Below are 228,944 nucleotides of genomic sequence, written 5' to 3'. Positions count from 1 at the left end.
ACATGGTGGAGCTCGGCGAGTACGAGGTCGCCGGACACCGGGACGTCGGCCGGCTCGCCGCCGAGCTGGGCGTGGACCGGCTCATCGTGGTCGCCGACATCGCCCGTCCGGTGCTCGACGGCGCCGCCGAGGTGGAGCAGTGGAAGGGCGAGGCGGTGTTCGCGGCCGACCAGGAGGCGGCCGTCGAGGCGCTGCGGGCAGACCTGCGTCCCGGGGACGTGGTGCTGGTGAAGGGTTCGAGGTATCGGTGCTGGAAGGTCGCGGACGCACTGCGGCCTGAGGGGGTTCGCCCGTGAGGGCAGTCATCGTCGCGGCCGCGGTCGCGTTTCTCATCTCGCTCTTCGGCACCCCGATTGCGATCAAGGTGTTCTCCGCGCTCAAGGCGGGTCAGCCGATCCGGTCCCTGGGACCGGCGTCGCACCAGGGCAAGAAGGGCACGCCCACGATGGGCGGGGTGGCGTTCATCGTGGCCACGGTGTTCGCGTACGTCGCCGGCCACCTGGCGCTGACCACCCTGCCGGAGCGGCAGATCGCCCAGGAGAAGCCCACCATGACCGCCCTGGTCCTGCTGGGGTTGTTCGTGTTCTGTGGCGCGGTCGGCTTCCTCGACGACTTCCTCAAGGTCCGCAAGCGCAACTCGAACGGCCTGAGCGCCAAGGGCAAGCTGCTCGGCCAGCTCATCGTCGGTGGCGGCTTCGGTATCGCCGCGCTGTACGTGCCGAGCACCAACGGCCAGACCGTGGCCAGCGAGAGCATCTCGTTCATCCGGGACATCAGCTTCCTGGACGTCGGCAAGGTCGGCTCGGTGCTGGTCTTCGTGTTCGTCATCATGTCCATGTCGAACGGCGTGAACCTCACCGACGGACTGGACGGCCTGGCCACCGGCGCGTCGATCGCGGTGCTGGGAGCGTACGCGCTGATCGGTTTCTGGCAGTACCGGCACTGGTGCGCGGACATCGACTACTCCGGGGGCGGTGCCTACTGCTACGAGGTACGCGACCCGTTGGAGATCGCCATGATCGCCGCGGCGGCGGCCGCCGCCTGTGTCGGTTTCCTGTGGTGGAACACGAACCCGGCCCGGATCTTCATGGGTGACACCGGCGCGCTCGGCCTGGGCGGCCTGATCGGCGGCCTGGCCATAGCGACCCGGACCACGCTGCTCTCGGTCATCATCGGCGGCCTGTTCGTGATCATCACGCTCTCCGTGGTCATCCAGATCATCTCCTTCAAGACCACCGGCAAGCGGGTGTTCCGGATGTCACCGCTGCAGCACCACTTCGAGCTGGCCGGGTGGAGCGAGGTCAACATCGTGGTCCGGTTCTGGATCGTGGCGGGGCTCTGCGTGGCGATCGGCCTGGGGCTGTTCTACAGCGACTTCCTGGCGACGATGGGGTGATCTGATCTCACCCACCGACACGCGGCGCGCGTCCGCGGTGATCGATGTCGTTACCCCGATGATGAGGTGATGGAGGAACAGAAGGCCCGCCCGTCGCTCAGCCGGCAACTGCTGCCCGCCGTGCACGGGATGCTGGCACGGCCGCTGTCCTCCTACTACCTGCTGCTCGCCAGCTCCGGCCTGCTGCTGCTGATCGGCCTCACCATGGTCTTCTCGGCGACCAGCGTGAAGGCGTACGCGCAGCACGGCAACGCCTTCAGCGCGATCCGGGACCAGGCGGTCTTCGCGCTGCTCGGGCTGTTCGGCTTCTGGGTGTGCCAGCGGCTGCCGGCCCGCACGCTGCGCACGCTCGGCACGTACGTGCTGGGCGCCGCGATCGTGCTGCTCGCCGTGCTGGACCTGCTGATGGCGCTGAAGTCGGTCAAGATCCTGAGCGAGCCGAAGCTCGGGCCGGTCGAGGCCAACCTGCTCTGGCTCTACCTCGGCCCGGTCGGCATCCAGCCGTCCGAGCTGGCCAAGCTCGGCCTGGTCCTGTGGGGCGCGGACATCGTCGCCCGCAAGGGCGCCTACCTGGGGCTCTGGCGCGAGCTGGCGATCCCGCTGTTCCCGGTGCTGGGGCTGCTGTTCGTCCTGGTCGGCTACAACGACCTGGGCACCATGCTGGTGCTGCTGGCGCTGGTCGTCGGCCTGCTCTGGGCGGCCGGCGTCCGGCTGCGGATCTTCGCGGCCCTGGGCGTTCTCGGCCTGGCCGGGATCGGCCTGCTGATCGCGGCCGCGTCCCGCGGTGCCGGCTCCGGCTCGACCGACACGGACAACTACCGCCTGGCCCGGCTCACCACGTTCTTCCGCCCGCCGGAGGACTGTGACCTGGGCGCCTGCTACCAGCTGCTGCAGGGGCGGTCGGCGATCTACGAGGGCGGCTGGTTCGGCGTCGGGCTGGGCAAGAGCGCGCTGAAGTGGGACTGGCTGCCGGAGGCGGACAACGACTTCATTTTCGCGGTGGTCGCCGAGGAGCTGGGGGTGGTCGGCTGCGCCGTGGTGCTGGCGCTGTTCTCGGTGCTCGCGTACACCGGCTTCCGGATCGCCCGCCGGGTCGAGGACCCGTTCCGCCGGCTCGCCGCCACCGCCATCACCACCTGGCTGGTCGCCCAGGCTGTGATCAACATCGGCGGCGTGGTGGGCCTGCTGCCGATCACCGGCCTGCCCCTGCCGTTCATCTCCGCAGGCGGCAGCGCGCTGGTCGTGACGCTCGCCGCGATCGGCATGCTGGCGTCGTTCGCCCGTGCCGAACCGGACGCCGCCCGGGCCCTGAACGCCCGTCCGCCCGCTCGATGGGTACGGCTAGTCTGGGCCCCGCTGCCGCCGCTCCCCCCGCCGCGGCGGCCCGCCGCGAAGCGTCCGCAGGCGACGGCGGGGGGTGGGAGGAGACGGTGATGGCTCTGCTGCGGTCGGTCGTGTTGGCCGGAGGGGGCACCGGTGGTCACATCTATCCGCTGCTTGCCTTCGCCGATGCGTTGCGCCGGCACTTCCCGGAGGTGCGCATCACCACGCTGGGCAGTCCGAAGGGCATGGAGAACGAGCTGATCCCGCCGGCCGGCTACGACCTGCGGTTGATCCCGGCGTTCCAGCTGCCCCGGGCGGTCAACCTGAACCTGCTGCGCACCCCGGACCGGATGTGGAAGTCGGCGCACGCGGCGGGCAAGGTGATCGACGAGGTCCAGGCCGATGTCGTGGTGGGCTTCGGCGGGTACGTGTCGGTGCCGGCCTACCTGGCGGCCTGGCGGCGCGAGCTGCCCCTGGTGATCCACGAGGTCAACGTGCCGCCCGGGGTGGCGAACCGGATGGGCATGAAGTTCACCAAGAACGTCGCGGTCGGTTTCCCGCACCAGCCCCAGCAGGCCGAGTCGTTGCGTTCGGCCCGGGTGGTCGGCGTACCGCTGCGCACCGCGATCGCCCGGCTGGACCGGCCGGCCCTGCGGCCGAGCGCGCTGGCCCACTTCGGACTGCGTCCCGACCTGCCGGTGCTGCTGGTCTCCGGCGGCTCGCAGGGTGCGCGCGCGATCAACCTGGCAGTCGCCGGGGCGGCCAAGGCGCTGACCCACGCGGGCATCCAGGTGCTGCACGTGCAGGGCGGGCGCAACGATCCGTTCGAGGTGCCGCACGACCTGCCGGTGCCGTACGTGGTGGTGCCGTACCTGTCCGACATGCAGCTCGGATACGCCGCGGCCGACCTGATGCTCTGCCGCGGCGGGGCGATCACGGTCGCCGAGACCACGGCGATCGGGGTGCCGGCGATCTACGTGCCGTACCCGCACAGCAATCAGGAACAGAAGCGCAACGCGCTGCCGGTGGTCGAGGCCGGTGGGGGCCTGCTGGTGGACAATGCCGAGGTCACACCGGAATGGATCGAGCGTACGGTGATCCCGCTGGCGCGTGACCCGCAGCGGCTCGCCGCGATGGGCCGGGCGGCCGGGGCCTACGGACGCCGGGACGGCGACGAGGCCCTGCTGGACTTCGTGTGCGAGGCGGTGGCCCGATGACGGCGCCGTCCATCAGTAGGGGAGTGGACCTGTGAACACGGCGGAGCTGACGCCGGCCGGCGAGTTGACCGCCGAGGACCTGGGCAGCGTGCACCTGATCGGCATCGGCGGCGTGGGCATGGGCGGGCTGGCCCGGTTGCTGCTCACCCGCGGCGTACCGGTGTCCGGCAGCGAGTTGCGCGAGTGGCCGGCCCTGGCCGCGTTGCGCGCGCTGGGCGGCACGGTGCACATGTCGCACACCGCGTCCAACCTGGACGGCGTGGACACCGTGGTCTACTCGACCGCGATCCCGGCCGACCACCTGGAGCTGGTCGAGGCGCGCCGGCGCGGGCTGCGGGTGCTGCACCGGTCCGAGGCGCTCGCCGCGGCCATGACCAACCGGCAGACCATCGCGGTGGCCGGCACCCACGGCAAGACCACCACCACCTCGATCATGACGGTGATCCTGCAGCACGCCGGGCAGGACCCGTCGTTCGTGATCGGCGGCGAGATCTCCGAGGCCGGGTCGAACGGCCACCACGGCACCGGGCCGTACTTCGTGGCCGAGGCGGACGAGAGCGACCGGTCGTTCCTGATCTACCGGCCGCACGTCGCGATCGTCACCAACATCGAGGGTGACCACCTCAACAACTGGGGCGACCTGGCCGGGCTCAAGGCCGGTTTCCAGCAGTTCGCCGAGCTCACCGACGCGGACGGCTTCGTGGTGACCTGCGCCGACGACCCCGGCGTCCAGGATCTGATCGTGGCGCTGCGGGCACAGGGGCGGACCGTCTACACGTACGGCGAGAGCGAATGGGCGGACCTGCGGCTCGACGACGTGGTGTCGTCGGTCAGCGGGGTGCGGTACACCGCCGCGCTGCACGGCGAGGCGCTCGGTGAGATCAAGCTGGCGCTGCCCGGCCGGCACATGGGACTGAACAGCGCGGCGGCCGTGCTCACCGCGCTGAAGCTGGGCATTCCGCTGGTGTCGATCACCGAGGCGCTGAGTGCGTTCCCGGGGGTGCGGCGGCGGTTCGAGCGCAAGGGCATCGCCGCGGGCGTCCGGGTCTACGACGAGTACGCGTACCACCCGACCTCGGTGAAGGCCGCGCTGCGCACGCTGCGCGAGGTGGCCGGCGACGGCCGCCTGCTGGTGGTGTTCCAGCCCTACCGGGTCTACCGCACCCGGGACCTGCAGGCCGAGTTGGCCGAGGGGCTGTCGCTCGCGGACGAGGTGATCGTCATGGAGGTCTTCGGCCCGGGCGAGGTGCGCGAGCCGGGTGAGGGCGGCGTCGCGCTGACCGCGGCGGTCGCGCTGACGGACGACCGCAAGGTGTTCGTGCCGTCCTGGGAGGACGTGCCGACCGAGGTGGTCCGCCGCAGCCGCCCCGGCGACGTGGTGGTCACCATGGGCGCGCCGCCGATCTCGCTGATGGGCGACGAACTGCTGGCCGCCCTCACCGAGGCCGATCGGGACCGCTGAGCGATGACCGCGGGGGGCGGGCGGAACTGGCGGCTGGTCCGCGCGGACACCGACGCGGTGCCCTCGTCGGTGCGCCGGTTCATGGCCCGCGCCCGGCAGCGGCGCCTGCGGGCGGCGCTGCCCTGGGCGGTCGGGGCGGGGGTCGTGCTGGTGGTGGGCGGACTGATCTGGATGGTGTACGGCACGTCCGTGCTGGGCGTGCGCCAGGTCCGGGTGGTGGGCACCGAGGTGCTGTCCGCGGTGCAGGTCGAGCAGGCCGCGGCGGTGCGGATGGCCGAGCCGCTGGCCCGGGTGGACACCGACGCGGTGCGGTCCCGGGTGCAGGGCCTGGCCGCGGTGGACCACGCGGTGGTGTCCCGGGACTGGCCCGGCACGCTCGTGGTCGAGGTGGTGGAGCGGACGCCGGTGGCCGCCGTGGCGGCGGCGGGGAACGCCTCGTACACGTTGATCGACACCGAGGGTGTGGCGTTCCGGACCGTGCCCCGCAAGCCGGCCGGCCTGCCGCTGGCGAAACTGGCCGCTCCGGGCCCGTCGGACGTGAACACCCGGGCCGCGCTCACCGTGCTGGCCGCGCTCACCGACGACCTGCGCGAGCAACTGGTGGCGATCTCGGTGGAGGCGCCGGCGCGGATTCACCTGCTGCTGCGCAAGGACCGTACGGTGATCTGGGGTGACGACTCCGCCAGCGAGGTCAAGGCCAAGGTCTCCACCGCGCTGCTCAACCGCGACGGCCGGACCATCGACGTCAGCGCCCCGTCCGTGGTCACCATCCGCTAATCGGACAAAATTGCCCAAACGGAGCATTGCGTACGAGGTTACGGCTCAGTCGGATAGTCGCCATGCACGCGCACGCCGACACGCCGCGTCGGTCCTTGGATGTCGGTAAAGGTCCGCTTACCTTGCGACCAGAGGTTCAGTAGTTGACATAACACTAAGCCTCTAGTAGAGGGTGAGGGTTTCCTCGCCCTCCCTTGTACGGCTGCGGTTGTCGAAGTGTGGTTCTGGCCGGAACCGCAGGGGCCCTCGACAGCCGCCAACCCTGGAAGGGAAGGCTGAGCCCGATGACACCTCCACACAACTACCTTGCCGTGATCAAGGTCGTCGGCATCGGTGGCGGCGGCGTGAACGCCGTGAACCGCATGATCGAGGTTGGGCTCAAGGGCGTCGAGTTCATCGCGATCAACACCGATGCGCAGGCGCTGCTGATGAGTGACGCCGACGTCAAACTGGACGTCGGCCGGGAACTGACCCGCGGACTCGGTGCCGGCGCGCAGCCGGACGTCGGCAAGAACGCCGCCGAGGACCACCGCGACGAGATCGAAGAAGTGCTCAAGGGCGCCGACATGGTGTTCGTGACCTGCGGCGAGGGCGGCGGTACGGGCACCGGTGGCGCGCCCGTGGTGGCGAACATCGCCCGCAAGCTCGGCGCGCTCACCATCGGCGTGGTCACCCGGCCGTTCTCCTTCGAGGGCAAGCGCCGTCAGGTGCAGGCCGAGTCCGGCATCGACGAGCTGCGGAACCAGTGCGACACGCTGATCGTCATCCCGAACGACCGGCTCCTCGCGCTCGGTGACCGCGGCATCAGCATGATGGACGCGTTCCGCCAGGCCGACCAGGTGCTGCTCTCCGGTGTGCAGGGGATCACCGACCTGATCACCACGCCGGGTCTGATCAACCTGGACTTCGCGGACGTCAAGAGCGTGATGAGCGGCGCCGGCAGCGCGCTCATGGGCATCGGCAGCGCGCGCGGCGACAACCGCGCCGTCGAGGCCGCCGAGAAGGCGATCTCCAGCCCGCTGCTGGAGCAGAGCATGGACGGCGCCCGCGGCGTGCTGCTCTCCATCGCGGGCGGGTCCGACCTGGGCCTGTTCGAGATCAACGACGCCGCCCAGTTGGTCACGGACGCGGCCCACCCGGACGCCAACATCATCTTCGGCGCGGTCATCGACGACGCGCTCGGCGACGAGGTGCGGGTCACCGTGATCGCGGCCGGTTTCGACGGGGGCGCGCCCTCGTACAAGCCGTCCGAGCCGGCCCGCAAGGTGGTGCAGCAGCCGACCGCGCCGCCGCCGGTCACCACGCCGCCGCCGGCGAACAACACCACCCCGCCGGTACCGGCCACCACCCCGCCGCCGCGCCGGGTGCTCTTCGACGACGTGGACGTGCCGGACTTCCTGAAGAACGGTTCCTGAGGCCCGCGGTTGGCGGACACCGGCCGGCGTGCGCAGCTCGCCGCCTCGCTCGACGAGGTGCGGGAGCGGATCGCCCGTGCCTGCACCGCGGCCGGCCGGGACCCGTCGGAGGTCACGCTGGTCGCGGTGACGAAGACGTACCCCGCGGACGACGTGCGCCTGCTCGCCGGCCTCGGGGTGACCGACGTCGGCGAGAACAAGGACCAGGAGGCGTCCGGCAAGGCGGCCGAGCTGTCCGACCTGCCGCTCCGCTGGCACTTCGTCGGCCAGCTGCAACGCAACAAGGCCCGGTCCGTGGTGACGTACGCCGAGGTGGTCGAGTCGGTGGACTCCCGGCGCCTGGCCCGGGCCCTGGACGGCGCGGCCGGGCGGCACCGGGACCGGCCGCTCGACGTCCTGGTGCAGGTCAGCCTGGACGGCGACCTGGCCCGCGGCGGCGCGGTGCCGGGCGGCATCGAGGCGGAACGGGACCTGTGGCAGGTCGCCGACGCGGTCGCCGGGTCGGCGCACCTGCGGCTCGGCGGCGTGATGACGGTGGCGCCGCCCAGCTGGCACCCGGATCTGGCGTTCGAGAAGCTGGCCGAGGTGCGGGCGCGGCTCCTGTCCGGACACCCGGACGCCACCGTCGTCTCGGCCGGCATGAGCGGGGACCTGGAATCCGCGATCGTGCACGGAGCGACACACGTGCGGATCGGCACTTCTTTACTCGGGATGCGAAACAAGCTGCGGTAGCCTTGCGGCGGGCAGCAAACTACACAGGTGTTGTTTACGCACGCCAGGCAGTTCCGGCAGCCGGCGCGCCCGACAGCGCGAGCGTGCCTCCCGGGGTGCGTGCAAGGGGGGAAGCGGCTCGCCGAGGGGGCGCGCGCCGCACAGCGGATGTGAGGTGGGGGCATGGACGGGCGGTTTAGCGCCGAGCGGGACGAGGTGGCGGCATGAGTGCTCTGCGCAAGGCGGGGGTCTGGCTCGGCCTCGTCGAGGAGGACGACGAGCGCGGGTACGACGACCGCGGCTACCGCGAGAGTGGCTACCGTGAGCGCGACCGTGACCGGGACCGGGACCGCGACTCCGGGTACCGCTACGCCGACGAGTTCGCCGACGAGGACGACGACGTCGAGGAGGCGCCGGCACTGCCCCGGGCCCGTGCCTCCGAGCGGGTGCGGCTCAGCGAGCGCGCCGCCGCCCGGGCCGACCTCGACCGGGACCACCACGAGCGCACCGACCGCACCGAGCGCGCCAGCGTGCGCTCGATCACCCGGTCGACCACCGGCGGCGACAGCGGCGGCGGGCTGAGCTACCAGACGCGGGACAACCTCGCGCTCGCTCCGCAGGCCCCGGCGCCGCGGCCGGTCGAGGAGGACCAGCGGTACCAGATCACCACGCTGCACCCGACCACGTACCGTGAGGCCCGCACGATCGGGGAGCACTTCCGGGACGGCGTACCCGTGATCATCAATCTCACCGAGATGGACGAGGGCGACGCCCGCCGACTGGTTGACTTCGCTGCCGGACTGGCCTTTGGCCTTCGCGGTACGATCGAGCGCGTGACCAACCGGGTTTTCCTGCTCTCACCGGCAAATGTCCAGGTCACCGCGGAGGACAAGGCCAAGATCGCTGAGGGCGGCTTCTTCACTCAAAGTTGACCCGAACGAGGGATCCGCCGACCGTGCTGTCGATCGTCTTTCAAGTTCTCTACCTGTTGGTCTACGTCTTCTTTCTGACTCTGCTGACGCGCTTCGTCCTGGGTGCGGTGCTGCAGTACGGGCGCCGGTGGCAGCCTGGACGAGGCGCGTCCGCGGCATTGGAGTCCGTGTGGAGCGTCACTGATCCCCCCCTCAAGGCGTTGAGGCGTGTGATCCCACCGCTGCGAATTGGTAACGTGAGCTTGGACCTGGCGTCCCTGGTCCTGCTGGTTATCCTGTTCGTGCTTTTGAACTTCGTGTTAGCGCGCCTCATCATGACTTTCAGCGTGTGATGGGTAGCGCCCCACGCGGCCGCAACTGACCCGAGGAGTTTCGATGCCGCTGACCCCGGCCGACGTGCACAACGTCGCCTTCAAGAAGCCCCCGATCGGCAAGCGGGGGTATGACGAGGAGGAGGTCGACGCCTTCCTGGACGAGGTCGAGCGCGAACTCGCCCGTCTGATCGAGGAGAACAACGAGCTGCGTGCCCAGGTGGAGCGCGGCGGCCGGGGTGGCGCACCAGCCGGCCCGGGTGCCGACCCGCGGCTGGCGGCGGAGCTCAACGACATGAAGGCCCAGCTTGACCGCGTCCAGCGGGACAAGTCGGCGGCCGAGCAGGCGGCCCGCCAGATGCAGGCCGAGCTCGAGCAGGTCCGTGCCCAGGGCCCGGTCGGCGCCAGCGCCGGCACGGCCGGTGGCGACGGCGAGCAGCAGGCGCTGCGGGTCCTGATGATGGCCCAGCGGACCGCGGACGACCACGTGTCCGACGCGCGCCGCGAGGCCGACAAGCTGCTGTCCGACGCGCGCAGCAAGGCCGAGGAGGTCACCCGCGAGGCCCGTGCCAAGGCGGACGCCCTCGAGCGGGACGCGCGCCAGCGGCACCAGGAGGCCATGGGCGGCCTGGACGCCAAGCGGTCGGCGCTGCAGAAGCACATCGAGGAGCTGAAGCAGTTCGAGCGCGAGTACCGCACCCGGCTCAAGGCGTACCTGGAGAGCCAGCTGCGTGACCTCGACGGCCGTGGCCAGGGGCTGGAGGCCGAGATGCAGCGCGCCGACGCCAACCGCGCGGTCGGCGGCTCCGGCGGTCTCGCCGCGGCGGGCCTCGCCGGCTCGTACGGCGGCAGCCGCGCCAACTCCATCGAAACCGGCCGCTGACCACTCTGGTTGCGGTGGGGAACACCCGACGAGGATGAGCCATGATCGTTGCTAGCCTGCTGCTCATCCTCGTCGCGGTGACGCTGCTGGTATTAGGGCTCGCCGGCGGTTCGAGCACACTCCTGATCAGTTCGATCGTGACCAGTCTGCTGGCCGCGGTCGCCCTGGTGGTCGGCGCGCGGCACGCCGCTGCCCAGCGGCGTACCGGCGGACCGGACGGACTGCCGGTCGACCCCGCCGCAGATCTCACGACTGCCGATCTCGCCGCCGCCGGCCGCACTCCCGCCGGCCGGACCCCGGCTGATCTCACCGCCGCTGATCTCACCGCTGCGGATCTGCTGGCTGCGGATCGCGGGGCTGCGGATCTGACGGACGCGGATCGTGGAACTGCGGATCTGACGGACGCGGATCGTGGAACTGCGGATCTGACGGACGCGGATCGTCGGGCTGCCGATCGGATGGCCGCGGATCGTCTGGCCATGGACGACACGGCCGCCGATCTCCTGGCGGAGCCGGTCGGCGCAGGGACGCGCGGCGACCGGTACCCCGCGGCGGGCGCCGCCGGTCGCCCCTATCCCGATCGTCCGGACGAGCAGTCTCCGCACGCGGAGGCACACGCTTCCGATGGCGCCACTTCCGACAGTTCCGGTGTTGCCGCCGAGTTCGCGGACCTCTCCGACCATCACCGGGCGGACCGTCCCGACTTCGGCCGGCCCGCGGGCCACGACCTTGAAGGTGCGCACGCCGGCCCGGGTGGTTTCGACCGCTACGCCGAGGACGCACCGGCCGGGTCGGATCGGGACGTGCCGGATCTACCGGGAACGTCCGCCTCGGCGGGGACGGCCCGCGATCGGGTGGGCGCCGACCGGCTCGTCGCGGACGAGCGGGACGACCCCTACCTCGGATCCACGGAGATGCGGACCGGCGGCGCAGCGAACCCGGCGTCCGCCGATGTCGAGCACGCCGGACCCGCCGACGTCGCGGGACCGCACGGCCCACGGGCCACATCCGATTTCTCCGGGTCTGGAGCCCTCACAGACGATTTGGTGGGTTCCGATCATGGCAGTGCGGACGCCCGTCGCGATCGGGTCTCGGGTCCCGGCCGCGCGGCGTCCGATTTCTCCTCGTCTGATGATCTCCGCGCCGATTCTGCGGCTTTCCCCGATCACCGGGGTACCGACGAGGCGCCGGACGGGCACTCCGCCGACGACCGCCCGGCCGATCCGGACTACGACCGTGCCGCCACCGTGATCGGCGCGGCCCGTAGCACCGAGCCGCCGACCGCTCCCTGGGACAACGACCCGCTCCAGGACGGAGAGACCACCGGGCCGTTGTACCCCGAACACGGTCAGGCCGGACCGCGGTCCGATCGCGGCGTCGACGAGGCGGACCATCTGAGCCCGCCCTCGGATCCGCTGGGTTCGGGGTCCCCCTCCGATCCGCTGGGCTCCGGGTCTCCCTCGGATCCGCTGGGGTCTGCGGAGGATCCGCTGGGTGCGCCGGCGAGGCGGGGCGCTCCGGAGCCGGATTACCTCGGCGACCTCCTCGGCCACGGCGCCGCGGGCGCGGGTGGTGCCACCGCCTCCGGTCCCGGCTACCACACGCCCGAATTCGACGAACCGGACGACGAGGACCCCGCCGACGAACCGCTGCCCCAAGCGGTCCGCCCGGGCGACGCGGTCCGGGTCGCCCAGTTGGACGCCGAGGTCGTGGTCGTGGACGGCCGGCCGCGCTACCACCTGGCCGACTGCGGTCACCTGGCCGGACGACTGAGTGAACCGCTTCCGGTGCGTGAGGCGGTCGAACTCGGTTTCAGTCCGTGCGGGCAGTGCCGTCCGGTGGACCGTCTGGTGGCCCGGGCCACGCGCCCGTGACCCCTCCGCAGGGGTGCGGGTGAGGGACTACTCACAGTTGTGGGGCGACCCCGGCGCGCGTCCGGAACGATGATCGGCACAATGAGGCATGGCCAAGCGGCACCCCACTCCGCCCGATCCCGGCCACAGCGTCTCGGTGCCGGTCCGGGTGCGGCCGGGCGCGGGGCGTACCCGTGTGGGTGGGTGTTATGACGGTCCGCACGGCCCGGCGCTGATCGTCGCGGTCGGTGCGCCGGCGGTGGACGGCAAGGCCACCGAGGCGGTCCGCCGGGCGCTGGCGGCTGCGCTCGGTGTGCGTCCGGGGAGCGTCGCGCTGCGGCTCGGTGCGACCAGCCGGGACAAGGTCTTCACGGTCGACGCCGACGGCACCGCGGTTCGGCGGAGGCTGCTGGCTCTCCGCGAGGATGTCACCGAACAGCGGCGTCCGCCCGCCCCCCGCGACGACGCCGGCGACCGGCAGCGTGGGGTCGCCCGGCCGGACCGCGCCGGGGATAGGCGCCGGCCGGACGCCGGGCGCGACGGCACGGGATGACCGGGAACCTGGATTACGCGCTGCTGATCGGGGCGGCGGTGCTGCTCGTCGCGGTGGCCGCGGTCCGGTTGTCGACGCGGCTCGGACTGCCGAGTCTTCTGGTGTACCTGCTGATCGGCGTGGTCATCGGGGAGTCGGGGCTGGGCATCCGGTTCGACGACGCGGACCTCACCCGTACCCTCGGATTCTGCGCCCTTCTCATGATCATTGCCGAGGGTGGGCTGACCGCGCGCTGGTCCACGTTGCGCCCGGTGCTGGGGTTGGCGTCGACGTTGGCGACCGTCGGGGTGGCGGTGAGCATCGCGATCGTGGGCGTGGTCGTACACCTGGTTCTGGGTCTGGACTGGCGCCTCGCGCTGCTGTACGGCGCCGTGCTGTCGTCCACCGACGCGGCGGCCGTGTTCGCGACGCTGCGGCGGCTGCGCCTGCCGCCGCGGCTGGTCGCCACGCTGGAGGCCGAGTCCGGCATGAACGACGCACCGGTGGTTCTGCTGGTCGTGTTGCTGGCGGCGGCCGGGCCCTTCGCCCACCCCTGGTGGTACGAGCTGCTGATCGTCGGGTACGAGCTGGCGGTGGGCGCCGCCATCGGGCTCAGCGTCGGCGTGATCGGGCGCTGGTTGTTGCGGCATGCCGCGCTGCCCTCGGCGGGTCTGTATCCGATCGCGGCGGTGGGGCTGACCGTGCTCGCGTACGCGGCCGGTGCGGTGGCGCACGCGTCCGGGTTCCTGGCGGTGTACGTGGCCGGCGTGGTGCTCGGCAATGCCCGCCTGCCGCACCGGCGGGCGATTCTGGGGTTCGCGGACGGGCTGGCCTGGCTCGCGCAGATCGGCCTGTTCGTGCTGCTCGGCCTGCTTGCGTCGCCGTCCCGGCTGTCCGACGCGCTGGTTCCGGCGCTGGTGGTGGGCTGTGCGCTGATCCTGCTGGCCCGGCCGTTGTCGGTGCTGGTGTCCGCGGTGCTCGCCCGCAGCGTGCGCCGGCTGGGCTGGCGGGGGCAGACGTTCCTGTCCTGGGCGGGGCTGCGCGGTGCGGTGCCGATCGTGCTGGCCACGATTCCGTTGTCGGCCGGCACGCCGGGGGCGGAGGGGCTGTTCGACGCGGTCTTCGTGCTGGTCATCATCTTCACCCTGGTGCAGGCGGGGACGCTGGCGCCGGTGGCGCGGTGGCTGCGGATCACGGCGCCGCACGAGGCGGCCGAGGTGCGGGTGGAGATCGCGCCGCTGGAGCACATGGGTGCCGACCTGCTGCAGATCGACGTGGCGCCGGGGTCGCGGCTGGCCGGGGTGCACATCGACGAGCTGCGGCTGCCGGTGGGCGCGGCGGTGACCCTGGTGGTGCGGGCGGGCAGCGGGTTCGTGCCGGATCCGTACACCCGGTTGCGGACCGGGGACGCCCTGCTGATCGTGGCGACCGCGGCGGCGCGGGACGTGGCGGAGCGGCGGCTGCGAGCGGTCAGCCGGCGGGGGCGTCTGGCGCGCTGGTTCGGTGAGGAGGGCCGGGCGGACTGACCTGCGGATATCGTCGGGAATCCGACCGGCGGTTCGCGTGCTTCGTCCGGGTTGCCCGGCCTCGGCGCGGTGCGCCGTGTTGTCGGTGCCGTTCACGTTCCGTATCCTTGCGAACCTCTGGTGTGCGCGACGCTCGTCGTCGCGCCATTTGTGCACATGGGGACTTGTGCACCGGAGGCACGGCGGCGGTTCGCCCACGGATCGCCGCGCGGCCGGGCGCGACGTGTCCGGCTCCGACAACCGGGACGGGTGGCCGCGGCTCGACGAGCCGGCGACCGGATTCCGCAGACGCCGATCGCCGCGCGGGGGCGCGCGGCCGAGGGAGCGACGATGGCCAAGGCAACCGACACGAAGTCAGCTTCGACCGCCAAGGCCGCCACGAAGCGGTCCCGCAGCGCGGCGGAGACGCAGAAGATCGAGACGGCCCTGACCGAGCGCCGGGACGAACTGCAGGCGGAGTACGACCAGACGCTCGCCGAGATCACCGAGCTGCAGCGGGAACGGCTGACCGACTCGGCCGGCGACGACCAGGCGGACACCGGCACCAAGACGCTGGAACGTGAGCAGGAGATCACTCTGGCGAACAATCTGCTGGAGCGGATCAATCAGGTGGAACGCGCCATCGACCGCCTCGGCGAGGGCAACTACGGTTACTGCGAGAAGTGCGGGAACGCCATCCCGGTCGAGCGGCTGGCGGCCTTCCCGTCCGCGACCCTGTGCGTGTCCTGTAAGCAGCTGGAGGAACGACGCTGAACGCCGACGAGGCCACGGTGACCGAGCCGGGTGGCCGCACCGCGCTGCCCGGTGGCTTCAGCCGGGCGGCCGTGACGGTGCTGGCCGCGACCGCCGTCCTGGCGGTGGTGGTCGACCAGGTCACCAAGGAGCTGTCCACCCAGCACCTGACGGAGGGCGAGCCGGTCCGCATCCTGGGCGGGCTGGTCTACCTGTCCCTGCTGCGCAACAGCGGCGCCGCCTTCAGCCTGGGTAGCGACTACACCTGGGTGTTCCCGCTGATCACGCTGGTCGTCATCGGGTGGATCGGCTGGATGGCCCGCAAGCTGCGCTCGGTGCCCTGGGGCATCGCGCTCGGCCTGGTGCTGGGCGGTGCGCTGGGCAACCTCGGCGACCGGCTGTTCCGGGCGCCGGGACCGTTCCGCGGGCACGTGGTCGACATGATCAGTGTGTTCGGGCCGTACGGCGAGAAGTTCGCCGTGTTCAACGTCGCGGACAGCTGCCTGAGCGTCGGCGTGGTGGTCGCGGTCCTGCTGGAGCTGACCGGGCGGCAGCGCGACGGCGGCCGGCTCGGCCGGGACCAGTCGGTGCCCGAGGCCACCCCGACGGACAAGGCCGGCGACGCGTGACCGCTCCCTACGTACGCCCGACCGGCGACCGCCGCTCCCTGCCGGTCCCGGACGGCCTCGACGGCATGCGTCTCGACCAGGCGGTGTCCCGGCTGTTCGGGCTCTCCCGGACCGCGGCCGCCGCGCTGGTGGAGGCCGGTGACGCCCTCGTCGACGGCGTGCCCCGGCCCAAGTCGGACAAGGTCGCCGCGGGCGCCTGGCTGGAGGTCACGCTGCCCGCGCCGGTCAGCGCCCCGGCGGTGGTGGCCGAACCGGTGCACGGGCTCGGCATCGTGCACAGCGACGACGACATCGTGGTGGTGGACAAGCCGGTGGGCGTGGCGGCGCACCCCAGCCCGGGGTGGACCGGCCCGACCGTCATCGGCGGGCTGGCCGCGATGGGCCAGAACGTGGCGACCAGCGGCGCGGCCGAACGGCAGGGCGTCGTGCACCGGCTGGACGTCGGCACCACCGGCCTCATGGTGGTGGCCAAGAGCGAGATCGCGTACACCGTGCTGAAGCGGGCGTTCAAGGAACGCGAGGTGGACAAGCGGTACCACGCCGTGGTGCAGGGCCACCTCGACCCGCTGCGCGGCACGATCGACGCGCCGATCGACCGGCATCCGACCGCCGACTACCGGTACGCGGTGATGTCCGGCGGCAAGCCCAGCGTCACGCACTACGACACGCTGGAGGCGTTCCGCGCCGCCAGCCTGGTCGACGTGAAGCTGGAGACCGGGCGCACGCACCAGATCCGGGTGCACTTCTCGGCGCTGCGGCACCCCTGCGTGGGCGATCTCACCTACGGCGCCGATCCCACCCTGTCCGCCCGGCTGAAGCTGCACCGGCAGTGGCTGCACGCGCGTGAACTGGCCTTCGTCCACCCCCGTACGCACGACGAGGTCCGCTTCGTCAGCGAGTACCCGGACGACCTGGCCGCCGCGCTGGACCTGCTCCGCGACGGCAACTGAGGCCGGCGGCGGGAAACAGGCACCATGCGGTCCGCGTTGCGCGTGCTGACCGGGCTCTCGATCGCCGGGTTGCTGATCCTGCTGACCGGACTGACCTGGGCCAACGATCGCGAACCGGTACCCGGCCGGGACGGCACCGACATCGTCCGGGTGGGCGTGGTGGACGGGCAGCCGCTGTCCGGCTACCTGCACCACAGCCGGATCGAACTCGACGGGCTTCTGCGCGCGTCCGGCGTGTCCACCGGCGTGCCGACCTGGGCGCTGGTCAGCCTGGCCGGTTACCTGCCGCCGGACCGGCTGCCCGCGGTGCTGGGTGGCGCGGCGGTCGCCGAGGTGTACGCCCGGGCCCCGCTGCCGGGCGCCGCCACCGGCGTGGTGCGGATTCCGGTGTACCGGTGGCCGGACGACGTGACGGCCGGGATGCTCGCCGCGGCCGCCCGGCGGGACCAGGAACAGGCCGACTACCGCCGGCTCGGCGACCGGGTGAGCGACGACAACCGGAATGTGCTGCGGCTGCGCGCGGCGTACCGGACCGCCGCCGAGGTGGCGGCCGCGGAGGCGCACGCGTACCGCGGGCCGTGTGCCTGTGTGTTCGCGGCCGTGGTGCACGCCGACCCGGGCGCGTTACGGGAGATCGCCGGCCGCACCGAGGTGCGGGTGGTGGACCCGGCGCCGGAGGTGCGCCGGGTGGACCGGGTCGAGTTCCGGCCGCCGCTGCCGGAGGAGCAGGTCGCGGCGCCGCACGGTACACGCTCCGCAAGCGCGCCGGCACCATCGGGAACATCGACGGTTGCCCCGGTCCGACCGGTGCCGCTACCCTCGGCGTCCGGGGTTGCTGTGACATCCGACTCATCGGGCGATTCCGCCTCGGAGCCCGGCCCCGTCGCGACGGCATCGGAGGATCCCACTGCCGTACCCAGCGCACCCGCCGCGAGCAGCCCGCGTCCCGATCTGCTGTCCGCGCCACAGGGAGCATCCCGAGGCGCGTCCGGGCGTTAGTTCCCAGGACGGCGAGCGCCGGAACGTACCGGTGCACGTGCAGGAAATCTGGGAGTGGCCTGAAGAGGGTTCACCTCCGTAGCCTGTCTAGGGCATGGCGCCCGAGGCGTGGACCGTGGTGCAACACCGAGCCGAAGCAGGAGGACGAGCCGTGGACGGGACCGAGACCGGCTGGGGCCGGCCTGCGGAACCAGCCCCGCGCTGGCGGGCGCTGCTCGACCGTGCCCGGCACGCCTCCCGGACCGCCGAGGAGGCCGAGGAGGACGCGCTCGCCGAGGCGGACCGGGCGCCCGAGTCGCGTCGCCCGAACGCGCCGCAGCCGCCGCCGATGCGCCCGGTCAATCCGCTGGAGCGCCGGTCCTGGGCCGCCGAGCCGCCGCCGCGTACCGCGCCGGAGCCGCGTCCCGAGCCGCGCCCGTTCAACCCGTTGGACCGGCGGCCGGTGAACCCGCTGGACCGCCGCGCCACCCGCAACGGCGGCGAGCCGCGTCCGGCCCCGCCGGCCGACCCGCGACCGGTCAACCCGCTGGAGGCCCGCCGCCAGTCGCGCATCGCGGAGGGCTTCCAGGGCCGCCCGGAGCCGTACCCCGGTCGCGCCGAGCCGGAGCAGCCGCACAGCTTCTTCAGTCCGTCCACCCGCCAACCTCAGCCGCCGCCGGCGCCTAACCGCATGCCGCCCGGCGACACCTATCGAGCCGCCGCCTCGGTCGGGTCGGCGCCGGTGCTGCCGCCCGCGCCCGCCGCACCGACCTCGCCGGCCGCGGCCCGGATCGAGTGGCGCCAGGCCCGGCCGGAGCAGGAACTCGACCGCGCGGTCGCGGTGATGCGGCGGAAACTGGGCAAGCCGCGGGTCCTGGCGTTCGCCAACCCGAAGGGCGGCGTGCACAAGACCACCGCGACCGTGCTCGCCGCGGCGACCATCGGCAGCGTGCGCGGGCGGGGCGTGGTGGCGTGGGACGACAACGAGCTGCGCGGCACGCTCGGCCTGCGGGCCGGCAGCGCCCGGCACGCCCGCACCATCCGGCACCTGGTCGCCGACCTGATGCAGATCGAGAACCTGCACGGCGACGGCCTGCTCCACGCGCTGGACGACTACCTGCGGCACGCGTCCGACGGGTCCTACGACGTGCTGGCCGGCGAGGAGAATCCGCGCTTCGCGCAACGGCTGGACCAGAGCACGGTACGCCGGGTGATGGATCTGCTCCGCCGCACCCACGACGTGATCTGCGTGGACACCGGCAACAACGTGGAGAGCGTCAACTGGCAGACCGTGATGAAGGCGGCGGACCAGTTGGTGATCACCACGGTGCCCCGCGAGGACGCCGCGTTCACCGCGGACTGGATGCTGGACCTGCTGAACGAGACCGGCATGGACGATCTGGTGGCCAACGCGGTGACGTTGATCTCCTGTCCGTCGCCCGGCAAGCTGCCGCTGCTGGACGATCTGACCAAGCATTTCGCCACCCGTACCCGGGCGGTCGCGGTGGTGCCCTACGACCCGGCGCTCGAGGTCGGGTCGTCGATCGAGTACGCCGAACTCCAGCCGGAGACCCGCTCGGCGTGGCTGCGCGCCGCGTCGATGATGATCGAGCCTTTCGCCGAATGACCCGGGTGTCACCCGTGTTTCTTGTCGGTGGCTCGGACTAGGCTTTCCGACGCCGTCAACGCGAGGGGGGTCCGGGTGGCTGACTCGTTCGTGCACCTACATGTGCACACCGAGTATTCGATGCTCGACGGTGCCGCCCGGCTCAAGGATCTGTTCGCCGAGGCCAACCGTCTCGGCATGCCGGCCGTGGCGATCACCGACCACGGCAACATGCACGGGGCCTACGACTTCTACAAGCAGGCCACCGCGGCCGGGGTGACGCCGGTGATCGGCGTCGAGGCCTACGTGGCGCCGGAGTCCCGGTTCCACAAGTCCCGGGTGAAGTGGGGTCGCCCCGAGCAGAAGAGCGACGACATCTCGGGCAACGGCGCCTACACCCACATGACCATGTGGGCCCGCAACGCCACCGGCCTGAAGAACCTGTTCCGGCTCAACTCACTCGCGTCCATCCAGGGCCAGCTCGGTAAGTACCCGCGGATGGACCTGGAGCTGATCGCCGAGCACGCCGACGGCATCATGGGCACCACCGGCTGCCCGTCCGGTGCGGTGCAGACCCGGTTGCGCCTGGACCAGTTCGACGAGGCCCTCAAGTCGGCCGCGGCCTACCAGGACGCGCTCGGCAAGGACAACTACTTCCTCGAGATCATGGACCACGGCCTGTCCATCGAGCGCCGGGTCCGCGACGGGCTGCTCGAGATCGGCCGCAAGCTGGGCATCCCGCCGCTGGTCACCAACGACTCGCACTACACCCACGAGGCCCAGGCCGAGGCGCACGACGTGCTGCTGTGCGTGCAGACCGGCAGCAACGTGGCCGACCCCAACCGGTTCCGCTTCGACGGCGCCGGCTACTTCGTCAAGTCGGCCGACCAGATGCGCGCGGTGGACTCCTCGGACGCCTGGCTGGAGGGCTGCCGCAACACGCTGCTGGTGGCGGAGAAGGTCGACACCGCCGGGATGTTCGAGTTCCGCAACCTGATGCCCCGGTTCCCGGTGCCGGAGGGCGAGACCGAGGAGACCTGGTTCCGCAAGGAGACGTTCCGCGGCCTCGCCCGCCGCTACCCGGGCGGAGTGCCGGAGACCCACGTCAAGCAGGCGGAGTACGAGCTCGGCGTGATCCTGCAGATGGGTTTCCCGTCGTACTTCCTGGTGGTCGCGGACTTCATCCAGTGGGCGAAGAGCCAGGGCATCGCGGTCGGCCCCGGGCGTGGTTCGGCGGCCGGTTCCCTGGTGGCGTACGCACTGGGCATCACCGACCTGGACCCGCTGCCGCACGGCCTGATCTTCGAGCGGTTCCTCAACCCGGAGCGCGTCTCGATGCCGGATGTCGACATCGACTTCGACGAGCGCCGGCGCGGCGAGGTCATCAAGTACGTCACCGAGCGGTGGGGCGACGACAAGGTCGCGCAGATCGCCACGTTCGGCACGATCAAGGCGAAGGCCGCGATCAAGGACGCGTCCCGGGTGCTGGGCTTCCCGTTCGCGGTCGGTGACCGGATCACCAAGGCGCTCCCGCCGGATGTCATGGGCAAGGGCATCCCGCTGTCCGGCATCTTCGACAAGGACCACAAGCGCTACAGCGAGGCCGGCGAGATCCGCACGCTGTACGAGCAGGACCCGGACGTCAAGAAGGTGATCGACACCGCGCGCGGGATCGAGGGCCTGATCCGGCAGACCGGCGTGCACGCGGCCGGCGTCATCATGAGCGCCGAGCCGATCATCGAGCACATCCCGCTGATGCGCCGGCCGTCGGACGGCGTGATCATCACGCAGTTCGACTACCCGACCTGCGAGACGCTCGGCCTGCTGAAGATGGACTTCCTGGGCCTGCGCAACCTGACGATCATCGATGACGCGGTCAAGAACATCGAGCTGAACCACGGCAAGAAGGTCGACCTGCTGGCGCTGCCGCTGGACGACAAGGCGACCTACGAGCTGCTCTCCCGCGGCGACACGCTGGGCGTGTTCCAGCTCGACGGCGGCCCGATGCGTTCGCTGCTGCGGCTGATGAAGCCGGACAACTTCGAGGACATCTCCGCGGTCCTGGCGCTGTACCGGCCGGGTCCGATGGGCGCCAACTCGCACACCAACTACGCGCTGCGCAAGAACAAGCAGCAGGAGATCGTGCCCATCCACCCCGAGCTGGAGAAGCCGCTCGAGGAGATCCTCGGCCCGACCTACGGCCTGATCGTCTACCAGGAGCAGGTGCAGCGCGCCGCGCAGATCCTCGCCGGATACTCCCTGGGCAAGGCCGACCTGTTGCGCCGCGCGATGGGTAAGAAGAAGAAAGAGGTCCTGGACAAGGAGTTCGTGCCGTTCCGCGACGGCATGCGGGCCAACGGCTACTCCGACGAGGCGGTGAAGGCGATCTGGGACATCCTGGTCCCGTTCGCCGACTACGCGTTCAACAAGGCGCACACCGCCGGGTACGGCCTGGTGTCCTACTGGACCGGCTACCTGAAGGCGAACTACCCGGCCGAGTACATGGGCGGACTGCTGACCAGCGTCGGCGACGACAAGGACAAGATGGCGATGTACCTGGCCGAGTGCCGGCGCATGGGCATCCAGGTCCTGCCGCCCGACGTCAACCAGTCCGCCGGCCCGTTCACCCCGGTCGGCACGGACATCCGCTTCGGTCTCGCCGCGGTCCGCAACGTCGGGCACAACGTGGTCGACGCGATCGTCCGGTGCCGCAAGGACAAGGGCGACTACGTCGACTTCTACGACTTTTTGTCCAAGGTCGACGCGGTGGCCTGCAACAAGAAGACCATCGAATCGCTGATCAAGGCGGGCGCGTTCGACTCGATGGGGCACACCCGCAAGGGGCTGCTCGCGGTGCACGCCGAGGCGATCGACGCGTACGCCGACGTCAAGCGCAACGAGGCGGCCGGGCAGTTCGACCTGTTCGGCGCGTTCGGCGACACCGAGGGCGGCAGCTCCGCCACGGTCGCCATGCCGCCGATCGGTGACAGCGAGTGGGACAAGCGCGACAAGCTCGCCTTCGAGCGCGAGATGCTCGGCCTGTACGTCTCCGACCACCCGCTGGCCGGGCTGGAACAGGTGCTGCACAACGCGGCGGACACCACCATCGCCTCGCTGAACGAGGACGGCTCGGTCCCGGACGGGCAGATCGTGACGCTGGCCGGCATCCTCACCGGGGTGCAGCGGCGGATCACCAAGCAGGGCCGGCCGTGGGCGTCCGCGACGCTGGAGGACCTGGCCGGTGGTGTGGAGACGCTGTTCTTCCCGAACACGTACGAGGTGATCGGGCAGTACATCGCCGAGGACGCCATCGTGATCGTCAAGGGCCGGGTCGACCGGCGCGACGACACCCCGCGGATCATGGCGATGGACATGTCGATGCCGGACGTCTCACAGAACCCGGACAGCAAGCCGGTCACGCTCACCATGCCGATCACCCGCTGCACGCCGCCGCTGGTGAGCGAGCTGAAGGAGATCCTGGTCAGCCACCCCGGCGACGCGGAGGTGCACGTCCACCTGCAGAACGGCAGCCGGACCACGGTGATGCGGCTGGGCGGATTCAAGGTGGCTCCGACCCCGGCCCTGCGTGCAGACCTGAAGATGATCCTCGGCCCGTCCGCCGTCGGCTGAGCGAACCTGGCAGGATCGTAGGGTGAACCCGAGTTCCGAACCGGCCGTGGAGCACGAGCCGGGCGCGCCCTACGCCTGGGCCGAGCCGCCGCCTCAGCCGCCGCGCCGCCCGTGGAGCCGCACGCTCGCCGTCGCGGGACTCACCGCGGTGGCGCTGGCGGTCGCCGGCGGCCCGTTCGGCCTGCTGTGGCACGCGGTCGCGCCCACCGTGCCGGTGCTCAACGCCGGTGAGGGCCGGATCGTGATCCAGAGTGCGGCCCCCGAGCAGTACGTCGCCGCCGACGGCTGGTTCGCGCTGCTCGGCTTCCCGTTCGGCGTGCTGGCCGCGATCGCCGCCTGGATGGTGCTGCGGCGGCACCGGGGTCCGTTTCTCGTCCTGGGCGTCACCGTGGGGCTGCTCGCCGCCGCGCTGGCCGCCTGGCAGGCCGGGCGGCTGATCGGCCGGGGCGCGTGGCAGTCCTGGCAGGAGAGTTCGGCGGCGGGCGCGACCTACCAGGCCCCGGCCGACCTGCACGCCTACGGGACGCTGCTGGTGCCGGCGTTCGCCGCGGTGATCGTGCTCACGCTGCTCGCGGGCTGGTCGAACGACCCGAACCTGGACCTGCCCGGCCTGCAGCCCGGATACGGCCACGACCTCGACGACCGCCCGGACCCGGATTCCGACGGCCCGGACTTTACCGGCCGGGACTTCACCGGCCGGGATTCCGCCGGCCCGGACTTTACCGGCCCGGACTTTACCGGCCGGGACTTCACCGGCCGGGATTCCGCCGGCCCGGACTTCACCGACCGGGACCTCACCGGCCGGGATTCCGCTCGCAGGGACTTCACCGGCCGGGATTCCGCTGGCAGGGACTTCACCGGCCGGGATTTCGCCGGCCGGGACCTCGCCGGCCCGGAAACCGACGGTCCAGACGTGGTCCGGACGGACGCGGCCGCGCCGGGGGCGCCTGGCACGCCGGGGGCCGGGCCGCCGGTCAGTTCGGGCTGGCCGGACGGGCCAGATCCGACAACGGCACCGGCACCGCCCGCACCCGGGCCAGGAGCCCCGCCTCGCGCTTGAGCAGCTTGAACTCGGCGCGCAACCGGCTCGCGGTGTCCGGCGCGGCGAGCAGCATCTGGCGTTCGTCCGTGGTGAGCTGCGCGGTCGCCGCGATCAGATGGGACAGCACCGTCGGATCGTCCGGCACCTGATCGAGCACCTCGGAGTCCGGCCGCAGCAGTTCCAGGTAGGCGCGGAACGCGGCCAGCGTGCGCGGGGCCAGCAGATGCGCGTTCGCGTCGGCGTCCGGTTCGTCCGGCATCCACTCCACCTTGGCGGTCAGGTACGGCGTGGCGCCCTGCTCGACGCTCAGCACGGTGAACCGGCGCCGCCCGACCGTGACGATGTCGAACCGCCCGTCCGGCAGCTCGGTGACCTGGCGCAGCTCCGCGGTACAGCCCACCTCGTACACGCTGTCCGCGGTGACCGGGGCGTCCGCCACCGGCTGGTCACCCTCGGGTGACGACTGCACCTCCAGCCCTCGGCGCAGCGTCACCACGCCGAACTCGTGCGGGCCGTCGTGCGGGCTGGCGACCAGTTCGCGTACCAATGTGCGGTATCGGTCCTCGAAAATGTGCAGGGGCAGCACCAGGCCCGGGAAAAGCACCGTGCCCAGCGGAAAGACCGGGATGTTCTCGCCCACAGGGCGAGCGTATCGGCATGGTCGCGGTGCGCGCGCCCCCCACCTGGCAGGGACCGGCCAGGGAATGCCCGCGCGGCCCGGCCGGGGTGTGCCCGCCCGGCCCGGCCCGGGTGTGTCCGCGCGGCCGGGTGTGTCCGCGCGGCCGGGTGTGTCCGCGCGGCCGGGTGTGTCCGCGCGGCCGGGTGTGTCCGCGCGGCCGGGTGTGTCCGCGCGGCCGGGTGTGTCCGCGCGGCCGGCCCGGGAGTGCATGCGCGGCCCCGCCCAGGAGCAGCGGCTGGCCGTGGAGTCCCAGGCCGTGGAATCCGGCCGGGAGCCGGCGTCCGGGGCGGCCTAGACTTGGGCACGTGCTGAATCGGACCGACCTGCGCGGCTCCCGCCGTGACCCGCGCGGACTCATGCCCCGTGCCCAACTCGACGTCTCCGTTGCGGTGGAGCAGATCCGCCCGGTCGTCGAGGCGGTCCACGAGCATGGATTCAGCGCGATCCAGGACGCCACCCGCCGGTTCGACGGTGTCGAGCTGTCCCGGCTGCGGGTGTCCGCCGACGCGATCGCCGCGGCGGCCGACGCGCTCGACCCGGACGTCCGGGCGGCGCTGCTCGAGGTCATCGCCCGGGCCCGCAAGGTGCACGCCGACCAGCGGCGCACCGACGTCACCACCCAGGTGGTGCCGGGTGGCACGGTCACCGAGCGCTGGGTGCCGGTCGGCCGCGTCGGGCTGTACGTGCCGGGTGGCCTCGCGGTCTACCCGTCCACCGTGGTGATGAACGTGGTGCCCGCGCAGGCGGCCGGCGTCGAGTCGCTGGTGGTCGCCAGCCCGCCGCAGGCGGACAACGACGGCCTGCCGGACGCCCGGGTGCTGGCCGCGTGCGCGCTGCTGGGCGTCGACGAGGTGTACGCGGTGGGCGGCGCCCAGGCGGTCGCCATGCTGGGCTACGGGTCGGACGGCGCGGACGCCGCGGACCGCTGCGAGCCGGTCGACGTGATCACCGGTCCGGGCAACATCTGGGTCACCGCGGCCAAGCGGCTGCTGCGCGGCGTCGTCGGCATCGACGCGGAGGCCGGGCCGACCGAGATCGCCGTGCTGGCCGACGACACGGCCGATCCCCGGCACGTCGCCGCCGACCTGATCAGCCAGGCCGAGCACGACCCGCTGGCCGCGTCGGTGCTGGTCACGCCGTCGGAGACGCTGGTCGCGGCGGTCGAGGAGGAGCTGGCCCGGCAGGTGCCGGCCACCAAGCACGAGGCACGGGTACGCGAGGCGCTCACCGGCGTGCAGTCCGGTGTGGTGCTCGTCGACGACCTGGAGCAGGGGCTGCGCGTGGTGGACGCGTACGCCGCCGAGCACCTGGAGATCCAGACCCGGGGCGCGCGTGAGCTGGCCCTGCGGGTGCGCAACGCGGGCGCGATCTTCGTGGGGCCGTGGGCGCCGGTGTCGCTGGGCGACTACGCGGCCGGGTCCAACCACGTGTTGCCCACCGGGGGGTGCGCGCGGCACTCGTCCGGCCTGTCGGTGCAGTCGTTCCTGCGCGGCATCCACGTCGTCGAGTACGACGAGGCCGCGCTGCGCGACGCCGCCCCGCACGTGGTGGCGCTGGCCAACGCGGAGGACCTGCCGGCGCACGGTCAGGCCGTGACGGCGAGGTTCACCCCGTGACCGCGGTTCCCACCCCGGCGGACGCCGGTCCGGCCGGCGGCGGGATCACGATCGACGATCTGCCGATCCGCGACGACCTGCGCGGGACGTCGCCCTACGGCGCGCCGCAGCTCGAGGTGGCGGTCCGGCTGAACACCAACGAGCACGCGTTCGCCGTGCCGGACGAGGTGGTCGACGCGATCGCCAAGGCGGTGCAGGCGGAGCTGCGCGACCTCAACCGGTACCCGGACCGGGACGCCGCCGCGTTGCGGGCCGACCTCGCGGACTATCTGGGGCACGGGCTGACCGCCGCGAACCTGTGGGCGGCGAACGGCTCCAACGAGGTGCAGCAGCAGTTGCTGCAGGCGTTCGGCGGGCCGGGCCGGACCGCGCTGGGCTTCGGGCCGTCGTACTCGATGCACCCGATCCTGGCCGCCGGCACCGGCACACGCTGGATCGGCGCGCTGCGCGACCCGGACTTCGGGCTCACCCCGGCGGACGCCGTGGCGCAGGTCGAGCAGCACCGGCCCGACCTGGTCTTCCTCTGCTCGCCGAACAACCCGACCGGCACCGCGCTGGACCCGGCCGTGATCGACGCGGTGCTCGCCGTGGCACCCGGCATGGTGCTCGTCGACGAGGCCTACTTCGAGTACGCCCGGCCGGGCACCCGCAGCGCCCTGGGCCTGCTGCCCGGTCACCCGCGGCTGGTGGTGACCCGGACCATGAGCAAGGCGTTCGGGTTCGCCGGCGGCCGGCTGGGTTACCTGGCCGCGGACCCGGCCGTGGTGGACGCGGTGCAGCTGGTGCGGTTGCCGTACCACCTGTCCGCGCTCACCCAGGCCGCGGCCCGGGCCGCGCTGGCGCACCGGGACGCGCTGCTGGCCACGGTCGACGCGATCAAGGAGCAGCGCGACCGGATCGTCGCCGAGCTGCGCGCCCGCGGCTTCCGGGTGGCCGACAGCGACGCCAACTTCGTGCTCTTCGAGGTGGGTGGCGACCAGCGCACGGTCTGGCGGCGCCTGCTGGACAATGGGGTGCTGGTGCGTGACGTGGGCCTCTCCGGATGGCTACGGGTCACCGCCGGCACGCCCGCCGAAACCGACGCCTTCCTGGGGGCCCTCTCATGAGCCGGACCGCGCGCATCGAGCGCGTCACCAACGAGACCAAGGTGCTGGTCGAGATCGACCTCGACGGCACCGGCAAGGGCGACCTGAGCACCGGCGTCGGCTTCTACGACCACATGCTCAACCAGCTCGCCAAGCACGGCGGCTTCGACCTCACCGTGCGCACCGAGGGCGACCTGGAGATCGACGCCCACCACACGATGGAGGACACCGCGATCGCGCTCGGTGAGGCCTTCGCGCGGGCGCTCGGCGACAAGGCGGGGATCCGGCGGTACGGCTCGGCCACCATCCCGATGGACGAGGTGCTGTGCCGGGCCGCCGTGGACCTGTCCGGCCGGCCGTACGTGGTGCACGACGAGCCGGAGCTGGCGCCGTACATCGGGCCGGTCTATCCGACCAGCATGACCCGCCACATCTTCGAGTCCTTCGGGCACACCGCCAAGGTGACGCTGCACGTCAGCGTGCTGCGAGCGGCCCGGGACGGGGGTCGCCCGGACGCCCACCACGTGGTCGAGGCGCAGTTCAAGGCGTTCTCCCGGGCGCTGCGCGAGGCCGTGGAGATCGACCCGCGCAACGCCGGCGCGCTGCCGTCCACCAAGGGCGTGCTGTGATCTCGCTCGTCATGTTCGGCCTCTCCGGCCTGCTGGTCGGCGGCGTCGTCCTACTGGTACGCCAGGACAGAGACCAGTTCCGGATCCTGGTGACCGCGTTGGCGGCGGTGCTCTGCGCGGCCTGCGGCCTTTCCTACCTGGGGGAGTCGTGACCTCGGTGGTGGTGCTCGACTACGGGTCGGGCAACCTGCGGTCCGCGGAGCGGGCGGTGGCCCGCACCGGGGCGGACGTCACGGTGACCGACGACCTGGACGCCGCCGCGGCGGCGGACGGGCTGGTGGTGCCGGGCGTCGGGGCGTACGCGGCGTGCATGGCCGGGATCGAGAAGCTCGGCGCGGGCCCGGTGGTCGCGGAACGGGTCGCGGCCGGGCGTCCGGTGCTCGGCATCTGCGTCGGCATGCAGATCCTGTTCGAGTCCGGGGTCGAGCACGGCGTCGAGACCCCGGGGCTGGGGCTGCTGCCCGGCGCGGTCACCCGGATCACCGCCCGGCGCATCCCGCACATGGGCTGGAACACGGTCGACGTGCCGGCCGGGAGCCGGTTGCTGTCCGGGCTGGCGGAGCAGTCCCGGTTCTACTTCGTCCACTCGTACGCGGCCTCCGACCTCGCCGCCCTGCACGCGGCCGGCGCCCGGGTGACCACCGCGACCCACGACCTGCCGTTCGTGGCCGCGGTCGAGCTGGGTTCGCTGTCGGCCGCCCAGTTCCACCCGGAGAAGTCCGGCGATACCGGCTACGCGTTGTTGCGCAACTGGGTCGCCGGGCTGTAGCGGATGAGCAAGGAACGGGCGCGGCGCCGCGCGGAACGTCTGGCCGTCCTGGAGAAGGAGAAGGCGAAGCGGGCCCGCTCGGTGGCGCGCCGGAACCGGCGGCGCGCGCTGGTCCGGTCGCTGACGCCGCGCCGCCGCGGTGTCGGCCGGCTGCACCGGCGCGGTCGCGGCGAGCGCATCGGCATCGTCGTCGTCCCGGTGCTCCTGGTCGCCGCGGTCTGGGTGCTGGTGCCGGACCTGGCTCTCCGGCTGGTGCTGAGCGCCATGCTCGTCCTGGTGGTGCCCGCCCTCGTCGTGGTGGTCCTCGGCCGCCGCTAGACCCCGTCCCACATTTGGAGATCATGTGACGCTCACCCTGCTGCCCGCCGTCGACGTCGCGGACGGCCAGGCGGTCCGCCTGGTCCAGGGCGCCGCCGGTTCGGAGACCAGCTACGGCGACCCGCTGGACGCCGCGCTGGCCTGGCAGAACGACGGTGCCGAGTGGGTCCATCTGGTCGACCTGGACGCCGCGTTCGGCCGCGGCTCGAACGCCGACCTGATCGCCGGCGTGGTGGGCCGGCTCGACGTGCACGTGGAGCTGTCCGGCGGCATCCGGGACGACGAGTCGCTGACCCGGGCGCTGGCGACCGGGGCGGCGCGGGTGAACATCGGCACCGCGGCGCTGGAGGACCCGCAATGGTGCGACCGGGTGGTGGCCGAGTACGGCGAGCGCGTCGCGATCGGGCTGGACGTGCGCGGCCGTACCCTCTCGGCCCGGGGCTGGACCCGGGACGGCGGCGACCTGTACGAGGTGCTGGAGCGGCTGGACAAGGCCGGCGCGGCGCGGTATGTGGTCACCGACATCACCAAGGACGGCATGATGCGCGGGCCGAACCTGGACCTGCTCCGCGAGGTGTGCGCCCGTACCGACCGGCCGGTGATCGCCAGTGGTGGCGTCTCCACGCTCGACGACCTGCGCGCCCTGGCCACGCTGGAGTCGGCCGGGGTGGAGGGCGTGATCGCCGGCAAGTCGCTGTACGCGGGGGCGTTCACCGTGCGCGAGGCCCTGGACGTTCTGGCCGCGGCGTGATCCACCGGTTCTCGTCGGGCGGTCCGTGGGAGGCGGCGTACGGGTACTCGCGCGTGGTGCGCGCCGGTGACCTGCTGCTGACCGCGGGCTGCACGTCCACCGTGGACGGCGTGGTGACCGGGGTGGGCGACCCCGCGGCGCAGGCCCGGACCGCGTTCCGGATCGCGCTCGACGCGCTGGACGCGGCCGGTGCCGACCCCGCCGACGTGGTCCGGACCCGGATGTACGTGACCGACCCCGGGTACGCCGACGCGGTGGGACGCGCGCACGGCGAGCTGTTCGGCGCGGTCCGGCCGGTGGCGACGCTCGTCGTGGTGGCCGGTCTGCTGCACCCCGACCACCTGGTCGAGGTGGAGGTGGAGGCGTACCGGCCGGAGACACCGCGCCCGCTCGCTAGGGTGGGCGCATGACGGTGGCGGTGCGGGTGATCCCTTGTCTGGACGTCGACGCGGGGCGCGTGGTCAAGGGTGTGAACTTCGTCGATCTGCGGGACGCGGGCGACCCGGTCGAGCTGGCCGCCGCCTACGACGCGGCGGGCGCCGACGAGCTGACGTTCCTGGACGTGACCGCGTCCTCGGACGACCGCGGCACGATGCTCGACGTGGTCCGGCGTACCGCGGAATCGGTCTTCATCCCGCTCACCGTGGGCGGCGGGGTGCGCTCGGTCGACAACGTGGATGTGCTGTTGCGGGCCGGTGCCGACAAGGTCGGCGTGAACACCGCGGCGATCCACCGGCCGGAACTGATCACGGAGATCGCCGAACGGTTCGGCAACCAGGTGCTGGTGCTGTCGCTGGACGTGCGCCGGGCCGAGGATCAGCCGAGCGGGTGGGAGGTCACCACGCACGGCGGCCGCAAGAGCGCCGGGCTGGACGCGATCGGGTGGGCGCGCCGGGTGGGCGAGCTGGGCGCGGGGGAGATCCTGCTCAATTCGATGGACGCCGACGGTACGAAGGCCGGCTTCGACCTGGAGCTGATCCGCGCGGTCCGGGCGGTGGTGGACATTCCGGTGATCGCCAGCGGTGGCGCCGGCCGGGTCGAGCACTTCCCGCCGGCGGTGGCCGCGGGCGCGGACGCGGTGCTGGCCGCCAGTGTGTTCCACTTCGGAGACCTGACCATCGGCGAGGTCAAGCAGAGCCTGCGCGGGGCCGGCCACCCGGTCCGCTGACGGCCGTTCCTCAGCGGCCGTCCGCGAGCCGCAGCGAGTATTCGCGCACCGCGGCCGCGTACGTGTGCTCGTCCAGCTGCCAGTCGGTGTAGCCCGGCGTGCTGGCCCGGTTCAGCTGGGTCTGCAGGGTCACCACGGCCGACGACAGGCCGCTGAACGGCCGGGTACGCCACAGCTGCTCGCCGGCCGGCGCCACCTCGACCATGTCGTCCTCGACGGTGATCAGCCCGGCTCCGGCCAGGCGGCGCACCGCCTCCCGCAGGTCCTCCCGGCTCGGCACGCTGTGGTGCAGGAAGTCCGCGGCGGCCAGCAGGTCGGCGAGCGTGGCTCCGGTCACCGGCAGGGCGGCGTGCAGGGCCCGGTCACGCTCGAGGCGCTCGGCGATGACCGCGGACACGAAGATCCAAGCGTCGTTCCAGTGCCACCCGCCAGCCCCCATGCCGCAATGATGCCGTGCGCCCTGCCCCACCGGGAAGCAAATGTGTCCGGATGATCACCGACCCGTGACCCGGCCGTCCGGGCGCTCTCCTCCGGTGTACACCGTGGCGTGGTTCCGGGCCCGGAGCCCGCCCCACAGCATCAGCAGGCAGATGCCGATCAGCACCGGTTCGAGCGTGAACGCGGCGGCCAGCCCGTACCGGTCCGCCAGGCTGCCGAGCAGGCGCCCGACCAGGATGCCGAGGAGGTTGCCGCTCAGGGCGGTGCCGGCGGGCCGCCGCGGACAGGCCGGTGTCGAGCAGCATCTGCGTCCGAAGTACACCAGGCCGAACTCGATCGCCGATCCGACCTCGGTGAGCACCGCGAACAGCCGGCAGGCTGGACCGCGGGCGCGCCCGCGGGCTGCTCGCCGGGAACGGGGTGGGCGAGGTGCGGTTCCCGGTGACCCGCCACCGGTGGGAGGGCTTCCGGGACGTCTGGACGCGGGCCGGCCCGGCACGAGTGGCAGGTGGTGGTGCGGGCGACCACCCGCGCGGCCGGACCCCGGACCGCGCCGCGTTCCGGGCCTACCGCGCCGCGTTCCGGGCCTACCGCGCCGCGTTCCGGGCCTACCGCGCCGCGTTCCGGGCCTACCGCGCCGTGACCCGGGCCTACCGAGCGGCGACCGGCACCGGTTCGTCGGCGGGCGCGGCGTCGACCGTGAACATCGCGAGGAACGGCTGCGTCAGCGGCCCGATGGCCAGCGCGTAGGCGATCGTGCCGAGGCCGACCGTGCCGCCGAGCAGGAAACCGGCGCCGAGCACGGTCAGCTCGATGCCGGTCCGCACCAGGCGGATGGACAACCGCGGGAACCGGTTCACCAGGCCGGTCATCAGCCCGTCCCGCGGGCCCGGCCCCAGATTGCTGCCGATGTACATGCCGGTGGCCACGCCGTTCAGCACGATGCCGGCGACCAGGTAGGTGATCCGCATGGCGAGCGACCCGCCGGCCGGCAGCACCGCCAGCGCGCCGTCCACCACCAGGCCGATCACCACGATGTTGGCCACCGTGCCGGCGCCGGGCCGCTGCCGCAGCGGAATCCACAGCAGCAGGATCGGGATGCCGACCAGGATCACCACCAGGCCGAAGCTCAGCCCGGTGGTCTCCGTGAGGCCCTGGTGGAACACGTCCCACGGGTTGAGGCCGAGAGCGGACTCGACCATGAACGCCATGCTGATGCCGTACAGGGTCAGGCCCACGAAGAGCTGACCGTACCGGCGGGTGGTGGTCTTGCTTGGCGTCCTCATAAGTGCCACTCTGAATGCCAATCCGAGGCGCCGAAAGTGCCAATTCGCGGGAGGTGGCCGTGACGACGTCGGTACGGGGAAGCCAATTGGCACGACTCCTGGGCCAGTGGCACTCGCTGCCCGGGCGGCACCGCAGCCCGGACTACGCCGCGCTCGCCGGGGCGATCCGCGGACTGCTCGCCGACAGCCGGCTCGCCCTGGGCGTGCGCCTGCCGGCCGAACGGGAACTCGCCGAGGCGCTCGCGATCAGCCGCACCACGGTCACCGCGGCGTACCGCGCGCTGCGCGAGAGCGGCCACCTGACCAGCCGGCGCGGCGCCGGCAGCTGGACCACCCTGCCGAACGGCCACCGGGTGGCCACCTCCGGCCTGTGGACCGCGAACGACGACCTCGACATGATCGACATGGGAGTGGCCGCCTCCGCGGCGCCGGTCGAACTGGTCCCGGCCGCCCGCGCCGCCGCCGACGACCTGCCGCGCTACCTGGGCAGCGCCGGCTACCACCCGACCGGGCTGTCCGACCTGCGGGAGGTGGTCGCGGCCGGCTTCACCCGCCGGGGCGTACCCACCTCGGTCGACCAGATCCTCATCACCAGCGGCACCCAGCAGGCACTCGACCTGGTGCTCCGGCTCTCCGTACCGGCCGGGGCGCACGTGCTGGTGGAGTCACCGACGTACCCGAACGCGCTGGCCGCCCTCGCCGCCCGCCGCGCCCGGATCACCACCCACGGCCTGGACGCCGCCACCGGCTGGGACGCCGAACTGCTGCTCGCCGCGCTCCGCCAGACCCGGCCCCGGCTGGCGTACGTGATCCCGGAGTTCCAGAACCCCACCGGGCACCTGATGCCGGCGGAGCTGCGCGAACGCCTCGTCGCCGCGGCGCACTCGACCGGCACCGAGCTGGTCGTCGACGAGTCCTTCGTGGACCTGCCGCTGGACGGCACGCCGATGCCACCCCCGGTCGCGGTCTTCGACCGGCACTCCCGGGTGGTCACCATCGGCGGGATGAGCAAGGCCTACTGGGGCGGGCTGCGGATCGGCTGGGTACGCGCCTCGGCCCCGCTGGTCCAACGGCTCGCCGCGCTCCGGGTCGGCGTGGACATGGCCAGCCCGGTGCTGGAACAACTGGTCGCCGTGCACCTGCTCGCCGACGCCGAGTCGATCGTCGCGGCCCGCCGGGCCCAGCTGTCGCTGCGCCGGGACTCGCTGGTCGGGGCACTCACCGAACTGCTGCCGGAGTGGCGCGCACACGTGCCGGGCGGCGGCGTGATGCTCTGGGCCGAGCTGGACGGGCCGATCTCGAGCGCGCTGTCCCGGGCCGCCGAGGACGTCGGCGTGCGGCTCGCGCCCGGGCCCCGGTTCGGCATGGACGGGACCCTGGAGCGCTTCATGCGGCTGCCGTTCACGCTGGCCGCCGACGACCTGACCGAGGCCGTCCGCCGGATCGCCGCGGTCCGGCACGACCTGGACCGGGCCAGCCGGCCGGCCTGGCGTACCCCGGCGGTCATCGCCTGAACGGCGCCGGCCTCCGCGCGGGGAGGCCGGCGCCGCCGGTCATCGCTGGACCAGGCTGCCCGTGTACATCTGGTCGATCTGCTCGGCGAAGTTGGTCTCCACGCTGCGTCGCTTGATCTTCATGGACGGGGTGATCTCACCCGCCTCGATGCTCAGGTCCCGCGGCAGGATGGTGAACTTCTTGACCGTCTCCCACCGGTTGAGCTTGCCGTTCAGCTCCTCGATGTAGCCGGCGACCAGCTTCTGCGTCTCCGCTCCGGCGCAGATCTCCTGGTACGACTTGCCGGCCAGCGGCCCGCCCGCGGCCCACGCCTTGATCGCGTCCTCGTCCAGCGAGATCAGCATGGTGACGAAGTTGCGGGCCTGACCCACCACCACGGCCTGCGAGGTGTACGGGCAGACCGCCTTGAACAGGCTCTCGATGTGCGACGGCGCGATGTACTTGCCGCCGGACGTCTTCACCAGGTCCTTCTTGCGGTCGGTGATCGTCAGGTACCCGTCGGCGTCGAGCTCGCCGATGTCACCGGTGCGGAAGAAGCCGTCCTCGGTGAACGCCTCCTCGGTCTCCTTCGGCAGGTTGTGGTACCCGCGCATGACCGGCTTGCCGCGCAGCAGCACCTCGCCGTCGGTGTCGATCCGGCACTCCAGATCGGCGAACGCCTGGCCGACCGTACCGATCTTGAGCCGGTCCCGGCGGTTGCAGAAGGCGCCGGCGCTGGTCTCGGTGAGGCCGTACGCCTCCATGATCGGCAGATTCGCCGCCGCGAAGAACTCCGCGATGTCCCGGCTCAGCGGCGCGGCACCGGACACCAGCAGTTGCAGCCGGCCGCCGAGCCGGGCCTGCAGCTTGCTGAACACCAGCTTCTCGGCGACCGCGTACTTGGCCTTCAGCACCCCGCCGACCGGCTTGCCGGCCTGCTCCAGCGCCACCTTCTGCCGGCCGGTGGCGAGCGCCCAGTTGAAGATCTTGGCCTTGGCGCCGCCGGCGTCGAGCGCGGTGGTGACCGTCCTGTTGTAGACCTTCTCGAAGATGCGCGGCGCGCCGCACATGACCGTGGGCCGGACCACCGCCAGCATGTCGACCAGCTTGTCGACCCGGCCGTCGACGTAGGTGGGCAGGCCCAGGTGCATGACGCTGCAGAGCAGGGTCTTGCCGAACGAGTGCGACAACGGCAGCCAGAGATACTGCACGTCGCCCTCCTTGACCGCCGGGACGATGTCCTGCTGCGCGACACCCTCCCAGGTCCAGCCGGCGTGCAGCAGCTCGACACCCTTGGGCCGGCCGGTGGTGCCGGACGTGTAGATCAGCGTGGCGACGTGGTCCGGATCGATCCCGGCGACGATCCGGTCGATCAGGTCCGGTTCGCGGGTCAGGGCGGCCCGGCCCCGCTCCTCCAGGTCGGCCAGCGTCAGCTGCGGCGGCTGGGCGGCCGCGTCGGCCATCCCCTCGATCAGCACCACGTGGCTGACCGAGGTGCGGGCGCCGGACAGCTTCAGCGCCTGCTGGGGGTCCTCCGCCACCACGATCTTGGAACCGGAGTCGGCGACGATGAACGCGGCGTCCTCCGGCTCGGTGGTCGGATAGACGGTGGTGGTGGCGGCGCCGGTGCAGTTCACGGCGAGGTCGACGAGCACCCACTCGATCCGGGTGCCGGACAGGATGGCCACCCGGTCCTCCAGGCCCACACCCAGTTCGTGCAGCCCCGCGGCGATGGCCTTGGCCCGCTCGCCGACCTGCGACCAGGTCATCCAGTCCACGCCGGTGTCGTCGGAGTTGGGGGCGCCGAAGGCCCGGCGGTCGGGCGTGGCGGCCACTCGGTGCAGGAACATGTCGGGGATCGACCGGTAGGGAACCTCGAAAGCCATCGGCGCCGCCTTAAAGCCTGTATGGGGGACGTTACGTAGTGGTAACCGCAGGGTATTGCCGTAGCGACGCGAGGGCCATAGACCGGTCGCGCGGAACGTGATCCGCACAACATCGTATCCACCCAGGCCGGATGTTCCCGGCATGCACGGAGCCCCGTGGTGTCCCACGGGGCTCCGGTGCCGGTCCGGGATCGATCAGTCGTCGTCCCGGTCGTCCCCGTCGTCGTCCCCGTCCTTGTCGTCGGTGTCGTCGTCGGTGTCGGTCTCGTGCTTCAGCACCGCGCCGGACTCCCGGTCCACGTCCACCTCGTGCTCCACGGCCCCGGCCTGGACCTCGATGTCGTACACCGGTCGGCCGTGCTCGGTCTCCTCCTCGACCTCGGTCACCTGGCCGCCGCCCGCGGTCCGTACCGCGGTCGCCTTCGCCGCGTCCAGGCTGACCGCCGAGGCGGCGGTCGAGGTGGCGGTCGCCGGGGCGCTGCCCGGCCCGGTGGCCGGCGCGCTGGTGGAGGCGGACGGGGACGGGTCGCCGGTGGGCGCGGTCGTGGCGGCGGCCGGCGCCGCCACGGCCCGCTCGTCGTCGTCGGCTCCCGCGGCGAGTGCGGTGCCGCCGAGAGCGAGGGCCGCCACGGCGCCGACGGCCAGGGCGGAAGCGGTACGCAACTTGATCATCAGATCCTCCGGTGCGGTTCGTATCGGACCACTGCAGCCTCGCCCGGCGCTCGCTATGGGCGCGCTGTGCGACCCCTAAGACGAGGTAAAGACGGTCGCGCTCGGCGGGGTTCGGGGTGCTCGCGGGCCCGCGGGGCTGATCACGGGCCCGTGTCGTCAGGGCGGAGGCGCGAGCTGCAGTCGCACCCGCGCCCCGCCCCCGGGTACGGCGTCGACGTGCAGCGCGCCGCCGCCGGTCTCGGCCGCCCGGCGGGCGATGTCCAGGCCCAGGCCGGTCGAGCCGCGCCCGGACTCGCCCCGGCGCAGCGGATCGGGCGACGGGAACCCCGGCCCCGCGTCCGCCACGGTCAGCGTCGCGCCGCCGCCGGGGCGTGCGGCCAGTGCGACCGACAGGGCGGTGCCGTCGGGGGTGTGCGCGAACACGTTCTCCAGCAGCGCGTCCAGTGCCGCGGCGAGGTCGTCGGCCGGGACCGCCACCGGAAGCGGAGCGGACGGCAGCTCCCGGCGTACCTCCCGGTCGGTGTCCTCGGCCAGCACCGACCAGAACGCCACCCGGTCCGCGACCACCGTGGTCGCGTCGCAGCCGGTGGCGGGGCGCTCGGCGCCGCGCCGGCGCGCCTGCTGGATCACCGCGGTGACCGCCCGTTCGATCTGATCCGCGGCGGACGCCACCCGCGCCGCCTCGTCCGGGTCGCGCAGCGACTCCGCCTCCAGGCGCAGCGCGGTGAGCGGCGTGCGCAGCCGGTGCGAGAGGTCGGCGACCTGTTCCCGTTCCTCGCGCAGCAGGTCCTGGATGCGCCCGGCCAGGTGGTTCAGGGCGCCGGCCACCTCGCGTACCTCGGGCGGTCCGGCCGGGTCGGCCCGCGCGGACAGCTCGGCGCGGGCCAGGCGGTGGGAGACCGCGGACAGGTCCGCGATGGGGGCGACGAGGGTACGGGCGAGACGATCCGCCACCAGCATGCCGAGCAGGATCAGCGCCGCGCCCAGCCCGGCCAGCACCAGCCAGGCCTGGGTCACGCCGCGGGTCAGCTGGGCGCGGGGGACGAAGGCCCGGACCACGGTGGTACGCCCGCCGCCGACCACCGGCACCACGATCTCCCGGCCGTCGTCGGTGTCCACGGTGAGCGACTTGCCGCGGGACCGGGCCAGCCGTACCGCGCCGGTGGTGTCGGCGGCGGTGCCGAGTACCCGGCCGTCCGGGAGGAACACGCTGACCGGCAGCGCCCGCCCGGTCACCGCCAGTTCCAGGTCGGCGGGCGTGCTGGTGCCGACCAGCGGCACGATGGTCTGAACCAGATCGGTGGCGCGGCTCGTCGCCCGGTCCTCGGCCACCTGCCGGACCAGCACCGCCAGCGGTACCAGGAACGCGATCAGCACCAGCGCCGTGGTGGCCACGACCAGCAGCGTCAGCCGGCGCCTCATGCCGGTCCGCTCAGCCGGATCCCCACCCCGCGCACGGTGTGCAGGTATCTCGGCTGCTGCGCGGTCTCGCCGAGTTTGCGGCGCAGCCAGGACAGGTGCACGTCGACGGTCTTGTCGGCGCCGCCGTACGGGACCTGCCACACCTCGCTGAGCAGTTCCCGCTTGGTGACCACCTGCCCGGCGCGGGTGGCCAGATGGTGCAGCAGGTCGAACTCGCGCGGGGTGAGGTCGAGGCCGGCACCGTCCAGGGTGGCGGTCCGCGCGCCCGGATCGATGTGCAGGCCGCCGACCACCAGCGCCGCCGGTTCGGTGCGCTCGGCGCCGCGGCGCAGCACGGCCCGGATCCGCGCGTCCAGCTGTGCCGCGGTGAACGGTTTGACCAGGTAGTCGTCGGCGCCCGCGTCCAGCACCTGGACGATCCCGGTCTCGTCGTCGCGGGCGGTGGCCACGATCACCGGTACCGCGCTGACCGCGCGGAGCATCCGGAGCAGTTCGCGTCCGTCCAGGTCGGGCAGGCCCAGGTCGAGGACCACCAGGTCGGGGCGTTCGGCGAGCGCGGTCTGCAGCCCGTCCATCGCGGTGTGCGAGGCGGCCACGGCGTGACCGCGTTCGCGCAGGGCCTTCAACAGATGGGTACGGATGGCGACGTCGTCCTCGATCAGCAGAAGGTGGGCCACGCTGCACGGTAACCCGCCCGGGCCGCGCCGCCGGTCCGCTTAACCCTCCCTTAGCGTCGCCGCGGGCCCGGCTTAGCGTGCGGCGGGGCATAGTCGGGGCATGGCACGTCGACTGATCGTCACCGCCGGCTGGTGCGCCGCGGCGGTGCTGGCCGTCCTCGTCGGGCTGCTCGCCGTCAACATCATCGGCGACGGCCTCACCTCGCCGTCCACCCGGGCGATGAGCGAGGACGAGGTGGACCGGGAACTGGCCGTGCAGCCGGGTGCGCCGTCGGTGTCCACCGGCGTGGGCGACAGTCCGCGGCCGGACGGCGGTGTGGTGCGGACGTACACCACGCCGGCCGGGACCGTGGTGGGGCGCTGCACCGGCAACCTCCCGGAGGTGGTCTCGATGTCGCCGGCGCAGGGGTACTCGGTGCACGACCGGGACACCGGACCGCAGTCGGACGACGCGGACGGCGAGTTCCGCCGCGGCGACGGCGGCCGTGGCGACCGGGTGGAGTTCGAGATCGTCTGCACCGGCGGCGTGCCGGAACTGGTCGCCGACAGCTGATTGTCGTACCCGGGCCCGACAATGTCCGGGTGGATCTGGTGATCGATCTGGCCGGGACCGGTGAGAAGACGGTCCGGGTGTACCGCGCGCTGCGTGCGGCCATCGTGGACGGCCGGCTGCCGCCCGGGCACCGGCTGCCCGCCACCCGGGCGCTCGCGGTCGACCTGCGGGTGGCCCGCAACAGCGTCGCCGCGGCGTATGAACGGCTCGTCGCGGAGGGCTATCTGGAGGCGCGGGTCGGCGCCGGCACGTTCGTGGCGCCGGTGCGGTCCCGGCCGGTGCCCCGGCCGGCGCCCGCCGATCCGCTGCGGCCCCGGGCCGGCTGGACGTTCACCCCGCTGCCGGTGAGCGCGGACGCGGAGCCCCCGCCGTACGATTTCCGCACCGGCATCCCGGACGCCCAGCTGTTCCCGTTCGACACCTGGCGCCGGCTGCTGGTCGCCGAGGTCCGGCTGCGGGCCAACAGCCCCGGGACGTATGCGGAGCCCTCCGGTCATCCCGCCCTGCGCGCCGCGATCGCCCGCTATCTCGGTGTCTCCCGCTCGATCCGGGCCGGCGCCGGCGACGTGGTGGTCACCAACGGCACCCAGCACGCGCTGGATCTGATCGCCCGGGTGCTGCTGCGCCCCGGCGACGTGGTGGCCGTGGAAGAACCGGGCTATCCGCCGGCCCGGCGGCTGTTCGCCTCGGCCGGTGCCCGGGTGGTCGGGGTCCCGGTCGACGTGGAGGGCCTGCGGGTGGACGCGCTGCCCGGCACCGCCCGGCTGGTCTACACCACGCCGTCGCACCAGTTCCCGCTCGGCCGCCCGATGAGCCTGGCCCGGCGGCACGCGCTGCTGGACTGGGCCGGCCGCCGCCCGGCCGCGATCGTGGAGGACGACTACGACAGCGAGTTCCGCTATTCGGCCCGCCCGCTGGAACCGTTGTACGGCCTGGACACCGCCGGCCGGGTGCTCTACGCCGGGACGTTCTCCAAGTCCATGCTGCCGACCGTGCGGACCGGGTTCGTGCTGTCGCCGCCGGCACTGCGCCCGGCACTGGTCGCGGCGCGCCAGCTCGGTGACGGGTACGGCCAGGTCGTGGTGCAGGCCGCGCTGGCCCGGTTCATCGACGACGGCCGGCTGGCCCGGCACGTGCGCCGGGCCGGCCGGGCGTACGCCGGCCGGCACGCCAGGATCGTCGCCCGCCTCGCCGCCGAGGACGCGCTCGAGGTGCTACCGTCCGCCGCCGGCCTGCACCTCACGGCGCTGCTGCGGGACGGCGACCCGGCCCGCGCGGCCCGGGTGTGCGCGGCGTCCGCGGCGTCCGGTGTGGCCGTCGACGACCTGAGCATCTATCAGGACTCGGCCAGGCAGGCGGGCTTCGTGTTCGGGTTCGGTGCGGTCGACCCGGACCGGATCGACGCCGGGCTGACCATCTTCGCCGACCTGCTCCGGGCCGACCGCTCACGCACATGCTGATACACCACCGCCGCGGCCGCGACGCCCAGGCTGAACAGCGCGGGTGCGCCGTTCAGCCAGAGCAGGCCCAGGACCGCGGCGAAGGCCACGCCGGCCCCGCGGCGGGACCATCCCGGCGGCAGCAGGCGCAGCGCCGCCGCGGTGCCGAGCACGTACACCAGCGTGAAGCACCCGGTCACCAGCAACATCGCCAGGTGCAGGTCGAGCGGCAGCAGCGCGGAGCCGAGACCACCGGCGGCGACCACGGCCAGCGACCGGCGCGGGGTGCCGACGATCCGGCGCGGCAGGGCGCCGTCGCGGGCCAGCGCCACGCCCAGCTGGGTGGCCCCGGCGAGGTACGCGTTGACCGCCCCGACGGTCAGCAGCACGGCGATCACCGCGGTGAGTTCCCGTACCGGCCCGCCCACGCCGACCGCGAGCAGGTCGGCCAGCGGTGCCGCGCTGCCGCCCAGCGCCGGCCCGAGCACCAGGACGCTGGTGACCGCCACGGCCAGGTAGAGCACGCCGACCACGAGCACCGCCACCACGGCCGCCCGGGGCACGTCGCGGCGCGGGTTGCGGTATTCGCCGGACAGCGAGGACACCGCCTCCCACCCGGCGAAGCCCCACACCAGCACGGCCGCCGCGGTGCCGATCGCGGCCCAGCCGTGCGGCGCGAACGGGCCCAGGTTGGCGAGCCGGGCGTGCGGCAGGGCGGCCAGCACGGTGATCAGCAGCAGCCCGGTGAGCGTGCCGGTGAGCAGCAGCTGCACCCGGCCGCTGATCCGCAGGCCGAACCAGTTCATGGTGAACACCACGGTCATCACCAGGGCGAACGTCACCAGCATGGTGGTGCGCCCGCCGCCCAGCACGTCCGCGACGTACCCGCCGGCGAACGCCACCGCGGCCGGCGCGCCCAGCGGCACCGCGAAGAAGAAGCACCAGCCCACCGCGGCCGCCGCGCGGGAGCCGAAGGCCAGCCGGACGTAGGTGGAGACGCCGCCGCCGTCCGGGTACCGGGCGCCCAGCGCGGCGAACGTCCAGGCCAGCGGCGCGGACAGCACGATCAGCACCAGCCAGGCCAGCAGCGAGGCGGGTCCGGCGACGTCCGCGGCCAGTGCCGGCATCGAGATGACGCCGGTGCCCAGCACGGCGCCGACGGAGAGGGCGGTTCCCTGGCCCACGGTCAATCTGCTCATGGGACGACCGTAGGCGTCGATTGGCCCAGCGTTCGGGCCAATCCGACCCGACTCTATTGGGCCAATTCAGATGCCGAGGCGGGCCGTGCGGAGGCGCTCGACGGCGTCCGGCTCGCCGTCGATCGTCACCCGCGCGGCGCGTTGCCGGCCGGAGACGAACATCGTCAGTTCGCCGGGGTCACCGGTGAGCGTGGCGCGCGGGTCGTCCCCACCGATCGCCAGCTCGCCGACGCCGGGCGCCCGGACCAGCAGGGGCAGGTGCAGCCGGCGCAGGCCGATCCGCGCGGTGAACCGCACCCCCCGCCAGAGCAGGCGCTGCTGGCCGGCGTCCAGCTCCCGCGGTTCCCAGCCGGGCGTGCCGCGCCGGATGTCCTCGCGGTGGATGAACATCTCGCCGCTGTTGACCAGCTCGTCGGTGAGCGGATTGCCCAGCGGGCTCCACCACGGCGGCCGGCGGATCTCCGCGACCAGCTGCTCGAACGGCTCGGCGGTCCGCGCCCGGCGCAGCTGCTCACCGCGCCCGCGCAGCGGCGGGATCACCATGCCCACCATCGCGTCCGGCCGGCGCTCGCGCACCACCAGGTGGGCGGCGAGGTCGCGGGTGGTCCAACCCTCGCACAACGTGGGTGCGTCCGGCCCGGTGGCGAGCAGCAGGTCGGCGAGCTCGCGGCGGTCCCGCCGGGCGAAGTCCGTCATGGGTGGATGGTAGGGGACGAGCCGGCTCGATGTGTCGGCGGACACAATCACAACAGTGTGAACGAACCCGACCGGTTCGGCAGGATGGACGGTAAGGCCGGGCGAGCCGGCGGACACTTACGGCAGGACGGGATACTTGACCACCAGGGCCAGCCGGGACGTGCTCGGGCGGGGCCTGCGCGTGCTCGGCACCGCGATCCGCACCGAACCCCGGCTCTTCGTCATCGGCACCGTGGGCAGCAGCCTGTTCGGATTGCTGATCATCGCGAACGCGTACGTCGTCGGCGCGGTCATCGGCCACGTCGTGGTGCCCGCGTTCGCCGAGCGGCGGGCCGGCGCCGGCGAACTCGCGCTGATCGTCGCGGTCTTCCTCGGCATCAGCGTGCTGCGGGTGGCGAGCATCTTCGGCCGCCGGCTCGGCGCCGGCTACATGCAGTACCACCTGCAGGCCCGGTACCGCCGCGCGGTCACCCGCCGCTACCTCGCGCTGCCGCCGTCCTGGCACCAGCGGCACGCCACCGGCACGCTGCTGTCGAACGCCAACTCCGACGTCGAGGCCGCGTTCGTACCGATCGCCCCGTTGCCGTTCGCGGTCGGCACCATCGTGATGATCGTGGCCGCGGTGATCTCGCTGTTCCTCACCGACTGGGTGCTCGCGCTGGTCGGCGTGACGCTGTTCCCGCTGCTGTTCGGGCTCAACGTGATCTACTCGCGGCGGATGTCGCCGCGGCAGATCCGGGCCCAGCAACTGCGCGCCAAGGTCAGCGCGGTGGCGCACGAGAGCTTCGACGGCGCGCTGGTGGTCAAGACCATGGGCCGGGAGGCCGACGAGGCGCGGCGCTTCGGCGTGTACGTCGGCGAGCTGCGCGACGCGCTGATCGCGGTCGGCCGGCTGCGCGGCCTGTTCGACCCGCTGATGGACTCGCTGCCCAGCCTCGGCACGCTGGCCGTGCTGCTGCTCGGTGCGTGGCGGCTGCAGACCGGTGCGCTCGGCGTGACCGAGCTGGTCAGCGTGGCGTTCCTGTTCACCGTGCTGGCGTTCCCGGTGCGCGCGATCGGCTGGGTGGTCGCCGAGCTGCCGCGCAGCGTGGCCGGCTGGGAACGGGTGCAGGCGGTGCTCGGGGCGACCGGCGACCTCGCCTACGGCGCGGCCGAGCCGCACGGGACCGGTCCGGCCGCAGTGGAGTTCGACCGGGTCACCTTCGCGTACGACGGCGGCCCGCCGGTGCTGCACGACGTGTCGTTCACCGTGCCGGCCGGGCGGACCGTGGCCCTGGTCGGTGCCACCGGAGCGGGCAAGTCGACGATCGCCTCGCTCGCCGTGCGGCTGGTGGACCCGGCGTCCGGCACGGTCCGGCTGGACGGCACCGACGTGCGGGACCTCAGTTCGTCCGGGCTGGCCGGGGCGGCCGCACTCGTACCCCAGGTGCCGTTCGTCTTCGACGACACCGTGCGCGGCAACATCGCGCTGGACCGCCCCGCGGTGACCGACGAGGCGGTCTGGTCGGCGCTGCGCCTGGCGCAGGCCGACGGCTTCGTGGCGAACCTCGCCGACGGGCTGGACACCGCGGTCGGCGAACGCGGCACCTCGCTCTCCGGCGGGCAGCGGCAGCGGCTGACGCTGGCCCGCGCGCTGGCCGGGCGGCCCCGCATGCTGGTCCTCGACGACGCCACCAGCGCCGTCGACCCGCGGGTGGAGGCGGCCATCCTGGCGGCGCTGCGCGGCGGCGACGCGGACGCCTCGATCCTGGTGGTGGCGTACCGGCGGGCCACCATCGCGCTCGCCGACCAGGTCGTCTACCTGGAGAACGGCAGGGTCGCGGCGATCGGCACGCACACCGACCTGATGGCCACCGAGCCCGGGTACCTCAATCTGGTCACGGCGTACGAACAGGCCGAGGCGGAACGCGCGCTCGAGGAGAGCGGGGTGACCGCGTGACCACCGCGACCGCCGTCGCGGACCGGGCCGAGGAGGGCGCCTTCGGCACGTTCCGGCGCGGCCTCGCGCTGTCGCCGGAACTCCGCCCCGGGCTGGCCGGCACGCTCGCGCTCGCGCTGGTCTCGATGTCCGGCCGGGTCGCCGTGCCGATCGCCGTGCAGCAGGGCATCGACCGGGGCATCCGTGCTCCCGGCGGTCCGCACCTGGACGTCGTCGCGATCGTCGTGGGCCTGACCGTGGCCGCGCTGGTGATCTCCACGGCCTGCGGCTACCTGATGACCCGGCGGCTCTTCACGGTCAGCGAGACCGCGCTCGGCTCGCTGCGGTCCCGCACGTTCCGGCACATCCACGACCTGTCGATGCTGCACCAGCAGTCCGAGCGGCGCGGTTCGCTGGTCTCCCGGGTCACCGGCGACGTCGACCAGATCACCCAGTTCCTGCAGACCGGCGGCGTGATGCTGCTGCTCACCTCCGGGCAGCTGGTGGTCACCACGATCGTCATGCTGGTCTACTCGTGGCAGCTCACGCTGGTGGTGTTCGCCGCCTTCCTGCCGGCCGGCGTGGTGATCCGGCTGTTCCAGCGGCGGCTGGCCCGGCGCTACCGCACGGTCCGGGAACGCACCGGCGTCATGCTCGGCGCGGTCGGCGAGAGCGTGGTCGGCGCCACGGTGATTCGCGCGTACGGCGTGGCCGGGCGCACCGAGCGCCGCCTGGACACCGCGATCGGGGACCTGCGGCACGCCCAGAAGCGGGCCATGCGGATGAGCGTCACGAGCTTCTCCACCGGCGAGATGGCGGCCGGCGTGGCGCTGTCCGCAGTCGTCGTGATCGGCGTGCTGCTGGGCGTGGACGGCGGTCTCACGGTCGGCAAGCTCACCGCGTTCCTCTTCCTGGTCACGCTGTTTATCCAGCCCGTGCAGATCGCCACCGAGGTGCTGAACGAGGCGCAGAACGCGGTGGCCGGCTGGCGCCGGGTGCTGGACGTGCTGGACATCCGCCCGGACGTGGCCGACCCCGCCGAGAACGGCGTGCCGTTGCCGCCCGGGCCGCTTTCCGTCCGGTTCCGGGACGTGTCCTACCACTATCCAGTCGGACTGCCTTCAGTCGGTTCAAGGGCGGCGGCGGGGCGGTTGGATGGGCCCGTGGTGCTCGCCGACGTGGACCTGGACATCCCGGCCCGTACCCGGGTCGCGGTGGTGGGGGAGACCGGCAGCGGCAAGACCACGTTCGCGAAGCTGCTGACCCGGCTGATGGACCCGGCGTCCGGTGAGGTGCTGCTGTCCGGCACGCCGCTCACCTCGGTGCGGTTCGAGTCGCTGCGCCGGCGCGTGGTGATGGTCCCGCAGGACGGCTTCCTGTTCGACGCCACGGTGGCGGAGAACATCCGCTTCGCCCGGCCCGACCTCACCGCCGCGGACCTCGACCTGGCCTTCACCGAACTCGGCCTGGCCGACTGGGTGGCCGGGCTGCCACAGGGCCTGGACACCTCGGTGGGCGAGCGCGGGGAGGCGCTCAGCGTGGGGGAGCGGCAGCTGGTGGCGCTGGTCCGGGCGTACGTGGCGGACCCCGACCTGTTGGTGCTCGACGAGGCCACCAGCGCGGTCGACCCGGCCACCGAGGTGCGGTTGCAGCGCGCGCTGGACGCGGTCACCCGGGGCCGGACCACGGTCGCGATCGCGCACCGGCTCTCCACCGCCCAGGCCGCGGACGAGGTGATCGTGGTCGACGCGGGCCGCGTGGTGCAACGCGGCCCGCATGCCGAACTGCTCAAGGATCCCGAGTCCATCTACGCCAAGCTCTACGCCAGCTGGCTGGAGCAGACGAGATAAACGCTCCCGGTGGCCGGATGCGGATGCGTCCCGGTGCAGTCAGGCGAGTTGCTGGTCATCCCTTGGCGCCTGTCGACGCGAAGTCTCCACTCGGTCATGACATCGCGGAGATCAGCCTCGTGGCATTCGAGAGCCACGAAAGCTCCGTCGCCCCAGGCCGACACGTCAGTGATGTCGAGGTGAGCGTCACCGAGTTGTACGCCGATATCAGCGTCCGCGGGCAGGGACGACAAGTGCGCTAAAAGATCATCGCGTTTCATCGGATGGATCCCTTCTCGATGTCCTGGTCTGGCACGGTCCAGCGGAATCCGCCGAAATCCGCTGCACATGTGGGCCCTGGCCCATCAGCTCGTACCAACGGATCTGGCAGGCGGCACGCGGTGAGAAAGCCGCGTAAAGCTAGATGTCGACCGATACAAGGGCTGAAGTTCCCGGGTACGCAGGTGATGCAGAAGCCGTCGCGGTCCGAGCGGTGATCTCTGTGTAGCTGATACGCCATGGTCCACATCAGGTGATCTACGCACCCAGCCGGAGGCATGGACGGCGGGTCTGCGGTGTCGAACGGTGGGCCGGGCACGGTGCTCGCCTCCTGAAGGCAGACACCTCGCAATTCCGAGGCGTTGGATCGGCGTTTCGCTCCCCCGGAGAATGGCCCAACCCACGTCAAGCCAGGAGGCCGTAGACAGGACTTACCAAGGACGTCCGCGAGGCCTTCTCGTCAGATGCGAAAAGTGATGTCCTCGATGAGTCCAACGCATCTGCAGAGGCTGATATCGGAGAGGTTGCCCGACGATGACGCGACCCACCGCTAACACCCGCTTGAAGGCGGCGCGGCAGCACGCTGGCTACAGCTCTCAGCAGGCATTCGCTGACGCGTTAACTCAGGCGGCACCGCGCATCGGCCTCGGTGCAATGGAGGTCAGTGTCCGGCAGATTCGTCGGTGGGAGTCACCTGCGCCGCCGTGGCCACGGGCCGACCACCAACGTCTTCTCGTCCACGTCCTGCAGATGGCGATCGAGCAGCTCGGTTTTCATCCACCCTGGCAGAGTCCGACAATGGCAACCGGTCAGGAACCGGCGTCACCACGACCGGTTCCCGTAGCCGTTCCGGCGGGTCTTCCGTTACCCCGGCCCACCAACGCCGTGCAGCCACCTACCATCGGCGCTGACTACGCCTCCATCACGGTGGCCCACCGCCGCCTGTATTGGAGCGTTCAGCCCTCGCACCTGCACCCCACGGTGGTGGAACACGCCAGGCTCGGTCATTACCTGCTTGCCGAGACGACCGGTGTCGCCCGGCGTCTGCTCGCCACCGCCTTAGCCGAGTCGCTGCTGCTCGCCGGGCGGATCGAGTTTTTTGATCTGCGGCAGTCCGACGACGCCGACGCCACCTACGTCCGTGCCTTGCAAGCCGCGGGCGAGGCCGACGATCCGCTGCTCGGCGCGGCGATCCTCGCTCATGCCGCATTCATCCCCGGATGGGCACAGCGCCGCAACGACGTAGCCGAACGTCTCCGAGCTGCCCGCACCTACGCTCGTCGCGGTCCGGCCTCCGCCGAGTTCCTCGCCTGGATCGACGCCGTCGAGGCCGAATGCGATACCCGCTGCGGGCGTCCCACGGACGCTCTGCGGACCATCGCGCGCGCTGAGCACGTTCTCGACACCGGAGGCGAACACCGGTCGCCCGAGTGGTTCACGTGGTTCTCCCCGGTCCGGCTGGCAGCGTTCAAGGGCAACACTCAGATCAAGGCCGGCCGTCATGCGCAGGCCCGGGACACGCTCACCGCAGCGTTGGCGGAGTTGACCGCGGTCGAGGGCAAACAGCGTACGGTCATCCTCGCCGATCTAGCCGCGGTCGAGGTTGCCCGCAAGCAGCCGGCCGAAGCCTGCATGCACGCTCACGAAGCACTCGACCAGCTGGCGATCACCTGGTACGCCACCGGCATGGAGCGCATCCGCGAGGTTCGCCACCGCTTGCAGCCCTGGGCTGAAGCCGACTGCGTCCGCCGGCTCGACGACCGGCTCTACGGGTGGCAGACCACCCTCAGCGCACTCCGGCATTGAACGCTGCGATCCGGTCCGTTAATTCGGCCAGCGATTCGATCCGCATCGTCGCCAACCGGTCTGCCTCCGGATCGTCCTGCTGAATAGTCGCCCACGGACCCCGAAGGATCAACGCCGTCCGGAAACCCGCCGTGGCGGCCGGCCGGATGTCGTTGTCCAGCCGGTCTCCCACGTACAACGTCTCGTCCGGCCGGTACGGCGTTTCCTTCGCCACCGCGTCGAAGAAACCGGGATCCGGCTTGGCGACACCCCAGTCGTCCGACGTTGCGATCATGTCGCTCGGCAGGTCGAGGGCGCGCAGAAGGGTGCCGGCGCGCACCGTCTGGTTGCCCGCGATTCCCACCCACAGGCCGGCTTCATGCAGGGCCGTCAACGCGGGCCGTACGTCCGGATACAGGTCCTCCTCGCCGAACCACTCCGGCCGGCCGGCTGTCGTTCGTTTCTCCCGCTCCTCCGTCAGGTCGAAGCCGGGCCGAAACACCTGGAACGTCTGGCGGTAGTCCTGACCTCGTGCGATCACCGCTCCGAATACTGCGGAGAAGGTGTGCCGGGGCACTCCGAGCCAATCCGCCCAGGTGCCGTACTCCCGTGCCTCATTGACAAGACACTCACCGACGTCGAACACCACCGCGCGAATCATGGCGGCGAGCCTACGTGGAGTGAAACGGCGGCTCGTCGCCTCACCCCACGATGGTCGCCCGCAGTGCGAGGCTCAGCGGGCGTAGAACTCCACGACCAGCTGCTCGTCGCACAGCACCGGGATCTCCGAGCGCAACGGCTCGCGGATCACGGTCGTGCGCAGCTCCTCGAGCACCGTCGACAGGTACGGCGCGGTGGGCCCGTCGGCGTGCGCGCCGGCCGCGGCGATCTGGAACGGCGGCTTCTGCCGGCTGGTCTCGCGCACCTCCACGACCTGTCCGGGGCGCAGCCGGTACGACGGGCGGTCCACCTTTTTGCCGTCCACGGTGAAGTGGCCGTGGGCGACGAGCTGCCGGGCCTGGTACACGGTCCGCGCCAGGCCGGCCCGGAACACGACCGCGTCGAGGCGCCGTTCGAGCAGCGTGACCATGGTCTCGCCGGTCTTGCCCTCGCCGCGGTGCGCGTCGTCGTACGCGCGGCGCATCTGCTTCTCGCTGATGTTGTACTGGTGCCGCAGGCGCTGCTTCTCCAGCAGCCGGACCTGGTAGTCGGAAGCCTTGCGCCGGCCCCGGCCGTGCACGCCGGGCGGGAACGGCCGCCGCTCGAAGTACTTGACGCACTTGCGGGTGAGCGGGACGCCGAGAGCCCGCGAGAGCCGGGCCTTGGGGCGGGAGTTGTTCACGGGTGCTGTCTCCAGATCGTTGCGCTTGAGGCGGGTGTTACGGTTAGCCTCACCTTACTAAGGTAAGCCTAACTGGTGCCCGGAGGTCCCGATCATGCAGCCCACCCCCGCCGAAGTCGCCCGCACTCTGGCCGCCGGTCATCTGCCCGCGGGTGCGCACATCGCCTGCCGGCCGGGCCCGCTGCCGGTGCGGCACGTCACCGACCAGCACGGCGGGGTCCTGCTGCTCTCCCCGCGCGACGGCGCGCTCGCCGGTGCGCTGCGGCCCGCGGCGGGCACCGACGACACCGCGCTGGTGCTCGACATCTCCGACGTCCCGCCGGTCGCCGGCGCGCCCTCACTGGGCCGGGTCTGGGTGTCCGGCTGGGCCCGCGCACTGGCCGGGGACGAGGCCCGTCAGGCGGCCCTGGACTACGCCGAGACGGACCCGGCCACCGATCTGCTGGACGTGGGCGACACCCAGGTACTGCACCGGATGGACGTGGCCGAGGTGCGTTACGAGCGCAGCGGCGTCCTGATCGACATCGACCCGGAGGACTTCGCCGAGGCGGGCCCCGACCCGCTGCGCGCGATCGAGTTCGACCTCATCGCGGACCTCGCCGACCACCACGTGCCGGAGATGAGCAGCTACGTCCGCCGCCAGCTCGGCCCGGTGGCCGGCCCGGACGATCAACCCCAGGTGGTACGCCTGGACCGGTACGGCATGCTGGTGCGGGTCGGCGACCGGCTTGCCCGGCTGGCGTTCCCCCGTGCCGTGCAGGACCGGCACGACCTCGCCCACCTGCTGCATCCGGTACTGTGCCGGCGCTGCGGCGACTGAGCAGTCCGGGACGGCGGCGGGGTCGCGCTAGGACAGTGGCCCGGTGAGGTAACGCTGCACGGTCGGGCCGATCGCGCGTACCAGGGTCTCCGGGTCGGTGCTCGCCACCGGCTCGACCCTGAGCACGTAGCGCACCACCGCCAGCCCGGCGATCTGCGTGGCGACCAGTCCGGTCCGCAGCTGCGCGTCCTCGTCCTTCAGCCCCAGCTCGGCGATGGCCCGCCGGAGGATCTGGGTGACCACGAACTCGCGCAGCAGGCGGGCCGTCCAATCGTTGCTCATCGCCGAGCGCAGCATCGCCACGGCGGCCGACCCGGCCGGCGAGTCCCACACGCCCAGGATCATCCGGACCAGGCGTTCGCCGGCTTCCTCGCGCGGCCCGGACAGCGCCTTCGGCAGTAGTTCGGCCGGGTCGATCGGCGCGTTCATGCTGGCCAGGAAGAGCTTGTCCTTGGTGCCGAAGTAGTGGTGCACCAGCGCGGGATCGACCTGCGCCGCGGTGGCGATGGCGCGGATCGAGGCCCGGTCGAAGCCCCGCTCGGCGAACATGGTGCGGGCCGCGTCCAGGATGGACTGCCGGGTGTCCTGATTGCCCGGCCGCCGCCCGCTCCGTCGTACCACCGTCTCTCCCCTCAGGGTGTGCGCCGCCGCAACGTCGCCGCGGCCAGGACCAGCGCGATGATCGCCGCGCCGGCCACGACCGCGAGGTCGCGCCACATCGTGGCGGTGGCGTCGGGGTGCGCGCCGACCTCGGCCAGCGCCTCCACCGCGTAGGACAGCGGCATCGCGTCGCTGACCGCCTGCAGCCAGCCGGACATCTGCCCGCGCGGCACGAACAGCCCGCACAGCAACAGTTGGGGGATCACCACCACCGGCAGGAACTGTACGGCCTGGAACTCGGTGCGCGCGAAGGCACTGCAGAACAGGCCGAGCGCCACCCCGAGCACCGCGTTGACCACCGCGATGACCACGACCAGTCCGATGCCGCCCGCGGTGTCCAGCCCCAGCAGCCAGTACGCCGCGGCCACCGTGATGCCACCCTGCACGGCGGCGGCCAGCCCGAACGCGAAACCGTACCCGAACAGCAGGTCCAGCTTTCCCAGCGGCGTGGTGAGCAGCCGTTCCAGCGTGCCGGTGGTGCGTTCCCGCAACATCGCGATGCTGGTCACCAGAAACATGATCACGAACGGGAACACGCCCAGCATGACCAGCGCGATCCGGTCGAACGTCGGTCCCGCGTTGTCGTACATGAAATACAGGAGCGAGAGCAACAGCGAAGGCACGATCAGGAGCAGGGCGACGGTACGCCGGTCGTGCCGCAACTGGCGCAGGATCCGGCCCGTGGTGGCCAGGGTGATCGAGACGCTCACGCCGCCACCTCCTCGTGCCGCCGGATCAGCCGGAGGAACGCGTCCTCCAAATCCTCGGTGCCCGCCGACGCACGGATCGCGGCCGGCGTGCCGTCGCCGATCAGCCGCCCGTCCCGGATCAGCAGCAGCCGGTCGCAGCGCGCCGCCTCGTCCATCACGTGGCTGGACACCAGCAGCGTGGTGCCCGCGCCGGCCAGCGCGTGGAACTTCGCCCACAGGTCGGCCCGCAGCACCGGGTCCTGCCCGACCGTCGGCTCGTCCAGCAGCAGCACCCCCGGACTGCCGATCATGGCGCAGGCCAGCGAGGCGCGGCTGCGCTGCCCGCCGGACAGGTTGCCGACCAGCTGACCGGCGGCGTCGGCGAGCCCCACGTCCGCGACCGCACGATCCGCCTCCGCCGCGCCCAGGCCGTACAGCGTGGCGAAGTACCGTGCGTTCTCCCGCACCGAGAGGTCGGCGTACACGCTGGGCGCCTGCGTGACGTACCCGACCGTGCGGCGCAGCGCGGCCGACCCGGCCGGCTGCCCGAGCACCGTGACCGAGCCGGACGCGACGACCTGGGCACCCACCACCGCCCGGATCAGCGTGGTCTTGCCGCTGCCGCTGGGACCCAGCAGGCCGGTCACCGTGCCGGCCGGAACCGCACAACTGATGCCGTGCAACACGCGGCGGCGACCGCGCTCGACGACCAGATCACGAACCTCGACGGCGCTTTCCATGGCACCCTCCGGAGAACTCATCATGCGTTGAACTCAACGCTAGATGAATTCTGCCGGCAGGTCCATCGAGTCCCTCCCTACAGCGCCAGGATGCGGTCCAGGAACTCCCGGTAGCCGCGCATCGCCATCCGCATGCTCTCCGTGTCGGGGTTGGCGGTGGCCCGCAGCGGGTCCAGTTCGTCGCGCTCGGCGAGCAGCGCCTCGGTCAGCTCGTTGACCGCCTCGGTGAGCAGATCGTGCGCCCGGGTCAGCGCGGTGACCGGGTCGTCCACGAACTCGCCCTTCACCTCGTGCCACGCCGACCGGTAGTGCGCGACCGCCTCGTCGTCCCAGAACGCGATCTGGATCTGGTTGATGTCACCGGGGCGGAGCGGAGGGCCGGCGGGGGACGGCTCGGGCGCGGCCCGCCGCCCCGCACGGGGCATCTGGTCGGGCTCCGGCCGGTTGCTTTCGGGGCGGTTGCTCTGTGGCCGGGTGCTCTCCGGCCGGGTGCTCTCGGGGTGGTTCGCGGCCGGGCGGTCGGCGGCTGGGTGGCCGGCGGCTGGGCGGTCCACGTCCTCGAGGCTGGTGGAGCGGCGGGGTGTGGGTGGCTGCCCGGTCGCGGCCTCGCGTTCGGCCGGTGCGGTGGCGGGCGCTGTCTGGTTGCTGGTGGAGATGGTCGGCACTCCTGATGTCGGCACGGTGGCCCAGCCGGCGGCGGGGCGTCCCGACGCCGCGGTGTTGCGTACCGCGGCGTCAGGGGAGTTGGTGGTGGAGCTAGGCACGCCGTGCGGGCCGGTGGCGTTGTCGGGGGTTGGTGCGTCTGCGTGGCCGGCCGGATCGGCCGGAGCGTTGCTCGGGACCGGTCCGGCCGCCCGCCCGGCCGGCGGGTTGTCCGTCGGCCGTTGCCGTCCCGGCACGGGCATCGGGATCGCTTCCGACGCCCCACCGAGCGGAATGGAACCCCGCGGGTCGCGTGCCGGTGGCGCCTCGGCCGGTGGCGCGGGCGGTGCGTACGGGCCGCTGGTCCGTTCCTGCGCTGGTGGCGTGTGTGGGCCGCTGGTCCGTTCCTGCGCTGGTGGCGTGTGTGGGCCGCTGGTCCGTTCCTGCGCTGGTGGCGTGTGTGGGCTGCCGGTCCGTTCCTGCGCTGGTGGCGTGTGTGGGCTGCCGGTCCGTTCCTGCGCTGGTGGCGTGTGTGGGCTGCCGGTCCGTTCCTGCGCTGGTGGTGCGAAGGGGGAGGGGCCGCTTGCCGGCTCTGGCCGTCCTTGCGGTGCGAAGGGCGACGGGCTGCTCGCCGGCTCAGGCCGTGCCGGCGGTGCGAAGGGCGACTGGCCACTTGCCGGCTGTGGTCGCCCCTGCACCGGTGGTGCGAACCGCGACGATCCGTTCATCGGCTCCGGCCGCCTGGGCGATGCCAGCGGCGACGGGCCGCCGCGTGTCTCCGATCGCTGGGGCGGCGCCAGCGGTGCCGGGCCGGCCATCGGCCGCACGGGTGCAGGCGGGGGTGGTGCGAACGGCGACGGGTTACCGGCCTGCTCCGGCCCGCCGGACGTGGACGGCCCCGGACCGCCGGCCGCGTCCGGCCCGGCGGGCGTTCGACCGGCCGGCTCTCCGGGTGCTCGGCCGACCGGTTCCGCGGGTGCTAGACGGAATGGCTCTCCGGGCGCGCGACCGGCCGGCTCTCCGGGTGCTCGGCCGACTGGTTCTCCGGGTGCTGGGCCGGCTGGTTCTCCGGGTGTGCGACCGACTGGTTCTCCGGGTGCTCGGCCGACGGGGGCCCCGGACGTAGCGGATGCTGGACCGCCGGGGCCGGATGCTGGACCGCCCGGGCCGGATGCTGGACCGCTGGGGCGGGATGCTGGACCGCCGGGAATGGGCGCCGGGCCGCTGGGGCCGGATGCCGGGCCGCTGGGGCCGGATCCCGGGCCGCTGGGGCCGGATGCCGGACCGCCGCGGCCGGATGCGGGGCCGCCCGGCGCACCGGACGTGGCGGATGCCGGGCCGCCGGCTCCACCGAATCCGCCGGCCTGCGCCGGGTTGCCGACGGCGCCCGAACCGGCGGACGGAATGGGCGGTGTGGACGGCGGCCGCCCCGCCACGCCCGGCGGGGCGAACGGGGACTGACCCGCCTGCGGCACACCGCCCGGGGGCGGCGCGGCCGGCGGCACCGGCGGCGGGAACGGCGACCGCGGCGCGGGCGGCGGGACGTCGACCCCCAGCGGCACGCCGTTCGGCACCGGCGCACCGCCGTGCCGGGGTGTGCTGTCGCCGTTGCGCATGCGCTCGGACTCCACCGGCGGAAAGCCACCCTGGTTGCCGTTCCACATCCGGGCACCGTTGGGCGCGCCGTCGAACGGCCGCCGCGACCCCAGCGCCACCATCTGGGTGTCGCTGGTCAGAGCCGGATGGGCGGGCTCGGGCTGCTCGGCACCGGCGGGTTCCTCCGGAGCCTCGTCCACGGGCTCCGCCGGTTCCGCGGCCGGCTCGCCCGCACGGGCCGCCTGTCCCGCCACCGGACCGCCGTCCTCATCGGACTGCCGCGGCGCCGGCGCGGGCATCCCGTGCACCGGCCAGAACCGGGCGAGACCGCGCGACTGGCGGGTGTTGTCGGCGCTGGACGTCGGCTCCATCGGATCTAGACTCCCGTCGAGAGGCGGCGCGACCCGGCCGGTACAGCACGCACGGCGGGTGGCGGGCGCGGCACCCGGGCAGGCGCGGCGCACGGACGACCGTACCGCCCTGCGCCCATCGACACACCCCCTGTGCGTTGTCCGTGCCCGGATCGTGGGCTGTCCACAGGCCGCACCCACGCGCGACGTCACTGCGCAACAATGTCTGGGTGCCCGTACCTGACCTTGAGACTCACCTGGACCCGGCCATCGCCGCGCGCTTGAAGCGCGACGCCGACGGTCTCGTTGCCGCCGTCGTGCGTGAGCACGCCACCGGCGACGTGCTGATGATGGCGTGGATGGACGACGAGGCGTTGCATCGCACGCTGACCACCGGCCGTGCCACCTACTGGTCCCGCAGCCGCCGGGAGTACTGGGTGAAAGGCGCCACCTCGGGCCACCACCAGTACGTACGCGGCGTCGCGCTGGACTGCGACGGTGACACGCTGCTGGTGACCGTGGACCAGGTCGGTGCGGCATGTCACACCGGCGCCCACACCTGCTTCTCCGACGAGCTGCCGGTGACCGGAGGGCAGGCCCAGTGACCAGCGGCGCCGTCCTCCCGGACGAGACCACCTTCCTGGCCTCGGCACGCGACCGGCGGGTCGTTCCGGTGACCCGCCGCCTGCTGGCCGACGGCGAGACCCCGGTCGGCGTCTACACCAAGCTGGCCGGTGGACCGGGCACGTTCCTGCTTGAGTCCGCCGAGCAGGGGGCCGCCTGGTCGCGATACTCGTTCATCGGTGTCCGCAGCGCCGCCACGCTGGTCGAGCGCGACGGTGAGGCGGCCTGGCTGGGCACGCCGCCGTCCGGCGTACCGCTGACCGGAGATCCGGTGGCCGCCCTGCGTGAGACGGTCGCGGCGCTGGCCTCGCCGACCGACCCGGCCGGCGACGATCTGCCGCCGCTGACCGGCGGCATGGTCGGCTATCTCAGCTACGACCTGGTACGCCGGTTCGAGCGGCTGCCCTCGACGGCCACCGACGACGTGCCGCTGCCGGAACTCGGCATGATGCTCGCCACCGACCTGGTGGTGCTCGACCACTTCGACGGCTCGGCGATCCTGGTCGCCAACGCGGTCCTCGCCGAGGACGCGACCGACCAGGAGAGGCGCGCGGCGTACCACCAGGCGGTCGGCCGGCTGGACGCGATGACCACGGCGCTGTCCCGGCCGACCCCGCCGATGATCTCCACGGTGGAGCGGGTGCCGCCCGGCGAGGTGGTGAGCCGGACCCTGCCGGGGGAGTACCAGAAGGCCGTCGAGCAGGCCAAGGAGGCGATCCGCGCGGGTGAGTGCTTCCAGATCGTGGTGGCACAGCGTTTCGAACGGCCCACCGACGCCGCCCCGCTGGACGTCTACCGGGTGCTGCGCGCGACCAACCCGAGCCCGTACATGTACCTGCTGCGCTTCGACGACTTCGACATCGTCGGCTCCTCCCCGGAGGCGCATCTCAAGGTCAGTGCGGCCGAGAGCGGGGTACGCCGCGCGCTGCTGCACCCCATCGCCGGTACCCGCTGGCGTGGCGCCACGCCCGAACAGGACAACGCGCTGGCCGCCGAGCTGCTCGCCGACCCCAAGGAACGCGCCGAGCACGTGATGCTCGTCGACCTCGGCCGCAACGACCTGGGCCGGGTGTGCCGGGCCGGCTCGGTGGAGGTGCCGGACTTCGCCCGCATCGAGCGGTACAGCCACGTCATGCACATCGTCTCCACGGTGGTCGGAGAGCTGCGCGAGGACCGGACCGCGTTCGACGCCCTGGCGGCGACGTTCCCGGCCGGCACACTGTCCGGCGCGCCGAAGGTACGCGCCATGGAGATCATCGAGGGCCTCGAACCGACCCGCCGCGGCCTGTACGGCGGCACCGTCGGCTACTTCGGTTTCGCCGGCGACATGGACATGGCGATCGCCATCCGCACCGCACTCATGCACGGCGGCGTGGCCTACGTGGGCGCCGGCGCCGGCATCGTGGCCGACTCCGACCCGGCGTCCGAGGAACAGGAGACCCGCAACAAGGCCGCCGCCGTGCTGGCCGCGATCGCCGCCGCCGAGACGCTGCGCGCCGCCCGCTGATGCGCCGCCTCCCGCACGCCGTCATCGCCGTCCTGGCCGGTGCCGGGCTCGCGCTGTACGCCGCCACGCGCACCTGGTCGGTGCGGCTCACCGAGCGTCCCGGCCTGTCCGACCTGCGCGCGGAGGCCACCGGCGCGGCCGAGATGCCGTGGCTGCCAGCGCTGGCGCTGGTCGCGCTGGCCGGCGCCGGGGCGATGCTGGCCACCCGGGGAACGGTGCGGCGGGCGCTGGGCGTTCTGCTGGTGGCCGGCGGCGCGGGGCTGGTGCTGAGCGCGATCGTGGCCCGGGCCGGCCTCGACCCGGGCGCCGCGGGCGCGGCCGCGACGATCTGGCCGGCCGCGTGCGTGCTGGGCGGTGCGCTGGTCGGGCTGGGCGGGCTGGGCGCGGTACGCCACGGTCGGCATTGGCCAGTCATGGGCGCCCGGTACGAGCGCCGTGCCGTGCGGTCCGCCGCGATCGACTCGGTCAGCGAGTCCGCGTCATCTGCGGCCACCGCGTCCGCAACAACTCCTGCCGCCGGGCCGGGGGCGGGGACGACGGCCGCCGGGTCCGCATCCGCCAGGGCGACAGCGGGACCGATCGCGGGGTCGGCCGGGAGCCGCGACGAGGTGACGGGCGAGGCGTCGGGTTCGGCGCCGGCCGGCCGGGACGGTCAGCCCGGCAGGGACGGTCAGCGGGCCGAGGAGCCCGTCGACACCAGGGCGGTCTGGGACGCCTTGGACCGCGGCGAGGACCCGACGGCGCGCTGACCCTTGCCGCCGCGACGGGTCTTGGCCGCGGGCTGGTGCTGCCCGGTGGACCGGTTCTGACCGGCGGGCCGGGTCCGTGCGGTCCGGGACGCGGCCGGAGCGGACCGCCCGGCAGCCGAACGCTCGCCGCCCGGTCGGCCGTCGCCCAGCTCGCCGGCGGTCGGCTGAGCTACCGGCGACTCGGTCGTGGGCGGCTGAGTTGCTGGCGATCCGGTCGTGGGCGGCTGAGTTGCTGGCGATCCGGTCGTGGCCGGCTGAGTTGCTGGCGATCCGGTCGCGGTCGGCTGAGCTACCGGCGACTCGGCTGCGGCCGGCTGGGTGGAAACGACCGACCGGGGGTGGTTGGCGAGCCGCATGCGTACCAACTGGTCCATCTCCTCGCGCGCCTGCGCGCGGGCCCGGTCCGCGCAGAGCGCGTCCCACGCGTTGCCGCGGGCGGTGCGCACGTTGGCGTCGCCGACCACGGCGCGTTCCACGGTGCCCACCAACTCGGCGGCGACGGCGACGACGGCACGGGAAACGGCGGCGAACCCGGCGGGTGGGAGTTCCGCCCGGGACTTCACTGGCGTGGCCATGATCAACTCCACACTGATCGTTTCTACTGGTCGGCGTCGCGTGCGTCGCCGATCAGTCTGCCGGATACCGATGGTGGCTGACCCGCATTTCGGTGCTGTGACGTGCACGTCAACGCGTCCGGGGGATCATCCGATCGTCGGAGGGGCCCCAGCACAGCGACGTGCCCATCGAGGCTCCTGTGACCGACGAGACAGCACACCGACGGCGGCGCCACGCCAGGGCAGCCGCCGTGTCACCTCATGACGGTGAAGCAGGCCTCGGTCCGTCCTCGCGATCCCGGACGTCAGCCGCCGCTCGATCGGCGAACGGGTGCGCGGTGAAGTCGTGGAGTTGTGGTCGTAAGGCAACCCGGGGTGCACAAGATCCCGGAGCGACCGTGCGGATCTACGGCGCGGGGGATGGCGCAACTCCACCCGGTCGCCTTGCTTGCCTGAAGCGTGGGAAGGTGCGGCGCGGAGCACGCCACCATTCCACACACCTGCCGTCTCCCGGGGTGGCGAGAGGACACGCAAGCCGTTGATGGCGTCGGCCGGCCCGGCGCTCATGCCCACAACCGCCGGATAGCCGGCCCGGCGCTCATGCCCACAACCGCCGGATAGCCGGCCCGGCGCTCATGCCCACGACCGCCGGATATCGGTGCCGGAATTGTCGGTTCGATGCGGCTCCGTGGCCACCACAACAGGCTTGGCCGAAATAGCGACAAATTTTGGTGGGCGGGCCTCGAAAAGCGCGCGAGCGTTCAAGATTAATGAGCTGCCACTCCCGGCGGCGATCGTGCCGGGCGGCGGGCGGCCGGGGCGGCCGAGGTAGCGGGATATGCGCTGCTGGGAACCGGGCCGGCGGCCCGCGCCGCGGCCGGAAAGGAGCACGCCAATGCCCCGGGCAGCGCATTATGCCGGAGCCCACGATGTAAGGCGCGCCATACCCCGGGGCTTCGCCGATGTCCCCGGCCACCTAGCATCGGGCGGAAGACACCCGGAGAGGGGAGTCATTACGTGACATCCGATCAGGCCGGAGCGGGCAGTGGCGGCCCCGCGGAGCAGGGTACGGGCCCGGCGAACGTCCTCGAGGAGATCCTGGCCGGGGTCCGCGAGGACGTAGCGGCCCGCCAGGAGCGGATCCCGCTGGAGCAGGTGCGTGACCTCGCCGCGGCGGCCCCACCGGCGATCGACGCGTACGCGGCCCTGCGTAAGCCGGGCGTGGCCGTCATCGCCGAGGTCAAGCGTTCGTCGCCCTCGAAGGGCGCGCTCGCCGACATCCCCGACCCGGCGGAGCTGGCCGGGGAGTACGCGGCCGGCGGCGCGCGCTGCATCAGCGTGCTCACCGAGGGCCGGTGGTTCGGCGGGTCGCTGGAGGACCTGGCGGCCGTGCGAGCCGCGGTCGGTGTGCCGGTGCTGCGCAAGGACTTCGTGGTCTCGGCGTACCAGGTGCACGAGGCCCGTGCGCACGGCGCCGACCTGGTGCTGCTCATCGTGGCCGCGCTCGAGCAGAACGTGCTGGTCGGGCTGCTGGAGCGGATCGAGTCGCTGGGCATGACCGCGCTCGTCGAGGTGCACAACGAGGAAGAGGCCGACCGGGCGCTGGACGCGGGCGCCCAGGTGATCGGCGTCAACGCCCGGGATCTGCGGACGCTCGAGGTGGACCGGTCGGTGTTCGAGCGGATCGCGCCGGGCCTGCCGAACAACGTGGTCAAGATCGCCGAGTCCGGCGTGCGCGGGCCGCACGACCTGATCCGGTACGCGTCGGCGGGCGCCGACGCGGTGCTGGTCGGCGAGGGCCTGGTCACCAAGAAGAGCCCCCGGGACGCGGTGGCCGAGCTGGTCAACGCCGGTAATCACCCGGCGACCCCGAGGCCGGTGCGATGAGCACAGCAGTGTCGCACCGGGGCCCGCGTGGCGGAGGCGGACGGTGAGCGCCCCGGCGATGCCGGACCTGGCCGGGCACTTCGGCCGGTTCGGCGGCCGGTTCGTGCCCGAGGCGCTGGTCCGCGCGCTGGACGAGCTGGACGCGGCGTACCGGGCGGCGAAGGTGGACCCGGAGTTCCAGGCCCGCTTCGCCGACCTGCTGGTCAACTACGCCGGCACGCCGTCCCTGCTGTACCGGGCCGAGCGGCTGTCCGCCGCGGTGGGCGCGGAGATTCTGCTCAAGCGGGAGGATCTCAACCACACCGGCGCGCACAAGGTCCGCAACGTGCTCGGTCAGGCCCTGCTGGCGAAGAAGATGGGCAAGCCGCGGGTCATCGCCGAGACCGGCGCCGGTCAGCACGGCGTGGCCAGCGCGACCGCGGCGGCGCTGCTCGACCTGGAGTGCGTCGTCTACATGGGCGCGGTGGACACCGAGCGGCAGGCGCTGAACGTGGCGCGGATGCGCATGCTCGGCGCCACCGTGGTGCCGGTGACGAACGGGTCGCGCACCCTCAAGGACGCGCTCAACGAGGCGCTGCGGGACTGGGTGGCCAGCGTGGACACCACCCACTACCTGCTCGGCACCGCGGCCGGGCCGCACCCGTTCCCGGAGATCGTCCGGGACTTCGTGGGCGGCATCGGCACCGAGGCGCGCGAGCAGTGCCTGACCGGGCTGGGCCGGCTGCCGGACGCGGTCGCCGCGTGTGTGGGCGGCGGGTCCAACGCGATCGGCATCTTCCACGCGTTCGTGCCGGACGAGACGGTGCGGCTGTACGGGTTCGAGGCGGGCGGTGACGGCGTCGCGACCGGCCGGCACGCCGCGTCGATCACCGGCGGGTCCACCGGGGTGCTGCACGGCGCCCGGACCTTCGTGCTGCAGGACGACGACGGGCAGACGCTGGAGTCGCACTCGATCTCGGCGGGCCTGGACTACCCGGGCGTCGGGCCCGAGCACGCCTGGCTGCACGACACCGGCCGGGCGGCGTACGAACCGGTCACCGACGCCGAGGCGATGGCGGCCTTCCAGCTGCTCTGCCGTACCGAGGGGATCATTCCGGCGATCGAGAGCGCGCACGCGCTCGCCGGCGCGGCCCGGATCGTGCCGGCGCTGACCGCCGAGCTGGGGCGCGCCCCGACGATCCTGGTGAACCTGTCCGGCCGCGGCGACAAGGACGTGCACACGGCCGGCGCGTACTTCGGCATTCTGGACGACGTCGAGACGATCGTCCCGGGGGAGAACGCATGACCGACTGCGCCGCAGCGAGGCAACGGCCGGGCGGGCATGCGAGCGGAGGCTCCGCATGACGATCGGCGACGTGTTCGGCAAGGCGAAGGCCGAGGGGCGCGCGGTGCTGGTCGGCTGCATGCCGGCCGGCTTCCCCACGGTCGACGCCAGCATCGCGTCGATGCGGGCGATGGCCGAGTCGGGCTGCGACGTCATCGAGGTGGAGCTGCCGTACTCGGACCCGGTGATGGACGGGCCGGTGATCCAGAAGGCGAGCGACATCGCGCTGGCGGCCGGGGTGCGCACCCGGGACACGTTGCGGATCATCGAGGCGGTGGCCGGCACCGGTGCGGCGGTCGTTCTGATGACCTACTGGAATCCGATCGAGAAGTACGGGGTGGACGCGTTCGCCCGGGACCTGGCCGCGGCCGGCGCCACCGGCATGATCACGCCGGACCTGATCCCGGACGAGGCGGGCGAGTGGATCGCCGCCGCCGACCGGTACCGGATCGACCGGACGTTCCTGGTGTCGCCGTCGTCGACCGACGAGCGGATCGCGATGACCGTGGGACAGTGCCGCGGTTTCGTGTACGCCACCGCGCTGATGGGCGTCACCGGCGCCCGGACCAGCGTGTCGCAGGCCGCGCCGGACCTGGTGGCCCGGGTGCGGGCGGTGGACCCCGACATGCCGGTGGGCGTGGGGCTGGGGGTCGGCAACGGCGCCCAGGCGGCCGAGGTGGCCGCGTTCGCCGACGGCGTGATCGTCGGCAGCGCGCTGATCCGCTGTGTACTCGACGCGAACGACCCGGCGGAGGGCGAGCGGCGGCTGCGTGCGCTCAGCGCGGAACTCGCCGAGGGTGTCCGCGGTCGCCCCTGACGGCGGAGCCCGGCGCGCCGGCGGTAGCGTGTGCGCGTGACCTACGCCGCCATCCCGAGCCCCACCACGTCCGTGTGGCACGTCTTGGGCCTGCCGATCCGCGCGTACGCGCTCTGTATCGTCCTGGGCATCGTCGTCTCCGTGCTGGTCATGGAGTATCGGCTGCGCCGCCGGGGGGTGGCGCCGTGGGCGTCGCTCGACATGGCGGTGTGGGCGGTGCCGTTCGGCATCGTCGGTGCCCGGATCTATCACGTGATCACGTCGCCCGGTGACTACTTCGGCGACGGCGGTGAGCCGATCCGCGCCTTCTACATCTGGGAGGGCGGCCTCGGCATCTGGGGCGCGGTCGCCGGCGGTGCGCTGGGCGCCTGGTTGGCGGGCCGCCAGCTGGGACTGCCGCTGTCGGTGTTCGCCGACGCGCTGGCCCCGGGCCTCCCGCTGGGCCAGGCCGTCGGCCGGTTCGGCAACTGGTTCAACAACGAGCTGTACGGCGGGGTCACCACGCTGCCGTGGGGCCTGCGGGTGCACGACATGGACCGGGCCAATCCGGGCCACGCCACCGTCATCGACGGCGAGGCGGTCACCCTGCCCGACCTCTACCATCCCGCGTTCCTGTACGAGGCGGTCTGGAACGTCGGTGTCGCGGGCCTGGTCTGGGCGCTGGACCGCCGGTTCAAGTTCGGCCGGGGGCGGGCGTTCGCGGTGTACGTGATGGCGTACACCGCGGGCCGGCTATGGATTGAGATGCTGCGCACCGACGAGGCGTCCGAGTTCTTCGGCGTCCGGCTGAACGTCTTCACATCGATCGTGGTGTTCGTGGCGGCGCTGGCGTACTTCCTGATGGTCAAGGGCCCGCGGGAGTACGTGGTGCCGGTGGACGCGCCGCAGACCGCGCCCGAGGCGGAACCGGACAGCGACGTGTCGCAGGTCGACGTGTCCGAGACGGCCGCCGCGGAGACGAAGGCGCCGTCCGCGTATCAAGTGGTCAGCGAGGAACGCTTCCGTACGTACGAACGCACGGGCATACTTCCGCCCGTGGCCGCCGCCGCCGACGAACCGGCTGCTCCGGAGTCCCCGCCTGGGGACGACCCCGAGAAAGCCGGCTCGTCGCCGAGCTCCGCCGACGAGCGCTGATCCGCGGCCACGGCGGGAGGCGGGTGACGTGCGCACGGCCGTGGTGGTGGGTGCGGGCATGGCCGGATTGGCCACCGCCGGCGCGCTGGCCCGCGCCGGCTGGCAGGTCACCGTGCTGGAGCGTGGCGAACGGGTGACCGCGCCGCCGACCGCGCTGGTGCTCTGGGCCAACGGGCGGCGGGCGCTGGACGCCCTGGACCCGGACGGCGGGTGGGCCGGCATCGCCTCCCCGGTGCCGGACGGCGGGGTCCGCCGGCCGGACGGGCAGTGGCTGGTGCCGCCGCGGTCGCGCCCCGGCGCCGGCCCCGCGCCGGCCGTGGTGCATCTCGAGGACCTGTACGACGCGCTGGTCGCCGGGCTGTCCGACCGGGTGGAGATCCGCACCGGCGTGAACATCAGCACCGTGCGCGTCGGCCGCGGCCGACGGCCCGCGGTCGCCCAGGGCGGCACCGAGTTCGAGGCCGACCTGCTGGTCGCCGCGGACGGCATCGACAGTCCGGTACGCCGCGCGCTGGCACCCGAGGCGGCCGCGGTCGGTTCCGGGTTCGCCGCGTGGCAGGCGGTGATCCCCGGCTACCGGGCGCCGCGGTTGCCGCAGGACCAGGCGTGCGGCGGCGAGACGCTGGGCGCCGGGTACCGCTTCGTCTCGATGCCGCTGGGCGAGCGGGCGGCCGGGCAGGGTGGCATCTACTGGGTGGCCACCGCGGCCGGTGCGCCGCGCCCGGAGTCCCCGGCCACCCAGCTGACGCTGTTACGGCGCTGGTTCGCCGGCTGGCACGCCCCGGTCGGCGAGTTGCTGGACGCCACCCGGCCGGAGGATCTGCTGCCGCAGGAGGTACGCGAGCTGCGGCCGCTGCCCCGGTCGTACGGTTTCTGTTCCGGTCCGGGCGGTGTGGTGCTGCTCGGTGACGCCGCCCATGCCATGCCGCACCATCTGGGGCAGGGTGCCTGCCTGGCGTTCGAGGACGCCGCCACGCTGCGGTCGCTGATGGCGGACGCCGAGCCCGGGCCGGAGCTGTGCGCGGCGGTCGAGGCGTACAGCCGGGAACGCCGGCCCCGGACCACCAGCGTGGTGCGGCAGACCCGGCGGATGTCCGCGGTGGTGCAGGCCCGCGGCCGGCTCGCGCTGCGAGCCCGCGACGCCGCCCTCAACCAGCTCCGCCCGCGCATCCTGGGCCACGCCCAGGGCCTGGCCGCCGACTGGACCCCACCCGACTGAGCCCCGCCCACCCTCCCGCCGGGGCCCCACGTGCGGGTCAGAGGGGGGCGGCGGCCGGCTCGGCTATGCAGGCGGTGCCGATGCGGCGGAAGCCGACCTTGGAGTAGAGGCGGGCTACGTCGTCGGTGCCGGCGGAGAGGAAGACCAGGTTGACGCCCTGTTCCAGGGCGTGCCGGGCCAGGTTGGCGGTGAGCTGGGAGGCGTAGCCGCGGCCCCGGGCGGACGGCAGCGTCGCCACGCCCACGATCTCCGCCACGTCGCCGACCCGCTGGACCGTGCCGCAGGCCACGATGCCGTCGGCGGGTGTCTCCACCACGCCACCGACGAAGCGGCCGGCGGCGTACCCCTTCTGCTGGTCGGCGAGCGACTCGGGGGCCGGCGGCGGCACCGCGTCGCGTTCGGCCGGGCCGGCCGGGGCGACCGGCGGGGCGCCGCTGAGCGGGCCGGTCGGGATCAACCCGGCGGTGGCGTCGCCGGGCAGCGGCGCGCTGGACGGGGCCGGCGTGCGGAATCCCACATGCCCGACCGCGCGGGACGCGGCCAGGTCGGCGGCGAACGTGGGTGACGACGCGTCCAGCAGCCGGATCGAGGCGCCGGGTAGCGGCAGGTCCGGCACCAGGGCGGCGCGTTCCAGCACCATCAGCGGCGCCAGGAGGACGTCCAGGCCGGCGGACCGGGCAACGGCCAGCAGGTCGGGGCTGTTCTCGTGCACCCATTCGAAAGCTTCCGGGATGCCCAGCTCTCGTTGCCGGCGCCGAACGGAAGTAACATCGGCGGCGGACGGCGTGTCCGCGCCCAGCCGGGGCCGGGCGTAGAACGGCCAGCCTTCGCCCTCACGGACGAAGAGCACGAATCCTCCGATTTCCTCCGCGACAGCGGCGTCGCGGGGTACGGCATCGTAGAAGCGTTCGAGCCGATCGAAGACGTCAGTTTCCCTGTGCGCCACCGCGCGAGACTATCCAATCACCGGCGGCGAAGTGTGATCCAACCGCACCTGGCGGAGATCCGGAGCCCTTACCGTAGTATCGAGAGACTTTTGCAGGGCCGACGTCGTCCCGACCTTGAATTGAAATGAGTGACGACAGGAGGCCCGGTGGCTCTTCCGCCTTCCCAGGGTTTGTACGACCCTTCGAACGAGCGTGACGCCTGCGGTGTGGCTTTCGTGGCCGACCTGCACGGACGCCGTTCCCATGACGTCGTCGCCAAGGGTCTGTCCGCGCTGATCCGCCTGGACCACCGGGGCGCCCGCGGCGCCGAGCACAACACCGGGGACGGCGCCGGCATCATGCTGCAGATCCCGGACGCGTTCTACCGCTCCGTGGTGGACTTCGCGTTGCCGCCGGCCGGGCAGTACGCCACCGGCCTGGTCTTCCTGCCCGAGGACGCGGACGACGCGGCCCGGGCCATCAAGATCTTCGAGAAGTACGCGCTGGTCGAGGGCGGCGACGTGCTCGGCTGGCGGGACGTGCCGGTGAACCCGTCCGGCCTGGGCGAGAGCGCCGACGCGGCCCGCCCGGTGATCCGGCAGGTGTTCCTGGCCGCGCACCGGCTCACCGGCACGCCGGCCGGGGCGGCCGGGGAGCGGCTCGACGGCATCGACCTGGACCGGGTGGCGTTCTGCATCCGCAAGCAGGCCGAGCGGGAGACGTCGCAGCGGGGCATCGCCGCCTACCTGCCGTCGTTGTCCAGCCGCACCGTCACGTACAAGGGCATGCTCACGCCCGACCAGCTGCCGGAGTTCTTCCCGGACCTGACCGACCCGCGCACCGACAGCGCGATCGCGCTGGTCCACTCGCGGTTCTCCACCAACACGTTCCCGTCCTGGCCGCTGGCGCACCCGTACCGCTTCATCGCGCACAACGGCGAGATCAACACGATCCGCGGCAACCGGAACTGGATGCAGGCCCGGGAGGCGCTGCTGCAGTCGACGGTGCTGCCCGGCTCGATCAAGCGGCTGTTCCCGATCGTCACCCCGGAGGCGTCCGACTCGGCCGGCTTCGACGAGGTGCTGGAACTGCTGCACCTGGCCGGCCGCAGCCTGCCGCACGCGGTGCTGATGATGATCCCGGAGGCGTGGGAGAACGACGCCGGGATGGATCCGCGGCGGCGCGCCTTCTACCGCTTCCACGCCAGCCTGATGGAGCCGTGGGACGGCCCGGCCAGCGTGGCGTTCACCGACGGCACCGTCATCGGCGCCGTGCTGGACCGCAACGGGCTGCGCCCGGGCCGCTGGTGGCACACCGAGGACGGACTGGTGGTGCTCGGTTCCGAGGCCGGCGTGCTGGACCTCGACCCGGCCACCGTGGTCGCCAAGGGCCGCCTGCAGCCGGGCAAGATGTTCCTGGTCGACACCGCGGCCGGGCGGATCGTGCACGACGACGAGATCAAGGCCGAGCTGGCCGGCGCGCTGCCGTACGACGACTGGCTGCACGCCGGACTGATCAAGCTCGAGGACCTGCCGCCGCGCGAGCACATCGTCTACACCCACGACTCGGTGATGCGCCGCCAGCAGGTGTTCGGCTACACCGAGGAGGAGCTCAAGATCCTGGTGGCGCCGATGGCCCGGACCGGCGCCGAGCCGCTCGGATCGATGGGCACGGACACCCCGATCTCGCCGCTGTCCACCCGCCCGCGGCTGTTGTTCGACTACTTCCACCAGCTGTTCGCCCAGGTCACCAACCCGCCGCTGGACGCCATCCGGGAAGAGCTGGTGACCAGCCTGCAGATGACCATCGGGCCGGAGGGCAACCTGCTGGAGCCCGGCCCGGCCAGCTGCCGGCAGATCGTCATGCCGTACCCGATCATCGACAACGACGAGCTGGCCAAGCTGCTCTCCATCGACGAGGACGGCGACCTGCCCGGTTTCAAGGCGGTCCGGGTGTCCGGCCTATACCCGCTGCGCGACGGCGCGGCCGGCATCAAGGCGCGGCTGACCCAGATCTGCCGGCACGTCTCCGAGGCGATCGAGGACGGCGTCCGCATCCTGGTGCTGTCCGACCGCGACTCCAACGCCGACCTGGCGCCGATCCCGTCGCTGCTGCTCACCGCGGCGGTGCATCAGCACCTGGTGCGTGAGCAGACCCGTACCCAGGTGGCGCTGGTGGTGGAGAGCGGCGACTGCCGGGAGGTGCACCACGCGGCCGTGCTGATCGGGTACGGCGCCGCGGCGGTCAACCCGTACCTGGCGTTCGAGACGGTCGACGACCTGATCGCCACCGGACCGCTGGCCGGGCTGGAGCCGCGCACGGCGGTCCGCAACTACGTCAAGGCGCTCGGCAAGGGCGTCCTGAAGATCATGAGCAAGATGGGCATCTCGACCGTGTCGTCGTACTGCGGCGCCCAGGTCTTCGAGGCCGTCGGGCTGGACCAGAAGCTGCTGCAGCGTTACTTCGCGGGCACGTCCGGACGGATCGGCGGCGCCGGCCTGGCCGAGATCCACGCCGAGGTGAAGGCGCGGCACTCCAAGGCGTACCCGAGCAACTCCGCCGAGCGCACCCACCGGCGTCTGGAGGTGGGCGGCGAGTACCAGTGGCGCCGCGAGGGCGAGGTGCACCTGTTCAACCCCGAGACGGTCTTCCTGCTGCAGCACGCGACGCGGTCGAAGCAGTACGACGTGTTCCGGCAGTACACCGAGAAGGTGGACCAGCTGGCCGCCGAGGCGGGATCGCTGCGCGGGCTGTTCACGTTCCGGTCCCGGACCCCGGTCCCGATCGAGGAGGTCGAGCCGGCCAGCGAGATCGTCAAGCGGTTCGCCACCGGCGCGATGAGCTACGGGTCGATCTCCGCGGAGTCGCACGAGACCCTCGCCATCGCGATGAACCGCCTCGGCGGCAAGTCGAACACCGGCGAGGGCGGCGAGGACGTGGACCGGCTGTACGACCCGGAGCGCCGTTCCGCGGTCAAGCAGATCGCCTCCGGCCGGTTCGGCGTGACCACCGAGTACCTGGTGAACGCGGACGACCTGCAGATCAAGATGGCGCAGGGCGCGAAGCCCGGTGAGGGCGGCCAGCTGCCCGGCAACAAGGTGTGGCCGTGGATCGCCAAGACCCGGCACGCCACCCCGGGCGTCGGCCTCATCTCGCCGCCGCCGCACCACGACATCTACTCCATCGAGGACCTGGCGCAGCTGGTCCACGACCTGAAGATGGTCAACCCGGCGTCCCGCGTACACGTCAAGCTGGTCAGTGAGATCGGGGTCGGCACCGTCGCGGCCGGCGTGGCGAAGCTCAAGGCCGACGTCATCCTGATCTCCGGCCACGACGGCGGGACCGGCGCGTCGCCGCTGAACTCGCTCAAGCACGCCGGCTCGCCGTGGGAGCTGGGCCTGGCCGAGGCGCAGCAGACGCTGCTGCTGAACAAGCTGCGCGACCGGGTCACCGTGCAGGTCGACGGGCAGCTGAAGACCGGCCGGGACGTGGTGGTCGCGGCGCTGCTCGGCGCCGAGGAGTTCGGCTTCGCCACCGCGCCGCTGATCGTCTCCGGCTGCATCATGATGCGGGTCTGCCACCTGGACACCTGCCCGGTCGGCATCGCCACGCAGAATCCGGTGCTCCGGGAACGCTTCAACGGCAAGCCGGAGTTCGTGGAGAACTTCTTCCTCTTCCTCGCCGAGGAGGTCCGCGAGTACCTCGCCGAACTGGGCTTCCGCTCGATCGACGAGGCGATCGGGCACGCCGAGGTGCTGGACGTGGTGCCGGCCGTGCGGCACTGGAAGGCACAGGGGCTCGACCTGAGCCCGCTGCTGTTCGTACCCGAACTGCCCGCGGACGCGGCCCGGCGCGGCATCGTGGCGCAGGACCACGGCCTGGAGAAGGCCCTGGACAACGAGCTGATCGCGCTGGCCGCGCCGGCGCTCGCCGACGGCGACCCGGTCCGCGCCACCGTGGCGGTGCGCAACGACCAGCGCAGCGTCGGCGCCATGCTGGGCGGCGAGGTGGCCCGCCGGTACGGCGGCGACGGCCTGCCCGACGGCACCGTCGAGTTCACCCTGCACGGCACGGCCGGGCAGTCGTTCGGCGCGTTCCTGCCGCGCGGCGTGACGTTGCGGCTCATCGGCGACACCAACGACTACGTCGCCAAGGGCCTGTCCGGCGGCCGGGTGATCGTGCGCCCGGCCGAGGAGGCGCCGTTCGTCGCCGAGGACAACATCATCGCCGGCAACACCATCCTGTACGGCGCCACCGGCGGCGAGGTGTTCCTGCGGGGCCGCGCCGGGGAACGGTTCGCGGTCCGCAACTCCGGCGGCGTCGCGGTCGTCGAGGGCGTGGGTGACCACGGCTGCGAGTACATGACCGGCGGCACCGTGGTGGTGCTCGGCCCGACCGGGCGCAACTTCGCGGCCGGCATGAGCGGCGGCACCGCGTTCGTCCTGGACCTCGACCCGAACAAGATCAACCCGGAGCTGGTCGACCTGGCCCCGCTCACCGACACCGAGCAGGGGCAGCTGCACGAACTGGTGCAGAAGCACTTCGCGGAGACCGACTCGGCGGTCGCCGGCCGGCTGCTCAAGGACTGGCCGGAGGCGGTCACCGAGTTCACCGCGGTGGTGCCGCGCGACTACAAGCGCGTGATGGAGCTGATCAGGACCGCCGAAGCCGCCGGTCGCAACATCGACGAGGCGGTCATGGGAGTCAAGAGTGCCTGATCCGAACGGTTTCCTGCGGTACGAGCGGCAGCTGCCCAAGCGCCGCCCGGTGCCGGTGCGCATCCAGGACTGGCGCGAGGTCTACCCGCCCGCGGGCGAGGAACTGATCCGCGACCAGGCCACCCGCTGCATGGACTGCGGCATCCCGTTCTGTCACGACGGCTGCCCGCTGGGCAACCGCATCCCGGACTGGAACGACCTGGTGCGTACCGGGGCGTGGGCGGCGGCGGCCGAGTCGCTGCACGCCACGAACAACTTCCCGGAGTTCACCGGCCGGCTCTGCCCGGCCCCGTGCGAGGCGGCCTGCGTGCTGGCCATCGCCGACGACGCGGTGACCATCAAGCAGGTCGAGGTGGAGATCGCCAACCACGCGTTCGACCTCGGGTACGTGCGCCCGCAACCCGCCCCGGCACCGTCCGGCAAGCGGGTCGCGGTGGTCGGTTCCGGCCCGGCCGGGCTCGCCGCCGCGCAGCAGCTGGCCCGCGCCGGTCACGCCGTCACCGTGTACGAGCGCGACGACCGGATCGGTGGCCTGCTGCGGTACGGCATCCCCGACTTCAAGATCGAGAAGGAGCACATCGACCGCCGGCTGGCCCAGATGGAGGCCGAGGGCGTCGAGTTCCGCACCGGCGTCAACGTCGGCGTCGACGTGACCGCGGACGACCTGCGGGACCGTTACGACGCGGTGCTGCTGGCCTGCGGTGCGCTGGCCGGCCGGGACACCCCGCAGACGCCCGGGCGGCAGCTGAACGGCGTCCACCTGGCGATGGACCATCTGGTCCCGGCCAACCGCGTCGTCTCCGGCCTGCAGGACACCACCCCGATCGACGCGCACGGCAAGCACGTGGTCATCATCGGCGGCGGCGACACCGGCGCCGACTGCCTCGGCGTCGCCCACCGCCAGGGCGCGGCCGAGGTGATCCAGCTGGACCAGTACCCGCTGCCCCCCGAGATCCGCGCCGCCGAACTTCACCCGTGGCCCACCTGGCCCACCATCCTGCGCAACTACCCGGCGCACGAGGAGGGCGGCGACCGCGTCTTCGGCGTGGCCGTGCAGGAGTTCGTCGACGACGGCCACGGCAACGTCGCCGCCGTGCGCATCGCCGACGTCGTCGTCGAACGCGTCGACGGCCGGCGCCAGGTCACCGTCACCCCCGGCTCCGAGCGCGACCTGCGCGCCGAGCTGGTCCTGCTCGCGATCGGCTTCGAGGGTACGGAACCACAGCCGCTGCTCGACCAGCTCGGCGTGACCCGCAACCCCCGCGGCGCGGTGGACACCGACGACCGGTGGAGCGCCGCCGACGGCGTGTTCGTGGCCGGCGACATGCACCGCGGCGCGTCGCTGATCGTCTGGGCGATCGCCGAGGGCCGGGCCGCCGCCGCGGCGATCCACACCTATCTCGGTGCGCACGGCGACCTGCCGGCCCCGGTCCACCCGGCGTCCCAGCCGCTGGCCGCCGCCCGCTGACCGCATCGATCGTGGCCCGGGGTGGAACACCACCGTCGTCACGAGGGCCTGGTAACCACGCTGGTGTACCACTGGAGCGCTCCAGTGGTACACCAGCGCTGGTATCCGGGGCTTGAAGGGACGTTGCTGTTCCACTGGTGGTGATCAAGAGCTGCCGTGCCGGACTCGGCCGCAGGGCCGGGACGGGCTCAGCCGCGCAAACAGGGCAAATTCCCGCCCCACGCGTGCTCCTGCGCCGGCCCGGTCCGGCGGGCGACCCCGGACCCTCGGACGCGTCGCCGGCAATGGCCGAATCGTGGCTACACACAGTGGACGGTAGGTGACACGATGGGGGTCGATGACGACCACAGCGACGCCCATCGAACGGTCCCGGTCCGCCGTACGATCCTGGGTTCGCGCCGCGGGCTCGGGACTCCGTAAGGCCACCCCCTACAGCATCGTCGCCCTGCTCGCGGCGTCCGCGGTCGCGCCGGTCGCCGGGGTCGCGCTGGGCGCCACCGCCGAGTACACCGCGGCGCTCGGCCAGCTCGGCGGGATGGGCAGCAACTACCTGTCCGACGCGCTGATGTCCGCGGCGGACCGGCTGCGCGGGACGTCCGCGACGACGGAGGACGAGTGGCGCGAGGCGGTGGCCGCCGAGCTGCTGGCCCGCCTGGAAACCGGTGACACCGGGCTGCGGGACGAGATCGCCGCGCTGCTGCACGCGGTCGGCGCGGTGGACGTCGCGCTGCGCGAGGCCGACGAACGTACCCGGCGGGAACTGGCCGAGGCGTTCGGCGTGCTGGACACGCTGGCGCAGGACGCCAACCGGTCCCTCGCCGCGATCGGGCAGCAGCTCGCCGAGCAGGGCCGGGCGCAGCGCGTCCAGACCGATCTGATCCGGCAGTCGCTGGTCGTCACCGCACGCATCCAGCAGGACCTGATGGGCCGGCTGGCGGCCGACCCGCCCCGGCCGGTGCCACCGCCGGGCGACGCGGACGCGACGCCGTACCCCGGGCTGGCCAGCTTCGACGCGACGGACGCCCGCTACTTCCGGGGACGCGAGGCGCTCGTCGCCGAGTTGCTCGGCCGGCTCAGCGAACAACTGGTCGGCGGCCCGCCGCTGGTCGTGGTCGGCGTCTCCGGCGTCGGCAAGTCCTCGTTGCTGCGGGCCGGAGTGTGGCCGGCGGTGGCGAACAACGGCCTCGGCGACGAGGTAGGCGGCTGGCCCTGGCTGGTGATGACCCCGGGGAAGACGCCGTTGGCCGAGTACCGGGGCCGGGTGGAGGCGCTCGGCACCGACCGTTTCGTCGTGCTGGTCGACCAGTTCGAGGAACTCTTCACCCAGTGCGCCGACCCGGCGGAACGGGCGGCGTTCGTCGAGGCGCTGGCCGCCGCACGACCGGCGCTGCTGATCATCGCGGTTCGGGCCGACTTCTACCCGCAGTGCACGGAACTGGCGCCGATGGTGCCGATGCTCGGCGCGGGCCAAGTGGTGGTCGGCCCGCTGGGCAGCGACGACCTGCGCCGGGCGATCCACGAACCGGCCGCGGAGGCCGGGCTGACGGTACAGCCCGGCCTGGCCGAGCTGCTGCTCGCCGACCTCGGCGCGCCGGACTACCCGCCGGGCGCCCTGCCGCTGCTCGCGCACGCCCTGCGGGCAACCTGGGAACGCCGCGAGGACACCACGCTGACGGTCGACGGGTACCGCCGCACCGGCGGCATCCGGCGCGCCGTCGCCGAGACCGCCGAACGCATCCACCTGGACCTGGACGAAGCCGGCCGGGTCGCGCTGCGGGCGGCGTTACTGAGCCTGGTCACCGTCGCCGACGGCATCCCGGTCCGCCGCCGTTCCACCCCCGAGGAGACGGATCTGGCGGTCCTCCGCCCGATGATCGAGGCGCGCCTGGTCACCGCCGGGCACGACACCGTGGAGATCAGCCATGAGGCGCTGCTGACCGGCTGGCCCCGGCTGGCATCCTGGCTGGTGGAGGCGCGGGAGGAGATCCTGCTGCGGCAACGGCTCGGCCAGGCGGCGGCCGAGTGGTCGGCGGCGGGGGAGGACCCGGACGCGGTCTACCGGGGTGCCCGGCTGGCGGCGGCCCGGGAATGGGCCGCCGGGCGCGGCGACGTGCCGGAGGTACAGCGGCGTTTCCTGGCCGCGTCTGAGGCGGCGGCGCAGGCGCAGGAACTGGCCCAGCGGCGGACCAACCGGCGGCTGCGCCGGCTGGTGGCCGGGTTGGCGGTCACATTGCTGCTGGCGGTGGCCAGTGGGGTGGTGGTGTGGCGGCAGCGGGTCCAGGCGGACCTGGACGGCCGGGTGGCGACGTCCCGGCAACTGGCGGCCGAGGCCCGCAACGAACACTGGACGTTGCCCGACCTGTCGGCCCGCAAGTCGTTGGCGGCGTGGGAGTCCGCACACACCCGGGAGGCCCGGAATGCCCTGCTGTACGCCCAGCACACCGTCGTCTCCGGACAGCTCGGCACCGAGTCCGGCGCCCATACCGTCGCGGTGAGTCCGGACGCCCGGCTGATCGCGGTGGGCTACACGGACAGGCGGGTCCAGCTCTGGGACAGCACGACGCAGGAGCTGATCGCGGAGCTGCGGCACCCGACCGAGAAACGCGGCGGTACCGGCCCGGACGCCGGCAAACCCGCATTGTTGTTCTCCTTGAGCTTCTCGCCGGACGGGCGGTTCCTGGCCGCCGGCGCGCTGGCGCAGGTGGGTGGCGTGGCGATCTGGGACGTGCCCGGCGGCACCCTGCGCCGGACGTTCTCGGGGTTCGGCGCGGTCGCCTGGCTGCCGGACTCCACGGCCGTCCTGGCCAGTCGGATGGACATCAAGACGGCCGGCTCCCTGGGTGCCTGGGATCCGGAGACCGGCCGGGTGCTCGCCGCGTTCGCCATCGGCGGCCCGGACGTGATCGCCCTCGCGGTGAGCCGGGATGGCCGCTACCTGGCCGTGGCCGACTCGGACGACGGCGAGATCCTGCGCCGGTCCGACGGACGACGGCTCGCGAAACTGAGTGCGGCGGTACGGTCCGTCGGCTTCGCCGCCGACGGCACACTCTTCAGCGCCAGCGCGGACGGGCCGGTGCAGGCCTGGCGTCCCGCCTCCAGCTGGCGGCCGGTCCCGCTCAACGACCTAGAGAGCGGCGACACGGGCATCTACCTCGCGGTCGCCCAGGGCGGCACCGCGATCGTCGGCGGTGACGAACCCGGAGAGATCCTGGCGCTGACGCTCGGTGGTGCCCGCACGCCGGTGGACGGCTTTCCGGATGTTCCGTCCGGCCTGGCGCTCTCCCCGGACGACCGGCTGCTGGCGGTGACCAGTCACTTCGCCCCGCCTCGGGTGATCCGGCTGGGCAGAGGCCAGCTGCCGCACCCGCAGATCGTCGGTCGCGTGGCGTTCGACGCTTCCGGGCAGCGGCTCGCCACGGGCAGCAACGACCCGGCGATCCGGGTCTGGGACCCGCGGAACAGCACGCTGCGTGACACCATCACGGTGCCGGGCGGCGACGGGCCGCTGGGCCTGGCGTACGCACCGGACGGCTCGCTCGCGGCCAGCTTCACGGACGGCCGGATCCTGGTCTTCGACCCGGCACACCGGTTGCGCCGCACGCTCCGGATACCGTCGGACCTGTATCCGGGCGACGTAGCCTTCTCGCCGGACGGTTCGCTGCTCACCGTGGTGACCAACTACCGCAACCCGGACGAAAAGCCCGCATGGGAAGTGCAGGAACGTCCGGATCCGGACATCCATGTCTGGGAGGCCCGCACCCTGAGTCCGCGTGCTCCGCTCAAATTACCGGGGCACCTCCCCATCGCCGAGGCGTTCACGCCCGACGGGCGGTATCTGCTGGTCGGTGCCAACCGGAGCAGACAGAACGGGCCGCAGGACGGGGCGGTCTGGCGGTATCGCCTTCCGGACCTGTCGCTGGTCGACCGGCGGGACGTGCCGGGCAGTCCGATGACCGAACTCGCGGTCAGCCCGGACAGTGCCCTGGTCGCGCTGGCACACGGACAGGGCGCCCCGGTGCTGCGGGTGGACGGGCTGACCCCGGTCCGGACGATGGGCAAACATGCCACACCGTTGTCCCGGGTGGCGTGGTCGGCGGACGGCCGCACGATCGCCACCGCGACCGACAGCGACACCGACATCATCCGGCTATGGGACGCCGGCACCGGCAACCAGATCGCCGAAGTGCGCTCGAAGAGCAACCAGTCCGGCGAGATGAAGTTCTCCCCGGACGGGAGCATCCTGGCCGCGGGCGCCAACGACTGGACCGTGACGTTGTGGCACCTCGACCCGGACGATGCGGTGCGGCGGATCTGCGACATGCTGGTCCCGGCCTCCCGGCACGGCGGGGAGCCGCTGCCCCGCACCTGCCGATAGGGCTCCACCGGCATGGCGCCGTGGCACTACGCACAGTGGACGGTCCGTGACACCATGAGCGCGTGTCGATGACTTCCGCGGACGCTCCCGGTGCGGCGGACGCCGATCCGGCCGTTCCCGTCGAGCGGGCTCGCGGCGGGGTCGGGGCCTGGGCTCGGCAGGCCGGGCGACGGGCCGGTGCCGGGCTGCGCGGCGCCACTCCGTACGGCATTATCGCGTTCCTCACCGCGTCCGCCGTGGCGCCGGTAGCCGGCGCCGCGCTCGGCGCCCCGGCCGACTACACCGCCACGCTGGACCAGCTCGGCGGCATCGGCGGCAATTACCTTTCAGACACGCTGGCCGCCGCAGCCCGCAAGCTACGCGAAGGCGAACCGGGCGGACCGGGGGAGCCGGACCGCTGGCGGGATGCGATCGCGGCGGAGGTGCTGGCCCGGCTCGAGGCCGGTGACGAGCGGGCCGCCGCGCTGCGCGACGAGGTGGCCGCCCTGCTGCACGCGGTCGACGCGGTCGGCGTCGCCCTGCGCGCCGCCGACGAGGAGGGCCAGCACGCGCTCGCGTCGGCGTTCGGCGCGCTCGGTGCGGACGTCGGGCGGTTGCAGTTACTGGCCGACGACGCCGCGTACGCGCTCGCCGCGATCCAGCAGCGACTCGCCGAGCAGGGCCGGGCCCAGCGCCAGCACACCGATCTGCTGCGGCAGTCGCTGGTGGCCACCGCGCAGCTCCGCCAGGAAGTGCTCGGCCGGGTGACCGGCCGCGGCGAGACCGGGCCACCGGGACCCGCGGTCGGCGGTCCCGCGCCGTATCCCGGTCTGGCCAGCTTCCAGGTCACCGACGCTCGCTGGTTCCGCGGTCGCGAGACCCTCGTCGCCGAACTCCTCGGCCGGCTCAGCGAACACCTCGTCGGTGGCCCGCCGGTGGTCGTCGTCGGGGTCTCCGGCGTCGGCAAGTCTTCGCTGCTGCGCGCCGGGGTACTCCCGGCGATCACCAACGGCGGGCTCGGCGAGGGCAGCGGCTCCTGGCCGTGGCTGATCATGACGCCCGGCGCCGGGCCGCTGGCCGAGTTGACCGGGCGGGCCGCCACGCTGGCCGGCGCCGAGCCGGGCGCCGCGCTCGCGGCCGTACGGGACGACCCGGCCGGGTTCGGCGACCTGGCCGCCAGGGCCGCCGGCGACGGCCGGCTGATCATCCTGGTGGATCAGTTCGAGGAATTGTTCACCCAGTGCACCGAGCCGGCCGAACGCAACGCCTTTGCCGCCGCGCTCGCCGCCGCGGGGCCGGCCCTGGTGCTCCTCGCCATTCGTGCCGACTTCTACCCGCAGTGCACCGAACTTCCGGCCCTGGTGCCGATGCTGGGCGCCGGGCAGGTGGTGGCCGGCCCACTCAGCACCGCCGACCTGCGCCGCGCGGTCGATGAACCGGCCCGCGACGCCGGGCTCATCCTCGAACCGGGTCTGGCGGAACTCCTGCTCACCGACGTTGGCGCGCTCACCGGGCGCGGGTACGAGCCGGGTGCTCTGCCGCTGCTCGCCCACGCGCTGCGCGCCACCTGGGACCGGCGCGACGGCGTCACCCTGACCGTGGCCGGCTACCGCGACACCGGCGGCATCCGGCACGCGGTCGCCGAGACCGCGGAACGGATCTACCTCGGCCTGGACGACACCGGCCGGGCCGCCCTGCGCTCGGCCCTGCTCGGCCTGGTCACCGTCGTCGGCGACAAAGCGGTACGCCACCGGGCCGGCCGAGACGAGGCGGATCTCACCGTGCTCCGCCCGCTTGTCGACGCCCGCCTGGTGACCGCTGGCCGGGACACCGTGGAGATCAGCCACGAGGCGCTGCTGACCAGCTGGCCGCGGTTGACGGCCTGGCTCACTGAGGCGCGCGAGGAGATCGTGCTGCGGCGCCGGCTCGCCCAGGCCGCCGCCGACTGGGCCGGCGCGGGCGAGGACCCGGACGCGCTGTACCGGGGCGCCCGGCTGGCCGCCGCGCGGGAGTGGGCGGGCCGGCGTACCGACCTGCCGGAGACCCAGCGCCGGTTCCTGGCCGCCGGAGCCGCCGCCGCCGAAGCGGACGTTGTGGCCCAGCGCCGTACCACCCGGCGGCTGCGGCGGCTGGTCGGCGGGCTCGCGGTGGCGCTGCTGGTCGCCGTCGGCGGCGGTCTGGTGGCGGTGGACCAACGTGGCGAGGCCCAGGACCGAGGCGCCGATGCGGCGGCGAACGGCCGGCTCGCGCTGTCCCGACAGCTCGCGGCCGAGGCGCGGACGGACTTCCTCACCGACGAGCTGCGTGCGCTCGGCAAGGCGGTCGACGCCTGGGACGCCGCGCCCACCGCGGAGGCGCGCAGCGTGTTGATGTCCGGGCAGCACACCACGGTGCTGGGCCTGCTCGGCAGCGAGAGAGGCGCCCGGCACGTGGCGGTCAGCCCGGACCGGAGGCGGGTCGCCGTCGGCTATCTGAATGGCCGGATCCAGCTCTGGGACAGTGCCTCGCTACGGCAGGTCGGCGCGGACCTCCGGCATCCCGGTACGGACCTGCATTCGGTCGCCTTCTCCCCGGACGGGCGTTACCTGGCCGCCGGCACGCTGAGCGTTCCTCAGGGCGTAGCGGTCTGGGAGGTGGCGAGCGGTCGCCGGCTGCGGACGCTGACGGCGTTCGGGGCGGTGGCCTGGCTGCCGGAATCGTCCCTGGTCGCGACCCGGGCGGAGGGCGCGCCGGCGGGAGAGGTGCTCGGTGTCTGGGATCCGGCGGACGGCCGGCTCCGCACCACGATCCGCACCGGTGTGCCGGGTGCGGAGAGCCTGGCGGTGAGCCGGGACGGCACCTATCTGGCCGTCGGGTCGGTCGCCGACAGCCGGATCATCCGGCGGACGGACGGCCGGCAGATGAGCCGGCTCCCGAAGAGCTTCGAGCTCAGTTTCGCCGGCGACGATACGGTGGTCAACGTCGAGGCGTCCGGCGTGGTCACTGCCTGGAACGCCGCCACCGGGCGCCGGGCGGCCACGGTGTCCGCCACGGCGGACGGGCCGGTGGCCAGCACCGCCGCGGTCACGCCGGACGGCACGGTGATCGTGCAGGGCGGCCGGGAGAACGAAATCCTGCGGCTCAAGGCCGACGGCGGCGGGCCGCGACCGCCGCTCACCGGCTTCCGAAGCTTCGCGACCGCGGTGGCCCTGTCCGCCGACGGCAGGCTGCTCGCCGCGGTGGGAAGCGACTCCGCGCCGATGCTGTTCCGGCTCGGCGTCGACCGGTTGCCGCACCCGCAGGCGGTCGGCTACCTCGCGCAGGACCCGGGCGGTGACCGGCTCGCCACCGGATCGAACGACCCGCGGATCCGCATCTGGGACACCCGCACCAGCTCTGTGGCCCGCACCCTGGAGGTGGCCGCCGACGACGGGCCGCTCGGGCTCACCTACGCGCGGGACCGCTCGCTCGCCGCGGTGTTCGGCGACGGCCGGGTGCTGGTCTTCGCCCCGGACGGACGCCTGCGCTCCACCTTCCGGGTCGATGCCGGGATGGTCCCCAACAGCCCGGCCTTCTCGCCGGACGGTTCCCTGCTCGCGGTCGTCGTCGATGCCCAGAAGCGCGGGGGGAAGGCCGACAGCCACGACGAGCGCCAGGCCAGACGCGGCGTGTCGGACGTCGTCGTCTGGGACGTCCGCACCGGGCGCCGACGCGCCCAGTTGGAGACACCCGACCACCTCGCCATCTCGGTGACCTTCGGCAGGGACGGCGGCCACCTCTTGGCGGCGTCCAACCACAACCGGCCGCTCGGCCAGCCGTCCGGGCCGCACCAGGACGGGGGCGTCTGGCTCTGGCGGACGGCGGATTTCGCGCTGCTCGCCCACCGGACCCTGCCCGGCGTCGCGGTCGATGATGCCGAGTTCAGCCCGGACGGCGGCACCGTCGCCATGGCCTCCAGCGCAGGGCACGCCGAGCTGCTGCACGCCCGCGACCTGACGCCGGCCGGCCCGGTCGGGACGCACGACTTCAAAGTCGACCGGATCGCCTGGTCGCCGGACGGGCGGCTGCTGGCCACCGCGAGCAGCAGCGACCCCGACTCGGTCCGGATGTGGGAGGTCCGGACCAACGCACTGGTCGCCGAGTTCCGGATGCACCCCAACGCGGTGCAGGATCTCGTGTTCTCCCCGGACGGCCGGACACTGGCCACCGCGTCCGCGGACTGGACGGTCGCCATCCACCGCCTCGATCCGGGCGAGGCGGTGCGGCGGATCTGCGCGATCGTGGTGCCGTCGGCGGAAGCGCACCAGACCCGGATCCCGCGGCTCTGCCGGTGACCCCGGTACCGTGCCGTTGACCGGTGCGCCCGGCGGCACGGCGGGCTGGTGCGGACGGGGCGGTCGCCGTTGCTTTCGGTGACGGGCGGATCGCGTACCCGTCAGTCGTGCATGTGCCCGCGACGGCGTCGCGCCGACCGATAAACTGGCCGCGCCGCGGTCGTCGTCGCCCGCCCATTCGCCTGCATCCCCGACATCGGGGGTCGGCCGCCAGGCCGATCCGAAAGAGAGACTAGCCTGATGGCTGTGACACGCCGCGCAAAGATCGTCTGCACCATGGGTCCCGCCACCGCATCACCCGAGCGCATTCGCGGGCTCGTCGAGGCAGGCATGGATGTGGCCCGGCTGAACTTCAGCCACGGCAGCCACGCCGACCACGAGCAGGTCTACCACCTGGTGCGAGAGGCGGCCCGGGACACCGGTCGCGCCGTCGCGGTGCTGGCCGACCTGCAGGGTCCGAAGATCCGGCTGGGCAAGTTCGCCAACGGGCCGCACGACTGGCGCACCGGCGACGTCGTGACGATCACCAGCGACGACATCCTGGGCACCCCGGACCGCGTCTCCTGCACCTACGACAAGCTGCCGCAGGAGGTCAAGGTCGGTGACCGGCTGCTGATCGACGACGGCAAGGTCGCGGTCGAGGTCGCCGGCGTCACCGACAACGACATCCGCTGCCTGGTCGTCGAGGGCGGGCCGGTCTCCAACAACAAGGGCGTGTCGCTGCCGAACGTGGCGGTCAGCGTTCCGGCGATGAGCGACAAGGACGAGGAGGACCTGCGGTTCGCCCTCAGCCTCGGCGTCGACATGATCGCGCTGTCGTTCGTCCGCTCGCCGGACGACATCAAGCTCGTGCACCAGATCATGAACGAGGAGAACGTCCTCCGCCCGGTTCTCGCCAAGGTCGAGAAGCCGGAGGCGGTGGACCACCTGGAGGCCATCGTGCTGGCCTTCGACGGCGTCATGGTGGCCCGCGGCGACCTCGGCGTGGAGCTTCCGCTGGACCAGGTGCCGCTGGTGCAGAAGCGCGCCGTGCAGCTGTGCCGGGAGAACGCCAAGCCGGTCATCGTCGCCACCCAGATGCTCGACTCGATGATCGAGAATTCCCGGCCGACCCGCGCGGAGGCCTCCGACGTCGCGAACGCCGTGCTCGACGGCACCGACGCCGTGATGCTGTCCGGCGAGACCAGCGTCGGGAAGTACCCGGTCCTCACGGTCAGCACCATGGCCCGGATCGTCACCACCACGGAGCAGGGTGCCCTCGGTGTGCCGCGGCTGCAGCACGACCCGCGCACCCACGGCGGCGCGCTCACCGTGGCCGCGTCGCAGATCGCCCGCAACATCGGCGCCAAGGCGCTGGTGGCGTTTTCGCAGACCGGCGACACCGTCAAGCGGCTGTCCCGGCTGCACTGCGAGCTGCCGCTGCTGGCGTTCACGCCGGTCCGTGAGGTCCGCGACCAGCTGGCGCTGTCCTGGGGCGTGGAGACGTTCCTGACCGATTTCGTCCAGCACACCGACGACATGTTCCGTCAGGTGGACCGCGCCATGCTGGGCCTCGGCCTGGCCAAGCCCGGCGAGTACGTGGTGGTCGTGGCCGGTAGCCCGCCGAACGCCCCGGGCTCCACCAACACGCTGCGGGTGCACCAGCTCGGCTCGCTCGTCGACCCGGCCACGGTGGCCGAGACCAGGTGACGCTGCCGCACGGCCAGGCCGCCGTCGACCAGCTGCTCGAGGTGCTCGATCTCAAGCAGGTCGACGCGGCCACGTTCACCGGCGTCAGCCCGCAGGTCGGTGCCCAGCGTGTGTTCGGCGGCCAGGTCGCCGGGCAGGCGCTGGTCGCCGCGGGGCGCACCGTCGACCCGGACCGGCACGTGCACTCGCTGCACGGCTACTTCGTCCGGCCCGGCGACCCGACCGTGCCCATCGAGTTCGGTGTGGAGACCATCCGCGACGGACGGTCGTTCTCGGTCCGCCGGTCCACCGCCCAGCAGCACGGCCGGACGATCTTCTTCATGTCGGCGTCGTTCCACGTGGTCGAGGAGGGACTCGACCATCATTCGCCGGCCCCCGCGGACGTGCCCGCGCCCGAGGACGTGCCGACCATGGACGACTGGCTCAAGCCGTACCCGGACCGGGCCGCCGCGTTCAGTTCCGCGCCCCGGGCCGTCGACGTCCGCTACGTCGGCGTGCCGGGCTGGGTGCCGCCCGGTGACCGCACCCCGAACCACCAGCAGCGGGTGTGGATGCGGATCGACGGCACGCTGCCCGACGACCCGCTCATCCACGCCTGCGCGCTGACTTACGCGTCCGACCTGTCGCTGCTCGACTCCGTGCTCTCCACGCACGGCGAGGTGTGGGGGCCGGGCGGCGTCATCGGCGCCAGCCTCGACCACGCGCTGTGGTTGCACCGGCCGTTCCGCGCCGACGAATGGTTCCTGTACGACTGCACCAGCCCGTCCGCCAGCGGCAGTCGTGGCCTGGCCAGCGGCCGGATGTTCACCCGGGACGGCCGGCACATCGCCAGCGCCGTCCAGGAGGGCCTGCTGCGGCGGGTCGGCGCCCCGGCCTGACCGGCGGCGCCCCGGCCCGGCGGTACGGCGGACCCCGCCGGCGGGGACCCCGGCCCGGCGACTGACCGTTGTGCGGATCCCGTTCGACGGGGTCGGGGGTGCGAAACAGGCCCCGTCAGTCCTTGTCGGCCTCCGCGTCCTCGCTCTTCGCCGCCCGTACCGTGGTCCGCTCCGGGTCGTCGCCGTCCTCTACCCCTTCGGGCGTGTCCGGCACCTCCGGCACCTCGTAGTCCCCGGCCCGCGCACCGACCCCGGCGCCGGTCACCCCGGCCAGCGCGAGCATCGCGTCCAGGTCGGCGGTCGTGCGCACCACCTCGTCGTGGAAGCTGCCGCCGGCCGCCGCGGCGGTTCCGGCCGTCGCGGTTCCGGCGGTCGCGGTCCCGGCCGGCGAGCCGCCCTCGGCCGGGGCGCCCGCCACCGGCGTGGACAACGTGTCCAGGGCCTGGGTGGCCGCCCGGCGCCGGCGCCGCCCCCGCGGCGGTGCCGTCGGGAAGTCCGACAGTCCGGCCGAGTACCCGGCCACCCCGGCCTCCCGTTCCGGCGGCAGATGCAGCAGGTCCGCCCGGACCGCCGCCTCCCGCAGACGCAGGGCGGTCGCCAGGTCCGCGATCGCGCGCAGCACACCCAGGCCGCCCACCATCACGACCACCAGATCGGCGGTACGCGAGAACGGGCTCGCCGCGAAGAAGCCGAGCCCGGTCTCCAGCACGCCCACCACCATCAGCAGGCCCCAGATCCGGTCGGTGTCCCGGGTCAGCGTGGCGATCACCACGTCCGCCGCGCCGCGCACCAGCAGATACCACCCGATCAGGGCCGCCGGCGTGGTGTACGACGAGTCCTGCTCCAGCAGCAGGATCACCCCGGCCACGGCGAACAGCACCGCCATGCCCGCGTTCAGCCACCAGGTGGGCCGCCCGGCCAGCGCCCGCAGCACCTCGGTGGCGGCGCCGAACAGCAGCACCGGCCCGGCCACGTGCACGATGTCGATCGGATCCAGCCGCAGCACGCTCCAGGCGACCGCCAGCCAGGTCACGCCGGCGACCATCAGCAGCCCCCACCGGCCGTCCCGTGCGACGGCATGGGACGAGGATCCGGATGACAACATGAGACCTCCCGCGGACGTCGTCCCTGCCATGACAACACTCGCCGCTGCGGCAGACCGCCCAATCCGGAAAACCGGGGGCCGGGGCCGGGCGTGTAGCGTGCTGCCCGGATCCGGACCGGTGGGTACGGCGCGGACGGAAGTGACAAGAGCAGCGTGCACGATGACGAAGACCTCGCCGCGGCGCTGAGCGCGGCGGCGACCGGTGACGAGGCGGGTTTCGCGGTGCTCTGGCGCTCGCTGCAACCCGCGGTGCTGCGGTACCTGCGCGTGGTGGTGGGTGACGCGGCCGAGGACGTGGCCTCGGAGACCTGGCTGCAGGCCGCCCGTGACCTGCACCGCTTCGAGGGCGACGCGACCGCGTTCCGGGGCTGGCTGTTCCGCATCGCCCGGCACCGCAGCATCGACGAACGGCGCCGGAACGCCCGCCGCCCCGAGCACCCCGCCGACGCGGTACGCGGCGACATCGCCCGGGACGCCGCCGCCGAAGCCCAGGAACAGTCCGACACCGACTGGGCGCTGGCCCGGATCGCGGCGCTGCCACCGGACCAGGCGGAGGCGGTGATGCTGCGTGTCGTCGCCGGACTGGACGTCGCCACCACCGCCCGCGTCCTCGGCAAACGCTCCGGCGCGGTCCGCGTGGCCACCATGCGCGGCCTGCGCCGGTTGGCCGCGGACCCGCAGGTACAGGCCCGCGGCGGTGCCGCGGCGCGGCTGTCCGGGCCGGCCCGGCCGGCGCCCGGCGTCACCCGTCCGGGAGAAGGTGTAACGGGATGAGGATCTGGCGCGCTCTTTCTGATGCGATGCGTGTACGGCGGACTCCCCGGATCGGCTCGGCGGACGTCGAACGGCTGATAGCCGGCGACCCCACCGGCCCCGAACACGACGGTCTGACCGCCCTGCTCGCCGCCGCCGGTGCACCCCCCTCCCCCGGGGAACTGGCCGGCGAACGGGCTGCGGCGGCCAGGCTCTCGGCCGCGTATCGGGATGCCGGATCCGTCCGCACCCGGAGCGACGTCCGCCGTACACGCATCCTGCCCGCCCGGGCGGTCACGGTGAAGGTGGCGGCCGTCCTGGCCGTCCTGGCGGCGGGCGGTACCGCGGTGGCGGCGGAGACCGGGAACCTCCCCGCCGCCGCGCAGCACCGCGCACACCGCATGTTCTCCGGGCTCGGCGTGCCGCCGCCGGAGAACCGCACCACGCCCGTGGACCCCGGACGTCCCGCCGGTTCCGCACCCACCAGCACGCCGGCGCCGCGGCCCTCGCCGACGGCCCCGGCCGACCGGGACGTGCCCGCGCTGTGCCGCCAGTGGCAGGCCGCCCGGGACGATCCGGGCCGCCGGATGCCGGCCGAGGCCCGGCGGGCGCTGTCGGTCGCGGCCGGCGGGACGGCGAAGGTGCCGGCGTTCTGCGCCGCCCGGCTCGCCGGTCCGTCGGCCGGCCCGTCCGCGAGCCCGCCGCCGGGCCGGTCCGGTCCACCGGCCGGTCCCGGCCGCCCCTCCGATCCCGGCCGGCCCGCCGATCCGGGGAAGCCGTCCGGCGCCGGCCCGCCGGACCGGTCGGCGAAGCCGAGCCCGCCCGCCGGGCGGGGCAACGGGAACGGGACCGACCGCGGGAACGGCGAGCGCCGGATACGTTAACCAAGATGTAACGCAGATAGGGGTAAATCCGCCCGTCCCGCCGTCATCCGGGTGTCCGGCGGTTCCTCCCACAATGGCGTGGGCGCGCCGGAACCGGCTGCCGTTCCGGGCACCGGCCCGCGTCCGGAATCCGCGACCACGATCGGCGGTTCGTGTCCCTTACCGGGGCTTGTGCTGCGAAAAGAGGCGCGGCCATCGACGCGGCCCGGCTTTGCCGGGCCGTCCGGCCGCGACGCCACTTCATGGTCATTCCCGAATGCCGGGAACCGCGTGTGGGTGGTGGTTATCTCGGCGAACCGTCGCCGCCGACGGCCCGCCGACGGCAGGCAGGCACCTGGGTGTGGGTTGTCGAACCGGCGGGACGTGCGATTCCGGCCGGTGCGTTTCCATTCGTCACGGCGCCCGGAGACCGTCTTTTTCCGGACCGTTCCGGACTACGGTGAATGGCTGGTCCCGAAACTCCGCGGGCATGCCATTCCCCGGACTTCCGACGAACGTGAATGGGAGGCCCGCCGGATTTCTGCTCCCGGCGTGTGACGGGAATGGTGTCCCCGGTGGGATTCGAACCCACACTGGATGGTGTTTGAGACCATTTCCTCTGCCGTTGGGATACGGGGACGAGGCGGCCCGGCTTGGTCGCAGTTGGTCACGCCAGGCTGAGCCACGGACAGACTACCCACTAGGCTGATGAGGGTGACACCCACATACCGGGGTGTCGCGACTGACAAGCGTCGAGGGGTAGGGGTTCGTGGCCGACACGCAGGCGAGCGCCGAGCGCAGGCGGGTACTCATCGCCGAGGACGAGGCCCTCATCCGGCTGGATCTGGCCGAGATGCTCGTCGAGGAAGGCTACGACGTGGTGGGCGAGGCGGGCGACGGCGAGACCGCCGTGCGGCTGGCCGAGGACCTGTCGCCCGACCTGGTCATCCTGGACATCAAGATGCCGATCATGGACGGCCTGGCGGCGGCCGAGCGGATCGCCGGGGCGAAGATCGCGCCGGTGGTCATCCTGACCGCGTTCAGCCAGCGGGACCTGGTCGAGCGGGCCCGGGCGGCCGGCGCGATGGCGTACCTGGTGAAGCCGTTCCAGAAGTCGGACCTGGTGCCGGCGATCGAGATCGCGCTCTCCCGGTATTCCGAGATCGCCGCGCTGGAGGCGGAGGTGGGCACGCTCACCGACCGCCTGGAGACGCGCAAGGCGGTGGAGCGGGCCAAGGGCGAGCTGATGACCCGCTACTCGATGACCGAGCCGCAGGCGTTCAAGTGGATCCAGCGGACCGCGATGGATCACCGGATGACCATGCGTGAGGTGGCCGAGCGGATCCTGGCCGAGCAGCAGGCCGAGGCGGAACCACCGAAATGAGCCGGGTGCGGCGGGCGGTCGCGGCGCTGCTCGGGTCCGTACTCCTGGTGTCGGGTTGTGCGGACGATCCGGCACCGCCGCCGGCGCCGTTGGGCATGGCCTGGCAGGAGTTGCGGCTGCCGCCGCCGGCCGGCGTGGCCGGCGCCGCGATGGTGCGGGACGCGGCGGTGTGCGACGGGCGCTGGTTCGTCGTGGGCGCGGTGCGGGACGCCGCCGGGGGTACGACGCCGGCCGCGTGGTCGAGCACCGACGGCTCGGCGTGGACGCCGATGCGCACCGATGCGCGTTCCTACTACGGTCGCCAGAACGTCCTGTCCTCGGTCGCCTGCCAGGCCGGCCGGATGGCCGCGCTGGGCGGGAAGGTCGGTGGCGCGCACGGCAACCCGCGGACGAGTTCCTGGTACGCCGCGGGCGACGGCGTGCTGCACGAGGTGCTTGCGCCGTTCGTGCTGTTCGGCGGGTCGGAGGCGGTGAACGTGTCCCGGCTCGACGCCGGGCCGCGAGGTTTCCTGATCTCCGGCAACCGGGTGAGCGGGGCGGCGGTGTGGCGGTCTCCGGACGCCTCGGAGTTCGAGCTGATCGAGCGGGCACCGCAGCTGGCGGCGGACCCGTCCGGGGAGACCTGGGCGTTCGACGCGGTGGCGGTGCCGGACGGCTGGCTGGTGGTGGGCGGCTGGCTTGCCAAGGGCCGGGTGGACCGGGACGTGATGGGGTGGCGGTCGGCGGACGGGCGCTCCTGGCAGCGGCTGGCGGCGCTCGCTCCGACGCCGGCGTACGAGGAACTGCAGCAGGTCGCGATGGCCGGGACCACGCCGGTGGCGGTGGGGCTGCGCGGCGGGTCGTTCGGGGCGTGGCGGCTGGCGGCGGGCGGCTGGGAGCAGGTGGGGACGTTCGGTTCGGTCCGGCCCACCGCGTTCTCCGGCGTACGCTCGCTCGTCGCGCAGGGTGATCGGCTGTTCTGCGTGACGTCAGACGGTGACGCCTACGCGCTGTGGGACTCGGCGGACGGCGGGCGGAACTGGCGCCCGGTGGCGCTGCCCGCTCCGATGGCCGCCCGGGCCGAGACCTCTGTGGCGGTTTCCGGTGATGGGAGCCGTCTGCTCCTTGTATCCGATGACTCCGAAGCTGGGCGGATTTACACGGCGGAAACGCCCGGGTAACGCGGGGAGCGTTCCTACCCTGACCGGGTGGCGGATTTCCCTCAGACTTTCGAGCAGCGCTTCGTAACGGTTTGGCAAGCGTGCGTGCCACGGGTTACGGCAGCAATTCTCGGCCAAGTACGCTGCGCCATCACGAGCAGTACGCAGGTTTTGCGGTTCGGACACGACGGAGACGGCAACGGACACGTGGTGTGCCTCTGTCCGGGGCGCCGCACCCTGCACCTGGATGAAAGGTCATAAGCCTTGAGGCGAAACTATGCACGGGTCCTCGGTGCTGTGGGTCTGGCTGCCGCGCTCTTCGCGGCGGCGGGCTGCCAGGACTCCGGGGGTGGCGGCACCGACAACTCGAACGCTTCCGACTGTGGTGGCAAGATCGCGATCTTCGGTGCCTTCACCGGCCCGAACGCGGGCCTGGTGATCCCGTCGCTGAACGCCGCCAAGCTGGCGGTGAAGCAGCACAACGCCGCGAACGCGGACTGCCAGGTGACCATGCAGGAGTTCGACACCACGGGTGAGCCGCAGCAGGCCACCCCGATCGCGAACCAGGTGGCGCAGGACCAGTCCTTCACCTCGGTGATCGGTGGTCACTTCTCCGGCGAGTCGAAGGCCACGATGCCGATCTACGAGGCGGCCGGCCTCGTGATGGTCGCCCCGTCGGCGACCGCGACCGAGCTGACCGCGGGCGGCAACAAGTCGTTCCACCGGGTCGTCGGCAACGACGCCACGCAGGGCACCGCCGCGGTGGGGTACATCAAGAACGTGTTCAAGGCCCAGAAGGTCTTCGTCATCGACGACGGCACTCCGTACGGCCTGGGCATCATCGACGAGGTCAAGAAGGGCCTCGGCGCGACCGTCGTCGGGTCCGACAAGGTCCAGAAGGACCAGACGAACTTCGACGCCACCATCTCGAAGATGAAGTCGGCCAAGCCGGACGTGATCGCGTACGGCGGCTACACCAACGAGGCGGCGCCGCTGCTCAAGCAGGCCCGTGCGGGCGGCGTGACGGCCAAGTTCCTGGGCTTCGACGGCCTGTACGACCCGGCGTTCCCGAAGGGTGCCGGCGAAGCCGCCAACGGTGCGATCGTGACCTGCCCGTGTCTGCCGGCCGCCGAGGCCGGTGGCACCTTCTCCGCCGACTTCCAGAAGGAGTACGGCAACGCTCCGGGTTCCTACGGCGCCGAGGGCTACGACGCGGCGACCGTCCTGCTCGAGGGTTACAAGGCGGGCAAGAAGACCCGTGCCGACCTGCTGGCGTGGGTGGACGCGTACGACAAGCAGGGCGTGTCGAAGTACCTGAAGTTCGACGAGACCGGTGACGTCGACAAGTCCAAGGTCGTCGTCTGGTCGTACCAGATCAAGGGTACGGAGTTCGAGCCTCAGCAGGAGATCAAGCTCAGCTGAGCCGAGGTGCGGTGATGCGGCCGGAGGTGTCATACCTCCGGCCGCGTCTGGTGCAGAAGGAGTTTTGGTGAACTTCGACGAACTCTTCGGGCACCTGGGCCAGCACACGGTGGACGGTTTGGCGAAGGGCTCGATCTATGCCCTCGTCGCGCTCGGCTACACGCTGGTCTATGGCGTTCTGAAGTTGATCAACTTTGCCCATTCCGAGGTCTTCATGGTCGGCACGTTCGCCGTCCTGGGTACCTGGTCGATGTTGGGTGCGACGGACAATCCCGGTTTCGGGCTGATGCTGGTCTTCCTGGTGGCCGGCCTCGTGGGCGGTGCGCTGGCGTCCGGTGCGACGGCGGTGGCGGTGGAACGGATCGCGTACAAGCGGCTGCGGGAGATGAACGCCCCACCGCTGATCTTCCTGATCACCGCGATCGGTCTGTCGCTGGTGCTGTCCGAGGCGTTCGGCCTCTGGCAGGGGCGGCTGATCGTCGGTATGCCGACGATCCTGCCGCAGGAGGTGCTCTTCACCATCGGCAACACCGGGGTGACGAACACCCAGCTGCTCACGGTCGTGGCAGCGCTCGTGATGATGTTCGCGCTGGACCAGTTCATCAACCGCACCCGGTACGGCCGGGGGGTGCGGGCGGTGGCCCAGAATCCGGACACCGCGGCGCTGATGGGCGTCAACAAGGACCGGGTGATCATGCTGATCTTCCTGCTCGGTGGTCTTCTGGCGGGGGCCGCCGCGCTGCTGTACGCGATCCGGTACGGCAACACCCGGTTCAACGTGGGCTTCCTGCTCGGCCTGAAGGCGTTCACCGCGGCCGTACTCGGCGGCATCGGCAACCTGCGCGGCGCGCTGCTGGGCGGCCTGCTGCTCGGTGTGGTCGAGGTGTACGCGGCGACGCTGACCTCCTCCAACTGGGAGGACGTCGCGGCGTTCGTGGTGCTCGTGGTCGTCCTGCTGTTCCGGCCGACCGGCCTGCTCGGCGAGTCGTTGGGGAGGGCACGCGCATGACCGAGGTCACTCGCAACAACCCCCTCGACCGGATCCGCGACCTCACCGGCGGAGTCGGTTCCCGGTTCCGGGCGCTGCCGAAGTGGCAGCGGTACGCCGCCTTCCTGGCGTTCGTGGTCTTCCTCTACTACCTGCCGCTGCTCGGCATCCCGGGCCTGGTCTGGCTGCGCACCGACTCGATCGACGGTGGCAACAACTGGGCCGGTGTGCTCTTCACCTGCGCCATCTATGTGTTGATCGCGATTGGCCTGAACGTGGTCATCGGCCTGGCCGGCCTGCTCGACCTGGGGTACGTCGGCTTCTTCGCGGTCGGTGCGTACAGCGTGGCGCTGTTCGGGTCCCGGCAGTCGCCGGTGGTCGCGGCGCTGCAGAACCGGTTCAACCTGTCCGAGGACTGGGCGGTGACCTGGGCGGTATGTATTCCGATCGCGCTGGCCATCGCGATGATCTCGGGTGTGCTGCTGGGCTGGCCGACGCTGCGCCTGCGCGGTGACTACCTGGCCATCGTGACGCTGGGCTTCGGCGAGATCATCCGGATCGTGGTCCGGAACTCGCCGAGCTGGTCCGGCGGGCCGTCCGGTGTCGCGGCGATCCCCGGGCCGCAGGGTGCCCCTTCGCCCGACAACACCGTGTTCGGCCTGATCGACGTCAAGCCCTGGTACTGGCTGGCGCTGACCGTCGTGCTGCTCGTGGTGTTCGGGGTGCGGCGGTTGGAGAACAGCCGGGTCGGCCGGGCCTGGCTGGCGGTGCGTGAGGACGAGGACGCGGCGGCCGTGATGGGCGTCTACCCGTTCAAGTTCAAGCTGTGGGCGTTCGCCATCGGCGCGGCCCTCGGCGGGCTGTCCGGCTTCCTGTTCGCCAGCCGGGGCGGGTTCATCGAGCCCGAGCAGTTCAACGCGCAGCTGTCCATCCTGTTCGTCGCCATGGTGGTGGTCGGCGGGTCGGGCAACATGGCCGGCGTGGCGCTCGGCGCGTTCCTGCTGGCGTACCTGCCGGAGCGGTTCCGCGACTTCAACGAGTGGCGGTTCCTGGTGTTCGGTCTGGCCCTGGTGCTGGTCATGCTCCTGCGCCCGCAGGGACTGATCCCGAGCCGGCGGCGGGCCCGAGAGTTGAAGGACCGTCAGGAGGAGGTGGCTCCCGGTGTCTGATCCGACCGGACGCGAGGTGCTGCTGGACGTCGACCACGTGACGTTGCGGTTCGGCGGCGTGGTGGCGCTCAACGACGTCAGCTTCCAGCTCTACAAGGGCGAGATCCTGGGCCTGATCGGCCCGAACGGTGCCGGCAAGACGACCTGCTTCAACGTCATGACCGGGGTGTACAAGCCGACGTCGGGCGCGGTGACGTTCGACAGCCAGCGGATCACCGGGCGCAAGCCGCACCAGATCAACCGGATGGGTGTGGCGCGTACGTTCCAGAACATCCGGTTGTTCCCGGAGATGACGGCGCTGGAGAACGTCATGGTGGGCACCGACTCACGGCACTACACCAGTGTCGTGGGTGCCCTGTTCCGGCTGTACCGTAAGCGGGTCAAGCCGGAGGAACTGCCGGTGGTGAACTCGGACAACGGCCTGATCCGCACGATCCAGCAGATCCGGCGTACGTCGGCGAAGATCTTCGGTCTGTCCCGGCACACGCTGGAGGAGCGGGCCGGCGAGCGCAAGTCGCTCGACCTGCTCCGCTTCGTCGGCATCGAGCAGCGGGCCAACGACCTGGCCCGCAACCTTCCGTACGGCGACCAGCGCCGTCTCGAGATCGCCCGGGCACTGGCCACCGAGCCGAAGCTGTTGTGCCTGGACGAGCCCGCGGCGGGCTTCAACCCGGCCGAGAAGGAAGAGCTGATGCAGCTCATCAAGCAGGTCCGGGACATGGGATACACGGTGCTGCTGATCGAGCACGACATGCGGCTCGTCATGGGCGTCACCGACCGCATCGTGGTGCTCGAGTTCGGCAAGAAGATCGCCGAGGGCTCGCCGGCCGAGGTGCGGGAGAACCCGAAGGTGATCGCCGCCTACCTGGGGGAGTCCGCTGATGCTTGAGCTCGACAACATCACCGTGCGGTACGGCCGCATCGAGGCGCTGCACGGCCTCACGTTGCGGGTCGACGAGGGCGAGGTGGTGGCGCTGATCGGCGCGAACGGCGCCGGCAAGACCACCACCATGCGGGCCATCTCCGGGCTCAACGCGCTGTCGTCCGGCCGGATCCTGTTCAACGGCCAGGACATCAGCACCATGCGGGCCGACCTGCGGGTGCCCCTGGGTATCTGCCAGTCGCCGGAGGGCCGGGGGATCTTCCCCGGCATGACGGTGCTGGAGAATCTGGACATGGGCGCGTACACCCGTAAGGACTCCGCGGGCATCGCGGCGGACCTGGATCGGGTGTTCGGTCTCTTCCCGCGGCTGGCCGAGCGCCGGAAGCAGGCCGGCGGCACGATGTCCGGCGGCGAGCAGCAGATGCTCGCGGTCGGCCGGGCCCTGATGAGCCGGCCGAAGCTGCTGCTGCTGGACGAGCCGTCGATGGGTCTGGCCCCGATGGTGATCCGGCAGATCTTCGACATCATCACGGAGATCAACCAGCAGGGCACCACGGTGCTGCTGGTGGAGCAGAACGCGCAGCAGGCACTGTCCCGGGCACACCGGGGCTACGTGCTGGAGACCGGCCGGATCGTCAAGGAGGGCACCGGCCAGGAGTTGCTGCACGACCCCGCGGTCAAAGAGGCGTACCTGGGCGTCGCCTGACCGTCTCTTTCGAGGGCGGCCGTGTCACCACGGCCGCCCTCGGCTTTTCTGTCGTACCCGGCGACTAGAGTCGTCCCCCGTGAGCAACGACGCGCCCCGACTACTGCTTCTCGACGGACACTCCCTGGCGTACCGGGCGTTCTTCGCCCTGCCGGTGGAGAACTTCTCCACGCAGACCGGGCAGCCCACCAACGCGGTCTTCGGTTTCACCTCGATGCTGATCAACATGTTGCGCGACGAGCAGCCGACGCACATCGTGGTGGCCTTCGACGTCTCCCGGCACTCCTTCCGCACCGACAAGTACGCGGAGTACAAGGCGGGCCGCTCGGAGACACCGCAGCCGTTCCAGGGTCAGGTCAGCCTGATCAAGGAGGTGCTGGAGGCGCTGCGCATCCCGGTGGTGGAGAAGCCCGGCTACGAGGCGGACGACGTCATCGCCACGCTCTCCTGCCAGGCCCGCGACCAGGGCATGGAAGTGATCATCTCGACCGGCGACCGGGACGCCTTCCAGCTCGCCGGCGAGCACGTCACGATCCTCTATCCGGTGCGCGGCGTCTCCGAGGTGTGGCGGATGACCCCGGCCGCCATCGAGGCGAAGTACTTCGTCCCCCCGGAGCGCTACCGCGACAAGGCCGCGCTGGTCGGCGAGACCAGCGACAACCTGATCGGCGTGCCCGGTGTCGGCGACAAGACCGCGGCCAAATGGATCAAGGAGTACGGCGGCCTCGACGGCATCGTGGCGAACGTTGACAAGATCAAGGGCAAGGCCGGCGAGAACCTGCGCGCCCACCTGGCCGACGTGCTCCGCAACTACGACCTCAACGCGCTGGTCACCGACCTGGAGCTGCCGCTCGCCCCGGCCGACGTGAAGTGGCAGGGCTGGGACCGCGAGGCCGTGCACCAGGTGTTCGACGCGCTGGAGTTCCGGGTGCTGCGCGAGCGGTTGTATTCCTATCTGGACGCGGTGGAGCCCGAGGCCGAGTCCGGCTTCGACCTGTCCGGCAGCGTGCTGGGCGCCGGCCAGGTCGCCGGGTGGCTGCGGGAACACGCCGGGGCCGCTCCGGTCGGCGTCGCGGTGACCGGGCGGTTCGGCCGCGGCACCGGCGAGCTGACCGGCGTCGCGGTGGCCACCGGCGACGGTCCCGCCGCCTGGTTCGACCCGGCCACGCTGGACGAGAACGACGAGCGCGCGGTGGCCGCCTGGCTGGCCGAGCCGGCCCGGCCCAAGGTGATCCACGACGCCAAGCCGGCGATGCTGGCGTTCCGGGCGCACGGCTGGTCGCTGGCCGGGGTCCGGGTCGACACCGCCCTCGCGGCCTACCTGGCGAAGCCCGACCAGCGGGCGTACGACCTGACCGACCTGGCGCTGCGCTACCTCAAGCGCGAGCTGCGGGTGGACACCCCGGACGACGGTCAGCTCACCCTGGACGGGCTGGGCGACGAGGGCGTGGCGGAGCAGAACGTCATGCTGCGGGCCCGCGCCACGCTGGATCTGGCCGACACGCTGACCGAGGAGCTGTCCCGAGACGACGGCGCCTCGCAGCGCCTGCTGATGGAGGTGGAGCAGCCGCTGTCGGTGGTGCTGGGCGCCATGGAGGCGATCGGCATCGCCGCCGACACCGACTACCTGTCCGAGCTGGAGGCGCACTTCGCCGCGGAGGTGAAGGCGGCCGCGCAGAGCGCGCACGAGGTGGTCGGCCGCGAGTTCAACCTCGGGTCGCCCAAGCAGTTGCAGGAGATCCTGTTCACCGAGCGCAACCTGCCCAAGACCAAGAAGATCAAGTCCGGCTACACCACCGACGCCGACGCGCTGCAGAGCCTGTTCGCGCAGACCGGCGACCCGCTGCTGGCGCACCTGCTGCGGCACCGCGACGTGGCCCGGCTGAAGTCCACCGTGGACGGCCTGCTCAAGTCCGTCTCCGACGACGGGCGCATCCACACCACGTTCAACCAGACGGTGGCCGCCACCGGCCGGCTGTCGTCCACCGAGCCCAATCTGCAGAACATCCCGATCCGCACCGAGGAGGGCCGGCGGATCCGCCGCGCGTTCATCGTCGGCGGCGGCTACGACCTGCTGATGACCGCCGACTACAGCCAGATCGAGATGCGCATCATGGCGCACCTCTCCGGCGACGACGCGCTGATCGCCGCGTTCAACTCCGGCGCCGACTTCCACGCCGCCACCGCCTCGTCGGTGTTCCACGTGCCGGTCGAGGACGTCGTGCCCGACCAGCGCCGCAAGATCAAGGCGATGAACTACGGCCTGGCGTACGGACTCAGCGCGTTCGGCCTGTCCAACCAGCTCGGCATCTCCACCGAGGAGGCGCGCGGGCTGATGGAGGAATACTTCGAGCGCTTCGGCGGGGTCCGCGACTACCTGCAGGTGGTGGTGCGGCGGGCGGTGCAGGACGGCTACACCGCCACCATCCTGGGCCGCCGGCGCTACCTGCCGGACCTGTCCAGCGACAACCGGCAGCGCCGCGAGATGGCCGAGCGGATGGCACTCAACGCCCCGATCCAAGGGTCGGCCGCCGACATCATCAAGGTCGCCATGCTGCGCGTCGACGAGGCGCTGCGCGACTCGGGCCTGCGCTCCCGGATGCTGCTGCAGGTGCACGACGAGCTGGTGTTCGAGGTCGCCGCGGAGGAACGCGAGGCGCTGGAGGAACTGGTCCGCCGCGAGATGGGCGGGGCCTACCCGCTGTCCGTGCCGCTCGAGGTGTCGGTCGGGCACGGCCGCGACTGGAACGGCGCCGATCACTGACAGTGGTCGCCGGGTGTGCGCCCGCGACGTCCGGCGCGGGTGGCACCGTTCTTGCCCGTGTGTCCCTGCTGAGCTGCCCCAATAGTACGTTCACAGAGGACTTGCGGGGCTCTGCAAGGCTATGCGCATGCCCACCCTTTCCTCGGAGACGACGTCACGTAGAGACACGCCGGCGTGGACGCCGGTGGTGCAGGGAGCGCTCGACGCCCAACAGGCCGACGCGTTCGCCCCCATGTTCAAGGCGCTCGGCGACCCCGTCCGTCTGCGCCTGCTGTCGATGATCGCGTCCGCCGGCCGTGGTGAGGTCTGCGTCTGCGACCTCACCGGCGAGTTCCAGCTGACCGGACCCACCATCTCCCACCACCTCAAGGTCCTTCGGGAGGCCGGCCTGGTGCACAGCGACCGCCGCGGCACCTGGGTGTACTACCGGCTGGTCCCGGGCGCGCTGGCGCTACTGGGCGGGCTGCTGGACCTGGGCGAGGCGGTCTCGGCCTGACCTCTGGACCTGGGCGAGGCGGTCTCGGCCTGACCTCTGGACCTGGGCCAGACGATTCCGGCCTGAACTCCGCCCGCCGCTGCCGGAGCGCCAGGTCACCCTCACCACCGGTCTGGCCGAGTCCGGCGGCCGCGGCCCGCACCCGGGGCCGGGCCGGGGATTCGGCGGGCGCCCGGAGCCGGCTCCGTCGGGTGGGATCCACCGACCCCTCGCCGGACCCGCTCTCAGTGCTTGAGCGGGTCGTGGCCCCAGTTCATCAGCGAGTGCCGCCACGGCGTGTCCCGCACGTCCCCGTCCGGGCGCTGGGCGAGGTGGCGGTGCACGTACCCGATGGCCTTGCGCATGTGGTCCTCGTCCGCATCGGTCAGATCGTCCTTGCGGGCGCGCAGGATCGCGACAACGCGGCGGCCGGAGTCGTGCCCGACGGATTCGCCGCCGCCGGCCGGTTTCTGGCCGACCGCCTTCGACTCCTCGGTGCCCAGCCACTTCTCCAACTCCGACGCGGTCATGTTGACCGCGTCGGAGAACTCGGCGTACGTCTCAGTCGTCATGCTTCAGCGCTCCCGGCTTGTGCACCGCCTCGCGCCCGGTCTTGTCGCTCCTGACCTTGTACTGCGGGTCGTCCTTCGACGCGGCCACGGTGCGGCCCGCCTCCTCGGTACGGGAGGTGATCTTCTGTTCCACGGTCCCGTGCACCTGCTCGCCGTGGCTCTTCCAGGACACCTTGTCGCCCTTGCTCAGGTTGTCTGCCATGCCCTGGCAGTACCCGGAGAACCGACGCGAAAACCGACTCAACCCTGGTCGCGACGGGTGACGAAGATGGCCGTACCCGGGAACAGCCGTCCGCGCAGCGGGCTCCACTGGCCCCAGATCTGGTCGTGCCCGGCCGGCCACTCGGGTTCCACCAGGTCGTGCAGGACGAATCCGGCGGCGACCAGCTCCCGCACCCGGTCGCCGAGCGTGCGGTGCTGCTCGACGTACGAGGGCACGCCGCCGGGGTCCTGCTCCACGTACGGGCGGCGGTCGAAGTACGAGTGCACCGCGGTCAGTCCCGCCTCCCCGGGCTCGTCCAGGAAGATCCACCGCATCGGGTGCGTGATCGAGAACACCCAGCTGCCGCCGGGGCGCAGCACCCGGGCCACCTCGCGCATCACGGCGCCGGAGTCGGCCACGAACGGCACCGCCCCGAACGCGGTGCACACCACGTCGAACGCCCGGTCCGCGAACGGCAGCGCCAGCGCGTCCGCCTGGATCAGCGGCACCCGTACCCCGGACCGGTCGGCGGCCTCCCGCGCGTGCCGCAGCATGCCCGCGGAGAGGTCCAGCGCAACCACCTCGGCGCCCTGCCCGGCCAGCCAGCGGGCGCCGGCCGCGGCGCCGGCGCCGAGTTCCAGGACCCGCTGCCCCCGGACGTCGCCGAGCAGCCGGGCGTCCGCCTCGCGCAGCCCCTCGGGGCACCAGACGAAGTCCACGTCACCGAGGAACGCGCCGTGCTCGGCCTGGTACTCGTCGGCGTCCGCGTCCCACCACCGCCGGCTGGCGACGCGGCTCTCGGCGTCGGTCACCGGACGGCGGGTCACGGCTGTGCCGGAGGGCTGTTCCTCGATCACCCCGGCCACGGTACGGGAGGGCGCCGGGCCCTCCGCCGACACTCCGGTGTCGAACTCGTCCCCGAATCAGGACATATCGCCCCTGGTGGGGGCTTTGGTGAGAACATTGTGCCGCCGTCGGCAGGAGGGCTTGCAACCTGTGGTAATGCGCACGGTAAGCTAGTCGATGCGCTCGCGGATCGTGTGCCTCGGCAGGGAGCAGGTTCCGTGGTCGTCGGTCCCAGCTCGATCAGACTCGCATGGTCAGACTCCACCGTCATGATCACAACGGATGTTCGTGCTGTGCCCGTCGGCAGTTCCGCGGAGCGCGAGAGACACCACGAAACCATCCGTTCGGAGCAACAGTCCACATGACGAGCAGCATCGAGGCCACCTCGAGCGCCACCAGGGTCACCGTCGACGACCTCGGCTCGGAGGAAGCTTTCCTCGCGGCCATCGACGAGACCATCAAGTACTTCAACGACGGCGACATTGTCGAGGGAACCGTCGTTAAGGTCGATCGGGACGAGGTCCTGCTCGACATCGGCTACAAGACCGAGGGTGTCATCCCCTCGCGCGAGTTGTCGATCAAGCATGACGTGGACCCCGCGGAAGTGGTGTCGGTCGGAGACCACATCGAGGCCCTTGTTCTCACGAAGGAGGACAAGGAAGGCCGGCTGATCCTCTCGAAGAAGCGCGCGCAGTACGAGCGGGCGTGGGGCACGATCGAGAAGATCAAGGAGGACGACGGCGTCGTGCGCGGCTCCGTCATCGAGGTCGTCAAGGGTGGTCTCATCCTGGACATCGGCCTGCGTGGCTTCCTCCCCGCCTCCCTGGTCGAGATGCGCCGCGTGCGCGACCTCCAGCCGTACGTCGGTCGCGAGCTCGAGGCGAAGATCATCGAGCTGGACAAGAACCGCAACAACGTGGTCCTGTCCCGCCGCGCCTGGCTCGAGCAGACGCAGTCCGAGGTCCGCACCGAGTTCCTCAACAAGCTGCAGAAGGGCCAGGTCCGCAAGGGCGTCGTGTCCTCCATCGTCAACTTCGGTGCCTTCGTGGACCTGGGTGGCGTGGACGGCCTGGTGCACGTCTCGGAGCTGTCCTGGAAGCACATCGACCACCCGTCCGAGGTCGTCGAGGTCGGCCAGGAGGTCGAGGTCGAGGTGCTCGACGTCGACCTGGACCGCGAGCGCGTCTCGCTGTCGCTGAAGGCCACCCAGGAAGACCCGTGGCGCCAGTTCGCCCGCACCCACGCGATCAACCAGATCGTGCCGGGCAAGGTCACCAAGCTGGTTCCGTTCGGCGCCTTCGTCCGGGTGGACGACGGCATCGAGGGCCTGGTGCACATCTCCGAGCTGGCCGAGCGGCACGTCGAGCTGCCCGAGCAGGTCGTCCAGGTGGGCTCCGACGTCCTGGTCAAGGTCATCGACATCGACCTGGAGCGGCGCCGGATCTCGCTGTCGCTCAAGCAGGCCAACGAGGGCTTCGTCGAGGGCGAGGAGCACTTCGACCCGACCCTCTACGGCATGGCCGCGACGTACGACGCCGAGGGCAACTACATCTACCCGGAGGGCTTCGACCCGGAGACGGGCGAGTGGCTCGAGGGCTTCGACAAGCAGCGCGAGACGTGGGAGAAGCAGTACGCCGACGCCCGCGAGCGCTGGGAGGCCCACACCAAGCAGGTGCAGGCGTCCCGCGAGGCCGACGCCGACGCCGCGCTCAACCCGCCGGCGCCCGGTGGCGGTGGCGGTGCGACGTCGTCCTCCTCGTCCTCCTCGTCGAGCTCGCCGGCACCGGCGCGCGCGGCCGAGGAGCCGGCCGGCACGCTGGCCACCGACGAGGCGCTCGCCGCACTGCGCGAGAAGCTCGCCGGCGGCAAGTGAACCGCCGATCGGCGAGGTAACCGCTGATCCATCCGAAAGGCCGTCCGCGACTTCTGTCGCGGGCGGCCTTTCGGCCATACTTGCCCGGTGCTGATGGTGGGTCTGACCGGTGGAATCGGCGCCGGCAAGAGTGCGGTGGCGCAACGGCTCGCCCGGCACGGCGCCGTCGTGATCGACGCCGACGTGCTGGCCCGCGAGGTCGTCGCACCCGGCACCGACGGGCTCGCCGAGGTGGCCGAGGCGTTCGGACCGGACGTCGTCGGCCCGGACGGCACCCTGGACCGGCCCGCCCTCGGCGCGCGGGTGTTCGGCGACGAGACCGCCCGCCGCCGGCTGGAACAGATCATCCACCCCCGGGTACGCGCCCGCACCGCCGAACTGGCCGCCGCCGCACCCGCCGACGCCGTGGTGGTCAACGACGTACCGCTGCTCGTCGAGACCGGTATCGCCCCCACGTACCATCTGGTCCTGGTCGTCGCCGCGAGCGAGGACGTCCGGGTGCGGCGGCTGGCACAGACCCGCGGCATGACCCCGGAACAGGCCGCGGCCCGGATCGCCGCCCAGGCCGGCGACGACCGGCGGCACGCCGCCGCGGACGTGCTGCTCACCAACGAGGCCGGGCTCACCGAGTTGCACGCGCAGGTGGACCGGCTGTGGCGGGACCGGCTCCGGCCGTACGAATGGAACCTGCGGACCGGCCAGATCGCGGTGCCGGACCGTACCCTGCGGATCATGCCGTCGAATCCGGACTGGCCGGCGCAGGCGGCCCGGATCATCGCCCGGATCCGGCACGCGGTCGGCCCCCGGGTCCCCGTCGCCCACATCGGTTCCACCGCCGTGCCCGGACTCCCCGCCAAGGATCTCATCGACCTGATGCTCGGCGTCCGCACGTTGGAGGAGGCGGACGGGCTGGCCGGTGCGTTGCTGCGCGCCGGACTGCCCCGCCGCGCGGGGGAGTGGTACGACAACGCCCGCGGCATACCGGGCAAGACCTGGCCGAAGCGGCTGCACGGCAGCGCCGACCCGGGCCGGTCGGTCAACCTGCACGTCCGCGTGTCCGGATCCCCCGGCTGGCGGTTCGCGCTGCTCATGCGCGACCACCTGCGGGCGGTGCCGGCCGCGCGGGACGAGTACGCCCAGGCCAAGGAACGCTGGGCGGCCGAGCACGGCGACATCGACGGGTACGCGGAGGCGAAGGAGCCGTGGTTCGACGCGGAGGCCCGGGCGGCGGACACCTGGGCACTGCAGACCGGCTGGCATCCGGTCTGTGCCTGAGCGGCGAGCCGGCGTGCGGGTCTGTGGCTGAGCGGGCCGCTGGCGTCCGTCTGCGCCTGAGCGGCATACGCGGGGCCGACAGGGGGGCCGACAAGGAAGGGGCCGTCGCGGCGGCCGGTCGGCACTAGGCACGACCACCGTCGGTGCGCACGCCGGCAGGGCCGGGGCTGCAACCACGGTGCCGGGCGGAGGGGCCATCGGACGGTCCCGGAGCCCGCTCGGCGGCCGCCGCGAAGCGGCCTACCGCATCAGGGTAGAGGGCCGTGGAAACCCGGGACAATGCCCGGCGGTGGTGCCGATTGTGCACCCTGAGCACAGCCGCCGGTCGATCGCTTCCGGTGGGCCCGGAAACTTGTCATACCCCCGACGTACCGTGGACCCCATGGCGCTCGACATCCCACGCCTCGACGGCCGTTTCGAGGTCATCAGCGATTTCCAGCCGGCCGGCGACCAGCCCACGGCGATCAACGACTTGGAGCGCCGGGTCCGCGGCGGAGACCGGCACTCGGTGCTGCTCGGCGCGACCGGCACCGGCAAGAGCGCCACCGCCGCCTGGCTCATCGAGCGCCTGCAGCGGCCGGCGCTGGTGATGGCGCCCAACAAGACGCTCTGCGCCCAGCTGGCGAAGGAGCTGCGCGAGCTGCTGCCGAACAACGCGGTGGAATACTTCGTCAGCTACTACGACTACTACCAGCCCGAGGCGTACATCGCGCAGACCGACACCTACATCGAGAAGGACTCGTCGGTCAACGAGGAGGTCGAGCGCCTGCGGCACTCGGCCACCATGTCGCTGCTGACCCGCCGCGACGTCGTGGTGGTCGCCACGGTGAGTGCCATCTACGGCCTGGGCACCCCGCAGGAATACGTCGAGCGCGCCGCCCACGTGAAGGTGGGCCAGGAGGTCGACCGGGACAAGCTGCTCCGCCGCCTGGTGGAGATCCAGTATTCGCGCAACGACATGGCCTTCCAGCGGGGCACGTTCCGGGTCCGGGGGGACACCCTGGAGATCATCCCGGCGTACGAGGAACTGGCCGTGCGCGTCGAGCTGTTCGGCGACGAGGTGGAGAAGCTCTACTACCTGCACCCGCTGACCGGCGAGATCGTCCGCGAGGTGGACGAGCTGGTCATCTTCCCGGCTACGCACTACGTGGCCGGCCCGGAGCGGATGGAGCGGGCGATCCGTGACATCGAGGCCGAGCTGGCCGAGCGGCTGGCCGAGCTGGAGCGGCAGGGCAAGCTGCTGGAGGCGCAGCGGCTGCGGATGCGCACCACGTACGACATCGAGATGATGCGCCAGGTCGGGTTCTGCAACGGCATCGAGAACTACTCCATGCACATGGACGGCCGGAAGCCCGGTGACCCCTCGTTCACCCTGCTCGACTACTTCCCGGACGACTTCCTCACGATCATCGACGAGTCGCACGTGACGATCCCGCAGATCGGCGGCATGTACGAGGGGGACGCCTCCCGCAAGCGCATCCTCATCGAGCACGGTTTCCGGCTGCCCAGCGCCGCCGACAACCGGCCGCTGCGCTTCGACGAGTTCCTGGAGCGGGTCGGCCAGATGGTCTTCCTGTCCGCCACCCCGGGCCCGTGGGAGATGCAGCAGACCGGCGGGGAATACGTGGAGCAGGTGATCCGGCCGACCGGCCTGGTCGATCCGCAGGTCGTGGTGAAGCCGACCAAGGGCCAGATCGACGACCTGATGCACGAGATCAAGGAACGCACCGACCGCGACGAGCGGGTGCTGGTCACCACGCTGACCAAGAAGATGGCCGAGGATCTCACCGACTACCTGCTGGAGAACGGCATCCGGGTGCGCTACCTGCACTCCGAGGTCGACACGCTGCGCCGGGTCGAGCTGCTCAAGGAACTCCGCAAGGGCGACTACGACGTCCTGGTCGGCATCAACCTGCTGCGCGAGGGCCTCGACCTGCCCGAGGTGTCGCTGGTCGCCATCCTGGACGCGGACAAGGAGGGCTTCCTGCGCAGCGGCCGCTCGCTCATCCAGACCATCGGCCGCGCCGCCCGTAACGTCTCGGGCGAGGTCCACATGTACGCCGACAAGATGACCCCCTCGATGCGCGACGCCATCGAGGAGACGGACCGGCGCCGCGCCAAACAGATCGCCCACAACGAGGCGAACGGCATCGTGCCGCAGGCGCTCCGCAAGAAGATCCACGACATCCTCGACGACATCTACCGCGAGGCCGAGGACACCGACACCGCGGTCAGCGGCGCCATGGTCGGCGGCGGCGGCCGCCAGATGTCCCGTGGCAAGGGCCCGGTGCCGGAGACCCGGTCCAAGTCCCGCGCCTCGTCCACACCGGCCCGCGAGGGCATGGCCCGCGCCGAGCTGGCACAGCTCATCCAGGACCTCAACGACCAGATGCTGGCCGCCGCCCGGGAGCTGCAGTTCGAGCTGGCCGCCCGGATCCGCGACGAGGTGTCCGAGCTGAAGAAGGAACTGCGGGGGATGGACATGACCGGCGTCAAGTAACCCGGATCAGCGTCCAGCGCCGGGGTTCCCGATCGACGCGGTCCGTGGGCAACCGCGGGCCGCCGGTCTCGGGGTGCGGGGGTTCTGGTCCTGGGCGGCTGCGGGCTGGCGGTCTCGGGGTGTGGGGGTTCTGGTCCTGGGCGGCTGCGGGCTGGCGGTCTCGGGGTGCGGAGGCCCCGGGGCGGTCGCGGGTCGGCGGCCGGCGCTCGGGTGACGTGCCGGCCGTCAGGTCGCGTAGCACGTTCGTCTGCCGTCAGGTCGCGTCCGCCGGCCGTCAGGTCGCGTAGCGCGCCCGCCGGCCGGCCGGGATGAATCCGAGCCGCCGGTACAACCGCCCGGCCGGATTGTTCACATTGACCTCGAGCGAGGCCCGCACCGCACCGCCGGCCCGCATCCGCCGTAGTGCCTCCCGGACCAGTGCCGCGCCGACCCCGGCACCGCGGGCCGCCGGCACGACACCCACCTGGGCGATCCGGTCGCTCTCCGCGAGGAGGAACCCGGCGTCACCCACGCCCGGCACGGTGGCCAGCACCGACAGCCGCGGCCGGAAGTCCGCGTCCTCGTCGGCGTCGCCGATCCACTCCTCCGCCGACCACCCCGGAAAGCCGGGCCGCTCCCGGAACGCCGCCTGGTACACAGCGAAGAACCGCGGCGCAGTGTCCCCGGACCAGTCCCGCAGCACGGTCCCCGGCGGCCACACCGGCTCCGGCACGGCCTCGGTGAGGTCGATCCGCAGCACGTCCTCGGCGAACACCTGACGCAGTCCGCGCGAACGGAACAGCGCCTCCGCGGCCGGCACCAGCGACTCGGTCTCTACCGTCACTCGACCGCCGCCCTCCGGGCTGATGGACCCGTCCTCCTCGGCGCCGACGGGACCGTTCCCGGCGGGGCGTTCCAGGGCTGGGGCGAGAGGGCCGTCCTCGACGGCGGCGACCACTCCCTCGCCGACTTGATCCGGGCGACCACCCTCGACCGGGTCAGGGTGGCTGCCCTCGGCCTGGTCCAGGCGGCTGTCCTCGGCCTGGTCCAGGCGGCTGCCCTCGGCCAGGCCCCAGTCCAGCAGTCGACTGCCGAGCCCGCGTCCACGCCAGTCCGGATGGACCAGCCCGGTGAACAGCGCCCCGCCGTCGGCCGGATACGGACGCACCGCCCCGGCCGCGACCAGTCGGCCGCCGACCCACCCGCCGAGTGTCACGACGCCCTCGGCGGACCACCGGCCGCGCAGAAATCCCGGATCGGTGGCAGCGGACAGGCCGCCGTCCCGCGCGTGGCCGGCCATGGCCAGCGCCACCAGGTCGTCGGCGGCGCCGTCGAGTGGCGCCCAGTTCACCTCGTCCGATTCCGGCACGCGCCGCAGCGTAGCCACGGTCCGCCGTGCTCCGCACCGGATTTCCTGGCAGTCACCTGACGCGGCGCATCGCACGTCAGCTCGCCGCGCCCGAGCTGGTGGTGGGGTCCGCTGCCGGCAGATCTTGTGCACCTGTGGTCGTATATCGACCACAGCTGCACGACTTCGACGCCCGCGGACGTTCGACGCCTGCGGACGGCCGCGTCGCCCGAGTCCCCGTCCGCAGCGCATCACCCGACCTTTCGGCTCGGGCGTGGGGAGCAGTGGCGCGCTTCGCGCCGCAACTCCACCCGCCCCTCCGACCCGAGCCCGGCGTGTGGAGGCGCGGCGCGGAGCGCGCCCGGAAGCCACGCGCGCCCGGCGTGTGGGGTGCGGCGCGGAGCGCGCCCGGAAGCCACACGCGCCCGGCGTGTGGGGGTGCGGCGCGCAGCGCGCCCGGAAGCCACGCGCGTCCGGCGTGTGGGGTTGCGGTGCGTGGCGCGCCCGGGACCGACCCGCGCCCGGGGTGCGGATTCCGGCGCGCTCGGCAAAGCCACATCGGCGCAACCACGCGCGACCCATCACGCCTGCGACCCCGTCCATAGCGGTCACCTACTGCCCGACCGCCCGACGCTCGACCGCCAGCGCCCGCACGAGACGGCAGGCGCGGAGTCCGAGCCGTCGACTGGACCGGTGCCACGAGCACGCCGCAGGAAACGCGGAATCGAAGCCGTCGACTCGGCCGGCGCCACGACACCACCGGCCCGACATCCGAGACATCGGACGGACCGGCCGGCGAGGCCCCGGCGAGGGCCAGGGACCGCCTAGCCGGCCGCGACGTCGGTGAAGTGTTCGACCACCGGGGGCTTGGCGAAGAATGGCCCGATCAGCGCCCGCCACTCGCCGAAGCGCTCGGTCTCCCGGAAGTTTTCCTGGTGCGCCGCGACGCTGTCCCACTCCACCAGGAGCACGAACCGGGACGGTGACTCGATGCCGCGGGTCATCCGTACCGACTGGCATCCGGGGGTGCCGGCGAGGATCGGGTGGGCCTTCTGGTACGCCGCGGCGAAGGCGTCCTCCCGGCCGGGGAAGACGTCGATGAGGGCAACTTCGAGGATCATGATGCCAGCCTGCCATACCGGCAGGTGGCTAGCCTCCTAGGATGCCCTAGCGGTGGTGCGGTACCGTGCAAAAAGCGTCCGCGACCTGGTCTTTTAGGCACCGACGGGGAGACCTCGCGCACTTATCCCCATCTGGTGTGTGCGAACTGCCGTGGATGCGACACAATGGCGAGGTTGGAAGGGGAGTATTCCTCTGCGCCGGTCTCGTCAACACGGTCCCATCCCTGAGGGTGGACCCGGGGCCGGCGGTCGGTCACCCGCTCTCGGGCGCCCGGCGGAAGAGACCTTCGACAGTCGCATGTCGCTGCACCCGACCGAGTCGTGGTGCAGCGATGAACCGTGTCTGCCGGAGGTTCCTGTTGAACGTGTCCGCCTGGGTCTGGATCGTCACCCTGGTCGCCCTCGTCGCCGTGCTCGCGGTCGACCTGCTGATCGTCGGCCGGCGACCACATGAGCCCAGCATGCGTGAGGCCGGGTCCTGGGTCGGCTTCTACGTGGCCTTCGCGCTGCTGTTCGGTGTGGGCGTCTGGGTCACCGCGGGCGGCACGTACGCCGCGGAGTTCTACACGGGCTGGCTGACCGAGTACAGCCTCTCCGTCGACAACCTGTTCGTCTTCGTGATCATCATGGCCCGGTTCGCGGTGCCCCGGCGCCTCCAGCAGAAGGTGCTGCTCATCGGCATCGTGCTGGCGCTGCTGATGCGCGGTGCGTTCATCGCGGCCGGTGCGGCGCTGATCGCGCAGTTCTCCTGGGTCTTCTACATCTTCGGTGCCTTCCTGGTGTACACCGCCGTCACGCTGGTGAAGCAGGGCGAGAACGACGAGGAGGACTTCAAGGAGAACGTCCTCATCCGGTGGGCGAAGCGCGCGCTGCCGATCTCCTCGTCGTTCGGCGACGGCAAGATGATGATGCTGTCCGAGACCGGCAAGCGGCTGTTCACGCCGATGCTGATCGTGATGATCGCGATCGGTACCACCGACCTGATCTTCGCGCTGGACTCGATCCCGGCGATCTTCGGCATCACCAAGGAGCCGTACCTCGTCTTCACCGCGAACGTCTTCGCGCTGATGGGCCTGCGCCAGCTGTACTTCCTGCTCGGCGGCCTGCTGGAGCGTCTGGTCTACCTCAACCTCGGCCTGGCGTTCGTGCTCGCCTTCATCGGTGTGAAGCTCTTCCTGGAGGCGCTGCACACCAACCAGCTGTCGTTCATCAACGGCGGTGACGGTGTGCCGTGGGCGCCGGAGATCCCGATCTGGTTGTCGCTGCTGGTCATCATCGGCACGCTGGGCATCGCGACGGTGGCCAGCCTGATGAAGTCGTCACGCGACCGTCGCAAGGAACTGGCCGACAGCAAGGTCTGACGCCGCCCCTCCCGGCCGGCGGGTGCGCCGGCCGGGGACGGCAGGTCAGTGCTGGCCGCCGGAGGCGAAGATGACGTCGCCGGTGATCCAGCGCGCGTCGTCGGAGGCCAGGAAGGCGACGACCGGGCCCACATCCTCGGGTACGCCGAGACGCCCCAACGGGATGCCGGCGACCGCCTCCGCCTCGGCCGGGGAGCCGACGAAGCCCATGGCGCGGGTGCCGTGGGTGTCGGACGGGCTGGCCGCGATCGCGTTCACCCGGATGCCGCGGGGCGCGAGTTCCTTGGCGAGCACCGACGTCGCCGCCGCCAGCGCCGCCTTGGTGGCGGTGTAGAGCGAGGTGTACGGCGGGGTCGTGGAGATGCCGGCGGTGGCGATGTTGACGACGGAGGCGCCCGGCCGGGCCCGCCCGGCGAACGCCTGCATGGTGAGGAACGGACCGAGCAGGTTCGTGTCGATCTGGCGGTGGAATTCTTCCGGGGTCATCGCCTCCAGCGGGCCGAAACCGTACACGCCGGCGTTGTTCACCAGCACGTCCGGGACGCCGAAGGTGCTCTCGGCGGTGCCGATCAGCCGCTCGACGTCGTCCGGCCGGCGGATGTCGGCCGGCACCGCGATGGCGCGGCCGCCGGCGTGCTCGATGCCGGCGACGACTCGGCCGGCCGCCTCGGCGTCCGACACGTAGTTGACCACCACCCGGGCGCCGGCCGCGGCCAGCGACCGCGCGATTCCCGCCCCGATGCCCTTGGCGCCGCCGGTGACCACGGCGCTGCGTCCGGTCAGAGTTCCCATGGTGCTCCCCGTCTGAGTGGCGGGTCCGTCCCGCCTCGACCACGACGCTAGGCACCGCACTCTCTTTCGGAAAGAAGGCACCTTTTCGTAAGCTCCTGGCATGACGGTGACCCATCAGGCCGAAACGCTGGAGACCGCGCGCACGTTGCTTACCCGCGACACGTTCGCCCGAGACTGTCCCGGCCGTGCCGTCATGGACCAGGTGATGACGCGATGGGCGACGCTGATCCTGGCGGCACTGGTCACCGGACCGCACCGTTTCTCGGCGCTGGCCACCCGGGTGGAGGGGGTGAGTCAGAAGATGCTGTCGCACAATCTGAAGGCGCTGGTGCGTGCGGGCCTGGTCCACCGGGCCGTGGAGCCGACGGTGCCGCCGCAGGTCACCTACTCGCTGACCGCTCTGGGCGCGGACCTCGCCGGGCCGCTGTGCGCGCTCATCCACTGGTTCGGCGCCAACGCGCCGGCGCTGCAGGAGGCCCAGGCCCGCCACGACGCCACGCGCTGAGCCCAAAAAGGGGGTACGGCTGGCGTCAGCCGTACCCCCTGTGGTTGGTGCTACTGCGCGTGCTTGCGGCGGGCCGCCGCGCGACCGCGGGTCTGCTGGTCGAGCACCACCTTGCGGATCCGGACCGCGACGGGGGTGACCTCGACGCACTCGTCCTCGCGGCAGAACTCCAGTGCCTGCTCCAGGGAGAGCTTGCGCGGCGGGATCAGCTTCTCGGTCTCGTCGGAGGTCGACTGACGCATGTTCGTCAGCTTCTTCTCCTTGGTGATGTTGACGTCCATGTCGTCGGAGCGGGAGTTCTCGCCGACGATCATGCCCTCGTACACCTCGGTGGTCGGCTCGACGAAGAGCGTGCCGCGTTCCTGCAGGTTGGTCATGGCGAACGCGGTGACCACGCCGGCCCGGTCGGCGACCAGCGAGCCGTTGTTGCGGGTACGCAGCTCGCCGAACCACGGCTCGTAGTCCTCGAAGAGGTGGTGCAGGATGCCGGTGCCGCGGGTCTCGGTGAGGAACTCGGTGCGGAAGCCGATCAGCCCGCGGGCCGGCACCAGCCACTCCATCCGGATCCAGCCGGTGCCGTGGTTGACCAGCTGCTCCATCCGGCCCTTGCGGGTGGCCAGCAGCGAGGTGATCGCTCCCATGTACTCGTCGGGGGCGTCGATGGTGAGGCGCTCGACCGGCTCGTGCACCTTGCCGTCGATGGTGCGGGTGACGACCTGGGGCTTGCCGACGGTGAGCTCGTAGTTCTCCCGGCGCATCTGCTCGACCAGGATGGCGAGGGCCAGCTCGCCGCGGCCCTGCACCTCCCAGGCGTCGGGGCGTTCGGTGGGCAGCACGCGCAGCGACACGTTGCCGACCAGTTCCTTGTCGAGCCGGTCCTTGACCATGCGCGCGGTGACCTTGGCGCCCTTGACCCGGCCGACGAGCGGCGACTGGTTGGTGCCGATGGTCATCGAGATGGCCGGCTCGTCGACCGTGATCAGCGGCAGCGGGATCGGGTTCTCCGCGTCCGCCAGGGTCTCGCCGATCATGATCTGCGGGATGCCGGCCACCGCCATGATGTCGCCCGGGCCGGCCTGCTCGGCGGGCTTGCGCTCGAGGCCCTCGGTCATCAGCAGCTCGGAGATGCGGACCTTGTCGATGGTGCCGTCGGTGCGGCACCAGGCCACGGTCTGGCCCTTGCGGATGGTGCCCTCCCGTACCCGGCAGAGCGCCAGGCGGCCGAGGAACGGCGACGCGTCGAGGTTGACGACGTGCGCCTGCAGCGGCGCGTCCTCGGTGAAGGTCGGGGCCGGAATGGTCTCCAGGATCGTCTTGAACAGCGGTTCCAGGGTGTCGCTGTCCTCCGGGACGGTGCCGTCCTTGGGCTCGGTCAGCGAGGCGACGCCGTCGCGGGCGCAGGCGTAGACGATCGGGAACTCGATCTGGTGCTCGTCGGCGTCGAGGTCCAGGAAGAGTTCGTACGTGTCGTCGACGACCTCCTTGATCCGGGCGTCCGGGCGGTCCACCTTGTTGATCACCAGGATGATCGGCATCCGGGCCTTGAGCGCCTTGCGGAGCACGAACCGGGTCTGCGGGAGCGGCCCCTCGCTGGCGTCGACGAGCAGGACGACGCCGTCGACCATGGTCAGGCCGCGTTCCACCTCGCCGCCGAAGTCGGCGTGGCCGGGCGTGTCGATGATGTTGATGACGACGTTCTCACCGTCGGTGCCCCGGTAGCTGATCGCGGTGTTCTTGGCGAGAATGGTGATGCCCTTTTCCCGCTCCAGGTCCATGGAGTCCATCACACGGTCGCCCATCTCGGCGCGTGCGTGGAACTGTCCGCCCTGCCGCAGCATGGCGTCGACCAGGGTGGTTTTGCCATGGTCGACGTGAGCGATGATGGCGACGTTGCGGAGGTCGGTGCGGGTCTGCATGGCACCATTGTCCCCGGCCCGGGTTGCTGTTGCGCCCCGGGGTGGAATCACCTGCGTCACGTTCGCGGTCGTCCGGAGGGGGATTCGGGGCAGCGTACGCCGACCGGCGGCGGCCTCGTCCCGGACCCGGAGATTCGGCCCGGTCGTCGATGGAGTCGTGCCGCCGGGGCCGGTGCCGGGTCGGCCGATGGGCCGCGGCCCTCCGGTTCCGGTGCGGCGGTCGTCGCGGCGGTGCTCGGATGATGCCATGGGCTCTCCGCGCGTGGTGCCGGCCGTGGTCGCCGGGCTGGTCGCGGCGCTGCTGCACGCCGCCCCGGCCGGAGCCGGGGCGGACTCGGTCGACGAGATCCACTACTCGTACGGCGAGACGCCCGGGTCGGTGGTGGTGAACTGGCGTGGCGCGGCGACGACCATCGAGTACGGGCCGACCGCCGCGCACGGTTTCCAGGCGGTGGCCGGTGCGCCGGCGATCCTGCCGGTGGATTCCGGCGGGCCGTTCCGCGAGGTGGAGCTGACCGGCCTGGCCCCGGACACCGCCTACCACTACCGGATCTCCGACGGCGCCGACCACGTGCTGCGGACCGCGCCGCTGGGCAGTTTCCGCTGGGTCGACGTGGGCGACACGGCCAGCACGCTGTGCAAGCCGTGGGTGGCCGACGTGCACGCGCTGATCGCCCGGCTGGCGCCGCGTTTCGTCACGCACGGCGGGGACATCTCCGAGGCCAACGTGTGCGGTGCCGCGGCGGTGCACACGTACTACGTCGACCAGCAGGCCTGGTCGCTCGGGGCGGCGTTCCAGCCGGTGTGGGGCAACCATGAGTATGGGTCGCCGACCGCGGGTGCGCCGGCCGGGACGCCGCGCGACTCGCTGGCCAACTACAAGGGCCGCAGCGAGCTGACCAATCCGCAGACGCTGGCGCTCGACACGCCCACCCGGGTGACGGCGCCGGGCTGCCCGTACACCGGGTCGGTGAACACCTGCCGGGGTGAGGACTGGGGCTGGTTCCGGGCCGGCGGGGTGCTGTTCGTCAGCTACCCCGAGATGTGGCCGGGCGCGATGGCGGACTGGCAGCCGGTCGCGGACGCCCTGCTGGCGCGGGCGCAGGCGGACCCGGAGGTGGACTTCGTGATCACCTACGGGCACCGGCCGGCGTACTCCAGCCTGAACACGAACGGCTGGGATCCGGCGGTCCGGTCGGCGCTGGACGCGCTGGCCCGGCGGTACAGCCCGGCGCCGGGGCGTGCGGACGGTAAGTACGTGCTGAACCTGGCCCACCACGTGCACGCGCTGGAGGTGTTCGGGCCGGTACACGGCCTGACCCACGTCACGAACGCGGGCGGCGGGCAGGGCACGGTGAGCCTGCCGTCGCCGGCCGCCGGGTCGCTGCTGCGGTTCAGCCACCTGGGCGTGCTCGCCGGCGACTACGACGCCGGGGCGGGCCGGTTGTCGCTGCGCTGGGTGTGCGGGCCGAAGCTGGGGACCAAGGCCACCTGTGGGTACGGCGACACGGTCTGGTCCACCACGTTCCCGGCACCGGCCGGTCCCGCCCCGGCGCCCACGCCCGCGCCGACCGGGCCGGCTCCGACGCCCGCGCCCACGCCGACCGGCCCGGGCCCCACGGCGAGCCCCACACCGCCGGGTCCGGGGCCGTCCGGGACGCCCGTACCCGTCCAGGAGTGGATCTCCAATCCCGGTCTGGAGACCGACCTCGCGGGCTGGAGCGGCCGCCACGGCCCGGCCGCGTCGGTGACCGTGGGCCGGGTGACCACCGGCGCGCGCACCGGCCGGGCCTGCGTCCGGGTCGCGGCCGGCCGCGGCGCCAACAACCTGTCCAGCGGCTTCAAGGACCAGCCCCGGTGGGTACGGCGGACCGTGGCGGGCACCCGGTACACGGCGTCGGTGTGGGTGCGGCCGGGATCGGTCGGTCAGCAGGTCGTGGTGCGGTTGCGGGAGTGGACGTCCGGCGGCGCGGCGGTGACCGACCGCACCGGCACGCTCAAGGCCGTGACGACCGGCTGGCAGCAGGTGTCGGTGCAGGTCAAGGCGGTGAAGTCGGGCGGTAGCCTGTCGCTGGCGGTGTATGCGAAGGACCTGGACGCGGGGGAGTGGTTCCTCGCCGACGACCTGTCGTTGACCAGTGGCTGAGGCGGGGCCGGGGCACTCGGCCGGGAACGTCGCGGGCGGGCTACACTTGTCGGCGGAACCCGAGACCCAGGCCCGCTGCCGAGCACCAAGGCCGCCGTTTTGACCCGGAAACCGGCGCGGTAGTAAGGTCTCGGGGTTGTCGTGCGTACAGCTGCTGGCGAGCTCCCTGTATTCGGCCCGTGCAGCACACACTAAGGAGCTTTTGCGTAATGCCGCCCAAGAAGAAGACCCATGAGGTAACCCTCGCGCTTGAGGCGGGTAACGCCGCGATGGTCGACCTCGGCAAGATGCTCGGTCCGACCGGCGCGAACATGCGGGCCGTGAAGGTCGAGTACGACGAGGCCACGTCGAAGAACCGCGGCGAGATCATTCCGGTCGTCGTCAGCGTCTTCGAGGACCGCAGCCACCAGCTCACCTACAAGACGCCGCCGACCAGCTTCCTGATCCGTAAGGCTCTGGGGATCCAGTCCGGCGCGTCGAACCCGGCGACCCAGACCGTCGGCACGCTCAGTGCCACCCAGGTCAAGGAGATCGCCGAGCGTAAGCTGCCCGACCTCAACGCGAACGACCTCGACGCCGCGGTCAAGGTCGTGGCCGGCACCGCCCGCTCGATGGGTGTCAAGGTCGCCGAGTAAGTTCCGGCTCACCGCACGCGGGTCCTCCTGGTCAGGAGGGCCCGCGTGCGTCGTCTCCGACCACGGTGTCGATCAGGCCGTAGTCGCGCGCCTCCGCGGCGGACAGGCTGCGGCCGGACGCCAGGTCGTCCTCGATCCGGCTGCGGGTCTGGCCGGTGACCGCGACCAGGCGCAGCACGACCTCCTCCAGCTCGCGCAGGTGCTGCCCGGCGGCCGCGGCCACCTCGTCGGCGGTGCCGGTCAGCCCGGCCGCGCGGGGCTCGGCCAGCTTGAAGCGGGCGTGCCGGTACGCCGAACGGCGTTCCGCCGCGGCCAGCACCGCGAGCACCGCGCCGCCGGCCTCCGAGGTCACCGTGGCGTGCACCGTCGCGGCCAGCGAGTCCATCACGTCCACCACGGACAGTGCGGCGCCGAGTTCACCGGCCGAGCTGGCCACGTGCAGCTGCACCGGCGCCGGACCGGTCGCGTCCAGGGTGAGCAGCGCGGCCGCGACCTGCGTGGCGGCCACCGTGGTGAGCGGGCCGCGGATCATGACGATGCGCTGGTCGAACAGTCGCTCCTCGAGCCAGCCGGGCAGTCCCGGGCCGGCCTGCAGCCCGCCGGGCAGTCCCGGTGGCCACGGCTCGGGGGAGCGGTCCGGGGCGGGTTGCCAGCGCATCGGGTCGTGTCGCAGCTCCACCGTGGCCTCCACCGGGTTGAGGGGTCCCGCCAGCGTAGCCAGCGCATCGGGCCCGGGCCGACCGCTTCCGCTGAGGGCGGACGGGCCGGCCGGCCGTGCCTCAGCGCAGCAGGCCGGCCTGGTGCACGAGCAGCGCGGCCTGCACCCGGTTCTCGCACTCCAGCTTCAGCAGGATCCGGCTCACGTGGGTCTTCACGGTGCTCTCCGAGATGAACAGTTCCTCGCTGATCGCCGTGTTCGACAGGCCCCGCCCCACCGATACCAGGACCTCCCGTTCCCGGTCGGTCAGCTGGGCGAGCCGGGACGCCGCGGACGCCACCGATCCCGGCCGGAACTTCCGGAGCTGGCTCATCGCCTGCCGGGTGACCGGCGGCGAGAGGTAGGCGTCGCCGGACGCCGCGGCGCGGATCGCCGGCTCGAGTTCCTCGGCGGCGGAACTCTTCAGCACGAAACCGGCCACGCCCGCACCGACCGCCTCGGCGATGTACTGCGCCTCGCCGAACGTGGTCAGCACGATCACCGCCGCGGACGAGCCGGCCCGGAGGCGGGGCAGCGCAGCCAGGCCGTCGAGCACCGGCATCTTGATGTCCAGCAGGACCACCTGCGGGCGGTGCCGGACGGCCAGGTCGATCGCCTGCTGCCCGTCGACGGCCTCGGCCACCACCTCGACGCCGGGCACCCGGCTCAGGATCAGACCGATGCCGGCGCGGATGAGTTCGTCGTCGTCGGCGACCAGGACCCGGATCGGTTTCGGGGTGGCGGTCATCGGCGGACGCCCTCCTTGGTGATCAGTACCCCGTCGCGGAAACAGAGCCGGTAGTAGGCGTCCGTCGCGCCCAGCGGCGTCTGCGGGGTGGCGGAGTAGTCGAGGCAGGTGGTGCCGGCCGGGCTGCCGGGCGCCGGCGCCGACGGTTCCGGCAGGCGCGCCCGGATCCGGTCCTCGGCGTCGCCGACCCGGAGCGACGCGAACGTCTCCGCGCTCACCGTCTGCTGGCGGAGCAGCAGCACGCCACCGCCGAAGCAGAGTCCGACCACCGCCAGCGAACCGAGCGCCAGCGCCGCGATCCACCGGCGGGACCGGCGCCGGGCGGCCCGGTGCAGGTCGTCGATCATCGCGTCCGCCGGGTCGGGCGGCGGCAGGTGCGGTTCCGGCGTCCGTACGTCCAGCGGCAGCGTGGCGGCGAGGCGGTACCCGCCGTCGGCTTCCCGGCCGTGGTAGAGCAGCCCGCCGGTGAGGTGCACGCGTTCGGCCAGCCCGTACAGGCCCTGGCCGCCGGTCGGGGTGCCGGCCGGGGCGCCGGGACCGTTGACGACCTCGGCGACCAGCGCGTCCGGCTCGTAGCGCACGGTCATCCGGATGGTGCTGCCGCGGGCGTGCCGCAGCGCGTTGGTCACGCCCTCCTGCAGCGTGCGGTACGCGGCGTGCTCCACCATCGGCGGCAGGCCCACCGGCGCACCGGTCCGGGTCAGCTCGATCCGTGCGCCGGCCGACCGGGCGCCGGCGACCAGGTCCTCCACCGCGTCCAGAGCCGAGGCTTCGGCGGGCCCGTCGTCCTCGTCGTGCCGCAGGACGCCGAGGATCTGCCGGAGTTCCGCCATCGCCGTCACCGACGCCTGATGCAGCACCTCCACCGTGGCGTCCGGGTGGTCCGTGGCGGAGCGCAGCGCGCCGGCGTACATCGAGATCAGGGTGAGCCGGTGGCCCAGCGAGTCGTGCATCTCGCCGGCGATCCGGGCCCGTTCGCGGGCGCGGGCCCGGTCCGCGACCGCGCCCTGTTCGTTGCGCAGGTGGACGTTGCGTTCCTGCAGCAGGTCGAGCAGTTGACGGCGCTGGCGCACCACCCGCCCGACGACCGCCGGCAGCACGTTCGCCACCAGGAAACCGGCCAGGGCCAGGATCCAGACGCCGGTCCCGCCGTCCACGGTGGTGCCCAGGTCCGCGGCCAGCGGAGCGAGCAGCACCACGGCGAACACGGCGACCGTGCGGACGGTGCCGCGGATCCGGTAGCCGGCCGAGAAGCACAGCACCACGAGCAGGAGGTTCGTCGTGGGCTCGGCGGCGCCCAGGGCGGTCGCGGCGAGCAGCGTCCCGGCCGGGAACACCAGGCGCAGCGGCACCAGCACGAGGATGGCCGCCGCGCTCGCCGCGATCCACGCCGGTGAGCCGTCGTCGAGCCACCAGGAGACGAGCACGGAGACCGCGGCCACGGCCACGGCCAGTACGCCTTCGTACGTCAGCCGGCCCGGGCCCGCGGACCGGACGGCACGCCACCAGCGTTGCGCCGTCTCCCGCGGACCCGGCAGCATCGTCATCACCCATTCAGAATGATCTTCTTCTTCTCGGTCAGTTTGCCGCCCTGGAAGCAGAACCGGAATACCGGGAGCTCCCCCTCGCGCGCACTGTCCAGCGGCTTGACCCCGTAGTACATGCAGGATGCGCCGTCCGGGCGGCCCTGCCGGGCGGCGTCGTTCCCGTCGTAGATGTCGGCCTCGGTCATCTCCAGCGGCGCCGGAAGCGCGGCCCGCACCGAGGTCTCCGCGGTGCCCACCGCCTGCGCGTCGAACTGCTGCTGGGTGATGGTCGCGGCGAGGAAGTCCCGCCCGATGTCGAAGACGCGGTAGCCGTAGTAGCCGCCGACACCGCAGAGCACCAGGACGACGGCGAGGATGATGAGCAGAACCTTGCGCATGGTCGGGTTCGCTTTCCGCAGGGGTCAGGGACGTCCTCCACCCTCGCGTGCGGGATGCCCGCGGCGCGCCGGTCCGAGGACCGATTCCGGCGCCGCGGCCGTAGTCCGAAAGTGCCACGCGCCGGCCGCGGGGAGCTTGCCTGCCGGTCGGCCACCTGCTTGCATGGCGAAGGGTGACCACTTCGGCACACTTCGTGATCAAGCCGTCCCTGGAGGAACGATGCTTCAGCTCGACCCGGCCCGGACCGCCCTCGTGCTCATCGAGTACCAGAACGAGTTCACCTCCGACGGAGGCGTGCTGCACGGCGCGGTGTCCGCGGTGATGGACAAGACCGGCATGCTGCCCAGGACGGTGGCGCTGGTCGAGGCCGCCCGGGCCGCCGGCGTGACCGTCATGCACGCGCCGATCACGTTCGCCCCCGGGTACGGCGAACTGTCCCGCCACCCGTACGGAATCCTCAAGGGCGTGGTCGAGGGCAACGCCTTCGTCAAGGGCACCTGGGGCGCCGCGATCGTCGACGACCTCGCCCCGGCCGACGGCGACATCGTGATCGAGGGCAAGCGCGGGCTGGACACGTTCGCCAGCACCAACCTCGACTTCATCCTGCGCGGCAGGGGCATCGACACGGTGATCCTCGGCGGCTTCCTGACCAACTGCTGCGTCGAGTCGACGATGCGCAGCGCCTACGAGAACGGCTACCGGGTGATCACCCTGACCGACTGCACCGCGGCGACGTCGGCCGAGGAGCACGACAACGCCATCGCGTACGACTATCCGATGTTCTCCCTGCCGATGGAATCGGCGGCGGTCGCCGACGCGCTGAAATGAGCCGATAACCGGGCGGGTCTAGGGTCGGCCCATGCCGGGTCCGCGACGCCGCTCGATCCTGGTGTCCCGGCTCGCCGGCCGGCCCGCCGGTGGCCCGCAGAGCGTGCTGCTGGACGAGTTGCGCGCGTGCATCCTGGACGGTGACGTGCCGCCCGGCACCCCGATCCCGGTGGACCAGGTGGCGGCCGCGTTCGGGGTGAGCCGGATTCCCGTACGCGAAGCCCTGATGACCTTGATCGGCGAAGGGCTGGTCGATCACCGTCCGAACGGCGGGTACCGGGTCGCCATCCTCACCGCCCGCGAGTTCGGCGAGTTCTACCTGATCCGCGAGGCCCTGGAGACGGCGGCGTTGCGGGCCGCGGTGGCCGAGGCCGGCCCGGCCGACGACGTGCGGGCCCGGGCGGCGCACGCCGCGCTGGACGCGGCGGTGGTGGCGCACGACGCGCGGGCGCACCACCGGGAGAGCCGCCGCTTCCATCTGGCGCTGATCGCCCCGTGCCGGTTGAGCCGGCTGCTGCACCTGCTGGAGACGGCCTGGAACATGACCGAGCCGCTGCAGCCGATGGCCCACCTGGACCACGCCGGCCGGGAACGGCTGCACGCCGACCACGCGCAGATGCTGGCCGCGTTCCTAAATCGCGAACCGGACCGGCTGATCGCCGTGTTCACCGCGCACCACCGCCGGCTGCAGTCGTTCATCGAGGCGCTGCCGCGCGACACCGGCCTGTTCGCGGACTAGCGAAGATATACCGTTCCGCTCATCGGCAGGTAACAGCATGTTCCTAGCGTGTGGCCAACAGCGACCGCAAGGAGTGGCCATGGCCGACACGCTCTCCAGCAGCACCACACCCGCGGACGTCGTCGAGGCCGCCGGCCATCCGGTCGGCGGGGGCGAGATCAAGCCGGGGTACGACCCCCGCCTCACCAACGCGGACCTGGCCCCGCTGCGCCGGCAGACCTGGGGCTCGTACAACATCTTCGCCTTCTGGATGTCCGACGTGCACAGCGTCGGCGGCTACGTCACCGCGGGCAGCCTGTTCGCGCTCGGCCTGTCCAGCTGGCAGGTGCTGATCTCGCTGGTCGCCGGCATCACCATCGTCTACTTCTTCTGCAACCTCGTGGCCAAGCCCAGCCAGGTGACCGGCGTGCCGTACCCGGTGATCAACCGCGCCGCGTTCGGCGTGCTCGGCGCGAACGTGCCGGCCGTCATCCGCGGCCTGATCGCGGTGGCCTGGTACGGCATCCAGACCTACCTGGCCTCCGCCGCGCTGGACGTGGTGCTGCTCAAGCTGTTCCCGTCGCTGATGCCGTACGCCGACGTCGACCAGTACGGCTTCCTCGGGCTGCCGCTGCTCGGCTGGTGCTCCTACGCGCTGCTCTGGGTGCTGCAGGCCGCGGTGTTCTGGACCGGCATGGAGACCATCCGCAAGTTCATCGACTTCTGCGGCCCGGCCGTCTACGTGGTGATGTTCCTGCTCACCGGATACCTGATCTGGAAGGCCGGCTGGGGCGAGATCAACCTGTCGCTGGGCGAGGTGCGCTACTCCGGCGCCTCGGCGATCCCGGTGATGCTCGGCGCGATCGCGCTGGTGGTCTCCTACTTCTCCGGGCCGATGCTGAACTTCGGCGACTTCTCCCGGTACGGCAGGTCGTTCGGCGCGGTCAAACGCGGCAACCTGCTGGGCCTGCCGGTCAACTTCCTGGTGTTCTCCATCCTGGTGGTGGTCACCGCGTCGCTGACCCTCCCGGTCTTCGGCGAACTCATCACCGACCCGGTGACCACCGTGTCCCGGATCGACAGCACGTTCGCGATCGTGCTCGGCGCGCTGACGTTCACCATCGCCACCATCGGCATCAACATCGTGGCGAACTTCATCTCGCCCGCCTTCGACTTCTCCAACGTCAGCCCGCAACGGATCAGCTGGCGCGCCGGGGGCATGATCGCGGCGGTCGGCTCGGTGCTCATCACCCCGTGGAACCTGTACAACAACCCCGAGGTCATCCACTACACCTTGGAGACGCTGGGCGCGTTCATCGGCCCGCTGTTCGGTGTGCTGATCGCCGACTACTACCTGGTGCGCAAGCAGACGGTGGTGGTCGACGACATGTTCACCATGGGACCCGAGGGCCGGTACTGGTACCGCAGGGGCTACCACCCGCCGGCCATCATCGCCACCGCGGTCGGCGCGACCGTCGCCATGGTCCCGGTGCTCTGGACCGGCGGGCCCGGCATGCACACCACCGCCCAGTACAGCTGGTTCATCGGGTGCGGCCTCGGCTTCGCCGGGTACCTGGCGCTGACCACGAAGCTGCGGGCCCGTGCGCATTAGGGTGGTCAACCCCAACACCACGGCGTCGATGACCGCCACCATCGAACGCAGTGCCCGGGCCGCCGCCGGCCCGGGCACCACGATCGAGGCGGTCACCGCGGCGATGGGACCGGCCTCCATCGAGAGCCACTACGACGAGGCGCTCGCCGTACCCGGGGTGCTCGCCGCGGTGGCCGACGGCGCCGGCGCGGACGGATTCGTCGTCGCCTGCTTCGGCGACCCCGGGCTGGACGCGGCGCGGGAGCGGGCGACGGCGCCGGTGGTCGGCATCGCGGAGGCCGCGATGCACGCGGCCACCCTGGTCGGGCGCGGCTTCAGCGTGGTGACCACCCTGGACCGGACCCGGGGCCGGGCATGGGACCTGGCCGGGCGGTACGTCCCGGCCGGCGCCTGCCGCGGCGTGCACGCCTGCGACCTGCCGGTGCTCGCGCTGGAGGACGACCCGACGGTGCTCGAGCGGGTGGTGGAGCGGGCCCGCGAGGCGCTGGACCGGGACGGCTCCGACGTCGTGGTGCTCGGCTGCGCCGGCCTGGCGGACCGGTGCGCGGCGGTGTCGGCCGAACTGGGCGTGCCGGTGATCGACGGGGTGGCGGCCGGGGTCGCGCTGGTGGAGGCGCTGGTGCGGACCGGGGTGCGGACGTCGCCGCGCGGGGAGTACGCGGCGCCGCCGCGCAAGCCGTACCGCGGGGTGCTGAGCGCCTTCGGCCTAGGCGGCGGCCGCGGCGTCCTCGATGGACCGTCGCAGCGCTGAGCCGATCGGTCCGCTGAGCTGGGTGAGTTCCCGGATGCGCCGCTTGTTGGCGCGTTTGGTCCGGCGGTCGAGGACGAGCCGGAGGTTGCCGACGGCGACGATGGCCACGAGTGCGGCGTCGGCGTCGGCGACCCGGTCGACCGGCTTGTGCAGGGCGGCGTTGACCCGGCCGAGAAGATCCTTGCGGACGCGGGGGTCGCGGATGGTCACCGTGGTGACGGGGAACAGGCCGAGGACCTTGCGGGGTTGGAGGCGGACCCAGCCGCCGTCACCGAGCTGCCGGCGTACCGCGCGGACGGTGGCCCGGTGGCGGCGGCCGATCCAGGAGTGCCACTTGCGCCGCCGGCCACCGGCGATCTCGTCGAGGAATGCGTCCAGGACGGGATCGTGGCGGGGCTCCCGGGCCCGGACGGCGACGCGGCCGTTCTCGTCGGTGAGGTGGCCGCTGAGGTAGAGGTCGGCGAGGGCCGCGGCGCGCAGCATGGCACCCAGGTTGGTGCCCAGGCGGACCCGGCCCTTGTCGGGGTCGTGGGCCAGCAGGAAGATGCGCTGGGGCAGGCTGTCGGGTACGGCCATGTCACTCTTCTTCCGGGTCGGGGGTGGCGGGGGGCCGGCCGGGTCCGCGCATCCGCCCGACGCCCCCGGGCAGCCGGCCGGCGTCGGCGAGCGCCTTGCGCAGGAGGTACTCGATCTGGGCATTGGTGCTGCGGAACTCGTCCGCGGCCCAGCGGGCGAGCGCGTCGTGCACCGCGGGGTCGAGCCGGAGGAGGAGTTTCTTCCGTTCGGCAGCCATCGGGCTAGGCGTAGAGCGTGCCCGCGTTGACCACGGGCTGGGCGTCCCGGTCGCCGCACAGCACCACCAGCAGGTTGCTGACCATCGCCGCCTTCCGCTCCTCGTCGAGGTCGACGACGTGCTTCTCGGCGAGGCGGATCAGTGCCATCTCCACCATGCCCACCGCACCCTCGACGATGCGGGTACGGGCCGCGACGATGGCGTTCGCCTGCTGCCGGCGGAGCATGGCGTGGGCGATCTCGGGCGCGTAGGCGAGCCGGGTCAGCCGGGATTCAATGATCTTCACGCCGGCGGCGGCGACCCGTACGCCGATCTCCTCCGACAGCCGTGCGGTGATCTCGTCGGCGTTGTCCCGCAGCGACATCTGGGTGGTGTCGTGGGAGTCGTAGGAGTAGCTGTTGGCGATGTGCCGCACGGCGGTCTCGGTCTGGATGGCGACGAACTCGATGAAGTCGTCCACCTCGAAGACGGCGCGGGCGGTGTCCTCCACCTGCCAGACGACGACCGCGGCGATCTCGATCGGATTGCCGTCCGCGTCGTTGACCTTGAGCACGTCGGTCTCGTGGTTGCGGATGCGGGTGGAGATCCTGCGCCGGGCGGTGATCGGATTGACCCAGCGGAGCCCGTCCGTGCGCACGGTGCCGGTGTACCGGCCGAGGAGCTGCAGGACGCGGGCCTCGCCGGGCGCGACGGGGGTGAGGCCGGCCGCGGCGACCGCGGCGGCCAGGCCGACCAGCAGGCTGAGGCCGACCAGGCTGCCCGCGACCGCCGGGTTCTCCTGCTGCACGCCGATCGCGAAGATGGCGACGCTGAGCGCGAGCACCAGGACGGACAGGGCCAGCACCGGCCAGCCCGAGACGCCCCGGGCGATGCGCTCGCGGACCTGGGGGGTGGGCAGGTCGAGATGTTCCGTCATGGCGGCTCCTTCAGACGTTGATGTCCTCAGGCTATCAAAGTGATATCACTTTTCCAAGGCGAACGGGCGCGGCCGGTTAGCTTCGCTGACGGTGCCCCGGGCGGGTTGTCGTGCGCACTGGGCGAGGCGCCCCACCCGGCGGCGCGAGTGATCGCCGGTTCCCGCATTAGATCGCCCTGCTCGACCGCCTGCCGGCGCCGCGCGGGGCCCAGCCGGGTGTGGGGAGTTGCGGTGCGGGGCGAGCCGTTTCGGCACGCGCTGGGCGTGGGTCGGTTGGGTGTGGGGAGTTGCGGTGCGGGGCGAGCCGTCTCGGCACACGCTGCGCGTGGGGAGGCCCGGTGGAGGCGCGGCGCGGAGCGAATCGTTTCCGCACGCGCCGCGGGCATTGACCGTGTAATGGGGCGTAGGAACAACGTGGGCGGGTGGAAGGGTGGTGAGCCGCCCGGGCCGCGAGGCTGACGGGTGGAAGACGACCCAGCCGCCAAGATCTACGGCGGGAAAGACGCATAACGGACCGGCGGTGGACAAGCCACGGATGGCGCCGCTCTCCCCCCAACACGGAGGCGTCGCCGCCGGCTCGTGGGCCGGCTCACCAGCCGCGGGCGCGCCACTCCGGCAGCGACGGGCGTTCCGCGCCGAGCGTCGAGTCCCGGCCGTGGCCGGGATAGAACCAGGTGTCGTCGCCGAACCGGTCGAACAGCTTGCGCTCCACGTCGCCGATCAGCGAGGCGAAGTTCTTCCGGTCGCCGCGGGTGTTGCCCACGCCGCCGGGGAACAGGCTGTCGCCGGTGAACAGGTGTGCCGTGCCGGCCGGGTCCTGGTAGTGCAGCACGATCGAGCCGGGCGTGTGGCCGACCACGTGGATGACCTCGAGCGTGCAGTCGCCGACCGGGACCCGGTCGCCGTCGGTCAGCGTGCCGGTGATCACCGGGATGCCCGGCGCGTCGTCGGCGTGTGCCAGGGACGCGGCGCCGGTGGTGCGGACCACCTCGGCCAGCGCCTGCCAGTGGTCGCCGTGGCGGTGCGTGGTGACCACCGCGGCCAGGCCCCCGTCGCCGATCACCGCGCGCAGCCGGGCCGCGTCGTTGGCCGCGTCGATCAGCACCTGCGTGCCGTCGGACCGGCAGCGCAGCAGGTAGGCGTTGTTGTCCATGGGGCCGACCGACACCTTGGTGACGGTCAGCCCGGTCAGCTCGCGCACCGCGGCGGGCCCGCCGGGCGTGACGTCTCCGGTGTAGGACATGGTCACTTCCATTTCGGTACGGCCGGGAGCTCGCCGTCCGGCGCCACGGTCAGGTCGCCGCCGTCGCCACGGCCGGCCAGCCACGCCGCCAGGGCGCGGGTCGGGCCGCCGATCACCGGGGCGGTCGCGCCGTCGCCGATGGTCAGCGGGTGCTCCAGGCCGTGCGGGCGCAGCACCATCGCGGGTGCGTCCGGGGCCGCGCCGGTGACGATCTCGCGCAGCAGGCGCAGGGCGAACGCGTCCGACCAGTCGGCCGGCGTGTAACCGGCGCCGAGGTCGACGTGGTGCACCTCGACCTCGCGCAGCCGCGCCCACGGCACCGCGGCCGCGGACTGGCCGGTGGACGGCAGGTGGAACGCCCAGGACTCGGCGGGCATCGCCGCGGCGGCGTCGGCGAACCGCTCGTGCGCGGTGCGGATGTCCTCGATCTGCTCGGCGAGCGGGCGCCCGGCACCGGCCTCGATGCCGGCCGTCCGGGCTTCCGGCGACGGGTACGCCGGAGTTTCCACGCCGGTCCGGGCCCAGGTGAGCAGGTTCGTGTAGGCGTCGGCGTTGCGGGCCACGTGGCTGAGCACGTGGCCGACGGTCCAGCCGGGCAGCGGCGACGGCGCGGTCACGTCGGTCAGCCCGTCGGCCGTGGCGAGCAGGCGGTCGGTGGCCGCGTCCACGTCCGTCATCAGCACCAGCGGATCCATGGTCACGAGCGGGGCCCCCGGCTGTCGGGCGGGCCGGAAATCGCAAGGGTCACGGTCGGAACCTTAGTAGGTGGGTCCGACACCCCGGCACCATAATTCGCTTCCCGCTGCGTAGCGGCGACCGTACCGTCGGTTCAGACGCATCGACCGATGCCCGGGGAGGAGGTGGGAAGCATGCGGTCTGCTGTTGCTGCGTCCCGTCGCACGGAGGTCCCCGCCTGACGACGGCGGGCGTCGCCTCCCTCACCGTAAGGGCTGCCATGACGTACGACCTGTCCCAGCTGGGCTGGGACGACTTCTTCGCATCCTCGTTCGCCCCGCTCGACCGCACCGACACCCGGCCCGGGCGGGTGCTGCGGGCGGACCGCGGCGTGTGCACCGTGCTGGACGCCGGCGGCGTCACCCGGGCCACGCTGGCCGGGTCGGTGCTGCTCAGCGCGGCCCGGGACCCCGCGCTGCTGCCGTGCGCCGGCGACTGGGTGGTGGTGCGGCACTGGCCGGACCGGCGTACCACCGTCGAATGTGTCCTGCCGCGACGCACCACCCTGATCCGCCGGACCGCGGACAAGGACTCCTCCGGCCAGGTCCTGGCCGCCAACATGGACACCGTCGCGGTGGTCGAGCCGATGCTGCCGGCGCCGGACGACGCCCGCGTCGAACGTCTCCTGGCGCTGGCCTGGGAGTCCGGCGCGCAACCGGTGCTGGTGCTGTCGAAAGGTGACACCGCGCCGGACCCGGCCGGGATCGCCCGGCAGCTGGCCCGGCTGGCCCCCGACGTCCCGGTGCTGCCGGTGAGCGTGCCGCGCGGCGACGGGCTGGACCGGCTCCGGGAGCTGGCCGGGCCGGGCCGCACGCTGGCGCTGCTGGGCCGCTCCGGAGCCGGCAAGTCGACCCTGGTGAACGCGCTGGCCGGGACGGCGGTGATGCCGGTGCAGGAGATCCGCCGGGCGGACGGCAAGGGGCGGCACACCACCGCGTACCGGCGGCTGGTGCCGGTGCCCGGCGGCGGGGCCGTGCTGGACACCCCGGGCATCCGCGGCGTCGGCCTGCTGGACACCGCGGCCGGGCTGGACCACGCGTTCGCCGACATCGCCGAGCTGGCCGCGCACTGCCGGTTCGGCGACTGCCGGCACGGCGCCGAGCCGGGGTGTGCGGTCGCCGCGGCGCTGCACGACGGCACGCTGTCGCCGCGGCGCCTGGAGCGCTGGCGCAAGCTGCATCAGGAGGTCGAGGTGGAGAGCGCGCGGCGGTCGGTGCGCCTGGCCGGTGCGGCCGAGCGTCGCCGCCGACGGCCCGGCTGACGTCTCTGGCAGAATGCACCGGTGCGCGCGGTGGACGAGGTCGACGAGCGGGCGGAGCCCGCGGCTGCCGCTCCGGCTCCCGCGCCGGCCCGGCGCCGCAATCTGCGGGATCTGGTGGTGTACGCCGGCTACCTGGCGCTCTCGCTGCTGGTGATGTGCCGGCTCTGGATCGACCCGAACGGCCGGGTGCTCTCCAGCAACGACGACGACCACGGCGTCTTCCTGTTCATGCTGGCGCACGCCGAGCGGGTGGTGTTCCACGGCGAGAGCCCGTTCTACAGCGAGCGGCTGAACGTGCCGGACGGCGTGAACATGATGGCCAACACGTCGATCCTGGCGCTGAGCCTGCCGGTGGCCCCGATCACGCACTTCCTCGGCGGCGGCGTCTCGGTGGCCGTACTCCTCACGCTCGGTCTGGCCGGCACGGCCGCGGCCTGGTATTTCGTGTTCTCCCGGCACCTGCTGCGGACCCGGCGGGCGGCCTGGATCGGCGGCCTGTGGTGCGGGTTCTGCCCGGCGATGGTGTCGCACGCCAACGGGCACATCAACTTCGTCGCCCAGTTCGTGGTGCCGTTCATCGTCTGGCAGGTGCTGCGGCTGCGGGAACCGGGCCGGGCGGTGCGCGGCGGGATCGTGCTCGCCCTGCTGGTGGTGCTGCAGGTCTTCATCAACGAGGAGACGCTGCTGTTCACGGCGCTCACGCTGGGGGTGTTCGTGCTGGCCTACGCGGCCATGGCCCGGGCCGACGCCCGGGCGGTGGCGCCGCGGTTCCTGGCCGGGCTGGGCGTGACCGCGGTGACCGCGTCGGCGCTGCTGGCGTACCCGTTGTGGTGGCAGTTCTTCGGTCCGCGCAGTTATCACGGGCAGCCGTTCGATCCCGGTCACTACGTCACCGACCTGCTCTCGGTCGGCGCGTACGCGCGGCAGTCGCTGGCCGGCAACGGCGCGATCGCCCGGCAGCTGAGCGTCAGCGGGACCGAGGACAACACGTTCTTCGGCGTACCCCTGCTGATCATGCTCGGGGTCTGCCTGGCCGTGCTGTGGCGCTCGGCGGCCGCGCGGGCCACCGCCGTGGCCGGGCTGGTCCTGCTGATCGCCTCGATGGGGCCCTGGCTGCGGGTGGCCGGGCAGGACACCTCGATCCCGCTGCCGTTCGGGCTGATCAGTCACGTGCCGATCATCGACCTGGTGAGCGTGACCCGGTTCGCGATCGTGACCGCCACCGTGGTCGGCGTGCTGCTGGCGCTGGCCGCGGACCGGATCCCGCAGGCACCGCACCGGCGCCGGGTGGCCTTCTGGATCGGGCTCACCGTGGCCCTGGTGCCGGTCGCGCCGAAGCCGCTGCCGATCGTCGAGGCCGACCCGATCCCGTCGTTCATCGCGGACGGGACGTGGCGCTCGTACGTGCCGGAGGACCGCACCCTGGTGCCGGTGCCGCTGCCGGACGTCACCACCGGGCGCACCGCGATGCGCTGGGCCACACTGGCCAACCTCGAGTTCCGGGTGCCCCGCGGCTACTTCATGGGACCGGCGAATCCGCCCGCCGACGACACCGGGTCGTGGAGTGCCCCGCCGCGTGCCACCTCGAACCTGCTGTGGCGGGTGCGCGAGTACGGCCGCCCGGTCGCTCTCACCGAGGCGGACCGCGCCGCGGCCGTCGCCGATCTCACGTTCTGGCGGGCCGCCGTGGTGGTCCTGGTGCCCGACAGCCGCAACGGTGAGCTGCTGGAGGACACCGTCACCGGGCTGCTCCGGCGCCAGCCGCTGCAGGTCGGCGGCGTGCTGGTGTGGGACGTGCGCGATCTTCCGGTTCCCTCTGCCGAGTGACGTGTCGCCCGCCTGATCTGCGGGAATGTGCACGGGGTGCGAAGCGCTGCACCTAGGCCGGCCGAAACTTGTCGTACCCCGTGGCTAGAGTTGCCGCTGCCTTAGCTCGATCACACATATGTTCCAATTCCACCAGACGGACCCACCAGACGGAGTTGCTTGGCTGTGGCCGACCGACTGATCATCCGCGGCGCGCGGGAGCACAACCTGCGTGACGTCAACCTTGACCTGCCCCGCGACGCCCTCATCGTGTTCACCGGGCTGTCCGGCTCGGGCAAGTCGAGCCTCGCGTTCGACACGATCTTCGCCGAGGGCCAGCGCCGCTACGTCGAGTCCCTGTCGTCGTATGCACGGCAGTTCCTCGGCCAGATGGACAAGCCGGACGTCGACTTCATCGAGGGCCTGTCGCCGGCGGTGTCGATCGACCAGAAATCAACCTCGCGCAACCCGCGCTCGACCGTGGGCACCATCACCGAGGTCTACGACTACCTGCGCCTGCTGTTCGCCCGCACCGGCATCCCGCACTGCCCGGTCTGCGGCGAGCGGATCAGCCGGCAGACCCCGCAGCAGATCGTCGACCGGGTGCTGACCATGCCCGAGGGCACCCGGTTCATGGTGCTCGCGCCGGTGGTCCGCGGCCGCAAGGGTGAGTATGTCGACCTCTTCGGCGAACTGCAGGCCAAGGGGTACGCGCGGGCCCGCGTCGACGGCGTGGTGCACCCGCTGACCGAGCCGCCGAAGCTGAAGAAGCAGGAGAAGCACACCATCGAGGTGGTGGTCGACCGGCTCAGCGTCAAGGCGGCCAGCAAGCGGCGCCTGACCGACTCGGTGGAGTCCGCGCTCGGCCTGTCCGGCGGCATCGTGCTCCTCGACTTCGTCGACCTGGCCGAGGACGACCCGGAGCGGGAGCGGCGCTTCTCCGAGCACCTGGCCTGCCCGAACGACCACCCGCTGGCGATCGAGGACCTCGAACCCCGGGTGTTCTCCTTCAACGCGCCGTACGGCGCGTGCCCGGAGTGCACCGGCCTGGGCACCAAGAAGGAGGTGGACCCTGAGCTGATCATCCCGGACGAGGAGAAGAGCCTCCGCGAGGGCGCGATCCAGCCGTGGTCCGGCGGCTCGACCCTGGAATACTTCCTGCGCCTGCTGGAGGCGCTGGGCAAGGCGGAGAAGTTCAGCGTCGACACGCCCTGGCGCAAGCTGTCGTCCCGGGTGCAGAAGACGATCCTGTACGGCTCCGAGGACCAGGTCCACGTCCGGTACCGCAACAAGTACGGCCGGGAGCGCTCCTACTACACCGGCTTCGAGGGCGTGGTGCAGTGGATCGAGCGCCGCCACTCCGACACCGAGAGCGACTGGTCCCGCGACAAGTACGAGGGCTACATGCGCGACGTGCCGTGTCCCACCTGCGGCGGCGCGCGCCTCAAGCCCGAGGTCCTGGCGGTCACCATCGCCGGCAAGAGCATCGCCGAGGTCTGCAACCTGTCCGTCGGCGAGTGCGCCGAGCTGCTCGCCACGATCGAGCTGGACGACCGGCAGAAGATGATCGCCGAGCGGGTGCTCAAGGAGATCAACGCCCGGCTGCGGTTCCTGGTCGACGTCGGCCTCGACTACCTCTCGCTGGACCGCGGCGCCGGCACGCTCTCCGGCGGCGAGGCCCAGCGCATCCGGCTCGCCACCCAGATCGGCTCCGGCCTGGTCGGGGTGCTCTACGTGCTGGACGAGCCGTCCATCGGCCTGCACCAGCGCGACAACCACCGGCTGATCGAGACGCTGCTGCGGCTCAAGAAGCTGGGCAACACGTTGATCGTGGTCGAGCACGACGAGGACACCATCCGCACCGCGGACTGGATCGTCGACATCGGCCCGGGCGCCGGGGAGCACGGCGGCCAGATCGTGCACAGCGGGTCGGTGAAGGGACTGCTGGCCAACAAGCAGTCGCCGACCGGGGCCTACCTCTCCGGCCGCAAGTCGATCCCCACGCCGGCCACCCGCCGCCCGCAGACGCCGGGCCGGGAGCTGGTCGTGCAGGGTGCGCGGGAGCACAACCTGCGCAACCTCACCGTCGGATTCCCGCTCGGGCAGTTCATCGCGGTCACCGGGGTCAGCGGCTCGGGCAAGTCGACGCTGGTCAACGACATCCTCTACACGGTGCTGGCGAACCAGATCAACGGTGCCCGGATGGTGCCCGGGCGGCACACCCGGATCACCGGCCTCGACCACGTCGACAAGGTCGTGGGCGTGGACCAGTCGCCGATCGGCCGCACCCCGCGGTCCAACCCCGCGACCTACACCGGGGTGTTCGACAACATCCGCAAGCTGTTCGCGGAGACCACCGAGGCGAAGGTGCGGGGGTACGGTCCGGGCCGGTTCTCGTTCAACGTCAAGGGCGGCCGCTGCGAGAACTGCTCCGGCGACGGCACCATCAAGATCGAGATGAACTTCCTGCCGGACGTCTACGTGCCGTGCGAGGTGTGCAAGGGCGCCCGGTACAACCGGGAGACGCTCGAGGTGCACTACAAGGGCAAGACGATCTCCGAGGTGCTGGAGATGCCGATCGAGGAGGGCGCCGAGTTCTTCGCCGCCATCCCGGCCATCCACCGGCACCTCCGGACGCTCGTCGACGTCGGCCTCGGGTACGTCCGCCTGGGCCAGCCGGCACCGACCCTCTCCGGCGGCGAGGCGCAGCGCGTGAAGCTCGCCTCGGAGCTGCAGAAGCGGTCCACCGGCCGCACCGTGTACGTGCTCGACGAGCCGACCACCGGCCTGCACTTCGAGGACATCAGGAAGTTGCTGATGGTGCTCAACGGCCTGGTCGACAAGGGCAACACGGTGATCGTGATCGAGCACAACCTGGACGTCATCAAGACCGCCGACTGGCTCATCGACATGGGCCCGGAGGGTGGCAGCAAGGGCGGCCTGATGCTGGCGGCCGGCACCCCGGAGGAACTGGCCGAGGTGCCGGAGAGCCACACCGGATCGTTCCTGCGGGCCACGCTGGGCCTGACCGGCGGGCCGTCCGGCGGCGTGGACGCGGTGAGCCGCGCGGCCAAGGCCAACGGCACCGCGAAGGCGCCGGCCAAGAAGGCCGCTCCGCGGGCCCGCTCCCGGGCCAAGGCGGCGGTATAACCAGAGTTAATTGAAGTCTCAGGTAACTCACAGCTACACAGCCCGAAGGTGCCGTAACGTCGGCGCCATCGGGCTGTGTGCGTTGTGATGCGGCCCGGCCACCGGTCCAACGCGCGCCAACCGGGGCAAAATGGTGCGGGAACGATCGAGAAAGTTGTCGTCGGCATGAACCACACCGACGGCCTCGACGTATCTAGAAACAGCGCCGCGTGACGACGTGGCGTTCATCAGGGTTACTGGAGGGTTCCGACCAATGACTGACGTGCAGGCGAGGCCCGAGACCGTGTGCCGGCATGAAACGACCAGCGGCGCGGTACCCACCCGTCGGGCCGTACTGACCGGGGCCGGCGCCCTGGGCGCCACCTGTCTCCTGGCGGCGTGCGGCACCGACACCCGCGGCAGCACCGGCAACAACGAACCGGAGTACTCCAACGACCCCATCCCGGCCGGTAGCTCCGGCCCGGCCGGCGACGCCAGCGGCAAGCCGGAGTCCGACGGCGGCGGTGGCGGTGTGGTGCTGGCCGCGAAGGCGGACGTGCCCGAGGGCGGCGGCGTCATCAAGGGCAAGTACGTCATCACCCAGCCCGAGAGCGGCACCTACAAGGCGTTCAGCAAGGTCTGCACGCACCAGGGCTGCGACGTCAGCAAGGTGGATGCCGGTGTGATCATCTGCACCTGCCACAACAGCGAGTTCTCCATCCTGGACGGCTCGCCGCAGAACGGACCGGCCAACCGGGCGCTGCCCGAGCAGAAGGTCAAGGTGGACGGCGACAACATCGTCGCCGCCTGAGCCGACCCGAGTTTCCCGGCCGGAGGTCCGACGCCGTGGCGGCGGCAACGGACCTCCGGTCGGGTAATCATGTCAGGGGTCGGCACTACTGTTGGAACCGTGCCTGACCCGTCCACCTACCGCCCCGCTCCCGGGACCATCCCGGACGCCCCCGGCGTCTACCGCTTCCGCGATCCCAGCGGCCGGGTGATCTACGTCGGCAAGGCGAAAAGCCTGCGTAGCCGGCTGAACTCCTACTTCGCCGACACGTGGACGCTGCACGCCCGCACCCAGCAGATGGTCACCACCGCGGCCGCCGTGGACTGGGTCACCGTGGGCAGCGAGGTGGAGGCGCTCCAGCTCGAATTCACCTGGATCAAGGAGTACGACCCGCGGTTCAACGTCAAGTACCGCGACGACAAGTCGTACCCGTTCCTCGCCGTGACGCTCAACGAGGAGTATCCGCGCCTGCAGGTGATGCGCGGCGCCAAGCGCAAGGGCGTGCGCTACTTCGGGCCGTACTCGCATGCCTGGGCCATCCGCGAGACGCTCGACCTGCTGCTCCGGGTCTTCCCAGCGCGCACCTGCTCCGCCGGGGTGTTCAAGCGGGCCGGTCAGATCGGCCGTCCGTGCCTGCTCGGCTACATCGGCAAGTGCGCCGCACCCTGCGTCGGCACGGTCACCGCCGAGGAACACCGGGCCATCGTCGACGACTTCTGCGACTTCATGGCCGGGCGCACCGACACGTTCGTCAAGCGCCTGGAACGCGACATGCTGCAGGCCTCCGAGCAGCTCGAGTTCGAGCGGGCGGCCCGGCTGCGCGACGACATCGCGGCCCTGCGCAAGGCCATGGAGAAGCAGACCGTGGTGTTCGGCGACGGCACCGACGCCGACGTGGTGGCGTTCGCCGAGGACCCGCTCGAGGCCGCCGTGCAGGTCTTCCACGTGCGCGACGGCCGGATCCGCGGCCAGCGCGGCTGGGTGGTGGAGAAGGTCGAGGACCTCACCACCGGGGACCTGGTGCACCACTTCTGCAGCCAGGTCTATGGCGGCGTGGAGGGCGAGGGGGACGTACCCCGCGAACTGCTCGTGCCCGCACTCCCGCCGGACGCGCAGGCCCTCGCCGACTGGATGGGCGAGAAGCGCGGCGGCGGCCGGGTCCAGATCCGGGTGCCCCAGCGCGGCGACAAGCGCTCGCTGATGGAGACCGTGGCTCGCAACGCCGGCGAGTCCCTGGCCCGGCACAAGCTCCGCCGGGCCGGCGACCTGACCACCCGCAGCAAGGCGCTGGACGAGATCGCCGAGGCGCTGGGCATGGACACCGCACCGTTGCGCATCGAGTGCTTCGACGTCTCCCAGATCCAGGGCACCGACGTGGTCGCCTCCATGGTGGTGTTCGAGGACGGGCTGGCCCGCAAGAGCGAGTACCGCCGGTTCGCCGTCCGGGGCAACCCCGACGGCAGCGGTACGGACGACCTGGCCGCGATGAGCGAGGTGATGCGGCGACGCTTCGCGCGGTACCGGGCCCGCCCCGGCGCGGACGCTCCCCGGGACACCCCCGAGTCCGAAACCGCCGGCCGGGTTTCCGGGGCGGCCGTCGAGTCTGAGGCTGTCGGCCGGGTTTCTGGGGGGGCCGTCGAGTCTGAGGCTGTCGGCCGGGTTTCCGGGGGGGCCGTCGAGTCTGAGGCTGTCGGTCGGGTTTCCGCGGCGAACGGCGAGTCCCGGCTCGTCGACGTGGGGTCCGTGTCGGCCGCGGGTGTCGAGCCGGCCGCCGGCGACGACCCGGCCACCGCGGAACTGCCCGGCATCGACCCGCTGACCGGAAAGCCGCGCCGGTTCGCGTACCCGCCCCAGCTCGTCGTGGTCGACGGCGGCCAGCCCCAGGTCAACGCGGTCGCCACGGTCCTGGCCGACCTGGGCATCACCGACGTGGCGCTCTGCGGCCTGGCCAAGCGCCTGGAGGAGGTGTGGCTGCCCGGCGACGACTTCCCGGTGATCCTGCCCCGCACGTCCGAAGCGCTCTACCTGCTGCAGCGCATCCGCGACGAGGCACACCGGTTCGCCATCACGTTCCACCGGCAGCGGCGGTCGAAGCGGATGACCGCCTCCGCGCTCGACAACATCCCCGGCCTGGGCGAGACCCGGCGCAAGGCGTTGCTGCGGCACTTCGGGTCGCTGAAGCGCCTCGGTCAGGCCACGCCCGAGGAGATCACCGAGGTTCCCGGCATCGGCCGGCGTACCGCCGAGGCGGTGCTGGCCGCCCTCCAACCGGACGCCGAGAAGCCGGAGACGGCGGAGTCCGCGACCTTCCCGGCGGGCGGCGCCGGCCGCACGAAGTCCGGGGCGACCCGGGCCCGCGCCGGGCTGCCGGCACCGGCGCCGGTCCGTGCGGCGGAAGCTGCGGCGGCCCGGCCGGTCTCCGCCGAGCCGGCACCGACTGTGGCCGAATCGAGCCCGGCGAGCGCGAATACCGAAACCGAAATCCTCGTTGATCCCGTTGACCGCCCGGAAGCCCCCGCGACCGGCGACGACGAACGGGGCATCCGGTCATCGGGGGACACCGGATCGGGTAACGGACCGGACCTCCGGCGGCCCTGACCGGTCCGGTCTGCCTAGGATGCAGTGTCGCGCGAGCGGCACGGAAGAAATTGACGTGGGAGGCGTGCGTGACGGAGTCGATGCCGGAGTTCGGATCGAGCGCGGCGGGCGGTGACAGGACCGGGCCCGGCGCGACGAACCGGACCGGAGGCGACCTCGGCGCGTTACACGGCGGCGGCGCCGAGCCCGGCGTGGCCAACCGTGGCGGGAGCGATCTCGGCTCGGCCGACCGCGACGGCGGCGAACTTGGTCCGGTGAACGACGACGGCTCCCGGTCTGCGGATGACAACGCCTCTCGGCCGGCGGGCGGCATTGGCTCTCGGTCGGATGCCACTGACTCTCGGCCGGTGGATGGCGTCGCCGCCCGGTCGGCGGACGGTGGGTCGGGGGGCCATGGCGTCTCCGGCGCGGCGGGCCATGGCGGCACGGGCCTCGGCAGGGTAGGGCGCGACGGCTTCGGCATGACGGAACGTGACGACACTGGCATGACGGATCGTGACAGTGCTGGAGTGTCGGGCCGGGATGGTGCCGGTCTGTCGGGCCGGGATGGTGCCGGTCTGTCGGGCCGGGATGGTTCTGGTGTGGCGGGCCGGGCCGGTGTAGCGGGCCAAGATGGTTCTGGCGTGCCGGGCCGGGATGGCTTGGGCGCGGCGGGCCGTGGCAGCGGCGCCGACGACGACCAGGTGGAGATCATCGAGCCCGATCCCGACGAGGTCGACACCGACCTGGTCGTGGTCACCGGCCTCTCCGGCGGCGGCCGCAGCACGGTGGCGCGCGCCCTGGAGAACGTCGGCTTCTACGTCGTCGACAACCTGCCGCAGGCGCTGATGCTGGACATGGCGCAGCTCGCGTTCCAGGCGGGCGGGGCGGCCCGGCGTACCGCCATGGTTCTGGACGTCCGCAGCCGCGCGTTCTCCACCGACCTGGCCGGCGCGATCCGGGCGCTCAAGGAGCGCGGCTTCTCGCCGCGCGTGGTGTTCGTGGACGCCGACGACGAGGTGCTGATCCGGCGGTTCGAGTCGGTGCGGCGCTCGCACCCGCTGCAGGGCGACGGCCGTCTCGCCGACGGCATCGCGGCCGAGCGCAAGCTGCTCGAGGAGGCCCGCGAACAGGCCGACGTGATCATCGACACCAGTCATCTCAACGTGAACCAGCTCCGGCGCCGGGTGGAGGAACTGTTCGGCGGCGAGGACGCCCGCCGGCTGCGGATCACCGTGCTGTCGTTCGGGTTCAAGTACGGCCTGCCGCCGGACGCCGACTACGTGATGGACGCCCGGTTCCTGCCCAACCCGTTCTGGGTGCCGGAGCTGCGCGACCACACCGGCCTCGAGGAGGGGGTCAGCGGGTACGTGCTCGGGCAGGACGGCGCCGGTGAGTTCGTGTCGACGTACGCGCAGCTCATCGCCGCGACCGCGCCCGGCTTCGAGCGGGAGGGCAAGCGTTACCTGACCGTGGCCGTCGGCTGCACCGGCGGCAAGCACCGCAGCGTCGCGATCACCGAGGAACTGACGTCGCGGCTGCGCGACATCCGGCTCTCCGCCCACTCGTCGCACCGTGACCTGGGGCGGGAGTGACGGGGCCCGAGGCGGCGCAGCCGCGCACTCCGGCGGGCGGGACGGGGCCTGAGGCGGCGCAGCCGCGCACTCCGACGGGCGGGACGGGGCCCGAGGCGGCGCAGCCGCGCACTCCGGCAGGCGGGACGGGGCCCGAGGCGGCGCAGCCGCGCACCCAGCCGGGCGGGACCGCGGCGCGGCCGGATGGTCGATCCGAGGGCGGGCGGCCGCTCAAGGTAGTCGCGTTCGGCGGAGGCCACGGCCTCGCCGCCTCGCTGCGCGGCCTGCGGCACTGCGCCCGCGTCCTCGACCTGGACATCACCGCGGTAGTCACGGTCGGTGACGACGGTGGGTCGAGCGGCCGGCTCCGCGCCGAGCGGGACGCCCAGCTGCCGCCCGGTGACCTGCGCCAGGCGGTGGCCGCGCTGGCGTCCGCCGACGAGTTCGGGCAGCGCACCGCGACGTTGCTGCAGCACCGGTTCGCGGCGGTCGGCGACCCGGACCCGCTGGCCGGTCACGCGGTCGGCAACCTGCTGCTGCTCGGCCTGATGGAGCTGCTCGGCGACCCGGTCGCGGCGCTGGACCACGCGCTCGCCATGGTCGGGGCGCGCGGGCGTGTGCTGCCGATGGCCTGCCACGCGGTGGGCATCGAGGCCGACGTTCGCGGCGGCGACCCGGCCCAGCCCGGTGAGATTGTCACTGTCCGTGGTCAGCACGCGGTAGCGGTGACTCCGGGGCACGTCGAGGCGGTACGCCTGGTACCCGCCTCGCCGCCCGCCTGCCCGCCCGCGCTGGCCGCGATCGGCGACGCCGACTGGTTGATCTTCGGGCCGGGCAGCTGGTACACCAGCGTCCTGCCGCACCTGCTGGTGCCGGAGCTGGCCGACGCGATCGTCACCAGCCGGGCCCGCCGGTTGGTGACGCTGAACCTGGCGGCGGACAACGAGACGCTCGGCCTCTCGGTGGCCGACCATCTGGCCGCGCTGCACTGGTACCTGCCCAAGCTGCACGTGGATGCCGTCCTGGCGGACGCGCGCTGGGTGGGCGAACCCGAACCGGTGCACCGGGCCGCGGAGTCGCTCGGGGCTCGACTGGTTCTGGCACCGTTGGCCGTTGCGGACGGCAGCGCCAGGCATGATCCTGAGTCGTTGGGCGTTGCACTGGTGCCTGTCCTGGGTGCCGCTCGTTAAGCATCAGGCGTACCACGGCACACATTGTTCAAGATCCGGCGCATGAGGTGACACACGAATGGCGATGACGGCAGCGGTCAAGGACGAGCTGAGCCGGGTCGACGTGCCCAAGCCGTGCTGTCGCCGGGCGGAGATGGCGGCGCTGCTGCGCTTCGCCGGGGGCCTGCACATCGTGTCCGGCCGCGTCGTGGTCGAGGCTGAGCTGGACACCGGCGCGGTGGCGCGACGCCTGCGGCGGGAGATCGCCGAGGTGTACGGGTACCCCAGCGAGGTGCACGTCCTCGCGTCCGGCGGCCTGCGCAAGGGCAGCCACTACATCGTCCGCATCGTGAAGGACGGCGAGGCGCTGGCCCGGCAGACCGGCCTGCTCGACGTCCGTGGCCGCCCGGTCCGTGGCCTGCCGCCGCATGTGGTCTCCGCCAACGTCTGCTGTGCCGTGGCCGCCTGGCGCGGCGCGTTCATGGCGCACGGTTCGCTCACCGAACCCGGCCGCTCCAGCGCGCTGGAGATCACCTGCCCCGGCCCGGAGGCCGCGCTGGCGCTGCGCGGCGCCGCCCGCCGGATCGGCATCACCGCCAAGGAACGCGAGGTGCGCGGCGTGGACCGGGTGGTCATCAAGGACGGCGACGCGATCGCCGCGCTGCTCACCCGGATCGGCGCGCACTCCAGCGTGCTGGCCTGGGAGGAGCGGAGGGTACGCCGGGAAGTCCGCGCCACCGCGAACCGGCTCGCCAACTTCGACGACGCCAACCTGCGCCGCTCCGCCCGCGCCGCGGTGGCCGCCGCCGCCCGGGTCACCCGCGCGCTGGAGATCCTGGCCGACGAGGCCCCGAACCACCTCACCTCGGCCGGCCAACTGCGGCTCGAACACCGTCAGGCGTCCCTGGAGGAACTCGGCGCGCTGGCCGACCCGCCGCTCACCAAGGACGCGATCGCCGGCCGGATCCGCCGGCTGCTGGCGCTGGCCGACAAGCGGGCCCGCGACCTGGGCATCCCGGACACCGAGGCGGCCGTCACGCCCGAGATGATGGCCTGCTGACGGCCCGGGCCGGTGGGGCGGGCGGGGGTGTTGCGGTCGGGTGCGACGGACCCCCGTACCCCTGCCGTTGGATCTTGGAGCTGAGGTAACGGTGAGGTCGCGCCCCGCCGCCCACGGCGGGTTGGTCCTCGGCTAAGGTCGGTCTTGACGGCGACGGTGCCGGCAGCATGGCCGCCGCGCCGCGACGCCGCCAGGCCCGACCTTCCTGGTTCGGCGCGGCGACGGGTCGTTCGACCCTGGCACGCGGCGGCCGGACGACGCACAGCCGGCCCCCAGAGACGGTCGGCACACAGTCCTCCGCCGGTCGCAGAATCCGGCGGACCGAAACGAGGAGATCCACCTGTGACCATCCGGGTTGGCATCAACGGCTTCGGCCGTATCGGCCGCAACTTCTTCCGGGCGGTTCTCGCCTCCGGCGCCGACATCGAGATCGTCGGTGTCAACGACCTGACCGACAACGCCACGCTCGCCCACCTGCTGAAGTACGACAGCATCCTGGGCCGCCTGCCGCACGAGGTGAAGGCCACCGCCGACGAGATCACCGTCGGTGGCAAGACCTTCAAGGCGTTCGCCGAGCGTGACCCCGCCAACCTCGCCTGGGGTGACCTGGGCGCCGACGTCGTGATCGAGTCGACCGGCTTCTTCACCGACGCCACCAAGGCCAAGGCGCACGTCGACAACGGCGCGAAGAAGGTCATCATCTCGGCGCCGGCCAAGAACGAGGACATCACGATCGTGATGGGCGTCAACGACAACCTGTACGACGGCGCGAAGCACACGGTCATCTCGAACGCCTCCTGCACCACCAACTGCCTCGCGCCGATGGCGAAGGCCCTGCACGAGTCCGTCGGGATCGAAAAGGGTCTGATGACCACGATCCACGCGTACACCCAGGACCAGAACCTGCAGGACGGCCCGCACAAGGACCTGCGCCGGGCCCGCGCCGCCGCGCTCAACGTGGTGCCCACCTCGACCGGTGCGGCGAAGGCGATCGGCCTGGTCATGCCGGAGCTCAAGGGCAAGCTGGACGGCTTCGCGATGCGCGTGCCGATCCCGACCGGCTCGGCCACCGACCTGACCTTCACCGCGTCCCGCGAGACGTCGGTGGACGAGGTCAACGCCGCGGTCAAGGCCGCCGCGGACGGCCCGCTCAAGGGCTACCTGACCTACACCGAGGACCCGATCGTGTCGGCCGACATCGTCACCGACCCGGCGTCCTGCATCTTCGACGCCGGCCTCACCAAGGTGATCGGCAACCAGGTCAAGGTCGTCGGCTGGTACGACAACGAGTGGGGCTACTCGAACCGCCTCGTCGACCTGGTCAAGCTGGTCGGCTGACACACGTGAAGACTCTCGACGACCTGCTCGGCGAGGGTGTCTCGGGTCGGCGCGTGCTGGTGCGCGCCGACCTGAACGTCCCGTTCGACAAGAAACAGGCCGGCGTCATCACCGACGACGGCCGGATCCAGGCGGTGCTGCCGACCCTGGTGGCGCTCCGCGACGCGGGTGCCCGCGTCATCGTCTTCTCGCACCTCGGCCGTCCGAAGGGCGCGCCGGACCCGGCGTTCACCCTCGACCCGGTCGCCACCCGGATGGGCGAGCTGCTCGGCACGCCGGTGGTGTTCGCTTCGGACACCGTGGGCGAGTCCGCGTCGGACGCCGTGGCGGCGCTGCAGGACGGTCAGGTGCTCCTGCTGGAGAACCTGCGGTTCAACGCGGGGGAGACCGCGAAGGACGACGCCGCCCGCGCCGCGTTCGCCGCGCAGCTCGCGGCGTTCGGCGACGCCTACGTGGACGACGCGTTCGGTGCGGTGCACCGCAAGCACGCTTCGGTGTACGACGTGCCGGCCCTGCTGCCGCACTACGCCGGTGGGCTGGTGCTGCGCGAGGTCGAGGTGCTCAAGCGGGTCAGTGAGAGCCCGGAGCAGCCGTACGTGGTGGTGCTCGGCGGCTCCAAGGTCTCCGACAAGCTGGCCGTGATCCAGGCGCTGCTGCCGAAGGTCGACAAGCTGCTCGTCGGCGGCGGCATGTGCTTCACGTTCCTCAAGGCCCAGGGCCACGAGGTCGGCAAGTCGCTCCTCGAGGAGGAGATGATCGCGACCTGCGCGTCGCTGCTCGAGCAGGCGCAGGGCCGGATCGTGCTGCCCGTGGACGTGGTCGCGGCCACCTCGTTCGCCGCGGACGCCGAGCACGACGTGGTGGCCGCCTCGGACATCCCGGCCGACCGGCTCGGTCTGGACATCGGCCCCGAGTCGGTGGCGTTGTTCGCCGACGCCATCGGTTCCGCGAAGACGGTGTTCTGGAACGGCCCGATGGGCGTGTTCGAGTTGGCGCCGTTCGCCGCGGGCACCCGGGGCGTGGCCGAGGCGATCACCAAGATCGACGGCTTCTCGGTGGTCGGCGGCGGTGACTCCGCGGCGGCGGTGCGCACGCTCGGACTCGACGAGAGCGCGTTCGGGCACATCTCGACCGGTGGCGGTGCGTCGCTGGAATACCTGGAGGGCAAGACCCTCCCCGGCGTCGCGGCTCTGGAGAACTGATGGCTGACGAGACCCGCCGTCCGATCATGGCCGGCAACTGGAAGATGAACCTCAACCACCTCGAGGCCATCAACCTGGTGCAGAAGCTGGCGTTCAGCCTTACCGAGAAGCACCTCACCGACGTCGAGGTGGTCGTGCTGCCCCCGTTCACCGACCTGCGCAGCGTGCAGACCGCGGTGGACGGCGACAAACTGCAGATCCGGTACGGAGCGCAGGACATCTCGCAGCACAAGGGCGGCGCGTACACCGGGGAGATCTCCGGCGCCATGCTCGCGAAGCTGGGCTGCACCTACGTGGTGATCGGGCACTCCGAGCGCCGCGAGTACCACCGCGAGGACGACGCCCTGGTCAACGCGAAGATCAAGGCGGCGTTCGCGGTCGAGCTGACGCCGATCTTCTGCGTCGGCGAGGGCCTGGACATCCGCGAGGCAGGCGAGCAGGTCCCGCACGTGCTGGCGCAGGTCGACGCCGGCCTGGACGGCCTCAAGGCCGAGCAGGTCAAGCAGACCGTCATCGCGTACGAGCCGGTCTGGGCGATCGGCACCGGCAAGACCGCCACGCCCGAGGACGCGCAGGAAGTGTGCGGCGCGATCCGGGCCCGGCTGGTCGAGCGGTACGGCGCCGAGGTCGGCGACGCGGTCCGCATCCAGTACGGCGGTTCCGTGAAGTCGGGCAACATCGCCGCGATCATGGCGCAGCCCGACGTGGACGGTGCCCTGGTCGGCGGTGCCAGCCTGGACGCCGAGGAGTTCGCGAAGATCTGCCGATTCCCCGAGCACGTCGCCCGCTAGCGAGAACCCGGGTGGCCGCCCCGAGCGGTCACCCGGGTTCCGCTATTGTTGACGCGCTTGCTGTGCCCTTCGAGAGGAATGATCCGGACCATGCCGATCGGGTTCGCATACACGCTGGTCGTGTTGCTGATTGTCACGAGCATTCTCTTGACCCTGCTGGTCCTGCTGCACCGCGGCAAGGGCGGCGGCATGTCGAGCATGTTCGGCGGCGGTGTCACGTCCAGCCTGGCCGGTTCCTCGGTGGCCGAGAAGAACCTGGACCGCTACACGATCCTGGTGGGCATCGTGTGGTTCGCCTGCATCGTGGGCCTTGGTCTCTGGCTGAAGGTTCAGCAGGCGGGCTGACGTCAACCGGCTCGATTCCTCCTCGATCGAGCCTTCCTGAGGCGACTCGGGAGTCGTAAACTCTGCCGCGCGGTCCGGTCCACTACGGGTCGCGCGGTCGTGTTCTCTCACCGTTGCACGCCCCAATACCGCTCGGTTCCCGACAGGAGTGAACTCCGTGTCCAGTGGCAGTGCGATCCGCGGCAGCCGCGTCGGCTCCAGCCCGATGCGCCCCGACGAACGCAGCGAACCGGCCCCCCGTCGGGAGGTGACGTACTTCTGCGCCGGCGGCCACACCTCGGTGGTCCGCTTCGCCGCGGAAGCCGCCCTGCCGGACACCTGGGACTGCCCGCGCTGCGGCCAGCCGGCCGGCCTCGACGGCAACAACCCGCCCGGGAAGGTACGCGTCGAGCCCTACAAGTCGCACCTCGCGTACGTGAAGGAGCGCCGCTCCGACGCGGACGGCGCGGCGATCCTGGCCGAGGCGCTCGCCAAGGTCCGCCAGCGGCGCGGCGAGTAGCCCTCGCGGGTCCCGCTCAGCGGGTGGGCTCGGTGGTGCGGCCCAGGTAGAGGACGTTCGGGTTGCTCATCGGGATCTCGGTGAAGCCGAGCCGGCGATAGAACGCCAGCGCTCCGGTGTTGGACGGGGCCATGCCCAGGTGTACGCGGGCCGCGCCGGCCTTGCGTACCCCGGCCAGGAACGCGTCCATCAGACCGCGTCCCCACCCCTTGCCCTGCCAGTCCGGCAGCAGATCGATGTGCAGGTGTGCCGGGTAGTCGGCCAGCTCCGGCACGAGCATCCGTTCCGGGTACAGGTGCAGGCCCAGCATCACGTCGTCGGCCGTCACCGGCGGGTCGGCCGGCTCCGGGTAGCGGCCCGCGATCGCCGGGATCCACTCCGCCCGGTAGCGCCGGGTGAAGCCGGCCGTGTCCGCGGTGCCCAGGATGTAGCCGACCGGCGTGCCGGTGCCGTCGTCCAGCAGGTGCGCGTGCTGCGGCTCCAGCGTCACGTACGGCGCGGCGAAGACGTCACCCGGCAGCCGGTCGTCGAGATACTTGCCACGGGCGTCGGAACCACTGTCGGCGGTGCGCGCGCAAATGTCGTAGATCGCGTCGAGGTCGGCCGGGCGGTACGGGCGGATCGATGGCTGCACGCCTGGAAGTCTAGGGCGTGTTTCGGAGTGGGGGCCGGAGCGAGGCGAGGTCCAGGTGTCGGCTGGGTGTGCGGCGCGGGCGCCCGAATACCGGGGTTGTATTCGGGTGTTTGCGACGTGCGGCCAGCCGGCGGCTGGGCCACGCCGCAGCCCGTCTCCCACTCAGAAACACGCCCTCGGAGCCGCGCCGGTGTTCCGTGGACCCGCCGGGCCCGCCTGCTGCCAGGATGGGCCGATGAACTGGACTTTGGAAGTGGTAGTGGTTCCGGTCGCGGACGTGGACCGTGCCAAGGCGTTCTACGCCGACAAACTGGGCTTCAACGTCGACCACGACACGGTGATCAACGAGAACGTCCGGCTGGTGCAGCTGACCCCGCCCGGGTCGGGCTGTTCCGTGGTGATCGGCAAGGGCGCGGTGCCGGAGATGCCGCCCGGCTCGCTCAAGGGCCTGCAGCTGGTGGTGCCGGACATCCAGCAGGCGCACGCCGAGCTGACCGCCCGGGGTGTGGAGGTCAGCGAGGTGCGGGTGATGGGCGAGAACCCGCGGCCGGTGCCGGATCCGCTGGACAACGTCGGCTTCGTCTTCTTCGACGACCCCGACGGCAACGGCTGGGCGGTGCAGCAGATCTCCTCCCGCGCCGGGTGACCCCCGCGGGGTTGAGGGTTTCGGGGGGCTGAACCTGATGGCAACCGGGGCGCGTCTGTTCTGCACTCGGGGGCCGGCGTGATGTCCCGAAGAGGATGGCATGACTGACACGCAGATCGTGGAGCTGGGGCTGCAGGCGATGACCATTGCGGCGAAGATGAGCGCGCCGGTGTTGTTGACCGCGTTGTTGATCGGTTTCGCGATTTCGTTGTTCCAGTCGGTGACGCAGATTCAGGAGGCGACGCTGTCGTTCGTGCCGAAGGCGGTGGCGGTCGGGGTGGCGATCCTGGTCAGCGGCAACTGGATGTTGCACGAGATGATGACGTTCACGACGCAGTTGTTCGAGCGGGTTCCGGCCCTGCTGGGCTGACGCGCGACGACGGAAAAGGGCCGCCCACCGGGCGGCCCTTTTCCGTGTCCGGGGTCAGCGCAGGCTGCGCGCCCGCGGCGGGACCTTGGCCGCCGCGGGCCGGTCCAGCAGCCACAGCGTCCGGTCGGTCCCGGTGGCGCCGGCGGCGGGTAGTTGCCGCCACCCGGTGCCCTCGATCGCCATGCCCACCGGCGCCGCCTTGTCCGGGCCGGCCGCGATCAGCCAGACCTCCTCGGCGGTCTGGATGGTGGACATGGTGAGCGTGGTGCGTACCGGGGGCGGCTTCGGGCTGTTGTGCACCGCGGCCGTGGTGCCGGTCTCGTACGTCACCGGGTGCTCCGGGAACACCGACGCCACGTGCCCGTCCTCGCCGACGCCGAGCATCAGTACGTCGAAGTGGGGCAGTTCGGAGCTGCCCGGCTTCGCGGCGGCGGCCAGGTCCCGGGCGTACCGGGCGGCGGCCGCCTCCGGGTTGTCGCCGTCGGGGCCGTCGGAGGGCGGCATCGCGTGGATCCGGGCCGGGTCCAGCGGCAGCGCGTCGAGCAGCGCCTCCCGGGCCTGGGTCTCGTTGCGGTCCGGGTGGCCGGCGGGCAGGAAGCGCTCGTCACCCCACCACAGGTCGACGTGTGACCATTCGATCGCGTCGGATGCCGGCAGGTCCTTCACCGAGCGCAGCACCTTCGCGGCGATCCGGCCGCCGGTCAGCACCACGCTCGCCCAGCCACGCTGTGCCTGCGCATCAATGATCTTGACGACGAGGCGCGCCGCCACGGTAGAGGCCAGGATGTCGGCGTCGGGAACCACCACCACAACGGTTTCGCTCATGTCGTCTCCCAGCTCGGAACCGCCCACCACGACGGCGGACAACCCCGTTGATCTTAGGGACCGGGCGGTCAGGCCGCGCTGCCACCGGGGCCCGCGAACGCCCCGGTCTCGTCCCCGGCCCGGGCCGCCTGCGCCGGGTCCTTCCAGACGTGCACCCGCATGCTCGGCCGCTGCTCCAGACCGGTGACCCCGGCCATCGCGCCCAGCGCCTCGCCGTAGATCTGGTCCGGGTCGAGCCGCCGCAACTCCTCGGCCAGTTCGTCGCCGACCGGCCGCTTCGGCAGCGGCATGTAACGGTCCTCCTGGCCGGTACGGCTGAACAGCGCCGTGCCCTCCTCCCGGGTCACCGTCACGCAGTCCCCGTTGGCGCACTGCAGCTGCACCGACTTCATCCGCGGTGCCCGGTCGGTCGGCTCCCACGCCGGCTCGATGTGCAGGCGGGACTGCAGCCAGCCCTTCATCAGGGCGGCGGTGGGGTCGTTGGGCGGCGCCACGATCGTCGCACCGGTCACTCGTTCCTCGGTGGTGTCGAACGCGCCGGCGACCAGCGTGCGCCACAGCGTGATCCGGGTCCAGGTGAGGTCGGTGTCGCCGGGGGCGTAGTCGGCGGCCCGCTGCCGCAGGGCGGCGACCGGGTCCGGGGCGAGCGCCGAGTCGGTGATGCGACGGTCGGCGACCACGCCCAGGAAGTCGTTGGCGATCATGTCCGGCGGGGACTGGTGCCACCAGGTGACCACGGGTACGTCCGGCGCCAGCAGCGGCATGACCACGGACTCGGCGTGCAGCGCGAGCCGGCCGTACATCCGCATCACGACCGCCTCGGCCGGGCCCAGCCGGCCGCCCACCACGATCTCCGCGTCCAGGCGGCTGCGGCCCTCCAGGTCGGAGCGCACCACGATGAGCAGCCGGCACGGGTGCGCGGCGGCGGCGATGGTGGCGGCCGCCTCGGCCTCGCGTACCTTCTTCTCCTCGACCACCGCGACCAGCGTGAGCGCCAGCCCGCTGGCCACGCCGCCGGCGCTGCGCCGTTCGGCGGCGAGCGCCTTGACCACCTCGTTGCCGGTGGTGTCCCACAGCCCGATCATGCTCGCCTCCAGGCCCGGCCCTCGCGGGCCAGCATCTCGTCCGAGGCCCGCGGACCCCACTCACCGGCCCGGTACCGTTCCGGTCCGGTGCCCGCCCAGGCCTCCTCGAGCGGGTCGATCACCCGCCACGACTGCTCCACCTCGGCGGCGTCCGGGAACAGCGTGCGGTCGCCCACCAGCACGTCGAGCACGAGACGTTCGTACGCCTCCGGGCTGGACTCGGTGAACGCCTCGCCGTACTGGAAGTCCATCGCGATGTCCCGGACCTCCATCGTGGTGCCGGGCACCTTGGAGCCGAACTTCAGCACCACGCCCTCGTCCGGCTGCACCCGGATGACCAGCTGGTTGTTGCCGAGCATCTCCACGTCGGCCGGGTCGAACGGCAGGTGCGGCGCGCGCTTGAAGAGGATCGCGATCTCGGTCACCCGGCGCGGCATCCGCTTGCCCACGCGGACGAAGAACGGCACCCCGGCCCAGCGGCGGTTCTGGATGCCCAGGCGCACCGCCACGTACGTCTCGGTGGTGGACTCGGCCGGCACCCCCTTCTCCTCCAGGTAGCCCACCGCGCGCTCGCCGGCCACCCAGCCCTGCAGGTACTGCCCGCGGACCGAGCCCTCGGCGATGTTCTGCGGCAGGCTGATCGCCTTGAGCACCTTGAGTTTCTCGGCCCGGATCTCGTTCGGGTCGAAGCTCGTGGGTTCCTCCATGCCGACCAGCGCGAGCAACTGCAGCAGGTGGTTCTGCAGCACGTCGCGGGCGGCGCCGGCGGAGTCGTAGAACGCCGCCCGGGTGCCGATGCCGACGTCCTCGGCCATGGTGATCTGCACGCTGTCCACGTACTTCGAGTTCCACACCGGCTCGAACAGGCTGTTCGCGAAGCGCAGGGCCAGGATGTTCTGGACCGTCTCCTTGCCCAGGTAGTGATCGATCCGGAACACGTCCTGCGGGGTGAAGACCTCGTCGACCAGCTTGTTCAGCGCCATCGCGGTCTGCAGGTCGTTGCCGAACGGCTTCTCCACCACGACCCGGCGCCAGCCGCCGGACTTGGCGTTGTCCGCCATCCCGGTGCGGTTGAGCTGGTTGAGCACCAGCGGGAACGCGGCCGGCGGGATGGAGAAGTAGAACGCGGCGTTGCCCGCGATGCCGTTGCGTTCGCGCAGCTCGTCCAGGGTGCTGGCGAGCGTGTCGAACGCGGTGTCGTCGTCGAACGAGCCGGGAATGAACTGAAACTGGCTGGCCAGGCGCTGCCAGACGTCCTCCCGCCAGGGTGTGCGCGCGCCCTTCTTGGCGGCCTCGTACGCCAGCGACTCGAAGTCGCCGTCGCCCCAGTCGCGGCGGGCGAAGCCGAGGACCACGAAGCCCGGCGGCAGCAGCCCGCGGTTGGCGAGGTCGTACACGGCCGGGATCAGTTTCTTCCGGGACAGGTCGCCGGTGACGCCGAAGATGACCAGAGCGCACGGCTCCGGGATCCGGGGAAGTCGACGGTCCTGTGCGGTGCGCAGCGGATTACCCACGTGGTCCATCCTGCCAGCTTTTCGGTGTGGTGCAGGGTTACGTGCGAGACACGGCCGGCCCGCCACAGGGGCGGGCCGGCCGATGGTTGTCAGCTGCGGATCAGACGACGTCCTTGGCGGCGTCGCTGGGGTTGTCCTCGCCCCGGCCGGCGGCCTGCAGCGACTTCGCCATGCCCTCCAGCAGTTCCTTCCAGCTGGCCTCGAACTTGTCGACGCCCTCGGACTCCAGCACCTGGACCACGTCGTCGAAGTCCACGCCGACCGTGGCGAGGTCGGCCAGTACCTTGCGGGCCGACTCGTAGGCGCCGGTCACGGTGTCGCCACGGGTCTCTCCGTGGTCCGCGTACGCGGTGATGACCGACTCCGGCATGGTGTTCACCGTGCCGGGCGCGATCAGCTCCTCGACGTAGATGGTGTCCTTGAACTCCGGGCTCTTGGTGCCGGTGGACGCCCACAGCGGACGCTGCGGGTGCGCACCGGCGTCGGCCAGCGCCTGCCAGCGGTCGGAGGCGAAGACCTCGGTGTACGCCTCGTACGCGAGCTGGGCGTTGGCGATCGCCGCCTTGCCCTTCAGCGCCTTGGCCTCGTCACTGCCGATCTTGTCCAGCCGCTTGTCCGTCTCGGTGTCCACCCGGGAGACGAAGAACGACGCCACCGAGCCGATCTTGGTGAGGTCGTGCCCGTTCGCCTTCGCCTGCTCGAGGCCGGCCAGGAACGCGTCCATCACCTTGCGGTAGCGCTCCAGCGAGAAGATCAGCGTGACGTTGACGCTGATGCCCGCGGCCAGCGTCGCGGTGATCGCCGGCAGCCCGGCCTCGGTCGCCGGGATCTTGATGAACAGGTTCGGCCGGTCGACCAGCCACCACAGCGTCTTGGCCTCGGAGACGGTCTTGTCGGTCAGGTACGCCGACCGCGGGTCGACCTCGATGGACACCCGTCCGTCCACTCCGGCGGACGCGTCGTACGCCGGCCGCATCACGTCGCACGCCCAGCGCACGTCGAACGCGGTGAGCAGGCGGATCGCCTCCTCGACGGTGACGCCCTGGGTGGCCAGGTCCTTCAGCTGCTCGTCGTACGCGTCCGCGTCGGCCAGTGCCTTGGCGAAGATGGTCGGATTGGTGGTCACGCCGACCACGTGCTGCTCGCGGCGCATCTTGTCCAGCGAGCCGGACTGGAGCCGTACCCGGGAGAGATCGTCGAGCCAGACCGCCACACCTGCGGCGGAGAGCTCGGCCAGTCTGTCGGTCATCGCGATACCTCTCAGTTCCCGGTCGTGTGACCGGTGATTTCGCCGACCTTGGCGAGGACGGCGTTGGCCTTGGCCACCACGTTGTCCGCGGTGAACCCGAACTGCTGGAACAGGATGGGTGCCGGGGCGCTGGCGCCGTAGTGCTCGATGCTGACCGCCTCGCCGGCCTCGCCGAGCAGCCGGTCCCAGCTCATCCGCACACCGGCCTCGACGCTGACCCGCGCCTTGACCCCGCGCGGCAACACCTGCTGCTGGTACGAGGTGTCCTGCTCGAAGAACCACTCCTGGCACGGCATGGAGACCACCCGGGTGGGCGTGCCCTGCTCCTCCAGCCGCTCCTGGGCGACCAGGCAGTGCTGCAGCTCCGAGCCGGTGCCGATGAGGATCACCTTCGGCTCGCCGCCGGCCGCCTCGGAGACGATGTAACCGCCCTTGAGGACGCCCTCGGCGCTGGCGTACTTCGTGCGGTCGATGGTCGGGAGGTTCTGCCGGCTGAGCGCGAGCGCGGTCGGCCGGTCGGTGTGCTCCAGCGCGCCACGCCAGGCCCAGGCGGTCTCGTTGGCGTCGGCCGGGCGCACCACGTCCAGGCCGTGGATGGCCCGCAGTGCGGTGAGGTGCTCGATCGGCTGGTGCGTGGGACCGTCCTCGCCGAGGCCGATCGAGTCGTGCGTCCAGACGAACGTCACCGGCAGCTTCATCAGGGCGGCGAGCCGGACGGCGCCGCGCATGTAGTCGCTGAACACCAGGAACGTGCCGCCGTAGACCCGGGTGCCGCCGTGCAGCGCGATGCCGTTCATGATCGCGCCCATGCCGTGCTCACGGATGCCGAAGTGCAGCGTGCGGCCGTACTCGTGGCCCGGGAACGCCTTGGTGGCGTACTCGGTGGGGATGAACGACGGCTCGCCCTTCATCGTGGTGTTGTTGCTCTCCGCGAGGTCGGCCGAGCCGCCCCACAGCTCCGGCAGGACCGGCGCGAGGGCCTCCAGCACCTTGCCGGACGCGGCGCGGGTGGCGACCCCCTTGGCGTCGGCCGGGAACTCCGGCAGCGCGGCGAACCACTGGTCCGGCAGCGTCCGGGTGGACATCCGGTCGTACAGCTTGCGGGCCTCGTCGTTGGCCGCCGTCCAGGCGTCGAAGGCCTTGTCCCACTCGGCGTGCGCGGCGCGGCCGCGGCCGACCACCTCGCGGGCGTGTGCCAGCACCTTCTCGTCCACCTGGAAGTTCTGCTGCGGGTCGAAGCCGAGCAACTCCTTGGTGGCGGCGACCTCGTCGGCACCGAGCGCCGAGCCGTGGATCTTGCCGGTGTTTTGCTTGTTCGGCGCGGGCCAGCCGATGATGGTGCGCAGCACGATGAACGAGGGCCGCTCGGTCTCCGCCTTGGCGGCCAGCAGCGCGGCGTACAGCGCCTCCACGTCCTCGTGGTAGTCGCCCTGGTCGGCGTGGCCGGCGCGCCAGTCGACGGTCTGCACGTGCCAGCCGTACGCGGCGTACCGGGCCGCCACGTCCTCGTTCTTGGCGATCCGGGTGTCGTCCTCGATCGAGATCTCGTTGTCGTCGTAGATCAGCGTGAGGTTGCCCAGCTTCTGCACCGCGGCGATGGCGCTGGCCTCGTGGCTGACGCCCTCCTCGATGTCACCGTCCGACGCGATCGACCAGATGTAGTGGTCGAACGGGGAGGCACCGGGGTCACTCTCCGGATCGAACAGTCCGCGCTCGCGGCGGGCGGCCATCGCCATCCCGACCGCGTTGCCGACGCCCTGGCCGAGCGGGCCGGTGGTGGTCTCGACGCCCGGGGTGTGCCCGTGCTCGGGGTGACCCGGGGTGAGCGACTCCCACTGCCGCAGCGAGGCGAGGTCATCCAGGGTCAGGCCGTAGCCGGCCAGATACAGCTGGATGTAGAGGGTGAGGCTGGAGTGACCGCAGGAGAGCACGAAGCGGTCCCGGCCGGCCCAGTTGGGGTCCGTCGGGTCGTGCCGCATCACGCGGTTGAACAGCAGGTATGCGGCGGGTGCGAGGCTCATCGCGGTGCCGGGGTGACCGTTGCCGGCCTTCTCGACGGCATCCATCGCCAACACCCGGACGGTGTCGACCGCCCGCTTGTCGAGGTCGGACCAGTTCAGATCGGGATCATGGGCAGCCACGTCGTCGCGCTCCTCGGGGCCTGGTTAGCGGAACACTATGCAGTTGACCCTAGCGAGTAGCGGTAAACCCCCGTCGCCGGAACCGCGCAGGCCCATACGCTGAGAGCGGACGACGGTACGGGCCCCCCGGACCCGGATGTGACTCCCTGCACCGGTGACGGGTCGCCCGATCAGCCCCGTTGGCTGCGCGTAGTCTGTGCGAGCGTGCCGCCGGTGTCTGCCGGCAACGGCCGTTGTGCTGGTCCGTGCCGATGCCGGAAGGTGGCTGTCCGTGAGCATGATCACCGAGCGTCCCGTTCAGGGGCGGTCGCCGGGGCTTCGGCAAGCGGCCCCGCGAACGGCAGTCCGTTCGGCATCCCGCCGCGACATCGCGGGCGTGATCCGGGCGTACGTCTCGTTGACCAAGCCGCGGATCGTCGAGCTGCTCCTGGTCACCACGGTGCCGGCGATGATGGTCGCGGCGGGTGGCTGGCCGGATCTGGGCCTGGTCCTGATCGTGCTGGTCGGCGGTTCCCTGGCGGCCGGCGCGGCGAGCGCGCTGAACTGCTACATCGACCGCGACATCGACCAGCTGATGCGGCGGACGAAGCGGCGCCCGCTGCCCGCGCACTCGGTCACCCCGCGGGCGGTACTGATCTTCGGGCTCACCCTGGCGCTGATCTCGCTGATCCTGATGGCCGCGTTCACCAACTGGCTGGCGACCGCGATGACCGCCGCCGCGATCTTCTACTACGACGTCGTCTACACCCTCTGGCTCAAGCGCCGGACCCCGCAGAACACGTTCTGGGGCGGGGTCTGCGGCGCCGCGCCGGTGCTCATCGGCTGGGCCGCGGTGACCGGCTCGATCGCCCCGATGGGTTGGGCGCTTTTTGCGGTTGTGTTCTTTTGGCAGATGCCGCATTTCTACGCGCTTGCCATCAAATACAAGGACGACTACGCCCGGGCCGGCGTCCCGATGCTGCCGGTGGTGCGCTCGGCCGGCCGGGTGAACGGGGAGATCCTGCTGTTCACCGGGCTCACCGTGGTGGCGTCGCTGGCCGCCTGGCCGCTCGGGCTCGGCCCGATCTACGGCATCACCGCGCTGCTGACCGGTGCGCTGTTCACCTACGAGGCGGTCCGGCTGTACACCCGCTCCCGGCGCGGCAAGGTGGCGCAGCCGATGCGGTTGTTCCACGGCTCCGTCACGTACCTGACGATCCTGTTCATCGCGATCGCGGTCGACGCTCTGGTCTGACGGCCGCCGGTGGCCGGCATCACCCGTCCGGGGCGAGGCGCCGGTATCGGATGGGGGAGCGTCGATGCCTCTTTCGGGCGAACGTCGCCCACGTACAATTCGGACAATATCGTCCTATACCAATTTGATCGAAACTTAAACCTGCAGGTAATTGGCATCACAAAAGACCGTGATGGCTACTTGTCAGGGGTCTTCGTCTGCATACGCTTCGCGTCATGGCAGAAGGTTCCGATACGACACTGACCGCCGATATCAAGTCGTTCGCCGGCCGGCACGGCGGCGCGAAGGCGGTCATCGAGTACGTCGGCAAGCGGGGCGCGCGCATCGTCCTGGTCGGCGAGGACGGCGAGTGGTCCGACCAGTTCGCCGACGGCACTGACGTGGCTCGGCAGGCGTGCGAGGGCGCGGGCGTGGAAGTGGAGAACGCGTGGGAGCGCGAACTCATGGAGCAGATGCGGCCCAGTAACGACCTGTGGCGGTCGATGGCGCGGCGCAGCATGGCGCGCTGACCGAGGCCGCCGGAAAATCACCTGGAACCCGGCCGGCCGGCCGATACGGTCCCCTCATGACTCGAGCACCATCCGACCCTGCGACCCGGGAGCAATCCCGGGTCGCTCTCGTCACCAGCGACCTCTTCCCCGACCTGTGGCTGGACGACCATCCGCTGCGGGACGCGATCCGCGAGCGCGGCGTGCGGGTGGACGCGGTCCGCTGGGACGACCCGGACGCCGACTGGGACGCCTACGACCTGGCGGTGATCCGGTCGCCCTGGGACTATCCGGCGCGGCGGGACGAGTTCGTCGCCTGGGCGCACCGGGTGCCCCGGCTGGCGAACCCGGCGGATGTGATCGAGTGGAACACCGACAAGCACTACCTGCGCGATCTGGCCGCGGCCGGCCTGCCGGTCACCCCGACCGCGTTCGTCACCCCGGGTACGCGGTGGACGCCGCCGCCCGCCGGCGAGTGGGTCATCAAACCCACGATCAGCGTCAACAGCCAGGACACCGGGCGGTACCGGCTGCCCGAGCAGAGTGACCTGGCCGCCGCGCACGTGGCCCGGCTCGCCGCCGCCGGGCGGGACACGATGATCCAGCCGTACCTGTCGGCGGTGGACACCGCGGGGGAGACCGCCGTGCTGTGCCTGCCCGACTCCGACGGGCGGCTCGCCTACAGTCACGGCATCCGCAAGGGGCCGCTGCTCACCGGTCCGGATTCCGGTGAGTTCGACCCCCGGGAGACCCGCGAGGAGATCAGCGCGCGGACGCCCACCCCGGCGGAGCTGTCCACCGCGGCGCGGGTGCTGGCGGCCGTGCCGGGCGGCGCGGACCGCCTGCTGTACGCACGGGTGGACCTGATCCCCGGACCGGACGGCGAGCCGATGCTGGTCGAGCTGGAGCTGGCCGAGCCGTCGCTGTTCCTGCTGCACGCACCGGGTTCCGCCGAGCGCCTGGCGGACGCCGTCGTGGCGCGCCTGGGCTCCCGCCGCGGATAGGCGCGCACCGGCGACCCGGTGTGCGCCGGGAGCGCCGGTCGCCGCCGGCCGAGCATCTCGGTGGCGTTGAGGGCGATGCCGGCCAGGACGGCGAGCCCGCCGGCCACCTGTCCGGCGCCCACCGGGTCGCCGAACGCCGCCGCTCCGAGGACCACGCCGACCAGCGGCTCGAGATTGAGGAACGCGCCCGCGACCTCCGGCGAGACCCGGGCCTGTGCCCAGGCGAACAACGTGAACGGCAGCAACGTCCCGCCGACCGCCAGCCCGGCCATCGCGGCGGTGGGCAGCAGGCCGGGAACCGTGGCCGGTACGCCCTCGGTCAGCAGCGCGGCGGGGAGGGCCGCCGCCGCGCCGGCCGTCAGCTGTACCGCGGTGAGCGCGACCGGGTCGCGTCCGGCGAGCATCCGCGGCTGGGCCACCAGGAACGCCGCGGCCAGCAGCAGCGACGCGAACACCAGGGCGTCGCCGCCGACCGACGACCCGCCACCGCCGTGCCCGCCGATCACCGCCACCCCGGCCAGCGCGACCGCGAAGCCCAGCCAGGACGGGACGCCGACCCGGGCCCGGCCCAGGGCCACGGTGCCGAGCGCGACCAGGACCGGCGTGGTGCCGACCAGCAGGGCCGCGTGGCTGACGCTGGTCCGGGCGATGCCGGCGTTCTGCAGCACGATCACCGCGCCGTACCCGATCGCGCCCCAGGCCAGCGTGGCCGGTGCGACCGCGGCACGCAGGTGCCGGCGCCCCCACCAGGCGAGGGGTGCCGCGGCCAGGGTGAACCGGGCCACGGTGAGCCAGGCCGGGTCCCAGCCGGCCAGCGCGACCTTGGTGAGCGGGACGGTGGTGCCCCACAGCAGGCCGGAGGCGACCAGGGCGAGCAGGGTGGAACGACGATCGGTACGCATGGGGTCGATGCTCCACGGTTCTGGCGATCGTGAGATCCATGGAGCGATCGGCTGAACTATATTCAGCAGAATGGCGGTGAAGCTTGATGAAGTTGACCTAATCCTGCTCCGCGAGCTGCAGGAGGATGCCGACCGGACCAACGTCGACCTGGCCCGGCTGGTCGGCCTGTCGCCGGCCGGCACGCTCAACCGGGTACGCCGGCTCAAGGAGTCCGGGGTCGTCCGCCGGATCACCGCCCGGCTGGATCCGGCGAAGGCGGGCTTTCCACTGCAGGTCTACGTGTCGGTGACGCTCGCCCGGCACGAGCCGCGGGCCAGCAAGGGCTTCGAGGACGCGGTGCGCGCCATGCCGCAGATCATCTCGGCGGACTGGGTGGCCGGCGAGATCGACGTGATGCTGCTGGTGGTGGCACGGGACGTGGCGGAGCTGCAACAGGTGCTGGTGCGGCTGTCCACCCGCGGCGCGCAGCGGCTCACCACGCTGCTGCGGCTGGAGGAGCTGAAACCGGCGTCCCCGCTGCCGGTGGCGCCGCGGTGACCGGTCCGGTCAGCGCGCCGCGGCGACCGGCTGCGGGGACGCCGGCGTGGCGTCCGAGGGCGGCTCCGGATCCGCGACGGCCGGGCGTACCCGCAGGCTGCGCAGCGCGGCCAGGGTGGCGATCCAGACCAGCGCGGCGCCCAGCATGTGTGCGCCCACCAGCAGCACCGGCAACTGGGTGAAGTACTGCACGAACCCGATCAGGCCCTGGCCGAGTTCCACCAGGACCAGTACCCCGGCGGCCCGGACCGCGGCGGCCGGCGCGCCCACCGCACGCAGCGCGAACCACAGCGCCACCGACAGGCCGATCAGCAGGAACACCAGGTCGGCATGCGCCTGCGAGACGGTGGCCGGGTCCAGGCCGTTGCGCTTGGCGTCCGCGTCGCCGGCGTGCGGGCCGCTGCCGGTGACGACCACCCCGAGCACGATCACCGCGGCGCTGACCAGGGCGGTCAGGCGGGCCAGCGTACGCAGCGGGCCGGGCACCAGCGACCGGGCCGGGCCGTCGCCCTCGCCGGCGCGTTTCCAGAGGGCGTACGCGCCGGCGACCAGCGCCATGGAGAGCAGGAAGTGCAGCCCGACCACCCACGGATTGAGGTCGGTGAGGACCGTGATGCCGCCGATCACGCCCTGGCCGGGGATGCCCAGCCCGACCGCGAGCGCCAGCAGCACCAGTGACCGCCGGCGGGGCCGTTCGCGCAGCGCCGCCACGAAGCAGGCCAGCGCGATGGCGGCCAGCACGAAAGTGAGCAGCCGGTTGCCGAACTCGATCACGCCGTGCACGCCCATCTCGGCGGTCGTGGTGTACGACGTCTCGGTGCACCGCGGCCAGGTCGGGCAGCCCAGGCCGGACTTGGTGAGCCGGACCGCTGCGCCGGTGACGATCAGGGCGGCGTTGGCCACCAGGGACGCGAACGCCAGCGGGCGCAGCAGAGAACGCTTCACCCCGGTGATGGTACGGCCGTGTCGTGGATCACCGGCACGCCGGTTTGCGGGTGCCCCCGGAAATACGTAACGTTGCCGTAGTGAAATACGAGGTGCTGTCCCGGAGTGGTGTGGTGGCGAATGCCGCCGCCCCGGACGGGCGCACCCGGGACCGGGTCGCCCAGCTCCTGCTGGAGCGCGGCGCGGCCACCGCGGCCGAACTCGGCGCGCAGCTCGGGCTCAGCCCCGCGGCCATCCGCAAGCACCTCGACGCCATGCTCGCCGACAACCTGGTCGAGGTCCGCGACGCCCGCACCACCGGTCCGCGCGGCCGGGGCCGCCCGGCCAAGGCGTTCGTGCTCACCGCCGCGGCCCGCGAGGGCTTTCCGCACTTCTACGACGGCATCGCCACCGCCGCCCTGCGCTGGATCGCCGAGCGCGGCGGCGACCAGGCGGTCGGCGAGTTCGCCGCCGCTCAGGTCTCCGCGCTGGAGGAGCGCTGCCGGGCCGCCATGCGGTCGGCCGGCGACGACCCGATCGCCCGGGCGGAGGCGCTCGCCGAGGCGCTGACCGCCGAGGGCTACGCTGCCAACGCGACCGCGATCGCGTCCGGCGGGCAGCTGTGCCAGCACCACTGCCCGGTGGCGCACGTGGCCGCCGAGTTCCCCCAGCTGTGCGACGCCGAGACCGCGGTCATCTCGCGGCTCATCGGCACCCACGTGCAGCGTCTCGCCACCATCGCGCACGGCGACGGGGTGTGCACCACGCACATCCCGGGACCGGCACCCGTCCGACCGCCCCACCCGCCGCCCAAGGCCGGACTGAAGGCCGGACTCAACGCCGCAACCACGGTTAGGACACAGATATGACCGACCAGATCGTCACCACTCAGGAAGAGCACCTCGCCGCCCTGGGCAAGTACGAATACGGCTGGGCCGACGCCGACACCGCCGGGGCGACCGCCCAGCGCGGACTGTCCGAGGCCGTGGTGCGCAACATCTCCGCGCTGAAGAGCGAACCGCAGTGGATGCTCGATCTGCGGCTCAAGGGCCTGCGCCTGTTCGACCGCAAGCCCATGCCGAACTGGGGCGCCGACCTCACCGGCATCGACTTCCAGAACATCAAGTACTTCGTGCGCTCCACCGAGAAGCAGGCGGCCTCCTGGGACGACCTGCCGGCGGACATCAAGAACACGTACGACAAGCTCGGCATCCCCGAGGCGGAGAAGCAGCGCCTGGTCTCCGGCGTGGCCGCCCAGTACGAGTCCGAGGTCGTCTACCACAAGATCCGCGAGGACCTCGAGGAGCAGGGCGTCCTGTTCCTGGACACCGACACGGCCCTCAAGGAGCACGAGGACATCTTCAAGGAGTACTTCGGCACGGTCATCCCGGTCGGCGACAACAAGTTCGCCGCGCTGAACACCAGCGTGTGGTCGGGTGGCTCGTTCATCTACGTGCCGAAGGGCGTGCACGTCGACATCCCGCTGCAGGCCTACTTCCGGATCAACACGGAGAACATGGGCCAGTTCGAGCGGACCCTGATCATCGTCGACGAGGGCGCGTACGTGCACTACGTCGAGGGCTGCACCGCGCCGATCTACTCGTCCGACTCGCTGCACTCGGCGGTCGTCGAGATCATCGTCAAGAAGAACGCCCGCTGCCGGTACACCACCATCCAGAACTGGTCGAACAACGTCTACAACCTGGTCACCAAGCGCGCCACCTGCGAAGAGGGCGCGACCATGGAGTGGGTGGACGGCAACATCGGTTCCAAGGTGACGATGAAGTACCCGGCCGTCTACATGACCGGCGCGCACGCCAAGGGCGAGGTGCTCTCGGTCGCGATGGCCGGCGAGGGCCAGCACCAGGACGCCGGCGCCAAGATGGTGCACGCCGCGCCGCACACCTCCTCGACGATCATCTCGAAGTCGATCGCCCGGGGCGGCGGCCGCACCTCGTACCGCGGCCTGGTGCAGGTCATGGAGGGCTCGCACCACAGCGCCAGCACGGTCAAGTGCGACGCGCTGCTGGTCGACACCATCTCCCGCTCGGACACCTACCCGTACGTCGACATCCGCGAGGACGACGTCGCGATGGGTCACGAGGCGACCGTGTCCAAGATCAGCGACGATCAGCTCTTCTACCTGATGAGCCGCGGCCTGACCGAGGACGAGGCCATGGCGATGATCGTGCGTGGCTTCATCGAGCCGATCGCCAAGGAACTCCCGATGGAGTACGCGCTCGAGCTGAACCGTCTCATCGAACTCCAGATGGAGGGCGCAGTCGGCTGACGACTGTCCTCCCCGGGCCTTCCTGCACACCCTGAGAACAAGGACGAGATGACTACCGAGGCCATGGCACCCCCGAGCACCAAGTCGCAGGTGCTGCGTTCCTTCGACGTCACCGACTTCCCGGCCCTGAACGGCCTGGAGGAGGAGTGGCGCTTCACCCCGCTCAAGCGGCTGCGGGAGCTGGTCACCGCGACCGGCGGCACCGGCAAGCAGGTCGGCGTGGACTACGCCAACCTGCCGGCCGGCGTGACCGCGCGGCAGGTCGACGCGGCCTCGGTGGAGAACGTGCTCACCCCGTTCGACCGGATCAGCGCGCTGGCGTACGGCGCGGCGACCGACGTCACCCTCATCGAGGTGGCCGAGGACGCGGTGCCGGACGCGCCGGCGCTGGTCCGGGTGACCGGGCAGGGCACCGACGCCGCCTCGTACGCGCGCACCTTCGTCAAGGTCGGGCGCTTCGCCAACGCCGTTCTGGTGATCGAGCAGCTGGGCTCCGCCACGCTGGCCGACAACCTGGAGGTCACGGTCGCCGACGGTGCCCAGCTCACCCTGGTCACCATTGCGAACTGGGCGGACGACGCGGTGCAGGCCCAGCACGTCAAACTGCGGGTCGGGCGGGACGCGAAGGTCACCCACGTGCAGGTGGCGCTCGGCGGGGATCTGGTACGCCAGTTCACCAGCGTCGAGTACGCCGGCCGCGGTGGCGACGCCGAGCTGTACGGCCTGTACTTCGCGGACGCCGGCCAGCACTTCGAGCACCGCCAGCTGGTCGACCACGGCGTGCCGGACTGCCGCAGCTACGTCGGTTACCGCGGCGCGCTGCAGGGCCGGTCCGCGCACACCGTCTGGGTGGGCGACGTGCACATCCGGGCCGCCGCCACCGGCACCGAGACGTACGAGATCAACCGGAACCTGCTGCTCACCGACGGAGCGCGCGCCGACTCGGTGCCGAACCTGGAGATCGAGACCGGTGAGGTCGCGGGCGCCGGGCACGCCAGCGCCACCGGCCGGTTCGACGACGAGCAGCTGTTCTATCTGATGGCCCGCGGCATCCCCGAGGGCGAGGCCCGCAAGCTCGTGGTCCGTGGCTTCTTCGCGGAGCTGATCAACAAGATCCCGGTCGAGGAGCTGCGCGAGCGCCTGGGCGACGCGATCGAGGCCCGGCTGGTGAAGGCGGGCTCATGAGCTTCGAGCGGGTCGGGCCGGCGGGTGACGTCGGCAAGGGCAGCGTGATCACCACCGAGGTCGGCGGCGTCGACATCGCGATCGTGCACGCCGACGACGACAACTTCTACGCCGTCCGGGACGAGTGCAGCCACGCGGCGATCGCGCTCTCCGAGGGCGAGGTCGACGGCTGCACGCTCGAGTGCTGGCTGCACGGCTCGCGCTTCGACCTGCGTACCGGCGAACCCAGCGGCCTTCCCGCCACCGAACCGGTGGCGACCTTCCCCGTCGAGATCCGCGACGGCGACATCTACGTCTCTTCGACCCCGAGCAATGGAGTTATGCCGTGAGCACCCTGGAGATCCACGACCTGCAGGTGTCGGTCAAGCTGCCCGACGGGCAGCTCAAGCCGATCCTGGCCGGCGTCGACCTGACCGTGAAGGCGGGCGAGACGCACGCCATCATGGGCCCCAACGGCTCCGGCAAGTCCACCCTGGCCTACTCCATCGCCGGCCACCCGAAGTACGAGATCACCGGCGGCACGGTCACGCTGGACGGCGACGACGTGCTGGCGATGACCGTCGACGAGCGTGCCCGGGCCGGTCTGTTCCTGGCCATGCAGTACCCGGTCGAGGTCCCCGGCGTCTCGGTGGCGAACTTCCTGCGTACCGCGAAGACCGCGATCGACGGCGAGGCGCCGAAGCTGCGCACCTGGGCCGGCGAGCTGCGCGGCGCCATGGAGAAGCTGCACATGGACCCGGCGTTCGCCCAGCGCAACGTCAACGAGGGCTTCTCCGGCGGCGAGAAGAAGCGGCACGAGATCATGCAGCTCGAACTGCTCAAGCCGAAGGTCGCGATCCTCGACGAGACCGACTCCGGCCTGGACATCGACGCCCTGCGGGTGGTCAGCGAGGGCGTCAACCGGGTACGCGAGACCGGCGACACCGGCCTGCTGCTGATCACCCACTACACCCGGATCCTGCGCTACATCAAGCCGGACTTCGTGCACGTCTTCGTGGCCGGCAAGATCGTCCGCCAGGGTGGCCCGGAGCTGGCCGAGCAGCTGGAGACGTCCGGCTACGCCGAGTTCGTGGAGAAGGCGGGCGCTACGGCATGAGTTCCTTCGACGTCGCCAGGGTCCGTGCGGACTTCCCGATCCTGGGCCGGGAGATCAACGGGCATCCGCTGGTCTACCTGGACAGCGCCAACACCTCGCAGAAGCCGGTGCAGGTGCTCGACGTCATGCGCGCGCACGCCGAACAGCACAACGCCAACGTCTCGCGCTCGGTGCACACGCTGGGCACCGAGTCGACCGCCGCGTACGAGGACGCCCGCGCCAAGGTCGCCACGTTCATCGGCGCCGCGTCGCCGGACGAGGTCGTGTTCACCAAGAACTCCACCGAGGCGCTCAACCTGGTGGCGCACTCCGCGGGCGAGATGCTTGGCGTCGGGCCGGGCGACGAGATCGTCATCTCCGAGATGGAGCACCACTCCAACATCGTCCCGTGGCAGCTGCTGTGCCGGCGTACCGGCGCGACGCTGCGCTGGTTCGGCGTCACCGACGACGGCCGGCTCGACGAGTCGACGCTGGACGAGCTGGTCAACGAGCGCACGAAGATCGTTTCGCTGGTGCACATGTCGAACATCCTCGGCACGATCAACGACGTGTCGCGGATCGTCGCCCGGGCTCACCAGGTCGGCGCGCTGGTGCTGCTGGACTGCTCGCAGTCCGTACCCCATCTGCCCCTCTCGGTCTCCGCGCTCGGCGCCGACTTCATCGCGTTCACCGGGCACAAGATGGTCGGCCCCACCGGCATCGGCGTGCTCTGGGGGCGGGGCGCGGTGCTGGCCGACCTGCCGCCGTTCCTCGGCGGCGGTTCGATGATCGAGACGGTCACGCTGGAACACACCACGTTCGCGGCGCCGCCGGCCCGCTTCGAGGCCGGCACGCCGCCGATCACCGAGGCGATCGGCCTGGGCGCGGCGGTCGACTACCTGTCCGCGATCGGCATGGACGAGATCCACCGGCACGAACAGGAGATCACCGGGTACGCGCTGAAGACGCTCGCCGACCTGCCCGGTGTGCGGGTGTTCGGCCTCGGCACCCCGGAGGGGCGCGGCGGCACGGTGTCGTTCGACGTGGACGGCATCCACCCGCACGACGTCGGGCAGATTCTGGACGATCTCGGTGTTCAGGTGAGAGTGGGTCACCACTGCGCCCGGCCGGTGTGTGCGCGGTTCGGCGTGGCGGCGATGACCCGGGCGTCGTTCTACCTGTACACGACGACCGACGAGATCGACGCGCTGGCGCGCGGCATCGAGCAGGTGCGGAGGGTGTTCGGCTGATGATGGACCAGCTCTACCAGGAGATCATCCTGGACCATTACAAGCACCCGCACGGGCGCGGGCTGCGTTCGCCGTTCGGCGGCGAGGCACACCACGTGAACCCCACCTGCGGCGACGAGATCACCATCCGGGTCACCACCGATCTCTCCGACATCTCGTACGACGGCATGGGCTGCTCGATCAGCCAGGCGTCCGCGTCCGTGCTGCACGACCAGCTCACCGGCCTCGACCCGGCCGCCGCGTTCCGCGTACACGAGGCTTTCGTGGAGCTGATGCAGGGCCGCGGCCAGGTCGAGCCCGACGAGGACGTCCTCGGTGACGCGGTGGCCTTCGCCGGCGTGGCGCGCTACCCGGCCCGGGTCAAGTGCGCGCTGCTGCCGTGGATGGCGTTCAAGGACGCCGCGGTGCGCGCCGGCGTCGGCGTGAGCCCCGAGGTGACGGCGTGATCGTCCGCAGTGCAGCGAAGCCAGGGCCGGAAGGCCACGCCGAAGGAGACATCGCATGACCGACAGGACCATCGAAGAGATCGCTTCCGACGCGGCCGCGACCGCGGGTCCGGACGACGCGACGTCGCCCGAGGTCGATGTGGCCCGTCCCAACGATGCGGCTGGGTCTGCGGCGCCGGCCGGTGCGGGTTCCGCCGAGCCCGCCTGGAAGGCTGAACTGGCTGAGGAGGTCAAGGCCGAGGAGGCAGCCGAATCCGCCGCTACCGCCGCTACCGCCGCTGCCGCCGCTGCCGGGTCCGCGACCTCTGCCAGCGAGTCCACCGAGTCTGCCGCCTCCGACGGTGGACCGGTCACGAAGGCCGCCATCGCCGACGTCGAGGAAGCGATGAAGGACGTCGTGGACCCCGAACTCGGCATCAACGTCGTCGACCTCGGCCTGGTCTACGGCACGCACGTCGACGACGACAACATCGCCACCCTGGACATGACGCTGACCTCGGCGGCGTGCCCGCTGACCGACGTCATCGAGGACCAGACCCGGCAGGCGCTGACCACCGGTCCGGGCGGTGGCCTGGTGAAGGACTTCCGGATCAACTGGGTGTGGCTGCCGCCGTGGGGCCCCGACAAGATCACCGACGAGGGCCGCGACCAGCTGCGGTCGCTCGGCTTCAACGTCTGACCGACGTCCGACCGCAGACCCGCGACGGCCCCGGCTCACCGGCCGGACCGTCGCGGGTCTTTTGTCGTACCTCGCTGGTAGACACTTCGCATGAGTGACGTCCCGCAGTTTCCCGCCCTGCTGTCCCTGATCGACGACCGGTCGGCCGCGCTGCGGGACGCGGCCGCCGCCGCGCCCGACCTGGAGGCGCGCGTCCCCGGCTGCCCCGACTGGACGCTGCGCGACCTCGTCGTCCATCTGGGCGAGGTGCAGCGCTTCTGGGCCGCCACGGTGCGCGCCGCCGACGCCGGGGGACCGCCGTCGCCCGAGGCCATCGGCGACCGCACCCCGCACGGCGACCTGCTCGACTGGTTCGGCGAGTCCACCCGGCTGCTGCTCGCCGCCCTCCGCGAGGCCGGGCCCGACGCCCCCAGCTGGACGTGGTGGGGTGCGTCCGACGCGCCGCAGACGTCCGGGGCGGTGGCCCGGCACCAGGTGCAGGAGGCGGCCGTCCATGCGTACGACGCACAGGAGACGATCGGCAAACCGGAGCCACTGCCGGCCGCCGAGGCCGTCGACAGCATGTCCGAGTTCCTGGTCGTCAGCCTCGGTGTGCTCGGAGCCTGGCCGCACCGCCCGGCCCGCGTGGCGTTCCGGGCCGTCGAGGGTCCGGCGTGGACGGTGGACCTCACGCCCGACGGCGCCAAGCTGTCCCCGGCCGCTGGCGGGGCCGCGGTGACGACGCTCCACGGTTCTGCGAGCGACCTGGTGCTCGCGCTGTACAAGCGGATTCCGCTGAGCAGGCTCCGCATCGACGGCGACGCCGAGGTGGCGCGGCAACTGCGGGACTGGACCGAGACCGAATGACCGCTGCCGGTCCGGTCCGGCGGCCCGGTCCGGCGGCCCATCCGGCCCTGGTCCGGCCCTGGTCCGACCCTGGTCCGGTCCTTGGTCCGGTCCTTGGTCCGGTCCTGGTTCGGCCCCGGTCCGGCTTGGTTCGGCCCCGGTCCGGCTTGGTTCGGCCCCGGTCCGGCTTGGTCCGGCTCGGTCCGGTCCGGTCAGGCCGCGGCGTCGGGTGGTGCGGCCTGGTCGGGAGCGGCGCTGGGCACGCCGGGTGGCAGCGCCTCCGCCGGCAGGTGGGCGACCGAGTTGTAGACGTCCAGCACCAGCCGACCCGAGGCGCCGTCGAAGCGGGTGATCGACGCGTTCCGCACGCTGTTGCCCGCCGACACCTCCACCACCCCGGCCCAGTCGAGCCGCTCGATCACGGCCCGCATCATGAGCACCACCGCGTCGTGGGCCACCACGACGACGCGCTGCCCGGCGTGGTCGCGGTTCAGGTCGTCGAGGAACGACCGGAGCCGCACCTCGATGTCCGCGAACGACTCACCGTTCGGCGGCCGGTACCGATGCTCGCCGGCCTCCGAGCGTCGCGTTCCCTCGTCCGGGAACCGTTGCTCGATCGCCGCCCGGGTCATCATCTCCAGATCGCCGAGCAGCCGGTCGACCAGCCGGTCATCGGTGGCCGGCGTGGGAAACGGCAGCCCGGACGCCTCGGCCGCGATGCGCCACGTCTCCCGGGCCCGCAGGTACGGCGACGTGATCACCACCTCGGGCCGCCGCGGTGCCGGCAGGTCGGCCAGCCAGCGACCCACGGCGGTGGCCTGCGCGCGGCCCAGATCGGTGAGTGCGACATCGGTGTCCCGGCCGGTCAGCCCCGACTCCAGCAGCCCGGCCGCGTCCGCTTCGGGAAACGCCACGTTGGCGGCGCTCTGCCCGTGCCGGATCAGAATCAGTTCGGCGACGACCCCCATGATGCCGAACCTTATCCGGCCGCACCGGCGCCCGAAAAGCGCACGTTCCCCGTGGATCGACCATGGACGCCAGGTGCCGTCGCAGGCGTGGGGCACGGGACCGTGTTGGTGAGTCGGTGAGTCGGTGAGTCGGTGAGTCGGTGGGTCGGTGGGTCGGTGAGTCGGTGGGTCGGTGGGTCGGTGGGCCGCCTTGGCGGTGGGCCGGTGAGCCGCCGGTGGCGGTGGGCCGGTGAGCCGCCGGTGGCGGTGGGCCGGTGAGCCGCAGGTGTCGGCGGCTGGTGGCTGGTGGCCGGTGGCCGGTGTGGAGGCCGGCGCCCGGGCGGTGGCGTCGCGGGAATGCGGGTGCAGCGTGTCCGGACCGGGATGCCAGGGAGGGCGACCGGCCGGACGGGCCGAATTTCGCTGGCACGGGCTGCGCCCGGCCCGCATCATCACCTGGTGACCACACCGAGAATCGTCCGCGCTGTTCCTGTCGTCGCCGGCCACCGGGCCGCCCGACAGCAGAAGCGCGTCGGTGGAACGGCGGTCGTTCACCAGCTGCCGTGAGCGCGGCGTTTCTGGCCGGCGTCGTCGCCGGCTATGGCATCGCCGTGCCCGTGGGGGCGATCGCCGTGCTGATCGCCGGCCTGAGCGCCCGGACGTCCCTGCGGGTCGGCGCGGCCGCCGGTCTCGGCGCGGCTACCGCGGACGGGGTGTACGCGCTGGTCGCCGTGCTCGGCGGGGCGGCGCTCGCCGGCCTGATCGCCCCGATCGCCACGCCGCTGCGGTGGGTGGCCGCGGCGGTGCTGGTGGGGCTCGCCGGGTACACCGCGGTCGGGGCGATCCGGCGGAGGCACCGCGCCCCGGAACGCCCGGAGCGGCCGACCACCGCGCTCCGGGCGTACCTCGGGATCTTGGGGTTGACTCTGCTCAACCCGGCGACCGTGGTGTATTTCGCGGCCCTGGTGCTGGGGCGCGGGGTCGCCGGAGGCGGTTTCTGGTTCGTGGCCGGGGCGTTCCTCGCGTCGGCGAGCTGGCAACTGCTGATCGCGGGCGGGGGGTCGCTGGTCGGGCGGCTGCTGACCGGCGAGCGCGGACGTCTGATCACCGCCCTGGTGTCGAGCGCGGTGATCGCGGTGCTGGCCGTCCAGATCCTCTAGTCCGCGGTGCCGGACGACCGGGGCCGCCCGTCAGAGGTGTTTGCCGGCCTCGCGCACCGACAGCGGGGACAGCTCACCGCGGTGGCGGGCAACATACCGCCGCACCGCCTCGGGGTCGGTGCGGGCGTACTGCCGGAGCGCCCAGCCGATCGCCTTGCGGATGAAGAAGTCGCGGTGCCCGGCCTGCCGGGTGCAGTAGCGGAACAGCCGCTCGGTGTCGGTCTCCGGGCCGTAGTGCAACTGGTGCAGCAGTGCGGTGCGGACCAGCCACAGGTTGTCGTCGGCGGACCAGGCATCCATCCGGGTGATCAGCCGCGGGTGCCGCTTGACCAGGCCGCCGACCACTCGGGTGGCGAGCGGGTCGACGGTGTCCCACCAGGATTTCGTGGTGATCAGCGCGCGCACCGTCTCCAGGAAGCCGGGACCGGGCACGGCGACGTGGGTACGCAGCCAGTCGCAGGCGAAGGACTGGTATTCGCGTTCCGGGCGGTCCCAGCAGGCCAGCGCCACGGTGCGCAGGTCGTCCTCGGCCGGCCGGGACAGACCGGTGAGGGCGGAGCGGGCGAGTGCGCGCTGGGTGGCCGCGCTCAGGCCGAGGAAGGGGAACTGGTCCCGCATGTACGCCGACTGCTCGGCGGCGCGCGCCGGGTCGCGGGCATGGTCGAACAGCCGGGTGAGCCGGGCGAGCACCTCGTCAGCGAGCGGCCGCGCCACCTCCGTCATGCCGGCATCATGCCACCGGGGTGCGACACATCCGGGCGGGACATCGTGCGCCTATCCTCCGGGGGAGCAGATCACGACGGCGAGGGGTGCGGCAGGGTGAAGGGCGGCGGGGGACGGCCGGCGGCGGGCGGTGGCCGGTGGGTCGACGTGGCGCCCGAGCGCCTGTCCCGGTGGCTGGCCAACTTCGCCACCCGGCACGGGCCGTGGACCGCGGACGGGCTCACCCTCACCGCGGCGGACGGCGCCACCGCCACGCTGACGCCGCCACCGGGTGCGCCGCCGGTCGGCGACGTGGACGGCCTGGTGGAGATCGCGCCGCAGGCCCGCCGGATCGGGCTGCTGCTGGTCCGCAAGGGAGCGGTGGCGGCCGGTGTCGCGTACGGCGGCGGGCTGACCTCGTCCAAGGTCGACACGCATTATGTGCAGGGCCGCACCGCGGCGGGCGGCTGGTCCCAGCAGCGCTTCGCGCGCCGGCGTGACAATCAGGCCCGGGCCGCCACGGCGGACGGCGCGGCCATCGCGGGGCGCATTCTCCTCCCGGAGGTACGGACACTGCGCGCGCTCGTCACCGGCGGCGACCGGGCGGCGGTGGACGCGGTCCTGGAGGCGCGCGAACTGGCGCCGCTCGCCGCGTTGCGTGACGACCGGTTCCTGGACGTGCCGGAACCCCGGCACGCGGTCCTGCTGGCGGCGATCGCCCAGGCCCGGGCCGTCCAGATCCTGGTCCGCGACCCGGCCAGTTAGCCAGGTAGGGCTGGACCCGGCCGGTACGCCGGCCTGACCGGCGACGGTCGTCGGCACCGGTACCAGTCATGCGTCAACGGTTACCGGTTCCGGTTGTCGCAATTCGCCCATCTGATCGCCAACGTCTGCGTCCAGACGGACGTCGACCGGGTCTGTAGCGGTAATTGGGCGGTCGGCAAGTCGGAGGTCTTCGATGTGCGGGCCGACTCGCTCTACGGCTGGCAGTGCTGGGCCGAGGTGGTCGGCGGCCCGACCGTGTCCACCACGAGGTTCAGCCGATACGACGCCAAGGAATGCTACGTCCAGGGCGATCTGGTGAACTACTCCATGGCCACGAAGTCCTGACCGGAACGGATTCCTGACCGGGCGCGGGCCGGCCGCCGGGGACGCTCGGCGGCCAGGCTCGCGGTGCGGGCAGAGGGCGGCCTGGCGACGGGGTACGCCGGAGCCGGCAGAGTAACGGGGGCACGCTAGGCCGCGCTGACGAACACGCCCGCGACCGGCGCCGGCAGCCCGGTGACCAGCAGCGCGGTGGCCTCGTCCGGGGGCATCGGCTGGGCGAACAGGAAGCCCTGGCCCTGCCGGCAGTTCAGGGTCAGCAGGTCGGCGCACTGCTCCGCGGTCTCGATGCCCTCGGCGACCACGGCCAGGCCCAGCGAGTCGGCGATGGCCAGCACCGCGCGGACGATGCCGCGGTCGGTGTCCGTGGCCGGCAGGCCGGCCACGAACGAGCGGTCGATCTTCAGGATCTCCACCGGCAGTCGTTTGAGGTGACTGAGGCTGGAGTACGAGATGCCGAAGTCGTCCAGCGCGAAGTGCACCCCGGCGTCGCGGAGCGTGGTGGCGAACTCGGTCACGTCCGCGCGGATCGAGCTGTGTTCGGTGATCTCCAGCCACACGTCCGACGGGCGTACGCCGGTCGCCGTGATCGCGTCCAGGGTGCGGTTGGCCGCGTCCGGCTGCTGCAGCTGCACCGCGGACAGGTTCACGCTGATCCGCAGCTGCTGTCCGCCGGGCATCCGCTGCCACTCGACGAGCTGCCGGCACGCCTCCCGGAGCACCCACTCGCCGATCCCGATGATCGCCCCGGTCTCCTCGGCCAGCGGGATGAAGTCGTCCGGCTGGATCAGGCCGCGCCGCGGGTGCTGCCACCGGCAGAGCGCCTCGAACCCGGTGATCCGGTTGGTGCTCAGCTCCACGATCGGCTGGTAGTGGACGATCAGTTCGCCCCGGGCCACCGCCTGGTTCAGGTCGGAACGCAGTTCCAGACGGTCCAGGCTGCGGTGCGAGGCGTCGTCGTCGAACACCTCGACCCGGCCGCGGCCGGCGTTCTTGGCCGCGTACATGGCGGCGTCGGCGTCGCGCAGCATGGTGGTGGCGTTGGCCTGGCCCCGGACGCCGAGCACGCCGCCGACGCTGACCGAGATCTCCACCCGCTCGCCGAGCAGCGAGAACGGCGTCTCCAGGGCGCGCACCACCCGGTCACCGATCTCCAGCACGTCGGTCAGGTCGGTGATGCCGTCCAGCAGGATGACGAACTCGTCGCCGCCGAACCGGGCCAGCAGATCCTCCCGGCGTACGCAGCCGCGCAACCGGTCCGCCGCCTGCACCAGCAACTCGTCGCCGGCCTCGTGACCGAGCCGGTCGTTGACCTCCTTGAACTTGTCCAGGTCGCAGAAGAGCAGGCCGACGTGGTCGCCGGCGGAGGCGCGGGTGAGCGCCCCGTCCAGTCGGTCCGCGGTCAGCGCGCGGTTGGCCAGCCCGGTCAGCGGGTCATGGGTGGCGCGCTGGCGCAGTTCGTCCTCGAGCCGGCGGCGTTCGTCGATGACCCGGGAGGACAGCACCACGGTGTCGTCGGCGGGCATCGGGCGCAGCGCGCTCTCCACCCAGACCCAGGTGTCCCGGCCGGTGCGCAGGCGGTACTCCACCTTCGGCGCGTGCGCCGGGTCGGCCAGGGCGGCCACGACCGCGGGCCGGTCGTCGGGGTGGGCGAGGCCGGCCACCGCGGTGCCGAGCAGGCGGCCCGGCGGCAGGGCGAGTTCCCGCTCGTGCGACGGGGACGCGTACACGAATCGTCCGGTGTCGTCCACGACCGCGATCAGGTCGCTGATCGCGTCGGTGATCAGGCGCAGCGAGTTCTCGCTCTCGCCGAGGGCCAGGTACAGCTCGGCGTTCGTCATGGCGGCGCCGACGTAGTTGCCGAAGATCTTCGCCGACTCGATCGCGTCCCGGCGGAACGGGGTGCGGTCGCGGCGGAAGGCGTAGAGGACGGCGGCCGGCGAACCGTCGCGCATCACCGGCACGCCGAGCACCGAGCCGTGCACGCCGAACTCCTGATGCACCCCGGCGTACGGCTCGCCGGAGACCAGGCTGGCCCAGCCCCACATCTTCTCCGCCGGAACCGCCGTGAAGTCGCCGGGCGGATCCACCGGCCGGGTGACCGCGCACAGGCTGGCCGTCCCGTCGCGGACCGTCATCACGCCGGCGTCCTCCGCGTCGACCAGCATCGGCAACAGCCGGGCGGCCTCGTCGAGCAGCGAGGTCAGGTCGAGCCGGCTGGTGAGCCGGTGACCGAAGGCGGCCAGCGTCTCCGCCGACGCGCTGCGCCGCCGCGCCTCCACCGCGAGCCGGAGCCGGGACGCCACCGAGCCCAGGACCGGCAGGTCGGTGGGGGGAAAGCCGGCGTCGTCGGCCCGGAACATGATCAGCAACTCGTCCATCGCGCCCGGTTCGCCGACCGGGACCCAGACCGCGGAGCGCGGTGCCAGACCGGTCAGGGACGGGGGTACGTCGGTGGCCGGGTCCAGCGCGGCGCCGGTGCGGGCGACCGCCCGGCCGGTCGTGACGGCCGCCTCCGCGGCACCGGCCAGCGGCCAGCCCTCGGTGTACGCCGGGTCGTCCTCCGGAATGCCGCACGCCCCGGTCAGCTGCAGCCGGCCGGCCACCAGCCGGGCGGTGGCCGTCACGTCGGCGGCGTAGACCTGGGACAGCACGACCAGCGTCTGCTCGACCAGTTCGGTCGGCGAGGAGGGCTGGCCGAGCACGGTGAGCACCCGGATCAGCCGCGACGTGTGCCGGTAGGCGTCGCCCGCGGCCGCCACGGCGGCCGTCAGCTGCTCCTTGAGCCGGTCGGCGGACTCCGCCGACGCCGGACGCGTCGTACCGGACATGGTGTTCCCTACTGACGGCGCGCTACAGCGCGAGGGCGGTGATGGTGGCGTTGTGGTAACCGGCGACGCCGGTGGTGCGGGCGAACTCGCCGTAGGTGTAGAACCCGAACGTCGAGACCGGCCCGGCGGCCTTCTGCAGTTTGACGGCTTCCTCGTCCTCGCGTTCGGTGAACATGTCCATCCGGGCGATGCAGCTGAACGTCAGCATCACGGCGGCGTCGTCGAGATCGCTCAGCGCGTCCGCGACCACCTGCTCGCTGATGTCGAGGAGGTCGTCCGGGTTGGCCGAGACGATCTGCACGGCGCAGTATTCGGGCAACGGCGTGAACGTCCGGACCTGGCCCTCGTCGTCCAGGAATCCGCCGCGGATGAGCTGGGTCCCGTCCGGCTCGATCAGGCCGAACGAGTGCTTGGTGAACCAGTCGCCGCGGGCGCCCTCGGGCACCTTCCGCTCCGCGTACCCGCTCCGGATCGCCTCGTTGTAGAGCTCGGCGGCGGGGCGTCCGTCGATCTCGTGGACCACCTGCCCCTCCACCCGGGTGACCAGCATCGGCAGGCCGTGTGCCTGCCAGCCGTGGCCGGAGACGACGTGGAGCGGCCGGTCGGAGCCGATCCACACGGCCACCGCGCCGTCGGCGATCACCTTGTCGTCGTGCAGGACGAACGATCCGGAGAAGGTACGGTCGTCGCCCGCCGCCCCGCCGACCACCGGGACCGCCGCCCCGGTGACCCGGTAGATGCCGGTCAGCAGCCCCTGCATGTCCCCGGCCATGCCGTCGGCCAGGACGAGCACCGCGCCGTGCGGGGTGGGTTCGGGGCCGGCCGCGTCGACCGCCTGCCGGGCCAGGTCGTGGCCGGCCGTCATGGTGTCGGCGCTGATGCCGCCGACCGACGCGGTGGCGAACCGGTAGACACCGGCACCGAGCACCAGCACGCTCACCGAGGTTCCCGGCGGCAGGAACTCGCCGTCGGAGAACTGTCCGGCGGTGGTGGCGCCGACCAGCGGAGTGTCCCCGGTGACGGCACGGACCGCGGCCAGCAGCTCGGTCAGGTCGTAGCGGATCGAGGCGTACACGATGACGAGGCCGGGATCCGCGCCGTTCAGGCCGGCCATCGCGGTGTGGGCGGCGGCGGTCCCGGCGGCGGTGGCGTCGTCCAGGCTGCTCGTCCCGGACCCGACCGGTAGCTTTCTCATACTCTAAGTCATCGGCTCGAAACTCTCCGAATTGAGCCGACCGACGCGCGTCACAGTGCCGCGGCCCGAGGGGGCCCGTTACGACACGGCGCCGCCGCGGAAGGTGTCGCAGGACTTGGGGTCGCCGCTGTCGTAGCCGGTCCGGAACCACTGCTGGCGCTGCGCGGAGCTGCCGTGGGTGAACTCGGCCGGGTTGATCGTGCCGCCGCTGCGCTCCTGGAGCGCGTCGTCACCGATCTTGGCGGCGGTGTCCAGGCCCTCCTGGATGTCCTGGTCGGTGATGCTCTTGAAGATCTTCTGGCCGCTGCCGTCGTCGGTGCCGGTGGCGTTGCGTGCCCAGGCGCCCGCGTAGCAGTCGGCCTGCAGCTCCAGCCGGACCGACAGCCGGTTCGCCGCGGCCGGGTCCCGTTCCTGCTGGCGGCGCATCTCCGCCTCGGTGCCGAGCAGGTCCTGCACGTGGTGGCCGTACTCGTGGGCGACCACGTACGGCTGGGCGAACTCGCCCGGCGCGCCGAGCTGCTCGGCCAGCGTGCGGTAGAAGGCCAGGTCGATGTAGATGCGGTCGTCGGCGGGGCAGTAGAAGGGGCCGACGCCGGAGTCCGCGTTGCCGCACTTGGTGCGTACGGCGTTGGAGAAGAAGACCGTCTTGGCCGGCTCGTACGTGGTGCCGAACGACTGCGGCAGCGCGTCCACCCAGTAGTCCTGGATCGAGTTGACGTAGAGCACGTTGCGGCAGTCCATCTGCTTGATCCGGTCGGTCTGCGCACACTCCTGGGACAGCGTGGTGTTGTCGCCGCTCTGGGTGCCGCCGCCGTCGCCGCCGAGCTGATTGATGCCGAAGTACCCGCCGACCACGGCCAGCAGCAGGCTGACCACGATCCCGGTCAGGCCGCCGCCGCCGATGGGCAGGCCGCCGAGTCCGCCGCCGCCACCACCGCCGGAACGCTGGTCGTCGATCTGACTGGTGTCGATCTTGGCGTTCTCGTTCAGTTCCATGTCGTCCTCGCTCGCCACTGGCCGGGGTTCCCCGCGTGTACCCGTTGATCTTGCCGGTTAATCGGGTGGGGGTCCGTACCGGGCGCCCGGTACACTAGTCGGGTGCTGCTCTGCGAAGGCTGACCCGCCCCGCGCCGACCGTCGTTGACGGCCGGCGCGTTCGTGTGCCCTGAGTCAGCCCCTCTGCCTGCGAGAGCGAGAAAGCTTCCCATGATCACCGCAACCGGACTCGAATTGCGTGCCGGCTCCCGGATCCTGCTGTCGCCGACCACCCTGCGGGTGCAGCCCGGCGACCGGATCGGCCTGGTCGGCCGCAACGGAGCGGGCAAGACCACCACGCTCAAGGTGCTCGCCGGCGAGGGCCAGCCGTATGCCGGCGCGGTGGACCGCCGCAGCGAGGTGGGCTACCTGCCGCAGGACCCGCGTACCGGCGACCTGAACGTCACGGCCCGCGACCGGGTGCTCTCCGCGCGCGGGCTGGACACCCTGCTCTCCGAGATGCAGAAGCTCGAGGTGCGGCTGGAGGAGAGCGCCGACGAGAAACTGATCCGGCGGTACGGCACGCTGGAGGACCAGTTCGCCAGCCTGGGCGGGTACGCCGCCGAGGCCGAGGCGGCCCGGATCTGCGCCAACCTGGGCCTGCCGGACCGGGCGCTGGCCCAGACCATCGGCACCCTCTCCGGCGGTCAGCGGCGGCGCATCGAGCTGGCCCGGATCCTGTTCCAGAACTCCGGCCAGAACGGCCAGGGCACGCTGCTGCTCGACGAGCCCACCAACCACCTGGACGCCGACTCGATCACCTGGCTGCGCGGCTACATGGCCCAGCACAAGGGCGGTCTCGTGGTGATCAGCCACGACGTCTCGCTGCTCGACGCGGTGGTCAACAAGGTGTGGTATCTGGACGCCAACCGGGCCGTCGCCGACGTCTACAACGTCGGCTGGAAGACCTACCTGGAACAGCGCGAGACCGACGAGCGCCGGCGCCGGCGCGAGCGCGCCAACGCGGAGAAGAAGGCCGGCGCGCTGATGGCGCAGGCCGACAAGATGCGGGCCAAGGCGACCAAGACGGTGGCCGCGCAGAACATGGCCCGGCGCGCCGAGCGGTTGCTGAGCGGGCTGGAGGAGGTACGCACCTCCGACAAGGTGGCGAAGGTCAAGTTCCCCAGCCCGGCGCCGTGTGGCAAGACCCCGCTCACCGCGTCCGGCCTCTCCAAGTCGTACGGCTCGCTGGAGATCTTCACGGACGTGGACGTGGCCGTGGACCGCGGGTCGCGGGTCGCCATCCTGGGTCTCAACGGCGCCGGCAAGACCACCTTGCTGCGCATCCTCGGCGGCCTGCTGGAGCCGGACACCGGCGAGGTGCGGCCGGGCCACGGCCTGCGGCTGGGCTACTACGCCCAGGAGCACGAGACGCTGGACGTCGACCGTTCCGTGCTGGAGCACATGCGCAGTGCGGCGGCCGACCAGACCGACACCGACCTGCGCAAGATCCTCGGTGCGTTCCTCTTCTCCGGCGACGACGTGGAGAAGCCGGCCGGCGTGCTCTCCGGCGGTGAGAAGACCCGGCTGGCACTGGCCACGCTGGTCTGCTCCGGCGCCAACGTGCTGCTGCTCGACGAGCCCACCAACAACCTCGACCCGGTCAGCCGGGAGCAGGTGCTGGACGCCATCGCCAACTACCCGGGTGCCATCGTGCTGGTGACCCACGACGCGGGCGCGGTGCAGGCGCTGAAGCCGGACCGGGCCATCCTGCTGCCCGACGGCGACGAGGACGCGTGGAGCGACGATCTGCTGGAACTGGTGGAGCTGGCCTGATTTGGCCCGCTTGATCCAGGATCATGGGCATCGTTGGGTTGTCAACCGGCCACCACACAGACAGTGCGATTTTCTGCCCGGACGCAGGCGTGTTCGGGGCGCTTCCGGGCACCGCAAATCGGACTTTCCCGGCCACCGTGTGTCCGTTCGGTCATCGCCGTATCCTTACCGTGAGTGTTCGGTCGACTCAGAGTTACTAACCCGTAGGGTTGCTGCCCTGTCGATGTTTGTGCAGGTGATCGACGGTCTTGGCGGTTCGCCGCCGGTGAGCCGTTCCGCCGGCCATCGGAGCCGATCCTGTCGTGCGCGTACTCGCCGACAAGTCGCGGTTAACTGTCCGGCATTGATGCCACTCGTCATCGTCAGGTTCCTGACAGTGATAAATGGGCACGTTGGCTGGTGCCAGATCCCTAGCGCATGATCGTTGGAGGCGGTCTAATAGGTGGGACCGTACCGAACCGCACAGTCTGGGACGTGAGGAAACAGCATGGCAGCCACCGGCACAGCCACCAGCACTGAGAAGGGTCGCCGAATCGTCGGAAGCGAGCGGCAGACGCTTGCCAAGGATCTGGTCAAGCGTTACACCTCTGGCGAGAGCATTCGCGCGTTGGCCGCTTCGACCGGACGGTCGTACGGATTCGTGCACCGGGTGCTCACCGAGTCCGGCGTCCAGCTCCGCCAGCGCGGCGGCGCCCGGCGCCGTAAGAAGGCGTGACGAGCAGCAGCGCAGCCGATGAGGCGGGGGTTCGCCTCGACATCGACGGGCCGGTCGCGACGGTGTCGCTGTACCGGCCCGATGTGCTCAATGCACAGACTCCGGCGATGTGGGCTGAGCTGGCCAACATTTCCCGGAAATTGCCGGGCGACGTGCGAGTCGTCATTGTCCGGGGCGCGGGACGCGCATTTTCCGCCGGTCTCGATCTGTCGGTTGCGCGCGGCGACGGCGATTCTTCGCTCGCCACTCTCTCGCGCTTGTCGCCGGAAGAGTGCGCCGAACGGATAGCCGGCTTCCAGTCGGCGTTCACGTGGCTGCGCGGTCCTTCGCTGGTGACGATCGCGGCGGTACAGGGGCATGCGATCGGCGCCGGATTTCAGCTCGCGTTGAACTGCGACATGCGAGTGCTGGCGGATGATGCGCGATTCTCGATGGCCGAGGTGACGCTCGGCCTCGTACCCGATCTGGGTGGCACCAAGCGCCTCGCCGAGTTGGTCGGGCCGTCCCGGGCGCTGGAGATCTGCCTGACCGGGCGCACGCTCACGGCGGCCGAGGCCGACCGGCTCGGCCTGGCCACCGCGGTGGTGCCGGCCGCGGACCTGAAGGGTGCGGTGGCCGACCTGGCCGCCGCGGTGCTGGACGCTCCGCCCGGCGCGGTAGCCGAGATCAAGGCGCTGGTCAGCGGCGCTTCCGAGCGGTCGTACCCGGATCAGGACCGAGCCGAACGCGAGGCGCAGACCCGGCGGCTGCGCGACCTGTCCGGCATCGGCGAGTAAGGAGTATTCCGGAATACCCGCCTTACCTCCCGAGGTTGTCATACCCGTTGGGCACACTTGGGCCTGACACCCGGGAGGTAACCGATGGGTCCAGGCATGTCCGGCGGCACCGGCTGGACGATGTTGCGCTCGATCCGCGACGCGGACAAGGTCACCCAGCACCGCCTGAGCCGGGGCACCACCCGCCGGATCGTGGCGTTCGCCCGGCCGTACCGCCGGGACATCACCGTCTTCCTGGTCACCGTCGTGCTCGCGGCAGGGATCGGGGTGGCCACACCGGTGCTGGCCGGCCACGTCATCAACGCCATCACCAGCGGCGACGCCGGCGCCGCCGCGCTGGTGGTCCGGCTGGCCCTGATGATCGCCGGCCTGGCCGTGGTGGACGCGCTGCTGTCGCTCGCCCAGCGGTGGTATTCGGCCCGGATCGGCGAGGGCATCATCCTGGACCTGCGCACCCGGGTCTACGACCACGTCCAGCGGATGCCGCTGCAGTTCTTCAGCCGCACCCAGACCGGCGCCCTGGTGAGCCGGCTGAACAACGACGTCACCGGCGCCCAGCGCGCGTTCACCTCGACGCTGTCCGGCGTGGTCAGCAACGTCATCCAGCTGGTGCTCACCGCCGCCGTGATGGTCACCCTGTCCTGGCAGATCACCGTGCTGTCGCTGCTCATGCTGCCGCTGTTCGTGATCCCGGCCCGGCGGGTCGGCAAGAAGCTGGCCGAGATCACCCGCGAGTCGTACAACCTCGACGCCAAGATGAACGCGACCATGACCGAGCGGTTCAACGTCTCGGGTGCGCTGCTGGTGAAGCTGTTCGGCCGGCCCGACGTGGAGGCGCAGCGGTTCGGCGAGCGCGCCGAGCGGGTCCGCGACATCGGCGTCCAGCAGGCCATGTTCTCCCGCACCTTCTTCGTCGCGATGCTGCTGGTCGCGTCGCTCGCCCAGGCGCTGACCTACGGCCTGGGCGGCTGGCTCGCGGTCACCGGCAGCGTCACCGCCGGCACCGTCGTCACGCTGGCCCTGCTGCTCACCCGGCTGTACGGTCCGCTCACCGCGCTCAGCAACGTGCGGGTCGACGTGATGAGCGCGCTGGTCTCCTTCGACCGGGTGTTCGAGGTGCTCGACCTGCGGCCCGGCATCGAGGAGCGGCCGGACGCCCGCCCGGTCCCGGCCGGCGCCGGCCGGCTGGAGTTCCGCGACGTGCGGTTCCGGTATCCCAGCGCGGACGAGGTGTCGCTGGCCACGCTGGAGGACGTGACCACGTTGGAGCGCACCGAGAACGCGCCGGTGCTCGACGGCGTCGACTTCACCGTCGAGCCGGGGCAGATGGTCGCGCTGGTCGGCCCGTCCGGCGCCGGCAAGTCGACCACGTCGATGCTGGTGTCCCGGGTCTACGACGTGAGCGGCGGCGCGGTGCTGATCGGCGGCGTCGACGTGCGGGACGCCACGCTGGACTCGCTGCGCGACACCATCGGCGTGGTCACCCAGGACTCCCACCTGTTCCACGAGACGATCGCGGAGAACCTGCGATACGCCCGCCCCGGCGCCACCGACGAGCAGCTGTGGGCGGCCCTGCGCGGCGCTCAGGTCGAGGGCCTGGTGCGCGCGCTGCCGGACGGCCTGGACACCGTGGTGGGGGAGCGGGGATACCGCTTCTCCGGCGGCGAGAAGCAGCGCATCGCCATCGCCCGGCTGCTGCTCAAGCAGCCGTCCATCGTGATCCTGGACGAGGCCACCGCGCACCTGGACAGCGAGTCCGAGGCGGCCGTGCAGCGCGCGCTGTCCGTGGCGCTGGAGGGCCGCACCGCGCTGGTGATCGCGCACCGGCTCTCCACGGTGCGCGACGCCGACCAGATCCTGGTCCTCGACGCCGGCCGCATCGTCGAGCGCGGCACCCACACCCAGCTGGTCGCCGCCGGCGGCCTGTACGCCGAGCTCTACCGCACCCAGTTCGCGGTCGCCGACAGCCCGGCGCCGCCGTTCGCCGACGACGGCGAGCCGGTCGTCCTCACCGTCCCCGCCTCCTCGATCGATCCGTGAGCACAGGCCGGCGGCCCGGCCCGGCCGGCACAGCCCGGCCCGGCCGGGCCGGCATAGCCCCGGCCGGCACAGCCCCGGCCCGGCATGAACTGGCCCTGGACTGGCCCCGGACAGCCTGGACTGGCCCCGGACAGCCTGGACTGGCCCCGGACAGCCTGGACTGGCCCCGGACAGCCTGGACTGGCCCCGGACAGCCTGGACTGGCCCCGGGCAGCCTGGACTGGCCGCGGACATGCCTGGACCGGACCCGGATCGGCCCGGGGCCGCTTGAGCGGGCCGGCGTCCCGCTCAGGCGGTGCCGTCGATGCGGGCCAGGAGTGCCGGGATCCAGTGCCGGCCGTACCGCCGCCGCAGATCTGGCCGGCGCCAGTCGTCCCCGGTGACCACGCCCCGGCACCGGGCCGAGCCGCACCGGCAGGCCATCGCGAAACCGGCCACCCCGGTGCTGGTGCCGTAGTCGTTCGTCAGCTCCTCGCCGGCCCCGATGTCCCGGCGCGCGGCCAGTGCGTAGCGCCCCACCCACCACAGGTTCGGGTCGCAGCCGTGGTTGCCGTACCCGTTGTCCCGCCGCGGCGGCAGCACCAGGTGCGTGTCCGCGCCGGCCGTGATGGTGTCCACGTAGGGCCCGTCCGGGTCGGCGATCAGCCGGTCCAGCTCGGCCGTGGTGACCAGCCGCCCGCCCAGGCGGGAGACCACGGTGCCGGCCGGGATCGGTGCCCGGGCGAACAGGCCGCTCCCCTCGATCGGGGAGTCGCGCACCTCCACGTCCGGATGCAGCCAGCAGTCCGGCTCCGGCACGGCGGTCACCGGTCCGCGGCCGCCGGCGGCCCGGCGAACGCCCGGGCCCGCAGCTCCGCGAACGCCGCGGCCAGGCCGTCCACCGTGTAGTGCGCGTTCAGCCCGCTCGGGTTCGGCAGCACCCAGACCGGCACCCCGGCGACCCGATGGTCCTGCGGTCCCATGGTCGCCTTCGGCCGCCCGAACGCCACCCGGTAGGCGGTCACCCCGAGAACCGCCAGGAACCCCGGCCGCCAGCGCGCCACCAGGGCGGCCAGGACCGCACCGCCCGCGACGAGTTCACCGGGGGAGAGTTCGTCGGCGCGGGCGGTGGCCCGGGCCGCCACGTTGGTGACTCCGAGGCCCAGGGCCGGCAGCTCGCCCTGTTCGGACGGGTGCAGCTGCCGGGCGGTGAACCCGGAGCGGTGCAGCGCCGGCCAGAACCGGTTGCCCGGCCGGGCGAAGTGGTGCCCGGTGGCCGCCGAGTACAGGCTCGGGTTGATGCCGGAGAACAGCACCCGCAGATCCGGGCCGACCAGGTCCGGAATGGTCCGCCCGGCGGCGGCCGCGAGATCCGCGGGACTGGGCCGCGCCGGCCCCGCGGGCCGCTGCCGGCCGGGTTCGGAAGGGGTCGCCGCCGGTCCGGCGGGCCGCCGGACGGGCGGATGCGGGGTCACAGTGTGCGCAGCGCGCCGCCGTCGACCGGCAGCGTGATGCCGGTCAGGTAGCTCGCCGCCGGCGACAGCACGAACGCCGCCACCCGGCCGAACTCCTCCGGATCGCCCAGCCGGCCGAGCGGGACATCGGTCGCCGAGTGCGCCGCCGCCGCGGCCGGGTCGTCGGCCGCGTCGAACAGTTCGCGGGTGCGGTCGGTGAGCAGCCGGCCGGGGAGCAGGCTGACGAAGCGGACGTTGCGCGGACCGTACTCGTCGGCCATGTCCTTGGCCACCCCGGCGAGGCCGGGCCGCAGCCCGTTGGACAGGCCCAGCCCGGGCAGCGGCGCACGGGTGGACCGGGACAGCACCAGGGCGACGGCACCGCCGTCCGGCATGGCCGCGGCGAACGTGCGGGCCGCGCGCACGCTGCCCAGGAAGATCGTCTCGAACGCGTCCCGCCAGTGCTGGTCGGTCATCGCGGCCGCGGTGCCCGGCGGCGGCCCGCCCACCGAGATCAGGGCGCCGTCCAGGCGGCCGAACGTGTCGACGGCGGTCCGCACCAACGTGCCGGGAGTGTCCGGGTCGGCCAGATCGGCCGCCACTCCGACCGCGTGGCCGGCGCCACCGAGGGACGCGGCGGCCCGGTCGACGTTCGCGGGGTCACGGGAGGACAGGACCACCCGGGCACCGTCGGCGACGAGGGCCTGTGCGGTGGCGAAGCCGAGGCCCTTCGAGGCGCCGGTGAGGACGAAGACGCGATCCGCGAGGCCGAGGTCCATCCGCCGATCCTGCCACGCGACCCGGCCCGGCGCGGGGCCGGGAAGGACCACGTCCAGGACGTCGTCGATGAGGGCGTGTGCGCCGTTCAGGCCCGGAGCGCCTCGGCGGTCGCCGCGTCGGCCGGGAGGAACGACTCGACGGCGAGTTCCGCCAGCGTCACGTCCAGCGGTGTGCCCAGCACCGACGTCACGCTGAAGAAGTTCAGCTCCCGGCCGTCCAGGTGGTAGCGCAGCGGCACCAGTACGCCGTCCGGGCGGCCGTGGGCGGTACCGCCGGGCAGCGCGCGCAGTTCGTCGTACATCGATCGCAGCACCGGGTCGCCGGTGGCCGCCGCCTGCCGGTCCAGCCGGTGCAGCACGTGCGACCGCCAGTCCGGCAGGTTGCCGATCCGCGGTGCCATCCCGTCCGGGTGCAGCGACAGGCGCAGCACGTTCACCGGCGGCTCCAGCAGGTGCGCCGCCGCGCCCGCGAGCAACGGCGCGACCGCGGCGTTCGCCTCCACCAGCGTCCAGTGCCGGTCCACCAGCAGCGCCGGGTACGGCTCGTGCGCGGCGAGCAGGTCGCGCAGCCCGGCCAGCACCGTGGCCAGCCGGGGGCCGTGCAGCTCGGTCTCCGCGTACCCGGGTGCGAAGCCGCCGGCCAGCAGCAGTTCGTTGCGCGACCGCAGGGGTACGTCGAGCTCCCCGGCCAGCCGCAGGATCATGTCCCGGGTCGGCCGGGAGCGCCCGGTCTCCACGAACGACAGGTGCCGCGCCGACACCCCCGCCCGGACCGACAGCTCCAGTTGGCTCAGCCGCCGGCTGCCCCGCCACCGCCGCAGCAACTGCCCGACCTCCGTCATGTCCCGATCGTAGGAACCGGTCCGCGCCGGGCCCATTACCTGGCGGGTAATCGACGCGCTTACCGGTTCGGGAGACGGTGGAACCCGTCCGAACCGAACGAGGAGGATCCGATGAGTGACATGGTGGAGAGGTACCTGGCGGTCTGGAACGAGACCGACCCGGCGGCCCGCCGCAGCGCGATCGACGACGTCTTCACCGACGACGTCCGGTACGTGGACCCGCTCGCCGCGGTGACCGGCCGAGACGCGCAGGACGGGTTGATCGGGGCGGTGCACCGGCAGTTCCCTGGTTTCGTGTTCACGCCCGCCGGGCCGGCCGACGCCCATCACGACCTGGTGCGGTTCACCTGGCGGCTGGGCCCGCCCGGCGAGGAGCCGCCGGTGCTCGGTTTCGACGTGGCGGAGCGTGGCCCGGACGGCCGGATCAGGCTGGTGCTCGGTTTCCTCGACCGGGTCCCGGCCTGACCCCGGTGGTCAGAGCGCGAACTGGCGGGTGGTGGTGCCGAACCAGCGGTCGGTCAGGCCCTCGTCGGCCATGCCGAGCCGCCCGGCCACCGCCTGCGACCGCTCGTTGTCGGGGTCGGTCAGCGCCAGCACCCGGGGCAGCGCGGCCAGCCCGAGCAACGCGCCCGCGGCCTCGGTCACCAGGCCGCGTCCCCAGTGGTCCGGGTGCAGGTGCCAGCCGACCTCGACCTCGTCGGTGGGGCCGTTCGCGTCGGCGAGCGGGAGCAGCAGCACGGTCCCCACCGGTGCCGAGGCGCCGGTGGGGACGATGGCCCACAGTCCGAGCGGGGCGGACTGGACCGTCCGCCAGCGGTCCAGCCGGGTGCGGGCCTCGTCGAGATCGGTGACGACGCGGCGCGGATGCGGGCCGAGCCAGCGCATCACGTCCCAGCGCGAGTACAGGTCGTAGAACGCGTCCAGGTCGTCCGGTTCCCAGGCGCGGAGCAGGAGGCGCGGCGTACCCAGCAGTTCCACGGCTCAGTTCCGGCGGCGCGAGGTGAGGGACATGAGACGAACCTACGCCCTGCCGGCGGCCGGGGTGCGACGCAGCACACGTACCCGCCCGGCGATCTGCACCGCGACCACCCCGCCCGCGCGCCGCACCGCCGGTCCGCGCCGCCGTCGCGGTGCGGACGTCCCGTCGTACCGCCATTCCGCCTCCCGCGCCGCCAGCTCCGCGCCGGCCAGCGCGGGCAACGCCGCACCCAACTCGCGGGCGAAGTCCCAGCCGTCGCGGAGCGAGCCGTTGGTCGGCCGGCGGGCCGCCCACCGGGCGAACGTGCCGGTCCATTCCGCACCGTGCCCGGCCGCCAGCAGCGGCCACTGCCACGCGACGTCCCCGGCCCGCTTGCGCAGCAGCGCGACCCGGGCCACGCCGACCAGACGACCGTCGAACCCCTCGGGTACGGGCGCACCGGCGGTCAATGCCGCGACCAGGCCGGCCTGGCGCTCGGCCAGGGTCTCCGCCCGGCCGCCGCCCGCATCGGCGCCGCGGCCGTTCATGTGACCGCCGGGTACCCGGACGCCTGGGCGATCGCGTCCAGTTCCGCGCGCAGCGCCGCGGCCGGCGGGTAGTCGCCGTCGCGTTCCAGCATCAGCGCCGGCGGCCGGTGCCGGGCCGACAGCTCGGCGACCAGCGCCAGCACCGCCTCCGGCACCGCGTCGGTGTGCGTGTCGTGGTAGATCCCGTCGTGCTCGGCGCCGCCCGCCACATGCACGTAGGCGACCCGCTCCAGCGGCACCCGGTCGAGCAGCGCGGCCGGGGCGGTGCCGCGGTTGCGCGCGTTGGCGTACACGTTCGCCACGTCCAGCAGGAGCAGCGCGCCGGTCCGGTCCAGGATCTCGGTGAGGAACGCGCCCTCGTCCATCTCGTCGTCCGGCCAGTCGAACACCGCGGCGATCGGCTCCAGCGCGATCGGCACGTCCAGCTCGGCCTGGGTACGCCGGACGTTCGCGACGACGGCGTCCACCGCCTCGCGGCTGCGCGGGACCGGCAGCAGGTGGCCGGCCTCGACGCCGCCCGCCCGGACGAACGCGATGTGCTCGCTGACCAGCGGCGCGCCCAGCCGGCGGGCGACCCCGGCGAGATGTTGCACCCGGGCCGGCTCGACCGGCTCGGCGCCGCCCAGCGACAACCGGATGCCGTGCGGAACCACCGCCACGCCACGGCCGGTCAGCTCGTCCAGGCCGGGCGGCAGATCCCCGTGCGGGTGCACCGATTCCGCCACGACCTCGGCGAACCGCAGGCCGGGCAGGTCCGCCACGAACCCGGCGATCTCGGGGCGCCAGCCGATGCCGACGCCGTACTCCGTGCTCATCCGCCGCCTCCGCAGCCTTCGCAGCGCTCGCGGCCTCCGTGGGTCCCGGCGCTTGCGTAGTGCACGGTGCTCATCCGCCGCAGCCTCCTCCGCCGCCGCCGCAACCTCCACCGCCTCCGCCCCCGCCGGAGCTGCACGAACTGCCGCTGCTGCAGCCGGAACCGCCGGAGGCGAGGGAGTTGTTCGCGGCCTGCCGGATCTCCGCCTCGGCCGCGAAGGCCGGGTCCATCAGGTACAGGGCGCCGGCGCCGTACAGCGCGACACCCATCGCCGCGCCGGTCGCGCCGTAGGTGGCGTACGACGGCCGCTGGGCCGGCGCCAGGTGGGCGTTGCTGTGCCGCATCCGCATCAGCCCGGTGGACGCGGCGGGGGTGCGGGTGGCGCTGGCGCGTACCAGCATCCACACCGTGACCACAGCGGCCAGCACGATCAGGCCGAGCAGGAAGCCGACCGGGCGGTCGTTCTGGAGGCCGTCGACCAGGCGGGCGAAGCCGAGCAGCACCACCGCGGCGCCGGCGACGGACCACATCAGGGCGGCGCGCCGCTGGCCCCGGGTGACCGCGAGGCCGGCCGTCTCCAGACCGTCCCGCAACTGCTCGACGGCCCGGACCACCCACTGGTCGCTGCCGACCTCGCGGGCCGGGACCTGCCGGCCCGCCGCGTGATGGACCGCGGTGTCCAGGGGCGTGACGCCGGACGGCAGCGGACCGGACTGGACCAGCGTGCGGCCGGGACCGGTGCCGAGGGCGCCGGCCGCGCGCAGCCCGCCGAGCGCGGTGTAGACGGCCAGCCGGGCCCCGCCGTTCAGGTAGGCGATCTGCTGCGGGCCGAGCCGGTCCACGTCGACGCCGGTGTCGCCGCGGAAGAGGATCCGCCGGTGCACCGCCGCGGCCACCGCCACGGCGACGATCAGGACGAGGTAGAGGACGAGGAAGGCCGGGCCGGAGATGCCCCAGGTGTCGCTGTTCGCGGTGGATCCCATCAGCGGTACCTCCCCTGCAGGTGGAACGTCAGGCCCTCATTGTGCAGGCCCGCGCAACCGTCCGGTTACGCACGGCGAACCGCCTCTTCCACCAGGTCAAGGACCCGGCTCAGCTCGCCCGGCGGGCGGCCGGTGGCCAGGTGCAGCACCATGCCGTCGTACGCCAGCTCGAGGAACTGGGTGAGCACCTCGACGGCGATGTCGTCGCGCAGCACGCCGGCCTCCCGCTGGCGCTGCAGGCGCTCCCGGGTGGCCTCGGCGATGGCCGCGGAGCGGGCCGCCCAGCGTTCGGCGAAGGCCGGATCGGTGCGCAGCCGCCGGGACACCTCGAGCTGGCTGCCGAGCCACCCGGCCGTGTCGCCGGAGCCGGCCCGGTCCAGCAGGTCGCGCATCACCTGAACCAGGCCGTTGTCCGCCACGGTCTGCACCATGGCGGCGGCGTCGTCCTCGGCCACCGCCAGGAACAGCGAGTCCTTGTCGCGAAAATGGTGGAAAATGGCGCCCCGCGACAGCCCGGTGGCGTCCTCCAGCCGGCGGACCGTGGCGCCCTCGTAGCCGAACCGCGCGAAGCAGCTCCGCGCCGCGGCGAGGATCTCGTGGCGGCGGGCGTCAAGCTGGTCCTGGCTCACCCTGGGCACGGCGTCGATCGTGTCATGCCGGTTCCGGCGCTTGCAATCCGTACGTACGGCTTGCCAGTCGTCCGGGTCATTCGCCGCAGGTGGGCTGACCGGATGATGCGAATTCGACCATCCCGACCATGGTTTGTTAACAGATGCGGGCTGTCGGCCGACGTGCCCGCTCACGTAAAGTGCCCGCGTGCCTCTCGTCTTCCTGGCCCTGGACGACACCCTGCTCGACCGCAGCGGTGCCTTCCGGCTGTGGGCGAAGGGCTTCCTGGACGAGATCGGCGCGCCGGCCGAGGACCTGGACTGGTTACTGTCCGTGGACGCCGACGGACTGACCTCCCGGTGGGACCTGGCCGACGCCGTCCGCGACCGGTACGAGCTGCACATCCCCTCGATCGACCTGCTCGAGGAGATGCACGAAGGTCCCTTGGCGTACGAACGGTTGGACCCTCTCGTGGCCTGCGCACTGCAGATCGCCGGCGACGCCGGTTGGGTGCCGGTGGTGGTCACCAACGGTCCGCACGAGCTGCAGGAGACCCGCATCCGGCGTACCGGCCTGGACCGCTATGTCGCCGACTGGGTGATTTCCGAGCAGGCCGGCGTCAGCAAGCCGAACCCGCGGATCTTCGCCATGGCGGCGCAGCGCGTCCGCATGCGGCTGGGCGGCGCGTGGGTGGTGGGCGACAGCCCCGAGGCCGACATCGGAGGCGCCGCCGCGATGGGGCTGCCCAGCGTCTGGCTGCACCGCGGCCGGGAGTGGTTCGACAACCGGTACGCGCCGACCCGCATCGTCGGCAACGTCATCCAGGGCCTGTCCGCGGTGATGGCGACCCGCTGAGGTAATTCGGTTGCGCGGGCCGGTCCGGGCCCGTCAGAGTGGGTCCGTCAGGAACGATCCTGCGCGAGAGAGGGGGGTGGAACCCATGGCTGTCTTTGCGATGTGCCGTGCCCGAGTTCCCATGACCTTTCTCTCCGAGGAGACCCCGAAGTGCGCGAGCACGATTCTTTCGGCCCGACGACTACCCGCCGCGGCCGCCGCAAGTTCGACGACGACGACGTCACCTTTCTGAAGCGCGGTCGGCTCGAGCCGGCGCTGAGCACCGAACCCGACTTGCCCGAGACCGGTGACCGCTGGTCCACCTGGGACGACGCCCTGCACGGCCCGGAACCCCGGCCCGACTGGGTGCGCACCGAATTCGCCGCGGTCGACACCGAGCTGGGCATGGTCAAGACCGGCAAGGAAGCCGACGTGTTCCTGGTGCGCCGGGCCATCCCGGACACCGACAAGGTCAGCATGCTGGCCGCGAAGCGCTACCGCGACGGCGACCACCGGCTCTTCCACCGCGACGCCGGATACCTGGAGGGCCGCCGGGTGCGCCGCTCCCGCGAGATGCGCGCCATGACCGGCCGCACCTCGTTCGGCAAGGAACTCATCGCCGGCCAGTGGGCCGCCGCCGAGTTCGGTGCCCTCAGCCACCTGTGGCAGGTGGGCCAGGAGAGCGGGGCGGTCTCCGTGCCGTACCCGGTCCAGCTGCTCGGCACCGAGCTGATGCTGGAATTCATCGGCGACTGGGAAACCGGCGAGGCGGCACCCCGGCTGGCACAGACCCGTCCCGACCCGGACCGGCTGGCGGACCTGTGGCGGCAGATGGTGGACGCGCTGTCCGTGCTGGCCCGGGCGCAGGTGGCACACGGCGACCTGTCGCCGTACAACCTGCTCGTGCACGACGGCCGGCTGGTGCTCATCGACCTGCCGCAGATCGTCGACGTGATCGCCAACCCGCAGGGCGCCGACTTCATCGCCCGGGACGTCCGCAACGTGGCCAAGTGGTTCGGCGCCCGCGGCCTGCCCGCCGACGTGCTCGACGCGGACGGGCTGATCGAGCGGCTGCTCTACGAGTCAGGGCTGCAATGACCGGCCCGCACCGCAGGGGCGGCCCCGCCGCCCCTGCGGTCCGCCGGCCTACTGGAGGTAGTTCTCGACCTCGCTGGTGCTGTGCGCCTTCTCCGCGTCCGGGTCGTTGCCCACCTCGCGGGCCGCGCGGCGGCGGCGGAGCAGGTCCCAGCACTGGTCCAGAGCTTCCTCGAGTTCGTTGAGCCGGGCGTGTTCCTCGTCCGAGGAGATCTCGCCGCGGCGCAACTGCTCCCGCAGCTTGTGTTCCTCGTCGACCAGGCCGTTGATCCGGCTCAGCACAGTCTTGTCATCCATGCGCCGAGCCTAGCCAGCCCGGGCGACGCTGAGCAGGTGGCTGCTGGCACCGAACAGCGTCGGGTCCTCCTCGACCAGACGCATCTTCGCCAGCAGCTGGGCGGTCCGGTCCGGCCGGTCCAGGATGTCGTCCAGGCGGGGGCCGCTCATCCACAGCGGCCCCTCGACCGCGAACCGGCGCTGCACCGCCAGACCGGCGTCGGCGGCCTCGGCGGCGATCTCGTCGGGATGGTGGAAGTACGCGGTGACGAGCCACGGGCCGGCCGGGTCGGCGTTGCGGTGCGCGCCGTCGACCAGCGCGCCGTCCACCAGCGCCTCGAACCGGGGATCGGCGATGACGTCGGTCACGAAGCCGGCGAACAGCGAGGCGTACCGGCTGATCGTGGCCGCCACCACCAGCCCGCCGGGGCGCAGCACGCGGGCCGCCTCGCGCCAGGCGGTCACCCGGTCGGCGCGGTCCGGCAGGTGGTACAGCGGACCGAGCAGCAGCACCACGTCGGCACTGCGGTCCGCGGCCGGCAGGGTACGGGCGTCGCCCACGGCGGCGGTCACGCCGGGCCGGGCCGCCGCCAGGGACACGTGGCCGGAGACCGGGTCGACCACGTGCACCCGGTACCCGTCGCGGGCCAGCGGCTCGGCGTAGGCCCCGGTGGCGCCGCCGACGTCCAGCACCGTGGCCGGCGCGGCCGGCAGCACCCGGCCGAGCACATCCCGGGTACGCAGGAACTCGAGGCGGCCGGGGCCGGTGGCGAGCCGGTCGCGTTCGCCACCGCGCTGGTAGAAGGCCATGATCTCCGGCTGCAGCATGGGGCGATCGTGCCCGGCGGGGCCGGTGCGGACAACCGGAAAACGCGGCGCCCCGCCGTCCGGTGCGGACGGCGGGGCGCCGGAAGCGCGACGGCTCAGCTGGTCAGCATCTTGCGCAGCACGTACTGCAGGATGCCGCCGTGGCGGTAGTAGTCCGCCTCGCCGGGTGTGTCGATCCGGACGTCCGCGTCGAACTCCACGCCGGTGTCGGTGCGGACCTTGACGGTGCCCGGGATCTCGCCGTCGTTGAGCGCGGTCACCCCGGTGATGGTGAACGTCTCGGTGCCGGTGAGGCCGAGCGACTCGGCGTTGGTCTTCGGCGGGAACTGCAACGGCAGCACGCCCATGCCGATCAGGTTCGAGCGGTGGATGCGCTCGTAGGACTCGGCAATGACCGCCCGCACGCCCAGCAGCATGGTGCCCTTGGCCGCCCAGTCGCGGGACGAGCCGGAGCCGTACTCCTTGCCGGCCAGGATGACCAGCGGCACGCCGGCCTCCTGGTACGCCACCGAGGCGTCGTAGATGGTGCTCTGCTCGCCGGTCAGGTGGTTGACCGTGAAGCCGCCCTCGACGCCCGGCACCAGCTGGTTGCGCAGCCGGATGTTGGCGAACGTGCCGCGGATCATCACCTCGTGGTTGCCGCGGCGGGAGCCGTACGAGTTGAACTCGTGCCGGGGCACGCCGTGCTCGGCGAGGTACTTCCCGGCAGGGGAGTCCGGCTTGATCGAGCTGGCCGGGGAGATGTGGTCGGTGGTGACCGAGTCGCCCAGCTTCGCCAGCACCCGGGCGCCGGAGATGTCCACCACCGGCGTGGTGTCGGCGGACATGCCCTCGAAGTACGGGGGCTTGCGCACGTACGTCGACTCGGCCGCCCAGGCGAACGTGTCCCCGGTCGGCGTGGGCAGCGACTGCCACTGCTCGTCGCCGGCGAAGACGTCGGAGTAGGCGGCGCTGAAGCCGGTCGCGCCGATCGCCGAGGCGATCACGTCGTCGATCTCCTTGGCGCTGGGCCAGATGTCGGCGAGGTGCACCGGCTGGCCGTCCGAGCCGGTGCCGAGCGGCTCCGTGGTGATGTCCAGGTCCATCGTGCCGGCCAGGGCGTACGCCACCACCAGCGGCGGCGACGCCAGGTAGTTCATCTTGACGTCCGGGTTGATCCGGCCCTCGAAGTTGCGGTTGCCGGAGAGCACCGACACGGCGGTGAGGTCCGCCTCGTTGACCGCGGCGGAGATGGCCTCGGGCAGCGGGCCGGAGTTGCCGATGCAGGTGGTGCAGCCGTAGCCGACCAGGTTGAAGCCGAGCTTGTCCAGGTACGGCGTGAGGCCGGCCCGGTCGTAGTAGTCCATGACCACCTTGGAGCCGGGCGCCAGCGTGGTCTTCACCCACGGCTTGCGGGTCAGGCCCCGCTCGACCGCGTTCCGGGCGAGCAGCGCGGCACCGATCATCACCTGCGGGTTCGAGGTGTTGGTGCAGCTCGTGATGGCGGCGATGACGACCGCACCGTGGTCGAGTTCGAACTCGGTGCCGTCGTCGCCGGTCACCCGGACCGGGTTTGACGGCCGGCCCTCGGCACCGGTGGCGGCCGAGAAGACGTGCGGCTTGTCCGATTCCGTGGAGGAGCCGGCGGCCGGCGGATCGCTGGCCGGGAACGACTCCTCGCTGGCCTCGTCCGCGCGGCCGGACGGCTGCACGTAGTTGGCCAGCGCGTCGCGGAACATCGGCTTGGCGGCGTTCAGCGGCACCCGGTCCTGCGGGCGCTTCGGGCCGGCCAGCGACGGCACGATGGTGGACAGGTCGAGTTCGAGGCGCTCGGAGTACTCCGGCTCGGCGGCCGGGTCGTGCCACAGGCCCTGCCGCTTGGCGTACGCCTCGACCAGCGCCACCTGCTGCTCGCTGCGCCCGGTCAGCGTGAGGTACTTGATGGTCTCGCCGTCGATCGGGAAGATCGCCACGGTCGAGCCGTACTCCGGCGACATGTTGCCGATGGTGGCCCGGTTGGCCAGCGGCACCGCGCTCACGCCGGGGCCGTAGAACTCGACGAACTTGCTGACCACGCCGTGCTCGCGGAGCATCTCGGTGATGGTCAGGACCAGGTCGGTGGCGGTGGTGCCGGCCGGCATCTCGCCGTGCAGCTTGAAGCCGACCACCCGCGGGATGAGCATGCTGACCGGCTGGCCGAGCATCGCGGCCTCGGCCTCGATGCCGCCGACGCCCCAGCCCAGCACGCCCAGGCCGTTGACCATGGTGGTGTGCGAGTCGGTGCCGACCACGGTGTCCGGGTACGCCTGGCCGTTTCTTTCCATGATCGTGCGGGCCAGGTACTCGATGTTGACCTGGTGCACGATGCCGGTGCCGGGCGGGACCACCTTGAACTCGTTGAACGCGGTCTGGCCCCAGCGCAGGAACTGGTAGCGCTCCCGGTTGCGCTGGTACTCCAGCTCGACGTTGCGCTGGAAGGCGTCCTCGCGGCCGAACAGGTCGGCGATCACCGAGTGGTCGATGACCAGCTCGGCCGGGGCCAGCGGGTTGACCTTGGTGGGGTCGCCGCCGAGCTCGCGCACCGCTTCGCGCATGGTGGCGAGGTCGACGACACAGGGCACGCCGGTGAAGTCCTGCATGAGGACGCGCGCCGGGGTGAACTGGATCTCCACACTCGGGTCGGCGGTGGGGTCCCATCCGCCGAGTGCGCGGATGTGGTCGGCGGTGATGTTCGCGCCGTCCTCGGTCCGCAGCAGGTTCTCCAGCAGGATCTTCAGGGAGTAGGGCAGGCGTTCGTGGCCCTCCACCTTGTCGATCGTGAAAATCTCGTAGCTCGCGTCTGCGACGCGCAGCTGGCTCTTCGCACCGAAGGTGTCGAGGCTCGCCACGTCATCTCCTTCACACCCAGCGACCGTGAGTAGTCCTCAACAGTCTTTCGCAACGGTGACGGATGCGCGTCAGTAAGGCACACCTAACCGACGGTTCACGTCTCCAGTAAACCGTACGTCCGTCTTGTATAGCGGCGCAAGCCGGGGGTCAGGCGGTGACGCGCACCGAGAATTCGTTGTTCTGCTCGTAGTAGGGCTGCACCTTGACCTCGCCCAGGGTCGCGGCCGGAAGCACGTACGCGACGTTCTTGCGGGCCACGTCGTCCAGGAACCGGCCGAACCGGATCGGGTCGCCGTCCGCCGGGCGGAGCCACAGGCCCCACACGCCCGGGTCCAGGGCCGGCACGGTGGTCCGGAACGCGGTGCCGGAGGTCGGCTCCAGCGGCCGTTCCACCACCTTGCCCTCCGGGCCGAGCAGCTTGAGCGCGGCGCCGTCCAGCGACACCCCGAACGCCTCCGCGTCGACGTGCACGCCGTCCGCGTCCACCCGGACGTCACCCACCTCGGCGTGCACCGGGCGGCGCCAGACCCGCAGGCCCAGGCCGCCGTCGGGCAGCCGGTAGGGCAGCCGGACCAGTACCTCCTGCCCCGGCTCCGGACGGTGGTCGATCAGCGCGCGGGTGTCCAGCGCACCGGCCTGCACCTCGACGCCGTCCGCGGTGAACAGTTGCCAGATGCCCTGCGAGACCCGCTCGCCCACCGGGATCTCGGCCGGCCCGCCGATCCGCCGCCAGACCAGCGCGGTGCCCTCCGGCACGGCCGGGCCGGGCCGGACCTCGAGCTCGCCGCCGGGCGCGGCGACGCAGGTGGCGGTGGGTACGGTGAGCGTCGGCGCCGGCCCGAGCAGCACCGGCGGGGTCACCGGGCCGGGGGTACGGCGGGGCAGGAACCGGCTCCACCAGCGGGCCCGGCGGCGGGCCTTGCGCTCGGCCAGCTCGGCGAACAGCTGCTCGTAGCGCTCGGCGATCGGATCCGGGTCGTACCGCTCGGAGTTCTTCAGCGCGGCCTCGGCCATCGCCCGGCGCTTCTCGTCGTCGGAGACCACCCGCAGCAGCGCGTCGCCCATCGCGTCCGGGTCGCCGACCGGGGTCAGGATGCCGTCCACGTCGTCGGCGAGGATCTCGGCCGGACCGTACGGTGCGTTGGTGCTGACCACGGGGACGCCGCAGCGCATGGCCTCGACCAGCGTCATGCCGAACGGCTCGCGGTCGGACGGCACCGCCGCGACCGAGCCCTTCGCCCATTCCGTCTCGATCGGCGTGTACGGGCCCATCATCAGCACGTGGTTGTGCAGCCCGAGCTCCAGCACCAGCCGGCGCAGCTCGTCGTTCAGCTTGCCCAGGCCGTAGATCCGCAGCTGCCAGTCCGGGTGCTCGGGGACCACCTTGGCGAACCCGCGGATCAGCACGTCGTACCGCTTGCCTTCGACCAGCCGGCCGGCCGCCACCACGATCTTGGCCCGGCCGTCGGACGGCGGCACCGTGGGCACCGGCACGCTGTTCGGGATGAACAGCAGCTTGGTGTGCTTGAGGTTGAGGTGCTTGCGGTAGTCCTTGGCGTCCCGCTTGGTGATCGTGACGAACCCGTCCAGCCGGTTGATGTGGATCGGCAGTTCCTCGCGCATCGCCTTGCGCTGCTGCCGGCGGGTCAGGTGCTCCTGGCCGATCCGGATCATCCGGTCCGGGGCGAACCGGGCCACGTACGCGATCAGGCCGGCCCGGGTGGCGATCACCACGTCCGCGTCGCTGGTCTTGAGGAACCGCTCGTACCGGTCCTCGATCATCTTGTCGTAGTCCGCGGAGCGGTAGTCCGCCTTCGGATAGAACTCGGCCGGCTGCCCGCGCAGCGGGTCCTCGGCGTCGTAGTCCGGGTGCGCCGGCCGGGTGTCCACCAGGGCCATCAACTTCACGTTCGGGTGGACCGGCAACTGCGGGATGTCCCGGTGCCGTAACGTGCTCAACACCTCGACCTCGTGCCCACGTGCCGCCAGCGCGCTGGCCAGATTGAACGTGGTGGTGATCGTGCCACCGATGCCGAAGCCGTTGTTGATGAGGAACAACACCTTCATGGGAGTTCGCAGGACCTTCCGGGCGCAGAGGGGGTGAGCGGCGCGTAACGCCCGACACGCTAGACCCTCGACGCTAGCCGTGGGGGGCGGGGTTTGTTACGAACCCGAATCGGGAATCACGCGGCCGTGAGAGCGCCCACCGACCTGGCCAACCTGACGGACTTCTTCGACCGGTACGGCTCAGCGCTGACCAGGGGAGACGTGGCGGCCGTCGCCGGTTGTTACGCGCTGCCGGGCATGGTGGTCGCCGACTCGTACAGTTTCACCTTCGCCTCGCCCGCCGCGGTGGCCCTGTCTTTCCTCGGTGCCGCTCCGGCGTACCGGGATCAACAGATCGTAGCGGCGCACGCGCAACTCAAGGACGTCCAGCCGCTCAGTGACGCGCTCGTCATGGTCGCGGTCGAGTGGGAGTACCTGGACAGCGCCGGCAACGCGGTGCCCGGGGAGTCCTACCGGTACCTGATCCGGTCCGACGCCGGTGGGCCCCGGATCACCACGGTCATCGCGACCCACTGAAACTGACGCACCCCGGTGCCATCATGGCCGGGTGACCACGACCGAGATCACCCTGGACGCCGCGCAGACCGGCGGCACCCCGCCCGGCCGTCGCGGCCGGCCGCAGTGGCTGGTGGTGCACTACCACCGCGACGACGCCGGATACGGCGACTGGGCCGTGCACGCCTGGGGAGACATCGCGCCCGGGCAGGCCACCGGCTATCCGGGCGGGCACCCGTTCGCGGGCGAGGACGACTACGGGCGCTTCGCCTGGGTCCGGCTGGCCGACCACGCCCGGCACGTGGGCTTCCTGGTGGTCGACCACACCGGCACCAAGGACGTCGCGCAGGACCGGCACGTCGATCCCGCGGTCACCGGCGAGATCTGGCTGCGGCCCGGCGACCCGCGGGTCTATCCCACCCGCGCCGCCGCGGACGGCGGCGCCGGGCCGGTCCCGCCGCCCGGACCGGACCTGGCGGTCATCCACTACCGGCGCGCCGACGGCGACTACGCCGGGTGGGGCCTGCACGCCTGGGAGGGCACCCCGGAGAAACCCCGCTGGGGTACGCCGCTCGCGCCGGCCACCTTCGACGCGTTCGGCGCGGTGTTCCGGGTGCCGGTCCGTCCCGACGCGGTCGGCCTGCGATTCGTGCTCTACCGCGGCGACACCAAGGACCTGCCCGACGACCAGCGGCTCGACCTGACCGCCTGCCGGGAGGTGTGGCTGGTCGCCGGCACGTCCGCGCCGGTGCTGCCGGACCTGCGCTCGCTCGGCCCGGAACTGGACCCGGCCCGGTCGCTCGCGGTCTTCGTCGACCGCACCACCATCGCGCTGCCCGAGCAGTTGGCCCACCTCGCGTCCGGCTTCACGCTGGTCGCGTCCGCGCACGGTGACCTGCGCCGGGACGGCGACGAGCTGACCGGCGAACACGCCGCGCTGCCGCTGACCGCCCGGCCCGGTGGGCTGTTCCAGGCACAGAGCCGGCACTTCCCGCACCTGCGGGCCTACCGGGCGTTCTCCGTGCGGGAGTCGGGCGACGCCGCCCTGGGCGACCTGCTGCGCGGCCAGGTGCTGGTGGTCGGCAGCGACGACGCCGGCCGGGTCACCGTGGTGACCGGCGTCCAGCTGCCCGGCGTCCTCGACGACCTGTACGCCGAGGCCGCCGATGTCGAGCTGGGCGTGCTGCTGGACGAAGGGCGGCCGTCGCTCGCGGTGTGGGCGCCGACCGCCCGGTCGGTGCGGCTGGAACTGTCCGCCGCGCCGGCCGACGAGCCGGAACTGCTGCCGATGGACCGAGACCCGGTGACCGGCGTGTGGTCCGTCACCGGCCGGCCCGAGTGGCTCGGGCGCTACTACCGGTACCGCGTCGAGGTGTGGCACCCGGCCGCCCAGCGGATCGTCACGACCAGCGTCACCGACCCGTACTCGCTGGGCCTCGCGGTCGACTCCACGCACAGCCTGCTGGTCGACCTGAACGCACCGGAACTCCGGCCGCCCGGCTGGGACACGCTGGTCAAGCCGGCCGCGGTGGCGCCCGCCCGGATGCAGATCTCCGAGGTGTCGGTGCGCGACTTCTCCATCGCCGACGCCTCGGTGCCGGCCGAGGAGCGCGGCACGTACCTCGCCTTCACCCGCGCCGACTCGGCCGGGATGCGGCACCTGCGGTCGCTGGCCGGCGCCGGGCTCACCCACGTACACCTGTTGCCGGCGTTCGACTTCGCCACCGTGCCGGACCGCCGCGCCGACCAGGCCGTACCCGCCTGCGACCTGGCCGCGTTCCCGCCCGACTCGCCCGAGCCGCAGCGCGCGGTCGCGGCGGTCGCCGACACGGACGGCTTCAACTGGGGTTACGACCCCTGGCACTACACCGCGCCGGAGGGCAGTTTCGCGGTCGATCCGGCCGGCCCGGCCCGCATCCTGGAGTTCCGCCGGATGGTGTCCGGCCTGAACGACGCCGGCCTGCGGGTGGTCATGGACGTGGTCTACAACCACACCATGGGCGGTGGCCTCGACCGGTTCAGCGTGCTGGACCGGATCGTCCCCGGGTATTACCACCGGCTGCTGCCCGACGGCACGGTCGCCGAGTCCACCTGTTGCCCGAACACCGCGCCCGAGCACGCCATGATGGGCAAGCTGGTGATCGACTCGATCCTCACCTGGGCCCGGGCCTACAAGGTGGACGGCTTCCGTTTCGACCTGATGGGTCACCACCCGCGGGGCAACATCCTCCAGACCCGGGTGATGCTCGATCACCTGACCGCCGAGGCGGACGGCGTCGAGGGCCGCGACATCTACCTGTACGGCGAGGGCTGGAACTTCGGCGAGGTGGCGTACGATGCCCGCTTCGCCCAGGCCACCCAGGTCAACATGGCCGGCACCGGCATCGGCACGTTCAACGACCGGTTGCGCGACGCGGTCCGCGGCGGTGGATCGTTCGGCGACGACCCCACCGAGCGCGGCTTCGCCACCGGACTCGGATCGCACACGCCCCTCGCGGTGCACGACCGGATCAAGGTGGGACTGGCCGGCGGCCTGGCGGCGTACCGGTTCGTCACCCACCACGGCCACGAGGCGAGCGGCGCCGAGATCGACTACAACGGCTCTCCCAGCGGATACGCCGCGGCCCCCGGGGAGACGGTCAACTACGTCGACGCGCACGACAACGAGATCCTGTACGACGCGATGGCGTTCAAGCTGCCGGCCGGCACCGCGCCGGTGGACCGGGCCCGCATGCAGGTGCTGGCGCTGGCGCTGGTGGTGCTGAGCCAGGGCGTCGGCTTCGTGGCCCTGGGCAGCGAGCGCCTCCGCTCCAAGTCGCTGGACCGCAACTCGTACAACTCCGGCGACTGGTTCAACCAGATCCGCTGGGACCCGGCACAGGGCAACGGTTTCGGGGTGGGCCTGCCGCCGGCCGCGGACAACGAGGACAAGTGGCCGTGGGCCCGCCCGCTGCTGGCCGACCCGGCGCTGGTGCCCGGCGCGGACGTGGTGGAGATGACCGCCGAGCGCTACCGCGAACTGCTCCGGATCCGCCGCTCGTCCCCGGTCTTCGGCCTGCCCACCGCGGACGAGGTACAGCGGCGCCTGACCTTCCCGCTGGGCGGACCGGGCGAGACGCCGGGCGTCGTGGTGATGTGCCTGGACGGCGCCGGGCTGGACCCGCGGTGGCGCCAGGTGGTGGTGGTCTTCAACGCCACCGCCGAGCCGGTGTCGCAGACCGTGCCGGGTGCCGCGCCGGGCCTGCGGCTGCACCCGGAGCTGACCGGTTCCGCCGACCCGGAGCTGCGCACCGCCACCGCCTCCGGCGGCACGCTCACCGTGCCGGCCCGCTCGGTCGCCGTCTACGTCGCCGACGTGCACTGAGGCGGCTCCGCCCAGGGTGGTGACTCCGGCCCGGGTCGCGGCCGTTCATCCGGCGATCATGTGCAGGTAGGGCGGTACGCCAACAGCGGTATGCCACCCACGACTGCACGACGTGATCCGACCGCCCGTGCACGTGTGCGGATTTGCGGCAGCCACCGCACCTGAACTCCACGCGTCCTGACGGTGGCTCCAGGCCGTGCGGTTTTGTGGCACCCACCGCGCCCGAACTCCACACGCACCGGTGGCGCCCGCGCCGTGAGCCAGCGACACCGTGCCGTACTCCGGCACGGGACGCCAGTGGAGCGCTCCACTGGTACACCACGGCGGCGGTCCTGTCGATCACGACCGGTCAGGGCCTAGAGTTTCGCTGTGATGCGCAGGTTCTGCGCCGGGCTCGCGGTGCTCGCCGCGCTCGCCGGGTGCACGTCGACGGCCGACCCCGACCCGGCGCCCTCGGCCAGTGTGGTGGCGTCGCCGCCGCCGTGGTCGGAGCCGTCCGACTACGGCTTCGTGCTGGAGCGCCGGTGCGACCCGGAGCCGTCGGCCGGACGGTACCGCGTGGTCGTCCGGGAGCGGGAGGTGGCCGACGCGGACCGGGTCGACGGCCGTACCGCGACCGGCGAGGAGGAGATCAGCGTCCCCACGCTCGCCGAGCTGGTGGAGATGGCGGAGACCGCGCAGGCGGACGGCGCCGAGGTGACCAGTTCGTTCGACCCGGGCGACGGCCACCCGACCGCGGTCACCATCGACCGGTCCGGCGAGAAGGCCTGCTTCCTGATCACCGGCTACGCGCCGCGGTCCGGTTCGTAGAGCGCGACCAGTTCCGCGCCCAGCCGGGCCAGTTCGGCGCGGACCACGTCCGGCTCCAGCACCTCGACCGTGGCTCCCCAGCCGGCCAGCGTCTCGGCGATCGACCGGGCCAGATGGGCCGCGACCCGCACCCGGACCCGCCCGTCGGCCCGGGTCTCCAGCGTCTCGCAGTGCCGGCCGAAGTGGTCGCGCAGCACCGGCAGCAGGCGTTCGGCGATGAGCAGCGTCGCGGTGACCGGGGAGCGGCGCTGTTCCATCTCGCCGACCACCCGGTCCCATTCCCGGGACAGGTCGAAGTCGGCGGGCCGGTGCGCGGGGAGGTCGGTCACCTCGGCCGCGCTGATCCGGTCCACCCGGAACGTGCGCTGCCCGCGGTCGGTGCCGGCGATCAGGTACCAGACGCCGTCCTTGTCGACGAGGCCCCACGGGTCGACCTCGCGGCGGGTGCGGCCGGGCCCGCGTCCGGCGTACTCCATGGTGATTCTGCGGCGCCGGACCACCGCGTCCTCGAGCCGATCGACCAGGACCGGCCGGGCCCGGTCCCGCGCGCCCCACCCGGTGGGATCGACCACCACCGCGTCGGCCGCCGCCTCGGCGTCCGGGCGGAACGTCTCGGGCAGGGCGCGGACCAGTTTGCGCAGCGCGGAGCGGACCTGCGGGGTGCCGCCGGCGGCCGGGCCGGCCAGCACGAACAGCGCCCGCGCCTCGGTGGCGGTGAGGCCGGTCAGGTCGGTGCGGGCGCCGCCCACCAGCGACCATCCGCCGCCGCGACCCGCCTGCGGGTACACCGGAACTCCGGCGGTGGACAGCGCCTCCAGGTCGCGGCGGGCGGTCGCCACCGACACCTCCAGCTCCGCCGCCACCTCGGCCGCGGTCACCCGCCCCCGGGACTGCATGAGCAACAGGATGGCCACCAACCGGTCCGCGCGCATGTGCCGAGACTGCCAGGAAAAGTGCTCAGAAGGTGAGCACTTCAGCGGCGCAGGATGACCTCGTCGACCGATTGAGGGGAGAGAACGATGTTCCGGGGATTCGCCACCATCAGCTTCTACGCCGACGACCTCGCCGCGGCCCGCGACTGGTACACCGACCTGCTCGGCATCCCGCCGTACTACGCCTATCCGGCGGCGCCCGCGCCGCCGGCGTACCTCGAATTCCGGGTCGGCGACGACGGCGACGAACTCGGCTTCATCGACCGCCGGTACGCCCCGCCCGGTGCGGCCAACCCGCCCGGCGGCGCGGTGCTGTTCTGGCACGTCGACGACCTCGAGGGCACGGTGGGCCGGCTGCTCGGCAAGGGTGCCACCGAGTACCAGCCGGTCACCGAGCACGGCGACGGCTCGGGCTTCGTCACCGCGTCCGTGATCGACCCGTTCGGCAACGTCCTGGGCGTTATGCACAACCCGCACTACCTGGAGGTGCTGGCCGCCCGGGCGACGTGAGGGTCAGCCGGGCAGGCGCGGGCCGGCCGCGCGCTGCGAGGCCAGCCACTGCTCCACCTGATCGGCCGAGCGGGGCAGCCCGGCCGACAGGTTGCGGCAGCCGTCCGCGGTGACCAGCACGTCGTCCTCGATCCGGATGCCGAGGCCGCGCAGCTCGTCGGGCACCATGTCGTCCTCCGGCTGGAAGTACAGGCCCGGCTCCACGGTCAGCACGTACCCCTCGCCCAGCGGGCCGTTGCGGTACGCCTCCTTGCGGGCCTGCGAGCAGTCGTGCACGTCGATGCCGAGCATGTGCCCGAAGCCGTGCAGCGTCCACCGCCGGTACACGGTGGACGTGCTCTCCATCGCCTCGTCCACGCCGACCGGGAGCAGTCCCAGGTCGTGCAGGCCCTCGGCGAGCACCCGCATGCAGACCTGGTGCACGTCCTGGAACACCACGCCGGGCTGGATGAAGTCCATCCCGGCCTGCTGCGACGCGTGCACGATGTCGTACACCTGCCGCTGCAGCGGGGTGAACGTGCCGGACACCGGCAGCGTGCGGGTCACGTCCGCGGTGTAGAGGTTGTGGCCCTCCACGCCCATGTCCATCAGCAGCAGTTCGCCGGGCCGGGTGACGCCGGTGTTGCGGATCCAGTGCAGGATCGTGGCGTGCGGGCCGGCGCCGACGATGGAGCTGTACCCGACGTCGTTGCCGTCGTGCCGCGCGCGCAGCCCGAACACGCCCTCCAGCAGGCGTTCCTTCACGCTCCGGTCGGCCGGCAGCACGCGGGCGACGTCCTCGAACCCGCGCACCGTCGCGTCGATGGCGTCCTGCAGCTGGGCGATCTCCCACTCGTCCTTGACCAGCTTCAGCTCGGAGAGGACCCGGCCCAGCTCGCGGTCGCGCCGGACCTGCGGATCCGGTTCGTACGCCAGCACCGTGCGGTCCACCGCGGCGTCCAGGCCGCGCAGCACCCTGGTCCGGGCCGGGGCGGAACCGGCCAGCGCCCGGCCCAGCTCGCCGTACGGTGCGGTCTCCAGGCCCAGCTCGGTGGACTTCTCGGCGAGCGTGTGCCGCCGGCCCACCCAGAGTTCGCCGTTGCGGTCCCGGAAGAACCCGTCGGTGTCCTTGGAGTTGCGGTCGTGCGTGTACAGCACCGCGTCGTGGCCGGAGCCGCTCGGGCGCAGCACCAGCACGCTGTCCGGGTCGCGGTCGCCGGTCAGGTAGAAGAAGTCGCTGCCCGGCCGGAACGGGTAGTCGGTGTCGTTCGCGCGCACCTTCTCCGTACCCGAGGGGATGATCAGCGTCTCGCCGGGGAACGCCTCGGACACCGCGGCGCGCCGCTTCGCGTAGTTGGGCGCCTCGGGCACCGGCGTGACGTGCAGCGGGTCCTCCCGCCAGCCGGAGCGCATGAACTGCAGGAACGCCTCGGGGAAGTCCGGGTCGTGCGACTCGGTCTTGGGGGCGGACTGCTCGGTCATGGTGCTCCTCCTGTCGGGCGTCCGGCTTCCTGGAGACGTTACCGCCTCCGGCGCTAAAGCGGCCCGCTCTGTCAGGCGGGCAGGGTGAGGCAGGCCACCCGCGGCCCGGCCGTCCCGGCCTCTCCGTCGGCGGTACGGGTGAGCGAGCCGTGCAGCACCAGCGACCGTGGCGCCGTGGCCCGGTCGAACGCCGGGTGCGCGGCGGTCACCGTGGCGGCACCGGCGGCGTCCGCGGTGAAGTCCAGCCACACCTCGTTGCGCGGGTTCGCGTAGTCGGCGTCCACCGAGGGCGGCGACGCGGCCGCCTTCGGGTCCGGGCGGTGCTGGTAGTGCGGTCCGGCCGCGTCCGGGGCGGCGCTGCACGGGCGGCGGTGCAGGTGCGCCCCGTACGCCCGGCGCGGCACCATGCCGGCGGCGGTCAGCCGTACCGTGATCCCGGTCCCGGCCGGCCGGATGTGGACCTGCGCCGTCGCGCCCGGCGGGACCGCCGCCGGGTCGTAGGTGACGGCGGCGGCGCCCGGGGTGTACGGCAGGAACGTCCCGGTGACGGCGCCGTCCGGCGACTCGGGGACCCGGATGTTGTCGGCGCCGAGGGTGCCCGGCTCGCCCGGCGCGTCGGTCGACATCGGCGCCTCCGTGGACGGGCGCACCTCCGGTTCGGTGGCATCGGCGCAGGCGGACAGCAGGAGGGCGGCGGCGAGGAGGGGAAGCGGCAGACAACGCATCGGGCCATTCTCGCAAAACGGACAAAGGGGGCGTGGTGCGGGAGGCCGCTGGCTTTCTGCGCCGCCGGAGGAGATGCTGATCGGGCGTTACCTGGAGGAGTCGACATGGGCTATGCGGTGGTGCTGGGTGAGTCGCTCGTCGATCTGCTGGAGACGGAGACCGACGGCGAGTTGATCTATCGCCAGGCGATCGGCGGTGCGCCGCTCAACGTCTCGGTGGGCGCCACCCGGCTCGGCGGTGAGGTGCAGTTCGTCGGCACCCTCGGCAACGACGTGCTGGGGGACCGGATCGCCACGTTCCTGCGTACCGCCGGCGTCGGCACGGCCGGACTCCGGCGGGTCCCGGTGCCCACGGTGCTCGCGGTGACCACCTTCGAGGGCGCCGAACCCACGTTCACGTTCTACGGCGAGCCGCCGTCGTACACACTGCTGACTCCGGACGACATCGACACCACGCTGGTGGCCGGCGCCGACGTGCTCTACACCGGCTCGATCAGCCTGCTCCGCGAGCCGTTCCGGGCCGCCGCCCGGACCGCCTGGGCGGTACCCGGCCCACTCCGCGTGTTCGACCCGAACGTCCGGCCCACCCTGCTGCCCGACGCCGCCGCCGTGAGCGCCCTGCGCACCCTGGTCGAGGAGTTCTTCGCCACCGCGCACCTGGTCAAGCTGAGTTCCGCGGACGCCGAGGTGCTGTACGGCGGCGCCGACCCGGCCGCCGCGGCCGCCCGCATCCTGGCCACCGGCGCCGGCGCGGTCGTGGTGACCTGCGGCGCCAAGGGGGCGTACGTGGCCACCGGCAGCAGCACCGCCATGCTGCCCGCGCCGACCGTGTCCGCGGTGGACGCCACCGGCGCCGGCGACTCGGTGATGGGCGCGCTGGTCCGCCGGCTGCTCGCCGAGGGGCTGCCCGCCGACCTGTCCGGATGGCAGCGGCACGTCACGTTCGCGCTCGCGGTGGCCGGCCTGGTCTGCGAACGCCGCGGCGGGGCCGTGGCCATGCCCACGGCCGAGGAACTGACCACCCGCTGGGGCGCTCTGGTCTAGATCTGCTCAGTCGCCGAGCGCCTTCGCGATGAAGCGTTGCCGGTCCAGGAGTACCCGCTCCACGCGCACCTCCGCGACGACGTCCTCGCCGTCCCGGACCACCACGTCGAACAGCAGCTTCCGCCCGTCCACCTTGGCGAGGGTGGCGAACGCCGTGACGTGCCGGCCGACCGCGGTCGGCGCCCGGTGTTCCACCTCGGCCCGGGTGCCCACCGTGGTGACTCCGCCGGGCATCTGCCGGGCGGTCGCGACCACGGTGGCGGCCTCGGCGAGGGCCAGCACCCGCGGCGTGCCCAGCACCGGCACGTCACCCGAACCGAGGGACTGGGCGGTGTCGGCATCGGTGACGGTCAACTCGACCCGGGCGGTGAGACCGGGGGCGAACTCCGGAAGCTCCATGAACCAAGCTTAGGGGCCCGCGGTCCGGGCGCCCGGTCGCGAGCCGGCGTCGCTAAGGCTGGGCGGGCGGCTGGTCCGCGGATGGCTGGTCCGCGGATGGCTGGTCCGCGGGGGCGGGCGGTCGCTGCCAGGTCGTGTCGTCGGTGACCGCGGCCGCCACCACGTCCCGCCCGGAATGCTCCTCGCGCGCCCGGCGGGCCCGGGTGGCCAGTTGCTCGGCCAGCGCCCAGGCCTCGGCCAGGTCGCGGTCGTGTGCGGTGCCGGAGCGGCCGCCCGCGGTGTCGGCGTAGACCGTGGCCAGGCCCAGGCGCCGCTGGATCGGGCCCTGGACGACGCGCACGCTCTGCAGCCGGGCGTACGGGACCACGGACAGCTGCCGGGTGAGCAGCCCCCACCGGCTGACAAAGACCTGGTCGGTGAGGCCGGCCCCGATCCGGCGTAGCGCGAACGGGTGCAGCCAGCGTGCCCGGGCCGGCGGCGGCGTGGTGGGCAACGCCATCAGGTCCACGCCGGGCAGGACGTCCCAGACCAGCGCCCGGGCGGTCCAGAAGTCGCCGACCGGAAGCAGGCGGTCCGAGCCCTTGTCGGTGCCGGACTGGGGGCCGGGATAGCCGGCGATGTCGAGGCGCAGGTGCAGCCACTGCTTGGGGCGCCAGAGCAGCGGCCAGGTCGCGGTCACGGTCTGCACCCGGTGCAGCGGCACCACCTGGCTGCGGGTCTCCACCAGGCCGAAGCGCACCAGCAGCCGGCCGTCGGTGTCCCGGGCCAGCCGGAAGTTCCAGTCCTGCAGGACCCGCCGGACGGGCTGCATGAGGACGCCGGCCATGGCGGTGACGGTGCTGGCGATGCCGACGAAGCCCCAGGATCCCTGCAGCACGAACTGCACCACCACGAACGCGACGCCGATCGGGAGGAAGAACGCCTGCGGGGTGAGCAGCTGGCTGACCAGGACGTCCTGGTTGTTCACCTGGAGCATCGGGCGTTCGCCGGTGGGCGCGGCGGGGGCCGGTGCCGCCGGGTCGGCGGGTGCCGGGGCGGGCTGGGCGGGGGTACGGCCGGCCAGCGCCAGCAGGCGTTCGCGGAGGGCGGCGGCGTCCCGGACCGTGAGGTACGCCAGCGGCGCCTCGGTCTTGCCGCCGCCGACCACCTCGAGGCGGAGTTCGGCGAGGCCGGTGAGCTGGGCGAGCAGCGGGCGGCGCAGTTCCACGGACTGCAGCCGTTCCAGCGGGATGGCCCGGTTGCGCCGCCACAGCAGGCCGTCCTGGATGCGCAGCTCGCGGCCGACGATGTGGTACCCGGTGTTCAGCCAGCTGATCAGCGACAGGATCACCACGCCGACCGCCAGCACGAGGACGACCAGCGCGAACCGTCCCACGCCGACCTGGGACAGCGTCTGCCAGGACAGTGCGGCCACGATGACCGCGATCGACTTGGCGCCGTGCAGCAGCGGGCTCATCGGGTGCAGCCGGCGGCGCGGTTCCTCGGTCGGTACGGGGGACAGCGCGGCGGGTGGTTCGGCGGCCGGTTCCGGCTGCTCCTCGGGCTGGGCCGGCGCGTCGGTGGAGGTCACAGTCCCTCGGCCCGGTCCTCGCCGAGGGCGGTGAGGCGGTCGCGGAGCCGGGACGCCTCCTCCGGCGGCAGTCCGGGCACCTTCGCGTCACTGGCCGCGGAGGCGGTGTGCAGCTGCACGGTGGCCAGCTGGAACGCGCGCTCCAGCGGGCCGGCGGTGACGTCCACGTACTGCATGCGGGCGTACGGGACGATGGACAGCCGGCGGATCACCAGGCCGTGGCGGACCAGCAGGTCGTTGTCGCGTTCGGCGTACCCCCAGGCCCGGACGGCCCGGACCGTGATGAACGAGCGCCAGATCGCGAACAGCACCACCGCGCCCATGCCGGCCAGCCACAGTTCGTGGTCGTTGTACATCCAGCCGACGAACAGCCCGGCCAGGAGCAGCGCCACCCAGATGGCGCGGTTGATCAGCTCCACAGTGATCAGCTTGGGTGACACCGGGCGCCATTCGACCGCATCGGGCCAGGGCTCCAGCGGGTCGACCCGGTGGGCATCGGGGGGAGACACGGACGACTCGGTCACGTGTCGAGCCTAGGAGATGGGCGCATCGGCCGCCGCCGGGAACGGCGCCACGTCGCGCAGGAAGCGCCGGGCGCCCAGGAAATCGCCGAGCGAGACGCGGTGGTCGTCGCAGGCCAGCCAGGTCTTGCGGTACTCGGGGGTGTGCAGCTTGGGGTTGTTCCACAACAGCTGCCAGGCCGCGGGCGCGCGGCAGCCCTTGGCGGAGCACTGCGGCTCCAGAACGGGCTCCAGCAGGTGGTGCGCGGATTGCTCGACCATCCCGCCAAGACTACGTCGGACACGGGGGAGGGAGTAGAGCGCCGGGCGACCACGGGGGAAGTCGCCCGGCGACGCTTCAAATCTTACACGCTTGTCGAGTCCCCGCGTCCACCCGGCGGGTGTGCCCGTTCCGGCGTATCGCGCAGAAAGATCGACTCCTTCGGGCCATTGCGTACGCCGGTACTGGGGTAAGGGCGCACCCGGTTCCGTGCGTGTTGTGGCCTCCGCCGGGACGCTCTCAGGGTGGTCGTGTAAGTCTTGAGCGTCGGGCATCCGCGCCCGCGCGAGTCGATACCCGCTGTGGAGGACCGGTGGCCCAGCCGATCACACCCGATACCGGCACCAGCTCGGAGACGAGCGCCGCGGTGCCACCCGCACAGGACGCGACGCAGCTCGAGAGCGCCATGTTCGAGGTCAAGCGGGTGATCGTGGGTCAGGACCGGATGGTCGAGCGCATGTTCGTCGCCCTGCTCGCCCGCGGTCACTGCCTGCTCGAAGGCGTACCCGGAGTGGCCAAGACGCTGGCCGTCGAGACGCTCGCCCGGGTCGTCGGCGGCACCTTCTCCCGGGTGCAGTTCACCCCCGACCTGGTGCCCGCCGACATCGTCGGCACCCGGATCTACCGGCAGTCCAGCGAGAAGTTCGACGTCGAGCTGGGCCCGGTGTTCGTCAACTTCCTGCTCGCCGACGAGATCAACCGGGCGCCCGCCAAGGTGCAGTCGGCACTGCTCGAGGTGATGGCCGAGCACCAGGTGTCGATCGGCGGGCAGACCCACGAGGTGCCCGACCCGTTCCTGGTGATGGCCACGCAGAACCCGATCGAGCAGGAAGGCGTCTACCCGCTGCCGGAGGCACAGCGCGACCGCTTCCTGATGAAGATCCTGGTCGGCTACCCGACCGACGCCGAGGAGCGGGAGATCGTGTACCGGATGGGCGTCAGCGCGCCCGAGCCGAAGGCCATCTTCACCCCGGAGGACCTGCTCGCCCTGCAGCGCCGCGCGGACCAGGTGTTCGTGCACAACGCGCTGGTCGACTACACGGTCCGGCTGGTGCTGGCGACCCGGGCGCCGGCCCAGCACGGCATGCCCGACGTCGCCCAGCTGATCCAGTACGGCGCCAGCCCGCGTGCCTCGCTCGGCATCGTCCGGGCCACCCGGGCGCTGGCGCTGCTGCGCGGCCGGGACTACGCGCTGCCGCAGGACGTGCAGGACATCGCGCCGGACATCCTGCGCCACCGGCTGGTGCTCAGCTACGACGCGCTGGCCGACGACATCCCGGCCGACCAGATCGTGGCCCGGATCATGTCCATGGTGCCGATGCCGTCGGTGGCGTCCCGCCAGGGTGCCGCGCCGAACGGCCAGCCCGGGCCCGGCCCGGCGTTCGGCCAGCCCGGTCACCCCGGTCCGAACGGTCAGGCCGCACCGACCAGCGGCGTGCCGGCCGGTGCTTTCGACGCCACGGCGCATCCGCATCCGCCGCAGGCCTCGATCTGGCCGGGACAGCAGTGACGGTGCCGTGGTGACCGAGGCAGGCAGTCCGGCGGCCGCCACCGGTCCCGGCGCCGGGGACGCGATGGGCACCGCGCGTGCCGAGGCCGTCCTGTCCCGCCTGCAGTTGCTGGTCACCCGCAAGCTCGACGGCCTGCTGCAGGGCGACTACGCCGGCCTGCTGCCCGGGCCGGGCACCGAGGCCGGCGAGTCCCGCGAGTACCGGCCCGGCGACGACGTGCGCCGGATGGACTGGCCGGTGACCGCCCGTACCACCACGCCGCACGTGCGCCGCACCGTGGCGGACCGCGAGCTGGAGACCTGGATGGCGGTCGACCTGTCGGCGAGCGTCGACTTCGGCACCGCCCGCTGGCTCAAACGGGACCTGGTGATCGCGGCCGCGGCCGCGATGGCGCACCTGACGGTCCGGGGCGGCAACCGGATCGGCGCGGTGGTCGGGACCGGTGCGGGCGTACCGGCGCCCCCCGCGCGTGGCCGCCGCAGCTGGCTTGGCCGCCGGGAGACCGCCGCCGCGCCGCCGCCACCCGCGCCGATCCTCCGGCTGCCCGCGCGTCCCGGCCGCAAGGAGGCGCAGGGGCTGCTGCGCGCCATCGCCCGCACCGAGGTCCGGCCGGGACGGGCCGACCTGGGCGCGCTGATCGACAAGCTGAACCGGCCGCCGCGGCGCCGCGGGGTGGCCGTGGTGATCTCCGACTTCCTCGCCCCGGTGGACGAGTGGGCCCGCCCGGTCCGCAAGCTGGGCGTCCGGCACGACGTGCTGGCCATCGAGGTCGTCGACCCGCGCGAGCTGGAGCTGCCGGACGTCGGGGTGCTCACCCTCGCCGACCCGGAGACCGGCGCGCTGCACGAGGTGCAGACCGCCGACCCGGCGTTGCGCCGCCGCTACGCCGAGGCCGCCGGGGAACAGCGCGGCGCCATCGCCCGGGCCCTGCGCGCGGCCGGCGCCGCACACTTGCGGTTACGCACCGATACGGATTGGCTGTTGGACATGGTCCGGTTCGTTGCCGCCCAACGACACGCACGCACCCGGGGGACCACCCGATGATTCGTTTTCTCGAGCCGGTGTGGCTGCTCGCGCTGCTGCCGGTGATCGCGATCGCCGGTCTGTACCTGTGGCGCCAGTTCCGTCGCCGGACGTACGCCATGAAGTTCACCAACGTCGACCTGCTCCGCACGCTGGCGCCGAAGGGCCTGGGCTGGCGCCGGCACGCGGCCGCGGGGGCCTTCCTGCTCAGCCTGGTGGCGCTCGGCACGGCGATGGCCCGTCCGTCGGTCGACACCGAGGAGCCGCTGGAGCGGGCCACGGTGATGCTGGCCATCGACGTATCGCTGTCCATGGAGGCCGACGACGTCGCGCCGAACCGGATCGAGGCGGCGCAGGAGGCGGCCAAGGCGTTCGTCAGTGAACTGCCGCCCACGTACAACCTGGGTCTGGTGTCGTTCGCGAAGTCGGCCAACGTGCTGGTGCCGCCGACCAAGGACCGGTCCGCGGTGCTGGCCGGGATCGCCGGCCTGACGCTGGCCGAGTCGACCGCGACCGGCGAGGCGGTGTTCACGTCCCTGGACGCGATCCGCACCGTGCCCGCGGACGGCGCGAGCGGCGCCCCGCCGGCCCGGATCGTGCTGCTCTCCGACGGCTTCCGCACGTCCGGGCGGTCCGTGGAGGACGCGTCCGCCGCCGCGGTCGCGGCCAACGTGCCGGTCTCCACCATCGCGTTCGGCACCGACAACGGCATGGTGGACATCCGCGGCCAGCTGCAGCGGGTCCCGGTGGACCGGAAGGCGCTGCAGGAGATGGCGGAGACCACCAAGGGCTTCTTCTACGAAGCCGCGTCGGTGAGCGAGCTGAAGCAGGTGTACGAGGACATGGGCAGCTCGATCGGGCGGCGGGTCGAGGCCCGTGAGGTGACCCAGTGGTACGCCGGGGTGGCCCTGCTGTTCGGGCTGATCGCGGCGGCGCTGAGTCTGCTCTGGACGTCGCGCCTGCCGTGACGGCTCACGCCGCGCCGTGCACCAGCACGAACAGGACGACGACCCAGGCGGCGGCGATGGTGAAGCTGAGCGGAGCGGCGAAACGGCCCATGGTTCGAACCCTTCGGAAGTGACCGGCGACGGGAAACGCGCACCCGGGAAGTCGCGGCCGGCACCCTGATCCCCGTGGTCGCGGCGCACACGACCGCACCGGCCCGCCGAGGTGCGGCGGGATCCGGCGGGGGACGGGCGGGAGACGTCAGCGGTCAGACACGCTGACGAGCGGCCCGGCCACGACTGGGAGGATCGCTATCTCGCACAGCGATCACCTCCGTCGGTCGTCCCGGGCATTTGAACCGTGTGGGAGCGTACCCCTTAAGCAGAACTTAATGCGGGCGGGTCCGCCCGGCGTGGCGTGACCGGACCGCCCGGCCTCCTCCGGAGTGCGACGAGCAGGAGCAGGCCGGCCGCCAGGACCGGCAGCCAGGCGATCCGCTGCACCACCCAGACCGGCCCGTCCGGCGTGCTGAGCAGGCCCGGCATCCGGGGGTGCAGCAGCGCCGCGGCGGCCGTGACGGCCAGCAGCACGCTCTGGTGGGTGAGGTAGACAGGCAGCGCGGCCCGGTTCAGCAGCGCCACCGGCCGGGACGGGCGGGTCAGCCGGGCCCGGATCAGCAGCACCACGCCGATCTGCGCGATCGCCAGGGCGACCGCGGCCAGCGACGGCGGGGACAGGTTGGACCGGCCGTCGCCCGGCACGCCCACCGCGCTGACCGGATATCCGGCCACCCCGATCAGCACCGCCAGACCCGCCGCCCCGGCGACGATCAGGGCCACCGGGGGAACCCGCAGCCGGTCCCGGGCCACCAGCATGCCCAGGAGCCACGGCACCGACCAGGCGCCGGCGATCGCCAGCGGGGCCGGCAGCAGACCCGCGTCGGACGCCGCCACCACCGCCACGGCGCCGGCGATCAGCGCACCGGCGTGTCCCAGCAGCCGGTGCGCGGGCCGGGTGACGGCCCGCAGCGCGAGGTACGGCAGCAGGAACCAGAGCGGGCTGACCACCAGCTTCGCCACCGTGCGTAGCGTGCCGGCCGGGGTGCCGAGCGCGGCGCCGGCACACAGCACGACCGCCCAGAAGCCGATCAGCATCAGCACCGCCCGGACCAGCCGGGTGGTGCCGCCGCGCCCGGTGCGCGGCCTCGGCGGGCGGTCCGGCACGTCGGTGGCGCCGCCGCCGGTGCGTGGCGCCGGCCTGCGGTCCAGGGCGCGGGTGGCCGCGAACCCGCCGGCGAAGAAGAACAGGCCGAGCGTCTGCAACAGCCAGGTGACCGGGGCCAGCTGCGGCATCGCGGCCAGCGGGCTGGCCTGCCGCAGCACCCCGTCGCCGTGCACCACCAGGCCGGTCACCAGCCAGTGCCCGCCCACCACGCCGGCGATCGCCACGGCCCGGATCGTGTCGATGCCGGTGTCCCGGGTGTGCCGGCCGGCCGTCGCTCCGCGGCTCGGCGCTCGTCCGCCGTCGGGGTCCGGACTCGTAGCCTCACCGCTCCCGCTCATCGGGCGGCCTCCGTATCGGCCATGCGGCCCAGGACGACCTCGGCCACCGCGTCCAGTGTGGCGCTTCCGGGCACCAGATAGCCGTCGTGGCCGGACACCCCGGCCGTGGGCAGCGGCCGGGCACCGAACGCCGGTGCGGACGGGCGGCGGCCGTGCCCCAGGTCGAGCAGGCGGACCGCGGGCACCCGGCGGATCCAGTCGGCCGGGGCCAGCGCCGCCCACACCCGCGCGCCGCCCAGGTCGGCCGCCCGGCCGGCGCCCATCCCGGGCGCGCCCAGCGCCACCAGGTCACCCACCTCGGGCAGGTCCGGCGCGGCCAGCCCGACCACGATCGCGCCGTAACTGTGGCCGACCAGCGTGACCGCGGCGCCCGGCCGCTGCGCCACCAGGCCGCGCACGAACCCGGTCAGCGCCCGGGCGCCGTTCCGGGCCGCGGACTCGCGCACCACGTCCAGGCTGGTGCCGTCCGGGGTGTCGTAGCCGAGCCACGCCACCACCGCGACGCGGGCATCCGGGTGGGCCGCCCGCAACTGCCGGTACAGCGCCCGGGCCTGGGTCGCCGGCGCCCGCCGGGCCACGCCGCCCAGCCCCCGGTCGAAGTCCGGCAGCGCGGTGTCCGCACCGGGCACCAGCACCGCGATCCGGTCGGCGGTGGCCAGGTCGCCGATCACCTCGGCCGCGGTGCCGTCGCCGCGCGGATCGAACGCCAGGAACCGGCGGCCGGCGGCGGCCCAGGTGGCGTACGGCGGTCCGGCCGCGTGCATGGCGGCGGTCGCGGACCGGTACGCGTCGGCGAAGGCGGGCAGGGTCGGTACGGGGGCGGCCGGCGCACCGGGAAGCATCAAAGCCATCAGGGTGGCGCCGCCGAGCAGGAGGACTGTTCGCATGCCCGGCAGCGTCCGGCGCGGGCCGGTGCCCGGTCGTCACACTCCGGCGTGGTCCGGAGCCCGGTACCCGGGTGCTACCCGCCGACCGCGACCAGACCGGTCTCGTACGCGAACACCACGGCCTGGGCCCGGTCCCGCAGGCCGAGCTTGCCCAGGATGCGCCCCACGTGGGTCTTCACGGTCTGCTCGGCCACCACCAGGTCGGCGGCGATCTCCTGATTGGACCGGCCGCGGGCGATCAGCCGCAGCACGTCGGTCTCCCGCGGGGTGAGTGCCTGCAGGGCGGTGGGCCGGGGCCGGTCGGCGTGCGGGCGGGCGGCGAACTCGGCGATCAGCCGGCGGGTGACCGACGGCGCCAGCAGCGCCTCGCCGGACGCCACCACCCGTACCGCGTGCACCAGGTCGGCCGCGGGCGCGTCCTTGAGCAGGAAGCCGCTGGCTCCGGCGCGCAACGCCTCGTACACGTAGTCGTCGAGGTCGAACGTGGTGAGGATGAGCACCCGCGGGCCGTCCGTCCGGCCGTTCAGCAGCCGCCGGGTCGCCTCCAGGCCGTCCAGCACCGGCATCCGCACGTCCATCAGCACCACGTCCGGGTCCAGTCGCCGGGCCGCGGTGATCGCCGCCTCGCCGTCCGCGGCGTCGCCGACCACCAGCAGGTCCGGCTGGGCGGCGAGCAGCGCGCCGAAGCCCTGCCGCACCATCGCCTGGTCGTCGGCGATCAACACCTTGATCATTCGCTGTCCTCCCGGTAGGGCAGGCTGGCCGTCACCACGTACCCGCCGCGGGCGTCCGGGCCCGCGGACAGCGTGCCACCGAGCAGATCGGCGCGCTCGCGCATGCCGGTGAGTCCGTGTCCGTGTCCGCCCGGCGTCGGTCCGTCCGGCTGCGGGCTGTCCGGGTGCGGGCTGTCCGGGTCCGGGCCGTCGGGCTGCGGGTTGTCCGGGTGCGGTCCGTCGGGCTGCGGGTCGTCCGGGTGCGGGGCGGCAGCGTTCGGATCGCTCTGCGGCGGGCTGTTGTGCACGGAGATCTCCAGCCGGTCCGGCAGCGCGAGCACGGCGATCTCGACCTTGCTGCCGGGCGCGTGCCGGGCCGCGTTCGCCAGGGCTTCCTGCACGATCCGGTACGCCGCCAGCCCGACCGGTTCCGGTGCCTCCCCGCTCCCGGCCGGTGACCAGGTCACCGTCACGCCGGCCCGTTGCGCGGCCGCCACCAGGTCGGGCAGGTCGGCCAGCCCGGGCTGCGGTTCCCGGGGCGCCTCCTCGCTGTCCGCGCGCAGCGCCCCGAGCAGCCGGCGCATGTCGGTCAGCGCGGCCCGGGCGGCGGTGGCGATGGTGGCCAGTTCGTCGCGGGCCGGTTCGCCGAGATCGCTCAGCCGGTACGGCGCGGTCTCCGCGCGTACCGCGATCATCGACATGTGGTGCGCCACCACGTCGTGCATCTCGCGGGCGATCCGGGCCCGCTCCTCCAGCACGGCCCGCCGGGCCCGTTCCAGCTCGGTCAGCTCGGTCTGCTCGGCGAGCTGGTGCCGGTTGCGCCGCCGGCGGGCCAGCACGTCGCCGAGCAGCGCGACGGCGATCAGCAGGACCGCCACCCCGTACGCGTTGCCCTGGTCGGTGAGGAAGAACGCCGGGACCACACCGCACGCGGTGATCCAGACCGTGATGACCGCCTCCTCGGTCAGCGCCACCAGCAGCACGATCACCAGGTATCCGATGATCTGCACCGGTGACCACGGCCACGACTCGCTCGGCGCGGACCCGAAGGTGCCGAGGAACAGCATCACGAACGCGACCCGCCAGCCCTGCAACGGCCGGCGGGCGGCCAGGGCCACCGGCAGCACCGCGCCGACCGACAGCAGGAGCGCCCAGAAGTCGTGCATGCCGCGGGCGTCCTGCAGGTAGGCGGCGTTGATGGCGCCGAGTCCGGCCAGGGCCAGCAGGCCGAGCGGGGCCGCGTACCGGAGGATCGGCCGGGGGGTCAGCCGGAGGGGTTCGTCCGGCCCGGTCAGGACGCGCAGCAGCGGGCCCATGGCTACGCGTCCGATGCCGAGGCCGCTAGTCTCCATCACCAGCACGTTACGGCGGTGCCGCCGCCCGAGTCGTGCCGCTACGGTGCCAGCCGGCACCCCTACCCGGGTATTACGAGAAGGAGTCCCGTTGGCCCGCACGGTGTTGGTGACCGGAGGAAATCGCGGTATCGGCCTGTCGATCGCCCGCGCGTTCGCCAAGCAGGGCGACCGGGTGGCGATCACCCACCGGGGCAGTGGCGCGCCGGAGGGCCTGTTCGGGGTGCAGTGTGACATCACCGACAGCGCCGCGGTGGACGCCGCGTTCAGCACCGTGGAGGCCGAACTCGGCCCGGTCGAGGTGCTGGTGGCCAACGCCGGGATCACCGACGACACGCTGCTGCTGCGGATGACCGACGAGCAGTTCGAGCGGGTCGTCGACACCAACCTCTCCGGCGCGTTCCGGTGCGCCAAGCGGGCCAGCACCAAGATGCTGCGCGCCCGCTGGGGCCGGATGATCTTCATCTCCTCGGTGGTCGGCCTGTACGGCGGACCCGGACAGGTGAACTACGCCGCCAGCAAGGCCGGCCTGGTCGGCATGGCCCGCTCGATCACCCGTGAGCTGGGCAGCCGTAACATCACGGCGAACGTGGTCGCGCCCGGCTTCATCGACACCGAGATGACCGACGTGCTGCCGGAGAGCCGCAAGGCGGAGATCATCAAGGCGGTGCCGGCCGGTCGGCTGGCCCAGCCGGACGAGGTCGCCGCCGCGGTGACCTGGCTCGCGAGCGACGCGTCGGCGTACATCTCCGGCGCGGTCATCCCGGTCGACGGCGGCCTGGGCATGGGCCACTGAGCTCTCGAGATCCTGGAGAATTCGTGTCTGGACTGCTGGCCGGCAAGCGGCTGCTCGTCACCGGTGTCATCACCGACGCCTCGATCGCCTTCTCGACGGCGAAGCTGGCCCAGGAAAGCGGCGCGACCGTGATCCTCACCGGCTACGGCCGGCTCTCGCTGGTCGAGCGGATCGCCAAGCGGCTGCCCCAGCCGGCGCCGATCATCGAACTCGACGTGACCAGCCCGGACCACCTGGCCGGCCTGCCGGACAAGGTCCGCGAGCACACCGACGGCCTGGACGGCGTGGTCCACTCGATCGGGTTCGCCCCGCAGAGCGTGCTCGGCGGCGAGTTCCTGAACGCGCAGTGGGACGACGTGGCCACCGCGCTGCACGTGTCGACGTACTCGTACAAGTCTCTGGCGACCGCCTGCCTGCCGCTGATGCAGCCGGGCGGCAGCATCGTAGGGTTGACGTTCGACGCCACCAAGGCGTGGCCGGTCTACGACTGGATGGGCGTGGCCAAGGCCGGTCTGGAGTCGGCGTCCCGCTACCTTGCGCTGCACCTGGGCAAGCAGGGCATCCGCAGCAACCTGGTGTCGGCCGGGCCGCTGCGCACCATGGCGGCCAAGTCGATCCCCGGCTTCGAGCAGTTCGAGGACGCCTGGGTGGAACGGGCGCCGCTCGGCTGGGACCTGGACGACAAGGAGCCGGCCGCCAAGGCGGTGTGCGCGCTGCTGTCCGACTGGTTCCCGGCGACGACCGGCGAGATCGTGCACGTGGACGGCGGGTATCACGCGCTGGGCGCCTGACCGTCCGTGAGGATTCTTCGGAAAAGCGTCACCCGGCCGCTCCGGCGGGCCTAACGTTCGGTTCGTGGCGAAGAGGCGCGTACGATCCGGATCCCGCCGGGGCGTCCGGCGACTGACCGTGCTGGCCGGCATCGCGGCAACGGCCGCGTTGACCGGTCTCCCGACGATCACCGAGGCGTCCGACTTCGGGCCGGGGGCCGACGTGTCCGCCCCGGTGGATCCGGGGGACACGGCGACCGACCGTTGGGGCGGTACCGGCGACGCCGAGGGATCGGCCGAACCCGACCCGGACGCATCGGCCGAACCCGACCCGCCGGCCCAGTCGAGTTCTTCGGCGCAGTCGGGCTCGTCGGGTTCGTCAGACGCTTCGGATCAGTCGGACGCTTCAGATCAGTCGGACGCTTCGGATCAGTCGGACTCGTCAGATCAGTCGGACTCGTCGGGTCCTTCGGGCTCCTCGGATAAGTCGAGCTCCTCGGATAAATCGGGCTCGTCGGATCAGTCCGGTTCTTCGGATCAGCCCGGTTCTTCGGACCAGTCGGGCGCTGAGGTTAAGCCGGGCGCTGAGGTTGAGCCGGGCGCTGAGGTTGAGCCGGGCGCTGAGGTTGAGCCGGGCGCTGAGGTTGAGCCGGGCGCTGAGGCTGAGCCGGACGGCGGGGGTGAGCGGCCGGCGGACGTGCGGGACGATCCGGAGGACGAGCCGCCCGCGGACAATCGGGACGAGCCGGGCGCGCAGACCGATGCTCCCGTGGACGACCCCAAGCCCTCGGCCGACACCGCCGAGCCGTCGACGACCGGCTCGATCGAACCGGCCGCCGCTCCACCCGTGGCCCGGCCGGCCGCTCCGGCAGCTCGGCCCGCTGCTCCGGCCGCTCGGCCCGCTGCTCCGGCCGCTCGGCCTGCTGCGCCGGCCGCCCCGGCCGCCCCGGCCCCGGCCGCCCGGCCTGCTGACCAGGCGGCCGAACCGGACGCCCGGCCCGCCGGCGGGGCCGCGCCGCTCACCGGGGCCGAGCCCACCGGCGCATCCCCCCTGACCGAGGCGCTGCCGGCCGACCCGCCGGAACTCGACGCCCAGGCCGCCCCGATCTTCCACCGGCTGGCCACCGAACTCGGCTGCCCGGATCTGGGCTGCGCGCCCACCGGGGCTCCCCGTTCGATCGCCTGGCAGGGTGCCGATCTGTCCGCAGTGCCGGAGCCCACCCCGCAGGCGCCCGTGGCGGCGGCCGCCGGCCAGGCCCGGACCCTGGAGCGTGCCGCGGCGCGGACGCCGTCGGACACCGCCGATCCGCCGGACGACAGCTCGGACACGGGCGGCACCAGTGCCGACAACCTGCCGCAGGCCGGGGCGGGCGGCGCGCAGGCCGAGGCGTACCCGCGGGCGCAGACGGCGGACGACGACGACACCTTGCCCACCACCGGCCCGGAGGTGCTCGCCATGATCGCCATGTCGCAGATCCTGATGGTCGGCGGGGCGGCGCTGCGGGTCGCGGCCCGTCCCCGCGGTCAGGACGCCTAGGTTCTGATCCGTGGATCTGGTGAGCGCGCGACCAGGTCCACGGTGATCCTGACGCCGCGGAGCGGTGGTTCTCACCACCCCGTGGGGTGACCTCGCCGCCGGCCGGGCGGCGAGGGAGGATGGCGGGGTGGCGTACGACGCGTTCCTCCTGCTGTCCTTCGGTGGCCCCGAGCACCCCGACGATGTGATGCCGTTCCTGCGCAACGTGACGCGCGGGCGCGGCGTACCCGATGAACGTCTGGCCGAGGTGGCCGAGCACTACTACCACTTCGGCGGGGTGTCGCCGATCAACCAGCAGTGCCGGGACCTGCTCGCCGCGGTGGACGCGGAGTTCGCCGCGCACGGCGTGACGCTGCCCACCTACTGGGGCAACCGGAACTGGGCGCCGATGCTGGCCGACACCGTGGCGCGGATGCGGGACGACGGGATCGAGTCCGCGCTCGGGTTCGCGACCAGCGCGTACGGTGGCTATTCGTCCTGCAAGCAGTACTGGGAGGACATCGCCGCGGCCCGGGCGCACGTCGGCCCGCGGGCGCCGCGGATCGCGAAGCTGCGGCAGTTCCACGATCATCCCGGCTTCGTCGGCCCGCACACCGACGCGGTGCGCACCGCGCTCGCCGAGCTGGACCCGGCCCGGCGGGCGACCACCCGGCTGGTCTTCACCGCCCACTCGATCCCGGTCACCATGGCCGAGACGGCCGGGCCGGAGGGCGGCCGGTACACCGCGCAGCTGCACGAGACCGCCGCCCTGGTGCACGCCGGGTCCGCCCCGGACCTGCCGTGGGACCTGGTCTGGCAGAGCCGCTCCGGCCCGCCGCAGGTGCCGTGGCTCGATCCGGACATCAACGACCACCTCGCCGACCTGGCCGCCAAGGGCGTCACGGACGTGGTGGTGAGCCCGATCGGGTTCGTCTCCGACCATCTCGAGGTGCTGTGGGACCTCGACAACGAGGCCGCCGACACGGCCCGGGATCTGAGTCTGGGGTACGCCCGTGCGGCGACGCCCGGCACCGATCCGCGCTTCGTGGCGATGATCCGGGAACTGGTGCAGGAGCGCACCGACGGTGCCGGTCGCGAGCGGCTCGGTACGCTCCCGGTCTGGGACACGTGCCCGGCCATCTGTTGCCCTCCGCCGAAGCGGCCGGGTGCCGGCCGGGGCGGACCGGCGCAGCCGGGTGCGGCACAGGGAGCGACGTGATGGAACGCAAGGCCATCGAGAGCTGGCTCACCGACATGGACGGGGTACTCGTCCACGAGGGTGTGCCGGTTCCCGGCGCGCCCGAGTTCGTCCACCGGATGAAGACGTCCGGGAAGCCGTTTCTGATCCTGACGAACAACTCGATCTACACGCCGCGCGACCTGCAGGCCCGGCTGAGCCGGATCGGCATCGTCGTACCGGAGCAGTCGATCTGGACCGCGGCGCTGGCCACCGCGCAGTTCCTGGCCGACCAGCGGCCCGGCGGCACCGCGTACGTGATCGGTGAGGCCGGCCTCACCACGGCGATGCACGCGGCCGGCTACGTGCTCACCGAGTTCGCACCGGATTACGTGGTGCTGGGGGAGACCCGCACCTACAGCTTCGAGTCGATCACCAAGGCGGTCCGGCTGATCAACGACGGGGCCCGGTTCATCTGCACCAACCCGGACGCCACCGGCCCGTCCAACGAGGGCGCGCTGCCGGCCGCCGGCTCGGTCGCCGCGATGATCTCCAAGGCGACCGGGGTGGAGCCGTACTTCGTCGGCAAGCCGAACCCGATGATGATGCGGTCCGCGCTGAACACCATCGACGGGCACTCCGAGAGCACCGCGATGATCGGCGACCGGATGGACACCGACGTGCTGTGCGGGCTGGAGGCGGGGCTGGAGACCATCCTGGTGCTGACCGGGATCAGCACCCGGGAGGAGAGCGAGCGGTACCCGTACCGGCCGTCCCGGGTCGTCAACTCGGTGGCCGACCTGATCGACGAGATCTGAGGTCAGGAGCCGACCTCGTCGGCCGTCCGCAGGCCGTGGATGTCGTAGGACAGTTCGCCGGCCGCCAGCCGGGCCCGCATGGTGGCCTCCCGGTCGAGCCGCGCGGCGACCGCCACGGCGACCTGGTCCACGGTCTCCGGCGGCACGACCACGCCGCCGTCGGCGTCCAGGATCACGATGTCGCCGGGGGCGATGGTCGCGCCGCCCACCCGGACCGGTACGTCGAGCTCACCGCGGACGTCCTTGGCGGCACCCCGCACACGGCGCCATCGTGCCCAGACCGGCAGGCCCAGCCGGCGCAGGTCGTCCACGTCCCGTACGGCGGCGTCGACCAGAATGCCGGCCGCGCCGCGGACCTGGGCCTGGGTGGCGAGCAGCTCACCGATCAGCGCGACCGGTGCGGGACGCGGCATGGTGAGCACCAGGATCTCGCCGGGGCGCAGCCGGGTCATGGCCTCGTGCACGGCGCGGTTGTCGTCCTGCCCGCACCGGACGGTACGGGCCGGACCGGCCACCCGGCTGCCCGGAACGAGCTGTTCGAGGTCGGTGTCGAGAAGACCGCGCCGTCCGGCCGCCTCGTAGACGGTCGCGACACCGGCGGCGGCGAGGTCCTGGTGTCCGGCGGTCACAGCGCGTCCACCACGTTCGGGATGAGCCGCTGGAACGCCTCGGCGTACTGGATCGCCTTGTTGCCGGTGACCTTGCGGGCGTGGTTGGCGCGGTGCTCGGCCCGCTGGGTGTAGTACTCGCGCAGGTAACTCTGTGCGCCCATGGCCGCCATCGCTTCGCGCTTGGCCGGCATCACGTCGGTGATGTCCACGAACACGGTGGGCACGAAGCCGCACAGTTCCGGCTGGTGCGGCTCGAAGGCCAGGAACTCGCTCGGCGCCACGGTGTGGAAGCCGCTGGCCACCCCGGCTCCCGCGGTGAGCTGGCGGGACAGGGCGACGGCGGCGTGCGCCGCGGGGTGGTCGGGGTTGAACGGGTCGGTGTCCGGGTGGGTGAGCACCGTGTGCGGCGCGAAGTCACGGATGAGCGCGGCCAGCCGGTCGATGTGCTCGTCGCCCACCCGCAGCGGGTAGTCGCCGAGATCGAACGGCTCGAACCGGGCGCCGACCGCCGCCGCGGCCGTGGCGGCCTCCGCATGGCGGATCCGTTTGACGTTCTCGACGGTCTGGTCGGGGTCCTTCCAGAGTTCGCCGGACTCGCCGCGTTCGCCGTAGGAGAGCGCCACCACCAGGGCCTCTCCGCCGCGGCTGGTGTGCTTGGCGACCGCGCCGGCGGCACGCCAGACGAAGTCGGCGCTGTGCGCACCCACGACGAGCATCCGGCGGGCGCTCGGTGCCAACTGTCGCTCCGCGGATCGGCGATCGTCCGCCGTCGTGGTCCGGGTCGTAGCCTCACCGCTCCCGCTCGGTGCCAACTGTCGCTCCGCGGATCGGCGATCGTCCGCCGTCGTGGTCCCGGTCGTAGCCTCACCGCTCCCGCTCATGCGGACACCTCGACCGGGGACGGGGCCGCCGCCAGGGCGCGGGAGTTCGTCACCGCCATGGTGCGCACCTCCGCCTCGGTGAAACCGGCCTCCAGAAGACGGTCGGCGAACAGCGCGAGACCGTCCTCCACCGGGGGGTTGAACGGCTGACCGAGGTCGCTGGAGAGCACCGAGTGCTCGGGTCCGACCTGACGGATGTTGTCGAACAGGTCCGGCCACGACACCTTGCCGGTGTGCGGGGTGGTGAAGCACCGTTCGAGCAGGGCTCCCTGTGCGGCCAGCTCGCGCTGCACGGGCACGGACAGCCGTTGCGAGGTGAACTCGGGGTGGGTGACGACGACGCGGCGTACGCCCTCCTCCCGCGCGGCCCGGACCACGGCCAGAATCTCCGGCCCGGACAGGTGCCCGGTGGCCAGCACCATGTCGTGCCGGGCCAGCACCCGCAGCACCTGCCGTACCGGTGCCAGCACCGTGTGGTCGGAGTCGAGTACCTCGACCACGTCCGGGACGATGCCCTGGGCCTGCAGGTCGCGTTGCAGGGCGCCCCACATCGCCGGTTTGGCGCCCGGCAGGTCACCGGCCGTGCTGGTGCGCTGGTTGCGGGAATCAACGGTGGGCATCCAGGCGATCCGGGCGCCGAGCCGGCCGGCGATCTCCACCGCGGCCGGGTTCATGCCGCCCATGGATCCGTTGAGGGTGATCGCGCCGAGCACGTCCACGCCGGGCACGGCGGTACGGACCACGGTGGCCCGTTCGGCGGTCGTGACGTAGTGCGACTTGAGGACGAAGCCGGCGAGGCCCACGTCGGCGAAGCGCCGCGCCAGGTCGACGTCGTTGATGCGGCGTTCCATCACGTCGGGTGCGACGTGCACATGGGTGTCGTACGCGCCGGACACCAGCGCCCGCGCGGCCGCCGACGGGACGGGGTGGTCAGACATGGCTCTCCTTGTGGGTGGGTTTCCCCGGCGGGGTGGCGGCGCGCCGCTGCTTCGCCGCGGTGGTGTGCGAGAGCGTGCCCTCGACGTGGGAGAGGTGACGGCGCATCATGTCCTCGGCCGTCTCCGGGTCGCGGGCCGCGATGGCGTCGACGATCGCGAGGTGCTCCGCAAAGGACTGTGCGGGCCGACCGGGCACCAGGATGGTGCGGAACTGGAACCGGACCATCTGTGCGCGCAACCCTCGGATCAGACGCGCGGCGGTCTCGTGCCGGGAGGCGGCGATGATCGCGGCGTGCAGAGCCGCGTTGCTCTCCGAATAGCCGAGCAGATCGTCCTGGGCCAACTTGCGGTCCATGTCGGCGAGGATCCGGCGGATCGAGGCGAGTTCCCGGCCGGTCGCGCGCCGGGCGGCCGCGCCCGCGGTGAGGCCCTCCAGCACGGCCCGCGCCTGCAGGATCTCGACCGCCTCCGCCTCGGTGACCATCCGGACCCGGGCGCCCCGGTGCGGGGTGAGCACCACCATCCGGTCCTGTCCGAGGCGGACCAGTGCCTGGCGCACGACGGCGCGGCTGACCTCCAGCCGGGCGGCGAGGTCGGCCTCGACCAACCGCTCGTTGGGCATCAGCTCGCCGCTCGAGATCAGCGCGCGCAACGTCTCGTACGCGCCGTCCGGCACTGTCATCTCGCGCTCCACCTCCCCGGAAAGAGTCATTGTGGATGGGACACCGGAGACTATCGGGCCCTGCCCGACCGCGCGAGATTGTCAACAATCTTGTCTACACCACGGGCAACCGCCGGGAGCCTCTCGTCGCATGCACGAACTGCGAAAACGTCCTAACAGGACGTCCCGCACGCGGGATTTCCGCTGTCCGAAGGAGACGAATGTCCCCGTGACAGGTGATTGACACTGCTCTAGCATCTCGTCCGGACCCGGGGCTGGCGGGCACGAATGTCGATGGCACAGGCGTTCCCCGGTTCCCACGAACAGCCGAACTTTCACCCGCGATCGGCGGGAAATCCAGGAGGAATGCATGATCAGACGTTCACCTGCGCTGGTTGCCGCCCTGCTCGTCGCGGCGGTCGGGTTGAGCGCGTGTACCGGCGACAGCGACGGCGACAGCGGCGCGAGTTCCGGCAAGGTCGACAAGGTGACCTATGTGACGGCCTTCGGCGCTGTCGGCCGTGACTCGTTCATCTGGCTGGCTAAGGAGAAGGGCTACTTCCGGGACGTCGGCATCGATGTCGAGATCCAGAAGGGCGCCGGTAACGTCCAGAACCTGACGCTGCTCAAGTCGGACCAGGCGCAGTTCGCGGCCCTCGACTTCACCGGCGCGGTCATCCAGTCCGGCACCGGCAAGTTCACCGACTGGCGCGCGGTCGCGGCGATCCACCAGCAGACCCTGGTGTCCATCATGACCACGAAGGACACCGGGATCACCGCGCCGGCCGACCTCGCCGGCAAGACCGTCGCCACCGGCAGCGGCTCGGTCAGTGAGCTGCTGTTCCCGGCGTACGCGAAGCTTGCCAAGATCGACGCCAAGACGGTCAAGCTGCAGGGCGCCCAGCCCACCGCGCTCAACGGGCTGATGGCCAAGCGGAAGGTCGATGCGCTGAGCACCTTCCTCCTCAGCCAGAAGGCGCTGGAGAACGTCTCCAAAAAGGAGGTGGTGGTCATGCCGTACAGCACGTACCTCAGTGATCTCTTCGGCAACGCCATCATCGCCAAGCCGGCCCTGATCGCCAGCAACCGCGATCTGGTCAAGCGGTTCACGAGTGCGGCGCTGAAGGGCCTGCAGGACGCGGTGGACAATCCCGAGGAGGCCGCCACCATCCTCAACCGGGCCGAGCCCACGGCCGCCGTCCCCGCCGCGGTGGGCGAGCTCAAGGCGATGAAGCCGTACGTGGCACCGCCCGGTGGCGCGCCGCTGGGGCACATCGACGAGCAGCGGGTCGCCCGCGGCATCGCCGTTCTGCAGAGCGCCGGGCTGATGCCGCCCGGCATGAGCCCGGACAAGGTCGTCGACTTCGGGTTCGTCCCGGCCGGCTGATGTCGCAGGGGGCGGGGTTCGCCCCGCCCCATCCATCGTCCGAGACCACCCACGGAGTTCCACCATGACGGACTTCTCAAGCGGCACCCGGCTCGCCCGGGTGTGGACCAACGCGGGGCTGCCCGTTCTCGGGGTGGTGATCGCCGTGACTCTCTGGTGGTCGCTCACCGTCTTCCTGCGGATCGACCCGTTCTACGTACCGTCACCGGCGGACGTGGTGGAGTCCTTCCTGCGGACGCCGCGGTTCCTCCTGCAGGAGACCTGGATCACCTCGCAGCGGGTACTCGTCGGTTTCTGCATCGCGGTGGCGGGCGGGCTGACCATCGCCGTGGTGCTGGCCGCGTCCCGTACCGTGGAGCGGATGGCGATGCCGATCCTCGCGGCGGTCAACGCGATCCCCAAGGTCGCGCTCGCCCCGCTGCTGCTGGTGTGGATGGGCTTCGGTGATCCGCCGAAGATCGTCATGGTCGTCCTGGTCAGCTTCTTCCCGGTGGTGGTGTCGACCATGGCCGGTCTCTCCTCGACGCCGGCCGATCTGCACGAACTGGCCCGTTCACTCTCCGCGTCCTGGTGGCAGACCTTCGTCAAGGTACGACTGACCTGGGCGCTGCCCCAGGTGTTCGTCGGTCTGAAGGTCGCCACCCCGCTGGCCATCATCGGCGCCGTCATCGGTGAGGTGGTCAACCCGGACCACGGCCTCGGTTCGGTCATCGCGGGTTCCGGTGCCTCCAACGACACCCCGCTCGCGTTCGCGGCCCTGGCCCTGCTCGCGGCCATCGGCGTGCTGTTCTTCTACGTGATGGCCGGCATCGAGCGCCTGCTGGTGCCATGGGCCCGCGCGATCTCGTCCTAGGCCCACCGGCCGCTAGCACCCAGGGAAGTCCGATGATCACCATCGACGGGGCGTCGCAGACGTTCCGCGGCAGGTCCGGTCCGGTCGAGGCGCTCAAGGACATCAGCCTCACCGTCGGGGCGGGCGAGTTCATGGCCGTCATCGGCCGTTCCGGCTGCGGCAAGTCGACCCTGCTGCGGCTGATCGGCGGCCTGCTCAAACCCACCGGCGGCCGGATCGCCATCGCCGGCGACCGCGTGGTGACGCCGCGCCGGGACGTCGCGTTCGTCTTCCAGCGGCCGGCCCTGTTGCCGTGGCGCACGGTCGAGGACAACGTCCTGCTGCCGGTGGAGATCTTCAAGTGGCGCCGTCCGCAGCACCGGGAACGGGCCTGGCAACTCCTCGAGATGACCGGCCTCGGCACCTTCGCCAAGCGGCTTCCGCATGAGTTGTCCGGCGGCATGCAGCAGCGGGTGTCGCTGTGCCGGGCGCTGATCCAGAACCCGAAGGTGATGCTGATGGACGAGCCGTTCTCCGCGCTGGACGCCCTGACCCGCGAGGAACTCGCCGTCGAGCTGCAGCGCATTCACTCCGAGCTCGGCACCACCATCGTCTTCGTCACCCACTCGATCCAGGAGGCCGTCCTGCTGGCGGACCGGGTGACCGTGCTCAGCGCCCGGCCCGGGCGGATCAACAAGATCGTCGACGTGGACATCCCGCGCCCGCGTTCGTTCGGCCTCAACGCCCACCTCGACCAGGTCGCGGTGGCCTCGGCCGAACTGCACCAGCTGCTGCTGACCGAACAGCACCTCCCCACCCCGCCGACGGACTGAACCGCACCGCCGGTCAGCCCGGTGCGCCCGGTTCGGTCACGAAGTCGATCAGGCGTTCCATCGAGTTGATCAGCGGCGTCTCGACGTCCTTGTAGCTGTGCACGCTCGCCAGGATGCGCCGCCACATGTCGGCCGGTTCGGCGACGCCGGCGGCGGCGCACACGCCTTCCTTCCAGGGCCGGCCGGGCGGGATCACCGGCCACGCCCGCAGGCCCACCCGGTCCGGTTTCACCGCCTGCCAGACGTCGATGTACGGGTGCCCGGTGACCAGCACGTCCGGGTGCTGCACGGCGGCCACGATGCGGCTCTCCTTGCTGCCCGGCACCAGGTGGTCGACGAGCACGCCGAGGCGGCGGTGCGGTCCCGGCCGGAACGACCGCACCTCGGCGGCCAGCTCGTCGATGCCGTCCAGCGGCTCCACCACCACGCCCTCGACCCGGAGGTCGTCACCCCAGATCCGTTCCACCAGCGCGGCGTCGTGGATGCCCTCCACCCAGATCCGGCTGGCCTTGGCCACCTGGGCCCGCTGCCCGGCGACCGCCACCGAACCGGAGGCGGTGCGCTGCCGGGCGGCCGGGCGGTCCGGCGCCGCCGGCTTGCGCAGCGTCACCACCGCCCCCTCGAGCAGGAACGCTGCGGGTTCGAGCGGGAAGTTGCGGCGGCGGCCGTGCCGGTCCTCCAGCACCACCGCGCCGAGTTCGAACCCGACCACCGCGCCGCAGAATCCGGAGTCCACGTCCTCGACCACCAGGTCCCGCTCCGCGTCCACCTCGGGCACCACCTTGCGCCGGCGCCAGTTGCCGGCGAGTACGTCCTCCCCATACATGCCCGCACGGTAACCCCTGGGCAGTGACACGCCGTTTCCGACGCTCCGACGGAGACAACGCTGTCGTGCGGCACGTACCCTTGCTCGCATGTCACCCGCAGCGAATGCGGCGACTCTCACGGCGCGCCGGTCCACCCGGTTCGTGGCGTGGGTGCGCGCCTGGCGCGCCGGTCTCGTCCCGTTCGACGAGCTGGCCGACGAGATCGCCGGCGACGAGGAGCACCTCGTCGCCGATGTACCCGGCACCTGGACCGACGTGCCGCTCGGTTCCGGGCTGCCGGTGTTCGCGAAGCTGCAGCCGGACGACGTCCGCCTGGTGCTGCCGGCACCCGGCGACCCGCGTGGCCTGCCCGGCCCGGGCCCGCTGACCGGCGCCGCCATGCTGGCCGGCGAGGCGGTGATGACACCGCACTTCGGGATCGTGCCGGAGGTACGCCGGCACACGTCCGGTTCCGGCATGGAGTTCGAGACCGTGCTCTGGCGCGTGCACCCGGTGTCCGGGCACCGGCCGGGGTTCCAGATGGGCGCGGCCGAGGCGGAGTCCGAGCTGACCGCCGCGCTGGCCGAGGCGACCACCCAGCTGACCCGGCTGGACGTGGCGCAGTGGCGTCCCGAATTGGCCGGCGCGCTGCAGGCGTTGCGCCGGCCGGACAGCACCGCCACGCTCCCGCCGGGTTTCGACCCGCGGGCCCGCCGGCTGTTCGCCCGGGCCAGCATCCTGGACCAGGTGCTGACGCTGGCCGAGCACAACGCGCCCGGCGGGGCGGTCAACACCTACGAGGCCCAGCAACGCGACGCGGCGCTGCGGCCGCTCACCGCCGCGTGCCGGCAGGCCCTGGTGGCCGCCTGCAATTCGCCGTTGCATGCCTGACCGGTACGCGCACTGCACGTTCTGCGGCGCCCGGTTCGCCGCCGGGCGGCCGTGGCCGCGGCACTGCGCCGCCTGCGGCGAGACCAGCTACCTCAATCCCAAGCCGGTCGCCGTCGCGGTCCAGCCGGTGGGGCTGGCGCTGCTGGTGGTGCGGCGCGGCATTCCGCCGGCCCGGGACCGGCTGGCGCTGCCGGGCGGCTACATCGACATGGGGGAGACCTGGCAGCAGGCCGTGGTACGCGAACTCGCCGAGGAGACCGGCCTCACCGCGGACCCGGCGGCGGTACGCCTGTTCGACACGCTCAGCGCCCCGGACGGCACCCTGCTGGTGTTCGGCCTGCTGCCGGCCGTGACCACGCTCCCGCCGCCGCTGCCGAACGAGGAGACGCTCGGCGTCGAGGTGATCGAGCAGCCCACGCCGCTCGGCTTCGACCTGCACACCCGGGTGGCCGACCGCTACTTCGCCTCGGTCGCGGCCGGCTTCTAGGCCAGGTGCGCCGGGTCCCGGCGGAAGCGCAGCGTGGCGATGTCCAGGCCGTCCACCGCTCCCTCCGGGGTACGCCGCACCTGCAGCACCTCGCCCGCGTTCTCCCCGGTCAGCCCGCGCCACCGGTCCGGTCCCTCGGGGGCGAAGGACCACGGCTCGACCGCCGGCGGGGTCACCTTGCCCATCACCACCCGGTCGCCGTCCGCGTCCAGCTGGTACTCCTGGCCCATCCACCACCAGCGGCCGCACAGCTCGGCCGTCCCGTCGCCCGGTGCCGGCGGCGGCCGCCACGGCTCCGGCGTCGCCGGTTCGGCGTCCAGCACGGTGGTCAGCGCGTCCAGGCAGACGTCCCGGATCGACGTGCCGGTCAGGCGGTGCGCGTTGGCGAACGCGATCACGCCGGTGCGGCTGCGCCGGTGCACCGCGAGATGGGCGGCGTATCCCGGCATGGATCCGCCGTGCCCCACGAACACCCGTTCGCCGACCCGGAAGAGCTGGGGTCCGAGCCCGTGCCCGCCGGTCCACGACTCCAGGTCGGTGAGCGCCACCGGTGCGCACATCTCGTCCAGCGTCTCCCGGCCGAGCACCGCGGGCGCCGGATCGGCCAGGAACGCCGCCCAGGTCGCCATGTCGGTCACGGTGGACCAGAGCTGCCCGGCCGGCGCCATCGCGCCCGCGTCCCGGCGCGGCTCCTCGTGCAGGCTGCCGTCCAGCGCGTGCACCACGTACCCGCGGGCGAACGGCTCGACCGGCGCGTACGTGGTCCGCGTCATGCCCAGCGGCTCCAGCACCCGCTTGCCGGCCAGCGCCGCCCAGCTCTCCCCGGTGACCCGTTCCAGCATCGCGCCGAGCAGGCCGTACGCGAGGTGCGAGTAGTGGAACCGGCGGAACGGCGGCCCGGCGACCTTGTCGAACGCCAGCTCGGCGAGGAACGTGTCGACGTCGCCGCCGTCGGTGCGCTGCCACCACGGGCCGTCCGGCTCGCGCTGCAGCCCGGACACGTGCCCGAGCAGCTGCCGCAGCGTGATGCTGCCGACCGAGGTGCCGGGCAGGTGCCGGTACAGCAGGTCGTCGAGGGCGAAGGCGCCCTCGTCGCGGAGCTGCAGCACCATGGTGGCGGTCAGCATCTTGGTGATCGAACCGAGCCGGTACTGCGTCTCGGGATCGGGGCGGGGCTGCTCGCCGACGCCGGCGAAGTGCAGCACGGCCCGGTCGCGGACCACGGCCAGCGCCAGGGACGGCGCACGCCCCGCACTCTGCGCGCGGGCGGCGATCTCGTCGACACGTCGGCCGGTTTCCGGCAACAGGGACACGGTGGGCCTCTCTCGGTGGAGCAACTGGGGTATACAACTGGCGCGCGGCGATATGGCTACGCCGTGACTGGCCGTCGCTATACGTGCGCAGACGTGTCACGATCGGGGTATGGAAGCTGTCCTCTGGATCGTTCTCGCCGTCGCCTTCGCGATCGCCGAGGCCTTCACCGCGACCTTCCTGATCATCTTCTTCGCCGCGGGCGCGCTGGCGGCGGCCGGTGCGGCGGCCCTGGGCGCCCCGCTGCTGCTGCAGGCCATCGTCTTCGCGATCGTGTCCGGGCTGTCGGTCGCGGCGATCCGGCCGATCATCGTGAAGCACCAGCGCTCGGCCCTGGAGTCGGGCGAGACGCCGTTCGGGGTGGAGGCGATCGAGGGATCGCAGGCCACGGTGCTCGAGGAGGTCGACGCCGACCACGGCCTCGTGAAGATCGACGGCGAGATGTGGACCGCGCGGTCGTTCGACGGCACCGAGATTTACCAACCGGGCGAGCGGGTCCGGGTCATCAAGGTCCGTGGCGCCACGGCGATCGTCTGGCGCGACGACATTTCACATATGTAGAGAGGCGCCATGGAAGTTGTAATCGGTGTACTCATCTTTGTTATCGCCCTTTTTGCGGTGATCACCCTGGTCCGTTCCGTCCGCATCGTGCCGCAGCAGCGGATGGACGTCGTCGAGCGCCTCGGCAAGTACAAGCGCACCCTGTCGCCCGGGCTCAACCTGCTCGTCCCGTTCGTGGACGCGGTCCGCACCAAGGTGGACATGCGCGAGCAGGTGGTCAGCTTCCCGCCGCAACCCGTCATCACGTCCGACAACCTGGTCGTCTCGATCGACACGGTGCTCTACTTCAAGGTCGTCGACCCGGTCCGGGCCACGTACGAGATCTCGCACTTCCTGCAGGCCAT

204 protein-coding genes, 1 tRNA gene and 5 pseudogenes (1 of these 210 running past the window's edge) are annotated in these 228,944 nt (G+C 72.2%); 131 read left to right on the top strand and 79 right to left on the bottom strand.

From position 1 onward, the window contains the following. The 21 genes and pseudogenes from LDL48_RS05855 to LDL48_RS05755 form a co-directional block, all read left to right on the top strand. Positions 1 to 296, top strand: the end of a protein-coding gene (locus LDL48_RS05855; protein ID WP_225253954.1) for a UDP-N-acetylmuramoyl-tripeptide--D-alanyl-D-alanine ligase. 1,078 nt of this gene lie to the left of the window's left edge; the window shows 296 of its 1,374 coding nt (coding positions 1,079-1,374); its start codon lies beyond the left edge, outside the window; the stop codon is at positions 294 to 296. Continuing rightward, on the top strand, positions 293 to 1,396 hold the full coding sequence (gene mraY, locus LDL48_RS05850) for a phospho-N-acetylmuramoyl-pentapeptide-transferase (protein WP_225253953.1): 1,104 nt from the start codon (positions 293 to 295) through the stop codon (positions 1,394 to 1,396). The genes LDL48_RS05855 and mraY overlap by 4 nt, the downstream gene beginning before the upstream one ends. Positions 1,397 to 1,465: 69 nt before the next feature. Continuing rightward, complete coding sequence (locus LDL48_RS05845) at positions 1,466 to 2,830, top strand: FtsW/RodA/SpoVE family cell cycle protein (protein ID WP_225253952.1); 1,365 nt, start codon at positions 1,466 to 1,468, stop codon at positions 2,828 to 2,830. Continuing rightward, positions 2,830 to 3,936 (top strand): undecaprenyldiphospho-muramoylpentapeptide beta-N-acetylglucosaminyltransferase, encoded by a 1,107-nt coding sequence (gene murG, locus LDL48_RS05840; protein WP_225253951.1) that lies wholly within the window; start codon positions 2,830 to 2,832, stop codon positions 3,934 to 3,936. Before LDL48_RS05845 ends, murG begins: the two co-directional genes overlap by 1 nt. Before the next feature lie 31 nt (positions 3,937 to 3,967). Beyond that, positions 3,968 to 5,398, top strand: coding sequence for a UDP-N-acetylmuramate--L-alanine ligase (gene murC, locus LDL48_RS05835; protein WP_225253950.1), 1,431 nt, complete (start codon positions 3,968 to 3,970; stop codon positions 5,396 to 5,398). A gap of 3 nt (positions 5,399 to 5,401) precedes the next feature. Next, positions 5,402 to 6,175, top strand: coding sequence for a cell division protein FtsQ/DivIB (locus tag LDL48_RS05830; protein WP_225253949.1), 774 nt, complete (start codon positions 5,402 to 5,404; stop codon positions 6,173 to 6,175). Between the two features lie 284 nt (positions 6,176 to 6,459). Then, the gene (gene ftsZ, locus LDL48_RS05825) at positions 6,460 to 7,590 is read left to right on the top strand and encodes a cell division protein FtsZ (protein ID WP_225253948.1); all 1,131 of its coding nucleotides are present in this window, start codon (positions 6,460 to 6,462) and stop codon (positions 7,588 to 7,590) included. Positions 7,591 to 7,599: 9 nt separating this feature from the next. After that, positions 7,600 to 8,322, top strand: a complete 723-nt coding sequence (locus LDL48_RS05820; RefSeq protein ID WP_225253947.1) for a YggS family pyridoxal phosphate-dependent enzyme — start codon at positions 7,600 to 7,602, stop codon at positions 8,320 to 8,322. A 203-nt stretch (positions 8,323 to 8,525) separates the two neighbouring features. Next, complete coding sequence (locus LDL48_RS05815; protein WP_225253946.1) at positions 8,526 to 9,233, top strand: cell division protein SepF; 708 nt, start codon at positions 8,526 to 8,528, stop codon at positions 9,231 to 9,233. Between the two features lie 23 nt (positions 9,234 to 9,256). Then, a complete protein-coding gene (locus LDL48_RS05810; protein WP_225253945.1) occupies positions 9,257 to 9,565 on the top strand; it encodes a YggT family protein in 309 nt (102 codons plus the stop codon). A 43-nt stretch (positions 9,566 to 9,608) separates the two neighbouring features. Further along, positions 9,609 to 10,427 (top strand): DivIVA domain-containing protein, encoded by an 819-nt coding sequence (locus LDL48_RS05805; protein WP_225253944.1) that lies wholly within the window; start codon positions 9,609 to 9,611, stop codon positions 10,425 to 10,427. 41 nt (positions 10,428 to 10,468) lie between these two features. Beyond that, positions 10,469 to 12,301 carry a pentapeptide repeat-containing protein gene (locus LDL48_RS45000; RefSeq protein WP_225254145.1) on the top strand — a complete coding sequence of 611 codons (1,833 nt, stop codon included), beginning with the start codon at positions 10,469 to 10,471 and terminating at the stop codon, positions 12,299 to 12,301. Between the two features lie 88 nt (positions 12,302 to 12,389). Then, positions 12,390 to 12,704: pseudogene (locus LDL48_RS05795) on the top strand (DUF167 domain-containing protein); the annotation flags it as partial. Between the two features lie 125 nt (positions 12,705 to 12,829). Further along, complete coding sequence (locus LDL48_RS05790) at positions 12,830 to 14,338, top strand: potassium/proton antiporter (protein ID WP_225253943.1); 1,509 nt, start codon at positions 12,830 to 12,832, stop codon at positions 14,336 to 14,338. A gap of 330 nt (positions 14,339 to 14,668) precedes the next feature. Beyond that, positions 14,669 to 15,091: a TraR/DksA family transcriptional regulator gene (locus LDL48_RS05785; protein WP_225253942.1), complete on the top strand. Its 423-nt coding sequence runs from the start codon at positions 14,669 to 14,671 to the stop codon at positions 15,089 to 15,091. Positions 15,092 to 15,108: 17 nt separating this feature from the next. Further along, positions 15,109 to 15,699: a signal peptidase II gene (gene lspA, locus LDL48_RS05780; protein WP_225253941.1), complete on the top strand. Its 591-nt coding sequence runs from the start codon at positions 15,109 to 15,111 to the stop codon at positions 15,697 to 15,699. Between the two features lie 65 nt (positions 15,700 to 15,764). Beyond that, complete coding sequence (locus tag LDL48_RS05775) at positions 15,765 to 16,649, top strand: RluA family pseudouridine synthase (RefSeq protein WP_255627553.1); 885 nt, start codon at positions 15,765 to 15,767, stop codon at positions 16,647 to 16,649. 24 nt (positions 16,650 to 16,673) lie between these two features. Then, a complete protein-coding gene (locus tag LDL48_RS05770; RefSeq protein WP_225253939.1) occupies positions 16,674 to 17,648 on the top strand; it encodes a hypothetical protein in 975 nt (324 codons plus the stop codon). 94 nt (positions 17,649 to 17,742) lie between these two features. Further along, positions 17,743 to 19,254 carry a MinD/ParA family ATP-binding protein gene (locus tag LDL48_RS05765; RefSeq protein ID WP_255627450.1) on the top strand — a complete coding sequence of 504 codons (1,512 nt, stop codon included), beginning with the start codon at positions 17,743 to 17,745 and terminating at the stop codon, positions 19,252 to 19,254. 75 nt (positions 19,255 to 19,329) lie between these two features. Then, complete coding sequence (gene dnaE / locus LDL48_RS05760; RefSeq protein WP_225253937.1) at positions 19,330 to 22,863, top strand: DNA polymerase III subunit alpha; 3,534 nt, start codon at positions 19,330 to 19,332, stop codon at positions 22,861 to 22,863. Between the two features lie 22 nt (positions 22,864 to 22,885). Beyond that, entirely contained in the window at positions 22,886 to 23,923 is a 1,038-nt protein-coding gene (locus LDL48_RS05755) for a hypothetical protein (protein ID WP_225253936.1), read from the top strand. Here LDL48_RS05755 and LDL48_RS05750 read toward each other — a convergent pair. After that, positions 23,838 to 24,545 (bottom strand): LON peptidase substrate-binding domain-containing protein, encoded by a 708-nt coding sequence (locus tag LDL48_RS05750; RefSeq protein WP_225254130.1) that lies wholly within the window; start codon positions 24,543 to 24,545, stop codon positions 23,838 to 23,840. The two genes, LDL48_RS05755 and LDL48_RS05750, sit on opposite strands and share 86 nt — an antisense overlap. A gap of 344 nt (positions 24,546 to 24,889) precedes the next feature. On the opposite strand from LDL48_RS05750, the gene hisD reads away from it, so the two are divergent. From hisD to hisF, 9 genes are read left to right on the top strand one after another with little or no spacing between them, the layout of a single operon-like run. Then, entirely contained in the window at positions 24,890 to 26,200 is a 1,311-nt protein-coding gene (gene hisD / locus LDL48_RS05745; protein WP_225253935.1) for a histidinol dehydrogenase, read from the top strand. 44 nt (positions 26,201 to 26,244) lie between these two features. Next, a complete protein-coding gene (locus LDL48_RS05740) occupies positions 26,245 to 27,306 on the top strand; it encodes a histidinol-phosphate transaminase (RefSeq protein WP_225254129.1) in 1,062 nt (353 codons plus the stop codon). Beyond that, positions 27,303 to 27,914, top strand: coding sequence for an imidazoleglycerol-phosphate dehydratase HisB (hisB, locus tag LDL48_RS05735; protein ID WP_225253934.1), 612 nt, complete (start codon positions 27,303 to 27,305; stop codon positions 27,912 to 27,914). Before LDL48_RS05740 ends, hisB begins: the two co-directional genes overlap by 4 nt. Continuing rightward, positions 27,911 to 28,066: a CG2302 family histidine operon protein gene (locus LDL48_RS05730; RefSeq protein WP_225253933.1), complete on the top strand. Its 156-nt coding sequence runs from the start codon at positions 27,911 to 27,913 to the stop codon at positions 28,064 to 28,066. Before hisB ends, LDL48_RS05730 begins: the two co-directional genes overlap by 4 nt. Continuing rightward, entirely contained in the window at positions 28,063 to 28,683 is a 621-nt protein-coding gene (gene hisH / locus LDL48_RS05725; protein WP_225253932.1) for an imidazole glycerol phosphate synthase subunit HisH, read from the top strand. Before LDL48_RS05730 ends, hisH begins: the two co-directional genes overlap by 4 nt. Before the next feature lie 3 nt (positions 28,684 to 28,686). Continuing rightward, positions 28,687 to 29,001 carry a hypothetical protein gene (locus tag LDL48_RS05720; RefSeq protein WP_225253931.1) on the top strand — a complete coding sequence of 105 codons (315 nt, stop codon included), beginning with the start codon at positions 28,687 to 28,689 and terminating at the stop codon, positions 28,999 to 29,001. 25 nt (positions 29,002 to 29,026) lie between these two features. Continuing rightward, positions 29,027 to 29,752, top strand: a complete 726-nt coding sequence (priA, locus tag LDL48_RS05715; RefSeq protein WP_225253930.1) for a bifunctional 1-(5-phosphoribosyl)-5-((5-phosphoribosylamino)methylideneamino)imidazole-4-carboxamide isomerase/phosphoribosylanthranilate isomerase PriA — start codon at positions 29,027 to 29,029, stop codon at positions 29,750 to 29,752. Then, on the top strand, positions 29,749 to 30,162 hold the full coding sequence (locus LDL48_RS05710; protein ID WP_225253929.1) for a Rid family hydrolase: 414 nt from the start codon (positions 29,749 to 29,751) through the stop codon (positions 30,160 to 30,162). Before priA ends, LDL48_RS05710 begins: the two co-directional genes overlap by 4 nt. After that, positions 30,159 to 30,920: an imidazole glycerol phosphate synthase subunit HisF gene (hisF, locus tag LDL48_RS05705; RefSeq protein ID WP_225253928.1), complete on the top strand. Its 762-nt coding sequence runs from the start codon at positions 30,159 to 30,161 to the stop codon at positions 30,918 to 30,920. Before LDL48_RS05710 ends, hisF begins: the two co-directional genes overlap by 4 nt. 10 nt (positions 30,921 to 30,930) lie before the next feature. Here hisF and LDL48_RS05700 read toward each other — a convergent pair whose 3' ends face one another. The 3 genes from LDL48_RS05700 to yczE form a co-directional block, all read right to left on the bottom strand. After that, positions 30,931 to 31,359 carry a hypothetical protein gene (locus LDL48_RS05700; protein WP_225253927.1) on the bottom strand — a complete coding sequence of 143 codons (429 nt, stop codon included), beginning with the start codon at positions 31,357 to 31,359 and terminating at the stop codon, positions 30,931 to 30,933. Between the two features lie 54 nt (positions 31,360 to 31,413). Beyond that, on the bottom strand, positions 31,414 to 31,719 hold the full coding sequence (locus tag LDL48_RS05695) for a hypothetical protein (RefSeq protein ID WP_225253926.1): 306 nt from the start codon (positions 31,717 to 31,719) through the stop codon (positions 31,414 to 31,416). Positions 31,720 to 32,008: 289 nt separating this feature from the next. Beyond that, positions 32,009 to 32,644, bottom strand: a complete 636-nt coding sequence (yczE, locus tag LDL48_RS05690; RefSeq protein ID WP_225253925.1) for a membrane protein YczE — start codon at positions 32,642 to 32,644, stop codon at positions 32,009 to 32,011. 59 nt (positions 32,645 to 32,703) lie between these two features. On the opposite strand from yczE, the gene yczR reads away from it, so the two are divergent. Next, on the top strand, positions 32,704 to 34,158 hold the full coding sequence (gene yczR / locus LDL48_RS05685) for a MocR-like transcription factor YczR (protein ID WP_225253924.1): 1,455 nt from the start codon (positions 32,704 to 32,706) through the stop codon (positions 34,156 to 34,158). Positions 34,159 to 34,197: 39 nt separating this feature from the next. Here the strand turns inward: yczR and LDL48_RS05680 are convergent, their stop codons facing one another. From LDL48_RS05680 to LDL48_RS05665, 4 genes are all read right to left on the bottom strand, one after another. Continuing rightward, entirely contained in the window at positions 34,198 to 36,024 is a 1,827-nt protein-coding gene (locus LDL48_RS05680; protein WP_225253923.1) for an AMP-dependent synthetase/ligase, read from the bottom strand. A 195-nt stretch (positions 36,025 to 36,219) separates the two neighbouring features. Next, positions 36,220 to 36,696 (bottom strand): PepSY domain-containing protein, encoded by a 477-nt coding sequence (locus LDL48_RS05675; protein ID WP_225253922.1) that lies wholly within the window; start codon positions 36,694 to 36,696, stop codon positions 36,220 to 36,222. 156 nt (positions 36,697 to 36,852) lie between these two features. Next, the gene (locus LDL48_RS05670; RefSeq protein WP_225253921.1) at positions 36,853 to 38,118 is read right to left on the bottom strand and encodes a sensor histidine kinase; all 1,266 of its coding nucleotides are present in this window, start codon (positions 38,116 to 38,118) and stop codon (positions 36,853 to 36,855) included. After that, on the bottom strand, positions 38,115 to 38,795 hold the full coding sequence (locus LDL48_RS05665) for a response regulator transcription factor (protein ID WP_225253920.1): 681 nt from the start codon (positions 38,793 to 38,795) through the stop codon (positions 38,115 to 38,117). The genes LDL48_RS05670 and LDL48_RS05665 overlap by 4 nt, the downstream gene beginning before the upstream one ends. 100 nt (positions 38,796 to 38,895) lie before the next feature. Here LDL48_RS05665 and LDL48_RS05660 point away from each other — a divergent pair, with 100 nt between their 5' ends. Both LDL48_RS05660 and pdxR read left to right on the top strand, forming a co-directional pair. Beyond that, entirely contained in the window at positions 38,896 to 39,348 is a 453-nt protein-coding gene (locus LDL48_RS05660; protein WP_225253919.1) for a hypothetical protein, read from the top strand. A gap of 29 nt (positions 39,349 to 39,377) precedes the next feature. After that, complete coding sequence (pdxR, locus tag LDL48_RS05655) at positions 39,378 to 40,808, top strand: MocR-like pyridoxine biosynthesis transcription factor PdxR (RefSeq protein WP_225253918.1); 1,431 nt, start codon at positions 39,378 to 39,380, stop codon at positions 40,806 to 40,808. A 188-nt stretch (positions 40,809 to 40,996) separates the two neighbouring features. Here pdxR and LDL48_RS05650 read toward each other — a convergent pair. Next, positions 40,997 to 41,986: pseudogene (locus LDL48_RS05650) on the bottom strand (APC family permease); the annotation flags it as partial. Between the two features lie 66 nt (positions 41,987 to 42,052). Continuing rightward, positions 42,053 to 42,682, bottom strand: a complete 630-nt coding sequence (locus LDL48_RS05645; RefSeq protein ID WP_225253917.1) for a TIGR03085 family metal-binding protein — start codon at positions 42,680 to 42,682, stop codon at positions 42,053 to 42,055. A 136-nt stretch (positions 42,683 to 42,818) separates the two neighbouring features. On the opposite strand from LDL48_RS05645, the gene LDL48_RS05640 reads away from it, so the two are divergent. The 3 genes from LDL48_RS05640 (at position 42,819) to LDL48_RS05630 (ending at position 48,514) form a co-directional block, all read left to right on the top strand. Continuing rightward, positions 42,819 to 44,621 carry an ABC transporter ATP-binding protein gene (locus tag LDL48_RS05640; protein ID WP_225253916.1) on the top strand — a complete coding sequence of 601 codons (1,803 nt, stop codon included), beginning with the start codon at positions 42,819 to 42,821 and terminating at the stop codon, positions 44,619 to 44,621. Beyond that, entirely contained in the window at positions 44,618 to 46,450 is a 1,833-nt protein-coding gene (locus LDL48_RS05635; protein WP_225253915.1) for an ABC transporter ATP-binding protein, read from the top strand. Before LDL48_RS05640 ends, LDL48_RS05635 begins: the two co-directional genes overlap by 4 nt. Before the next feature lie 792 nt (positions 46,451 to 47,242). Next, positions 47,243 to 48,514, top strand: coding sequence for an NsdA family TPR-like regulatory protein (locus tag LDL48_RS05630; protein WP_504785484.1), 1,272 nt, complete (start codon positions 47,243 to 47,245; stop codon positions 48,512 to 48,514). Here the strand turns inward: LDL48_RS05630 and LDL48_RS05625 are convergent. Further along, on the bottom strand, positions 48,495 to 49,154 hold the full coding sequence (locus tag LDL48_RS05625; protein WP_225253913.1) for an HAD family hydrolase: 660 nt from the start codon (positions 49,152 to 49,154) through the stop codon (positions 48,495 to 48,497). The two genes, LDL48_RS05630 and LDL48_RS05625, sit on opposite strands and share 20 nt — an antisense overlap. A gap of 72 nt (positions 49,155 to 49,226) precedes the next feature. Further along, positions 49,227 to 49,835, bottom strand: coding sequence for a 30S ribosomal protein S4 (gene rpsD / locus LDL48_RS05620; RefSeq protein ID WP_225253912.1), 609 nt, complete (start codon positions 49,833 to 49,835; stop codon positions 49,227 to 49,229). Positions 49,836 to 49,929: 94 nt separating this feature from the next. Between rpsD and LDL48_RS05615 the strand changes: the two genes are divergently transcribed. Next, a complete protein-coding gene (locus tag LDL48_RS05615) occupies positions 49,930 to 50,655 on the top strand; it encodes a DUF2470 domain-containing protein (protein ID WP_225253911.1) in 726 nt (241 codons plus the stop codon). 27 nt (positions 50,656 to 50,682) lie between these two features. On the opposite strand, the gene LDL48_RS05610 is transcribed toward LDL48_RS05615, so the two are convergent. The 4 genes from LDL48_RS05610 to LDL48_RS05595 all read right to left on the bottom strand — a co-directional run bounded on the left by LDL48_RS05610 (position 50,683) and on the right by LDL48_RS05595 (position 53,649). After that, positions 50,683 to 51,276 carry a TetR/AcrR family transcriptional regulator gene (locus LDL48_RS05610; RefSeq protein WP_225253910.1) on the bottom strand — a complete coding sequence of 198 codons (594 nt, stop codon included), beginning with the start codon at positions 51,274 to 51,276 and terminating at the stop codon, positions 50,683 to 50,685. A gap of 11 nt (positions 51,277 to 51,287) precedes the next feature. Continuing rightward, positions 51,288 to 52,025, bottom strand: coding sequence for an ABC transporter permease (locus LDL48_RS05605; RefSeq protein ID WP_225253909.1), 738 nt, complete (start codon positions 52,023 to 52,025; stop codon positions 51,288 to 51,290). Next, entirely contained in the window at positions 52,022 to 52,744 is a 723-nt protein-coding gene (locus LDL48_RS05600) for an ABC transporter ATP-binding protein (RefSeq protein WP_225253908.1), read from the bottom strand. Before LDL48_RS05600 ends, LDL48_RS05605 begins: the two co-directional genes overlap by 4 nt. 77 nt (positions 52,745 to 52,821) lie before the next feature. Next, positions 52,822 to 53,649, bottom strand: a complete 828-nt coding sequence (locus LDL48_RS05595) for a hypothetical protein (RefSeq protein ID WP_225253907.1) — start codon at positions 53,647 to 53,649, stop codon at positions 52,822 to 52,824. Positions 53,650 to 55,562: 1,913 nt separating this feature from the next. Here LDL48_RS05595 and hisI point away from each other — a divergent pair. From hisI to LDL48_RS05580, 3 genes are read left to right on the top strand one after another with little or no spacing between them, the layout of a single operon-like run. Then, positions 55,563 to 55,937, top strand: a complete 375-nt coding sequence (gene hisI / locus LDL48_RS05590; protein ID WP_225253906.1) for a phosphoribosyl-AMP cyclohydrolase — start codon at positions 55,563 to 55,565, stop codon at positions 55,935 to 55,937. Next, positions 55,934 to 57,463, top strand: coding sequence for an anthranilate synthase component I (locus tag LDL48_RS05585; RefSeq protein ID WP_225253905.1), 1,530 nt, complete (start codon positions 55,934 to 55,936; stop codon positions 57,461 to 57,463). The genes hisI and LDL48_RS05585 overlap by 4 nt, the downstream gene beginning before the upstream one ends. After that, entirely contained in the window at positions 57,463 to 58,212 is a 750-nt protein-coding gene (locus tag LDL48_RS05580) for a Trp biosynthesis-associated membrane protein (protein WP_225253904.1), read from the top strand. Before LDL48_RS05585 ends, LDL48_RS05580 begins: the two co-directional genes overlap by 1 nt. Here the strand turns inward: LDL48_RS05580 and LDL48_RS44995 are convergent. Then, positions 58,134 to 58,787 carry a hypothetical protein gene (locus LDL48_RS44995; RefSeq protein WP_372472045.1) on the bottom strand — a complete coding sequence of 218 codons (654 nt, stop codon included), beginning with the start codon at positions 58,785 to 58,787 and terminating at the stop codon, positions 58,134 to 58,136. The two genes, LDL48_RS05580 and LDL48_RS44995, sit on opposite strands and share 79 nt — an antisense overlap. A 1,074-nt stretch (positions 58,788 to 59,861) precedes the next feature. Between LDL48_RS44995 and trpC the strand changes: the two genes are divergently transcribed. From trpC to LDL48_RS05550, 5 genes are read left to right on the top strand one after another with little or no spacing between them, the layout of a single operon-like run. Next, the gene (trpC, locus tag LDL48_RS05570) at positions 59,862 to 60,653 is read left to right on the top strand and encodes an indole-3-glycerol phosphate synthase TrpC (RefSeq protein WP_308016436.1); all 792 of its coding nucleotides are present in this window, start codon (positions 59,862 to 59,864) and stop codon (positions 60,651 to 60,653) included. Between the two features lie 58 nt (positions 60,654 to 60,711). Further along, the gene (trpB, locus tag LDL48_RS05565; protein ID WP_225254128.1) at positions 60,712 to 61,938 is read left to right on the top strand and encodes a tryptophan synthase subunit beta; all 1,227 of its coding nucleotides are present in this window, start codon (positions 60,712 to 60,714) and stop codon (positions 61,936 to 61,938) included. A gap of 55 nt (positions 61,939 to 61,993) precedes the next feature. Further along, complete coding sequence (gene trpA / locus LDL48_RS05560) at positions 61,994 to 62,794, top strand: tryptophan synthase subunit alpha (protein ID WP_225253902.1); 801 nt, start codon at positions 61,994 to 61,996, stop codon at positions 62,792 to 62,794. A gap of 36 nt (positions 62,795 to 62,830) precedes the next feature. Then, entirely contained in the window at positions 62,831 to 63,928 is a 1,098-nt protein-coding gene (gene lgt / locus LDL48_RS05555; protein ID WP_225253901.1) for a prolipoprotein diacylglyceryl transferase, read from the top strand. 28 nt (positions 63,929 to 63,956) lie between these two features. Beyond that, complete coding sequence (locus LDL48_RS05550) at positions 63,957 to 65,147, top strand: FAD-dependent oxidoreductase (RefSeq protein ID WP_225253900.1); 1,191 nt, start codon at positions 63,957 to 63,959, stop codon at positions 65,145 to 65,147. A gap of 37 nt (positions 65,148 to 65,184) precedes the next feature. Here the strand turns inward: LDL48_RS05550 and LDL48_RS05545 are convergent, their stop codons facing one another. Beyond that, on the bottom strand, positions 65,185 to 66,093 hold the full coding sequence (locus LDL48_RS05545) for a GNAT family N-acetyltransferase (protein WP_225253899.1): 909 nt from the start codon (positions 66,091 to 66,093) through the stop codon (positions 65,185 to 65,187). A 129-nt stretch (positions 66,094 to 66,222) separates the two neighbouring features. Between LDL48_RS05545 and gltB the strand changes: the two genes are divergently transcribed. The 6 genes from gltB to LDL48_RS05515 all read left to right on the top strand — a co-directional run bounded on the left by gltB (position 66,223) and on the right by LDL48_RS05515 (position 83,493). Beyond that, a complete protein-coding gene (gene gltB / locus LDL48_RS05540) occupies positions 66,223 to 70,791 on the top strand; it encodes a glutamate synthase large subunit (protein ID WP_225253898.1) in 4,569 nt (1,522 codons plus the stop codon). After that, positions 70,784 to 72,259 carry a glutamate synthase subunit beta gene (locus tag LDL48_RS05535; protein WP_225253897.1) on the top strand — a complete coding sequence of 492 codons (1,476 nt, stop codon included), beginning with the start codon at positions 70,784 to 70,786 and terminating at the stop codon, positions 72,257 to 72,259. Before gltB ends, LDL48_RS05535 begins: the two co-directional genes overlap by 8 nt. 337 nt (positions 72,260 to 72,596) lie before the next feature. Then, positions 72,597 to 76,634 carry a WD40 repeat domain-containing protein gene (locus LDL48_RS05530; protein WP_225253896.1) on the top strand — a complete coding sequence of 1,346 codons (4,038 nt, stop codon included), beginning with the start codon at positions 72,597 to 72,599 and terminating at the stop codon, positions 76,632 to 76,634. Positions 76,635 to 76,702: 68 nt separating this feature from the next. Further along, entirely contained in the window at positions 76,703 to 80,926 is a 4,224-nt protein-coding gene (locus LDL48_RS05525; RefSeq protein ID WP_225254127.1) for an nSTAND1 domain-containing NTPase, read from the top strand. Positions 80,927 to 81,166: 240 nt separating this feature from the next. After that, the gene (pyk, locus tag LDL48_RS05520; RefSeq protein WP_225253895.1) at positions 81,167 to 82,615 is read left to right on the top strand and encodes a pyruvate kinase; all 1,449 of its coding nucleotides are present in this window, start codon (positions 81,167 to 81,169) and stop codon (positions 82,613 to 82,615) included. Then, positions 82,612 to 83,493 carry an acyl-CoA thioesterase gene (locus LDL48_RS05515; protein ID WP_225253894.1) on the top strand — a complete coding sequence of 294 codons (882 nt, stop codon included), beginning with the start codon at positions 82,612 to 82,614 and terminating at the stop codon, positions 83,491 to 83,493. The genes pyk and LDL48_RS05515 overlap by 4 nt, the downstream gene beginning before the upstream one ends. 115 nt (positions 83,494 to 83,608) lie before the next feature. On the opposite strand, the gene LDL48_RS05510 is transcribed toward LDL48_RS05515, so the two are convergent. Beyond that, entirely contained in the window at positions 83,609 to 84,598 is a 990-nt protein-coding gene (locus LDL48_RS05510; protein ID WP_225253893.1) for an HdeD family acid-resistance protein, read from the bottom strand. A 153-nt stretch (positions 84,599 to 84,751) separates the two neighbouring features. Here LDL48_RS05510 and LDL48_RS05505 point away from each other — a divergent pair, with 153 nt between their 5' ends. Beyond that, a complete protein-coding gene (locus LDL48_RS05505) occupies positions 84,752 to 85,372 on the top strand; it encodes an RNA polymerase sigma factor (RefSeq protein ID WP_225253892.1) in 621 nt (206 codons plus the stop codon). 26 nt (positions 85,373 to 85,398) lie between these two features. Next, entirely contained in the window at positions 85,399 to 86,235 is an 837-nt protein-coding gene (locus LDL48_RS05500) for a hypothetical protein (RefSeq protein WP_225253891.1), read from the top strand. Between the two features lie 543 nt (positions 86,236 to 86,778). On the opposite strand, the gene LDL48_RS05495 is transcribed toward LDL48_RS05500, so the two are convergent. Next, positions 86,779 to 86,854, bottom strand: a tRNA-Leu gene (locus LDL48_RS05495). A gap of 129 nt (positions 86,855 to 86,983) precedes the next feature. On the opposite strand from LDL48_RS05495, the gene LDL48_RS05490 reads away from it, so the two are divergent. The 9 genes from LDL48_RS05490 (at position 86,984) to LDL48_RS05450 (ending at position 97,165) form a co-directional block, all read left to right on the top strand. Then, a complete protein-coding gene (locus tag LDL48_RS05490) occupies positions 86,984 to 87,598 on the top strand; it encodes an ANTAR domain-containing response regulator (RefSeq protein WP_225253890.1) in 615 nt (204 codons plus the stop codon). Further along, the gene (locus LDL48_RS05485) at positions 87,595 to 88,758 is read left to right on the top strand and encodes a hypothetical protein (RefSeq protein WP_225253889.1); all 1,164 of its coding nucleotides are present in this window, start codon (positions 87,595 to 87,597) and stop codon (positions 88,756 to 88,758) included. Before LDL48_RS05490 ends, LDL48_RS05485 begins: the two co-directional genes overlap by 4 nt. A 243-nt stretch (positions 88,759 to 89,001) precedes the next feature. Continuing rightward, complete coding sequence (locus LDL48_RS05480; RefSeq protein WP_225253888.1) at positions 89,002 to 90,159, top strand: branched-chain amino acid ABC transporter substrate-binding protein; 1,158 nt, start codon at positions 89,002 to 89,004, stop codon at positions 90,157 to 90,159. A 67-nt stretch (positions 90,160 to 90,226) separates the two neighbouring features. Beyond that, positions 90,227 to 91,168, top strand: a complete 942-nt coding sequence (locus LDL48_RS05475; protein WP_225253887.1) for a branched-chain amino acid ABC transporter permease — start codon at positions 90,227 to 90,229, stop codon at positions 91,166 to 91,168. Next, positions 91,165 to 92,316 carry a branched-chain amino acid ABC transporter permease gene (locus tag LDL48_RS05470; protein WP_225253886.1) on the top strand — a complete coding sequence of 384 codons (1,152 nt, stop codon included), beginning with the start codon at positions 91,165 to 91,167 and terminating at the stop codon, positions 92,314 to 92,316. The genes LDL48_RS05475 and LDL48_RS05470 overlap by 4 nt, the downstream gene beginning before the upstream one ends. Next, complete coding sequence (locus LDL48_RS05465) at positions 92,309 to 93,205, top strand: ABC transporter ATP-binding protein (RefSeq protein WP_225253885.1); 897 nt, start codon at positions 92,309 to 92,311, stop codon at positions 93,203 to 93,205. Before LDL48_RS05470 ends, LDL48_RS05465 begins: the two co-directional genes overlap by 8 nt. Next, complete coding sequence (locus LDL48_RS05460; protein ID WP_225254126.1) at positions 93,195 to 93,905, top strand: ABC transporter ATP-binding protein; 711 nt, start codon at positions 93,195 to 93,197, stop codon at positions 93,903 to 93,905. The genes LDL48_RS05465 and LDL48_RS05460 overlap by 11 nt, the downstream gene beginning before the upstream one ends. 79 nt (positions 93,906 to 93,984) lie before the next feature. Continuing rightward, positions 93,985 to 96,669, top strand: coding sequence for a DNA polymerase I (polA, locus tag LDL48_RS05455; RefSeq protein WP_225253884.1), 2,685 nt, complete (start codon positions 93,985 to 93,987; stop codon positions 96,667 to 96,669). Between the two features lie 127 nt (positions 96,670 to 96,796). Continuing rightward, positions 96,797 to 97,165 carry an ArsR/SmtB family transcription factor gene (locus LDL48_RS05450; protein WP_225253883.1) on the top strand — a complete coding sequence of 123 codons (369 nt, stop codon included), beginning with the start codon at positions 96,797 to 96,799 and terminating at the stop codon, positions 97,163 to 97,165. A 224-nt stretch (positions 97,166 to 97,389) separates the two neighbouring features. On the opposite strand, the gene LDL48_RS05445 is transcribed toward LDL48_RS05450, so the two are convergent. The 3 genes from LDL48_RS05445 to LDL48_RS05435 are packed head-to-tail and all read right to left on the bottom strand — an operon-like array spanning position 97,390 to position 98,784. Then, positions 97,390 to 97,716, bottom strand: a complete 327-nt coding sequence (locus LDL48_RS05445) for a DUF3140 domain-containing protein (protein ID WP_225253882.1) — start codon at positions 97,714 to 97,716, stop codon at positions 97,390 to 97,392. Beyond that, complete coding sequence (locus LDL48_RS05440; protein WP_225253881.1) at positions 97,706 to 97,918, bottom strand: hypervirulence associated TUDOR domain-containing protein; 213 nt, start codon at positions 97,916 to 97,918, stop codon at positions 97,706 to 97,708. Before LDL48_RS05440 ends, LDL48_RS05445 begins: the two co-directional genes overlap by 11 nt. 38 nt (positions 97,919 to 97,956) lie before the next feature. Continuing rightward, on the bottom strand, positions 97,957 to 98,784 hold the full coding sequence (locus LDL48_RS05435) for a class I SAM-dependent methyltransferase (RefSeq protein ID WP_308016435.1): 828 nt from the start codon (positions 98,782 to 98,784) through the stop codon (positions 97,957 to 97,959). A 341-nt stretch (positions 98,785 to 99,125) separates the two neighbouring features. Between LDL48_RS05435 and rpsA the strand changes: the two genes are divergently transcribed. The 3 genes from rpsA to uvrB all read left to right on the top strand — a co-directional run bounded on the left by rpsA (position 99,126) and on the right by uvrB (position 104,412). Beyond that, a complete protein-coding gene (gene rpsA / locus LDL48_RS05430) occupies positions 99,126 to 100,637 on the top strand; it encodes a 30S ribosomal protein S1 (protein ID WP_225253879.1) in 1,512 nt (503 codons plus the stop codon). Between the two features lie 87 nt (positions 100,638 to 100,724). Then, positions 100,725 to 101,912, top strand: a complete 1,188-nt coding sequence (gene coaE / locus LDL48_RS05425) for a dephospho-CoA kinase (protein WP_225253878.1) — start codon at positions 100,725 to 100,727, stop codon at positions 101,910 to 101,912. A 382-nt stretch (positions 101,913 to 102,294) separates the two neighbouring features. After that, positions 102,295 to 104,412 (top strand): excinuclease ABC subunit UvrB, encoded by a 2,118-nt coding sequence (uvrB, locus tag LDL48_RS05420; RefSeq protein ID WP_225253877.1) that lies wholly within the window; start codon positions 102,295 to 102,297, stop codon positions 104,410 to 104,412. Positions 104,413 to 104,686: 274 nt separating this feature from the next. Here uvrB and LDL48_RS05415 read toward each other — a convergent pair whose 3' ends face one another. Continuing rightward, positions 104,687 to 105,760 (bottom strand): GNAT family N-acetyltransferase, encoded by a 1,074-nt coding sequence (locus LDL48_RS05415; protein ID WP_225253876.1) that lies wholly within the window; start codon positions 105,758 to 105,760, stop codon positions 104,687 to 104,689. A gap of 803 nt (positions 105,761 to 106,563) precedes the next feature. Continuing rightward, a complete protein-coding gene (locus LDL48_RS05410) occupies positions 106,564 to 106,860 on the bottom strand; it encodes an antibiotic biosynthesis monooxygenase family protein (RefSeq protein WP_225253875.1) in 297 nt (98 codons plus the stop codon). A gap of 359 nt (positions 106,861 to 107,219) precedes the next feature. Between LDL48_RS05410 and LDL48_RS05405 the strand changes: the two genes are divergently transcribed. After that, positions 107,220 to 108,221, top strand: a complete 1,002-nt coding sequence (locus LDL48_RS05405) for a TerC family protein (protein ID WP_225254125.1) — start codon at positions 107,220 to 107,222, stop codon at positions 108,219 to 108,221. A 45-nt stretch (positions 108,222 to 108,266) separates the two neighbouring features. On the opposite strand, the gene LDL48_RS05400 is transcribed toward LDL48_RS05405, so the two are convergent. Further along, positions 108,267 to 109,013: a glucose 1-dehydrogenase gene (locus tag LDL48_RS05400; protein WP_225253874.1), complete on the bottom strand. Its 747-nt coding sequence runs from the start codon at positions 109,011 to 109,013 to the stop codon at positions 108,267 to 108,269. A gap of 100 nt (positions 109,014 to 109,113) precedes the next feature. On the opposite strand from LDL48_RS05400, the gene LDL48_RS05395 reads away from it, so the two are divergent. After that, positions 109,114 to 109,518, top strand: coding sequence for a winged helix-turn-helix transcriptional regulator (locus tag LDL48_RS05395; RefSeq protein ID WP_225253873.1), 405 nt, complete (start codon positions 109,114 to 109,116; stop codon positions 109,516 to 109,518). Positions 109,519 to 109,568: 50 nt separating this feature from the next. On the opposite strand, the gene typA is transcribed toward LDL48_RS05395, so the two are convergent. Next, positions 109,569 to 111,434: a translational GTPase TypA gene (gene typA / locus LDL48_RS05390; protein WP_225253872.1), complete on the bottom strand. Its 1,866-nt coding sequence runs from the start codon at positions 111,432 to 111,434 to the stop codon at positions 109,569 to 109,571. Positions 111,435 to 111,681: 247 nt separating this feature from the next. On the opposite strand from typA, the gene LDL48_RS05385 reads away from it, so the two are divergent. Continuing rightward, on the top strand, positions 111,682 to 113,580 hold the full coding sequence (locus LDL48_RS05385; RefSeq protein WP_225253871.1) for a purple acid phosphatase family protein: 1,899 nt from the start codon (positions 111,682 to 111,684) through the stop codon (positions 113,578 to 113,580). A 209-nt stretch (positions 113,581 to 113,789) separates the two neighbouring features. Further along, complete coding sequence (locus LDL48_RS05380; protein WP_225253870.1) at positions 113,790 to 114,215, top strand: uL11 family ribosomal protein; 426 nt, start codon at positions 113,790 to 113,792, stop codon at positions 114,213 to 114,215. 31 nt (positions 114,216 to 114,246) lie between these two features. On the opposite strand, the gene LDL48_RS05375 is transcribed toward LDL48_RS05380, so the two are convergent. The 4 genes from LDL48_RS05375 to LDL48_RS05360 form a co-directional block, all read right to left on the bottom strand. After that, positions 114,247 to 114,894 (bottom strand): ATP-dependent Clp protease proteolytic subunit, encoded by a 648-nt coding sequence (locus LDL48_RS05375; protein WP_225253869.1) that lies wholly within the window; start codon positions 114,892 to 114,894, stop codon positions 114,247 to 114,249. Positions 114,895 to 114,994: 100 nt separating this feature from the next. Next, positions 114,995 to 115,660 carry a response regulator gene (locus LDL48_RS05370; RefSeq protein ID WP_225253868.1) on the bottom strand — a complete coding sequence of 222 codons (666 nt, stop codon included), beginning with the start codon at positions 115,658 to 115,660 and terminating at the stop codon, positions 114,995 to 114,997. After that, complete coding sequence (locus tag LDL48_RS05365; RefSeq protein WP_225254124.1) at positions 115,657 to 117,207, bottom strand: sensor histidine kinase; 1,551 nt, start codon at positions 117,205 to 117,207, stop codon at positions 115,657 to 115,659. Before LDL48_RS05365 ends, LDL48_RS05370 begins: the two co-directional genes overlap by 4 nt. Beyond that, positions 117,207 to 117,584 carry a hypothetical protein gene (locus tag LDL48_RS05360; protein ID WP_225253867.1) on the bottom strand — a complete coding sequence of 126 codons (378 nt, stop codon included), beginning with the start codon at positions 117,582 to 117,584 and terminating at the stop codon, positions 117,207 to 117,209. Before LDL48_RS05360 ends, LDL48_RS05365 begins: the two co-directional genes overlap by 1 nt. A 220-nt stretch (positions 117,585 to 117,804) precedes the next feature. Here LDL48_RS05360 and LDL48_RS05355 point away from each other — a divergent pair, with 220 nt between their 5' ends. The 4 genes from LDL48_RS05355 (at position 117,805) to LDL48_RS05340 (ending at position 121,494) form a co-directional block, all read left to right on the top strand. Then, positions 117,805 to 118,413, top strand: a complete 609-nt coding sequence (locus tag LDL48_RS05355) for a cysteine hydrolase family protein (protein ID WP_225253866.1) — start codon at positions 117,805 to 117,807, stop codon at positions 118,411 to 118,413. Between the two features lie 31 nt (positions 118,414 to 118,444). After that, a complete protein-coding gene (locus LDL48_RS05350; RefSeq protein WP_225253865.1) occupies positions 118,445 to 119,152 on the top strand; it encodes a GntR family transcriptional regulator in 708 nt (235 codons plus the stop codon). Positions 119,153 to 119,231: 79 nt separating this feature from the next. Continuing rightward, positions 119,232 to 120,743, top strand: coding sequence for an NCS1 family nucleobase:cation symporter-1 (locus tag LDL48_RS05345; protein ID WP_225253864.1), 1,512 nt, complete (start codon positions 119,232 to 119,234; stop codon positions 120,741 to 120,743). Further along, positions 120,733 to 121,494, top strand: a complete 762-nt coding sequence (locus LDL48_RS05340; protein WP_225253863.1) for an aspartate/glutamate racemase family protein — start codon at positions 120,733 to 120,735, stop codon at positions 121,492 to 121,494. Before LDL48_RS05345 ends, LDL48_RS05340 begins: the two co-directional genes overlap by 11 nt. Here the strand turns inward: LDL48_RS05340 and LDL48_RS05335 are convergent. The 5 genes from LDL48_RS05335 to LDL48_RS05315 form a co-directional block, all read right to left on the bottom strand. Next, positions 121,450 to 122,070: a GOLPH3/VPS74 family protein gene (locus tag LDL48_RS05335; RefSeq protein ID WP_225253862.1), complete on the bottom strand. Its 621-nt coding sequence runs from the start codon at positions 122,068 to 122,070 to the stop codon at positions 121,450 to 121,452. The genes LDL48_RS05340 and LDL48_RS05335 overlap by 45 nt on opposite strands. Position 122,071: 1 nt before the next feature. Further along, positions 122,072 to 122,287, bottom strand: a complete 216-nt coding sequence (locus LDL48_RS05330; RefSeq protein ID WP_225253861.1) for a type II toxin-antitoxin system antitoxin — start codon at positions 122,285 to 122,287, stop codon at positions 122,072 to 122,074. Between the two features lie 4 nt (positions 122,288 to 122,291). Continuing rightward, positions 122,292 to 123,203 carry an SPFH domain-containing protein gene (locus tag LDL48_RS05325; RefSeq protein ID WP_225253860.1) on the bottom strand — a complete coding sequence of 304 codons (912 nt, stop codon included), beginning with the start codon at positions 123,201 to 123,203 and terminating at the stop codon, positions 122,292 to 122,294. A gap of 589 nt (positions 123,204 to 123,792) precedes the next feature. Further along, entirely contained in the window at positions 123,793 to 124,446 is a 654-nt protein-coding gene (locus LDL48_RS05320) for an MBL fold metallo-hydrolase (RefSeq protein ID WP_225253859.1), read from the bottom strand. Positions 124,447 to 124,448: 2 nt separating this feature from the next. Beyond that, complete coding sequence (locus LDL48_RS05315; protein WP_225253858.1) at positions 124,449 to 125,147, bottom strand: maleylpyruvate isomerase family mycothiol-dependent enzyme; 699 nt, start codon at positions 125,145 to 125,147, stop codon at positions 124,449 to 124,451. A 254-nt stretch (positions 125,148 to 125,401) separates the two neighbouring features. Between LDL48_RS05315 and rsgA the strand changes: the two genes are divergently transcribed. The 13 genes and pseudogenes from rsgA to LDL48_RS05250 all read left to right on the top strand — a co-directional run bounded on the left by rsgA (position 125,402) and on the right by LDL48_RS05250 (position 142,722). After that, entirely contained in the window at positions 125,402 to 126,442 is a 1,041-nt protein-coding gene (gene rsgA / locus LDL48_RS05310) for a ribosome small subunit-dependent GTPase A (protein ID WP_225253857.1), read from the top strand. Positions 126,443 to 126,463: 21 nt separating this feature from the next. Then, positions 126,464 to 128,269 carry a hypothetical protein gene (locus LDL48_RS05305; protein WP_225253856.1) on the top strand — a complete coding sequence of 602 codons (1,806 nt, stop codon included), beginning with the start codon at positions 126,464 to 126,466 and terminating at the stop codon, positions 128,267 to 128,269. 165 nt (positions 128,270 to 128,434) lie between these two features. Continuing rightward, entirely contained in the window at positions 128,435 to 131,398 is a 2,964-nt protein-coding gene (uvrA, locus tag LDL48_RS05300) for an excinuclease ABC subunit UvrA (RefSeq protein WP_225253855.1), read from the top strand. Between the two features lie 253 nt (positions 131,399 to 131,651). Further along, on the top strand, positions 131,652 to 132,188 hold the full coding sequence (locus LDL48_RS05295; protein ID WP_225253854.1) for a Rieske (2Fe-2S) protein: 537 nt from the start codon (positions 131,652 to 131,654) through the stop codon (positions 132,186 to 132,188). A gap of 99 nt (positions 132,189 to 132,287) precedes the next feature. Further along, positions 132,288 to 134,465, top strand: a pseudogene (uvrC, locus tag LDL48_RS05290) (excinuclease ABC subunit UvrC); the annotation flags it as partial. 992 nt (positions 134,466 to 135,457) lie between these two features. Continuing rightward, positions 135,458 to 136,339 (top strand): RNase adapter RapZ, encoded by an 882-nt coding sequence (gene rapZ, locus LDL48_RS05285; RefSeq protein WP_225254123.1) that lies wholly within the window; start codon positions 135,458 to 135,460, stop codon positions 136,337 to 136,339. Continuing rightward, positions 136,336 to 137,508 carry a gluconeogenesis factor YvcK family protein gene (locus LDL48_RS05280; RefSeq protein ID WP_225253853.1) on the top strand — a complete coding sequence of 391 codons (1,173 nt, stop codon included), beginning with the start codon at positions 136,336 to 136,338 and terminating at the stop codon, positions 137,506 to 137,508. The genes rapZ and LDL48_RS05280 overlap by 4 nt, the downstream gene beginning before the upstream one ends. 58 nt (positions 137,509 to 137,566) lie before the next feature. Continuing rightward, the gene (whiA, locus tag LDL48_RS05275) at positions 137,567 to 138,547 is read left to right on the top strand and encodes a DNA-binding protein WhiA (RefSeq protein ID WP_225253852.1); all 981 of its coding nucleotides are present in this window, start codon (positions 137,567 to 137,569) and stop codon (positions 138,545 to 138,547) included. A 342-nt stretch (positions 138,548 to 138,889) separates the two neighbouring features. Beyond that, complete coding sequence (gap, locus tag LDL48_RS05270) at positions 138,890 to 139,885, top strand: type I glyceraldehyde-3-phosphate dehydrogenase (protein ID WP_225253851.1); 996 nt, start codon at positions 138,890 to 138,892, stop codon at positions 139,883 to 139,885. A gap of 5 nt (positions 139,886 to 139,890) precedes the next feature. Further along, positions 139,891 to 141,087 carry a phosphoglycerate kinase gene (locus LDL48_RS05265; protein WP_225253850.1) on the top strand — a complete coding sequence of 399 codons (1,197 nt, stop codon included), beginning with the start codon at positions 139,891 to 139,893 and terminating at the stop codon, positions 141,085 to 141,087. Beyond that, positions 141,087 to 141,878: a triose-phosphate isomerase gene (tpiA, locus tag LDL48_RS05260; protein WP_225253849.1), complete on the top strand. Its 792-nt coding sequence runs from the start codon at positions 141,087 to 141,089 to the stop codon at positions 141,876 to 141,878. Before LDL48_RS05265 ends, tpiA begins: the two co-directional genes overlap by 1 nt. Positions 141,879 to 141,968: 90 nt before the next feature. Continuing rightward, the gene (gene secG / locus LDL48_RS05255) at positions 141,969 to 142,223 is read left to right on the top strand and encodes a preprotein translocase subunit SecG (protein WP_225253848.1); all 255 of its coding nucleotides are present in this window, start codon (positions 141,969 to 141,971) and stop codon (positions 142,221 to 142,223) included. 157 nt (positions 142,224 to 142,380) lie between these two features. After that, on the top strand, positions 142,381 to 142,722 hold the full coding sequence (locus LDL48_RS05250; protein WP_225253847.1) for an RNA polymerase-binding protein RbpA: 342 nt from the start codon (positions 142,381 to 142,383) through the stop codon (positions 142,720 to 142,722). A gap of 16 nt (positions 142,723 to 142,738) precedes the next feature. Here the strand turns inward: LDL48_RS05250 and LDL48_RS05245 are convergent, their stop codons facing one another. Continuing rightward, positions 142,739 to 143,356 carry a GNAT family N-acetyltransferase gene (locus LDL48_RS05245; RefSeq protein WP_225253846.1) on the bottom strand — a complete coding sequence of 206 codons (618 nt, stop codon included), beginning with the start codon at positions 143,354 to 143,356 and terminating at the stop codon, positions 142,739 to 142,741. A 235-nt stretch (positions 143,357 to 143,591) separates the two neighbouring features. Between LDL48_RS05245 and LDL48_RS05240 the strand changes: the two genes are divergently transcribed. Together LDL48_RS05240 and fliQ are read left to right on the top strand one after the other, a co-directional pair. After that, positions 143,592 to 144,002, top strand: a complete 411-nt coding sequence (locus LDL48_RS05240) for a VOC family protein (protein WP_225253845.1) — start codon at positions 143,592 to 143,594, stop codon at positions 144,000 to 144,002. A 100-nt stretch (positions 144,003 to 144,102) separates the two neighbouring features. Next, on the top strand, positions 144,103 to 144,372 hold the full coding sequence (gene fliQ / locus LDL48_RS05235) for a flagellar biosynthesis protein FliQ (protein ID WP_225253844.1): 270 nt from the start codon (positions 144,103 to 144,105) through the stop codon (positions 144,370 to 144,372). A gap of 54 nt (positions 144,373 to 144,426) precedes the next feature. On the opposite strand, the gene pgl is transcribed toward fliQ, so the two are convergent. The 5 genes from pgl to tkt form a co-directional block, all read right to left on the bottom strand. Further along, positions 144,427 to 145,197, bottom strand: a complete 771-nt coding sequence (gene pgl / locus LDL48_RS05230; RefSeq protein ID WP_225253843.1) for a 6-phosphogluconolactonase — start codon at positions 145,195 to 145,197, stop codon at positions 144,427 to 144,429. A 68-nt stretch (positions 145,198 to 145,265) separates the two neighbouring features. Beyond that, on the bottom strand, positions 145,266 to 146,282 hold the full coding sequence (locus tag LDL48_RS05225) for a glucose-6-phosphate dehydrogenase assembly protein OpcA (protein WP_225253842.1): 1,017 nt from the start codon (positions 146,280 to 146,282) through the stop codon (positions 145,266 to 145,268). Next, entirely contained in the window at positions 146,279 to 147,796 is a 1,518-nt protein-coding gene (gene zwf / locus LDL48_RS05220; RefSeq protein ID WP_372472057.1) for a glucose-6-phosphate dehydrogenase, read from the bottom strand. The genes LDL48_RS05225 and zwf overlap by 4 nt, the downstream gene beginning before the upstream one ends. A gap of 100 nt (positions 147,797 to 147,896) precedes the next feature. Further along, on the bottom strand, positions 147,897 to 149,045 hold the full coding sequence (gene tal, locus LDL48_RS05215) for a transaldolase (RefSeq protein ID WP_225253840.1): 1,149 nt from the start codon (positions 149,043 to 149,045) through the stop codon (positions 147,897 to 147,899). An 11-nt stretch (positions 149,046 to 149,056) separates the two neighbouring features. Continuing rightward, complete coding sequence (gene tkt / locus LDL48_RS05210; RefSeq protein ID WP_225253839.1) at positions 149,057 to 151,186, bottom strand: transketolase; 2,130 nt, start codon at positions 151,184 to 151,186, stop codon at positions 149,057 to 149,059. Positions 151,187 to 151,463: 277 nt separating this feature from the next. Between tkt and LDL48_RS05205 the strand changes: the two genes are divergently transcribed. From LDL48_RS05205 to LDL48_RS05195, 3 genes are all read left to right on the top strand, one after another. Next, positions 151,464 to 152,420, top strand: a complete 957-nt coding sequence (locus LDL48_RS05205) for a heme o synthase (protein ID WP_225254122.1) — start codon at positions 151,464 to 151,466, stop codon at positions 152,418 to 152,420. Positions 152,421 to 152,635: 215 nt separating this feature from the next. Next, the gene (locus tag LDL48_RS05200; RefSeq protein ID WP_225253838.1) at positions 152,636 to 152,929 is read left to right on the top strand and encodes a hypothetical protein; all 294 of its coding nucleotides are present in this window, start codon (positions 152,636 to 152,638) and stop codon (positions 152,927 to 152,929) included. Positions 152,930 to 152,985: 56 nt separating this feature from the next. Next, the gene (locus LDL48_RS05195) at positions 152,986 to 153,912 is read left to right on the top strand and encodes an ATP-grasp domain-containing protein (RefSeq protein ID WP_225253837.1); all 927 of its coding nucleotides are present in this window, start codon (positions 152,986 to 152,988) and stop codon (positions 153,910 to 153,912) included. 77 nt (positions 153,913 to 153,989) lie between these two features. On the opposite strand, the pseudogene LDL48_RS05190 reads toward LDL48_RS05195, so the two are convergent. Then, positions 153,990 to 154,814 (bottom strand): annotated as a pseudogene (locus LDL48_RS05190) (DMT family transporter); the annotation flags it as partial. Between the two features lie 70 nt (positions 154,815 to 154,884). On the opposite strand from LDL48_RS05190, the gene LDL48_RS05185 reads away from it, so the two are divergent. Continuing rightward, the gene (locus LDL48_RS05185) at positions 154,885 to 155,352 is read left to right on the top strand and encodes an Lrp/AsnC family transcriptional regulator (RefSeq protein WP_225253836.1); all 468 of its coding nucleotides are present in this window, start codon (positions 154,885 to 154,887) and stop codon (positions 155,350 to 155,352) included. A 9-nt stretch (positions 155,353 to 155,361) separates the two neighbouring features. Here LDL48_RS05185 and LDL48_RS05180 read toward each other — a convergent pair whose 3' ends face one another. Next, positions 155,362 to 156,297 (bottom strand): COX15/CtaA family protein, encoded by a 936-nt coding sequence (locus LDL48_RS05180; protein ID WP_225253835.1) that lies wholly within the window; start codon positions 156,295 to 156,297, stop codon positions 155,362 to 155,364. 80 nt (positions 156,298 to 156,377) lie between these two features. Between LDL48_RS05180 and LDL48_RS05175 the strand changes: the two genes are divergently transcribed. From LDL48_RS05175 to LDL48_RS05135, 9 genes are all read left to right on the top strand, one after another. Then, positions 156,378 to 157,145, top strand: a complete 768-nt coding sequence (locus tag LDL48_RS05175; protein ID WP_372472041.1) for a helix-turn-helix transcriptional regulator — start codon at positions 156,378 to 156,380, stop codon at positions 157,143 to 157,145. Next, complete coding sequence (sufB, locus tag LDL48_RS05170) at positions 157,142 to 158,566, top strand: Fe-S cluster assembly protein SufB (RefSeq protein WP_225253834.1); 1,425 nt, start codon at positions 157,142 to 157,144, stop codon at positions 158,564 to 158,566. The genes LDL48_RS05175 and sufB overlap by 4 nt, the downstream gene beginning before the upstream one ends. Positions 158,567 to 158,614: 48 nt before the next feature. Next, entirely contained in the window at positions 158,615 to 159,751 is a 1,137-nt protein-coding gene (sufD, locus tag LDL48_RS05165; RefSeq protein ID WP_225253833.1) for a Fe-S cluster assembly protein SufD, read from the top strand. Then, on the top strand, positions 159,748 to 160,080 hold the full coding sequence (locus LDL48_RS05160) for a non-heme iron oxygenase ferredoxin subunit (RefSeq protein ID WP_225253832.1): 333 nt from the start codon (positions 159,748 to 159,750) through the stop codon (positions 160,078 to 160,080). The genes sufD and LDL48_RS05160 overlap by 4 nt, the downstream gene beginning before the upstream one ends. Next, complete coding sequence (sufC, locus tag LDL48_RS05155; protein ID WP_225253831.1) at positions 160,077 to 160,847, top strand: Fe-S cluster assembly ATPase SufC; 771 nt, start codon at positions 160,077 to 160,079, stop codon at positions 160,845 to 160,847. Before LDL48_RS05160 ends, sufC begins: the two co-directional genes overlap by 4 nt. After that, the gene (locus LDL48_RS05150) at positions 160,844 to 162,076 is read left to right on the top strand and encodes a cysteine desulfurase (RefSeq protein ID WP_225253830.1); all 1,233 of its coding nucleotides are present in this window, start codon (positions 160,844 to 160,846) and stop codon (positions 162,074 to 162,076) included. The genes sufC and LDL48_RS05150 overlap by 4 nt, the downstream gene beginning before the upstream one ends. Continuing rightward, positions 162,073 to 162,522, top strand: coding sequence for a Fe-S cluster assembly sulfur transfer protein SufU (gene sufU, locus LDL48_RS05145; protein WP_225254120.1), 450 nt, complete (start codon positions 162,073 to 162,075; stop codon positions 162,520 to 162,522). The genes LDL48_RS05150 and sufU overlap by 4 nt, the downstream gene beginning before the upstream one ends. Before the next feature lie 217 nt (positions 162,523 to 162,739). After that, a complete protein-coding gene (locus LDL48_RS05140) occupies positions 162,740 to 163,201 on the top strand; it encodes a metal-sulfur cluster assembly factor (protein ID WP_225254119.1) in 462 nt (153 codons plus the stop codon). Between the two features lie 90 nt (positions 163,202 to 163,291). After that, the gene (locus LDL48_RS05135; RefSeq protein WP_225253829.1) at positions 163,292 to 164,047 is read left to right on the top strand and encodes a maleylpyruvate isomerase family mycothiol-dependent enzyme; all 756 of its coding nucleotides are present in this window, start codon (positions 163,292 to 163,294) and stop codon (positions 164,045 to 164,047) included. A gap of 191 nt (positions 164,048 to 164,238) precedes the next feature. On the opposite strand, the gene LDL48_RS05130 is transcribed toward LDL48_RS05135, so the two are convergent. Then, positions 164,239 to 164,994: a histidine phosphatase family protein gene (locus LDL48_RS05130; RefSeq protein ID WP_225253828.1), complete on the bottom strand. Its 756-nt coding sequence runs from the start codon at positions 164,992 to 164,994 to the stop codon at positions 164,239 to 164,241. 542 nt (positions 164,995 to 165,536) lie between these two features. Here LDL48_RS05130 and LDL48_RS05125 point away from each other — a divergent pair. After that, positions 165,537 to 166,133 (top strand): LysE family transporter, encoded by a 597-nt coding sequence (locus LDL48_RS05125; RefSeq protein ID WP_225253827.1) that lies wholly within the window; start codon positions 165,537 to 165,539, stop codon positions 166,131 to 166,133. Positions 166,134 to 166,163: 30 nt separating this feature from the next. On the opposite strand, the gene LDL48_RS05120 is transcribed toward LDL48_RS05125, so the two are convergent. Next, positions 166,164 to 166,856: a DNA alkylation repair protein gene (locus tag LDL48_RS05120; protein WP_225253826.1), complete on the bottom strand. Its 693-nt coding sequence runs from the start codon at positions 166,854 to 166,856 to the stop codon at positions 166,164 to 166,166. A 147-nt stretch (positions 166,857 to 167,003) separates the two neighbouring features. On the opposite strand from LDL48_RS05120, the gene LDL48_RS05115 reads away from it, so the two are divergent. Both LDL48_RS05115 and LDL48_RS05110 read left to right on the top strand, forming a co-directional pair. After that, entirely contained in the window at positions 167,004 to 167,600 is a 597-nt protein-coding gene (locus LDL48_RS05115) for an acVLRF1 family peptidyl-tRNA hydrolase (RefSeq protein WP_225253825.1), read from the top strand. Between the two features lie 93 nt (positions 167,601 to 167,693). Next, positions 167,694 to 167,945 (top strand): hypothetical protein, encoded by a 252-nt coding sequence (locus LDL48_RS05110; RefSeq protein ID WP_225253824.1) that lies wholly within the window; start codon positions 167,694 to 167,696, stop codon positions 167,943 to 167,945. 125 nt (positions 167,946 to 168,070) lie between these two features. On the opposite strand, the gene LDL48_RS05105 is transcribed toward LDL48_RS05110, so the two are convergent. From LDL48_RS05105 to ypfJ, 3 genes are all read right to left on the bottom strand, one after another. Continuing rightward, positions 168,071 to 170,770, bottom strand: a complete 2,700-nt coding sequence (locus LDL48_RS05105; protein ID WP_225253823.1) for a putative bifunctional diguanylate cyclase/phosphodiesterase — start codon at positions 170,768 to 170,770, stop codon at positions 168,071 to 168,073. A 22-nt stretch (positions 170,771 to 170,792) separates the two neighbouring features. After that, complete coding sequence (locus LDL48_RS05100) at positions 170,793 to 171,965, bottom strand: FIST signal transduction protein (RefSeq protein WP_225253822.1); 1,173 nt, start codon at positions 171,963 to 171,965, stop codon at positions 170,793 to 170,795. Between the two features lie 78 nt (positions 171,966 to 172,043). After that, positions 172,044 to 172,961 (bottom strand): KPN_02809 family neutral zinc metallopeptidase, encoded by a 918-nt coding sequence (gene ypfJ, locus LDL48_RS05095; RefSeq protein ID WP_225253821.1) that lies wholly within the window; start codon positions 172,959 to 172,961, stop codon positions 172,044 to 172,046. Positions 172,962 to 173,171: 210 nt separating this feature from the next. On the opposite strand from ypfJ, the gene LDL48_RS05090 reads away from it, so the two are divergent. The 4 genes from LDL48_RS05090 to LDL48_RS05075 all read left to right on the top strand — a co-directional run bounded on the left by LDL48_RS05090 (position 173,172) and on the right by LDL48_RS05075 (position 178,307). Then, a complete protein-coding gene (locus tag LDL48_RS05090) occupies positions 173,172 to 174,776 on the top strand; it encodes an ABC-F family ATP-binding cassette domain-containing protein (RefSeq protein WP_225253820.1) in 1,605 nt (534 codons plus the stop codon). A gap of 487 nt (positions 174,777 to 175,263) precedes the next feature. Continuing rightward, positions 175,264 to 175,491 (top strand): helix-turn-helix domain-containing protein, encoded by a 228-nt coding sequence (locus LDL48_RS05085; RefSeq protein ID WP_015620263.1) that lies wholly within the window; start codon positions 175,264 to 175,266, stop codon positions 175,489 to 175,491. Next, entirely contained in the window at positions 175,488 to 176,267 is a 780-nt protein-coding gene (locus LDL48_RS05080) for an enoyl-CoA hydratase/isomerase family protein (protein WP_225253819.1), read from the top strand. The genes LDL48_RS05085 and LDL48_RS05080 overlap by 4 nt, the downstream gene beginning before the upstream one ends. A gap of 96 nt (positions 176,268 to 176,363) precedes the next feature. After that, on the top strand, positions 176,364 to 178,307 hold the full coding sequence (locus LDL48_RS05075) for an ABC transporter ATP-binding protein (RefSeq protein ID WP_225253818.1): 1,944 nt from the start codon (positions 176,364 to 176,366) through the stop codon (positions 178,305 to 178,307). Positions 178,308 to 178,595: 288 nt separating this feature from the next. Here the strand turns inward: LDL48_RS05075 and LDL48_RS44395 are convergent, their stop codons facing one another. The 4 genes from LDL48_RS44395 to LDL48_RS05055 form a co-directional block, all read right to left on the bottom strand. After that, entirely contained in the window at positions 178,596 to 179,114 is a 519-nt protein-coding gene (locus LDL48_RS44395) for an SET domain-containing protein (protein WP_225253817.1), read from the bottom strand. Further along, entirely contained in the window at positions 179,111 to 179,761 is a 651-nt protein-coding gene (mug, locus tag LDL48_RS05065) for a G/U mismatch-specific DNA glycosylase (protein ID WP_372472040.1), read from the bottom strand. The genes LDL48_RS44395 and mug overlap by 4 nt, the downstream gene beginning before the upstream one ends. Further along, positions 179,758 to 180,519 (bottom strand): SDR family oxidoreductase, encoded by a 762-nt coding sequence (locus LDL48_RS05060; RefSeq protein ID WP_225253816.1) that lies wholly within the window; start codon positions 180,517 to 180,519, stop codon positions 179,758 to 179,760. Before LDL48_RS05060 ends, mug begins: the two co-directional genes overlap by 4 nt. 86 nt (positions 180,520 to 180,605) lie before the next feature. Then, positions 180,606 to 181,361, bottom strand: coding sequence for a helix-turn-helix domain-containing protein (locus LDL48_RS05055; RefSeq protein ID WP_225253815.1), 756 nt, complete (start codon positions 181,359 to 181,361; stop codon positions 180,606 to 180,608). A 111-nt stretch (positions 181,362 to 181,472) separates the two neighbouring features. Between LDL48_RS05055 and LDL48_RS05050 the strand changes: the two genes are divergently transcribed. Then, entirely contained in the window at positions 181,473 to 181,826 is a 354-nt protein-coding gene (locus LDL48_RS05050; protein WP_225253814.1) for a nuclear transport factor 2 family protein, read from the top strand. A 9-nt stretch (positions 181,827 to 181,835) separates the two neighbouring features. On the opposite strand, the gene LDL48_RS05045 is transcribed toward LDL48_RS05050, so the two are convergent. From LDL48_RS05045 to LDL48_RS05025, 5 genes are all read right to left on the bottom strand, one after another. Further along, positions 181,836 to 182,339 carry a GNAT family N-acetyltransferase gene (locus LDL48_RS05045; protein WP_225253813.1) on the bottom strand — a complete coding sequence of 168 codons (504 nt, stop codon included), beginning with the start codon at positions 182,337 to 182,339 and terminating at the stop codon, positions 181,836 to 181,838. Positions 182,340 to 182,381: 42 nt separating this feature from the next. Next, positions 182,382 to 182,867: an SCO6045 C-terminal-like domain-containing protein gene (locus tag LDL48_RS05040; protein WP_225253812.1), complete on the bottom strand. Its 486-nt coding sequence runs from the start codon at positions 182,865 to 182,867 to the stop codon at positions 182,382 to 182,384. Continuing rightward, on the bottom strand, positions 182,864 to 183,682 hold the full coding sequence (locus tag LDL48_RS05035) for an MbnB/TglH/ChrH family RiPP precursor modification enzyme (RefSeq protein WP_225253811.1): 819 nt from the start codon (positions 183,680 to 183,682) through the stop codon (positions 182,864 to 182,866). Before LDL48_RS05035 ends, LDL48_RS05040 begins: the two co-directional genes overlap by 4 nt. A gap of 70 nt (positions 183,683 to 183,752) precedes the next feature. After that, a complete protein-coding gene (locus LDL48_RS05030; protein WP_225253810.1) occupies positions 183,753 to 184,664 on the bottom strand; it encodes a TIGR04222 domain-containing membrane protein in 912 nt (303 codons plus the stop codon). Between the two features lie 65 nt (positions 184,665 to 184,729). Then, complete coding sequence (locus tag LDL48_RS05025; protein WP_225253809.1) at positions 184,730 to 185,302, bottom strand: TetR/AcrR family transcriptional regulator; 573 nt, start codon at positions 185,300 to 185,302, stop codon at positions 184,730 to 184,732. Between the two features lie 178 nt (positions 185,303 to 185,480). Between LDL48_RS05025 and LDL48_RS05020 the strand changes: the two genes are divergently transcribed. After that, positions 185,481 to 186,128 carry an HAD family hydrolase gene (locus tag LDL48_RS05020; protein ID WP_225253808.1) on the top strand — a complete coding sequence of 216 codons (648 nt, stop codon included), beginning with the start codon at positions 185,481 to 185,483 and terminating at the stop codon, positions 186,126 to 186,128. 150 nt (positions 186,129 to 186,278) lie between these two features. Beyond that, on the top strand, positions 186,279 to 187,205 hold the full coding sequence (locus LDL48_RS05015) for a serine protein kinase RIO (protein WP_225253807.1): 927 nt from the start codon (positions 186,279 to 186,281) through the stop codon (positions 187,203 to 187,205). 48 nt (positions 187,206 to 187,253) lie between these two features. Here LDL48_RS05015 and LDL48_RS05010 read toward each other — a convergent pair whose 3' ends face one another. The 4 genes from LDL48_RS05010 to LDL48_RS04995 all read right to left on the bottom strand — a co-directional run bounded on the left by LDL48_RS05010 (position 187,254) and on the right by LDL48_RS04995 (position 193,241). After that, positions 187,254 to 187,499 carry a DUF2630 family protein gene (locus LDL48_RS05010; RefSeq protein ID WP_225253806.1) on the bottom strand — a complete coding sequence of 82 codons (246 nt, stop codon included), beginning with the start codon at positions 187,497 to 187,499 and terminating at the stop codon, positions 187,254 to 187,256. A gap of 9 nt (positions 187,500 to 187,508) precedes the next feature. Then, the gene (locus tag LDL48_RS05005; protein WP_225253805.1) at positions 187,509 to 188,306 is read right to left on the bottom strand and encodes a class I SAM-dependent methyltransferase; all 798 of its coding nucleotides are present in this window, start codon (positions 188,304 to 188,306) and stop codon (positions 187,509 to 187,511) included. A gap of 95 nt (positions 188,307 to 188,401) precedes the next feature. After that, entirely contained in the window at positions 188,402 to 191,173 is a 2,772-nt protein-coding gene (gene acnA / locus LDL48_RS05000) for an aconitate hydratase AcnA (protein ID WP_225253804.1), read from the bottom strand. Between the two features lie 148 nt (positions 191,174 to 191,321). After that, the gene (locus LDL48_RS04995; RefSeq protein ID WP_225253803.1) at positions 191,322 to 193,241 is read right to left on the bottom strand and encodes a glycosyltransferase family 4 protein; all 1,920 of its coding nucleotides are present in this window, start codon (positions 193,239 to 193,241) and stop codon (positions 191,322 to 191,324) included. Between the two features lie 126 nt (positions 193,242 to 193,367). Between LDL48_RS04995 and LDL48_RS04990 the strand changes: the two genes are divergently transcribed. The 3 genes and pseudogenes from LDL48_RS04990 to LDL48_RS04980 all read left to right on the top strand — a co-directional run bounded on the left by LDL48_RS04990 (position 193,368) and on the right by LDL48_RS04980 (position 197,910). Then, positions 193,368 to 193,757, top strand: coding sequence for a DUF6841 family protein (locus LDL48_RS04990; protein ID WP_225253802.1), 390 nt, complete (start codon positions 193,368 to 193,370; stop codon positions 193,755 to 193,757). A gap of 31 nt (positions 193,758 to 193,788) precedes the next feature. Further along, positions 193,789 to 197,100: pseudogene (gene pulA / locus LDL48_RS04985) on the top strand (pullulanase-type alpha-1,6-glucosidase); the annotation flags it as partial. A gap of 372 nt (positions 197,101 to 197,472) precedes the next feature. After that, positions 197,473 to 197,910 carry a DUF6174 domain-containing protein gene (locus tag LDL48_RS04980; protein WP_225254117.1) on the top strand — a complete coding sequence of 146 codons (438 nt, stop codon included), beginning with the start codon at positions 197,473 to 197,475 and terminating at the stop codon, positions 197,908 to 197,910. On the opposite strand, the gene LDL48_RS04975 is transcribed toward LDL48_RS04980, so the two are convergent. Next, positions 197,886 to 198,842 carry a helix-turn-helix transcriptional regulator gene (locus LDL48_RS04975; protein WP_225253800.1) on the bottom strand — a complete coding sequence of 319 codons (957 nt, stop codon included), beginning with the start codon at positions 198,840 to 198,842 and terminating at the stop codon, positions 197,886 to 197,888. The two genes, LDL48_RS04980 and LDL48_RS04975, sit on opposite strands and share 25 nt — an antisense overlap. Positions 198,843 to 198,929: 87 nt before the next feature. Between LDL48_RS04975 and LDL48_RS04970 the strand changes: the two genes are divergently transcribed. After that, positions 198,930 to 199,352, top strand: coding sequence for a VOC family protein (locus LDL48_RS04970; RefSeq protein ID WP_225253799.1), 423 nt, complete (start codon positions 198,930 to 198,932; stop codon positions 199,350 to 199,352). Positions 199,353 to 199,355: 3 nt separating this feature from the next. Here LDL48_RS04970 and LDL48_RS04965 read toward each other — a convergent pair whose 3' ends face one another. Together LDL48_RS04965 and LDL48_RS04960 are read right to left on the bottom strand one after the other, a co-directional pair. Beyond that, positions 199,356 to 200,813 carry an aminopeptidase P family protein gene (locus tag LDL48_RS04965; protein WP_225253798.1) on the bottom strand — a complete coding sequence of 486 codons (1,458 nt, stop codon included), beginning with the start codon at positions 200,811 to 200,813 and terminating at the stop codon, positions 199,356 to 199,358. 71 nt (positions 200,814 to 200,884) lie between these two features. After that, positions 200,885 to 201,538 carry a hypothetical protein gene (locus LDL48_RS04960; protein ID WP_225253797.1) on the bottom strand — a complete coding sequence of 218 codons (654 nt, stop codon included), beginning with the start codon at positions 201,536 to 201,538 and terminating at the stop codon, positions 200,885 to 200,887. 105 nt (positions 201,539 to 201,643) lie between these two features. Here LDL48_RS04960 and LDL48_RS04955 point away from each other — a divergent pair, with 105 nt between their 5' ends. After that, positions 201,644 to 202,582, top strand: a complete 939-nt coding sequence (locus LDL48_RS04955) for a carbohydrate kinase family protein (RefSeq protein ID WP_225253796.1) — start codon at positions 201,644 to 201,646, stop codon at positions 202,580 to 202,582. A 6-nt stretch (positions 202,583 to 202,588) separates the two neighbouring features. Here LDL48_RS04955 and LDL48_RS04950 read toward each other — a convergent pair whose 3' ends face one another. Genes LDL48_RS04950 through LDL48_RS04935 form a run of 4 tightly spaced genes read right to left on the bottom strand, consistent with a single transcriptional unit; the run spans position 202,589 to position 205,333 of the window. Further along, complete coding sequence (locus tag LDL48_RS04950) at positions 202,589 to 202,981, bottom strand: thioesterase family protein (protein WP_225253795.1); 393 nt, start codon at positions 202,979 to 202,981, stop codon at positions 202,589 to 202,591. A gap of 52 nt (positions 202,982 to 203,033) precedes the next feature. After that, positions 203,034 to 204,551 carry a PH domain-containing protein gene (locus LDL48_RS04945; protein WP_372472039.1) on the bottom strand — a complete coding sequence of 506 codons (1,518 nt, stop codon included), beginning with the start codon at positions 204,549 to 204,551 and terminating at the stop codon, positions 203,034 to 203,036. Continuing rightward, positions 204,548 to 205,075, bottom strand: a complete 528-nt coding sequence (locus LDL48_RS04940; RefSeq protein ID WP_225253794.1) for a PH domain-containing protein — start codon at positions 205,073 to 205,075, stop codon at positions 204,548 to 204,550. The genes LDL48_RS04945 and LDL48_RS04940 overlap by 4 nt, the downstream gene beginning before the upstream one ends. A gap of 9 nt (positions 205,076 to 205,084) precedes the next feature. Next, positions 205,085 to 205,333, bottom strand: coding sequence for a hypothetical protein (locus LDL48_RS04935; protein WP_225253793.1), 249 nt, complete (start codon positions 205,331 to 205,333; stop codon positions 205,085 to 205,087). 311 nt (positions 205,334 to 205,644) lie between these two features. On the opposite strand from LDL48_RS04935, the gene LDL48_RS04930 reads away from it, so the two are divergent. The 3 genes from LDL48_RS04930 to LDL48_RS04920 all read left to right on the top strand — a co-directional run bounded on the left by LDL48_RS04930 (position 205,645) and on the right by LDL48_RS04920 (position 208,833). Further along, positions 205,645 to 206,841 carry an AAA family ATPase gene (locus LDL48_RS04930; RefSeq protein WP_225253792.1) on the top strand — a complete coding sequence of 399 codons (1,197 nt, stop codon included), beginning with the start codon at positions 205,645 to 205,647 and terminating at the stop codon, positions 206,839 to 206,841. 64 nt (positions 206,842 to 206,905) lie between these two features. After that, positions 206,906 to 207,886, top strand: coding sequence for a DUF58 domain-containing protein (locus LDL48_RS04925; protein WP_225254115.1), 981 nt, complete (start codon positions 206,906 to 206,908; stop codon positions 207,884 to 207,886). Continuing rightward, positions 207,883 to 208,833, top strand: coding sequence for a VWA domain-containing protein (locus LDL48_RS04920; protein WP_225253791.1), 951 nt, complete (start codon positions 207,883 to 207,885; stop codon positions 208,831 to 208,833). The genes LDL48_RS04925 and LDL48_RS04920 overlap by 4 nt, the downstream gene beginning before the upstream one ends. 354 nt (positions 208,834 to 209,187) lie before the next feature. Here LDL48_RS04920 and LDL48_RS04915 read toward each other — a convergent pair whose 3' ends face one another. From LDL48_RS04915 to LDL48_RS04900, 4 genes are all read right to left on the bottom strand, one after another. Next, positions 209,188 to 210,372: an acyltransferase family protein gene (locus LDL48_RS04915; RefSeq protein ID WP_225253790.1), complete on the bottom strand. Its 1,185-nt coding sequence runs from the start codon at positions 210,370 to 210,372 to the stop codon at positions 209,188 to 209,190. Further along, positions 210,369 to 211,259, bottom strand: coding sequence for an alpha/beta hydrolase (locus tag LDL48_RS04910; protein WP_225253789.1), 891 nt, complete (start codon positions 211,257 to 211,259; stop codon positions 210,369 to 210,371). Before LDL48_RS04910 ends, LDL48_RS04915 begins: the two co-directional genes overlap by 4 nt. Before the next feature lie 74 nt (positions 211,260 to 211,333). Next, complete coding sequence (locus LDL48_RS04905; protein ID WP_225253788.1) at positions 211,334 to 211,993, bottom strand: response regulator; 660 nt, start codon at positions 211,991 to 211,993, stop codon at positions 211,334 to 211,336. Continuing rightward, positions 211,990 to 213,324: a sensor histidine kinase gene (locus LDL48_RS04900; RefSeq protein WP_225253787.1), complete on the bottom strand. Its 1,335-nt coding sequence runs from the start codon at positions 213,322 to 213,324 to the stop codon at positions 211,990 to 211,992. Before LDL48_RS04900 ends, LDL48_RS04905 begins: the two co-directional genes overlap by 4 nt. Before the next feature lie 91 nt (positions 213,325 to 213,415). Here LDL48_RS04900 and LDL48_RS04895 point away from each other — a divergent pair, with 91 nt between their 5' ends. From LDL48_RS04895 to LDL48_RS04875, 5 genes are all read left to right on the top strand, one after another. Continuing rightward, the gene (locus tag LDL48_RS04895; RefSeq protein WP_225253786.1) at positions 213,416 to 214,120 is read left to right on the top strand and encodes a beta-ketoacyl-ACP reductase; all 705 of its coding nucleotides are present in this window, start codon (positions 213,416 to 213,418) and stop codon (positions 214,118 to 214,120) included. A 23-nt stretch (positions 214,121 to 214,143) separates the two neighbouring features. Further along, positions 214,144 to 214,911: an enoyl-ACP reductase FabI gene (gene fabI / locus LDL48_RS04890; protein WP_225253785.1), complete on the top strand. Its 768-nt coding sequence runs from the start codon at positions 214,144 to 214,146 to the stop codon at positions 214,909 to 214,911. Positions 214,912 to 215,587: 676 nt separating this feature from the next. Further along, positions 215,588 to 216,427 (top strand): hypothetical protein, encoded by an 840-nt coding sequence (locus LDL48_RS04885; protein ID WP_225253784.1) that lies wholly within the window; start codon positions 215,588 to 215,590, stop codon positions 216,425 to 216,427. 127 nt (positions 216,428 to 216,554) lie between these two features. Next, positions 216,555 to 217,625: a ferrochelatase gene (locus LDL48_RS04880; RefSeq protein WP_225254114.1), complete on the top strand. Its 1,071-nt coding sequence runs from the start codon at positions 216,555 to 216,557 to the stop codon at positions 217,623 to 217,625. Continuing rightward, positions 217,625 to 218,401 (top strand): HAD-IIA family hydrolase, encoded by a 777-nt coding sequence (locus LDL48_RS04875; protein ID WP_255627443.1) that lies wholly within the window; start codon positions 217,625 to 217,627, stop codon positions 218,399 to 218,401. The genes LDL48_RS04880 and LDL48_RS04875 overlap by 1 nt, the downstream gene beginning before the upstream one ends. A gap of 2 nt (positions 218,402 to 218,403) precedes the next feature. Here LDL48_RS04875 and LDL48_RS04870 read toward each other — a convergent pair whose 3' ends face one another. The 4 genes from LDL48_RS04870 to LDL48_RS04855 form a co-directional block, all read right to left on the bottom strand. Next, the gene (locus LDL48_RS04870) at positions 218,404 to 219,030 is read right to left on the bottom strand and encodes an RraA family protein (protein ID WP_225253782.1); all 627 of its coding nucleotides are present in this window, start codon (positions 219,028 to 219,030) and stop codon (positions 218,404 to 218,406) included. Continuing rightward, entirely contained in the window at positions 219,027 to 219,749 is a 723-nt protein-coding gene (locus LDL48_RS04865; RefSeq protein WP_225253781.1) for a PIG-L deacetylase family protein, read from the bottom strand. The genes LDL48_RS04870 and LDL48_RS04865 overlap by 4 nt, the downstream gene beginning before the upstream one ends. Positions 219,750 to 219,889: 140 nt before the next feature. After that, entirely contained in the window at positions 219,890 to 220,831 is a 942-nt protein-coding gene (locus tag LDL48_RS04860; protein WP_225253780.1) for a DUF6282 family protein, read from the bottom strand. Further along, positions 220,824 to 221,513 carry a GntR family transcriptional regulator gene (locus LDL48_RS04855; RefSeq protein ID WP_225253779.1) on the bottom strand — a complete coding sequence of 230 codons (690 nt, stop codon included), beginning with the start codon at positions 221,511 to 221,513 and terminating at the stop codon, positions 220,824 to 220,826. Before LDL48_RS04855 ends, LDL48_RS04860 begins: the two co-directional genes overlap by 8 nt. A gap of 349 nt (positions 221,514 to 221,862) precedes the next feature. On the opposite strand from LDL48_RS04855, the gene LDL48_RS04850 reads away from it, so the two are divergent. From LDL48_RS04850 to LDL48_RS04840, 3 genes are all read left to right on the top strand, one after another. Next, complete coding sequence (locus tag LDL48_RS04850) at positions 221,863 to 222,879, top strand: ABC transporter substrate-binding protein (protein WP_225253778.1); 1,017 nt, start codon at positions 221,863 to 221,865, stop codon at positions 222,877 to 222,879. A gap of 64 nt (positions 222,880 to 222,943) precedes the next feature. Further along, complete coding sequence (locus tag LDL48_RS04845; RefSeq protein ID WP_225253777.1) at positions 222,944 to 223,732, top strand: ABC transporter permease; 789 nt, start codon at positions 222,944 to 222,946, stop codon at positions 223,730 to 223,732. A 32-nt stretch (positions 223,733 to 223,764) separates the two neighbouring features. Beyond that, positions 223,765 to 224,544 carry an ABC transporter ATP-binding protein gene (locus tag LDL48_RS04840; RefSeq protein WP_225253776.1) on the top strand — a complete coding sequence of 260 codons (780 nt, stop codon included), beginning with the start codon at positions 223,765 to 223,767 and terminating at the stop codon, positions 224,542 to 224,544. A gap of 13 nt (positions 224,545 to 224,557) precedes the next feature. On the opposite strand, the gene LDL48_RS04835 is transcribed toward LDL48_RS04840, so the two are convergent. Beyond that, entirely contained in the window at positions 224,558 to 225,370 is an 813-nt protein-coding gene (locus LDL48_RS04835) for a DUF3097 domain-containing protein (protein WP_225253775.1), read from the bottom strand. 88 nt (positions 225,371 to 225,458) lie between these two features. Between LDL48_RS04835 and LDL48_RS04830 the strand changes: the two genes are divergently transcribed. Beyond that, positions 225,459 to 226,241: an Rv1486c family protein gene (locus tag LDL48_RS04830; RefSeq protein ID WP_225253774.1), complete on the top strand. Its 783-nt coding sequence runs from the start codon at positions 225,459 to 225,461 to the stop codon at positions 226,239 to 226,241. Further along, positions 226,234 to 226,728, top strand: a complete 495-nt coding sequence (locus LDL48_RS04825; protein ID WP_225253773.1) for an NUDIX domain-containing protein — start codon at positions 226,234 to 226,236, stop codon at positions 226,726 to 226,728. The genes LDL48_RS04830 and LDL48_RS04825 overlap by 8 nt, the downstream gene beginning before the upstream one ends. Here the strand turns inward: LDL48_RS04825 and LDL48_RS04820 are convergent. Further along, positions 226,725 to 228,041 carry a serine hydrolase domain-containing protein gene (locus LDL48_RS04820; RefSeq protein ID WP_225253772.1) on the bottom strand — a complete coding sequence of 439 codons (1,317 nt, stop codon included), beginning with the start codon at positions 228,039 to 228,041 and terminating at the stop codon, positions 226,725 to 226,727. The two genes, LDL48_RS04825 and LDL48_RS04820, sit on opposite strands and share 4 nt — an antisense overlap. Positions 228,042 to 228,150: 109 nt before the next feature. Here LDL48_RS04820 and LDL48_RS04815 point away from each other — a divergent pair, with 109 nt between their 5' ends. Further along, entirely contained in the window at positions 228,151 to 228,600 is a 450-nt protein-coding gene (locus LDL48_RS04815; RefSeq protein WP_225253771.1) for an NfeD family protein, read from the top strand. Between the two features lie 9 nt (positions 228,601 to 228,609). Beyond that, positions 228,610 to 228,944: SPFH domain-containing protein (locus LDL48_RS04810; protein WP_255627441.1), on the top strand; the 335-nt coding region annotated here is incomplete at its 3' end.

Source organism: Jidongwangia harbinensis (assembly GCF_020216025.1).
Lineage (GTDB): Bacteria > Actinomycetota > Actinomycetes > Mycobacteriales > Micromonosporaceae > Actinoplanes > Actinoplanes harbinensis.
Note: the sequence above shows the minus strand (reverse complement) of the source record. Positions and strands in the feature narration are given on the sequence as shown.

What these genes read in the sequence shown, in the direction of transcription:
- LDL48_RS05845 (WP_225253952.1), top strand. Translation starts at nt 1,466, where the DNA reads ATGGAGGAACAGAAGGCCCGCCCGTCGCTCAGCCGGCAACTGCTGCCC.
- murG (WP_225253951.1), top strand. Translation starts at nt 2,830, where the DNA reads ATGGCTCTGCTGCGGTCGGTCGTGTTGGCCGGAGGGGGCACCGGTGGT.
- LDL48_RS05830 (WP_225253949.1), top strand. Translation starts at nt 5,402, where the DNA reads ATGACCGCGGGGGGCGGGCGGAACTGGCGGCTGGTCCGCGCGGACACC.
- ftsZ (WP_225253948.1), top strand. Translation starts at nt 6,460, where the DNA reads ATGACACCTCCACACAACTACCTTGCCGTGATCAAGGTCGTCGGCATC.
- LDL48_RS05815 (WP_225253946.1), top strand. Translation starts at nt 8,526, where the DNA reads ATGAGTGCTCTGCGCAAGGCGGGGGTCTGGCTCGGCCTCGTCGAGGAG.
- LDL48_RS05805 (WP_225253944.1), top strand. Translation starts at nt 9,609, where the DNA reads ATGCCGCTGACCCCGGCCGACGTGCACAACGTCGCCTTCAAGAAGCCC.
- LDL48_RS45000 (WP_225254145.1), top strand. Translation starts at nt 10,469, where the DNA reads ATGATCGTTGCTAGCCTGCTGCTCATCCTCGTCGCGGTGACGCTGCTG.
- LDL48_RS05790 (WP_225253943.1), top strand. Translation starts at nt 12,830, where the DNA reads ATGACCGGGAACCTGGATTACGCGCTGCTGATCGGGGCGGCGGTGCTG.
- LDL48_RS05785 (WP_225253942.1), top strand. Translation starts at nt 14,669, where the DNA reads ATGGCCAAGGCAACCGACACGAAGTCAGCTTCGACCGCCAAGGCCGCC.
- LDL48_RS05775 (WP_255627553.1), top strand. Translation starts at nt 15,765, where the DNA reads ATGCGTCTCGACCAGGCGGTGTCCCGGCTGTTCGGGCTCTCCCGGACC.
- LDL48_RS05770 (WP_225253939.1), top strand. Translation starts at nt 16,674, where the DNA reads ATGCGGTCCGCGTTGCGCGTGCTGACCGGGCTCTCGATCGCCGGGTTG.
- LDL48_RS05765 (WP_255627450.1), top strand. Translation starts at nt 17,743, where the DNA reads ATGGCGCCCGAGGCGTGGACCGTGGTGCAACACCGAGCCGAAGCAGGA.
- hisB (WP_225253934.1), top strand. Translation starts at nt 27,303, where the DNA reads ATGAGCCGGACCGCGCGCATCGAGCGCGTCACCAACGAGACCAAGGTG.
- LDL48_RS05720 (WP_225253931.1), top strand. Translation starts at nt 28,687, where the DNA reads ATGAGCAAGGAACGGGCGCGGCGCCGCGCGGAACGTCTGGCCGTCCTG.
- hisF (WP_225253928.1), top strand. Translation starts at nt 30,159, where the DNA reads ATGACGGTGGCGGTGCGGGTGATCCCTTGTCTGGACGTCGACGCGGGG.
- LDL48_RS05700 (WP_225253927.1), bottom strand. Translation starts at nt 31,359, where the DNA reads ATGGGGGCTGGCGGGTGGCACTGGAACGACGCTTGGATCTTCGTGTCC.
- yczE (WP_225253925.1), bottom strand. Translation starts at nt 32,644, where the DNA reads ATGAGGACGCCAAGCAAGACCACCACCCGCCGGTACGGTCAGCTCTTC.
- LDL48_RS05680 (WP_225253923.1), bottom strand. Translation starts at nt 36,024, where the DNA reads ATGGCTTTCGAGGTTCCCTACCGGTCGATCCCCGACATGTTCCTGCAC.
- LDL48_RS05675 (WP_225253922.1), bottom strand. Translation starts at nt 36,696, where the DNA reads ATGATCAAGTTGCGTACCGCTTCCGCCCTGGCCGTCGGCGCCGTGGCG.
- LDL48_RS05670 (WP_225253921.1), bottom strand. Translation starts at nt 38,118, where the DNA reads ATGAGGCGCCGGCTGACGCTGCTGGTCGTGGCCACCACGGCGCTGGTG.
- LDL48_RS05660 (WP_225253919.1), top strand. Translation starts at nt 38,896, where the DNA reads ATGGCACGTCGACTGATCGTCACCGCCGGCTGGTGCGCCGCGGCGGTG.
- LDL48_RS05645 (WP_225253917.1), bottom strand. Translation starts at nt 42,682, where the DNA reads ATGACGGACTTCGCCCGGCGGGACCGCCGCGAGCTCGCCGACCTGCTG.
- LDL48_RS05630 (WP_504785484.1), top strand. Translation starts at nt 47,243, where the DNA reads ATGACGCGACCCACCGCTAACACCCGCTTGAAGGCGGCGCGGCAGCAC.
- LDL48_RS05625 (WP_225253913.1), bottom strand. Translation starts at nt 49,154, where the DNA reads ATGATTCGCGCGGTGGTGTTCGACGTCGGTGAGTGTCTTGTCAATGAG.
- LDL48_RS05615 (WP_225253911.1), top strand. Translation starts at nt 49,930, where the DNA reads ATGCAGCCCACCCCCGCCGAAGTCGCCCGCACTCTGGCCGCCGGTCAT.
- LDL48_RS05600 (WP_225253908.1), bottom strand. Translation starts at nt 52,744, where the DNA reads ATGGAAAGCGCCGTCGAGGTTCGTGATCTGGTCGTCGAGCGCGGTCGC.
- LDL48_RS05595 (WP_225253907.1), bottom strand. Translation starts at nt 53,649, where the DNA reads ATGCCCGTGCCGGGACGGCAACGGCCGACGGACAACCCGCCGGCCGGG.
- LDL48_RS05580 (WP_225253904.1), top strand. Translation starts at nt 57,463, where the DNA reads ATGCGCCGCCTCCCGCACGCCGTCATCGCCGTCCTGGCCGGTGCCGGG.
- LDL48_RS44995 (WP_372472045.1), bottom strand. Translation starts at nt 58,787, where the DNA reads ATGGCCACGCCAGTGAAGTCCCGGGCGGAACTCCCACCCGCCGGGTTC.
- trpB (WP_225254128.1), top strand. Translation starts at nt 60,712, where the DNA reads ATGCCGGACCTGGCCGGGCACTTCGGCCGGTTCGGCGGCCGGTTCGTG.
- trpA (WP_225253902.1), top strand. Translation starts at nt 61,994, where the DNA reads ATGACGATCGGCGACGTGTTCGGCAAGGCGAAGGCCGAGGGGCGCGCG.
- LDL48_RS05530 (WP_225253896.1), top strand. Translation starts at nt 72,597, where the DNA reads ATGACGACCACAGCGACGCCCATCGAACGGTCCCGGTCCGCCGTACGA.
- LDL48_RS05525 (WP_225254127.1), top strand. Translation starts at nt 76,703, where the DNA reads ATGACTTCCGCGGACGCTCCCGGTGCGGCGGACGCCGATCCGGCCGTT.
- pyk (WP_225253895.1), top strand. Translation starts at nt 81,167, where the DNA reads ATGGCTGTGACACGCCGCGCAAAGATCGTCTGCACCATGGGTCCCGCC.
- LDL48_RS05510 (WP_225253893.1), bottom strand. Translation starts at nt 84,598, where the DNA reads ATGTTGTCATCCGGATCCTCGTCCCATGCCGTCGCACGGGACGGCCGG.
- LDL48_RS05500 (WP_225253891.1), top strand. Translation starts at nt 85,399, where the DNA reads ATGCGTGTACGGCGGACTCCCCGGATCGGCTCGGCGGACGTCGAACGG.
- LDL48_RS05485 (WP_225253889.1), top strand. Translation starts at nt 87,595, where the DNA reads ATGAGCCGGGTGCGGCGGGCGGTCGCGGCGCTGCTCGGGTCCGTACTC.
- LDL48_RS05470 (WP_225253886.1), top strand. Translation starts at nt 91,165, where the DNA reads ATGACCGAGGTCACTCGCAACAACCCCCTCGACCGGATCCGCGACCTC.
- LDL48_RS05450 (WP_225253883.1), top strand. Translation starts at nt 96,797, where the DNA reads ATGCCCACCCTTTCCTCGGAGACGACGTCACGTAGAGACACGCCGGCG.
- LDL48_RS05445 (WP_225253882.1), bottom strand. Translation starts at nt 97,716, where the DNA reads ATGACGACTGAGACGTACGCCGAGTTCTCCGACGCGGTCAACATGACC.
- LDL48_RS05440 (WP_225253881.1), bottom strand. Translation starts at nt 97,918, where the DNA reads ATGGCAGACAACCTGAGCAAGGGCGACAAGGTGTCCTGGAAGAGCCAC.
- rpsA (WP_225253879.1), top strand. Translation starts at nt 99,126, where the DNA reads ATGACGAGCAGCATCGAGGCCACCTCGAGCGCCACCAGGGTCACCGTC.
- uvrB (WP_225253877.1), top strand. Translation starts at nt 102,295, where the DNA reads ATGGCGCTCGACATCCCACGCCTCGACGGCCGTTTCGAGGTCATCAGC.
- LDL48_RS05410 (WP_225253875.1), bottom strand. Translation starts at nt 106,860, where the DNA reads ATGATCCTCGAAGTTGCCCTCATCGACGTCTTCCCCGGCCGGGAGGAC.
- LDL48_RS05400 (WP_225253874.1), bottom strand. Translation starts at nt 109,013, where the DNA reads ATGGGAACTCTGACCGGACGCAGCGCCGTGGTCACCGGCGGCGCCAAG.
- LDL48_RS05395 (WP_225253873.1), top strand. Translation starts at nt 109,114, where the DNA reads ATGACGGTGACCCATCAGGCCGAAACGCTGGAGACCGCGCGCACGTTG.
- typA (WP_225253872.1), bottom strand. Translation starts at nt 111,434, where the DNA reads ATGCAGACCCGCACCGACCTCCGCAACGTCGCCATCATCGCTCACGTC.
- LDL48_RS05385 (WP_225253871.1), top strand. Translation starts at nt 111,682, where the DNA reads ATGGGCTCTCCGCGCGTGGTGCCGGCCGTGGTCGCCGGGCTGGTCGCG.
- LDL48_RS05380 (WP_225253870.1), top strand. Translation starts at nt 113,790, where the DNA reads ATGCCGCCCAAGAAGAAGACCCATGAGGTAACCCTCGCGCTTGAGGCG.
- LDL48_RS05370 (WP_225253868.1), bottom strand. Translation starts at nt 115,660, where the DNA reads ATGACCGCCACCCCGAAACCGATCCGGGTCCTGGTCGCCGACGACGAC.
- LDL48_RS05365 (WP_225254124.1), bottom strand. Translation starts at nt 117,207, where the DNA reads ATGACGATGCTGCCGGGTCCGCGGGAGACGGCGCAACGCTGGTGGCGT.
- LDL48_RS05360 (WP_225253867.1), bottom strand. Translation starts at nt 117,584, where the DNA reads ATGCGCAAGGTTCTGCTCATCATCCTCGCCGTCGTCCTGGTGCTCTGC.
- LDL48_RS05355 (WP_225253866.1), top strand. Translation starts at nt 117,805, where the DNA reads ATGCTTCAGCTCGACCCGGCCCGGACCGCCCTCGTGCTCATCGAGTAC.
- LDL48_RS05350 (WP_225253865.1), top strand. Translation starts at nt 118,445, where the DNA reads ATGCCGGGTCCGCGACGCCGCTCGATCCTGGTGTCCCGGCTCGCCGGC.
- LDL48_RS05345 (WP_225253864.1), top strand. Translation starts at nt 119,232, where the DNA reads ATGGCCGACACGCTCTCCAGCAGCACCACACCCGCGGACGTCGTCGAG.
- LDL48_RS05335 (WP_225253862.1), bottom strand. Translation starts at nt 122,070, where the DNA reads ATGGCCGTACCCGACAGCCTGCCCCAGCGCATCTTCCTGCTGGCCCAC.
- LDL48_RS05330 (WP_225253861.1), bottom strand. Translation starts at nt 122,287, where the DNA reads ATGGCTGCCGAACGGAAGAAACTCCTCCTCCGGCTCGACCCCGCGGTG.
- LDL48_RS05325 (WP_225253860.1), bottom strand. Translation starts at nt 123,203, where the DNA reads ATGACGGAACATCTCGACCTGCCCACCCCCCAGGTCCGCGAGCGCATC.
- LDL48_RS05320 (WP_225253859.1), bottom strand. Translation starts at nt 124,446, where the DNA reads ATGTCCTACACCGGAGACGTCACGCCCGGCGGGCCCGCCGCGGTGCGC.
- rsgA (WP_225253857.1), top strand. Translation starts at nt 125,402, where the DNA reads ATGACGTACGACCTGTCCCAGCTGGGCTGGGACGACTTCTTCGCATCC.
- LDL48_RS05295 (WP_225253854.1), top strand. Translation starts at nt 131,652, where the DNA reads ATGACTGACGTGCAGGCGAGGCCCGAGACCGTGTGCCGGCATGAAACG.
- whiA (WP_225253852.1), top strand. Translation starts at nt 137,567, where the DNA reads ATGGCGATGACGGCAGCGGTCAAGGACGAGCTGAGCCGGGTCGACGTG.
- tpiA (WP_225253849.1), top strand. Translation starts at nt 141,087, where the DNA reads ATGGCTGACGAGACCCGCCGTCCGATCATGGCCGGCAACTGGAAGATG.
- secG (WP_225253848.1), top strand. Translation starts at nt 141,969, where the DNA reads ATGCCGATCGGGTTCGCATACACGCTGGTCGTGTTGCTGATTGTCACG.
- LDL48_RS05240 (WP_225253845.1), top strand. Translation starts at nt 143,592, where the DNA reads ATGAACTGGACTTTGGAAGTGGTAGTGGTTCCGGTCGCGGACGTGGAC.
- fliQ (WP_225253844.1), top strand. Translation starts at nt 144,103, where the DNA reads ATGACTGACACGCAGATCGTGGAGCTGGGGCTGCAGGCGATGACCATT.
- pgl (WP_225253843.1), bottom strand. Translation starts at nt 145,197, where the DNA reads ATGAGCGAAACCGTTGTGGTGGTGGTTCCCGACGCCGACATCCTGGCC.
- LDL48_RS05225 (WP_225253842.1), bottom strand. Translation starts at nt 146,282, where the DNA reads ATGATCGGGCTGTGGGACACCACCGGCAACGAGGTGGTCAAGGCGCTC.
- tal (WP_225253840.1), bottom strand. Translation starts at nt 149,045, where the DNA reads ATGACCGACAGACTGGCCGAGCTCTCCGCCGCAGGTGTGGCGGTCTGG.
- LDL48_RS05205 (WP_225254122.1), top strand. Translation starts at nt 151,464, where the DNA reads ATGATCACCGAGCGTCCCGTTCAGGGGCGGTCGCCGGGGCTTCGGCAA.
- LDL48_RS05200 (WP_225253838.1), top strand. Translation starts at nt 152,636, where the DNA reads ATGGCAGAAGGTTCCGATACGACACTGACCGCCGATATCAAGTCGTTC.
- LDL48_RS05195 (WP_225253837.1), top strand. Translation starts at nt 152,986, where the DNA reads ATGACTCGAGCACCATCCGACCCTGCGACCCGGGAGCAATCCCGGGTC.
- LDL48_RS05185 (WP_225253836.1), top strand. Translation starts at nt 154,885, where the DNA reads ATGGCGGTGAAGCTTGATGAAGTTGACCTAATCCTGCTCCGCGAGCTG.
- sufB (WP_225253834.1), top strand. Translation starts at nt 157,142, where the DNA reads ATGACCGACCAGATCGTCACCACTCAGGAAGAGCACCTCGCCGCCCTG.
- sufD (WP_225253833.1), top strand. Translation starts at nt 158,615, where the DNA reads ATGACTACCGAGGCCATGGCACCCCCGAGCACCAAGTCGCAGGTGCTG.
- LDL48_RS05160 (WP_225253832.1), top strand. Translation starts at nt 159,748, where the DNA reads ATGAGCTTCGAGCGGGTCGGGCCGGCGGGTGACGTCGGCAAGGGCAGC.
- LDL48_RS05150 (WP_225253830.1), top strand. Translation starts at nt 160,844, where the DNA reads ATGAGTTCCTTCGACGTCGCCAGGGTCCGTGCGGACTTCCCGATCCTG.
- LDL48_RS05135 (WP_225253829.1), top strand. Translation starts at nt 163,292, where the DNA reads ATGAGTGACGTCCCGCAGTTTCCCGCCCTGCTGTCCCTGATCGACGAC.
- LDL48_RS05130 (WP_225253828.1), bottom strand. Translation starts at nt 164,994, where the DNA reads ATGGGGGTCGTCGCCGAACTGATTCTGATCCGGCACGGGCAGAGCGCC.
- LDL48_RS05120 (WP_225253826.1), bottom strand. Translation starts at nt 166,856, where the DNA reads ATGACGGAGGTGGCGCGGCCGCTCGCTGACGAGGTGCTCGCCCGGCTC.
- LDL48_RS05105 (WP_225253823.1), bottom strand. Translation starts at nt 170,770, where the DNA reads ATGTCCGGTACGACGCGTCCGGCGTCGGCGGAGTCCGCCGACCGGCTC.
- LDL48_RS05100 (WP_225253822.1), bottom strand. Translation starts at nt 171,965, where the DNA reads ATGAGAAAGCTACCGGTCGGGTCCGGGACGAGCAGCCTGGACGACGCC.
- ypfJ (WP_225253821.1), bottom strand. Translation starts at nt 172,961, where the DNA reads ATGGAACTGAACGAGAACGCCAAGATCGACACCAGTCAGATCGACGAC.
- LDL48_RS05090 (WP_225253820.1), top strand. Translation starts at nt 173,172, where the DNA reads ATGATCACCGCAACCGGACTCGAATTGCGTGCCGGCTCCCGGATCCTG.
- LDL48_RS05085 (WP_015620263.1), top strand. Translation starts at nt 175,264, where the DNA reads ATGGCAGCCACCGGCACAGCCACCAGCACTGAGAAGGGTCGCCGAATC.
- LDL48_RS05075 (WP_225253818.1), top strand. Translation starts at nt 176,364, where the DNA reads ATGTCCGGCGGCACCGGCTGGACGATGTTGCGCTCGATCCGCGACGCG.
- LDL48_RS05060 (WP_225253816.1), bottom strand. Translation starts at nt 180,519, where the DNA reads ATGGACCTCGGCCTCGCGGATCGCGTCTTCGTCCTCACCGGCGCCTCG.
- LDL48_RS05055 (WP_225253815.1), bottom strand. Translation starts at nt 181,361, where the DNA reads ATGACGGAGGTCGGGCAGTTGCTGCGGCGGTGGCGGGGCAGCCGGCGG.
- LDL48_RS05050 (WP_225253814.1), top strand. Translation starts at nt 181,473, where the DNA reads ATGAGTGACATGGTGGAGAGGTACCTGGCGGTCTGGAACGAGACCGAC.
- LDL48_RS05040 (WP_225253812.1), bottom strand. Translation starts at nt 182,867, where the DNA reads ATGAACGGCCGCGGCGCCGATGCGGGCGGCGGCCGGGCGGAGACCCTG.
- LDL48_RS05035 (WP_225253811.1), bottom strand. Translation starts at nt 183,682, where the DNA reads ATGAGCACGGAGTACGGCGTCGGCATCGGCTGGCGCCCCGAGATCGCC.
- LDL48_RS05030 (WP_225253810.1), bottom strand. Translation starts at nt 184,664, where the DNA reads ATGGGATCCACCGCGAACAGCGACACCTGGGGCATCTCCGGCCCGGCC.
- LDL48_RS05010 (WP_225253806.1), bottom strand. Translation starts at nt 187,499, where the DNA reads ATGGATGACAAGACTGTGCTGAGCCGGATCAACGGCCTGGTCGACGAG.
- LDL48_RS05005 (WP_225253805.1), bottom strand. Translation starts at nt 188,306, where the DNA reads ATGCTGCAGCCGGAGATCATGGCCTTCTACCAGCGCGGTGGCGAACGC.
- LDL48_RS04995 (WP_225253803.1), bottom strand. Translation starts at nt 193,241, where the DNA reads ATGAAGGTGTTGTTCCTCATCAACAACGGCTTCGGCATCGGTGGCACG.
- LDL48_RS04980 (WP_225254117.1), top strand. Translation starts at nt 197,473, where the DNA reads ATGCGCAGGTTCTGCGCCGGGCTCGCGGTGCTCGCCGCGCTCGCCGGG.
- LDL48_RS04975 (WP_225253800.1), bottom strand. Translation starts at nt 198,842, where the DNA reads ATGCGCGCGGACCGGTTGGTGGCCATCCTGTTGCTCATGCAGTCCCGG.
- LDL48_RS04970 (WP_225253799.1), top strand. Translation starts at nt 198,930, where the DNA reads ATGTTCCGGGGATTCGCCACCATCAGCTTCTACGCCGACGACCTCGCC.
- LDL48_RS04965 (WP_225253798.1), bottom strand. Translation starts at nt 200,813, where the DNA reads ATGACCGAGCAGTCCGCCCCCAAGACCGAGTCGCACGACCCGGACTTC.
- LDL48_RS04960 (WP_225253797.1), bottom strand. Translation starts at nt 201,538, where the DNA reads ATGCGTTGTCTGCCGCTTCCCCTCCTCGCCGCCGCCCTCCTGCTGTCC.
- LDL48_RS04955 (WP_225253796.1), top strand. Translation starts at nt 201,644, where the DNA reads ATGGGCTATGCGGTGGTGCTGGGTGAGTCGCTCGTCGATCTGCTGGAG.
- LDL48_RS04950 (WP_225253795.1), bottom strand. Translation starts at nt 202,981, where the DNA reads ATGGAGCTTCCGGAGTTCGCCCCCGGTCTCACCGCCCGGGTCGAGTTG.
- LDL48_RS04935 (WP_225253793.1), bottom strand. Translation starts at nt 205,333, where the DNA reads ATGGTCGAGCAATCCGCGCACCACCTGCTGGAGCCCGTTCTGGAGCCG.
- LDL48_RS04925 (WP_225254115.1), top strand. Translation starts at nt 206,906, where the DNA reads ATGGGCACCGCGCGTGCCGAGGCCGTCCTGTCCCGCCTGCAGTTGCTG.
- LDL48_RS04920 (WP_225253791.1), top strand. Translation starts at nt 207,883, where the DNA reads ATGATTCGTTTTCTCGAGCCGGTGTGGCTGCTCGCGCTGCTGCCGGTG.
- LDL48_RS04915 (WP_225253790.1), bottom strand. Translation starts at nt 210,372, where the DNA reads ATGAGCGGGAGCGGTGAGGCTACGAGTCCGGACCCCGACGGCGGACGA.
- LDL48_RS04910 (WP_225253789.1), bottom strand. Translation starts at nt 211,259, where the DNA reads ATGCGAACAGTCCTCCTGCTCGGCGGCGCCACCCTGATGGCTTTGATG.
- LDL48_RS04905 (WP_225253788.1), bottom strand. Translation starts at nt 211,993, where the DNA reads ATGATCAAGGTGTTGATCGCCGACGACCAGGCGATGGTGCGGCAGGGC.
- LDL48_RS04900 (WP_225253787.1), bottom strand. Translation starts at nt 213,324, where the DNA reads ATGGAGACTAGCGGCCTCGGCATCGGACGCGTAGCCATGGGCCCGCTG.
- LDL48_RS04875 (WP_255627443.1), top strand. Translation starts at nt 217,625, where the DNA reads ATGGAACGCAAGGCCATCGAGAGCTGGCTCACCGACATGGACGGGGTA.
- LDL48_RS04860 (WP_225253780.1), bottom strand. Translation starts at nt 220,831, where the DNA reads ATGTCTGACCACCCCGTCCCGTCGGCGGCCGCGCGGGCGCTGGTGTCC.
- LDL48_RS04855 (WP_225253779.1), bottom strand. Translation starts at nt 221,513, where the DNA reads ATGACAGTGCCGGACGGCGCGTACGAGACGTTGCGCGCGCTGATCTCG.
- LDL48_RS04850 (WP_225253778.1), top strand. Translation starts at nt 221,863, where the DNA reads ATGATCAGACGTTCACCTGCGCTGGTTGCCGCCCTGCTCGTCGCGGCG.
- LDL48_RS04845 (WP_225253777.1), top strand. Translation starts at nt 222,944, where the DNA reads ATGACGGACTTCTCAAGCGGCACCCGGCTCGCCCGGGTGTGGACCAAC.
- LDL48_RS04840 (WP_225253776.1), top strand. Translation starts at nt 223,765, where the DNA reads ATGATCACCATCGACGGGGCGTCGCAGACGTTCCGCGGCAGGTCCGGT.
- LDL48_RS04835 (WP_225253775.1), bottom strand. Translation starts at nt 225,370, where the DNA reads ATGTATGGGGAGGACGTACTCGCCGGCAACTGGCGCCGGCGCAAGGTG.
- LDL48_RS04830 (WP_225253774.1), top strand. Translation starts at nt 225,459, where the DNA reads ATGTCACCCGCAGCGAATGCGGCGACTCTCACGGCGCGCCGGTCCACC.
- LDL48_RS04825 (WP_225253773.1), top strand. Translation starts at nt 226,234, where the DNA reads ATGCCTGACCGGTACGCGCACTGCACGTTCTGCGGCGCCCGGTTCGCC.
- LDL48_RS04815 (WP_225253771.1), top strand. Translation starts at nt 228,151, where the DNA reads ATGGAAGCTGTCCTCTGGATCGTTCTCGCCGTCGCCTTCGCGATCGCC.